The 230,686-nt window shown below is 60.0% G+C and carries 199 protein-coding genes and 1 pseudogene (1 of these 200 running past the window's edge); 38 read left to right on the forward strand and 162 right to left on the reverse strand.

Features of this window, described 5'->3' with window-relative positions:
* The first annotated feature begins 9 nt into the window (after positions 1 to 9).
* Positions 10 to 273, forward strand: coding sequence for a 30S ribosomal protein S20 (gene rpsT, locus KI811_RS00275; protein ID WP_214184488.1), 264 nt, complete (start codon positions 10 to 12; stop codon positions 271 to 273).
* A gap of 113 nt (positions 274 to 386) precedes the next feature.
* Here rpsT and holA read toward each other — a convergent pair whose 3' ends face one another.
* The 20 genes from holA to rnc all read right to left on the reverse strand — a co-directional run bounded on the left by holA (position 387) and on the right by rnc (position 22,342).
* A complete protein-coding gene (holA, locus tag KI811_RS00280; protein WP_214184489.1) occupies positions 387 to 1,391 on the reverse strand; it encodes a DNA polymerase III subunit delta in 1,005 nt (334 codons plus the stop codon).
* A 36-nt stretch (positions 1,392 to 1,427) separates the two neighbouring features.
* The gene (lptE, locus tag KI811_RS00285) at positions 1,428 to 1,955 is read right to left on the reverse strand and encodes an LPS assembly lipoprotein LptE (RefSeq protein ID WP_214184490.1); all 528 of its coding nucleotides are present in this window, start codon (positions 1,953 to 1,955) and stop codon (positions 1,428 to 1,430) included.
* Between the two features lie 7 nt (positions 1,956 to 1,962).
* Complete coding sequence (leuS, locus tag KI811_RS00290) at positions 1,963 to 4,437, reverse strand: leucine--tRNA ligase (protein WP_214184491.1); 2,475 nt, start codon at positions 4,435 to 4,437, stop codon at positions 1,963 to 1,965.
* Between the two features lie 140 nt (positions 4,438 to 4,577).
* Positions 4,578 to 6,707, reverse strand: a complete 2,130-nt coding sequence (locus tag KI811_RS00295; protein ID WP_214184492.1) for a cytochrome c3 family protein — start codon at positions 6,705 to 6,707, stop codon at positions 4,578 to 4,580.
* Positions 6,708 to 6,796: 89 nt separating this feature from the next.
* Positions 6,797 to 7,174, reverse strand: a complete 378-nt coding sequence (locus tag KI811_RS00300) for a response regulator (RefSeq protein WP_214184493.1) — start codon at positions 7,172 to 7,174, stop codon at positions 6,797 to 6,799.
* 25 nt (positions 7,175 to 7,199) lie between these two features.
* Positions 7,200 to 8,033 carry a GAF domain-containing protein gene (locus tag KI811_RS00305; protein WP_214184494.1) on the reverse strand — a complete coding sequence of 278 codons (834 nt, stop codon included), beginning with the start codon at positions 8,031 to 8,033 and terminating at the stop codon, positions 7,200 to 7,202.
* 65 nt (positions 8,034 to 8,098) lie between these two features.
* Entirely contained in the window at positions 8,099 to 9,181 is a 1,083-nt protein-coding gene (locus KI811_RS00310) for a protein-glutamate methylesterase/protein-glutamine glutaminase (protein ID WP_214184495.1), read from the reverse strand.
* On the reverse strand, positions 9,178 to 10,053 hold the full coding sequence (locus KI811_RS00315) for a CheR family methyltransferase (RefSeq protein ID WP_214184496.1): 876 nt from the start codon (positions 10,051 to 10,053) through the stop codon (positions 9,178 to 9,180). The genes KI811_RS00310 and KI811_RS00315 overlap by 4 nt, the downstream gene beginning before the upstream one ends.
* Positions 10,053 to 12,053 carry a HEAT repeat domain-containing protein gene (locus KI811_RS18850; protein WP_214184497.1) on the reverse strand — a complete coding sequence of 667 codons (2,001 nt, stop codon included), beginning with the start codon at positions 12,051 to 12,053 and terminating at the stop codon, positions 10,053 to 10,055. The genes KI811_RS00315 and KI811_RS18850 overlap by 1 nt, the downstream gene beginning before the upstream one ends.
* A 66-nt stretch (positions 12,054 to 12,119) precedes the next feature.
* Positions 12,120 to 12,611 carry a chemotaxis protein CheW gene (locus tag KI811_RS00325; RefSeq protein ID WP_246551207.1) on the reverse strand — a complete coding sequence of 164 codons (492 nt, stop codon included), beginning with the start codon at positions 12,609 to 12,611 and terminating at the stop codon, positions 12,120 to 12,122.
* Between the two features lie 53 nt (positions 12,612 to 12,664).
* Positions 12,665 to 13,036, reverse strand: a complete 372-nt coding sequence (locus KI811_RS00330; protein WP_214184499.1) for a response regulator transcription factor — start codon at positions 13,034 to 13,036, stop codon at positions 12,665 to 12,667.
* Between the two features lie 39 nt (positions 13,037 to 13,075).
* Positions 13,076 to 13,792, reverse strand: coding sequence for a chemotaxis protein CheW (locus tag KI811_RS00335; protein WP_214184500.1), 717 nt, complete (start codon positions 13,790 to 13,792; stop codon positions 13,076 to 13,078).
* Positions 13,793 to 13,811: 19 nt separating this feature from the next.
* A complete protein-coding gene (locus tag KI811_RS00340) occupies positions 13,812 to 14,615 on the reverse strand; it encodes an ExeA family protein (protein ID WP_214184501.1) in 804 nt (267 codons plus the stop codon).
* A complete protein-coding gene (locus KI811_RS00345; RefSeq protein ID WP_214184502.1) occupies positions 14,616 to 16,685 on the reverse strand; it encodes a chemotaxis protein CheA in 2,070 nt (689 codons plus the stop codon). It lies immediately after the preceding gene.
* Positions 16,686 to 16,694: 9 nt separating this feature from the next.
* Positions 16,695 to 17,060 carry a response regulator gene (locus KI811_RS00350; protein WP_214184503.1) on the reverse strand — a complete coding sequence of 122 codons (366 nt, stop codon included), beginning with the start codon at positions 17,058 to 17,060 and terminating at the stop codon, positions 16,695 to 16,697.
* The gene (locus tag KI811_RS00355) at positions 17,057 to 18,238 is read right to left on the reverse strand and encodes a DUF4388 domain-containing protein (RefSeq protein ID WP_214184504.1); all 1,182 of its coding nucleotides are present in this window, start codon (positions 18,236 to 18,238) and stop codon (positions 17,057 to 17,059) included. Before KI811_RS00355 ends, KI811_RS00350 begins: the two co-directional genes overlap by 4 nt.
* 84 nt (positions 18,239 to 18,322) lie before the next feature.
* Positions 18,323 to 19,642, reverse strand: a complete 1,320-nt coding sequence (gene der / locus KI811_RS00360) for a ribosome biogenesis GTPase Der (RefSeq protein WP_214184505.1) — start codon at positions 19,640 to 19,642, stop codon at positions 18,323 to 18,325.
* Positions 19,639 to 20,535 (reverse strand): GTPase Era, encoded by an 897-nt coding sequence (era, locus tag KI811_RS00365; RefSeq protein ID WP_214184506.1) that lies wholly within the window; start codon positions 20,533 to 20,535, stop codon positions 19,639 to 19,641. Before era ends, der begins: the two co-directional genes overlap by 4 nt.
* A gap of 29 nt (positions 20,536 to 20,564) precedes the next feature.
* Positions 20,565 to 21,605, reverse strand: coding sequence for an elongator complex protein 3 (locus KI811_RS00370; protein WP_214184507.1), 1,041 nt, complete (start codon positions 21,603 to 21,605; stop codon positions 20,565 to 20,567).
* Entirely contained in the window at positions 21,602 to 22,342 is a 741-nt protein-coding gene (rnc, locus tag KI811_RS00375; RefSeq protein WP_214184508.1) for a ribonuclease III, read from the reverse strand. Before rnc ends, KI811_RS00370 begins: the two co-directional genes overlap by 4 nt.
* A gap of 134 nt (positions 22,343 to 22,476) precedes the next feature.
* Here rnc and tmk point away from each other — a divergent pair, with 134 nt between their 5' ends.
* The 4 genes from tmk to metG are packed head-to-tail and all read left to right on the forward strand — an operon-like array spanning position 22,477 to position 26,693.
* Positions 22,477 to 23,130: a dTMP kinase gene (gene tmk, locus KI811_RS00380; RefSeq protein WP_214184509.1), complete on the forward strand. Its 654-nt coding sequence runs from the start codon at positions 22,477 to 22,479 to the stop codon at positions 23,128 to 23,130.
* Positions 23,131 to 23,133: 3 nt separating this feature from the next.
* Positions 23,134 to 24,090 carry a DNA polymerase III subunit delta' gene (gene holB, locus KI811_RS00385; protein WP_214184510.1) on the forward strand — a complete coding sequence of 319 codons (957 nt, stop codon included), beginning with the start codon at positions 23,134 to 23,136 and terminating at the stop codon, positions 24,088 to 24,090.
* Between the two features lie 30 nt (positions 24,091 to 24,120).
* Positions 24,121 to 25,167 (forward strand): PSP1 domain-containing protein, encoded by a 1,047-nt coding sequence (locus KI811_RS00390; protein ID WP_214184511.1) that lies wholly within the window; start codon positions 24,121 to 24,123, stop codon positions 25,165 to 25,167.
* Entirely contained in the window at positions 25,164 to 26,693 is a 1,530-nt protein-coding gene (gene metG, locus KI811_RS00395) for a methionine--tRNA ligase (protein ID WP_214184512.1), read from the forward strand. The genes KI811_RS00390 and metG overlap by 4 nt, the downstream gene beginning before the upstream one ends.
* 93 nt (positions 26,694 to 26,786) lie before the next feature.
* On the opposite strand, the gene KI811_RS00400 is transcribed toward metG, so the two are convergent.
* Positions 26,787 to 27,389 (reverse strand): YdcF family protein, encoded by a 603-nt coding sequence (locus KI811_RS00400; protein ID WP_214184513.1) that lies wholly within the window; start codon positions 27,387 to 27,389, stop codon positions 26,787 to 26,789.
* A 91-nt stretch (positions 27,390 to 27,480) separates the two neighbouring features.
* Between KI811_RS00400 and rpmB the strand changes: the two genes are divergently transcribed.
* Positions 27,481 to 27,672, forward strand: coding sequence for a 50S ribosomal protein L28 (rpmB, locus tag KI811_RS00405; protein ID WP_214184514.1), 192 nt, complete (start codon positions 27,481 to 27,483; stop codon positions 27,670 to 27,672).
* A 112-nt stretch (positions 27,673 to 27,784) separates the two neighbouring features.
* Here rpmB and KI811_RS00410 read toward each other — a convergent pair whose 3' ends face one another.
* From KI811_RS00410 to KI811_RS00645, 48 genes are all read right to left on the reverse strand, one after another.
* Positions 27,785 to 28,162, reverse strand: coding sequence for a RidA family protein (locus KI811_RS00410; RefSeq protein WP_214184515.1), 378 nt, complete (start codon positions 28,160 to 28,162; stop codon positions 27,785 to 27,787).
* A 12-nt stretch (positions 28,163 to 28,174) separates the two neighbouring features.
* Complete coding sequence (locus KI811_RS00415; RefSeq protein ID WP_214184516.1) at positions 28,175 to 30,325, reverse strand: RelA/SpoT family protein; 2,151 nt, start codon at positions 30,323 to 30,325, stop codon at positions 28,175 to 28,177.
* 59 nt (positions 30,326 to 30,384) lie between these two features.
* On the reverse strand, positions 30,385 to 30,594 hold the full coding sequence (rpoZ, locus tag KI811_RS00420; protein WP_004513294.1) for a DNA-directed RNA polymerase subunit omega: 210 nt from the start codon (positions 30,592 to 30,594) through the stop codon (positions 30,385 to 30,387).
* A 77-nt stretch (positions 30,595 to 30,671) separates the two neighbouring features.
* The gene (gene gmk, locus KI811_RS00425; protein WP_214184517.1) at positions 30,672 to 31,283 is read right to left on the reverse strand and encodes a guanylate kinase; all 612 of its coding nucleotides are present in this window, start codon (positions 31,281 to 31,283) and stop codon (positions 30,672 to 30,674) included.
* Positions 31,284 to 31,369: 86 nt separating this feature from the next.
* On the reverse strand, positions 31,370 to 32,248 hold the full coding sequence (locus tag KI811_RS00430) for a YicC/YloC family endoribonuclease (RefSeq protein ID WP_214184518.1): 879 nt from the start codon (positions 32,246 to 32,248) through the stop codon (positions 31,370 to 31,372).
* Between the two features lie 4 nt (positions 32,249 to 32,252).
* Positions 32,253 to 33,233 carry a UDP-glucose 4-epimerase GalE gene (gene galE, locus KI811_RS00435; protein ID WP_214185108.1) on the reverse strand — a complete coding sequence of 327 codons (981 nt, stop codon included), beginning with the start codon at positions 33,231 to 33,233 and terminating at the stop codon, positions 32,253 to 32,255.
* 19 nt (positions 33,234 to 33,252) lie between these two features.
* Positions 33,253 to 34,263 carry an NAD-dependent epimerase gene (locus KI811_RS00440; protein WP_214184519.1) on the reverse strand — a complete coding sequence of 337 codons (1,011 nt, stop codon included), beginning with the start codon at positions 34,261 to 34,263 and terminating at the stop codon, positions 33,253 to 33,255.
* Positions 34,264 to 34,317: 54 nt separating this feature from the next.
* A complete protein-coding gene (waaC, locus tag KI811_RS00445) occupies positions 34,318 to 35,385 on the reverse strand; it encodes a lipopolysaccharide heptosyltransferase I (protein ID WP_214184520.1) in 1,068 nt (355 codons plus the stop codon).
* A 30-nt stretch (positions 35,386 to 35,415) separates the two neighbouring features.
* Complete coding sequence (locus KI811_RS00450) at positions 35,416 to 36,606, reverse strand: DegT/DnrJ/EryC1/StrS family aminotransferase (RefSeq protein ID WP_281875991.1); 1,191 nt, start codon at positions 36,604 to 36,606, stop codon at positions 35,416 to 35,418.
* Positions 36,607 to 36,623: 17 nt separating this feature from the next.
* Positions 36,624 to 37,220 (reverse strand): acyltransferase, encoded by a 597-nt coding sequence (locus KI811_RS00455; protein ID WP_214184521.1) that lies wholly within the window; start codon positions 37,218 to 37,220, stop codon positions 36,624 to 36,626.
* Positions 37,221 to 37,377: 157 nt separating this feature from the next.
* Positions 37,378 to 38,520 (reverse strand): glycosyltransferase family 4 protein, encoded by a 1,143-nt coding sequence (locus KI811_RS00460; protein ID WP_214184522.1) that lies wholly within the window; start codon positions 38,518 to 38,520, stop codon positions 37,378 to 37,380.
* A 112-nt stretch (positions 38,521 to 38,632) separates the two neighbouring features.
* Positions 38,633 to 39,463, reverse strand: a complete 831-nt coding sequence (locus KI811_RS00465) for a glycosyltransferase family 2 protein (protein WP_214184523.1) — start codon at positions 39,461 to 39,463, stop codon at positions 38,633 to 38,635.
* Between the two features lie 21 nt (positions 39,464 to 39,484).
* On the reverse strand, positions 39,485 to 40,522 hold the full coding sequence (locus KI811_RS00470; RefSeq protein ID WP_214184524.1) for an alginate O-acetyltransferase AlgX-related protein: 1,038 nt from the start codon (positions 40,520 to 40,522) through the stop codon (positions 39,485 to 39,487).
* Between the two features lie 8 nt (positions 40,523 to 40,530).
* Entirely contained in the window at positions 40,531 to 42,006 is a 1,476-nt protein-coding gene (locus KI811_RS00475) for an MBOAT family O-acyltransferase (RefSeq protein WP_214184525.1), read from the reverse strand.
* Positions 42,007 to 42,019: 13 nt separating this feature from the next.
* Entirely contained in the window at positions 42,020 to 42,259 is a 240-nt protein-coding gene (locus KI811_RS00480; protein ID WP_214184526.1) for an acyl carrier protein, read from the reverse strand.
* A 3-nt stretch (positions 42,260 to 42,262) separates the two neighbouring features.
* A complete protein-coding gene (locus tag KI811_RS00485; RefSeq protein WP_214184527.1) occupies positions 42,263 to 43,882 on the reverse strand; it encodes an AMP-binding protein in 1,620 nt (539 codons plus the stop codon).
* Positions 43,883 to 43,901: 19 nt separating this feature from the next.
* Complete coding sequence (locus KI811_RS00490) at positions 43,902 to 44,918, reverse strand: glycosyltransferase family 9 protein (protein ID WP_214184528.1); 1,017 nt, start codon at positions 44,916 to 44,918, stop codon at positions 43,902 to 43,904.
* 67 nt (positions 44,919 to 44,985) lie between these two features.
* Complete coding sequence (locus KI811_RS00495) at positions 44,986 to 45,798, reverse strand: glycosyltransferase family 2 protein (protein WP_214184529.1); 813 nt, start codon at positions 45,796 to 45,798, stop codon at positions 44,986 to 44,988.
* Between the two features lie 66 nt (positions 45,799 to 45,864).
* Positions 45,865 to 46,794 (reverse strand): O-fucosyltransferase family protein, encoded by a 930-nt coding sequence (locus KI811_RS00500; RefSeq protein ID WP_214184530.1) that lies wholly within the window; start codon positions 46,792 to 46,794, stop codon positions 45,865 to 45,867.
* 48 nt (positions 46,795 to 46,842) lie between these two features.
* On the reverse strand, positions 46,843 to 47,604 hold the full coding sequence (locus KI811_RS00505; protein ID WP_214184531.1) for a glycosyltransferase family 2 protein: 762 nt from the start codon (positions 47,602 to 47,604) through the stop codon (positions 46,843 to 46,845).
* Positions 47,601 to 48,680 carry a lipopolysaccharide heptosyltransferase II gene (waaF, locus tag KI811_RS00510; RefSeq protein ID WP_214184532.1) on the reverse strand — a complete coding sequence of 360 codons (1,080 nt, stop codon included), beginning with the start codon at positions 48,678 to 48,680 and terminating at the stop codon, positions 47,601 to 47,603. The genes KI811_RS00505 and waaF overlap by 4 nt, the downstream gene beginning before the upstream one ends.
* Entirely contained in the window at positions 48,680 to 48,868 is a 189-nt protein-coding gene (locus tag KI811_RS00515) for a Trm112 family protein (RefSeq protein ID WP_214184533.1), read from the reverse strand. Before KI811_RS00515 ends, waaF begins: the two co-directional genes overlap by 1 nt.
* A 15-nt stretch (positions 48,869 to 48,883) precedes the next feature.
* Positions 48,884 to 49,951 carry a tetraacyldisaccharide 4'-kinase gene (lpxK, locus tag KI811_RS00520; RefSeq protein ID WP_214184534.1) on the reverse strand — a complete coding sequence of 356 codons (1,068 nt, stop codon included), beginning with the start codon at positions 49,949 to 49,951 and terminating at the stop codon, positions 48,884 to 48,886.
* 3 nt (positions 49,952 to 49,954) lie between these two features.
* Entirely contained in the window at positions 49,955 to 51,265 is a 1,311-nt protein-coding gene (locus KI811_RS00525) for a 3-deoxy-D-manno-octulosonic acid transferase (RefSeq protein WP_214184535.1), read from the reverse strand.
* A gap of 69 nt (positions 51,266 to 51,334) precedes the next feature.
* Complete coding sequence (locus KI811_RS00530) at positions 51,335 to 53,050, reverse strand: ABC transporter ATP-binding protein (protein ID WP_214184536.1); 1,716 nt, start codon at positions 53,048 to 53,050, stop codon at positions 51,335 to 51,337.
* A gap of 5 nt (positions 53,051 to 53,055) precedes the next feature.
* Positions 53,056 to 54,204: a lipid-A-disaccharide synthase gene (lpxB, locus tag KI811_RS00535; RefSeq protein WP_214184537.1), complete on the reverse strand. Its 1,149-nt coding sequence runs from the start codon at positions 54,202 to 54,204 to the stop codon at positions 53,056 to 53,058.
* A gap of 64 nt (positions 54,205 to 54,268) precedes the next feature.
* Positions 54,269 to 55,369, reverse strand: a complete 1,101-nt coding sequence (locus tag KI811_RS00540; protein ID WP_214184538.1) for a DegT/DnrJ/EryC1/StrS family aminotransferase — start codon at positions 55,367 to 55,369, stop codon at positions 54,269 to 54,271.
* Positions 55,370 to 55,376: 7 nt separating this feature from the next.
* Positions 55,377 to 56,309, reverse strand: a complete 933-nt coding sequence (locus KI811_RS00545; RefSeq protein ID WP_214184539.1) for a Gfo/Idh/MocA family protein — start codon at positions 56,307 to 56,309, stop codon at positions 55,377 to 55,379.
* Positions 56,306 to 57,076 carry an acyl-ACP--UDP-N-acetylglucosamine O-acyltransferase gene (gene lpxA, locus KI811_RS00550; protein ID WP_214184540.1) on the reverse strand — a complete coding sequence of 257 codons (771 nt, stop codon included), beginning with the start codon at positions 57,074 to 57,076 and terminating at the stop codon, positions 56,306 to 56,308. Before lpxA ends, KI811_RS00545 begins: the two co-directional genes overlap by 4 nt.
* A gap of 2 nt (positions 57,077 to 57,078) precedes the next feature.
* Positions 57,079 to 57,531, reverse strand: a complete 453-nt coding sequence (gene fabZ, locus KI811_RS00555; protein WP_214184541.1) for a 3-hydroxyacyl-ACP dehydratase FabZ — start codon at positions 57,529 to 57,531, stop codon at positions 57,079 to 57,081.
* A gap of 2 nt (positions 57,532 to 57,533) precedes the next feature.
* Positions 57,534 to 58,571, reverse strand: a complete 1,038-nt coding sequence (gene lpxD / locus KI811_RS00560; protein ID WP_214184542.1) for a UDP-3-O-(3-hydroxymyristoyl)glucosamine N-acyltransferase — start codon at positions 58,569 to 58,571, stop codon at positions 57,534 to 57,536.
* A 3-nt stretch (positions 58,572 to 58,574) separates the two neighbouring features.
* A complete protein-coding gene (locus KI811_RS00565; RefSeq protein ID WP_214184543.1) occupies positions 58,575 to 59,096 on the reverse strand; it encodes an OmpH/Skp family outer membrane protein in 522 nt (173 codons plus the stop codon).
* 64 nt (positions 59,097 to 59,160) lie between these two features.
* Positions 59,161 to 61,446: an outer membrane protein assembly factor BamA gene (gene bamA / locus KI811_RS00570; RefSeq protein ID WP_214184544.1), complete on the reverse strand. Its 2,286-nt coding sequence runs from the start codon at positions 61,444 to 61,446 to the stop codon at positions 59,161 to 59,163.
* A gap of 48 nt (positions 61,447 to 61,494) precedes the next feature.
* Positions 61,495 to 62,172 carry an ABC transporter ATP-binding protein gene (locus tag KI811_RS00575; RefSeq protein WP_214184545.1) on the reverse strand — a complete coding sequence of 226 codons (678 nt, stop codon included), beginning with the start codon at positions 62,170 to 62,172 and terminating at the stop codon, positions 61,495 to 61,497.
* Positions 62,165 to 63,436 (reverse strand): lipoprotein-releasing ABC transporter permease subunit, encoded by a 1,272-nt coding sequence (locus KI811_RS00580; protein WP_214184546.1) that lies wholly within the window; start codon positions 63,434 to 63,436, stop codon positions 62,165 to 62,167. The genes KI811_RS00575 and KI811_RS00580 overlap by 8 nt, the downstream gene beginning before the upstream one ends.
* A gap of 78 nt (positions 63,437 to 63,514) precedes the next feature.
* Positions 63,515 to 64,993 carry a lysine--tRNA ligase gene (lysS, locus tag KI811_RS00585; RefSeq protein ID WP_214184547.1) on the reverse strand — a complete coding sequence of 493 codons (1,479 nt, stop codon included), beginning with the start codon at positions 64,991 to 64,993 and terminating at the stop codon, positions 63,515 to 63,517.
* A gap of 182 nt (positions 64,994 to 65,175) precedes the next feature.
* Positions 65,176 to 66,441: an RCC1 domain-containing protein gene (locus KI811_RS00590; RefSeq protein WP_214184548.1), complete on the reverse strand. Its 1,266-nt coding sequence runs from the start codon at positions 66,439 to 66,441 to the stop codon at positions 65,176 to 65,178.
* Between the two features lie 62 nt (positions 66,442 to 66,503).
* Positions 66,504 to 67,499, reverse strand: coding sequence for a DUF4140 domain-containing protein (locus KI811_RS00595; RefSeq protein WP_214184549.1), 996 nt, complete (start codon positions 67,497 to 67,499; stop codon positions 66,504 to 66,506).
* A 56-nt stretch (positions 67,500 to 67,555) separates the two neighbouring features.
* A complete protein-coding gene (locus KI811_RS00600) occupies positions 67,556 to 68,029 on the reverse strand; it encodes an FKBP-type peptidyl-prolyl cis-trans isomerase (protein WP_214184550.1) in 474 nt (157 codons plus the stop codon).
* A 15-nt stretch (positions 68,030 to 68,044) separates the two neighbouring features.
* Positions 68,045 to 68,521, reverse strand: a complete 477-nt coding sequence (locus tag KI811_RS00605; protein ID WP_214185110.1) for an EVE domain-containing protein — start codon at positions 68,519 to 68,521, stop codon at positions 68,045 to 68,047.
* 19 nt (positions 68,522 to 68,540) lie between these two features.
* Positions 68,541 to 69,782: a DUF1015 domain-containing protein gene (locus KI811_RS00610; protein WP_214184551.1), complete on the reverse strand. Its 1,242-nt coding sequence runs from the start codon at positions 69,780 to 69,782 to the stop codon at positions 68,541 to 68,543.
* A 31-nt stretch (positions 69,783 to 69,813) separates the two neighbouring features.
* Positions 69,814 to 70,614, reverse strand: a complete 801-nt coding sequence (locus KI811_RS00615; RefSeq protein ID WP_214184552.1) for a C40 family peptidase — start codon at positions 70,612 to 70,614, stop codon at positions 69,814 to 69,816.
* Positions 70,614 to 71,733 (reverse strand): peptide chain release factor 2 gene (prfB, locus tag KI811_RS00620; RefSeq protein WP_214184553.1). Its coding sequence is split into 2 segments (ribosomal slippage): positions 70,614 to 71,663 and positions 71,665 to 71,733, totalling 1,119 coding nucleotides; the frame shifts between segments, so codons are not numbered across the junction. Before prfB ends, KI811_RS00615 begins: the two co-directional genes overlap by 1 nt.
* Positions 71,734 to 71,744: 11 nt before the next feature.
* A complete protein-coding gene (gene lnt, locus KI811_RS00625; RefSeq protein WP_214184554.1) occupies positions 71,745 to 73,310 on the reverse strand; it encodes an apolipoprotein N-acyltransferase in 1,566 nt (521 codons plus the stop codon).
* Positions 73,310 to 74,164: a hemolysin family protein gene (locus tag KI811_RS00630; RefSeq protein ID WP_214184555.1), complete on the reverse strand. Its 855-nt coding sequence runs from the start codon at positions 74,162 to 74,164 to the stop codon at positions 73,310 to 73,312. The genes lnt and KI811_RS00630 overlap by 1 nt, the downstream gene beginning before the upstream one ends.
* A 42-nt stretch (positions 74,165 to 74,206) precedes the next feature.
* Complete coding sequence (locus KI811_RS00635) at positions 74,207 to 74,992, reverse strand: diacylglycerol kinase (protein WP_246551210.1); 786 nt, start codon at positions 74,990 to 74,992, stop codon at positions 74,207 to 74,209.
* Positions 74,985 to 75,437 (reverse strand): rRNA maturation RNase YbeY, encoded by a 453-nt coding sequence (ybeY, locus tag KI811_RS00640; RefSeq protein ID WP_214184556.1) that lies wholly within the window; start codon positions 75,435 to 75,437, stop codon positions 74,985 to 74,987. Before ybeY ends, KI811_RS00635 begins: the two co-directional genes overlap by 8 nt.
* Entirely contained in the window at positions 75,334 to 77,742 is a 2,409-nt protein-coding gene (locus KI811_RS00645) for an HD family phosphohydrolase (protein WP_214184557.1), read from the reverse strand. The genes ybeY and KI811_RS00645 overlap by 104 nt, the downstream gene beginning before the upstream one ends.
* Before the next feature lie 260 nt (positions 77,743 to 78,002).
* Here KI811_RS00645 and eno point away from each other — a divergent pair, with 260 nt between their 5' ends.
* The 4 genes from eno to KI811_RS00665 all read left to right on the forward strand — a co-directional run bounded on the left by eno (position 78,003) and on the right by KI811_RS00665 (position 82,660).
* The gene (gene eno, locus KI811_RS00650) at positions 78,003 to 79,292 is read left to right on the forward strand and encodes a phosphopyruvate hydratase (RefSeq protein ID WP_214184558.1); all 1,290 of its coding nucleotides are present in this window, start codon (positions 78,003 to 78,005) and stop codon (positions 79,290 to 79,292) included.
* 150 nt (positions 79,293 to 79,442) lie between these two features.
* Positions 79,443 to 80,897, forward strand: a complete 1,455-nt coding sequence (locus KI811_RS00655; protein WP_214184559.1) for a nicotinate phosphoribosyltransferase — start codon at positions 79,443 to 79,445, stop codon at positions 80,895 to 80,897.
* Positions 80,894 to 81,493: a bifunctional nicotinamidase/pyrazinamidase gene (pncA, locus tag KI811_RS00660; protein WP_214184560.1), complete on the forward strand. Its 600-nt coding sequence runs from the start codon at positions 80,894 to 80,896 to the stop codon at positions 81,491 to 81,493. Before KI811_RS00655 ends, pncA begins: the two co-directional genes overlap by 4 nt.
* A 99-nt stretch (positions 81,494 to 81,592) precedes the next feature.
* On the forward strand, positions 81,593 to 82,660 hold the full coding sequence (locus KI811_RS00665) for a 3-deoxy-7-phosphoheptulonate synthase (RefSeq protein ID WP_214184561.1): 1,068 nt from the start codon (positions 81,593 to 81,595) through the stop codon (positions 82,658 to 82,660).
* Positions 82,661 to 82,714: 54 nt separating this feature from the next.
* Here KI811_RS00665 and KI811_RS00670 read toward each other — a convergent pair whose 3' ends face one another.
* Both KI811_RS00670 and serA read right to left on the reverse strand, forming a co-directional pair.
* A complete protein-coding gene (locus KI811_RS00670) occupies positions 82,715 to 83,257 on the reverse strand; it encodes a thermonuclease family protein (protein WP_214184562.1) in 543 nt (180 codons plus the stop codon).
* 89 nt (positions 83,258 to 83,346) lie between these two features.
* Entirely contained in the window at positions 83,347 to 84,972 is a 1,626-nt protein-coding gene (gene serA / locus KI811_RS00675) for a phosphoglycerate dehydrogenase (protein WP_214184563.1), read from the reverse strand.
* 170 nt (positions 84,973 to 85,142) lie between these two features.
* Here serA and KI811_RS00680 point away from each other — a divergent pair, with 170 nt between their 5' ends.
* On the forward strand, positions 85,143 to 85,619 hold the full coding sequence (locus KI811_RS00680; RefSeq protein WP_214184564.1) for a tRNA (cytidine(34)-2'-O)-methyltransferase: 477 nt from the start codon (positions 85,143 to 85,145) through the stop codon (positions 85,617 to 85,619).
* Positions 85,613 to 85,999, forward strand: a complete 387-nt coding sequence (locus KI811_RS00685; protein ID WP_214184565.1) for an HsmA family protein — start codon at positions 85,613 to 85,615, stop codon at positions 85,997 to 85,999. The genes KI811_RS00680 and KI811_RS00685 overlap by 7 nt, the downstream gene beginning before the upstream one ends.
* Here KI811_RS00685 and KI811_RS00690 read toward each other — a convergent pair.
* The 3 genes from KI811_RS00690 to KI811_RS00700 all read right to left on the reverse strand — a co-directional run bounded on the left by KI811_RS00690 (position 85,983) and on the right by KI811_RS00700 (position 89,906).
* Positions 85,983 to 87,692 (reverse strand): ArnT family glycosyltransferase, encoded by a 1,710-nt coding sequence (locus tag KI811_RS00690; RefSeq protein ID WP_214184566.1) that lies wholly within the window; start codon positions 87,690 to 87,692, stop codon positions 85,983 to 85,985. The two genes, KI811_RS00685 and KI811_RS00690, sit on opposite strands and share 17 nt — an antisense overlap.
* Positions 87,693 to 87,708: 16 nt before the next feature.
* Complete coding sequence (locus KI811_RS00695; protein ID WP_214184567.1) at positions 87,709 to 88,488, reverse strand: HD domain-containing protein; 780 nt, start codon at positions 88,486 to 88,488, stop codon at positions 87,709 to 87,711.
* A 134-nt stretch (positions 88,489 to 88,622) separates the two neighbouring features.
* Positions 88,623 to 89,906, reverse strand: coding sequence for a class II fructose-bisphosphate aldolase (locus tag KI811_RS00700; protein ID WP_214184568.1), 1,284 nt, complete (start codon positions 89,904 to 89,906; stop codon positions 88,623 to 88,625).
* A 319-nt stretch (positions 89,907 to 90,225) separates the two neighbouring features.
* Here KI811_RS00700 and mnmH point away from each other — a divergent pair, with 319 nt between their 5' ends.
* Positions 90,226 to 91,263, forward strand: a complete 1,038-nt coding sequence (gene mnmH, locus KI811_RS00705) for a tRNA 2-selenouridine(34) synthase MnmH (RefSeq protein ID WP_214184569.1) — start codon at positions 90,226 to 90,228, stop codon at positions 91,261 to 91,263.
* A 38-nt stretch (positions 91,264 to 91,301) separates the two neighbouring features.
* Here mnmH and KI811_RS00710 read toward each other — a convergent pair whose 3' ends face one another.
* Complete coding sequence (locus tag KI811_RS00710) at positions 91,302 to 92,153, reverse strand: rhomboid family intramembrane serine protease (RefSeq protein ID WP_214184570.1); 852 nt, start codon at positions 92,151 to 92,153, stop codon at positions 91,302 to 91,304.
* 560 nt (positions 92,154 to 92,713) lie between these two features.
* On the opposite strand from KI811_RS00710, the gene KI811_RS00715 reads away from it, so the two are divergent.
* Both KI811_RS00715 and KI811_RS00720 read left to right on the forward strand, forming a co-directional pair.
* Positions 92,714 to 92,869, forward strand: a complete 156-nt coding sequence (locus KI811_RS00715; RefSeq protein ID WP_214184571.1) for a hypothetical protein — start codon at positions 92,714 to 92,716, stop codon at positions 92,867 to 92,869.
* A 29-nt stretch (positions 92,870 to 92,898) separates the two neighbouring features.
* Positions 92,899 to 93,387 (forward strand): adenosine-specific kinase, encoded by a 489-nt coding sequence (locus KI811_RS00720; protein ID WP_214184572.1) that lies wholly within the window; start codon positions 92,899 to 92,901, stop codon positions 93,385 to 93,387.
* A gap of 71 nt (positions 93,388 to 93,458) precedes the next feature.
* Here the strand turns inward: KI811_RS00720 and KI811_RS00725 are convergent, their stop codons facing one another.
* The 3 genes from KI811_RS00725 to malQ all read right to left on the reverse strand — a co-directional run bounded on the left by KI811_RS00725 (position 93,459) and on the right by malQ (position 97,048).
* Positions 93,459 to 94,046 (reverse strand): acyl carrier protein phosphodiesterase, encoded by a 588-nt coding sequence (locus KI811_RS00725; protein WP_214184573.1) that lies wholly within the window; start codon positions 94,044 to 94,046, stop codon positions 93,459 to 93,461.
* Between the two features lie 107 nt (positions 94,047 to 94,153).
* Positions 94,154 to 95,440 (reverse strand): homocysteine synthase, encoded by a 1,287-nt coding sequence (locus tag KI811_RS00730; RefSeq protein WP_214184574.1) that lies wholly within the window; start codon positions 95,438 to 95,440, stop codon positions 94,154 to 94,156.
* A 117-nt stretch (positions 95,441 to 95,557) separates the two neighbouring features.
* The gene (malQ, locus tag KI811_RS00735) at positions 95,558 to 97,048 is read right to left on the reverse strand and encodes a 4-alpha-glucanotransferase (protein WP_214184575.1); all 1,491 of its coding nucleotides are present in this window, start codon (positions 97,046 to 97,048) and stop codon (positions 95,558 to 95,560) included.
* A 137-nt stretch (positions 97,049 to 97,185) separates the two neighbouring features.
* Between malQ and KI811_RS00740 the strand changes: the two genes are divergently transcribed.
* Positions 97,186 to 97,350, forward strand: a complete 165-nt coding sequence (locus KI811_RS00740) for a hypothetical protein (protein ID WP_214184576.1) — start codon at positions 97,186 to 97,188, stop codon at positions 97,348 to 97,350.
* On the opposite strand, the gene ftsH is transcribed toward KI811_RS00740, so the two are convergent.
* The 5 genes from ftsH to KI811_RS00765 form a co-directional block, all read right to left on the reverse strand.
* Entirely contained in the window at positions 97,344 to 99,203 is a 1,860-nt protein-coding gene (gene ftsH / locus KI811_RS00745) for an ATP-dependent zinc metalloprotease FtsH (protein ID WP_214184577.1), read from the reverse strand. The two genes, KI811_RS00740 and ftsH, sit on opposite strands and share 7 nt — an antisense overlap.
* Before the next feature lie 105 nt (positions 99,204 to 99,308).
* Complete coding sequence (gene cas6 / locus KI811_RS00750) at positions 99,309 to 100,235, reverse strand: CRISPR system precrRNA processing endoribonuclease RAMP protein Cas6 (protein WP_214184578.1); 927 nt, start codon at positions 100,233 to 100,235, stop codon at positions 99,309 to 99,311.
* Between the two features lie 93 nt (positions 100,236 to 100,328).
* Entirely contained in the window at positions 100,329 to 101,084 is a 756-nt protein-coding gene (locus tag KI811_RS00755; protein WP_246551212.1) for a succinate dehydrogenase/fumarate reductase iron-sulfur subunit, read from the reverse strand.
* Positions 101,084 to 102,997, reverse strand: a complete 1,914-nt coding sequence (locus tag KI811_RS00760; protein WP_214184579.1) for a fumarate reductase/succinate dehydrogenase flavoprotein subunit — start codon at positions 102,995 to 102,997, stop codon at positions 101,084 to 101,086. Before KI811_RS00760 ends, KI811_RS00755 begins: the two co-directional genes overlap by 1 nt.
* 9 nt (positions 102,998 to 103,006) lie before the next feature.
* Positions 103,007 to 103,669 (reverse strand): succinate dehydrogenase cytochrome b subunit, encoded by a 663-nt coding sequence (locus KI811_RS00765; RefSeq protein ID WP_214184580.1) that lies wholly within the window; start codon positions 103,667 to 103,669, stop codon positions 103,007 to 103,009.
* A 604-nt stretch (positions 103,670 to 104,273) separates the two neighbouring features.
* Here KI811_RS00765 and tgt point away from each other — a divergent pair.
* Both tgt and mazG read left to right on the forward strand, forming a co-directional pair.
* Entirely contained in the window at positions 104,274 to 105,380 is a 1,107-nt protein-coding gene (gene tgt / locus KI811_RS00770) for a tRNA guanosine(34) transglycosylase Tgt (protein WP_214184581.1), read from the forward strand.
* An 81-nt stretch (positions 105,381 to 105,461) separates the two neighbouring features.
* Positions 105,462 to 106,256 carry a nucleoside triphosphate pyrophosphohydrolase gene (gene mazG / locus KI811_RS00775; protein WP_214184582.1) on the forward strand — a complete coding sequence of 265 codons (795 nt, stop codon included), beginning with the start codon at positions 105,462 to 105,464 and terminating at the stop codon, positions 106,254 to 106,256.
* A 318-nt stretch (positions 106,257 to 106,574) separates the two neighbouring features.
* Here mazG and murJ read toward each other — a convergent pair whose 3' ends face one another.
* From murJ to KI811_RS00795, 4 genes are all read right to left on the reverse strand, one after another.
* The gene (gene murJ, locus KI811_RS00780) at positions 106,575 to 108,140 is read right to left on the reverse strand and encodes a murein biosynthesis integral membrane protein MurJ (RefSeq protein ID WP_214184583.1); all 1,566 of its coding nucleotides are present in this window, start codon (positions 108,138 to 108,140) and stop codon (positions 106,575 to 106,577) included.
* Positions 108,141 to 108,199: 59 nt separating this feature from the next.
* Positions 108,200 to 110,323 carry a thioredoxin domain-containing protein gene (locus KI811_RS00785; RefSeq protein WP_214184584.1) on the reverse strand — a complete coding sequence of 708 codons (2,124 nt, stop codon included), beginning with the start codon at positions 110,321 to 110,323 and terminating at the stop codon, positions 108,200 to 108,202.
* A gap of 123 nt (positions 110,324 to 110,446) precedes the next feature.
* Positions 110,447 to 110,797 carry a YtxH domain-containing protein gene (locus tag KI811_RS00790; RefSeq protein ID WP_214184585.1) on the reverse strand — a complete coding sequence of 117 codons (351 nt, stop codon included), beginning with the start codon at positions 110,795 to 110,797 and terminating at the stop codon, positions 110,447 to 110,449.
* Positions 110,798 to 110,851: 54 nt separating this feature from the next.
* Positions 110,852 to 111,655: a tetratricopeptide repeat protein gene (locus KI811_RS00795; protein WP_214184586.1), complete on the reverse strand. Its 804-nt coding sequence runs from the start codon at positions 111,653 to 111,655 to the stop codon at positions 110,852 to 110,854.
* A gap of 163 nt (positions 111,656 to 111,818) precedes the next feature.
* Between KI811_RS00795 and ptsP the strand changes: the two are divergent.
* Positions 111,819 to 114,173, forward strand: a pseudogene (gene ptsP, locus KI811_RS00800) (phosphoenolpyruvate--protein phosphotransferase).
* Positions 114,174 to 114,186: 13 nt separating this feature from the next.
* Here ptsP and KI811_RS00805 read toward each other — a convergent pair.
* The 9 genes from KI811_RS00805 to asnS all read right to left on the reverse strand — a co-directional run bounded on the left by KI811_RS00805 (position 114,187) and on the right by asnS (position 122,612).
* Entirely contained in the window at positions 114,187 to 114,927 is a 741-nt protein-coding gene (locus KI811_RS00805) for a hypothetical protein (RefSeq protein WP_281876030.1), read from the reverse strand.
* Between the two features lie 40 nt (positions 114,928 to 114,967).
* Positions 114,968 to 116,131, reverse strand: a complete 1,164-nt coding sequence (locus KI811_RS00810) for an ABC transporter permease (RefSeq protein ID WP_214184587.1) — start codon at positions 116,129 to 116,131, stop codon at positions 114,968 to 114,970.
* Positions 116,132 to 117,289: an ABC transporter permease gene (locus KI811_RS00815; RefSeq protein ID WP_214184588.1), complete on the reverse strand. Its 1,158-nt coding sequence runs from the start codon at positions 117,287 to 117,289 to the stop codon at positions 116,132 to 116,134.
* A gap of 3 nt (positions 117,290 to 117,292) precedes the next feature.
* Positions 117,293 to 117,988, reverse strand: a complete 696-nt coding sequence (locus KI811_RS00820) for an ABC transporter ATP-binding protein (protein ID WP_214184589.1) — start codon at positions 117,986 to 117,988, stop codon at positions 117,293 to 117,295.
* Complete coding sequence (locus KI811_RS00825; RefSeq protein ID WP_214184590.1) at positions 117,989 to 119,203, reverse strand: efflux RND transporter periplasmic adaptor subunit; 1,215 nt, start codon at positions 119,201 to 119,203, stop codon at positions 117,989 to 117,991.
* A 151-nt stretch (positions 119,204 to 119,354) separates the two neighbouring features.
* Complete coding sequence (locus tag KI811_RS00830; RefSeq protein WP_214184591.1) at positions 119,355 to 119,858, reverse strand: type 1 glutamine amidotransferase domain-containing protein; 504 nt, start codon at positions 119,856 to 119,858, stop codon at positions 119,355 to 119,357.
* A 75-nt stretch (positions 119,859 to 119,933) separates the two neighbouring features.
* Positions 119,934 to 120,512 carry a superoxide dismutase gene (locus KI811_RS00835; protein ID WP_214184592.1) on the reverse strand — a complete coding sequence of 193 codons (579 nt, stop codon included), beginning with the start codon at positions 120,510 to 120,512 and terminating at the stop codon, positions 119,934 to 119,936.
* Positions 120,513 to 120,627: 115 nt separating this feature from the next.
* Positions 120,628 to 120,909: a DUF503 domain-containing protein gene (locus KI811_RS00840; protein WP_214184593.1), complete on the reverse strand. Its 282-nt coding sequence runs from the start codon at positions 120,907 to 120,909 to the stop codon at positions 120,628 to 120,630.
* A 317-nt stretch (positions 120,910 to 121,226) separates the two neighbouring features.
* Positions 121,227 to 122,612 carry an asparagine--tRNA ligase gene (asnS, locus tag KI811_RS00845; RefSeq protein WP_214184594.1) on the reverse strand — a complete coding sequence of 462 codons (1,386 nt, stop codon included), beginning with the start codon at positions 122,610 to 122,612 and terminating at the stop codon, positions 121,227 to 121,229.
* Positions 122,613 to 122,706: 94 nt separating this feature from the next.
* Here asnS and KI811_RS00850 point away from each other — a divergent pair, with 94 nt between their 5' ends.
* Positions 122,707 to 123,087, forward strand: a complete 381-nt coding sequence (locus KI811_RS00850) for a glutaredoxin domain-containing protein (protein ID WP_214184595.1) — start codon at positions 122,707 to 122,709, stop codon at positions 123,085 to 123,087.
* Between the two features lie 92 nt (positions 123,088 to 123,179).
* On the opposite strand, the gene KI811_RS00855 is transcribed toward KI811_RS00850, so the two are convergent.
* The 12 genes from KI811_RS00855 to KI811_RS00910 all read right to left on the reverse strand — a co-directional run bounded on the left by KI811_RS00855 (position 123,180) and on the right by KI811_RS00910 (position 138,056).
* The gene (locus tag KI811_RS00855; protein WP_214184596.1) at positions 123,180 to 123,560 is read right to left on the reverse strand and encodes an EamA family transporter; all 381 of its coding nucleotides are present in this window, start codon (positions 123,558 to 123,560) and stop codon (positions 123,180 to 123,182) included.
* Entirely contained in the window at positions 123,553 to 124,419 is an 867-nt protein-coding gene (gene hpnK, locus KI811_RS00860) for a hopanoid biosynthesis-associated protein HpnK (RefSeq protein ID WP_214184597.1), read from the reverse strand. Before hpnK ends, KI811_RS00855 begins: the two co-directional genes overlap by 8 nt.
* Before the next feature lie 13 nt (positions 124,420 to 124,432).
* On the reverse strand, positions 124,433 to 125,860 hold the full coding sequence (gene hpnJ, locus KI811_RS00865) for a hopanoid biosynthesis associated radical SAM protein HpnJ (protein WP_214184598.1): 1,428 nt from the start codon (positions 125,858 to 125,860) through the stop codon (positions 124,433 to 124,435).
* A gap of 110 nt (positions 125,861 to 125,970) precedes the next feature.
* The gene (locus tag KI811_RS00870; protein ID WP_214184599.1) at positions 125,971 to 127,206 is read right to left on the reverse strand and encodes an EAL and HDOD domain-containing protein; all 1,236 of its coding nucleotides are present in this window, start codon (positions 127,204 to 127,206) and stop codon (positions 125,971 to 125,973) included.
* An 81-nt stretch (positions 127,207 to 127,287) separates the two neighbouring features.
* Positions 127,288 to 128,355 carry a protein-glutamate methylesterase/protein-glutamine glutaminase gene (locus KI811_RS00875; protein WP_214184600.1) on the reverse strand — a complete coding sequence of 356 codons (1,068 nt, stop codon included), beginning with the start codon at positions 128,353 to 128,355 and terminating at the stop codon, positions 127,288 to 127,290.
* A 22-nt stretch (positions 128,356 to 128,377) separates the two neighbouring features.
* Positions 128,378 to 128,866: a chemotaxis protein CheD gene (locus tag KI811_RS00880; protein WP_214184601.1), complete on the reverse strand. Its 489-nt coding sequence runs from the start codon at positions 128,864 to 128,866 to the stop codon at positions 128,378 to 128,380.
* Positions 128,863 to 129,732 carry a CheR family methyltransferase gene (locus KI811_RS00885; protein ID WP_214184602.1) on the reverse strand — a complete coding sequence of 290 codons (870 nt, stop codon included), beginning with the start codon at positions 129,730 to 129,732 and terminating at the stop codon, positions 128,863 to 128,865. Before KI811_RS00885 ends, KI811_RS00880 begins: the two co-directional genes overlap by 4 nt.
* Before the next feature lie 7 nt (positions 129,733 to 129,739).
* The gene (locus KI811_RS00890) at positions 129,740 to 130,234 is read right to left on the reverse strand and encodes a chemotaxis protein CheW (protein WP_214184603.1); all 495 of its coding nucleotides are present in this window, start codon (positions 130,232 to 130,234) and stop codon (positions 129,740 to 129,742) included.
* A gap of 197 nt (positions 130,235 to 130,431) precedes the next feature.
* Positions 130,432 to 132,135, reverse strand: a complete 1,704-nt coding sequence (locus KI811_RS00895; RefSeq protein WP_214184604.1) for a methyl-accepting chemotaxis protein — start codon at positions 132,133 to 132,135, stop codon at positions 130,432 to 130,434.
* Between the two features lie 305 nt (positions 132,136 to 132,440).
* A complete protein-coding gene (locus KI811_RS00900) occupies positions 132,441 to 134,624 on the reverse strand; it encodes a methyl-accepting chemotaxis protein (RefSeq protein WP_214184605.1) in 2,184 nt (727 codons plus the stop codon).
* A gap of 214 nt (positions 134,625 to 134,838) precedes the next feature.
* A complete protein-coding gene (locus KI811_RS00905) occupies positions 134,839 to 136,587 on the reverse strand; it encodes a methyl-accepting chemotaxis protein (protein ID WP_214184606.1) in 1,749 nt (582 codons plus the stop codon).
* 404 nt (positions 136,588 to 136,991) lie between these two features.
* Entirely contained in the window at positions 136,992 to 138,056 is a 1,065-nt protein-coding gene (locus KI811_RS00910) for a GGDEF domain-containing protein (protein ID WP_214184607.1), read from the reverse strand.
* Between the two features lie 421 nt (positions 138,057 to 138,477).
* Here KI811_RS00910 and KI811_RS00915 point away from each other — a divergent pair, with 421 nt between their 5' ends.
* Positions 138,478 to 141,117 (forward strand): PAS domain S-box protein, encoded by a 2,640-nt coding sequence (locus KI811_RS00915; RefSeq protein ID WP_214184608.1) that lies wholly within the window; start codon positions 138,478 to 138,480, stop codon positions 141,115 to 141,117.
* A gap of 62 nt (positions 141,118 to 141,179) precedes the next feature.
* Here KI811_RS00915 and KI811_RS00920 read toward each other — a convergent pair whose 3' ends face one another.
* The 7 genes from KI811_RS00920 to KI811_RS00950 form a co-directional block, all read right to left on the reverse strand.
* Positions 141,180 to 143,663, reverse strand: a complete 2,484-nt coding sequence (locus KI811_RS00920) for an ATP-binding protein (RefSeq protein WP_214184609.1) — start codon at positions 143,661 to 143,663, stop codon at positions 141,180 to 141,182.
* 161 nt (positions 143,664 to 143,824) lie between these two features.
* Positions 143,825 to 145,933: a chemotaxis protein CheA gene (locus KI811_RS00925; protein WP_214184610.1), complete on the reverse strand. Its 2,109-nt coding sequence runs from the start codon at positions 145,931 to 145,933 to the stop codon at positions 143,825 to 143,827.
* Positions 145,933 to 146,298, reverse strand: a complete 366-nt coding sequence (locus KI811_RS00930) for a response regulator (RefSeq protein ID WP_214184611.1) — start codon at positions 146,296 to 146,298, stop codon at positions 145,933 to 145,935. The genes KI811_RS00925 and KI811_RS00930 overlap by 1 nt, the downstream gene beginning before the upstream one ends.
* The gene (locus tag KI811_RS00935; RefSeq protein ID WP_214184612.1) at positions 146,298 to 146,660 is read right to left on the reverse strand and encodes an STAS domain-containing protein; all 363 of its coding nucleotides are present in this window, start codon (positions 146,658 to 146,660) and stop codon (positions 146,298 to 146,300) included. Before KI811_RS00935 ends, KI811_RS00930 begins: the two co-directional genes overlap by 1 nt.
* 65 nt (positions 146,661 to 146,725) lie before the next feature.
* Positions 146,726 to 148,603 carry a methyl-accepting chemotaxis protein gene (locus KI811_RS00940; RefSeq protein WP_214184613.1) on the reverse strand — a complete coding sequence of 626 codons (1,878 nt, stop codon included), beginning with the start codon at positions 148,601 to 148,603 and terminating at the stop codon, positions 146,726 to 146,728.
* Between the two features lie 154 nt (positions 148,604 to 148,757).
* Entirely contained in the window at positions 148,758 to 149,153 is a 396-nt protein-coding gene (locus tag KI811_RS00945; protein WP_214184614.1) for a response regulator, read from the reverse strand.
* Positions 149,154 to 149,328: 175 nt separating this feature from the next.
* Positions 149,329 to 149,802: a cytochrome P460 family protein gene (locus KI811_RS00950; RefSeq protein WP_214184615.1), complete on the reverse strand. Its 474-nt coding sequence runs from the start codon at positions 149,800 to 149,802 to the stop codon at positions 149,329 to 149,331.
* Between the two features lie 249 nt (positions 149,803 to 150,051).
* Here KI811_RS00950 and KI811_RS00955 point away from each other — a divergent pair, with 249 nt between their 5' ends.
* Genes KI811_RS00955 through KI811_RS00980 form a run of 6 tightly spaced genes read left to right on the forward strand, consistent with a single transcriptional unit; the run spans position 150,052 to position 158,098 of the window.
* On the forward strand, positions 150,052 to 150,309 hold the full coding sequence (locus KI811_RS00955; protein ID WP_214184616.1) for a hypothetical protein: 258 nt from the start codon (positions 150,052 to 150,054) through the stop codon (positions 150,307 to 150,309).
* A complete protein-coding gene (gene kdpA / locus KI811_RS00960) occupies positions 150,306 to 152,066 on the forward strand; it encodes a potassium-transporting ATPase subunit KdpA (RefSeq protein WP_214184617.1) in 1,761 nt (586 codons plus the stop codon). The genes KI811_RS00955 and kdpA overlap by 4 nt, the downstream gene beginning before the upstream one ends.
* Before the next feature lie 3 nt (positions 152,067 to 152,069).
* The gene (gene kdpB, locus KI811_RS00965; RefSeq protein WP_214184618.1) at positions 152,070 to 154,139 is read left to right on the forward strand and encodes a potassium-transporting ATPase subunit KdpB; all 2,070 of its coding nucleotides are present in this window, start codon (positions 152,070 to 152,072) and stop codon (positions 154,137 to 154,139) included.
* 14 nt (positions 154,140 to 154,153) lie between these two features.
* Positions 154,154 to 154,723, forward strand: a complete 570-nt coding sequence (gene kdpC, locus KI811_RS00970; RefSeq protein ID WP_214184619.1) for a potassium-transporting ATPase subunit KdpC — start codon at positions 154,154 to 154,156, stop codon at positions 154,721 to 154,723.
* Positions 154,720 to 157,386: a sensor histidine kinase gene (locus KI811_RS00975; RefSeq protein WP_214184620.1), complete on the forward strand. Its 2,667-nt coding sequence runs from the start codon at positions 154,720 to 154,722 to the stop codon at positions 157,384 to 157,386. Before kdpC ends, KI811_RS00975 begins: the two co-directional genes overlap by 4 nt.
* Before the next feature lie 10 nt (positions 157,387 to 157,396).
* The gene (locus tag KI811_RS00980; protein WP_214184621.1) at positions 157,397 to 158,098 is read left to right on the forward strand and encodes a response regulator; all 702 of its coding nucleotides are present in this window, start codon (positions 157,397 to 157,399) and stop codon (positions 158,096 to 158,098) included.
* A 39-nt stretch (positions 158,099 to 158,137) separates the two neighbouring features.
* Here the strand turns inward: KI811_RS00980 and KI811_RS00985 are convergent, their stop codons facing one another.
* The 9 genes from KI811_RS00985 to KI811_RS01020 form a co-directional block, all read right to left on the reverse strand.
* On the reverse strand, positions 158,138 to 159,748 hold the full coding sequence (locus KI811_RS00985) for an alginate export family protein (protein ID WP_214184622.1): 1,611 nt from the start codon (positions 159,746 to 159,748) through the stop codon (positions 158,138 to 158,140).
* A gap of 32 nt (positions 159,749 to 159,780) precedes the next feature.
* The gene (locus KI811_RS00990) at positions 159,781 to 160,545 is read right to left on the reverse strand and encodes an energy-coupling factor ABC transporter ATP-binding protein (RefSeq protein WP_214184623.1); all 765 of its coding nucleotides are present in this window, start codon (positions 160,543 to 160,545) and stop codon (positions 159,781 to 159,783) included.
* On the reverse strand, positions 160,542 to 161,354 hold the full coding sequence (gene cbiQ / locus KI811_RS00995; RefSeq protein ID WP_214184624.1) for a cobalt ECF transporter T component CbiQ: 813 nt from the start codon (positions 161,352 to 161,354) through the stop codon (positions 160,542 to 160,544). Before cbiQ ends, KI811_RS00990 begins: the two co-directional genes overlap by 4 nt.
* A 39-nt stretch (positions 161,355 to 161,393) precedes the next feature.
* The gene (locus KI811_RS01000; RefSeq protein ID WP_214184625.1) at positions 161,394 to 162,434 is read right to left on the reverse strand and encodes an energy-coupling factor ABC transporter permease; all 1,041 of its coding nucleotides are present in this window, start codon (positions 162,432 to 162,434) and stop codon (positions 161,394 to 161,396) included.
* A 341-nt stretch (positions 162,435 to 162,775) separates the two neighbouring features.
* On the reverse strand, positions 162,776 to 163,420 hold the full coding sequence (locus KI811_RS01005) for a metal-dependent transcriptional regulator (protein ID WP_214184626.1): 645 nt from the start codon (positions 163,418 to 163,420) through the stop codon (positions 162,776 to 162,778).
* Positions 163,421 to 163,461: 41 nt separating this feature from the next.
* Positions 163,462 to 163,644 (reverse strand): hypothetical protein, encoded by a 183-nt coding sequence (locus tag KI811_RS18495; RefSeq protein WP_246551213.1) that lies wholly within the window; start codon positions 163,642 to 163,644, stop codon positions 163,462 to 163,464.
* Positions 163,641 to 165,632 (reverse strand): ferrous iron transport protein B, encoded by a 1,992-nt coding sequence (gene feoB, locus KI811_RS01010; protein WP_214184627.1) that lies wholly within the window; start codon positions 165,630 to 165,632, stop codon positions 163,641 to 163,643. Before feoB ends, KI811_RS18495 begins: the two co-directional genes overlap by 4 nt.
* A gap of 98 nt (positions 165,633 to 165,730) precedes the next feature.
* Entirely contained in the window at positions 165,731 to 166,162 is a 432-nt protein-coding gene (locus tag KI811_RS01015) for a Fur family transcriptional regulator (RefSeq protein WP_214184628.1), read from the reverse strand.
* A 97-nt stretch (positions 166,163 to 166,259) separates the two neighbouring features.
* A complete protein-coding gene (locus KI811_RS01020) occupies positions 166,260 to 167,819 on the reverse strand; it encodes a carotenoid oxygenase family protein (protein ID WP_214184629.1) in 1,560 nt (519 codons plus the stop codon).
* A gap of 465 nt (positions 167,820 to 168,284) precedes the next feature.
* Here KI811_RS01020 and KI811_RS01025 point away from each other — a divergent pair, with 465 nt between their 5' ends.
* Positions 168,285 to 168,770 carry a GGDEF domain-containing protein gene (locus tag KI811_RS01025; protein ID WP_214184630.1) on the forward strand — a complete coding sequence of 162 codons (486 nt, stop codon included), beginning with the start codon at positions 168,285 to 168,287 and terminating at the stop codon, positions 168,768 to 168,770.
* 43 nt (positions 168,771 to 168,813) lie between these two features.
* Here KI811_RS01025 and KI811_RS01030 read toward each other — a convergent pair whose 3' ends face one another.
* The 8 genes from KI811_RS01030 to KI811_RS01065 all read right to left on the reverse strand — a co-directional run bounded on the left by KI811_RS01030 (position 168,814) and on the right by KI811_RS01065 (position 176,042).
* Positions 168,814 to 169,146, reverse strand: coding sequence for a hypothetical protein (locus KI811_RS01030; RefSeq protein WP_214184631.1), 333 nt, complete (start codon positions 169,144 to 169,146; stop codon positions 168,814 to 168,816).
* 63 nt (positions 169,147 to 169,209) lie between these two features.
* Positions 169,210 to 170,382, reverse strand: a complete 1,173-nt coding sequence (locus tag KI811_RS01035) for an L-dopachrome tautomerase-related protein (protein WP_214184632.1) — start codon at positions 170,380 to 170,382, stop codon at positions 169,210 to 169,212.
* Positions 170,383 to 170,766: 384 nt separating this feature from the next.
* Positions 170,767 to 171,177: a VOC family protein gene (locus tag KI811_RS01040; RefSeq protein WP_214184633.1), complete on the reverse strand. Its 411-nt coding sequence runs from the start codon at positions 171,175 to 171,177 to the stop codon at positions 170,767 to 170,769.
* 4 nt (positions 171,178 to 171,181) lie between these two features.
* Positions 171,182 to 171,910, reverse strand: coding sequence for a cytochrome c biogenesis CcdA family protein (locus KI811_RS01045; RefSeq protein WP_214184634.1), 729 nt, complete (start codon positions 171,908 to 171,910; stop codon positions 171,182 to 171,184).
* A gap of 23 nt (positions 171,911 to 171,933) precedes the next feature.
* Positions 171,934 to 172,446 carry a TlpA disulfide reductase family protein gene (locus KI811_RS01050; protein ID WP_214184635.1) on the reverse strand — a complete coding sequence of 171 codons (513 nt, stop codon included), beginning with the start codon at positions 172,444 to 172,446 and terminating at the stop codon, positions 171,934 to 171,936.
* Complete coding sequence (locus KI811_RS01055; protein ID WP_214184636.1) at positions 172,443 to 173,828, reverse strand: sigma-54-dependent transcriptional regulator; 1,386 nt, start codon at positions 173,826 to 173,828, stop codon at positions 172,443 to 172,445. The genes KI811_RS01050 and KI811_RS01055 overlap by 4 nt, the downstream gene beginning before the upstream one ends.
* A 10-nt stretch (positions 173,829 to 173,838) precedes the next feature.
* On the reverse strand, positions 173,839 to 174,942 hold the full coding sequence (locus KI811_RS01060; RefSeq protein WP_214184637.1) for a two-component system sensor histidine kinase NtrB: 1,104 nt from the start codon (positions 174,940 to 174,942) through the stop codon (positions 173,839 to 173,841).
* A gap of 131 nt (positions 174,943 to 175,073) precedes the next feature.
* Positions 175,074 to 176,042: a polyprenyl synthetase family protein gene (locus tag KI811_RS01065; protein WP_214184638.1), complete on the reverse strand. Its 969-nt coding sequence runs from the start codon at positions 176,040 to 176,042 to the stop codon at positions 175,074 to 175,076.
* Between the two features lie 291 nt (positions 176,043 to 176,333).
* Here KI811_RS01065 and KI811_RS01070 point away from each other — a divergent pair, with 291 nt between their 5' ends.
* Genes KI811_RS01070 through KI811_RS01080 form a run of 3 tightly spaced genes read left to right on the forward strand, consistent with a single transcriptional unit; the run spans position 176,334 to position 179,573 of the window.
* Positions 176,334 to 177,008: a TVP38/TMEM64 family protein gene (locus KI811_RS01070; protein WP_214185114.1), complete on the forward strand. Its 675-nt coding sequence runs from the start codon at positions 176,334 to 176,336 to the stop codon at positions 177,006 to 177,008.
* Positions 177,009 to 177,965 (forward strand): arsenosugar biosynthesis radical SAM (seleno)protein ArsS, encoded by a 957-nt coding sequence (arsS, locus tag KI811_RS01075; protein ID WP_214184639.1) that lies wholly within the window; start codon positions 177,009 to 177,011, stop codon positions 177,963 to 177,965.
* 18 nt (positions 177,966 to 177,983) lie between these two features.
* Positions 177,984 to 179,573 (forward strand): glucose-6-phosphate isomerase, encoded by a 1,590-nt coding sequence (locus tag KI811_RS01080; protein ID WP_214184640.1) that lies wholly within the window; start codon positions 177,984 to 177,986, stop codon positions 179,571 to 179,573.
* Between the two features lie 102 nt (positions 179,574 to 179,675).
* Here KI811_RS01080 and KI811_RS01085 read toward each other — a convergent pair whose 3' ends face one another.
* Complete coding sequence (locus KI811_RS01085; protein WP_281876073.1) at positions 179,676 to 180,767, reverse strand: hypothetical protein; 1,092 nt, start codon at positions 180,765 to 180,767, stop codon at positions 179,676 to 179,678.
* Positions 180,768 to 181,284: 517 nt separating this feature from the next.
* Here KI811_RS01085 and KI811_RS01090 point away from each other — a divergent pair.
* Entirely contained in the window at positions 181,285 to 183,108 is a 1,824-nt protein-coding gene (locus KI811_RS01090) for a CHASE domain-containing protein (RefSeq protein WP_214184642.1), read from the forward strand.
* 88 nt (positions 183,109 to 183,196) lie between these two features.
* Here KI811_RS01090 and KI811_RS01095 read toward each other — a convergent pair whose 3' ends face one another.
* The 3 genes from KI811_RS01095 to KI811_RS01105 all read right to left on the reverse strand — a co-directional run bounded on the left by KI811_RS01095 (position 183,197) and on the right by KI811_RS01105 (position 185,468).
* Positions 183,197 to 183,430 (reverse strand): hypothetical protein, encoded by a 234-nt coding sequence (locus KI811_RS01095; protein ID WP_214184643.1) that lies wholly within the window; start codon positions 183,428 to 183,430, stop codon positions 183,197 to 183,199.
* Positions 183,431 to 183,499: 69 nt separating this feature from the next.
* Positions 183,500 to 183,718, reverse strand: a complete 219-nt coding sequence (locus tag KI811_RS01100) for a hypothetical protein (protein ID WP_214184644.1) — start codon at positions 183,716 to 183,718, stop codon at positions 183,500 to 183,502.
* A gap of 328 nt (positions 183,719 to 184,046) precedes the next feature.
* Positions 184,047 to 185,468, reverse strand: a complete 1,422-nt coding sequence (locus tag KI811_RS01105; RefSeq protein ID WP_246551214.1) for a L,D-transpeptidase family protein — start codon at positions 185,466 to 185,468, stop codon at positions 184,047 to 184,049.
* 229 nt (positions 185,469 to 185,697) lie between these two features.
* Here KI811_RS01105 and KI811_RS01110 point away from each other — a divergent pair, with 229 nt between their 5' ends.
* The 4 genes from KI811_RS01110 to KI811_RS01125 all read left to right on the forward strand — a co-directional run bounded on the left by KI811_RS01110 (position 185,698) and on the right by KI811_RS01125 (position 191,428).
* Positions 185,698 to 187,086 (forward strand): TatD family hydrolase, encoded by a 1,389-nt coding sequence (locus tag KI811_RS01110; RefSeq protein WP_214184645.1) that lies wholly within the window; start codon positions 185,698 to 185,700, stop codon positions 187,084 to 187,086.
* Positions 187,087 to 187,487: 401 nt separating this feature from the next.
* Positions 187,488 to 188,852 carry an L-lactate MFS transporter gene (locus KI811_RS01115; RefSeq protein ID WP_214184646.1) on the forward strand — a complete coding sequence of 455 codons (1,365 nt, stop codon included), beginning with the start codon at positions 187,488 to 187,490 and terminating at the stop codon, positions 188,850 to 188,852.
* Between the two features lie 243 nt (positions 188,853 to 189,095).
* Entirely contained in the window at positions 189,096 to 190,781 is a 1,686-nt protein-coding gene (locus KI811_RS01120; protein WP_214184647.1) for an AAA family ATPase, read from the forward strand.
* Positions 190,778 to 191,428 (forward strand): hypothetical protein, encoded by a 651-nt coding sequence (locus tag KI811_RS01125; protein WP_214184648.1) that lies wholly within the window; start codon positions 190,778 to 190,780, stop codon positions 191,426 to 191,428. The genes KI811_RS01120 and KI811_RS01125 overlap by 4 nt, the downstream gene beginning before the upstream one ends.
* Before the next feature lie 84 nt (positions 191,429 to 191,512).
* On the opposite strand, the gene KI811_RS01130 is transcribed toward KI811_RS01125, so the two are convergent.
* From KI811_RS01130 to KI811_RS01255, 26 genes are all read right to left on the reverse strand, one after another.
* The gene (locus KI811_RS01130; RefSeq protein WP_214184649.1) at positions 191,513 to 191,896 is read right to left on the reverse strand and encodes a hypothetical protein; all 384 of its coding nucleotides are present in this window, start codon (positions 191,894 to 191,896) and stop codon (positions 191,513 to 191,515) included.
* Positions 191,897 to 192,080: 184 nt separating this feature from the next.
* Positions 192,081 to 198,050, reverse strand: coding sequence for a fibronectin type III domain-containing protein (locus KI811_RS01135; RefSeq protein WP_214184650.1), 5,970 nt, complete (start codon positions 198,048 to 198,050; stop codon positions 192,081 to 192,083).
* Between the two features lie 40 nt (positions 198,051 to 198,090).
* On the reverse strand, positions 198,091 to 202,380 hold the full coding sequence (locus KI811_RS01140; RefSeq protein WP_246551215.1) for a CxxxxCH/CxxCH domain c-type cytochrome: 4,290 nt from the start codon (positions 202,378 to 202,380) through the stop codon (positions 198,091 to 198,093).
* Between the two features lie 652 nt (positions 202,381 to 203,032).
* Entirely contained in the window at positions 203,033 to 203,410 is a 378-nt protein-coding gene (locus KI811_RS01145; RefSeq protein ID WP_214184652.1) for a cupin domain-containing protein, read from the reverse strand.
* Positions 203,411 to 203,428: 18 nt separating this feature from the next.
* A complete protein-coding gene (rfbD, locus tag KI811_RS01150; RefSeq protein ID WP_214184653.1) occupies positions 203,429 to 204,271 on the reverse strand; it encodes a dTDP-4-dehydrorhamnose reductase in 843 nt (280 codons plus the stop codon).
* A complete protein-coding gene (rfbB, locus tag KI811_RS01155; RefSeq protein WP_214184654.1) occupies positions 204,268 to 205,344 on the reverse strand; it encodes a dTDP-glucose 4,6-dehydratase in 1,077 nt (358 codons plus the stop codon). The genes rfbD and rfbB overlap by 4 nt, the downstream gene beginning before the upstream one ends.
* A gap of 44 nt (positions 205,345 to 205,388) precedes the next feature.
* Positions 205,389 to 207,482: an LPS-assembly protein LptD gene (locus tag KI811_RS01160; RefSeq protein ID WP_214184655.1), complete on the reverse strand. Its 2,094-nt coding sequence runs from the start codon at positions 207,480 to 207,482 to the stop codon at positions 205,389 to 205,391.
* A 13-nt stretch (positions 207,483 to 207,495) separates the two neighbouring features.
* Entirely contained in the window at positions 207,496 to 208,770 is a 1,275-nt protein-coding gene (locus KI811_RS01165) for a bifunctional folylpolyglutamate synthase/dihydrofolate synthase (RefSeq protein WP_214184656.1), read from the reverse strand.
* A gap of 116 nt (positions 208,771 to 208,886) precedes the next feature.
* Entirely contained in the window at positions 208,887 to 209,729 is an 843-nt protein-coding gene (accD, locus tag KI811_RS01170; RefSeq protein ID WP_214184657.1) for an acetyl-CoA carboxylase, carboxyltransferase subunit beta, read from the reverse strand.
* A 96-nt stretch (positions 209,730 to 209,825) separates the two neighbouring features.
* Positions 209,826 to 210,623: a tryptophan synthase subunit alpha gene (trpA, locus tag KI811_RS01175; protein ID WP_214184658.1), complete on the reverse strand. Its 798-nt coding sequence runs from the start codon at positions 210,621 to 210,623 to the stop codon at positions 209,826 to 209,828.
* A 41-nt stretch (positions 210,624 to 210,664) separates the two neighbouring features.
* Entirely contained in the window at positions 210,665 to 212,866 is a 2,202-nt protein-coding gene (locus tag KI811_RS01180) for a methyl-accepting chemotaxis protein (RefSeq protein WP_214184659.1), read from the reverse strand.
* A gap of 114 nt (positions 212,867 to 212,980) precedes the next feature.
* The gene (locus tag KI811_RS01185) at positions 212,981 to 214,885 is read right to left on the reverse strand and encodes an ABC-F family ATP-binding cassette domain-containing protein (RefSeq protein WP_214184660.1); all 1,905 of its coding nucleotides are present in this window, start codon (positions 214,883 to 214,885) and stop codon (positions 212,981 to 212,983) included.
* The gene (locus KI811_RS01190; protein WP_214184661.1) at positions 214,882 to 215,385 is read right to left on the reverse strand and encodes an LEA/WHy family protein; all 504 of its coding nucleotides are present in this window, start codon (positions 215,383 to 215,385) and stop codon (positions 214,882 to 214,884) included. The genes KI811_RS01185 and KI811_RS01190 overlap by 4 nt, the downstream gene beginning before the upstream one ends.
* Before the next feature lie 167 nt (positions 215,386 to 215,552).
* Positions 215,553 to 216,200, reverse strand: a complete 648-nt coding sequence (locus KI811_RS01195; protein WP_214184662.1) for a transglycosylase SLT domain-containing protein — start codon at positions 216,198 to 216,200, stop codon at positions 215,553 to 215,555.
* 386 nt (positions 216,201 to 216,586) lie between these two features.
* Positions 216,587 to 217,777, reverse strand: a complete 1,191-nt coding sequence (gene trpB, locus KI811_RS01200; protein WP_214184663.1) for a tryptophan synthase subunit beta — start codon at positions 217,775 to 217,777, stop codon at positions 216,587 to 216,589.
* Positions 217,778 to 217,867: 90 nt separating this feature from the next.
* Entirely contained in the window at positions 217,868 to 218,296 is a 429-nt protein-coding gene (locus KI811_RS01205; protein ID WP_214184664.1) for a macro domain-containing protein, read from the reverse strand.
* Between the two features lie 126 nt (positions 218,297 to 218,422).
* Complete coding sequence (locus KI811_RS01210) at positions 218,423 to 218,887, reverse strand: hypothetical protein (RefSeq protein ID WP_214184665.1); 465 nt, start codon at positions 218,885 to 218,887, stop codon at positions 218,423 to 218,425.
* 77 nt (positions 218,888 to 218,964) lie between these two features.
* Complete coding sequence (locus KI811_RS01215; protein ID WP_214184666.1) at positions 218,965 to 219,381, reverse strand: hypothetical protein; 417 nt, start codon at positions 219,379 to 219,381, stop codon at positions 218,965 to 218,967.
* 156 nt (positions 219,382 to 219,537) lie between these two features.
* Complete coding sequence (locus KI811_RS01220; RefSeq protein WP_214185133.1) at positions 219,538 to 219,822, reverse strand: hypothetical protein; 285 nt, start codon at positions 219,820 to 219,822, stop codon at positions 219,538 to 219,540.
* Between the two features lie 121 nt (positions 219,823 to 219,943).
* Positions 219,944 to 220,552: a phosphoribosylanthranilate isomerase gene (locus tag KI811_RS01225; RefSeq protein ID WP_214184667.1), complete on the reverse strand. Its 609-nt coding sequence runs from the start codon at positions 220,550 to 220,552 to the stop codon at positions 219,944 to 219,946.
* Between the two features lie 4 nt (positions 220,553 to 220,556).
* Positions 220,557 to 221,912, reverse strand: coding sequence for a TrpB-like pyridoxal phosphate-dependent enzyme (locus KI811_RS01230; protein WP_214184668.1), 1,356 nt, complete (start codon positions 221,910 to 221,912; stop codon positions 220,557 to 220,559).
* A 22-nt stretch (positions 221,913 to 221,934) separates the two neighbouring features.
* Positions 221,935 to 222,735 (reverse strand): indole-3-glycerol phosphate synthase TrpC, encoded by an 801-nt coding sequence (trpC, locus tag KI811_RS01235; RefSeq protein ID WP_214184669.1) that lies wholly within the window; start codon positions 222,733 to 222,735, stop codon positions 221,935 to 221,937.
* Positions 222,736 to 222,738: 3 nt separating this feature from the next.
* Positions 222,739 to 223,791, reverse strand: coding sequence for an anthranilate phosphoribosyltransferase (gene trpD / locus KI811_RS01240; RefSeq protein ID WP_214184670.1), 1,053 nt, complete (start codon positions 223,789 to 223,791; stop codon positions 222,739 to 222,741).
* A 66-nt stretch (positions 223,792 to 223,857) separates the two neighbouring features.
* Positions 223,858 to 224,430: an aminodeoxychorismate/anthranilate synthase component II gene (locus tag KI811_RS01245; protein ID WP_214184671.1), complete on the reverse strand. Its 573-nt coding sequence runs from the start codon at positions 224,428 to 224,430 to the stop codon at positions 223,858 to 223,860.
* Position 224,431: 1 nt separating this feature from the next.
* On the reverse strand, positions 224,432 to 225,907 hold the full coding sequence (gene trpE, locus KI811_RS01250) for an anthranilate synthase component I (RefSeq protein WP_214184672.1): 1,476 nt from the start codon (positions 225,905 to 225,907) through the stop codon (positions 224,432 to 224,434).
* A 110-nt stretch (positions 225,908 to 226,017) separates the two neighbouring features.
* Entirely contained in the window at positions 226,018 to 228,273 is a 2,256-nt protein-coding gene (locus tag KI811_RS01255; RefSeq protein WP_214184673.1) for an ATP-binding protein, read from the reverse strand.
* Between the two features lie 319 nt (positions 228,274 to 228,592).
* Here KI811_RS01255 and htpG point away from each other — a divergent pair, with 319 nt between their 5' ends.
* Together htpG and KI811_RS01265 are read left to right on the forward strand one after the other, a co-directional pair.
* Positions 228,593 to 230,545, forward strand: coding sequence for a molecular chaperone HtpG (gene htpG, locus KI811_RS01260; RefSeq protein ID WP_214184674.1), 1,953 nt, complete (start codon positions 228,593 to 228,595; stop codon positions 230,543 to 230,545).
* Between the two features lie 136 nt (positions 230,546 to 230,681).
* Positions 230,682 to 230,686, forward strand: the start of a protein-coding gene (locus KI811_RS01265; protein ID WP_004514643.1) for a hypothetical protein. The gene runs 163 nt beyond the window's last position; the window shows 5 of its 168 coding nt (coding positions 1-5); it begins with the start codon at positions 230,682 to 230,684; its stop codon lies off the right edge, out of view.

Genomic DNA, 230,686 nt, shown 5'->3' on the forward strand with positions numbered 1-230,686 from the left:
AGGTGCAGTTTGGCTCATCACAAGTCGGCCCTGAAAAGAATCAAGCAAAACAAGAAAAAGCAGCTCAGAAACAAGTCCATCCGCTCCGGTCTGCGGACTTTCATAAAGAATGTGCGTGAGGCAGTCGAGGCCAAGGATGCAGCCAAGGCCAAAGAAGCCCTCCAGGCTGCGATCCCGGTCATCGACAAGGCGGCCACCAAGGGAATCATCCACGCCAATGCCGCATCCCGCAACGTTTCCCGTCTCACCAAACTGGTGAACACCCTCGGGTAACCATTTTTTCCATATGCACTACTAAAAAGGGACTCCCAACAGGGGTCCCTTTTTCTGTGACGCTGCAGGGCCAACAGAATGCCTTGCCGTATAAGATAATTTCCTCCCTCTTGCTACCGGGAGCCCATTCCGCAGACGTCCATCACGAGCTTTTCCAACGTCAGGGTTGGCCGCTTCGCCCCTCCCCCCTTCAAAGCAAGGTCGGTAGCATAGAGGCCTTCAAAAACCTTTTGCAATTCTGAGACGGAAAAGTTTCGCGCCTGGGTCATGACCCCCTTGATGAAGTAGGGATTGATCCCGGCAAGGCGAGAGATGTCCTGCTGGGGGACTTTCTGCGCCATCAGGTCACGCACTCGCCAGAGCTGGCGAAAGTGCCGCGCGATCATGGCAAGAAGCATAAGCGGCGCCTCCCCGTCCCTGAGTATGGTGGCCAGGCTTCGGAGCGCCTTTACCACGTTTCGCTCCCCAAGGGCATTGGTAAGATCGAAAACACTCTCCACCTTCGTATCGGAGACAATTCCCCGCACATCCTCCACGGTGATCGTCTCACGCTGCCCCACGTACAGGGCCACTTTTTCCAACTGGGTGGAGAGTTCGCCCAGGTTGTTCCCCACCAGATAGACCAGCATCTCGGCCGCCGCCGGTTCGACCCGCTTGCCGAGCCCCCTTGCCTCCTCACGGATAAAGGCGCCAAGCTGATTCTCATAGGGGCGCTTGCACTCCACAAGCTCCCCCTTCTTCTTCATCTCCTGGAAAAATTTCTTCCGCTGATCCACCTTCTCCCCTACGAAGACGAGGCAGGTGGTTGGCGGAGGGTCGGCGACACAGGAAGCGAGAATCTCCAGGGCGGCAGCGGAGAGCTCTCCGGCCCGCTTCACGAGGACCATCCGCCGATCGGCGAACATGGGGAGAGTCTGGGCAACCGAGGCAACCTCGTCCCCCTTGCACTCGTTGCCGTAGAAGATATCCAGATTGAAATCGCGAAAATCGGGGGGGACGGCACTATCCATGAGCCGCTTCACGGCCCGCTCCATGAGGTGCGGCTCGTCCCCGTGGAAATAATAAAGGGGAGAAATCTCTCCCCGGTCCAAGGCTTTATTGAACTCGTCGATTTTCATGGGCTCGAAGGAGTCGGAACAGGGACTCCATGGACATCAGAAATCTTCCGTAAGGTGAATATAGACTTCCCGCGCCATCTTGCGGCAGATCTCCCGAATCGCGGCATCCTCGCTGTTCTGCTGGACAACCAGATCGGTCAGGGCGGGAAAATCCTGAGTAGAAGTGATGACACCCTTCCAGACCACCTGGCCGGTGTCGTTCCGACGCAGCGCCACCTCCGCAGTAACCGTGGCGCGGTATTCCTTGACCTCGTCCTTGGCGGTATAGGAGGCATGGGAGGTGCCATAGGTGAGGACAGTCCCCGAGAGGACGAGATCGCCCCCTCTCTCCACCAGCCGGGTACCTTCCCTCTTTGCCAATTCATCCACGATAATGTCGGTGAGGGTTGCTTCGATATTCGGCCTGAAGCTCCGGTTGGCAAAGATGGAAACCTGGAGGGTCTTACCTTCGAGCTCAGCCCCGCCCCGCGCCGGCCTCATGACGTGGTAGCCGCACCCGGCAATAACCAGCATGATCACGATTGCCGCCACAAGACGCACAATGCTCCCCTTCAGGGTCGGCATAAACCCGTCACCCCACCACGATATTGAGAAGCTTGCCCGGCACGTAAATCGCCTTCCGAAGCTGCTTCCCTTCGATCCACGGCTTTACCTTCTCGTCGGCGAAGGCGGCGGCCTTGACCTGCTCCTCGGTGGCGTCGGTGGCAACCGTCACCTTGCCGCGGAGCTTGCCGTTCACCTGGACCACGATGAGGAATTCCTCGTCCACAGCTGCTGATGGGTCAAAGGAGGGCCAGCCGGCAGCCTCCACGCCACCTTTGCGACCAAGGGCCTCCCAGAGCTCCTCCGCCACATGGGGAACGAACGGGGAGAGCATGATGACGACGCTCTCGATGGCTTCCGTAAGGAGCGGGCCGTATTCCGGCACATTTTTGGGCTCGAAGGCGTAGATGGCGTTCACCAACTCCATGATCGCGGCAATGGCGGTGTTGAAGTGGAAGCGCTCATCGATATCGTCGGTCACCTTGCGGATCGTTTTGTGGACGGCGCGGCGAAGGCCCCGGGCATCGTCGGAGAGGGAAGCCGGATCGACAGCTCCGCCTTTGCCGATAAAGGGGAGGAGATCGCAGACAAGACGCCAGACCCGGTTGAGGAAGCGGAAACTCCCGTCGACCCCCTGGTCGCTCCAGTCCAGGTCCTTCTCCGGCGGCGCGGCAAAGAGGGAGAAAAGCCGTGCGGTGTCGGCCCCGTACCGGTTGATCAGGGCATCGGGATCCACCACGTTCCCCTTGGACTTGCTCATCTTGGCGCCGTCTTTGATGACCATTCCCTGGGTGAGGAGATTCGTGAACGGCTCATCCACTTTCACATACCCCAGGTCCCGCAGAGCCTTGGTGAAAAAGCGGGCGTAGAGGAGGTGAAGCACCGCGTGCTCGATGCCGCCGATGTACTGGTCAACGGACATCCAGTACTCGGCCCGGGCCTTGTCGATGGGGCCGGCGGCGAAATCGGGGCAGCAGTAGCGGAGGAAGTACCAGGAGGACTGGACGAAGGTGTCCATGGTATCGGTCTCCCGGCGCGCCATCTGGCCGCACTGGGGACAGGGGACGTTCACAAAGGAGTCGAGCTTCTTGAGGGGGCTCCCCCCCTCGCCCGTAAACTCCACATCCATGGGGAGCACCACCGGCAGGTCCTTTTCCGGCACCGGCACCACGCCGCAGATGTCGCAGTAGATGACCGGGATCGGGTTCCCCCAGTAGCGCTGGCGGGAGATACCCCAGTCCCGCAGCCGGAAGTTGACGGTCTTGGTGCCGATCCCCTCCTTTGCCAGGTAATCGGCGATCTTCTCCTTGGCCTCGTCGCTCCGCAGCCCGTCAAAGGGGCCCGAGTTGACCATGGCCCCCACCTCGGTGTAGGCGGCGGCCATGGCGGCGGAATCAAGGGTTTCCCCTTCCGGTTGGATGACCACCTGGAGCGGCAGATCGTATTTCTTCGCAAACTCGAAGTCGCGCTGGTCGTGGGTCGGCACGGCCATGACCGCGCCGGTGCCGTAGTCGAGGAGGACGAAGTTGGCAAGAAAGACCGGCATCCGCCGGTTGGTCACCGGGTTGATGCAGTAGGAGCCGGTAAAGACCCCCTCCTTCTCGAAGTCCTCGGCGGTCCGCTTGATCTTGTCGGTCTTCTTCACCTTGTCGATGAAGGCCTCAACCTCGGCCCGGCGATCAGGGGTTGTCAGCTCCAGGGCCATGGGGTGCTCGGGGGCCAGGGACATGAAGGTTGCGCCGTAGAGGGTATCCTGGCGGGTGGTGAAGACCTTTATCTTGGCGAGGCTCCCCTCCACGGGAAAATCGATTTCACAGCCGTAGCTCTTGCCGATCCAGTTGCGCTGCATGGTCAGCACCCGCTCGGGCCAGCCGGGGAGTTTCTCGGTATACTCCAGAAGCTCCTCGGCGTAGTCGGTGATCCGGAAGAACCACTGCTCCAGCTCCTTCTGGGTCACCTCGCTGTCGCAGCGCCAGCAGGCTCCGTCCTCCACCTGCTCGTTGGCAAGAACCGTCTCGCACTTGGGGCACCAGTTGACGTAGGAGGTCTTCTTGTAGGCAATCCCCTTCTCATACATCTCGAGGAACACCTTCTGTTCCCACTTGTAGTAGTCAAGGTCACAGGTGGCCAGTTCCCGGTCCCAATCATACGAAAGACCCATCTTCTTGAGCTGGCTCCGCATGTAGGCGATGTTCTCGTAGGTCCACTTGGCCGGGTGACTCTTGTGCTGAATGGCTGCATTCTCCGCCGGCATGCCGAAGGCATCCCACCCCATGGGATGGAGGACATTGAATCCGCGCAGCCGCTTGAAGCGACCCACCACGTCGCCGATGGAGTAGTTGCGCACGTGCCCCATGTGGATGCGCCCCGAAGGATAGGGGAACATTTCGAGGAGATAGTACTTGGGCTTGGAAGGGTCTTCGGTGACCTTGTAGGTCTTGTTCTCCTCCCAGATTTTCTGCCACTTCTCTTCGACGTTTCGGGGGATGTATTTCTCTTCCACGGCGTGCTACCTCCGGTTGGCGGGTCAGTAAGGGATTAAAATCAAAGGTTTGTTTTTAGCACAAAAACGCCGGCCATGCAAACATGTTCACAGGGCCGGCGAGGGCGACGAAAGGTGATAGAGGCTGGTTCAGGGATGCATCAATAGAGCCTCTGGTGACATTTCTCGCAGTGGATGGGATCCTTGACGCTGAAGGCCATGCTGAAGCCATGGCAGGCGCCGCACGACTGTCCCTGCTCCATCTCCTTCATGGTATGGGATTTTCTCCCGACGCCGGCCACGATGATCTTGCTGTGGCAGTCGACGCAGCCGTATCCCTTGGCAGAGTGAGATTTATGGCTGAAGAGGACGCTCCCCACATCGCCGGGGAGCTCGTACTTGATCCCCTTGGTGGCCGGATGGCACTTCTCGCAGGCACCGGCGACGCCGAAGGCACTCTTGCCGTCATGGCAGGCACCGCACGATTTGCCCTTCTCCATGTCGGCCATGGTCCAGCGCCGATTCTCGGAATCAGGCTTGAAGAGGGCATCGTGGCAGTCGGCGCACGAATAGGCGTTGAGATGGAAGGTATGGCTGAAGAGAGCACCCGATTCCTTGAAGGAGATCTCCTTCACCGGATGGCACTTGGTACAGTTTTCCTTCGCGGTGAAAGCGCTTTTCCCATCGTGGCAGGCGCCGCACGAGCCCCCTTTCTCCATGTCGGCCATGGTGTGGCGCCTGGCCGATGCGCCGGCTCCGAAGATCCCGTTATGGCAATCGGTGCAGCCATGGAGGCCGGTGTGGAACGTGTGGCTGAAGCGGGTGACTCCCGTCTGGCGGACCGGTATCGCCACCTCCACCGTGGAGGTATGGCAGGTGCCGCACGATCCCTTGACGGTGAAGGCGGTTGAGCCGTCATGGCAGGCGCCGCAGGAATTGCCCTGCTCCATCTGCGCCATGGTCCAGCGCTTGTTTCCGGGACCGGAGAGGAAGAGCCCGTTGTGGCAGTCGCTGCAGGTTTGGGATTCCAGGTGCTTCACGTGGGGAAAACGGGCATCGTGGGGAAGGATCACATCCCGCAGGGGATGGCATTTGCCGCAGTTGGCGGCGGCAGTGGCGGCAAAGGCGGTCTTGCCGTCATGGCAGGCGCCGCACGATTTCCCCTGCCCCATCTGGGCCATGGTGAAGCTTTTTCGCCCCGCACCGGCGGTGAAGATGCCATTGTGACAGTCTCCGCAGCCATACATCTGCCGGTGGGAATCGTGCCGAAAGACGACCGTGCCGGCAGCCCCCGTCTTGAAGCTCACATCCCGCGTCTTCACGTGACAGCGGTCACAGTTGCCCCGGACGCCGAAGACGGTTTTGTCCTCATGGCAGACCCCGCAGGAGAGCCCCTTCTCCATTTCGGCCATAGTATAGCGGCGGCTGTTGACGCCACCGACGAAGATACCGCTGTGGCAGCTGCCGCACCCCAGCAGAGCGGTATGGATCTTGTGGCTGAAGAATGCATCGCTTTTCACAAAGGTCACATCCTTGACCGCGGTGTGGCACCGGCCGCAGTCCCCCTTGACCGAGAAGGCGGTACTGCCGTTGTGACAGCCGCCGCACGACTGCTGGGTCTCCATCTCCAGCATGGTGTAGCGCTTGCTCTTGGGGCCGGCCACAAAGAGCTTGCTGTGGCAGTCGCCGCAGACATGGCCGAATCCCAGGTGGGCAGCGTGGCTAAAGGTGGCGTCGGCAGCGAAAGGTATATCCCGCACCGTGTGGCACTTGGTGCAGTCCCCCTTGACCGAGAAGGCGGTTTTGCCGTCATGGCAGGCGCCGCACGAACGTCCCCCCTCCATCTCCTTCATGGTAATGTGGGGGTTATCGGTGCGGGCACCGAAGATGGCGTTGTGGCAGTCGGCGCAGCCGTAGGCTCCGAGCCCAAGGTGGAATTTATGACTGAAGACAACGGCGCCGAAATTGGGGATATCGACCGGCACCTCCTTCGTTACGTGGCAGCGGGTGCACGCAGCGAGGGCAAAGGCCCGCTTGCCGTTATGGCAGGCTCCGCAGGACTTGCCTGTTTCCATTTCCTTCATGGTCACCGGCGCCGCCTTGGTGCCGATCGCAAAGATCTTGTTGTGGCAGAGGGTACAGTTGCTGCCGAGGGCCTTCAGGTGAACCGGGTGGCTGAAGTCAATGGCGCCGGCGGTGTCGGTCTTGAACGTGACCACCTGGTAATCCTTGGCAAAGAGAAGCATCGGCAGAAGGAGGAGCAGCATGGCAGGAATGAAAAGACGTCTCACGGGGACTCCGAAAAAACTCAAAATGCATGTGGCAGAAATCGAAGCCAGAAGCACAACCTTCCATATCCTGGCTCCTGACTCTTTCAGGTTTAAGCGATATTTAGCAATTCCCTTGCCGCAGCAAGAATTCTGCTGGCCTGAATCGGTTTAATGAGGTAGTCGTTGGCCCCGAGCGCAAGACCCCGCTGGCGATCCTCGGCAGCTCCCTCAGTGGTAATGATCACGATAGGGATGTGCCTCAGGGCCGGGTCGCTGCGGACGAGGCTCACGAGTTTCAGGCCATCCATTATCGGCATATTGATATCGGTAAAGATCAAGTCGAAACTATCGCCCCCGAGCTTTCTCAGGGCGTCGACGCCGTCGGTCGCCTCCACCAGCGCAATATTGGGGAGTCGCCGCAGGGTAAAGGCGATAAGCTGCCGCATGGTGGGCGAGTCTTCAACGACGAGTATCCTCTTATCAGCCATGGTAATGGACCTCCGGTGCAGGAAACTACTTCGTCAGGAGATTGATGAATCCCTGCATGGTGGAGCGTTTGCGTTCAGAGTCCGAGTAGAGCCTGGAGCTGAATATGGCGGTTGCCGCATGGCCCGCGAGGAGCGTAAACAGTTCATAGTCCACCGGCACAAAGGCTTTTTTCTGGATCAGAAGCTTGTAGATGACGATGACTCCGATCACTTGATCCTTGATCTTGAGGGGTATGCAGACCATGGGATTCGAGAGGTCACGCACGTATCCCGCCGGATCCTCGACGAAGTGGCTTTCACCGGTAGCGGCGATGGCGCCGATGGTCCCCTCGCCGGGCCGCACCTTCGGCACATCATCAAGGGAAATGCCCTCGGCGGCAACGGCGCCCAGCAGGCCGGTCTTCTCGTCGATGAGCATGACGGCGAATTCCTCGGCCCCGATCAGGTTGATGATGATCTCTGTGATGACCTTGAGAACGTCATCAAAGTCGAGAATGGAGTGGAGTTGGTAGCTGGCTATGTAGAGGTTTGCCAGGTTGTTGTTTTCCTCTTCGATTTCCACATAGCGGGTGGCGAAATCATTGTTTTCGGCCTCAATCTGCCGGATGCGGCCGAGAATCTCGTCCTTTTCCCGCTCCAACTCCTCGATGCGGGCGGCGAGAAGCCGGTTTTCCTCGACAAAGGAAGCCGGGCCCCCTCCCTTGCGCTGTTGTTCCTCCAGTTGGAAAATCCGATAGCGAAGTCGCTCGTTCTCCTTGAGGAGATCCTGGGTGAATTCCGCGCCCTTCTTGAAGAGCTGGAGGAATTCGTCGGCCCGCACGTGCATCCCTTTTTCATCACCCTTGTCATCCATCGACATGACTTGCTCCCGGCACCACGCTTGTTTATACGGCGAGGCAGTTACGCATCGAACCCGTCGGCCTGCTAATCAAGGTCAGTGGCCACTCCGCAACGCATACGGATTTCCCGCGCAATCAGATCGAGGGGTATAACCTTATCAACCACACCCGTGGCGATGGCCTCCCTCGGCATTCCGAACACCACTGCCGAACTCTCGGCTTCGGCAAGGACTTGTCCTCCCGCTCCCTTGACGGCCCGCACCCCCCGGCTCCCATCATTCCCCATGCCCGTAAGGACTACGCCAAGGGTCCGCGGGCCAAAGGCATCGGCACAGGAGGCAAGCATGGCATCGACCGATGGAATGTAGCGATCCTCGGGAGATGGTTTGCGCACCCTCACCACCACTGAACCGGAGCTCTTCTCAAACACCATGTTGTGGCCACCGGGAGCAATCAGCACCCGCCCCGGCCACACCGTATCGCCGTCGGCCGCTTCCTTGACCTCGAAAACGGAGAGACGGTTGAGGCGCTCTGCAAAGGTTCGCGTGAAACCGGCGGGCATGTGTTGAGAAATAACGATCGCCAAGGGAAGGGCCTCGCGGAACGAAGAGAGAATCCTCTGAATCGCGGGGGGACCGCCGGTGGAAGAACCGATGGCCACCACATCGAGGCGGCACGGCACCACACGTCGCGGCTCCGCTTGCGCCTTTTTTCGTGCGATAGGAGGGGGAGCCAAAACCTCCATTTTCTCCCGGCGGATGATCTCCTTCATGTTCAGGGAAAAGACGCCCCGCACCTTCTGTTGGATATCGCCGGTTATGGTAAGGAGTTCCTCGGAAATCCCCTGGCTCGGTTTGGCAACGAAATCGACCGCTCCCAGTTCAAGAGCCTTGAAGACCTTCTCATCATCACTCTTGGCGCTGATCACAATGACCGGTGTCGGACAGTACCCCATGATGATCCGCAGGAGAGTGAAGCCATCCATCTTGGGCATCTCAAGGTCAAGGGTCACGAGGTCGGGCTTCAGATCAATGACTTTTCTGATCCCCTCCTCGCCGTCGTTGGCGTATCCCGCCACCACCACCTCGGGCATGCTTTCAAGCATTTTGATAATGGCCCGCCGGTTGAAGGCGGAATCGTCGATGACGACAACCCTGATTTTTCTCACAGTCCACCCCCTGCACCGCCCGGGAAGGGCTTCTGGTAGACCATGTCGTTCTTGAAGTGTTTAAGGATGAATGCCGTGGAGATATTCATGAGCGATTCGGAGTGACCCAGGAGGAGATATCCCCCTTCGCGCAGAGTCCGGTAAAAGGAGTCAATCACCTTTCGCCGTGCCAACTGGTCAAAGTAGATGATGACGTTGCGGCAGTATATCACGTCCATGCGGCCCAGCAGCGCGATGCGGTTCGCGTCGAGGAGGTTCAGGTGGCTTATGGTGACCAGCTCCCTCACCTTGTCGTTCACCCGGTACATTCCGTCCTGTTCGGTGAAGTAGCGACGGATGTAGCTGTCGTCGGTCACCCGGAAGGAAGACTTGCCATAGAAACCCTTGCGGGCCTGCTGAATCACCCGCTGACAGATGTCGGTGCCGATAATTTCCACCTGCCAGCCGGCGAAACCGCCCATTTCCAGCAGGAGCATGGCTATTGTGTAAGGCTCCTCGCCGCTGGAGCATCCGGCGCTCCAGATGCGGAGCGTCCGGTCGCCGCTCTTCATTTTCATCGCGCGCAGAGCGGGAATGATCTCGTCGGTAAACGCCTTGAGCTGGAACGCCTCGCGGAAAAAGTAGGTCTCGTTGGTGGTGAGGAGATCCATGATATCCGAGAGTTCCTGGTCCCTGTTCCGGTTATACTTGAGGAAATGGTAGTAGTCCCTGAATCCTGCGAGATGGTGAAACTGCAGACGCTTGGCGAGGCGCTTTTCCAGCAGGTAGGTTGCATCGCTATCAAAGTAGAGACCGCAATGATTGTAGATGAGATCCCGAATCAGGCGGAACTCCTCATCGGATAGTGGTATTTCCGGTTCCAGGCTGAACATTACCGCCACCTTCCGAGAAGATCCCGGAGCTCACCCCGTACGAGTTCGTCCTGCTCGGATTCCAGGGCCTTGCGCAGGTGCATGGCCGCTCCCTCGCCGAGAAGATGCGCCATGGCACGGGCAGTGGCACACCGCACGTCCCAGTGGGGGTGTCGGAGAAGCCTGTCCCGATACTCGTCAATCCAGGAGCAATCGCTGCGGGAGAGGATGTCGATGGCAGATTTCACCACCTCCTCGTCACTGTTCTCAAGGCCCCTTCTCACGAGCAGAAGTGCCCGGTCGTCCCCAAGACCGGCCAGGGCTTCGAGCGCAGTGATAAGCACGACCCCGTCCGCCTTGCCCAACAGATCCTCAATGGCATCAAGCGCCCGCTCGCCGCCTATCTTGCCGAGGCTCCTGAGGGCAGCGCACCGGACCCACGGGTCTTCGTCGTTGAGGGAAAGGATCAGAGAGCCCACGCTCCCCTCCCCCTGCACCTCACCGAGTCCCGTGGCTGCGGCGATCCGCACATCAGGATCCTCGTCCACCAGCGCCATGACCAGGTTCCCGAGGCATTCGGGAAGGCGTAGGCCCGCAAGAGCGGTCACAGCACTACGCCTCACAAGGGGGCTCTCATCCTTCACCAGAAGGGCAAGGCGCTCCGGATCGGCCAGAGCCGCGAATATCCGTGCGGCATCCCGTCTGTTATCGGGGTCGGGCGACGTGGAAAGAGTCCTTGCGATGGCAGCCACCTTCTCCCGACCGGCAGGGGCAAGGCGCACAAGAGCATCCACCGCTCCCTTGCGCACGTCTTGCTCGCTGTCGTCAAGCAGCAATCGGATCTGATCCAGCAGCCCGGTAAGGCCGATCTTACCAGCAGCCACCACGGCGGCATTGCGGACCGAGTACCGGTTGCTCGCCATGGCCTCGCCAAGATACGGCGCCGCACCACCAAAGCCCATTTCTCCCCACAGATAAATGATGAAGGTTTTTTCCTCGTCATCGGCTTTGGAGAAAGCTGCAAGCAATGCGGCCATCCCACCCTCACCCATAATCCGGAAACCCTGGAGACACGTGCGCCGAAGCCGCTCGTCGCGGCACCCCTCCAGAAGGGGCAGGGCCGCACGCTCATCACCGATAAGCGCAAGAATCCCCACAAGGGACTCCCTCACCTGCCGATCGGTGGTATCAAGGGATGCGATGAGGTCATCCACGCACGGTTTCCCCCTGAATCCCGTGAGCTGGTCGTCGACCTCCCGTGCGTACACCGCGGGGAGTCTCCCCCTGAGGCGCGCCAGGGCACAGGCCGCCGCTTCACGGACTGCCCGGACGCGGTCCTGGAGCCCCTCCAGGATTACCGGTACAGCATCACGGTCTCCCACTGCGCCAAGGCACTCTATGACGGGACGCTTCAGGAGAGGATCCGCTACAAGAGGAGCAAATACCGGGATGGGAACCGGTTCCCCAATCCGGGTAAGGGCGCCGAGAACCGAAAAGCGGAACCAGACATCACCCGTTGCCAGGGCCTCAACCAGAGGCGCAACCGCGCGAGGGTCGCCGATCTTGCCGAGATTCTCCGCCGCTGCGGCAGAAACGTTGGCATCGGGGTCCTGCAGTGCTTCCACGAGGGATGGAATGGATGAGCGGTCGCCGATGCTGCCGAGGATGTCGGCGACGAATTTCCGTACGTCATGGTCGGAGGCTTTGAGGTGATCAAGGAGAAGGGGCACACTCCGGGATTCCAGGCGCTCCAGGGCCTCCACTGCCGAGTTGCGGAGCCCTGCGTTGTCGGAGGATGCAAGCAGGCCGATGAGCCCGTTCAGGGTTGAGTCATCAAGGGGCACGGTGAGAAGCGTGTTGACCGCCTCCTTGCGTACCCGCCAACTCCCGTCTCCCATGGCTGAAAAAAAGAGTTCACGGCTCTTGGCGAGAGGATGGCGGCCCAGGCTGATTACGGCCTGTCGACGCTCCTCCTCGTCGGCACCAGTAAGTTGAGTACGGATGTGTTCAAGATCGCCCACTGACGGTCTCCTTGTCGAACTGTCGGAATTCCCGCGCACACGGCACGGGTATCCCCTTTTCCGGAATTACCGGGCGGGAGCTGCGCCCGATGTCCGTGAAAAGCCGGCGAGAGCCGATGTTTCGCGGCTGTTCAGAATAGTGTCAAGATTGAGAAGCATGATGAGGCTGTCGCGGACAAGGCAGACGCCGATCAGGTACTCGGTGCTGATCCCCTCGGCCACATGGGGAGGAGGCTTGATGTCATGGGCTTGGACCGTAACGACCTCGGTGACGTCGTCCACGACGAGCCCCACGAGTTGGCGGGACACGGTTACCACCAGAAGCCGTGATTCCTCCAGCGGAGCGCGATCAGGAAGCTCGAACCGCTTGCGCAGATCCATAACCGGAATGACCGTGCCGCGAAGATTGATTACCCCTTCCACAAAGGACGGTGTCCTGGGTAGCTTCGTCAGGTGCTGAGGCTTGAGGATTTCCTTGATCCTCATGATGTCAGCAGCAAAATTCGCATCACCCAGACGGAAACAGGCAAGCTGAATTTCCTGGATGTCAGTTTCCATCATCATCCCCCCTGGGGCAGCACATTAAATGGTTTCTGTCTGGCTCCCTCCCGTCATGGAGAGAGGAGGTCCTGAATTATCTCTATGATCTTTGCCGACTTGAACGGTTTGGTGACGTAGGCCGACGCGCCCGCCGCCATCCCTCGCGCGCAGTCCTGCTCACTCTTCTTGGCCGTAAGCATCACGACGGGAGTGTGTGCCGTTTCGGGGTTCTGCTTGATGCGCCGGCAGACCTCAAAGCCATCTATCTCAGGAAGCATGATGTCGAGGATGACCAGATCGGGCCTGGTCAAGCCGACTTGTTCAAGGGCGGCCACCCCGTCGGCAGCACCCACCACTTCATACCCCCTGGACGTGAGGAGAATGCTTTCAAGCTTGAGAAGGCTTTCCTCATCCTCGACGATCAGGATTTTTTTCTTCATCATGTCTGGACCCCTTCGCGCCATTAAAATGGGGGCGCGATCTCAGAGCAGCAACACGTCAAGAACCTTTTCCATGGCGAGCATAATGACGATCTTTCCGTCATGACGTCCGATACCGGATACAAATTCACGATCTATGCCATCGAGAACCGCAGGGGGCTGTTCCACGGTGTCTGCAGCAATCCGTACCACCTGGGTAACCTCGTCCACAAGAATACCACAGAGACCATCACCTTTCTTCACCACGATGATGCGCTCTTTCCCTCCCCCCCCTTCCCTGCACAGGCCAAGGCGCTCCCGGAGGGCGAACACGGGGATAATGATACCGCGCAACGAGATCACGCCGGCGATGAAGGGGGGTGCATGGGGAACCTCCGTCGTCTCCCGGGGCTTGATGATCTCCTTCAGTTCCATGATGTCGATGCCGTAAATCTCGTCGGCAACCCTGAAGCAAAGAATTTCGAGGGAAGACGAAGCTTGGACCGGGAGGTCGGTATCGTCTTCAACAGTGAGAACCTCATCAACAAGGGCAGCCTTCCTCCCTTCAAGGAGAACGGTCAGGGGATCGAGGACAACCGGCGGAGCAAAGCTAGTTTGGATAACCTCGTCATGGGGAAAGAACTCGTCATAGTGACCATCATCGGTCTCCTCCAGCGGAGGGGCGGGGGGGGTAACCGGCGGTTGCGCAACCCGGGGCTCCTCGCGTCGTCCTTCGCGTTCCTTCTGGGCCTTTTTCCTGATTTCGGCTATATCCATCATGGCAGTCGATCCTTTGACCTCAGTAGAGGCTCGCTTCGTCACGCAACTCTTCCACCAGCGATGCGTCGATCCAGGCAGAGTCCTTCCCGAACCCCACCAGCAGCGCATTGGTCGCCAGGATGTTGATCTTGCGCGGCACCCCGCCCGACAGTTCGTAAATCCGCCGGATGGCATCCGGGGAGAAGAGCCCCTGGGGTCCGCCGGCCACCTCCACCCGGAAGTCCACGTACTCAAGGGTTTCCTCAAGGCTCAGGGGCTGGAGGTGGTAGTGCATGGCAATCCGTTGACGCAGGGCTTCATGACCCGGCTGGGACAGCATCTCCCTCAGCTCCGGCTGCCCCATGAGAATGACGCTCATGAGGTTGCGGTCGTCCAGCTGGAAGTTGGTCAGGAGCCTGATCTCGTCGAACACCTCCTGGTCGGGGATCAGCTGAGCTTCGTCGATGATGATCACCGGACAGCGCTTCTCCCCGTCAAGCCGGTAAACCGCCTCGGTGAGCTGGCGCAGCAGTTCGTCCTTGGCCGCCGCCGGCTCCTGGATGCCGAGACTGCGGGCCACGGTGCGGAGGAACTCCAGGGCCGAAAGGCGCGGATTGACGATGAAGCAGAAGCAGCCGTCATTCCCCACGGCATCCATGAGCGCCCGGGAGATGGTGGTCTTGCCGCAGCCGATGTCGCCGGTGAGGAGAGCCAGCTCACGCTCTTCCACCGCATACTGGAGCCGCGCCAAGGCCTCCCGGTGCCCCGGCGACAGGAAGAGGTAGCGAGGATCCGGGGTCTTCGAGAACGGCTTTTCGGTCAGCCCGTAGAACTCCCTGTACATCTACCCTCCGCTCCGGAAAGCCTCGCCGATGATCCCCCCCACGTCGAGCACGAGGATCGTCCGCTGGTCCCCCAGGTCCGCCGCGCCGGTTATCCCCCGGTACCCCTTGAACATGTCCCCCAGTGACTTGATGACGATATCCTGCTGCCCCATGAGGTCGTCGACGATGACCCCGAGCCGTTTCTCCGCCACCCCTACCACCACAACGTAAAACTCGGCTTGAGTTGGCTTCGTACGCGGAACGCCGAAAAAGCGCTCCAGCCGCACAAGCGGGAGGGTCGTCTGCCTGAGTTGGTATACCTCCTTACGCTCCACGGTATCGATGTCATTCTCGGTGACGATGATCGTCTCGAGCACCGACGTGATGGGAAGAGCGTAGGTGCGCCCGGCGGTGGAAACCAGAAGCGCCTTGATGATGGCCAGGGTGATGGGAAGGGTGATGATGATCTTGCTCCCCTGGCCGAAGATGCTCTCGATGTCCACCATCCCGGAGACGGCGGCGATGTTGTTTTTAACCACATCCATGCCGACGCCGCGGCCCGACAGTTCGCTCACCTTATCGGCGGTGGAAAAACCGGGAAGGAAAATGAAGTCGAGGGCCTCCCGGTCGGAAACCCCTTCCAGAGTCTTGATGAGCCCCTTCTCCAGGGCCTTCTTCTTCACCTTATCGATATTGAAACCCCGACCGTCGTCTGACACCTCGATGACGACGTGGTTCCCCTTCTGGTAGGAGGAGAGTCGGATGGTCCCCCGCTCGGGCTTGCCGGCGGCCACCCGCTCTTCCGTGGTCTCCAGTCCATGGTCGATGGCATTGCGGATGATGTGAACCATAGGGTCGGCGATATCCTCGATGATGAGCTTGTCCAGTTCAGTGTCCGCGCCAAAGGTCTTGAGGTCGACCTTTTTCCCCTGTTCCCGGGAAACCTTCCGGACGATGCGGGCCATTTTCTCGAAAAGTTGCCCCACCGGGATCATCCGGATCTCCATGACCCCCTTCTGCAGTTCCGTGAGCTTGCGGTCGAGCCCCTTGGCCGCCTTGCCCAGCTCGATGGCCAGGGACGAGAACCCTTCGAGCCTCATGCGTGTCGCCAGCATCGATATGATGGAATGGGAGAGGACCAGCTCCCCCACGATGTTCATGAGATCGTCCAGCTTGCCGATGTCGACCCTCACCGTGCGGCTCATGCTCTTGGCGGTCATGTCGTCGCCCTGGCCGGCTGGAGCGGGGACCTCGGCCGAAACGGGAATAGGCGCCTGCGGTGTTGCGGGAACTGCCTCGGCATTACCAGGCGTAACCGCTGCAGGTGGCACGGCGGCAGCCGCACCGATCCGGGTGACCTCAACATTATCCCGGTCGATGAGTCCGGTAACATCATCGAGCGCGAGATCGGTGCCGTAGAGAATCTCGAAGTCGATCATCGACTCGGGAGTGGCGCTGGCACTGGGGAGGGTGCTCACCACCTCTCCCGACTTCTTCAGGACTTCCGAGATCTCCCCCAGATCCTGATCGAAGGACATGAGGCTGAAGGAGGCATGGATGGAGTAAATGGTCCGCCCCTTCTTCACATTCTCCAGCAGCCGGTGTTCCTCGTATTCGGTGAGGGAGTTGAGGACTTTCTCCGGCAGGCCGAGCTTCTGGAGGGGAGACTCGCCGCCACCCTCCTGGGCTGTGGCGCAGTCATTGAGCCGCTGAATCGCATCGGCAATGGCGGACGAGAAATTTTCTCCGGTGCCAAGCCCCCGCACCACGGAACCGAGGAGTTCCATGGCATCGAAGAGAATGTTCATGGTGGCATTGGTGAGGGGAATTTTGCCGAGGCGGAGTGAATCGAGGAGGTTTTCCAGGTTGTGGGAGAGCTGCTGGATGTCGGCGAAGCCGAACATGCCGGCAAGCCCCTTGAGGGAGTGGGCGCCGCGGAAAATGGCATTGAGCAGGTCCGGATCACACTCCCCGCTGTCGGCGCAGTCGCCGAGGGTTCCCAAGTCGGTACTCAGTCGATCGACAATCTCTTCGGCTTCGGCCAGAAAGTCTTCCACGGCCCTGCCGGACGTATCATTTGAATTTGCCATGGATAACCCTCAGGCCGTGTACTGTATGATCAACTCCTGCAAACGCGCCGGATCGAACGGCTTCACCAGATATTCGTTGGCACCGAGGGCGAGCCCCTTTTCCCGGTCACGCTCGCTCCCTTCGGTGGATATGATGAAGAGCGGGATATGGCGGTAATTTTCACTCCCACGGACGAAGCTCACAAGCTCAAGCCCGTTGATGTCGGGCATATTGATATCGGTTATGATCAGGTCAACGGGTTCCCGAGGCAGAAGCCGAAGGGCTTCGAACCCGCTCGCCGCCTCGGAAACCAGATATCCGCCGAGGGACTCGATGGTCGCCACCAGAAGGGACCGCATGGTCGACGAGTCTTCCGCTATGAGGATTTTCTTCACGTTACACTCCGAAGTTTACTTTCCAGCAGCGCCTTTTCCATGACCAGCCCGGCCTGGGACAGAAAAATCTCCAGGGCCTCGGTCCCGACGATTGGCCTGCGCTCGGCCTGATTGTCGCCGTAGAGGACAGCAATCACCTCTCCACCACTTACGATCGGCCCGAGAAAAACCTCGTGGGGAATATCCACACCGATGCGGCCAAAGAGATAACGATTCCATTCATTGGCTTCGGGACGGACCACTGCCGGGTGTTTCGCTTCAATAACCCCGCTGAACAGCGATGGCTCTCCCCTCGGTATGCGGAGCGACCTGATCCGCTCGTCGGCGCCGCCGCCGCGGTCGTCGAGGCCAAACTGACCGAGCCCCGCAACCTCCTCCTTCAGTACCCTGAAAATTACCGCGCGTGCCATGAACTCCGCGGCAAACCGCAGAACCAGCAGGGTTATGCCGCATCCCAGCTCCGGATTGTGCAGCTCTTCGAGCATCCCCCGCAACAGGGTCATCCGGTCAGCGTGGTTGTAACCCTCCTCACCGGTCTTCGCCAGCTCCTCTCCCATTTCGAGACGAAGCTCCTCGCCGATGTTGATGTGCCCCGGCGGCGCAGGCACCACGATACGCCCTTCAGGAGGCTGGGGGACACGGTGGTGCTCCTCCTCCCGGGAAACATCCTCACTGCGGCGGTCCTGCTTCGCCTCAGCCATCAGGAACCGGGGATTGAGCCCCTGCTCCAGCATGAACTGGAGGGGATCCACCCTGATGGTGCCGGCAGTGGCCACGTTGTCCTGGAGAACGAATTCGAATGTCCCTTCCACCCAGGCAAAGAGCGTATAAACTACCCGCTCCACCTGCTCCCGGGCCACATCTTCGACAACGGTGGCAGGCACGCCGAATCGCCGCACCAGTATCGATCCCAGCCGCTCCTGGAATCCTTCGCTTTCCTGGCATGCAAGGGCTGACCGCAGGGTTGCAAGGTCGAGCTTCCCCTTGCGGATCAGGACCTCACCGATATTCTCCAGGAGGGTGCTGGAGGTGGCCTGGATCACCTGACCGAGCCGGAAGACGATGGTCCCTTCACGCCCCCGGCTCTTGACCCGCAGAATCCCCGACTTTGATGAAAGGCTGATGATCTGTAAAATCTCACCCAGCCCCAGATCTTCAAGACTCCCGACAAGGCTCATGGCATGAGAGGGTCAAAAACCCGGAAAACAGTGGTAGAAACGGCGCTCATCATAAACTACTCGTCCGGTTCAAGTAAAGCACGTTTACTCCCGGCGCTCCCTGCCCCGGAAGATGATCTTGAGGGGGCTGCCGGTGAAATCGAACGCCTCGCGGAACTTGTTCATGAGGTACCGCTCGTAGGAAAAATGCACCCCCTCCGGCTGATTGGTAAACAGAACGAATGTGGGCGGCTTCGTCCCCACCTGGGTGGCGAAGTAGAACTTCACCCGCCGCCCGTGGGAAAGGGGGGCGTGGTGTTTCTCCACCGCCTCGGAGAAGACCCGGTTCAGGTCGGAGGTGCTTACCCGCTTGGAGTACTGGGCCATGACCCGCTCCACCTCCTCCATGACCCGGTTGATCCGTTGGCCACTCTTGGCTGATACAAATACTATCGGCGCAAATGAGAGATACTTGAATTCCGTCTTGATCTGGTCGACGAATTTCCCCAGGGTGCTGTTGTCCTTGGCCAGGGTGTCCCACTTGTTGACCACGAAGATGCAGGCCTTTCCCGCCTCAAAGGCGTAGCCGGCGATCCGCTCGTCCTGCTCCGTGACCCCTTCCTCGGCATTGATAACGATGAGGACCACGTCGGCCCGCTCGATGCTCCGCAGGCTGTCTACCACGCTGTACTTCTCCAGCTTCTGGGTGGTCTTCCCCTTGCGCCGGATCCCGGCCGTGTCGATGAGGAGATAGCGCTTCTTGTTGCAGGCGAAGAGAGTATCGACGGAATCCCGCGTGGTGCCGGGTGTGGGGTTGGCCACCACCCGCTCGAAGCCGAGGAGGCGGTTCACCAGGGACGACTTCCCCACGTTGGGGCGCCCCACCACGGCGATCCGGGTGATATCCTCGTCATCAAGGCGGGTCGAGCTTTTGGGAAGGGCCGCCACCACCTCCTCCATGAGGTCGATCACCCCGCGGTTGTGCTCGGCAGAGATGGTGTGGAGGGTGCCGACCCCCAGGGTGTAGAAATCGGCTGCCTCGTTCTCCAGCTTCTCGCCGTCCACCTTGTTGACCACGAAGAATACCGGCTTTTTCACGCGGCGGAGCATCTCTACCACCTCCACGTCGGAGGGGGTGAGCCCTGCCCGGCCGTCCATGAGGAAAATGATGACATCCGCCTCCTCCATGGCGAGCTGGGACTGCTCCCGCATCTGCTGCAAAAGCCGGTCCTCGCTCACCGGCTCGAAGCCGCCGGTGTCGATGAGGATAAATGGCGTCTCAAAGCGGGTAACGGTTTCGTAATTCCGGTCGCGGGTGACGCCGGGCATGTCGTCGACGATGGCCTTGCGGCGCCCCACGAGACGGTTGAACAGGGTCGATTTCCCCACGTTGGGGCGACCCACTATGGCAACGAGTGGCATCATGTGTATCCAAGCTCCTTCAGCATCCGCTCGTCTTCGCTCCAGTCCTTGCGGACCCGGACGAAGAGTTCCAGGAAAACTTTCGTATTGAGTAGTTGCTCGATCTCGACCCGGGCCGCCGAGCCGATCTTCTTGAGCATCGCCCCCTTCTTACCGATGATGATCCCCTTCTGGGAATCCCGTTCCACGGTGATGGTGGCGGCAATGGAGACGAGGCCTCCGTCCTCCCGCTCCTTGAAGCTGTCCACCTCCACGGCGGTGGCGTAGGGAACCTCGTCGCGGGTCATGCGAAAGACCTTCTCCCGGATGATCTCCGCGGCAATGAAGCGCTCCGGCACGTCGGTCAGGATGTCGTCGGGGAAGTAGACCGGTCCCTCGGGAAGTGCCCTCCGCACCAGTTCCACCAGGTGGTCGACACCGTCGCCGGTGCCGGCCGACACCGGCACGATCTCCCGGAATGGATAGCGGTCCTTGTAGGCGGCGATCCGCTCCAGCACCGCCCCCTTCTCCGTCAGGTCCACCTTGTTGAGAACCAAGAATACCGGGGCCGTGGCACCTGCAAGAACGTCGATGATCTCCTGTTCCTGTTCCCCCGGCTTCTGGTTCGCCTCCACGAGGAACAGGACCAGATCCACCTCCCGGATGGCGGAGAGGGCCACCTCCACCATGTACTTGTTGAGCCGCGAGCGGGCCTGGTGGATTCCCGGCGTGTCGATGAAAACGATCTGGGCGCCCGGGATGTTGTGGATCCCCTGTATCCGGTTACGGGTCGTCTGGGGCTTGTCCGAGGTAATGACGATCTTTTCGCCGAGAATCCGGTTCAGCAGAGTCGATTTCCCCACGTTGGGGCGCCCGATGATGGACACGAATCCGGATCGGAACGGTTTATCTGACAAAGTGCAACTCCTTTCGTGAAACGTGCAGGTCAATCCAGCACGTTGCCGGCAATGGTTCCGCCGGAATAAACAATTTCGAGATCGTAGGGGGAGAGGTGCGAGCTGCCGGTGATCCGCTTCACCGCCACGCCGGACCGCTCCCGGAGACGGACGAGATTACGGCGGTGCTGCCCCGCCACATCGGACACCCGCCGGGGCGCGCAGGCAACCTCCATATCGGAACCGGCGGGAATCCCCGCTGCCAGCCGCTGGAGAAGATCGAAAAAGAGTTCGCTTTCCGCAAGCTGCCGAAATGCCGGATGCCACGGACCAGCCAGGACCGTCCCGGGCCGCTCCAGCTCTTCCGTAGGCTGGAGACCAATCCTGATCACCGGCACGCCGGCAGAGATACACCGGCGGAGCATGGCCGCGCAGAGGGAAACGGCATCGTCGAGGGCCAGTGGGGTGTAGTCACCTGAGCGCCAGAGTTCCGCCAGCCGGGTTCCCTCCACAACCACCGTGGGATAGATGCGCACAAAGGCTGGAGATAGGGCAAGGATCCGTTCGAGAGATTCAATGGCCGAATCTGCGGTATCGCCGGGAAGTCCCGGCATCAGTTGGGCGCCGATGTCGATGCCGGCCCCGCAAAGAGACGCGAACGCCTCCTCCACATGGGCTGCCCCATGCCCCCTGCCGGCCGCGGCGAGAACTGCATCATCCATGGACTGGACCCCCAACTCCACGGTGGCCACGCCACGGCTCGCAAGGAAGCGTGCCGTTTCACCGTCAACCGCATCGGGTCGGGTGGAAAGCCTCACCCGGGCCACGCTCCCCGTTGCCATGAGGGGCTGTAACGGCGCCAGGAGCTGTTCCTGGTCACTCCGAGGGAGGCTCGTGAAGGTGCCGCCGTAGAAGGCCACTTCCAGGGGCCGCCCCCGGCCGCACGCGGCATAGCGGTCAATGGTGGCGATCATCTCCGCCGGCTCCGGAAGCCCGGGCCGCTGGCCGGAAATCCGCTCCTGGTCGCAGAATACACACTGATGGGGGCATCCCTGGTGTGAGATGAAAAAGGGAACGATGAGCGGCTTCATCCTTCTCCTTCGGCAGCGAGCAGTGCGAGCCCCTGCCGGGCAGCCACCTGTTCCGCCTCCTTCTTGCTCCTGCCAGTCCCCTCCCCCATCCGCTCTCCGGCCACCAGGGCAGTTACCGTGAAACGCCGATCGTGGGGAGGGCCGTCAGTGGCGATCAGCTCATAGGTGGGCGCCGTCCCGAATCGGGTCTGAACCATTTCCTGAAACTCGGTCTTGAAATCCCGCCCCGTGGCCCCGGAAGCAATGCCGGCCAGCAGGGGAGAGAAGTCCTGCTCCACGATCCGTTCGACGGGGCCAAGGCCGCCATCCAGGTAGACTGCTGCCAGCAGGGCCTCATAGGTATTGGCCAGAAGCGACCGGCGCTCCCGTCCGCCGCTCCGCTCCTCGCCCCGCCCCAGGAGCAGATGGCTACCAAGCCCCCGAGCCGAGGCCAGCGCCGCAAGGGTTTCCTCCCCCACGAGCGACGCCTTCATCCGGGCCAGCACCCCCTCGCGGCTCTGGGGAAAGCGGGCAAAAAGCATCTTTCCCACCAGGAGCCCGAGCACCGCATCACCCAGAAATTCCAGGCGCTCGTTGTCCCGAATCCCCTCCTCTCCGCGGCGCTCGTTCACCCAGGAGCGATGGGTAAGGGCCTCAGCCAGGAGCTGCCGATTGACAAAGCGGTAGCCGATGCCGGACTCCAGATCCTCTACCATCTCAAGACCCGCACTTTTGTCCTCCACAAACCGTTCCCCCATAGACGAAACACTATACCCTGAATCCGCCGTATTTATCAATAATTATGCGACTTGCCGGGGATTTTTACCTTGATTTACCCTGGTCTCTTCCCTATAATTCAGCTTTTACAAAATGGAAGGGCAGTGCAACCCTCATGGGTTTTTTTATCACATTTGAAGGAATAGAGGGGTGCGGCAAGTCGACCCAGGTACGGCTGGCCGCCGAACGTCTCAGCCAGGCCGGCCATGAGGTGGTGGTGACCCGGGAACCGGGGGGATGCCCCATCGCCGACGCAATCAGGGCAATTCTCCTGGACGCCGGAAACAGTGCCATGGTGCCCATGACCGAACTCCTCCTCTATGCGGCGGCCCGTGCTCAGCACGTGGCAGAGGTGATCGAACCGGCTCTGAACGCCGGGAAAATCGTCCTCTGCGACCGCTTCACCGACTCCACCATGAGCTACCAGGGATTCGGCCGAAAGCTGGATCGGGAACTGATTGCCCGGCTCAACACCCTGGCCGCCGGCAGCATCAGACCGGATCTGACCCTTCTGCTCGATTGTCCCGTGGAGACGGGGCTTGCCCGGGCCATGGCCCGGATCAACGCAAGCAGCGCGGCCCGGGAGGAGCGGTTTGAGCAGGAGTCCATCCTCTTCCACGAGCGGATCAGGGACGGCTTCCTTTCCCTCGCCGCCAGCGAACCGGCGCGGTTCGTGGTCCTGGACGGCAGTGGCGGCATCGAAGAGACCGAGGCCCTCGTGACGGAGGCGATTCTTTCCCGCCTTGCCGCATCCCCTGCAAGGAGGTAGGCGGTGCCCTTCTCCCGCGTCATTGGCCAGGACACCCCCGTCAACGTTCTGCGGCGTGCGCTTCGCTCCGGCAAGACCGCCCATGCCTACCTGTTCGAGGGAATCGCCGGATGCGGCAAGGGAACCACGGCTCTCGCTTTTGTGGAGGCTGCCTTCTGCGGGCATGATGATGGGTGCGGCACCTGCCCCTCCTGCCGGAAGATGGCGACGCTGCAGCACCCCGATCTCCACCCGGTGGAACCCGACGGGGCGTTCATCAAGATAGACCAGGTCCGGGAACTCCAGCGCGAACTGGTGCTTCGCCCCATCGAGGCGCCGCTCAAGGCATGTATCATCAGGGATGCGGACAGGCTCAATCCGGCAGCAGGCAACGCCCTCCTGAAGACCCTGGAGGAACCGCCGGGCAATGCCCTGATGATCCTCCTCACCACGAACCTGGACGGGGTCCTTCCCACGGTCCGCTCCCGCTGCCAGCTTTTGCGCTTTGCGCCCCTTCCCGAGGAGCTCATCGAGGAGCGACTGGAGGCAGCCGGCCGGGACCGGGCCGCCGCCCGTCTTGCCGCATCCCTTGCTGGCGGAAGCCTGGGGAAAGCCCTCGGGGATGAGGAAGCGGACACGGTGGACCGGCAGGCGCTTCTGGAGCGGCTCCGGACCCTCTCCCTCAGCGACACGGCCCCCCTCTTCGCCGCGGCCGAAGAGATGGCCGCCAACCGGGAACAGGCCCTGAAGCAACTGGACGTGCTCGCGTCGCTCCTGCGCGACATCCTCCTCATCCAGGGGGGGAGCGACGCCGTGGTCAACCGCGACATCATGCCGTTCCTCGAAAGCGAGGCGACGCGCCTGTCGCGGGAAAAGAATCTCGACCGCATAAGCAACACCATGGAGGCCCGCCAGGCCCTCATGCGCAACGCCAACCCGCGGCTCACCCTCGACGTGCTCCTGATGCGTCTGGCGGGGTAAACGCCGCTTGTATTTTTTTCGGAGGACAACTTGGTAAAGATTGTGAAGGCTCAGTTCCACACCGCCGGCAAGCTCTACGACTTCGGGGCGGGCGATCTCGACCTCAAGCCGGGGGACAAGATCATCGTCGAGACAGAGCGGGGGCGGAGCATCGCCACCGTCGTCACCCCCCCCCGGGAATACGAAGAGGCCCAGGTACCCGAAGGGCTCAAGACCGCTATCCGGATCGCCGAACCGTCGGATCTCGCCTCGGCTGCCCGCAACGACGCCCGGGAGCAGGAAGCCTACGCGTTTTGCCTCCGCAAGATCAAGGAGCGGGGGATGGAGATGAAACTCGTCAAGGTGGAATACCTTTTTGACGGGAGCAAGGCCATCTTCTACTTCACCGCCGATGGACGGGTCGATTTCCGGGAACTGGTCAAGGATCTGGCCCATCAGTTCCACACCCGCATCGAGATGCGTCAGATCGGCGTCCGTGACGAATCGAAGATGATCGGCGGCATCGGCATCTGCGGTCGAGAACTCTGCTGTTCGTCGTTTCTGCGCGAGTTCGAGCCCGTATCGGTCAAAATGGCCAAGGAACAGAACCTGGCCCTCAACCCCACGAAAATCTCCGGACAGTGCGGCCGGCTCCTCTGCTGTCTCGGCTACGAGTACGAAACCTACTGCTCCCTCAAGAAATGCCTCCCCAAGTGCGGTAAAGTTGTGAAGTGCGGCAGCACCGAAGGGGAAGTCATCAAGCAGAACATCATCGAGGGGACCGTCTTCGTCAAGACCGACGACGACCGGATTGTGGAACTCAAGGGGGAGAGCATCAAGCCCGAGGACATCTCGGAGCGCCCCAAGCCCCCACGCCGGGAGGGTGGTCCCAGGGAGCGGGAGAAGGAACCGCAAAACTCCTCCGACAATCAGCGGCGGGAAAAGCCACGGGACCGTGAGCAGAAACCGGGAGACGACGGCGAGCAGCGCCGGGAGCGCGATACCAAAAAGAACCAGGACCAGCAGCGCGGAGAACGCGGCAACCGTGATCGCCGCGGCGGCAAAGGCAGGGACAAGGATAAAAAGGAGCCGAAATGAGCCGAACGTTCTATGTCACGACCCCCATCTACTACGTAAATGACGTACCGCACATCGGCCATGCGTACACGACCCTCGCCGCCGATGTCCTTGCCCGCTACAAGCGGCTCAAGGGGTATGATGTCTTTTTCCTGACCGGGACCGACGAGCACGGCCAGAAGGTGGAGAAGGCCGCCAACGCCGCCGGCGAGACCCCGCTGGAGCTGGCCGACCGGGTGGTGAAACGTTTCCAGGCCCTCTGGGAAAAGCTGGACATCAGCTACAGCGACTTCATCCGCACCACCCAAGAGCGCCACAAGAAGGGGGTAACCCACCTCTTCCGGGAGGTCATGGCAAAGGGTGACATCTATCTCGGCGAGTACGAGGACTGGTACTGTACCCCCTGCGAGACCTTCTGGACCGAAACCCAGCTCATCGACGGCAAATGCCCCGACTGCAACCGTCCCGTGGAAAAGCTCAAGGAGGAGTCCTACTTCTTCCGGATGAGCAAGTACCAGGAGCAGCTCCTGGCCCATATCGAAGCGAACCCCGACTTCATCCAGCCCAAGAGCCGGCGCAACGAAATTATCTCCTTCGTCAAGGAAGGGCTCCGGGATCTCTCGGTTTCCCGCACCTCCTTCAACTGGGGGATTCCGGTACCGGGTAACGAGCGACACGTGATCTACGTCTGGTTCGACGCCCTCACCAACTACATCACGGCCCTCGGCTATCCCGACCAGGCCGGTGATTACGGGAAATTCTGGCCCGTGGACGCCCACCTCATCGGCAAGGACATCCTCCGCTTCCACGCGGTCTACTGGCCCACCTTCCTCATGGCCGCCGGACTTCCGGTGCCGAAGAAAGTCTTTGCCCACGGCTGGTGGACCGTCGAGGGTCAGAAGATGAGCAAGAGCCTCCAGAACGTGGTGGAGCCCAACATGCTCGTGGACAAGTACGGCATCGACGCGGTCCGCTACTTCCTCCTGCGGGAGGTCCCTTTCGGCCTCGACGGGGACTTTTCCCACGCGGCCCTCGTCCACCGGATCAACTCGGACCTTGCCAACGACCTGGGGAACCTCCTCAGCCGCTCCACCGCCATGGTGAACAAGTACTTCGGCGGCATCCTCCCCCAACCGGGAGCCATGACCGAACTGGACGCCACCTTCCGGGCCAGGACCGAGGCGATGATCGGCCAACTCGAGTCATGCATGGATGAACTGGCCTTCAGCAAGGGCCTTCAGGCAATCTGGGAAGTGATCTCCGCCGGGAACAAATATATCGACGAGAGCGTCCCCTGGACCCTAGCCAAGGATCCGGCCCAGAAGGAGCGTCTCGGCACCATCATGTACACCCTCCTGGAGGCCCAGCGGATCGTGCATACGCTCCTGTCGGCCTTCATGCCGCGCACCGCGGCCAAAGCCCTCGGCTATCTGGGCTGCACGGAGGCACCCAGGGACGAAGACCTGGCGTGGGGCAAGCTGGTTCCGGGAACACAGATTGCCAAGGCAGAAGCGCTTTTCCCGCGAATCGAAGACAAAGCTGAGTAGGGTGAAATGTAAGGGCGATCCTTGTGCTGTGCGCTGAAGCGCGTCGGCGCACAAGTGATCGCCCTTTTTTCGTGGAAGGGGCAAGATTCGCCCCTACGGTCCCGCAGGAGGTCTCAGTTCCCCGGAAGCGAAAAGAAAGAAGAACCTGAAGAGGCAGTACTTGTAGAACTCGCTGAAGAGGAGCCGGAAACTCCCTTGGTCGCGCCACCACGCTTCCTTGAGATTGACCGTATCGACCGGATGGGGGTAGATGGCGATGTCCCGGGGAAGCGTGCTCCTGAAGATGAGGGTCGCCCGTTTCATGTGGTAGCGGGAGGTGATGAGACTAATCGAGCGGATATCCTTTCGATCAATGATCTCCCTGCCATAGAGGGCATTTTCCAGGGTGTTCCGCGATGCTTTCTCCAGAAACACCCGGTCGGCGAGACTTTCCCCCTTCCGATCCTGAAACAGTTCCTGCTTCCGCACCATAGGGTCGACCCCGATGAGAAAGAGGTACTTTCCCTTCTTCTCCCTGAAGAGCCGTATCCCCTCTTCCACCCTCCCCCGTCCCCCGGCAAGGACCACGATGGCGTCGGTGGCGATGTCGCGCTGCCGCACGGAAAAGGTCTTGTAGGCGAAGTCCACGAAGAGGACCGTCGCCACTACCAGAAAGATCACCAGAAGCGAGAAAAGGCCACGAAAAAAGAGCGCCATTGCACCACCTTACCAGAATATTTCACTTGCAAAGCCGGTTACTGTCTGCTATAAGAGAGAGCTTCAGAAACCATCGAGAGGGAGTAGAGCCATGTCGAGAAAATGTGAAATCTGCGGCAAAGGTCCCAGTTTCGGTAACAATGTCAGCCACGCCAACAACAAGACCCGCACCACGTGGTACCCGAACCTGCAGAAGGTGAAGGCCGTCAGGAACGGTGGCGTCCAGACCATCAAGGTCTGCACCCGCTGCATCCGCTCCGGCCACGTCACCAAGGCCATCTAAGAACCGGGGGGCTCGTTGCCCCTCGGACACGTTCCGCACCCAACAAACGACTCAGCCGCAGCGCATCCGCGTCTGCGGCTTTTGTCGTCTCTTATTCTCCCCGTGAAACCTCTCAGCAGAGGGCAAGCACCTCAATTTCCACCAGGGCGCCGCGGGGAAGACCTTTCACCTCCACCGTGGAACGCGCCGGCGGCTCTGCGGAAAAACGACTCCCGTACACCTCGTTGACTACCCCGAAATTGGCCAGATCGGTCAGAAAGATGGTCGTTTTCACGACGGCGTCAAAACCGAGGCCGGCCTCGGCCAGTACCGCAGCAATATTGTCCATGACCCGGTCGGTCTGCTCCCTGATCCCCCCGGGCACGAATTCTCCGGTTGCGGGATCCAGCGGTATCTGCCCCGAGAGGAACAGGAGGCCCCCCGCCTTCACTGCTTGGGAATAGGGTCCGATCGCCTTGGGGGCCTTGTCGGTGGAAATAATCTCCTTCATCGCATGCTCCTCCTACGACTTCATCCGTTCCACATGGGTGACGCCGTTGACCTTCATGATATTGTTCATGACCCGGTTCAGGTGCTCAAGGCTCGTGACGTCCACCTCGAAGATGTTGACCCCGCGCCGGTCCACGGTGCTCTGAATGGAGGCGCTCGATATGTTCGCCTCGCAATTGGTGATGGCAAGGGTGATGTTGGCCAGAATCCCCTTCTGGTCGTGACAGGAAACCCTGATCTTTACCGGCAGGGCCGCCCTGCGCTCGCGGTTCCAGCTCACGGCGATCCGGCGTTCCGGATCATTCTCGAGGGCAATGGGGCAGTCGATGGTGTGGACGGTCACTCCCCGCCCCCGGGTGATGAACCCGACAATTTCGTCTCCGGGAACGGGGTTGCAGCACTTGCCGAAGCGAACAAGGACATCCTCCACGCCGCCTATCTGAATGGCGCTCGTGGATTTTCCCGTAAGCTTGCTGATGGCCTTGCCGATCCGTGATTCCTTCTGTTCCTGACGCTCGGCGAGCTTTTCTTCGGGTATTAATTTGCCGAGCACCTGGTTACAGGATAGCTTACCGTAACCTACGGCGGCCAGGAGGTCGTCGTCGCCCACATAGCCGAATTCCGTGGCCACCCGCTTCAGCTCCCCTGTCTTCTGAAGCTTGCCCAGGTTCAAGGAGAAGCGGCGGAATTCCTTCTCCAGAATCTCCTTGCCGAGGGAGATGCTCCGGACTCGCTCCTCGGTCTTGATCCAGGCCCGAATCTTGTTACGGGCCCGGGAACTCCGGACGATCTTGAGCCAATCCTTGCTGGGGGTGTGGTGGGGAGAGGTGATGACCTCTACGATGTCACCGTTCTTGAGTTCGTACTTGAGGGGGACCAGCTTACCGTTCACCTTGGCGCCGACGCAGCGATGTCCCAGGTCGGTGTGGATGGTGTAGGCGAAGTCGATGGGGGTCGATCCCTTGGGAAAGCTCTTCACATCGCCGTTCGGCGTAAAGACGTAGACCTCCTCGGGGAAGAGCTCCACCTTGACGGTGCTCATGAACTCATGGGAGTCCTGGAGCTCCTGCTGCCATTCAAGGAGCTGGCGCAGCCAGGCGAAGCGCTTTACCTCCTTCTCGTCGTACCCCTTTCCCTCCTTGTATTTCCAGTGGGCCGCGATCCCCGCCTCCGCAACCCCGTGCATCTCGTAGGTGCGGATCTGCACCTCCATCCGCTCCCCGTGGGGACCAATGACCGTCGTGTGGAGCGACTGGTACATGTTCCCCTTGGGCATGGCGATGTAGTCCTTGAAGCGGCCAGGAATCGGTTTCCAGGTGGAATGGACAAGACCGAGCACCTCGTAGCACTCGCGGATATCGTTCACCATGACCCGGATGGCGATCAGGTCGTAAATCTGGTCGATATCGACACTGCGGCTCTGCATCTTGCGCCAGATGGAGTAGAGATGCTTGCTCCGGCCGAAGACCTCCCCCTTGATATCGTGCTCCACGAGCTTGTCGACGATGATCTTGCGGACCTCCTCGACGTAGCTCTCCCGCTCTTTCTTCTTTTTGGTAACCTTGGATGCGAGATCGTAGTAGATCTGCGGTTCCAGATACCGGAAGGAGAGATCCTCCAGTTCGCTCTTGATCCAGGAAATACCGAGGCGGTTGGCGATGGGGGCATAGATGTCGAGGGTTTCGCGGGCGATGGAGCGCTGCTTCGGCTCGGGCTGGTACTGGAGGGTCCGCATGTTGTGGAGGCGGTCGGCCAGCTTCACCAGAATGACCCGGATGTCATTGGCCATGGCCAGGAGCATCTTGCGGAAGTTCTCGGCCTGGCTCTCTTCCTTGGTCTTGAAGTGGATCTTGCTGATCTTGGTGACGCCGTCCACGAGGTTGGCCACCTCGGCACCGAACATCCCTTCCAGTTCCTCGCGGGTGGTCAGGGTATCCTCGATGGTGTCGTGGAGAAGCCCCGTCACCACGGTGGGGACATCGAGCCTGAGATCGGCCAGGAGCCCAGCCACCTCCATGGGGTGAACCAGATAGGGCTCGCCCGAGAGACGGGTCTGCCCCTGGTGGACCTTGGCGCAGTAAACGTAGGCCTTGCGCACCAGATCCAGGTCCGGCGCGGGGTTGTATGAACCAACCTTATCGAGGATATCGTTGAGTCTGATCATGGAAAAAAGGACAAAAAAAGGGCGGAAGCATCACGCTTCTGCCCCTGTAGCCAGGCTTACTACTTTGCCTTGCGCGAAGTCAGCTCGTACCCGACCTTGCCCGAGGCGATCTCGCGAAGCGATACCACCACGTTCTTGTTGGCTGCCTTGTTGTCGATGAGAGGCGAAGCTCCCTTGTAGAGCTGCTTGACGCGCTTTGACGCCAGCATGACGAGCAAGAAGCGGTTATCCACCTTTTCAAGGCAATCTTCAACTGTTACCCGTGCCATTGTGCTACTCCTTTCAAAAACCGGCATCTGTGCCGACCGGTGTCTTAGTGCCTATGGGATGCTGCTCCTAGTCTGTCTCAGCCCATGTCAAACCGTTCGGTCACCGCTTCAAGAACCCGGAACGTCCGGCACCGCTCCGCGACCACGACCGATTTGAGTTCTTCTACTGCCCGGCTGAACTGATCGTTGACGATGATGTAGTCGTACCAGCGGGATTCGCGAATCTCGCCGGCAGCGGCATCAATGCGCCGGCTAATGACATCGTCGCTGTCGGAGGAACGGCCGTTGAGCCGACGACGGAGTTCCTCGTAGCTGGGGGGGAGAATGAATATGTAGACGCCGCCCTCGTAACGCTCCTTGAGCTGGCGCGCGCCCTGGATGTCAATATCGAGAATCAGGTCGATTCCCGTGATGCGGCACTCCTCAAGAGTGCGAATGGACGTACCGTAACAGTTGCCGTGAACCTCGGCCCACTCGGCAAACTCCCCCTTATCGACCATGCTCCGGAAATCGTCCATGGAAATGAAATAATAGTCTTTTCCATGCACTTCACCGGCTCGGGGCTGCCGCGTCGTATAGCTGACAGAATGCCGGAGGTGCGGAAAGATGTCAATTATTTCCTTGCAGAGCGTGGTTTTGCCCGCCCCCGACGGCGCCGAGATGATGTAGAGAACCCCTTCGCGTTTCATGGTAACCCCGGGGACCGGGGAGCGGGGACGGGGACCAGTAAAATCCAACAACTCTTTTATGGTCCCTGGTTCCCGGTCCGTGGTCCCTATTCTATGTTCTGTACCTGCTCGCGGATCTTTTCCAGTTCCGCCTTCAGCTCAACCACGATGGCGGCCATGGCGGCGTCGTTGGCCTTGGACCCGATGGTATTGACCTCGCGGTTCAGCTCCTGCATGAGGAAATCCAGCTTGCGCCCCACCGGCTCCGCAAGGGCAAGGGTCTCGTCGAACTGGATCAGGTGGCTCCGGAAGCGGACCAACTCCTCGGTAACATCGCACCGGTCGGCCAGTAGCGCCACCTCCTGGGCGAGCCGCGCTTCGTCGAGGGTCGTATCGGCGAGAAGCTGCGCAAGCCGCTCCCGCAGTTTCTGTGCATAGTCAGCGACCACTGCGGGTGCACGCTCGGCCACCCGGTCGATGAGCATCGCAAGGGTCTGGCGGCGGTCCCTGAGATCGGCCAGGAGCGCTTCGCCTTCGCGCATCCTCATGGTCTCCATTGCCTCCACCGCGCCGCGCACCCCCTGGAGGAGTTCTGCCCGGAGGGCATCCTCATCGGAGCTTTCCTCCTGGGCGGCCAGGACATCTTTCTGCGACAGGATGAGAGGAAGCGTCACGGGGTCGTAAATCCCAAGCTCTGTGCGCAGATGATCAAACGCCTCGCGATAGGCCCGGGCCAAGGCAACATTCACCAAAGGACGTTGCTGTCCACCTACGACCTCTTCGCGCTGTACGAAGACTTCGATCTTTCCCCGCTTCAGACGGTCCCCCACAGCCTTGCGCACGTCATTCTCGAAGGCCAGGAACGAACGGGGCATCTTGACAAACACCTCGCCGTAGCGGTGGTTCACCGACCGTATCTCGACGGTGGTCCGCCCTGTTTCCGTTTCGACCACGGCCTTGCCGTAGCCGGTCATGCTCTTGATCATAGAATCACCGTTTGTTGAGTTTAGTTTCCCATCGCCACGCATCGGCAACAATGGTTTCAAGATCGTCATAGCGCGGGGTCCAGCCGAGGTCCGTCCTGGCCCGGTCCGCCTTTGCCACCAGCATGGCCGGATCGCCGGGACGCCGAGGAGCTTCCTCAACCGGGAAATGGACTCCCGACACCCGGCGCACCATCTCGATCACCTCACGGACACTGGATCCTTTGCCGTAACCGACGTTGATCCGCGTCGACCCCCCTCCCCCCTCCAGATAGGCCAGGGCAGCCAGATGAGCCGAGGCAAGGTCCTCCACATGGATGTAGTCACGGATGCCCGTGCCGTCGGGGGTGGCGTAATCAGTGCCGAAGATGGAAACCTTTTCCCGCATCCCCAGGGCTGCCTGGCAGGAGACCTTGATGAGATGGGTCGCCTCCGGGGTCCGCTGTCCCATCCGCGCCCTGGGGTCTGCCCCCGCCACGTTGAAGTAGCGCAGTGCCACCGAGCGCATGCCGTGGGCGGCACAGACGTCGCGGAGCATCCATTCGCTCATGAGCTTCGACGTGCCGTAGGGGTTGATGGGGACCGTGGGGCTTTCCTCCGCAGCAGTGCCGTTTTCGGGCATGCCGTACACCGCGGCGGTGCTGGAGAAGATGAAGCGCTCGACCCCGTGCTTCACGCAGGCAGTGAGGAGATTGAGGGTATTGCGGGTATTGTTGCCGTAATACTTGAGGGGATCGGTCACCGACTCGGGCGCTACGATGGAGGCGGCGAAATGGAGGACCGTTTTGAAGCCGTGCTCCACGAAGAGGGCGTCGAGTCGGGCAGTGTCGACCAGATCCCCCTCCACGAGCCGCTCGCCGTGTACCAGGGCATCGGCAAAGCCGGTGGAGAGGTTGTCGTAGACCACTACCTGATAGCCGGCCTCGGAAAGCTGCCGGACCACATGGCTTCCGATATACCCGGCACCGCCGGTGACTAGAACGGTCATCCCTTCTCCCTTCCTGACCTCAGACATGGTAATACTCCCGATACCACTCAACAAACCGCCGTATCCCCTCCCCGATGGGAGTGGCAGGTTTGAAGCCCACATCGTTCATCAGATCGTCCACATCGGCGTAGGTGGCCGGCACGTCCCCCGCCTGGATGGGGAGAAAGTTCTTCTCCGCCGTCTTGCCGATACACTTCTCGATGGTCTCGATGAAGGTCAGGAGTTCCACCGGGCTGTTGTTGCCGATGTTGTAGATCCGGTACGGAGCGTAGCTGGTGCCCGAGTCGGGACGGTCGCCGCTCCAGGCGGGATTGGGTGACGCAGTCCGGTCCATGACCCGCATGACCCCCTCGACGATGTCGTCGATGTAGGTGAAGTCCCGCTGCATCCTGCCGTGGTTGTAGACGTCGATGGGACGCCCCTCGAGGATCGCCTTGGTAAAGAGGAAGAGCGCCATGTCGGGCCGTCCCCAGGGTCCGTAGACCGTGAAGAACCGCAGCCCCGTGGTGGGGAGCCCGTAGAGGCTCGAATAGGTGTGGGCCATGAGCTCGTTGGCCTTTTTGGTGGCCGCATAGAGGGAGACGGGATGGTCCACGTTGTGGTGAACTGAGAAGGGCATGGCCGTGTTGGCCCCGTAGACGGAGCTGGACGAGGCGTAGACCAGATGCTTCACGCCGTGGTGGCGGCACCCTTCCAGGATGTTCATGAAGCCGACCAGGTTGCTCTCCACGTAGGCGTGGGGATTTTTGAGGGAGTAACGGACCCCGGCCTGGGCCGCCAGGTTAACCACCACGTCGAAGCGCTCGCCGCTAAAGAGCTCTTCCAGTGCCGGCCGGTCAGCCAGGCTCGCCCGGACAAAACGGAACCCCTCCCGCCCTTCCAGCTGACGAAGCCGGTCCAGCTTCAGGTTTACATCATAGTAATCGTTGAGATTGTCGAGGCCGACCACACGGTCGCCCCGGTCGAGGAGTCTCTTGGAGAGATGAAATCCGATGAAGCCGGCTGCGCCGGTGACGAGAACCGTGGCCATGGTGGGCTATCCTTCTGATTTATCGGGTTATTGAAGAGGAGGCAGTGTAGCACATCACCCGGCCGATGGAAAGGGGGGCGTCAGGAGCTTTTCGATGCTTGCCATAAGAACATCTGCAGTGATGCTGGTGCGGCAGGGAGCATCTTTGTCGCACGACTTGCGCAGACAGGCCGTGCAGTCGAGTGGAGACTGGATCACCACGTGCTGGTCGCCCAAGGGGCCGTTGCGTTTCCCGTCGGTGGAACGGTAGAACGAAACCGTCGGAGTCCCCACTGCGGCGGCCATGTGAATCGGCCCGGTGTCCCCTCCAACCACCAGATCAACCTTTTTGAGCAGGGCGCAAAACCCCTTGAGACTCAATTTCGGCAAAACCCTTACGCCTCGGCCGATGCCGGCTGCTATGGTTTCCGCAGCATGTTTCTCCTGTTCGTTTCCCCAGGAGAGGAGAATGGTTGAGTCCGGGTATCTGCCGAGGACCTTTCTGCCCAGCCCAATCCACCCTTCCTCGTGCCAGAGCTTGGTGGTCCAGGTGGTGCCGTTGTGGAAAAGGAAGGCAAGGCCGTCATCGAGGGTTGCCAGGAGCGCTTCGGCAGCGGCATCGTCCTCGGGAGAGGTAAAAATGTCGGACCCGATGGTCATCCCCGTGTAGTCTCGACCCAGGGGGACACTGACAACCCGGAGGGAACGGTGCGAAATGTGGTAGTCCTGCCGGCGGAGGGGCACCTGATTCGTGGTAAAGAGAAGATTGAGGGACTCCCTCACTCCTTCGCGGGTAAAACCGTAGCGGCGCCGCGCCCCGGAGAGCCAGGTAATGACCCCGCTCTTGATGTTCCCCTGGAGGTCGAAGGCGATGTCGTAGTCGGCTTCACGCAATTCCCGGCGGATGGCGGAAATTTCCCGGCGGGTTGTGTCGGACAAGGGGTCGCGCCGCCATGCCTTGGTCCGGACAACATGGAGCCGGCGCAGCAACGGGTGCCCCTCCAGGATGTCCCGGTTCCCCTCCTCCACCACCCAGTCGATCTCGATACCGGACGAGACTTGGTGGAGATAGTCGAGGACCGGCAGGGCGTGGATGACATCACCAAGGGCAGATACTTTGACTATGAGGACGCGGAGCGGCATGAATGGAATCTCAGTTGCGTGTATTCTCCGTCAGGCAAGCACTTTGGCCACTTTAACGCCATTCTCAAGCACAAGCCTGATTATCGCGCAGATATTGATGATATCCTCTTCCGTAACGGCTGTTCCCGTTGGCAGGGATAATACTCTCTGCACAAGAAGTTCGGTTTCAGGGAGCAGGAGGCCTGCGTTGGGGAAATATGACCGGTACGGTTCCATACGATGGCAGCCGGGATAGAAATAACGTCTCGCCATGATATTTTCGGCATGGAGCGCCTGCAGCAGCGCGTCACGGTGGATGCCCGCAGCCTGCTCATTTATCTCGATGACCACATACTGATAGTTGTAACGATCGGTCCCCTCAAGGGGAACGAGACGAACGCCCGGCAGATCGGCGAGGCCACTGGCATAAGCTGCATAGTTTCGGCGATTGATGGCGATGAATTCCTCCAGGTGTTCGAGCGATGTGAGACCCATTGCTGCCGAGATTTCAGACATCTTGCCGTTCGTGCCGATATAGACGACGGTATCGTAGCCCGCGAACCCGAAATTTTTCATCAGCCTGATCCGTGCGGCCAATTCATCATCATTGGTAGCAACGGCCCCCCCCTCAAAGGTGTTGAAGAATTTCGTTGCGTGGAAACTGAAAACCTCTGCGTCGCCAAAACTTCCTATCATACGCCCGTTGTGGGAACAGCCGAACGCATGTGCCGCATCAAAGAGCATCCGCAAGTTGCGCCGATGGGCAATCTCAGTCAACGCCTCGATCGCACACGGCTTTCCCCACAAATGAACACCGATAATTCCTGTCGTGCGGGGGGTAATGAGCGACTCGACCCGGCGCGGGTCGATTGAGTGGGTTTCTGGATCGATATCACAGAAAACGGGGGTGATCTGTTGCCACTGGAGTGAATGGGGAGTGGCGACAAACGTAAATGAAGGAACGATCACTTCCCCCGTCATCCCCAGGGCTCTGATGGTGATTTCCAGGGCCACCGTTGCGTTGCACATGGCAATACAGTGCTTGACGCCCAGCAACGCCTCGAGCCGCCGCTCGAACTCCTGGACACAGATGCCGTTATTGGTGAGCCAGCGACGGTCAAGGATGTCGTTTACCCTGCCCATGAACGCGGAGCGATCACCGATGTTGGGCCGGCCCACATAGAGTTGATTAGTGAATGCGGGAGTTCCGCCGAGAATTGCCAATTCAGAGCTGTCTTTCACAATATCACTTCCCGAGTTTACTTTGTCTCGCGGTACGCGCTAGGGATGTAGCATCCATTCGAATCGTATACGGTCTGTTTCAGTCTCTCTTCCAAGTCCAGTATGATGTCTTTCTTACGTCTTTTCAGCTCTTTCGCAGGAGAACCAAAATATACTGTCCAGGGTTTGCAATCCTTGGTAACAAGAGAATTTGCGCCCACAACCGCCCCCTCGCCAATTACAACTCCGGGAAGAATTACCGAATTGGCGCCCACAATTGCATGCTTTTTTATGATCACGAAAGAACGAACCGGCTTTCGAAAGGGATAGGGGACCGTAGGGTTCGTCAGACACCCTCCCGAATAATCCTCATTACCCGTATAGATCCGAACCCCCCCGGAAAGTCCGGAGAAACTTTCCAGAATCATTTCCCCGCCACCGGCAATTGAAGTGAATGAGCCAATGTGGACAAAACTGCCAATACTGATACTTTCCCCTCCCATGATAAAAACGAAATCATCGATAATAACCGAATCTCCGATACTGATCCTTTCAGGACAGATTATTTTTGATGTCGGCCAAATTGTCACATCTTTTCCAACACTAGCAAAAGGTAAAGAATATGCTTGATTCATTACGCTCTTTCCTCATTATTTGTCCAGTAGACGTTGTTATTAATGCACCATTATGCCTTCCAAGTTAATACAGTATGCCAAGCAATCCTTTGGCAATGTTTGGTTAAACGGTAATTTTAAGAGTTGAGCATGATCGAAGCACCACAAAGCCAATTTTTCAGCATATCTCCCGAGCCAGCAAACTCTCCAGAATCCGAATACGTGGAGCCACCTGACATTCCGCAGAGAACGCCTCACAAAACCGCCGTTGACCATTCCGCGCAATCCGATACAGAAGCTCCGGCTCGTTCCGATACTTCATTATAATGTCAGCTATAGACGTTGCATTGCGAGGGATTATAACCAACTCCTCACCGTTTATAAATGGATTAAGCCCCAGTTCGTCGCAGGCAAAAACCGCAACTCCACATAACCCCGCTTCTACGCAGGCACCAGTAGGAAATCCGTCGAACGCGCCGGGGCTCAGGATGTGCGGTGCATTGGGAGACAGAATCAGGTCCATTCCTGCGTAAAAATCCGGGAAAAAATCAGTTGAATGGGAACCATGGAAGGTCAAGCGCGTCTTGATGTCGGAGATATCGACATCCTCTGCATCAAAGGGACCTACCACGTGAAAATGCACATCTGGGGCGATCGGCGCAAGTATATGTGCAACGTTAATAAAAACATCATATCCCTTATCTCGCCCCTGACTCATGTATTTGTGGGCCACAAAGCAAATATTCAGCCAATCCTTGTCAGATGAGTAAAACCGTTTTTGTTCAAACTTGAAAGGCAAACGCTCAACCGGCAGAACACCACCGTAAACAAATTCAACCTGATCCGGGGTGCAAAAACGCTTGTTCAAAAGATAGTTAAACGTCACTCTCTGCGTAGCAATAACTTTTAGCAATAAGGGCGAAGAGGTAACCCTCATGAGCTTTCTATCAGACTCCTCTTCCCCAAGACGAAACCCTCCTCCGGGATAAAGCTCAAGTACAAACGGAATACTGAATGTAGAGAGGTAATCGAGAAAGAAATCAGCATTATTCAGAAACATCAAATAACAAAGCCGAGCCGAAACATTTCTCTTAGGATGATAGCGAAAGATCTGATGTGCATGTTCAGGGTATGATTTTTTATATTCGCTAAAAACGTCATTAAAACTGCGTTTCTTGCCTAAAATTCTGTATTTTTTACCCGAAGTAAACACAACTGCACTAGCAAAATACTTAAGGACAGCATTGAATTCCGCTATTCTGAATGATGACAATAAATATGGAAAAATATCATCAAGAATAATTAGTTCATGATTAGCCATCTTTGGCTTTACAGACAATTTATCGATTAGTCTTTTTAGCATATTTACAATAGAACTCAAACGCGACTAAATGTATACCTAGAATTCTTATACAATAGTATCAACAAAACATTTACTTACTATCAGCTCTCTGATTCCGTTCACAGTAATGCCTCAGCAACGGCTCCGGATACCGTGCGACTCGTGCCCCGAGATATTTGATCTTCCGGAGCCTGTTCCAATCGCCGGGCTCCTGGTATCTGTAGGCTTCAATGTCCCACGGGACGGCTGTAAACCAGCGGTGATAGAAAATTGACGAGGTAGTGACCTTTCCCCCCGCGAATTCCGGGGCTTTTCTCATTGCCCAGCGTCCGTTTGAGCGTTCATACCAGAAAGGGTGCCAGACAAGATCAACCTTCTCACGCTGGATGAATGCGACCAGCTTTTCGATCCGGTCGGGAACGAATTCGTCATCATCATCGAGATGGGTAATGAAGTCGCCCCGCGCCTGCGAAAGCGCGTAGTTTACAGGGACAGTGCCGGCAACGCACCAGCGGTGAAGGGGATTCTCCGGATATTTCCCCCGTTCCGGCAGGTTGATGAAACGAAGACGGGGATCTGATATGCCTTGGACAAGCCGGGTGGTGTCGTCCGTACAGCAATCACCGACCACAATCAATTCTATGTTTCCATAAGACTGTTCGAGAACAGAGCGAATAGAACGTTCAACCAGTAACTTGCCGCGATTGTACGTGGCTATGCACACCGTCACAAGGGGTGTGTCTTTCTCATAGACCTCACGGTATTCACGGGTATTTCTGTCAGCATAGAACCTGTCAAGCAATTCTCTTGGAATATCCAGCCTGGACTTGAGCGTGTCAACTTCATTTCTGAGCTGACCTATCAACTTATGATTTTTCACCACATTAAAGCTGTTAAAAAAATTCAACAAATTATCAATCATTGCTCACCTTCCACAAATCAATCAGAACAACTGCTTGGAGAATATCGCCTCGGATGCTTTCCAGCTCCAATGGGTATCGTCTGCGTAAAATATGTCCTTTTCACCCCTGCGCACCTCGTCGAGAAGAACCTTTTTGGTGTCGACAAAGATATATCGCTTCGGAAGCTTACGCAACTCTTCAAAAAAATCGCTTGCCGGATACGGATTGTCAATGATGAACTCGCTGTACAGGTTGTATTTGTCCACCACAGGCATAAAACAGAGCCGTATCCCCTTGTGGGCGAGTTTGTCGGACAGCATGTTCAGGTTCCGGTTGAGCATTTCGATCTGATCGACAGTGGCAAACTTCTTGTATTTCAGGAAGAGAAGCGTTGATGGTTCTTTTGTTGTGAACAGGTTCCTCTTCAAGGACCTCGTATGGACTTTGCCGATGAAGGCGTGGTCGGAGAACGGATACAGGAGATTGTATAGAATGAACTTGAAATTGCCGGTATTGATGAAACTCACCTCCGGCCCTTGTCCAGCTCCTCCCTTTGCCCTGTAACCATCCAGTTGACCCTCGGAAAGTGTCTTCGAGAAATCAATCGACTGGGCAAACTCGCCGAAGCTGAATTTTTCCGCAGCCTCAATAAGAACGTACCGCGGCTTCAATCGGTCCAGATATCCGTTGTTGCACCAGATGGACACGGTGGTTATGGAGTCTATCCCCTGGTATTGGCCGACATTGAGGACCGATACACCGCTCAGGGACGCCACGTAGTCCTGGTAGTAACGGTTACGGCCACCGCCAGCGCCCTGGGAGAACGAGTCCCCGATGGTCAGGACATCGATCTTCTGCCCCGCATAGTCGGAGATCTCCAGATGCCGTCTCGGGAGATCAACATGGTTTTCCCTCGGAATCTTCACGCGGGCGAGGTACCCCATGCGGGCAAGGTCGCCGCCGGCGTAATGTTTACTGGTCAGCAGGTCCTCAGTGACTACTTCCCACAGAAGAAAATTCAGACAGATGAACAGCACTACTAAAGCCAGAAAGATAAGACACCAACGCTTGTATTTCATCAGAAACCCTAAAACTGAAAATAAAGGAATTCGCTCACCTTGCTCATACTCATGAGAGCCCAGGCAAAGGTGGCAATGGCCAAGGTGCAGCTCTTCCAGGAAGGCTTCAGCACGTCGGCAATCTCATTGGAGTTTTTTGCGAGCAGAATGACAGGAAACGCAAGAGCGACCGAAATCCAGGTTTCATCCTTGCCGTTGATCCCCTGGAGCCACGGACCGAACTGTACGCCCCAGTCGCCGAGTTTTGCAAGGAGCGGTATTTTTGCGAGGGAATAGTTCAGCATAACCCCGTTGACGCCGAACATACCCGCAAGCACCTTGGTTGCGTCATCCCACCCTTTCGCCCTGAAAAACACGAATGAAAAATTTGCGAAGTTGAACGTAAGGAGCCAACCGAGCACCGGATGCATCCACCACTTGCGTTTTTTCCAGTAGTGATTGAGCACCAGGGCAGCACCGTGCATGCTCCCCCATAGAATGAACGTCCATCCGGCCCCATGCCAGAACCCGGAGATGAGCATTGCCACGAAGATGGCGACCAGCGAATTGGCAAAGGTGATGGAACCTGACGAACGGAGGATCGGCGTGTAGACGTAGGTGGTGATGAAATCGGTCAGCGTGATGTGCCACCGCTTCCAAAAATCGATGATGCTCCTTGCCTTGTAGGGGCTGTTGAAGTTGACCGGCAGGCGTATATTGAACAGCAGACCGATGCCGATAGCCATGTCGCTGTAACCGCTGAAGTCGAAATAGAGCTGGAAGGTGTAACTCAGACTCGCAAGCCACGCCTCGACAAAGCTAAGCGTCCCCGCCTTGTCGAAGCCCGCAGTTGCCCACTCGGAAAACCGGTCGGCAAGGACGACCTTCTTAAACAGACCCATGGAGAACAATAGTATCCCGAGATACACGTTCCGGTAGCGCAGAACCTTGGTGCGGGCCGATGCAAACTGCGGCATCATGTCGCTATGGTGAAGGATCGGGCCTGCCAGGAGATGGGGGAAAAAGGTGACAAACAGGGCGTAGTTCAGAAGGTTTCGCTCTTCGACCAGCCCTTCGTACGCATCCACCAGAAAAGCTATTTGCGTAATGGTGAAGAAGCTGATGCCAAGCGGGAGAACTATCCTGAGGAGTGGAAGCCCGGCATCCAGCACCCAATTGACGTTGGTTATGAAAAAGTCGACATACTTGAAGAACCCGAGCAACAGGAGGTTCGCGACTATGCCGAAGACGAAAATCGCCTTTCGTGACACTCCCCTCCTTGCTCCGGCCCCATCAGCCAGGAGACTGCCGATGGTGTAATTGAAAAGGATTGACCCCAGGATGAGGGGAACATACTTAATGTCCCACCAACCGTAAAAAAAGAGGGACGCGAAGAGGAGCCAGGAGTTTGCGGCAACGGCGAGGCGCTTTCCGTTCAGCAGATAATACAGGAGCAGGGTGACCGGCAAGAACGCCAGGATGAATTCGTAGGAGTTGAAAAGCATAATCTGCGTCTGCTCACTTCCTCGCAAGCTTCTTGTCGACCAAGTCGGCCAGATCGCCCACATTCTTCAATTTCTGCAACTCACCCAGGGCAAACTTGATCTTGTAGTGCACCTCCAGGGACACAACGAGGTTCATGTGCGAAAGAGAATCCCAGGCATCGATGTCGTTTGCCGAAGTCTCGCGGGTCAGGACGATGCTGTCGTCGTCGAAAACCTGGCGAAAGATCGGAGTGAGTGCGTCCAGTGTCGGCATAGTTCATTCCTCCATGGTAGAGATGTCCCCAGCGTCCTGCCCGAGGTAGGTTGCCTTCAGGTAGCGGCGCATGATCTTGCCGCTCTTGTTCTTGGGAATCCGTTCGAGGCGGTGGATCTCATGGGGGGTTGCAACCGAAGAAAGTTTGTTGGCCAGGTGAAGTCGAATCTTCAACTGGAGTTCGTCGGTCATGGCAGCCTCCCCATGAAGGGAGACAAACGCCACAACCTTTTCATACAGCAGTTCGTCGGGAACACCGATCACGCCTGCTTCTGCCACATCAGGGAGCTCAATGAGAGCACTTTCGATCTCGAAGGGGCTGATGAGATGCCCAGCCGTGTTGATGACGTCGTCGCTCCTGCCGACGAACCAGAAGTAGCCGTCCGTATCGCGATAGGCGACATCACCCGTGCAGTAGTATCCGTTCTTGAACTTGGATGCGTAGGCACCCGCTTGATTCAGGTAGGTGGTGAACATGGAGGGCCACCCCGGCTTTAGGCACAGATCACCTTGTTCCCCGGAGTTGAGAACTCCCCCCTCAGCGGAAATGACAGCCGCCTCGATGCCTTCCACCGGCTTCCCCATGGAACCCGGTTTCACCAGGATCCCCGGCCGGTTGGCGATCATGATGGCGCCAGTTTCGGTCTGGAACCAGGTATCATAGACCTCTTTTCCCAGAACGCGGCGGGCCCAGTGGATAACCGCCGGGTTGAGCGGCTCGCCAACACTGCAAACATGCCGGAGCATGCCGAGGTCAAAGCGCGCATAAAGGAGCGGTTCCTCCCTCATGAGCATTCGCAGGGCGGTCGGCGCGGTGTACCAGACCGAAACATTTTCCCGTTCCAGGATCTCGAACCACTGTTCGGCTGAATAGCCTCCACCGAAGTGAACCTGGGTAACTCCCATGCTCCAGGGGCCGATGATGCCGTAGGAGGTGCCGGTGACCCATCCCTGATCGGCGGTGCACCAGTACACATCATCTTCACGGAGCCCGAGGACTTGCTGGGCGGTCGAGTGGATCATGGTCACCGCACCGTGGCGATGGAGCACCCCCTTCGGCTTTCCCGTAGACCCCGAGGTGTAATGGAGAACCGATGGCGTATCCGCCGGTGTCAGGGGAGGATCGAACGAAGAGCCGGCCTCAGCCATGAGCCGATTGTAGCTGAAAATGCCGTCAGCCTGGTGATCATCGCTGTCAACCAGGATGATGAAGCGGAGATGCGGTAGTTGAGGGCGGATTCGGGTGATTTTCCGGAGAAGGCTCTTCTTGGTAATGATGCCGCACGCACGGGCATCGACGAGGCGGTCCAGGAGAGCCTCTTCGCCGAAGTTGGAGAAGAGGGTGCCCGTAACGGCAGTGAGCTTCAGCGCACCAAGAAAGGCAACAAACTGTTCCGGTTGCTTCGGCAGGTACGTGAAGAACACCTCTCCGGCGCCGACACCCAAAGAGGCGAGAACATTGGCGAACCTGCCCGAGAGCCCGTCAAGCTCATTGAAGGTGTAATCACGGCGTTCCATGTCGGGCGTGAGCCACCGCATTGCGACGCGATCTCCCCTTCCCAGCCGGCATTGGCGGGAGGTACAGATATCTCCGATATTGTACTGGCCGTTTTCTATCAGCATGTTCCCCTCGCAGAATCGCTCATGAATGGCTTCCCCTTCCCAGCAATCCCGCCAGTTCGGTCATAACCTCTTCGGGGGTAATGGCCTCCATACAGGCAATGCCCCCCCCGTCATTGCGAGAGCACTCCTCACGGTTACAGGGAACGCACTCCCATTCCTTCTGGATCACGGCAATCAATCCCTGCCGCTGAATAGTTCCGCGAGGACCGTATGGCGCGGAGCCGGGAAAATCGTTTGGCCAGGGTCCCCAGTGATGCACGAGCGTCGGACCGTAGAGGGCGACCGTCGGGACATCCAGTGCCGCGGCCATATGGGTGACGACGGTATCCACCCCCACGTACCCTCTGCCACGCCGAATCACAGCGGCCAGTTTCGGAAAAGAGAGCACATCTCCGAGGGCGCCGGTGCCCAGCGGTGCCCCGGCCAGTATATCCGCCAGCATCTTCGCATCGTCGGGATTCGGCGACACCGTGAAAAGCGGCCTCAGGCCGGCCTCCAGGATCAGTCCGGACAGCCGGCGCCAACCGTCGACCGTCCAGCACTTGTACTCCTTGCGTGAATACGGATGAAGCACAACGTACCGATCATCCCCCTGCACCCGTGCCGCAAATGCCTCGTCATCGGCGTCGCCCCCAACGACAACCCGTGGGCAAGGAGGTATGGCGAGAGGCTCCAGTCGGGTCAGAACAAGGGGAACGATGTGCATCCGATCATCGTAGAGACGACAGGAGGTCAACAGCAGTTTCTTCCACCATTCTTTGCCGCGGAAATAGGAAAATCCGTACGAACGGCGGCCAGCCACCGCACAAAAAAGCGTGGTGCGATCAGAGACATTGCTGCCAATCGCATAATCGTATTTCTTCCAAAGCAAAGCGATCAGGGCCACGGACGATTTTCGTGGATCAATGGTATACACTGAACGGACGAGAGGGTTCTTTGCCAGAACTCCTTCTGTTCCCTTCAGGACCAGGTAATCGATCTGAGCGTCAGGCAGGCGTTCCTTGATCGAGAGGGCAAGAGGTGTTGAGAGGAGCACATCGCCGATGTAACGGAGCGAGACTATCAGGAACGACGGCGCCGCCGGACTATGGAAACCGGTACTGCTAGTAATGACGCAACCTCCCGCCGAGCCATTTTTCTTTGAGGGTGTGTCCGTAGAGAACCCGCTCGCTCAACCGCCACGCGAGTTCACGAAGCTTGCGCTGCCATCGTTCAATGAAACGGCGTCCCCGCGTGAGCTGCCACTTTTTCCGAAAGTAGGTTCTGTTTTCCGCCACATAGGGACGTTCAGGGCGGTTCCTCCTGATGGCATCCTGGGTCACCGATCCGAAGTGATGGATAAACGATCGCCCCGTCGTCCCAAGGCGGAATCCGGCATTCCGCGCCCGGCGGAAGAAGTCCGCGTCCTCAAACTGGCCGATTTTGAAATTCTCGTCAAAAAGCCCCACAGATTCGAAGACCCTGCGACGCACCATAAAGCATATGCCGTCAGCCACGCCGCGCCGCACGACATCCTTCATCTGGCCGACGAACTCCCGTGAGTAACTCTCGATGTCGTAGGTATACTCTCCTTCCCTGATGGCGGGGCTCACCACGTCGAACCCCTCCTTCTCGGCGGCGTCCAACAGCCCGTCCTGCCATCCAGGCGATACGATCACATCGTTATTGAGAATGACCACCCATTCTGAGTCCGTTTCCCGAACGCCCTGATTCCAAGCGCCGGCACAGCCGAGGTTATCCCTGTTACGTAGTACGCGGAGATCGGAACAGGTTTCCAAAAACTCAGCGGTACCGTCTGTGGAACCGTTGTCGATAAGAAGCACTTCCGCGCCATCCAGACCGACGCTGCGGAGGCTCTGGACGCAGAGTTTCGTGTAGGCTACCTGATTGTAAAGGGGAATGACGATACTGATCATGTTCTCTGGACCGTTCGGGGATTTATGACACTCCTGAAAGGTTAATCACGATGATTTGTCCCATGCTCAGAGCCAGCCGATGTTCGCTCCGCGCCCCAGGTCAACCCCTTCAAGCTCCGGCGAGAGAGGAACTACGTCGCTTCCGGTCCGCCCCGCAGCCCGCCAGCGGGGGAGACGGGAACCGTAGAGTTTCAGGAGTCCCATAAGAGGGGTGTCTCTGGTCGCCCCCGGCAACGGCACGAGGCAGTCGGTCGGTCCGCCAAGGGCATTGGCTGCCCAGTGGGAGTAACCCGAGATGGGGGTGGCGAGCATAACCGGACAGCAGGCCAGGGCGAACAGGTCCGCCACAGGGTTGACCCGCGATTCATGGTCGGGTCCCTTGTAGGAATAGGTGGAAGAAAGGTCGAGCGTGACCACGTCGAAGTTGCGGTGGAGTTCGACATAGCTGTCGGGATCACCGGTGCCGGCAAGGAAGAAGACCGTTTCCTTCTGTCGCGCCTGGATTGCCGCCATGGCTCGCTCGTACCACCAGATCGGGACAGCCGGCCATTCATAGCCGGTAATTTCGTACCGCTCCTGATTCACCACCTGAAAATCGCCCTGGCGAATATGGACTCCGACCAGGGGCCGCCCCTCCATCCTGGCAAAAAAACTGCGGATTCCATCGGCCAGCGACGGATTGAGGCGCACCTTCCGCGCCACTTCCAGATAGATCGGATCGAGCCGCTCGGAGGGGCCGTCGAGTGAACGCAGAATTATCTTTTTACCGGCAAGGCTCTGAAAGAGAGGCTCATCGCAGTCCCTCACCCTGAGAGCACCGAGTTTGCTCAATGCCCACAGCTTCCCGCGCCGTGTCCCCTCGACATGCAGCGAATCAAGCTCGCGCCAATCGAGGATTATCTCATGGCCGTAAGCACGGCTGATGGCAAAGGCCAGCGGCAAGGTTTCAAGACGGTTAGTGATCCCTACGAACTCGTTAATGTAAAGTTTGGGCATGGGCCACAATTCCTCAAACGAAATCTCGATCCGGCTCCGGCTGCACGATCATCCCCGTTGGCTGTCGCACACTTTCCGGGTCAATTCAATGGCCTTGGCGTACTTACTGAAGGTGTAACACGCATAGAGGGCAGAAAGGAGAAACCCATGATACCCCTCCAGCATGCCCCTTTTCAGGACATACATCTTGAAGAAGGTAAAAAGGGGCCGGCCGATAAGTCCGAGCACTCCCGAACTCTTTCCCGACTTAACCAGCTCTTCGGCCGCCAGGGACGAATACCGATCCATCCGGCGAAGATAATCGCCAATTCCTTCATAGGTATAGTGAATCAGGTTGCCCTGCAACGTGCCGACCGGTCCCCGGCACTCCACTGCTTCATGAACGAGGCGTTCGGCGAACCGGCACCTCTGCCGGTTGTAAAAACGGAGGTTGTAGTCGGGGTACCAGCCGCAGTGCCTGATCCAGCGAGAGCCGAAATAGTTCTCCCGCGCCACCCGGAAGCCATCGAATCGTGCAGGATCGGCGGACAGAATGGCGGCGCGCAATTCGGGCGACACCCGTTCATCCGCATCGATATTGAACACCCAGTCGTTCACCGCCTGATCCACGGCAAAGTTCTTCTGCCTGCCGAAGCCTTCCCATTCCCGCTCGAAATACCTGACCTTCGGATGACTGCGGCAGATCTCGGGAGTTCGGTCGTTGCTGCCGGAATCGACCACCACAATCTCATCCGCCCAGTCGAGGCTGGCGAGACAGTCGGGGAGGTGCTTCTCCTCATCCTTGGCAATGATGACAGCGCTGATCTTCACTTCGCCTCCGCCTGAACAACCAGCGCGCGGTGCAACTGCTCGGCTGCCTTCACAACATCGTCCACCGAAACGCCCGTCATGCAGCGATGATCGCTGGGACATTCCCGCAGCAGGCACGGGGCGCAGTCGGCCTGGCTGCGCACGACCACTGCCCGCTCCGTAAAGGGCGACGTGGTCGTATGGTCGGTGGAACCGAAAATCGCCACAAGGGGAACCCCGAAGGCTGCCGCAATGTGCATCGGCCCCGAATCGTTGGTGACGAAGAAATCGCACCGCTTGATGATCGCCATGAGGCTCCGGACGGTGGTTTTCCCCGCCAGGTTGAGGCAGCGTCCCCCCAGGGCTCCCTCAATCTCGTCCGCGATATTCTTTTCGCCCCCTCCGCCGGTGATGACCATCTTCCCTCCCCAGCGGGAAGCCAAAGTTTCGGCAACGGCCGCAAACCGTTCAGGATACCACCGTTTGGCCGAGCCGTAGGTGGCGCCGGGGTTGATGCCGATGACGAAATCACCCGCAGCGATCCCCGCCTCTGAGAGAAGCCGGGCCGCGTCCTCATCCTCCTCCCGGGTGACCGTCAGGGAGAGGCGTTTGTCCCCGGTTTCAATGCCGAATCGGGAGAGCATGGCGAGGTAATAGTCGACGTGGTGGAGCTGCTTGATTTCAGGTGTCACCGGCGCGCCATGGGTCAGGAGGATTCCCCGTCCGTCGGTTCGGTATCCCATAATCCGGGGAATCCGGGCCAGGCGGGCAATGAGCGCCGCGTCAAAGGCGTTCTGCAGGAGAATGGCAAGATCGAAGCGCTCCGCTCGCAGCTCCCGCGCCAGGCGGAGCCTTCCCCGGAGGCCGGCGTGACTCCCCTTCCGGTCATAGACATGAACTGCATCGACCGTTTCGTGGTGGGCAAGAAGCTCCGCCACGAGCGGATTCGCGAGTACTGTAATTCGCGCGTCGGGAAACGACTCCCGAATGGCCCGGAGGGCGGGGGTGGTCATGACCGCATCGCCGAGCCAGTTCACCGCCCTGACGAGAATGGTGCGTACAGCCGATTTGTCGAGAGCCGTTTTGCCGCCGGTCACTACTCGTTCTTCCCCGATTCCCCGATTTTTTCCGCCTCGTCCGCCAGCATGACCGGAATGCCGTCCCGCACCGGATAGACGAGCCGGCATGCGTTGCAGACAAGCCCATCCTCGTCTTCCAGCAGGAGCACTTCCCCCTTGCACCGCGGGCAGGCGAGAATCTTGAGCAGTTCGCTTGATAATGCCATAGAGAGCATCTCCTTTTAAAGCACTTTGTCGATGGCGATTTCGAGGGGGAGAGGATCGGTAAGCCGCATCTCCAGAACCGCCGCGTAGACACTTCCCAGACGCTCCAGGAGCGGGCCGAGCTTGACCGCATCCTTGCCGGTGGTTATCAGGAAATCGGCGCCGGCCGTGCGGCGCGTCGCCATGAGCCGTTCCGCCTCTTCCTCACCATAGGGGGAGTGGTCGCCAAAGGAAACCGTCGCGGCAAGGTCCACCCCTTCCTCCCGGAGTGAGGCAAAGAACGCGTCGGGATCGGCAATACCGGCAAAGGCAACCCCTCTGCGGCCATGCAGGGTGGTGAAGGGTTGCCGCTCACCGCCGGGGAGGAGTTCCATCCCAGCCAGCACATGACCGGCCCGGCAGGATGAAATGGTGCCGTGAACCGCTGGCGCCTCGGCACCGGTGCACCGGGTGTAGACCACCAGGTCAGCCCGCGTGAGGGCCGACGGCGGTTCCCGGAGCAAACCCGCCGGCAGGACCAAGCCGTTTCCGAGGGGTGCGCGGCAGTCCATGAGGAGGATGTTCAGGTCCCGGTGAAGCCGCAGATGCTGGAAGCCGTCATCCAGGATGAATACATCGGGTTTGAGCCGCTCCTGGGCCAGGAGCCCGGCAGCGTAACGGTCGGTGCCGATGACCGCCATGAGCCCCGGCACCGCCGTGGCAAGATGCACCGGCTCGTCGCCCGCCTCGGCGGCGGAGAGAAAGACCCTCTGACCGTCCGAGACAATATGCGTCCCTCCTTCCAAGGAACCACCATAGCCCCGGGAGATGACCGCCACCCGTTTCCCCCGCGCCATGAGCAGACGAGCGACAAGCGCCACCATGGGGGTCTTGCCGGTGCCGCCCACGGTGAGGTTGCCAACGGAGATGACCGGACGATTGAGCTGCTTCACCCGGAAAATCCCCGCACCATAGGCGAGTGCCCGCATCCGCACAACCAGGCCGTAGGGGACGGAAAGAACAGCGAGGAGTGCCAGGACCAGGCGATCCAGCATCCCCCTCCGCTTGCCGGTAACAAGGTTTCTGAAATATCCTTCGAGTGACATGTGCTATCCAGCTACCTCGCCACCTCGCTCAATGAGCGGTCCGATGATCTCCAGATGCCGTGCGGCTGCGCCACCCTGGTCCGCCATGAGGCGGATGCCGTTCTCCCCCATGGACCGGCGGGCGGGTTCATTGGCCAACAGACGGCGCAGGGTCGCTTCCAGCGCCCCATGGTCGTCGACCTGCTCTCCCGCTCCGGCATCGAGCACGAGGGCCGTGATCTGGCGGAAATTGTGCATGTGGGGGCCGAACAGGACCGGCGCCCCCACCGACGCCGGCTCCAGGAGGTTATGCCCTCCCACCGGGACGAGGCTCCCTCCCACGAAGACCACATCCGACAGGGCGTAGAGCTTCATCAGCTCTCCGATGGTGTCCACCAGGAGAACGCCGCCACGCGGCTGTTCCTGTGCCGTGTCGAGGGCGGAACGGCGGATAAAGGGAATCCCTCTCCCCTCAAGAAGGATCCCAACCTCGGCTGCCCGCTCCGGGTGACGCGGCACAAGAACCAGAAAGAGGTCAGATCGCTCCCCGAGGAGACGGGCATAGATATCCGCAACCGCCGCCTCTTCCCCGGGATGGGTGCTCCCGGCAGTGATTATGAGGGTGTCGGCCGGCAACCGGTAGCTGCGGAGCAGTTCCTGGCGCTCTGCCGGCGTGAGCGATTTAACAGGCAGATCGTACTTGAGGTTGCGCGTTACGTGGACACGCTCCGCAGGCGCTCCGACGGCGATTATGCGACGGGCGTCTTCGTCGCTCTGCATGCAGAGTGCTGACAGGTTGTTCAGGATGGGAGCAAAAAAACGGGAAAACCGGAGGTAGCGCGGAAAGGAACGGTCCGAGATGCGGCCGTTGACCATGACTGCCGGAATCTTCATCCGACGGGCGTGGCGGAGGAAATTGGGCCAGATCTCGGTTTCCACCACGATAATCAGCGAGGGGGAGACGAGTCGAAGCGCCCGGGCAACGGCGAAACCGAAATCAAAGGGGAAGTAGATCACCAGATCCGCTTCGGGAATGGTGACTGCCACCGACCGCCCAGTCTCCGTCACCGATGACAGCACGAGGGGGCGTTCGGGAAAGCGGTGCTTCAGCTCCCGCAGGAGCGGCTTCACCGCCATGGTTTCCCCCACCGACACCGCGTGGACCCAGATCGGCCCCTTGCCGGCAACCCGTGTGAGGCTCTCCGGCGCTATGCGCCCGAACCGCTCCCCGAAACCGGCGAAACTTCTCCCCCGGCTCACCGTCCGCCACGCATGGTGTATAAGGATCACGGGAGCCAACAGAAACAGCAGTATGTCATAGATCATCAACAACATCGGATCGTTTTGCCCCTCACAGCCAGTTGCAGGACCCTAGCCCCAGCCCCTGGGACCCGGTCCCGGTACCTAACTGAATTGCATATCGTAGAGCTTGCGGTAGAGGCCGCCGCGGGCCAGGAGTTCGTCGTTGGTCCCCACTTCCACCACCTCACCCTTGTCGATGACCACGATCCGGTCCGCATGGAGCACGGTGGAAAGCCGGTGGGCAATGACGAGGGTGGTCCGGTTCTCCATGAGATTGGCAAGGGCCTGCTGGACCATGTGTTCGCTCTCGGTATCGAGGGCGCTGGTGGCCTCGTCCAGGAGGAGGATCGGCGCATCCTTGAGGATGGCCCGTGCGATGCAGAGCCGCTGGCGCTGCCCCCCGGAGAGCCGCACCCCCCGATCGCCGATGTTCGTATCGTATCCTTCCGGCATTTCCAGGATGAAGTCATGGGCAAAGGCGGCCCGGGCAGCCCGCTCCACCATCTCAATTGGGGCGTCAGAGTTGCCGAGCCTGATGTTGTTGGCAATGGTATCGTTGAAGAGAACCGTTTCCTGATCTACCAGGGCAATGTGCCGCAGAAGATCATCCAGGCGCGTCCGCCGCACGTCGACCCCGTCGACGAGAACCACGCCGCCGGTAACGTCGTAGAAGCGGGGGATGAGTGACATGATGGTCGTCTTTCCCGCGCCCGACGGGCCCACCAGCGCCACCACCTCGCCCCTTCCCGCCACGAGTGACACATTGCGCAGGACTTCCTCGTCGTGGTATCGGAACGAAACGTTACGCAACTCGACGGAGCCCTGGGGCGGCCCCATCTCCACCGGCTCGGCGGGGTCCTCTATGTCGGCCCTGTGGTCGATCACTTCAAAGACCCGCTCCGCGGCACCCACGGCCTGCTGGACAGTATTATAGGAACTGAGCAGCTTCTTCACCGGCCCGTAGAGCATCACCATGGCGGTCAGGAAGGAGAAGAACTCGGACGCGGACATGCGGCCGTGCATGACCTGGCTTCCCCCGAACCAGATGACCCCTGCCACGCCGAGGGAGGTGATAATCTCCATGATCGGCGTATGGAGCGACTCGTACTTGATGCTCTTTCTGAGGTAATGGTAGAGGCCGAGATTCGTCCGGCTGAACCGGTCGATGAAACGCCGCTCCAGGCGGAACGCCTTGACCACCTTGATCCCGGTGAAGGTTTCCTGGAGGATGCTCGTAATCTCCCCCATCTGGCCGAGGGACTGCTTTGCCAGGTTTTTGATCCGCTTGCCGATCTTCTGGGCCGGCAGGGCCGTGAGGGGAAGGACGATGAAGGTGATGAGGGCCAGCTGCCAGTTCCGGTAAAAGATGACGCCAAGGAGCCCGACCGCCGTCACGCCGTCACGCAGAAGCCCCGTCACCACGTTGGCTACTCCTGACTGCATCTGCCCCACGTCGCTCATGACCCGGGACATGAGAACCCCCGTGGGGTTGTCGGAGAAATAGCGCAGCGGCAGCCCCATGTGCTTCTGGTATACCTCGTTGCGGATGTCCTGGATCGCCAACTGCCCCGCAGTGGAGATGTAGTACTGCTGGACGAAGCGGGCAACGCCGCGAAAGACAAAGACGATCATCACCGCCACGGGCAGGAGGATGAAAATCGTCATGTCCTTTTCGGTGAATATCTTCTTGAGGAGCGGCTCCACCATCCAGGCGATGGCCGCGTCGGTTCCGCCGACACACAGTGAAGCCGCCATGGAGAAGGCAATGCGCCACCAGTAAGGTTTGCTGTAGCGTAAGAGGCGTTTGAAGGATTCCATTATCTCTACTTTCCAAGCATCTCGAGGACGATTCCCGCCACCCGTTCCGAGCAGCCGCCCGACCCGAGTTTTTCCTTGACCATGGCAAGCCCGGCTCGGGTTTTCCCGACATGGGCAGGGTCATCCAGGTAACGGCCGATCTCCCCGGCGATCCGCTCGGCGGTTGCCTCGTCCTGGATCAGCTCCGGCACGACCCGTTCTCCCGCCACGATGTTGCAGATGCCGATATGATCGACCCGGATGAGACGTTTCCCAACCTCGTAGGTCAAGGGGGATACCGTGTAGATGATCACCATCGGTACCCCCATGAGGGCAATTTCCAGGGTAACCGTCCCGGATACCGTCACGATGGCATCACAGACCTGCATCACGTCGTAGACCTTGTCCCGGGCCACGACAACCTCCAGGCCCGACTCAGCCAATTGGGATGCGATGTCGGCATCGGTCAGGCTCGATGCAAGGGGAAGGATGAACTGGATGCCAGGGTAACGGTCCCGCAGAAGCTTCGCGCTCTCCAGGATCAGGGGGAAGAGCCGGGCGATCTCCCCCCGGCGGCTCCCCGGAAAGAGCCCCACCACCCGCCGGGAAGGATCGAGCCCAAAGGCGGCCAAGGCATCGCTCCGGCTCATTGAGGGGGAGACGCGATCCGCCAGGGGGTGTCCCACGAAGGATACCGGCACCCCCGCCTTCTCGTAAAAGGGAACCTCGAAAGGGAAAACCACCGCCATCCGGTCCACAAGCCGGGCGATCTTTTTCACCCGCCCCGTCCGCCAGGCCCAGACCTGGGGGCTGATGTAGTAGAGGACCTTGACCCCGGCCCGTTTCGCCACCTTTGCCACGAGCATGTTGAAATCAGGGTAGTCGATGAGGATCAGGAGATCCGGCGGATTGGTCGTGATGAGGCGCTTGAGGGTAGCGTATGCCTTGTAGATGACACCGAAGTGGGCAAGCACCTCCACGAGCCCCACCACCGCCATTTCCGAAGAATCGACAACGGTCTCCACCCCAGCCGCCCGCATGTGCGGGCCGCCGATGCCGAAAAACGAGAGCGTCGGATCGAGGCGTAGGGCCTCTTTCACCAGGTTCGAGCCGTGAAGGTCGCCGGAAGCCTCGCCGGCCACGATCATCACGCGTTTGTTCGGAGCTGTACCCATACGAATACAAAGAGACGCCCACGGGGGGCGTCTCTCCCTTTCTGCACGAAAGCGTTGCTTCCGGCTATGCCTTGAGAGCCGACTTCACCACATCCACGACCCGGCGCACCTGCTCTTCGGTCATCTCAGGGAAGATGGGAAGGGACATGCACCTGGATGCCACCTCCTCGGCCACGGGGAGCGAAACGCCCGCGTAGTCGGCGGCAAAGACATCCTGTTTGTGAAGAGGGATCGGATAGTAAACCGCCGAAGCAATCCCCGCGTCGGTAAGGGCCTTCATGATGGCGTCGCGGCAATCGGTGAGAAGCGTGTACTGGTGGTAGACATGGGTCCCCTTGCCATCCTCGAAGGGAGGGGTGGCGCCGGTGCCGGCCAGCAGTTCGCTGTAAAGGTGGGCCACGCGGCGGCGCCCCTCGCTGTATTCGCAGATGTGCTTGAGCTTCGCCCGCAGAATCACGGCCTGGATCTCGTCAAGGCGGCTGTTGTAGCCGATAACCGAGTGATGGTAGCGAACCTTGCTCCCGTGGTTGCGGAGCACCTTCACCCGCTCGGCCAGTTCCGGGCAGGAGGTGGTGACAAGGCCACCATCGCCATAGCATCCCAGGTTCTTGCTGGGGAAGAAGCTGAAGGCCCCCAGCGCCCCGAAGGTACCGGTCATGCGCCCCTTCACGTCGGCGCCGAAGGACTGGGCGCAGTCTTCGATCATCAAAAGGCCGTGCTTGGTGCAGAGGGACTGGATGGCATCCATGTCCGCCGGCTGGCCGAAGAGGTGAACCGGAAGGACCGCCTTGGTCCGGGGGGTAATGGCCGCCTCGATCCTGGCAGGATCGATATTGAAGCTCTTGGGGTCCACGTCCACAAAGACCGGCGTGGCCCCCACGTAACGAATCGCCTCGGCGGTGGCGATGAAGGTGAAGGGAGAGGTGATGACCTCATCACCCTCCGTGATCCCTGCAGCGGCAAGGGCCAGGTGGAGGGCGTCGGTCCCCGAGGCAACGCCGATCGCATGCTTCACGCCGAGAAACGCGGCCGCTTCCTCCTCGAACGCCGTCACATTGGGACCGAGAATAAACTGGGTCTTCTCAAGGGCTTCCAGAATGCCCCGGTCGATCTCCTCTTTTATTGCTAGGTACTGCACCTTCAAATCCACCATTGGAATATTCATGACTACCTCACAGTTTATTGCTGATTTTGATTGCGGTTTCCAGCGCCCTCTTGCCGTCCTGTCCGGATACCACCGGCTTTGCCCCTGTCCGGACGCACTCCAGGAACGAGGCGATTTCAGCCTTCAGGGCATCCCCTTGGTCGAACGACTTCTCCTCCATGTCAACCTTGGGAACGCCGGGAAGCATTTCTCCGCTCCCCTTGCGGAACACCGCCAGCTTCTTGTTCTGGAAGTCGACGGAGATGTAGGAGTCGGCCTGGAATATCCGCATCTTCCGCTCGCTCTTGAGGCTGATGCGGCTGGCGGTGACGTTGGCCACGCAGCCGTTCTCGAACTGGATGCGGGCATTGGCGATATCCTCCTCGTCGGTGAAGACCGGGGCGCCAATGGAGCTGATCTGCTTCACCGGCGAGCCGACGATGGTCTGGATGATGTCGATGTCATGGATCATGAGATCAAGAACCACGTTCACATCGGTTCCCCGGGGCTTGAAGGGAGCGATCCGGATCGACTCAATGAAGCGGGGGCCGGTCAGAAGCCCTTTCAGACCCACGATCACCGGATTGAACCGCTCCAGGTGCCCCACTTGGAAGACTGCGCCCTTCTCTTCAGCAAGCCGGATGAGCTCATCCGCCTCTTCAACGGTGGTCGTGACCGGCTTCTCCAGGAGGACGTGAACGCCCCGCTCCAGAAACGCCCGCGCCACCTCGAAGTGGAACTGGGTCGGAACCACGATGCTGACAGCGTCGACCTTGTCGAGCAGGTCCCGGTAATCGGTGTAAGGGGTCGTCCCCACCTTGGCGGCCACCTCCTCCGCCCGGGGTCTGCTGGTGTCAACCACGCCGATCAGATCCGAATCGGGGAGCTGGGCAAATTTCTCCGCGTGAAAGAGGCCCAGATAGCCAACACCAATCACCGCTGTCCGAATCTTTTCCGTCATCGGCAGATACCCCTTTCCGATTTTTGCGCGAACTCGATGAAGTGAACGATCTCGGGAGACATGGGAACCTCTTCCCGAATGCGGGCAATGGCCTCGTCGAGCCGCAACCCCGACCGGAGCATCAGACGATAGGTCTTCTTTACGGCGCTGATTGTGTCCGGGGAGAAGCCTCGCCGCTTGAGGCCGACGGTGTTGAGCCCCGCCGACGTGGCCCGGTTGCCGCTGGCAATGGTATAAGGGAGGACATCCTGGCCCACCATGGCGCCTCCGGAGAGCATGGCGCTCTCGCCAACCCGCGTGAACTGGTGCACGGCGGAGAGCCCGCCAAGAATGGCAAAGTCCTCCACCACCACGTGCCCCGCCAGGGTCGATCCGTTGGCCATGATGACCCGGTTGCCGACAACGCAGTCATGGGCCACGTGGCAATAGGCCATGAAGAGATTTCCCTCGCCGATCACCGTTTCGCCGATACCGGTCACCGTTCCCGGCTGGAGGGTCGTGAACTCCCGGATGATGTTCCTATTGCCGATCCGGAGCCAGGTTTCCTCCCCCCGGTACTTGAGGTCCTGGGGGATTCCACCAACAGACGCCATATGAAAGATCTGGCACTCCTCGCCAATATCAGTCCAGCCGTCAATGACCGAGTGGGCGCCGATCCGTGACCCGCGGCCGATCCTGACATGCTCGCCGATGATGGCATAGGGGCCGATCTCGACCCCTTCGGCCACCTGGGCATCGGGGTGTACGATTGCCGTGGGATGAATCATTGTTACAACCTGTCCTTGTCGGCGAAGGTGGCCTTGAGTTCCGCCTCTGTCGTCACCTTCCCCTTGACAATGGCCTTGGCGCTGAAGCACCAGATGCCGCGCTTGCACCCGGTTGCCGTAACTTCGATCCGCAGTTGGTCTCCCGGCAGCACCGGCTTACGGAACTTCACGTTGTCAATCGACGCGAAATAGCAGACTTTCTTCCGCACCTCGTCGTCCGAGGCCATATAGGCAAGGATACCGCCCACCTGGGCCATGGCCTCGACGATCAGCACTCCCGGCATAATGGGATGACCGGGGAAATGCCCCTGGAAGAAAGGCTCGTTGATGGTAACGTTCTTGATCCCCACGATCCGTTCTCCCGGCACGTGCTCCACGATCCGGTCCACCAGGAGAAAGGGGTAACGGTGGGGGAGAATCTTCATGATTTCATTAATATCGAAGACAGTTTCCATTATCACGCTCCTTGCTTCTCTTCCAGTTCCCTCACCCGTTTCTCCAGTTCGGCGATCGTCTTCTTCAGTTCGGGAAGTTTCGGCACCACCGCTGACACACGAAGCCAATCCCGATGGTTGAAGGCCGGCATGCCGCTCACCATGGAACCGGCAGGAACATTGCCAGGGATGCCGGACTTGGCCCCTACCATGACGTTGTCTCCGATCTCCAGGTGCCCGGCAACGCCTACCTGGCCGGCGAGGGTCACGCGCCTGCCGAGCTTCGTACTGCCGGAAATACCCACCTGGGAGACAATCGTACAGTTCTCGCCGATAACGCAGTTGTGAGCGATCATGACGAGGTTGTCGATCTTGGTCCCCCGGCCAATCCGGGTGGCGGCAAGGGCTGCCCGGTCGATGGTGGTATTGGCGCCGATTTCCACATCGTCCTCGATGATGACGATGCCCAGTTGGGGAATCTTGTAGAAGCCGTCGCCGTCCGGGGCGTAACCGAAACCGTCGGAACCGATAATCGTACCGGCATGGATCGTGACCCGATTCCCGATACGGCACCCCTGATAGACTACAACGTTGGAATGGAGCGTAACATCGCTGCCTAGGTTGACCCCTTCATAGATGACTACACCCGGAAAAATCGTTACCCGGTCCCCGAGCGTTACGCCATCTCCCACGAAGGCCCCAGGATAGATGGTGACGTCGCTCCCCATAGTGACGTTCCGGCCGAGCAGTGCCCCCTCCATGACCCCCTGGGGCTCCCGTGGAGCAACATGGAACAGCGTGAGAAGCTTGGCAAAGGCAAGATAGGGGTTCGCCACGTGGATCGCGTTTCTGCCGTGGCGCTCGGCCCCCGGCGGCAGCACCACTGCGCCGGCTCCGGTTGTGGCAACCTTTGGCGCATAGCGGGGATTGGCGAGGAAGGTAATCTGGTGATCAGCGGCATCGTCAAGGCTCGCAACGCCGGAGATCGTCTTGGACTCGTCACCGGCAACGGTGCCGCCGAGGTATTCGGCAAGTTCCCTGAGGGTTCGCGAGACCGCCATGGGCTACTTCTTCCGTGACGCGTTGAAGAGCTTGAGGATTTCGTCGGTCACGTCGGCCTTGTCATCCACATAGATCATCCCCTCATTCCGGATAAAAATGAAGGAGTAGCCGTTCTTCCTGCCGAAATCCTGAACGACCTTCTCAAGCTCTTCGATGATCTTCTTGGTGAACTCCTCGTCCTTGGTCTGGAGCTCGTCCTGGGCGTCCTTTGTGAACCGCTGGAACTCCTTGAGTTTCTGCTGGTAGTCCTTTTCTTTGTTGCTGCGGGCAGCCTCGGAGAGGAGAACACTCTGTTTTTCCAAGTCATCCTTGAGCTTTTTAAGCTCTTCCTGCTTGGTATTGATCTCGTCCTGATACTTCTTGACCTTGGCGGCAAGCTGCTCCTTGGCCTCTTTGCCGGATTCGGAGAGATTGAGCGCCTTCTGCATGTCGATATAGCCGAGTTTGCCGCCGTCAGCCCCAAAGGCCACGGAAGCGAGCACCAGAGACCCCACGATGGATGCAACCGTAACGAATCTTTTCATTGTTTCTTCCTTTCGTGCCGTAATACTGCGAATCAGATCGTATGGGCAGAGCGCCCGTATGTTGTCAGAAGAAGCTTCCGATGGAGAACTCGAACCGGCCGCTGGCCTTGTCGATGCCATCGCGGGGGTTGACGGGAATGCCGTATTCGAGGCGAAGCGGTCCAAGCGGCGATACCCAGCGGATACCTGCGCCATAGCTCATCCTGAAACTGGAGAACATGGTGTCACCCTTGTCATAAACGTTGCCCACATCAAAGAAGGTCACTCCCTTGAGCCCGGCATCCTTGAGGAGCGGGAACGTATACTCCAGGTTAACGATGGCTTCCTTGTCACCGCCGATGAAAGCACGAGAAGTGGTAGCTGTCCCCTGGACATTGCTCGTTGACGTGGAGTAACGAACAGGGCTGATACTCCGTCCTTCATAACCGCGGATCGTGTTGATACCGCCGGCGAAGAAACGTTCGTCGATGGGTACATCCTTGCCGATACCTTGAATATAACCGAGAGCGCCCCTCAGACTGAGGACCGTGTTCCACTTCATGGGAAAGAACAATGATGTGTCGCCGAAATAGCGGATGAAGCGACTGGTGCCCCCCAAACCGGCAACCTCGATGGAGATGTTGTTCACCATCCCCTTGGTCGGGTCGAGCCGGTAGTCGGTGGTGTCACGGGTGAGACTCGCGGTGATGGAGCTGGTGGTGGACGTGGTTTCGGGGATTATATCCTCACTCGACACATTGACGTCGAATATCTTTTTATCCTCGTACTTGTACATCCAGAGGGTCCGCATGGTGTCGCTCAACGGATACCCAGCCTTGATGTCGCCACCCGTGGCGCGCCGCGTAAAGTCGAGGTAGTCACGCTCGGTGCGGTAGAGGTCGGCGCCCACCGTCCAGCGGGTGTCAAGGAAGTAGGGATCGGTGATCCCCACGTTATAGGTGGACGACTTGCCGCCGATGGAGGCGGCGAGGTTCGCCTTGAGACCAAGGCCCAGGAAGTTCCCCTGGGAAACCGAGCCCTGGCCGATGAGACCATCGAGGGAACTGTAACCGGCGCCGATACTGAACGTTCCGGTCGGCTTCTCCTTCACCTCCACGTTCACATCAAGCTTGTTGTCGGCACTCCCTTTCGCGGTGGCTATGTTCACTTCCTCGAAAAATCCCAGATTCATGAGACTTTGCTTGCTCTTCTTGAGTCCGGTGCTGCTGTAAGCATCCCCCTCAACAAGCTTGATCTCTCGACGCAGAACCTTGTCGCGGGTTTTGGTGTTGCCGATGACATTTATCCGGTCGATAAAAACCTTTTCCCCCTTCTCGAAATCAAAGGTTATGTCAACGGTCTTCTTGTCGGTGTTTATCTTGGAAAGGGGGGTAACGTTGGTGAAGGCATACCCCTTGTCGGCATAGAGGTCCGTGAGAGCGAGCACGTCAGCCCGCAGGTTAGCGCGGTTGAACGTCTCTCCAGTCTTGATTCGAAGCCCCTGGGCGAGTACATCCTCCTTCTCCAGGAGGTCGCCCTTGAACCCAATGGAACCGGTCTTGTACTGGTCCCCTTCGGTGATGCCGATGGTAACGGCAAGACCGCTGCGGTCCTCCAGGATCTTAACGTCGGGCTCCCCAACTTTCACGTTCACGTAGCCGTTGTTGAAGTAGAGGTCGGCAATGAGATTCACATCGTTCTTGAGGACTTCGTCCTTATAGGTTCCGGCGCCGGTGAGCCAGGACAGGAACCATTTCTCCTTGGTCTCCATGACGCCACGGAGCTTCTTGTCGGTGAAGGCCTTGTTACCCTCGAACCGAATCGCTTTGATGAGGACCTTTTCCCCTTCGGTGATGGTGACGACCACTCTGACGTCGTTACCGGAACGTTTCTCGCCCTTTACATCGACCTCGGCTAGGTAATACCCCTCGTCGGCGTAGAGTTTTTTAATCTTTTTGGTGCTCTGGGTCAGTTCTTTCTGCGAAAATATGGTGTTGGTTTTCAGGCCGAGGGCCTCTCTCACCTTATCGGTGGAAATTTGCTTTGCCCCGTCGATCTTGATCTCGCGAATGATCGGCTTCTCTACGACCGTATAAACGAGCACAACGCCGCTGTCCGATTTCTCCGTGTCAGCCTTCACATCCTGAAACTGCCCCAGGCGATAGATGGCACGGATGTCCGCGTCTACCTTCTCCACGTAGAAAAGGTCGCCCGACTTCAGCGTAACGGCATTGAGTATGGCCGCAGCGTCGATTCTCCGGTTGCCCCTCACCTGAACGTCGGAGATTTTCTCCCCTTCGGCAAAGGCCCCTTGGGCAGCGAGAACGACTGCCGCCGCGATACCAGCTCTAGTTGCATGTAACCGAATCACTTCTCCCCCGGGAGAATGGAATGTACAGCTGTAAATGCGCCGATTGCGCTAATCTGCAATGACCCGGCCGTCCACCAGACGGACCGTTCGCCCCATGCAGGATGCAAGTTTCTCGTTGTGGGTAACGATGACGAGCGTAACCCCCCGCTTCCGGTGAACACGCTCGAGGGTTTCATGCACTTCGTCGCTGGTCTTCATGTCGAGGTTGCCGGTCGGCTCGTCAGCCAGAAGAAGCTTTGGAGAGAGAACCAGCGCCCTGGCGATGGCGACCCGCTGCTGTTCCCCTCCCGAGAGTTCGCCCGGCTTATGGGTAAGACGATGTGCAAGCCCGACCTCCCCAAGGAGTTCCCTGGCCGGCGCTGCGGCATCGGAGCGCTTAACGCCGGCAATGAGCAGCGGCATCATGACATTCTCAAGGGCCGTAAACTCCGGGAGCAGATGATGAAACTGGAACACAAAGCCGATGGAGCGGTTTCTGAACGAGGCCAAGGCCGCATCACCCAACCGGAAGACATCCTCCCCCCCGAAGCGCACACTGCCCGAAGTCGGCCGATCAAGGGTTCCCATAATGTGGAGAAGCGTACTCTTCCCCGTCCCCGAAGCCCCGACGAGGGCGATGGTTTCGCCTTCGGCCACAGCCAGGCTTACCCCCTTCAGAACATCGACCCGGGTTTCCCCGGAACCATAACCCTTCGTGAGGTCCGTCACCTCAAGGAGACTACTCATAGCGCAGCGCCTCCGCAGGCGGCAGCTTCGACGCCTGCCAGGACGGATAGAGGGTCGCCACGAGCGATATGAGTACCGCCGTCACAGAGATCAGGACAACGTCGGAGAGGACCACTCGGGAAGGAAAATGGTCCAGATAATAGACATCCTTACTAAAGAGCTCGAAACCGGTCACCTTCTGCACGGCGCCAACGATCGGCTCTAGATTGTAGGCCACAAGGAGGCCGCCGATGACACCGATGACAGTCCCGGAGATCCCTATGATGAGACCCTCCAGCACGAAAATCTTCATGATGCTTCGCCCCGTGGCCCCCATGGACTTGAGGATCGCAATGTCCTTCGTCTTTTCCAGAACCACCATAAAGAGCGTCGAGGCAATGCCGAAGGCAGCGACCAGTACGATCAGGGTCAGAATGACGAACATTACCATCTTTTCCGTCTTCAACGCAAAAAGAATGTTCTTGTTCATCTGCATCCAGTCCCGTGCATGGAAGGGAAAGCCGAGTTCGCGGTCGATTTTCCGTACCAACTCTCCGGTACTGTAGACGTCCTGCACCCGGAGCTGAATGCCGGTGGCGGCATGACCGAGGGCGAGGAACTCCTGGGCCTCGGAGAGTCCCACATAAGCGAGGGTGGAATCATACTCGAACATGCCGGTATTGAAGAGCCCCACGACACGGAATTGTTTCATCTTCGGGACCATGCCGAGTGGTGTTATGTTGCCGAGGGGCGAAATGACGTTGACCGTGTCGCCAGGGTAAATATTGAGGGAACGGGCAAGCTCCCGGCCGATGATGATGCCCGGTTTGGGAGGCTCCCGGGTCGCGAGAGGAAGGGGTAAACGCTCAAGGTCTCCGAGCTTACCCTCCACAAGTGATCGGTGAAGATTGGTCACCAGAGGATCGGTCTTGACGTCGATGCCACGGAGCACCACGCCGGAGACATTGGAGCCGGTGGAAAGCATTACCTGGCTGTAAACGAACGGGGTAGCGGCCACAACCCCCTTCATCTTCTTGAGCCGCTCCATGATGGCGGGATAGTCTTCCATGGTGCCGCTGGACTTCAGGACCACCACGTGGGCGTTGGTTCCGAGGATCTTTTCCTTCAGATCCTCCTCGAAGCCGGTCATGACCGCCAAGACGACAATGAGGGCCATTACCCCGAGGGCGACTCCGGCGGTGGAGATAAAGGTGATGATCGATATGAAGGTCGACTTCCGCTTTGCCTTGAGGTAGCGGAGGCCGATAAAGAGCTCGTAGGACATTTTGGATCCGGGGACCGGCGACCGGGGATCAGGGACCGGCAGAAGGCCCCTGATTCTCGATCTGCTTGCGGAATCCCGTTATTTCTCCTTGCGAAGTTGCGGGAAGAGAATGACATCCCGGATGGACGGGGAATCAGTCAGGAGCATTACCAGGCGGTCGATACCAATCCCTTCTCCAGCCGTCGGAGGCATGCCGTACTCAAGGGCACGGATATAGTCCTCGTCCATGTAGTGGGCCTCTTCGTCTCCCTTGGCCTTCTGGGCAACCTGACCCAGGAAGCGCTCTTTCTGGTCCACGGGGTCGTTGAGCTCCGAGAAGGCATTTGCCATCTCGCGGCCGGCGCAAAAGAACTCGAAACGGTCGACAATATCGGGATCCTTGTCGCTCTTGCGGGAAAGGGGCGACACCTCGGTGGGATACGCGGTGATGAAGGTGGGCTGGATCAGCTTTGCCTCCGCCACCTCCTCGAAGATCTCGGTGATAAGCTTGCCGTAGCCCACGTCGGCCGGCAGGTCGAGCCCGATGCTCTGGGCGTAGGCATAGGCCAGGTCGCGATCTTCGAGGGATTTGGCGTCGATGTCGCCGTACTCGAGGATCGCCTCCTTGACGGTAAGCCGCTTCCAGGGGCGCTGGAAGCTGATCTCTATCCCCTGGTAGGAGAAGTCGAGGGTTCCGAGTACCTCTTGGGTCACGTGACAGAGAAGTTCCTCGGTGAAATCCATCAGGTCCTCGAAGGTGGCGTAGGCCTGGTAGAACTCCATCATGGTAAACTCGGGGTTGTGGCGTACCGAGATTCCCTCATTGCGGAAGTTGCGGTTGATCTCGAAGACCCGCTCGAACCCTCCGACCACCAGACGCTTGAGATAGAGCTCCGGCGCGATGCGGAGGAAAAGCTCCATGTCGAGGGCGTTGTGATGGGTAACGAAGGGACGGGCCGTGGCTCCTCCGGGAATCGGCTGCATCATGGGCGTTTCCACTTCAAGGAAGTCGTGACGCACCATGAATTCGCGGATCAGGTTGACGATCCGGGAGCGCTTGATGAAGACCTCCCGCACCTCGGGATTCACGATCAGGTCAACGTAGCGCTGGCGATACCGGGTCTCAACATCGGTGAGGCCGTGGAATTTCTCCGGAAGAGGAAGAAACGACTTGGTGAGTAGCCTGACCTCGCTCGCGTTAAGGGAAAGCTCCCCGGTCTTGGTGCGGAAGGGGGTACCGGTGGCGCCGATAATGTCGCCGATGTCGAAGGACTCAAAGGCTTCGTAGGCTTCGTCACCGAGAGTGTCCTTGCGCACATAGAGCTGGATGCGCCCCTTGCGGTCCTGGAGCTGGATAAAGGCGGCCTTGCCGAAGGAGCGGCGGGCAATGATCCGACCGGCCACAACGAAGGAGTCTGCCCCCGCCTCGTCGATCGTCTCGCACGTGCCATACGCAGCCACCACGTCCGCCGACGTGTGCCGGGGTTTATAGTCATTGGGGTAGGGATTGATCCCCGCCTCCCAGAGGGCATCGACCTTGCGCCGCCTCTGGAGCAACAGTTCACTCAATTCTTCCATCGCCTGCGTCGTTCCTTTCACGGGCCAGACTGGCCATAATCCAAACTGCCTGTATAGCCGAACAATGTCTCCCCCGTCAAGCAAAAAGGGGTGTATCGCACACGCCATTCACCAGCAGCAAAATTCACTGATGGGGCGGCCTTACGTCACCATGGGCCAAGGTGGTTGTGACTCCTGAATCGTTAGAAACCGGTCACCGCCACGGGGGTACTGCTGTTGGTGGACGACCCGTTTCCAAGCTGTCCCGATCCGTTATCACCCCACGCTTTCAGGTGTCGCCCCTGAAAGGCAAGAGAGTGATGTCCAATGGCAAGGATGGGACTTAAGCCGTCAATCTGCAGGGTACTGTCAAATGTTCCGATCAGGGTCGGGGTATAGTTGATATCGGCCGTAACCCCATTCCCGAATTGCCCATTGCCGTTGTATCCCCAGGCCCAGATCGTCCCTTGATTGTTCATAATGAGGATGTGGTCGAGCCCCGCCGCGACGGCCTTGATGGTGCCCGAAAAACCGGAAATCGTGACCAATTGGGGGTTGCTGCTGAACGGAACGGCAGCAGCCGGCGCAGCCGGGGTCGGATTCTGCCCCAGTTGGCCGAATCCGTTGTATCCCCAGACATACACTCTGTCGTCACCTGTCACCGCCACGCTGAATGCTCCCCCAGCGGCAATGAGCTTCACCCGTCCCGGAGGAAGATTAGTGACCTGAACCGGTGCAATCCGATCAGACGTATCACCAAGACCAAGCTGACCATTGTTGTTGCTTCCCCACGTCCAGACCGTGCCGTCCGTCTTCAGGGCAATGCTGTGGAGACCACCGGCGGCAATCCGTGCTACGTTGCCGAAGGGCGCCGCGCCTGCAATCAGGTCCCAGACAGGTTGCGGCAAAGAAGCATCCCCCCCCTTGTTGATCCCGAGCTGCCCGTTACTGTTGCTCCCCCAGGAATAGAGGCTACCATTGTTCGCAATGGCCAGACTATGGTAACCACCCGCCGCCACCGCCGTGACGTTGGGAAGGCCGGAAATCCCGCGGGGTATGGAGGAACTGTTCGAGCTTCCCGAGGTCCCGTTGCCCAGTTGACCGTAGCCGTTGTACCCCCACGCCCAGACGGAACTCGTGTTGCGGAACGGGACAAAGGCAAGGGTATGGTTCGAACCGATGGAAAAACCGGCGAACCGGGACGGGGTTGCCACTGCAGCGGGGCTCGTAGCGGTAGACGTCGAATCGATTCCGAGTTGACCAAAGGCGTTGTTCCCCCACGCGAAGAGATTATGGGTGCTGTACGTGCCAAAGGGGGTTGAATATGCCTTGAACGCCGCGGAATGGGTGTAATAGGTAGACGTAGAGGTAGGGTAAGTCGTCGTGGATGATTTACTGCCACACCCCTGGAAGATTCCAACTGCAAGCCCCGCGATCAAATACGTAACGCCCCTGAATGTCCTTTTCATGTCGCTCTCCATAGATCTGCCATCAATGTCAGAGTACTAGTGCTTCGAATGATCCAGAACCTTCAATTCTGCGCGGCAGTTACGCCGTTTCCTACTGCAATTTCCCCTTGTGCGCCCGGCTGAAGCCCATTGAACGTCGCCTTGCCGAGATACTCTCCAAGTCTGAAAACGGCGGCTTCTCCAGAAGGGAGGGGGCGGGTTGAATTGTTTGTAAAGGAAAACACCGTCCCTTCCGACAGCAGACGTCCGCTGCTCTCGCGCTCTACGGGACACCGGAACCGCAAAACCTCTCCGAAAGGGGCGCCTACAGGGATACGGGGAGATTCCTCACCTGCAGCAGAGAGGGGAACGGCAGACACCGTGACGGTGGTTCCTTTGTCCGGCCGGGGAAAGAGGGCGTGCATCGTGACATCCATGGTCCCTTTGCCGTCCAGCCGAAAGTCATAGGCAGGAGTCCACCCCGCACCCGGCACCAAGTAACTTGAGATAACACGCCCCTTACCGGCGACCCAGACCCGGACGACGCGTCTTCCGATATCGGCCTCTTTTTTCAGCAGAGTGAGCCGTGCCTCGACGTCTTTTATGCCATCCTCAGCATCGCGACGCGCCCGGTAGACGTCCTCAAGTTGTGCCACGGCAAATCCCGTCCCCTTGCGGATGGTCTCCATCGGCTCCGGGTTCGTCTTGGTCTTGCGAGGGGCCTTGCTGCTCTGGGACTTGGCCGCCGCCTTGAAAATTTCCTCACGCACGGCAAGGGCCCGAAGTCGATCTTCAAGCCTCCGTTTACGTTCGGCGAGAGCCAGAAGCTCTTTCTCATGCTTGGGGTTTGGACGGGCATCCTGAATGTCTACCCGAAGGATCGAGTTTCCGCCGCTCGGCTTGATTCTCAGTGATTCCGGTGAAGATGCCGCCGGCAAGAGAATTTCCGCATACCCTTTGGCAACCACGGACACCTCGTCAACTCTTGCGCCATCAAGATAATAGGTAATACTCTTGCTGCCGGCTGCGTAGCATGCAGACGCCGACAACAACACAAATACGGCAATAAAAACCCGCATATGCCCTCCCTGGCAAACCAACTATGCGCCCCATCGCGTCAAAGCATAAGTTGGTGTCATTTTGAAACGTCGAGAAGTTCCACTTCAAAAATAAGGGTAGCATTGGGGGGGATCACGCCACCGGCACCGGCAGTGCCATAGCCGAGCTTAGACGGCACGATGAGGCGACGTTTACCACCGACCTTCATGGTCATCACCCCTTCGTCCCAGCCGGGGATCACCTCGCCGGCGCCGATGGTGAAGACAAAGGGCTCGCCCCGATCGACGGAGCTGTCGAATTTGGTGCCATTCTCGAGCCAGCCGGTATAGTGAACTTTCACGGGCTTGCCCGACGTGGGCTGGGGGCCGTTGCCGACAACGAGATCCACGTAGGAAAGCCCCGACGGTGTCGTGACGGCTCCAGCCGGCGCCGTGGAAACGGCGGCGGGCTTGGTCTCCCCCGAAGACTTCGCGTCCTTATCGGAACACGCGGCAATTGCAACCCCGGTGACAAAGAGAAACAGAACAAGCAACTTTTCAACGGATCTCACGTAAACCTCCCTGCTTCAATCAATTCCGCCCAGGCGGAGGATGTATTCCCACTCGTGGTGCGTCACCGGCTGGACCGACAAGCGGCTCCTCTTGAGAAGCACCATGCCGGACAGTTCTGGATGTGTCTTCATCTCGTTAAGGGTTACCGGCCGCTTCAGGGGCCGGACATACCTCACGTCAACCATGTACCAGACAGGATTGTCCCTGCTCGCCCGGGGGTCGAAGTGTTCGGCCGACGGGTCCAGTGCCGTCCAGTCGGGATAGCCTTCGCTCACCACCTCGGCGATGCCGACGATGGCGGGCTCGGGAATGTTGCTGTGGTAAAAGAGAACTCCGTCACCGGGCTTGATCTCGTCCCGCAAGAGATTTCGTGCCTGGAAGTTCCGCACCCCATCCCAGTGCTCGGTGCCGTTGTGGCGCGCCTTCAAGTCATCGAAGGAGAAACAGGAAGGTTCGCTTTTGAAGAGCCAGAAAAGCCGCTCGCGCGTCACGGTCATCCCCCCCCTGGAGCTACGAGAGCTGGTGAACAAAGAGCCCGCTACGCAGTTTCGGCTCGAACCAGGTGGACTTGGGGGGCATTATCTGCCCGGCATCGGCCAACTGCATGAGCTCTTCCATGGAGGTGGGATTGAGGGAAAAGGCGATCCGGTAGCCCCCGCCATCCACGAGCCGCTCCAGTTCCTCGGTTCCCCGGATTCCCCCCACGAAGGAGATCCGCTGGTCAGTGCGGGGGTTGCGGATGGCGAGAATCGGACTCAGAAGGTTATTCTGGAGGATGGAGACATCCAAGTGCGACACTGCATCCCCCTCGTCGAAGGTTCCCGGCTTGGCAACGAGCTGGTACCAGCGCCCCTCCAGGTACATGCCGAACTCGTGGCGCCGGGACGGCGCGAATCCCGTGGCAGCCGGCGTTACGGCAAAGCGCTCGCCGATGCGGGCCATCAGTTCAGCGACGGAGTGGCCGTTCAGGTCCTTCACCGCCCGGTTATAGGGCATGATGTTCATCTCGCTGTCGGGGAAGATGACTGTCAGGAACCAGTTGTACTCCTCTTTCCCCGTGTGGCCGGGATTGGCGGCGCGCCGCAGTTCCCGCACGCGGCCGGCAGCAGCGCTACGGTGGTGACCGTCGGCGACATAGAGGGTTTCGATGGCGGCAAACCGCGTCGTGAGGTCATCGATGACCGCCCGGTCGCTGATGATCCAGAGGGTGTGGATGACTCCATCGCCGGTGGTGAAGTGGTATGTCGGTTCGCCGGCAGCCACGCCGGCCACGATGGCGGTTATGGAGGGGTCGTTGCGGTAGGTGTAAAACACCGGCTCGTCGTTGGCATCCAGGTAATCGATGTGCCTGACCCGGTCCTCTTCCTTGTCGGCCCGGGTCAGCTCGTGTTTCTTGATGACGCCGCTCTCGTAATCGTCCACCCCGGCACAGACCACGAGGCCCGTCTGCTCGATGGCCCCCATCCTCTGGCGGTAGACGTAGTAACACTCGTCCCGGTCCTGGATGAGAGTTCCCTCGGCGATGAAGCGCTGCATGTTCTCGCGCCCCTTCACGTAAACATCTTCGGCGTAGGGGTCCACCTCCGCCGAAAGATCAATCTCGGGACGGGAGACATGAAGAAAACTGTATGGATTACCCGCAGCCATGGCCTTCGCCTCCTCGACGTTCATGACGTCATAGGGAAGCGCTGCGACCTTCTCGGCCAGGGGTTTGGGCGGGCGCAGTGCCCGGAAGGGTTTGATCAGTGCCATGAAATTACCTCATTTTGAAACTTCATCTGAATTAGAAATACCTGCGTCCACCCATGAACTTCTTCGCAAAGTAGTTCTCGTCGAGGGATGAGATCTTGATGTCATCCCCACGACGGGGGGCATGGACGAACCGCCTGTCTCCCACGTAGATCCCCACGTGATTGATGTTCTCCTCGGAAGCGCCGAAGAAGACCAAATCGCCATCCTTCAGGTCGTCACGCGCCACCGGGTCCCCCACCTTGAACTGTTCCCGGGAGGTGCGGGGAATGTTGACCCCGCAGAGGTTGTAGACGGCGCGGGCAAAGCCGCTGCAATCCATCCCGTCCACAACGGTATTCCCCCCCCAACGGTAGGGTATCCCCACAAAACGTTCCGCGGTACGGGCTGCAATCTGCCCCATGTCCTTCTCCCCTTTCGGGGCTTCGGGCTGCTTCTTGCGGGGCTCTGCGGGAAGACGGCCAATGGTGGCCGCAGGCTCCCGTTTCACCACGGTTTCGCGTTTGCCGGAAAGGTCCTGGGGCGGAGCGATGAAATAGGCGCCGATAAGGCCGTCGGAAACCAGCTTCCGGGCCTCCTTCTGGGCAGCCTGCTTGGAGGGGAAATCGCCGAAACGGACGGCGTAGAGACCATTGTCCCGCTTGAAGTAGAAGGCTTCGATTCCCCGCACCTGGAGCTGGGCCGCCAGGCGTTCGGCGTTTTTCACCTCGGAAAAGGCCCCCACCTGGATGGCGTGGCCGATGCGGGAGATTCCCGCCCGCGGCGCGGCACAGCCGGCGGCCGCCAGGAGGGAGACGACAATAAATGCTATCAGATGAACGACGAATCTCTTCATCAGTCTACGGTGTCCTTCACGTCCCGGCGCACCCCCATGAGGAAGGCGACGATGAATTCCTCGAGATCGCCGTCCAGGACCGCGTCGGGGTTGCCGGTTTCGACGCCGGTCCTCAGGTCCTTCACCATCTTGTACGGATGCAGGACATAGGAGCGGATCTGGCTTCCCCAGCCGATCTCCTTCTTCTCGCCGCCGATCTCGGCGGCCTTGGCCTCCCGCTCCTGGAGCTCCTTCTCGTAGAGCTTGGCGCGGAGCATCTTCATGGCGGTCGCCTTGTTCATGTGCTGGCTCCGCTCGCACTGGCTGGCAGCCACGAGGCCCGTGGGGATATGGGTGATCCGGACGGCGGAATCGGTAGTGTTCACGTGCTGGCCGCCGGCCCCGCTGGAGCGGTAGGTGTCGATTCTCAGGTCCGTTTCGTTGATCGTTACCTCGATATCGTCCTCGATCTCGGGGAAGGCGAAGACCGAGGCAAAGGAGGTATGCCGCCGGGCATTGGAATCAAAGGGAGAAATTCGCACGAGGCGGTGGATGCCGGCTTCGGCCTTAAGATAGCCGTATGCATACTCACCGTCAACGGTAAAGGTTGCCGACTTGAGCCCCGCCTCGTCGCCGGCCTGATAGTCGGTGATCTCCGTCTTCCACCCCTTGCGCTCGCAGTAGCGGAGATACATCCTGAGAAGCATCTCGGCCCAGTCCTGGGCCTCGGTGCCGCCGGCGCCGGCGTTGATGGAGAAGTAGCAGGCGCTCTTGTCATGGGGGCCGGAGAGCATCCGTTGGAACTCGGCCCCCTCTACGTCCCTTTCCAACTGGTCGTTGAGAGACCGGACCTCGTCAAGAGTCGCTTCGTCCTCTGCCTCCTCGCCCAGCTCGATCAGCACCCGGATATCGTCTGACTGACGGTTCAGGCGGTCCCAGAGGTCAAGGATCTTCTCGATCCGCGTTCGCTCCCTGAGGAGCTGCTGGGCCTTTTCGTTGTCATCCCAGAAGCCGGGGGCCGCTATCTCGGCCTCCATCTCCTGGATATCCTCCCGCTTGCTGTCTATGTCAAAGAGACCCCCGGAGCTTGGCGATGCGCTCCGAAAGATTTTCAACGCGGGCTACTTCTTCTCTGAACATCCATGACTCCTTTACTGGTGGTGAATACGTTTTCTTCCGAAGGCGAGGGCCGTAACGATCGCCCCCCCTGCGACACACGCCCAGGCGAAGACGTCGCCGTAACGGTTGTAGAAGCTCTCTCCCTCCCCCAGCCGCACCTCGCCGTTCAGCACCGCCTCCTCGAAGAGGGAGGTCATCCCCCGGATGTGCCCCTTGCTGTCGATGATGGAGGTTATGCCGGTGTTGGCGGCCCGAACCAGCGGCACCCGGTTCTCCACGGCACGGAAGACGGTCATGGAGAGGTGCTGGTAAGGGGCTGATGAGCGCCCGAACCAAGCGTCGTTGGTGATGTTGACAAGGAGGCGGCTCCCGGCCCGGACGTAGGCCCGGGAGAGTTCCGGGAATATCCCCTCGAAGCAGACGAGGATGCCGATCCTCCCCTTGCCGGTGTCCAGGGCGGCAACCTGGGCGCCGGGCGAGAAATCGCCGATGCCTGCCACAAGCTTGTTCACAAAGGGAAGAAGTTTCGCCATCGGCACGTACTCGCCGAAGGGGACTAGGTGAATCTTGTCGCTGCGGCCGAGCACATCCCCCCAAGGGGAGAGAAGAAAGGCGCTGTTCAGGTACTTCAACCGCTCCCCGTCTTTCTCATAGGCGGGGCTCCCGACCACGGCGCAGGTTTTGAGCTCCTTCGCAAGCCCCTTGATGCGGGAGGCATACCGCGGCTCGTCCTGGAAATAAAAGGGGGCCGCGCTTTCGGGCCAGACCAGAAGATCGGAAGGGCCGGCGGCGCAGGCCTTGCGCGACAGCCGCTCGTAGATGGCGACGGTCTCTTCCTGGAACGACGGATCCCACTTGATGTTCTGGTCGATGTTCCCCTGGATGAGGGCCACCTTGAACGGCTCACCACTCTCGGGAACATGGAGGCGCTTGAAACCGTAGGCAACGGTTGCAAGGAGAAGGGCGAGCAGGAGCACGACGCTCTTCACCGGATAGGGAGCCCGCTCTCGCGCAGCAAAGCCGCGGATGATCCGGTAGAAAACCACATTTGCCAGGGCAATGAGGAAACTCAGGCCGTATACCCCGGTGATGTCAGCGATCTGGATGAGAGGAAGGGTCCGGTACTGGGTGTAACCGAGGCTTGCCCAGGGAAACCCGGTGACGAGGAAGGCACGCCCATACTCCAGCCCCACCCAGAGGAGCGGAAACGAAATGAGCAGGGAAATTCCCCGATCCTCTCCCCGGCGGACCAGATAGGCAACCACGGCTGGATAGAGCGCCAGGTAGGACACGAGCATCGACAGGACGCCGACGCTCACGATCCACGGAAGCTTTCCGTAGGTGGTGACGACAATGGTGATCCAATAGAGAATCCCCGCGTAGGCGGTGAGCCCTGTGACGAACCCCAGGTGGAAGGCCTTGCGGGGATCCTTCCGGCCGCAGGCGAGCAGGAGCGGCGCGAACGCAATCCAGGCCAGGGGGGAGATGCCGGGGCTCGGGAACGCGAGGGCAAGGAGCCCCCCCGAGAGAACCGCCATCAGGTAGTCACGCCGGGGAATGGCGTCGAAATCGGGCATCCGTAATGTGCGGTAGTTCACTACCCTTCGGTCTCCTCGGTGGTGCTGGCCCGGCGGGCCACCCGCACTTTCCTGATGTTCCGCTCGCCACCCTCAAGGACGGTCATCCGAAGGGTGTCGCTTTCGATCTCCTCGCCCACCTTGGGGATCCGCCCGGTCAGGTGGAAGATGAGTCCGGCCACGGTGTCGAACTTCTCCCGCTCGATTTCGATGCCGAAGCGCTCCTCAAGGTCTTCGATGGGAAGGCGGGCATCCACGAGGACCGAGCCGTCGGGTTCCTCCACGAGCCAATCCTCCTCAAGGTCGTACTCGTCCTGGATATCTCCCACGATCTGCTCCAGCAGGTCTTCGATGGTGACGAGCCCCGACGTGCCCCCGTACTCGTCGATGACAATGGCGATATGGACCCGCTTGCGTTTGAACTCCTGGAGGAGCTCTTCCAGGTTCTTGGTCTCCGGAATGAAGTAGGGGGTGCGCATAATACGCCTGATATTGATGGAGGAGTCCCCCATCCCCCAGTATTTGAGGAGGTCTTTGGCGTAAATGAGGCCGATGATGTTGTCGACAGTCCCATCGTAGACCGGAATCCGCGAGTGGCCGCAGGCTATGATGGTCCTCAGCACCTCTCCCACCGAGGTGTCGGCGGAGACGCAGGCCATGTCGGTGCGCGGCACCATGATCTCCCTGACCACCGTGTCGCGGAGCTCGAAGATGGAGCGAATCATCTCGTTCTCTTCCGGATTAATGAGCCCCTCTTCCTCACTGGCGTCGATGATATCCTGGATCTCCTCTTCGGTGATCCGCTTCTTGCCGGTGAGAAACCTGCCAAACATGTCCATCAGTCCGGCGCTTTTCCTTCCAGAGCCCTCGTCCAAGGCCTGTATTCCCCCTTTACCGTACAGTGGCGCGAAAAACGCCTATTTCATGAACCGGAACAGCATCACCACCAGGAGGGTGATCCCCGTTCCGGTGGCAGCACCGAAAACCACCTCACGGATGGTGTGGATGCGGAGCAGAAGCCGCGAGTGACTCACCATTACGGCGAGAGTAATTGCCAGAATCGAGGTGAGAGGCTCTTGGGTATTGAGAGTGACCAGGGTGGCGATGGAAAAGGCCACTGCCGCATGACCGCTCGGCAGCCCCCCCTCCAGCGGCGTCCCCTTGCCGGATATCGACTTGAGGATCACCACCACGATCACTACCGCCAGCAGGGCCACCACCGCCCCCATCTCCGACGGGGTACCTATCATGGCGAGCGCCTCCTTGTAAATGGGAAAGATGTAATGGGACAGGATCAGATAGCCCATGACCGCCGCGCCGATGGCCGCCACGAGCACCCCGCCGGCGGCCACGTCCTTGGCGATCTTTGCGAGGGGGTGGTATTCCGGCGACACCATGTCCACAACCACCTCCACCGCCGTATTCATGAGCTCGGCAAAGAGCACAAACGAGACAGAGACTGCCAGAAGCGTGAACTCCAAGGCCGACACTCTGAGAAAAAGCACCGCGAAGAGGAGCGCCAGCGCCGCCAGAAAGTGCCGGCGCATGTGCTTCTGGGTCCGGGTGGCCCAGAAAATCCCCTCGATGGCACAGTTGACGGAGTCGATGAAGCGCGACGGCTTCACGGGGTCGCCGTTGGGCAACGTGGGAGAAGGCCGAAGCGGGTTCCCCTCGCCGTCGGTGTCTCCGTAGGGGCTAGACAAGCCCTTCCCTCTCCAAGAGGGCAAAGAGTTCCTGCTCCTTCGCCTCCATCCGTCGGGCCTCGGCCTCGCCGCTCCGCTCGTGGTCGTAGCCGGCGATGTGAAGGATGCCGTGGAGCAGCAGAAAACAGAGCCTGGACCAGAAGGAGACTCCCCCCTCTTCCGCCTCGCGGGCCGCCGTGTCCGCAGAGATGATCACATCCCCCAGCATGGCGGGATTGAGGGCGCCGAACTCACCCTCGGCCATGGCGAAGGAGATTACGTTCGTGGGGCGGTCCTTGTGGAGATACTCGCGGTTGACGCGCCTGATACCGAGATCGCCGGTGATGACCACCGACAGCTCGCTATCGGGATATCCCAAGGCGCTTAATATCCTCTCCGCCACTTTTCTGAGGCGTGGCGTCCCGATCGGGTGCCGCCTTTGCCGGTTCGCTATCGCTACCTTCACTCGGTTTCTTACCTCCGGTCGGTTTCTCTTTTTCCTTGAAGGCCGGCTCTGGGTAATCGATGCGCTGATGGTAGATGCCGGCCAGGATGCGGTTGAAGCTCTTGGCGATTTCGTGGAGGTTCTTGAGGGTCAGCTCGCATTCATCAAGCTGACCGTCGATAAAGATGTTGTTGATGATCTTCTGCACCAGCCCCTGGATGCGGTCAGGAGTCGGGTTCACGAGGGTGCGGGAGGCGGCCTCCACGCAGTCGGCCAGCATGACCAGGCCCGCCTCCCGGGACTGGGGCTTGGGGCCGGGATAGCGGAAATCACGTTCGTGCACGGCCTGTCCGTCGCCGGCCTGGGTCTTTGCCTTCTGGTAAAAGAAGCTCATGAGGGCCGTGCCGTGGGACTGCCGGATAATATCGACAATGGGGCGCCCCACCCGATGTTCGCGGGCCAGCTCAACCCCCTCCTTCACGTGTGATATGAGAATGAGGGCGCTCATGCTCGGGGCAAGCTTGTCGTGGCGGTTATCGCCTCCCCCCGTATTTTCGATGAAGTACTGGGGTTTGCTGATCTTGCCGATATCGTGGTAGTAGGCCGCCACTCTTGCCAGGAGCGGATTCGCATTGATCGTCTCCCCGGCCGCCTCCACCAGGTTCCCCACCAGGACACTGTGATGGTAGGTGCCGGGAGCGCGGACCATCAACTCCCGCAGTATCGGCGAATTGAGGTTGGAAAGTTCGAGGAGCTTGATATCAGTCACGTAGTGGAAAACGGTTTCGATCAGCGGGATAGTGCCGGTAACGATGGCCGAACAGAGGAGTCCGCCGGCCAGGGCGAAGAGGGCACACCAGATGGTCTGGAGGGAGAGGAAACTGTCGCTCATGGTCTGGAAGGCAAGCGCCATGGCGAAGTTCACCACACTTACCTTAACCCCGGCCGTGTAGATGCGGCTCCGGTCCTTGCAGTGGCGGACGCCGTGAGCGCCGACGATCCCCCCCAGCAGCCCGTATACCACCACGAAGAGGCTGTTGTTGAACATGATACCCAGGAGCGGCGCCGTGATGGCCGTATAGACCATGGCCACTTCGGAGTTGAGGATGATCCTGATCAGCATCGGACCCACGGCAAAGGGAAAGAGGTAGAAGTAATCGCGGGCATCGATGCTGGGAAATGGTGTCCCCAGGGCCGTCGAGATGGTCAGGGCGATCTTGAGCAGAAAGAACATGCCGGCCGTAACCAGGGAAATGAGAAGCAGATCCTTGGTGACGGGGCTGAATTTCCGGATGTTCTTGCGGGCGAACCGGTAGGGAAAATAGAGGATCACGAGAACAAGGCCAAAGAGGCCGATGCCGGTGAAAAGTTTGTTGATGTCCCCCCCGGCAGAGGAAATCATTTCGAGCTTCTGGACCTGCTCTGCGGTTACCCGTTCACCCACCCTGACGATCATCTCCCCCTGCTTCACCTGCAGAAGGACCGGGCGGACCGAATCCCGGGCCCTCGCCTGGGCCTGTTCGGTCAGATCCCTGCTGAAGGTCAGATTCGGCCGCACCCCTCTCGCCACGAACCCCTTCAGAGTCTCGATCTCCCGCGGAGAGAGGCCGGGGGCGCCAATCTTCATCCCCTTGACGATCTCCTGGACCTCGGCAGGCTCGACGGGAGAAACCGTGTACTCCATTTTCCCCAGCGATTCACCGGTCCGGGCATCAACGAGGACAATGCCGTGGGCGGTGTCACCGGCAAAGGATCGCTTGTCGACCACAATCTTGTTGGCATAGAGCCGTTCGGCCAGGGCACGCACCTGGTCCATCAGGCCGGCATCGGCCCCGAGGCTCATGAGGAGGGCTTTCTCCGCAGGTGAAAGGCTGAACCCGAAAAGCCCCTTCAGGGATTCGTCCAGCCCCGCCCCGGGGGGAGGCGCAGCGGTTGCAGCCTGCTGAAGGAGGGCAAGGGCCTGCTCGACGCGTCCCACCAACTCGCCAGCCCCTTCCAGCGAGAAAGCATACACGTAAGGGACGGCAGCCTCGGCCTCATGGCGCTTCTTTTCGGTGAGGAGACGGTCCTCGAGAAGATAGTCCTGGGTCGCCCTGATATCGGTGGTGGCGATATCTCCGGCCTTGTATCGTACGGAAAGAAACTCCTGGCGGGGAAGGATGAGCAGGGTAAGAACAAACGCGGTAAGAAGGAGGAGAACCCGGCGATTCCTGGCTTCCTGGCGCGGATTCGAAAAACGCTCGAGGAGATTGTCAAAGAGCCTCCCGACGGATCGAGGAAGAGAGGCTCGCATTTCATGATCAGTGTTACTGCTTTGGGTGGGCATATCTAATTAATTGTATTGTTACCCTGTTGGGCACGGAGAAGTGCCGTTACAGTTGCAAGGAGCATAACGTATTGAGAAAAATACTATATCGTTCCTCTCAGGGGCCTGTCAACTCCGATGACGGTCTCGCCCCCGGAATGCCGCGTTACCCCCGCCATACACATTAAAAATGTTTCCTTTCAGCACCAATTCTGATATACATTCCGCTGTTTTGCCTATGGTCGGAAGACCAAAGTACATATTTCTGCAAGGGGGCCAGAATGAGCGAAATTACCGATGTCTACGCGCGAGAGATACTCGATTCCCGCGGCAACCCGACCCTGGAGGTCGAAGTTTTCCTGGAGTCCGGCGTTATGGGAAGGGCGGCCGTTCCTTCCGGCGCATCTACCGGCGAGCGCGAGGCCCTGGAGCTTCGCGACGGAGACAAGTCCCGCTACCTCGGCAAGGGGGTCCTCAAGGCAGTCGACAACGTCAACAACATCATTGCCGAGCAGATCATCGGCATGGAAGCCACCGACCAGATCGGAATCGACCAGCGGATGCTGGACCTGGACGGCACCGAGTACAAGAGCAACCTGGGAGCCAACGCCATTCTCGGCGTGTCCCTGGCCGTGGCCAAGGCCGCAGCCGAGGAAGTGGGGCTCCCCCTCTATCAGTACATCGGCGGCAGCAACGCCAAGGAGCTTCCGCTCCCCATGATGAACATCCTGAACGGCGGCGCCCATGCCGACAACAACGTCGACATCCAGGAATTCATGATCATGCCGGCCGGCGCAAAATCCTTTGCCGAGGCGCTGCGCATGGGGGCTGAGATTTTCCATGCCCTGAAGGGTGTCCTGAAAGGTAAAGGGTACAATACCGCCGTGGGTGACGAGGGCGGTTTCGCCCCTAACCTGAAGTCCAACGAAGAGGCCCTGGAAGTCATCATGGAGGCGATCCAGAAGGCCGGCTACAAGCCGGGCGAGGAAGTGCTCCTGGCCCTGGACGTGGCCTCGTCGGAACTCTTCAACGATGGCGTCTACGTCCTGGAGAACGAGGCAGAGCCGAAGAAGACCCCGGCCCAGATGGTTGATTTCTACGAAAACCTCGTGAACAAGTACCCGATCATCTCCATCGAGGACGGTATGGCCGAGAACGACTGGGACGGCTGGAAGCTCCTCACCGACCGCCTGGGCAAGCGGATCCAGATCGTCGGCGACGACCTCTTCGTCACCAACCCGCGGATCCTGAAGGAAGGGATCCAGAAGGGGATCGCCAACTCGATCCTGATCAAACTGAACCAGATCGGCTCCCTCACCGAGACCCTGGACGCCATTGAGATGGCCAAGCGCGCCGGTTACACCTGCGTCATCTCCCACCGCTCGGGCGAGACCGAGGACACCACCCTGGCCGACCTCTCCGTGGCCGTGAACGCCGGCCAGATCAAGACCGGCTCCCTCTGCCGCACCGACCGGGTCGCCAAGTACAACCAACTCCTGCGGATCGAGGATGAGCTCGACACCACCGCCCTCTTCCGCGGCAAGGACGTCTTCTACAACATCCACAAGTAGTCTTACAGAACACCTGAAGCCACACAACGAAAGGCGGGAGCGATCCCGCCTTTCGTGCGTTTCGCCGTCGACCTTGCGCGATGCTGCCGGTCCAGGCTGACAGGTGTGAGTGTGGTATACTTTTCTTCATTTCCCCGACGGAGACATGCCATGCGCTACTCACCGCTTCTTACCGATCTGTACCAGCTCACCATGCTCGCCGGCTACCTGGAAGAAGGAATGGCCGACAAACCGGCGGTATTCGACCTCTTCTACCGGCACAACCCCTTCCAGGGGGGATATGCGGTGTTCGCCGGCCTCGACACGGCTCTCGACTACCTGGAAAACCTCCAGTTCGCCGAGGATGAGCTCGAATATCTCCAGGACCTTGCTATCTTCCGCCCCCGCTTCATCGATTTCCTCCGCTCGTTCCGGTTCCGGGGAAAAGTGACGGCACCTCCCGAGGGGACAGTGGTTTTCGCCAATGAACCCCTTGTGACCATCGAGGCTCCCCTGGCCCAGGCGCAACTGGTGGAGACGGCGCTCTTGAACATCATCAATTTCCAGACCCTCGTAGCCACCAAGGGAGCCCGCATCGTCCATGCGGCGGTGGACGGCACGGTGCTGGAGTTCGGCCTGCGCCGCGCCCAGGGGCCCGACGGGGGGGTGAGCGAAGCCCGGGCCGCTTACATTGGCGGGGTTCGGAACACGAGCAACGTGCTGGCGGGGAAGCTCTTCGGTATCCCGGTGAAAGGAACCCATGCCCACAGCTGGATCATGGCCTTTCCCGATGAACTGACCGCCTTCCGCGCCTATGCCGAGGTATTTCCCGACACCTGCATCCTCCTGGTTGACACCTACGACACCCTCAAAAGCGGCATCCCCAACGCCATCACCGTTGCCCAGGAACTCCGCTCCCGGGGGCACGAACTGGTCGGGGTGCGGATCGATTCGGGTGACCTGGCCTACCTCTCCCGGGAGGCGCGCCGGATGTTCGACGAGGCGGGCTTCCCCGGCGTAAAGATTGTCGCCTCCAACGAGCTGGACGAATACGTGATCGAATCGATGCGGAGCGAAGGGGGCCGGGTCGACATCTACGGCGTGGGGACACGGCTTGCCACCTGCGCCGGAGAGGGGGGAGGAGCCCTGGGTGGAGTCTACAAACTGGTCCGGATCGGCGACCACCCCAAACTCAAGGTGACCAGCGACATCGCCAAGGCGACCCTTCCCGACCGCAAGCGGCTCCTGCGGGCCGTGGCCCCCGACGGGTCCTTCATCCAGGACGTGATCTGCCTCGCCGACGAGGAAATTGCCCCCGGTGCCACGGTGTACGACCCTTCCAATCCCCTTCAGTTCGTAGCCATCCCGCAGCAGGCTCGCTTCGTTGAAATTCGTGGCGTTGTCATGGAAGACGGTGTGCGGACGGCGAAATCACCTCCCAGACTGGACGAGATGGCCGACCTCAGCCGTGACCAACTCACCCGACTCCCCCAGGGATGCATGCGCTTCATCAATCCCCATAAATACAAGGTTTCCATCAGCGCCGGTCTCAACGAGCTACGGCTGCAGCTCATGGACGAGGTTCAACGGGGATATAAAAGGATCCAGCAGGAGAACTATTCATGAAGAGCACCTCAGCCCTTCTGATCGTCGACGTCCAGAACGATTTCTGCCCCGGAGGCTCGTTGCCCGTACCAGAGGGGGATCGGGTCGTCCCGCTGTTCAACCGCTACATAGAGCTTTTTAGAGAGCGAAAGCTGCCGATCATCGCATCCCGGGACTGGCATCCGGCCATCACGTCCCACTTTCGGGACTTCGGCGGCATCTGGCCGGTCCACTGCGTCCAGGGGAGCGAGGGGGCCCGATTCCACCCGGATCTAGCCCTCCCGGACGACGCCATCGTGATCTCCAAGGGGCAGGACCCGGCCCAGGACGCCTATTCCGCGTTCCAGGCAACGACGGGAAACGGAGTGCCCTTCCTGCAACTCCTGAAGGAACTGGGTATCACCAAACTTTTCGTGGGGGGCCTCGCCACGGACTACTGCGTCAAGGAATCGGTTCTGGACGGGCTGCGCCACAGTCTTGCGGTAATACTCCTTGAGGATGCGGTACGGGGGGTTGACCTGACTCCCGGCGACTCGGCAAGGGCTATCGAAAACATGGTCGTTGCCGGCGCGGTGCGGATGAATTTCAGCAGGCTTCAGGCCGACCTTCCTTCGTGACCCTCCATGAGAGGGCATACATCCCGTTTGACTTTTGGGGGGGAAAGCGCTAGAGTAACTCGTCTCAAATCCCCATGAAATCAAAGGACAATTCCCGTAATGACCAAGACAAGCAACCTGAAGGTCACGAGCATAACCCCCATCATCGCCCCTGCCGACCTGCGGCAAGTCTTCCCCCAATCGCTGGAAACAGCTGAATTCGTTAATGCGAGCCGCGCCCATATCAAAAACATCCTCAAGGGAAAAGACACCCGCCTCATGGTAGTGGTGGGCCCCTGTTCCATTCACGACCCCAAGGCCGCCCTCGACTATGCGGGCCGCCTTGCGCGACTCGCCAGCGAACTCTCCGACCAGCTTTTCATCGTGATGCGGGTCTACTTCGAGAAGCCCCGCACCACCATCGGCTGGAAGGGGCTCATCAACGACCCTGACATGAACCACACCCACCAGATCTCCAAGGGGCTCGGCATCGCGCGGCGGCTCCTGAACGACATCACCGGCATGCTCCTCCCCGTGGCGTGCGAGATGCTCGACACCATCACCCCTGAATACCTGGCCGACTATATCTCGTGGGGGGCCATCGGCGCCCGGACCACGGAGAGCCAATCGCACCGCGAGATGGCGAGCGGCCTTTCCTTCCCCGTGGGCTTCAAAAACGGCACCGACGGCAACCTGCAGATCGCCATCGACGCCATGAACGCCGCGCTCCACCCCCACAGTTTCCTCGGCATCAATCGGGATGGCAAGACATCCATCATCCAGACCACCGGCAACCCGGACGTGCACATCGTCCTGCGTGGCGGCAAGAAACCCAACTACTCTCCCGAGGACATCGCCAAGACCGAGGAGATGGTTGAAAAGGGGGGCATCTTCCCGACCATCATGGTTGATTGCAGCCACGGCAACTCGGAGAAGCGCCACGAGAAGCAGCCGGAGGTGCTTGACAGCATCGTCGACCAGATCGAGGCGGGCAACCGCTCCATCTCGGGGGTTATGATCGAGAGCTTCCTCGAAGCGGGGAACCAGCCCATTCCCAAAGATCTGTCCCAGCTTCGCTACGGGGTCTCCACCACCGACAAGTGCATCGACTGGAAGACCACCGAGGAGATCCTGCGCAGAGCCCATGAGCGCCTTAAGCGCTGCGGCGGAAGGCCGCTCCATGGCTGATCCCGGTCGCTCCCTGACATGAAAAAAAGCCCCGCCTTCAAGCGGGGCTTTTTTTCACCTTCTGTCCATACACAGGTTTCTCCGAAACTCCCACGGTGGCATCGGATTGCGGTCTCGCCACAATCCCCGGCGTGCCTGACGGGCCTCCTGCTCTGCCCCCAGGTATGCCGAGACATGGGGGCGTCGCAGATGCCGGACATAGGCCCAGGCATAGCCCCGACGCGCCATCTCCCGGTTCAGGTCCACCCCATCAAGCAGGATTATACCGACCTGGCGCCTGTAGCTCTGCTCTCCGGTCAACTCCACCGCCACGTTACGGCCGAGAACAAGCCGGCGCAATTCAGCTGCCGCCGCGGCGCCGTAAGGTTGGCCCGGAACGCCTTTCTTGGGGGTCTCGGGCGCATCGATGCCGTAGAGCCTGCAGGTGTAGGCCTTCCCCCCCTGAGGCGTGATAACGACCGTATCCCCGTCCCACACCCTCGTCACCCTGCCGCCGGAAGCGAGGTTGCGGCCGTCTGCCGCTGCCCCGTCCCCACCCGCCGGAACGCCGGACAGCCCGGCCAGCAATGCCGCTGCTATAAGAGCGGTCCGTTTCATCGCAATTTTTACCCTTCAATAGAGAAGGGCCGGCCTCTCCACGAAACCGGCCCTCCCTCAGTATATAATTCTGTCTGCCCGGAATGGAATCAGATGCCGCACCCGCACCCGCGGCTGCACTTGACGCCCGGCATGTGGATTGGTTTGATGAACGTGGCGTCGGTCGCCTTGCGAACTTCCTCCACGACAAAGGGAGGAACCGCCGAGTCGACGGAAAGAATGACCATGGCCTCGCCCCGCTTCTCGCGGCGCCCCAGGTTCATGGAGGCGATATTGATATCGTGGGCCCCCATGATGGTACCGATCTTGCCGATCATTCCCGGCCGGTCCTCATAGGTGAGGCTGAGCATGTGCTCGTCCGGAGCGAAGTCAACCTGATAGTCACGGAGCTTGACGATGCGGGGGCTCCCTTCGAAGAGTGTGCCGGCAATAGTACGCTTTTCCCCCGTACCCTCGATGGTGAGGGTTATCATGTTGGAGAAGGAGGGAGATTGGGTCGACTTGTTCTCCTCCACGGTGATCCCCATCTGGTCGGCGATGAGGGTGGCGTTTACCATATTCACGTCCTGCTCCACCATCCGGTTAAGGATCGACGACAGTCCGCAGACACTCAGAGGAGTGCAGTCATAGTGGGCGATGTTTCCCGCATAGGAGAACGTCACTGTGTCGATATTGGCGTCAACAAGCTGAATGACGAAGTCGCTCATGACACTCATGAGGTTCAGGAACGGCCGCATCTGGTCCATGAGAGCCAGGTCGAAGCGCGGGATGTTCACGGCGTTCTCCAGGGGGAGGTCGTCAAGGTAGTTGAGGATCTCCTTGGAGACGTCCACCGCCACGTTGACCTGGGCCTCGAAGGTATTGGCCCCCAGGTGCGGAGTAACAATTACCCGCTCGTGGGCGATGAGTTTTTGCAGCACGTCGGTCTTCGGCGGCTCAACGCTGAAGACGTCGATGGCGGCACCGGTGATTTTTCCCGATTCCATATATTTGAGGAGTGCCTCTTCTTCGATGATCCCCCCCCGGGCGGCGTTCACGATAATGACGCCGTCCTTCATCATGGCCAGTTCCCGCTCGCCGATCATGTTGCGGGTTTCGTCGGTGAGGGGGGTATGGACAGTGATGATATCGCAGTTGCGGTATATCTCGTCGTGGGAGACGAGCTTGACCCCCAGGTCGTGGGCACGCTTAACAGCGATGTAAGGGTCACAGGCAAGAACCTCGCACTCGAAGGCCTTGAGCCGGGTTGCGACCCGTCCACCAACCTTGCCGAGGCCGATGACGCCGGCGGTTTTCCCCTTGAGCTCGTAGCCGGTGAAGGGGGCCCGCTTCCATTCGCCGCTCTTGAGGCTGCCGTTAGCGCGGGGTACGTTGCGGCAAAACGAGAGAAGCAGTGCCATGGCGTGCTCGGCGGCGCTGTTGGTGTTGCCGAAGGGGGCGTTCACCACGATTACGCCACGGGAGCTGGCGTAATCCACATCTACGTTGTCGATGCCGACCCCGGCCCTAGCGATGAGCCGAAGCTTCGTGCCGGCGTCGAGGAGATCCTTGTCAACGGTGGTGCCACTGCGGGTGATGATGGCGTCGTAGTTGCCGATGATCGCCAGAAGCTCCTCCTTCTTGAGCCCCAGCTTGACGTCGATCTCCACGCGCGGGTCCTGGGCCAAAAGCGCCAACCCTTCCTGAGCCACCTCGTCGGTAACGATGATCTTCATTGCTGCTCCCTTTTCAATGGAATGTGGTGCGAGTATCCGTGATAATCCTGACGGGAAGAAAGTACTTTGCGAGGCTGCGAAGAAGCGCTAATAATAGACCCGTCGACCGGAAAATGCAAGACCGGCGACCACCGGTACACGTATACGACAAGCAGCCAGAAGGAAAGAAGATGGCCGAAAAAACACCATTCCACATCGTCCTCATCGAGCCGGAAATCCCCCCGAATACCGGCAACATCGCCCGCCTCTGCGGCGCCACCGGCACTGTCCTCCACCTGGTGGGGAAACTGGGCTTCTCCACTGACGACCGCTATCTCAAGCGGGCGGGGCTCGACTACTGGAGCGAGGTGGAGATCCACTACTGGGACGACCTTGCAGCGCTTCAGCACGCCTATCCGGAGGGCCGGTTCATCTATACGAGCAAGAAAGCCGAGAAGACGCACGTCGAAGCGGCGTTCAAGGAGGGGGACTTCATCGTTTTCGGGAAGGAGACGGTGGGGCTGCCTGAGGAGCTTATCGAGGCCAATCGGGAAAACACCGTGCGGATCCCCATTTTCGGCAAGGTCCGCAGCCTCAACCTCTCCACCTCGGCGGGAATCGTTCTTTACGAGGCACTCCGCCAGACCGGGAGGCTCGAACGATGCTGAAGATCGGTATCATCTACATGAACCTGGCGCTTCTCTTCTACACTTACGCCGTATTCAGCGGCAGGAGGGAGGGGCTTCACCGCAAGCACCTCATCGTGTTCGGCATCGGCCTGCTCTTCGACTACCTGGGCACTCACCAGATGAGCCTCTACGCCAGGGCCTTCGGCAAGGCCCCCGAGTGGCACAATCTGACCGGCATCCTGTCGCTGGCAGGGATGGGGTTCCACTTCCTCCTGGCCCTCGCCGCCTCACTCGCCCACCGGGCCGAGCGGGTCAACCGCACCTTCCACCGGGTGAGCCTCACCATCTACACCCTCTGGTGCATTGCCTTCGCCAGCGGGGCCCTGGCGGGGATGGGGCGGGTCATGGCCCGGCATTGAGCCCGGCCCTGCCCGAAATATCGCCGCGCCTCCAAAGCACAAACCGCTCATCATCGCTTCCCGGTCGCCTTCCCTCCCAGACCTTCACCCATCCGGCCGTGGGAGGGACATCCTTCGGCTCCTTTCGCAACTGGTCAAGGTGGAAGGTACAATCAAAGGAAGCGCCGACCTCGACCCGCTTCGTTACCACGCCCGCTTGATACTCGAACATCGCCCGCTCGGATTCGCCGAGCCCTCTGCTGGAGATACATCCCTGATGAGGAATCACCCGCGCGAGGGAAGCAGCCACTTCCCGATAGCTCCGCCCTGCATCCTGCCAGGGAAGCCACAGTGTCATGGCAACTCCCCACGCCATTACCATCCCCGCCCCCCAATTAACGCTTAAACGGTATCCAATACGCCTGCATCGCCAGACAGCCACTCCCCACCCCACCGAGTAGAGCAGTGCCGCTACCATCAGGAGTGGCCTGACCATCGGGTCATGGGGGTGTCGGCGCAGGATTGCGCCGGCGACCGCGGCGGGAACCCCCGTGGTCATGGCAAGCCAGCCGCCCCAAAGAAGCAGAGCCACTACCGCCGGGATTGCAACTGCTGCGCCATTCAATCTGCGGGCGAGGCGGTCGTTCAGCAGTTCCTCCCCCCGCACCGCCAGAAGCGCAAGGGGCAGGAGCATCGGGAGGGCATAGAGGCTCCGTGCGTCACAGGAGAAGCTCAGAACTGCCAGTATGACCACGAATGCCGTGAGCGGCATGAGGAGCGGAGAGCCACCCCTGCGCCACGGCCGCTCTCTTGCGATGGCGAGGATGGCCAGAGGGAGCGCCGGCCAAGCATACCACGGCAGGGTATAGAAATAAAAACCGGGCTTGTTTTTGGGACCAAGGTTGTTGTGGCCCAGGAACCGCCCGACGTTCTGGACCCACAACCACTCCTCGAAGAGATGGGGCGCCTTGAGATAGAGTGCGTAGGGCCACACCACAAACCACGGTGCCACCGCAAGCAGGGCAACCGCCAGGGTCGCGGCGTATCGGCGGCTTCGCCACTCCCTTGTCACCAGTGGCAGTGCCAGGGCAATCGGCCCGAGAAGCCCCGGCGCGAGGAGTCCCTTGGCCATGAACCCCATGCCGGTGCCGGTGCCGAGGAAGAAGCCGCCGGCCAGATGGCGCCGGCGACTGAGTGCCAGTCCGTACAAGGCTACCGAGAAACCGGCGAAGAGAGCAGTATCGGTAATGAGCTTGTGGGCCGTCGACTGTAGCCCGATACACCCCAGGACGAGGAGCACAGCGATCCGTCCCCGCCCCCTGCCGAACAGTTCGCGGCCGGAAAGCCCCACAAAGAGGAGCGCAACCAGGGAATAGAAGCCCCCGGCAAGGCGCGCCGCATCATGGAGGGGCATGAGCGGCGAAAAGAGTCGGGCAAAGCCGGCCGCCGTTATAAAGAAGAGGGGCGGCTTCTCCATGAACGGCTCCCCCGCCAGGGTCGGTACTACCCAATCGCCGGTCCGGAGGATATGGTTAACCAGTCCGAAGGTGTAGGGCTCGTCGGCCTTCCAGGGGTCATGTCCCATGAGCCCCGGCACGACCCAGGCGATACAGAGGATGACGACCCACAAGACGCCCGGCGTTCGGACAGACACCCCCTTCCCATCAGACACGCCTTTTTTCTTCATCTCTTTCAGCGGATCTATCGTCTTCATTGTCTCCTTCACGAATTCATCGATCCGATGCAAGCGCCGCCCGGACAACTCCGAGTGCACACCCCACATCTTCCCTACGGGGAAGGGTGTCGGCAAGGAGTTCCACGTAGCCCCGTTCCTGTACCAGTTCCCGGGAGCGGGGGAAGTTGAGATCGAATACCCAGGAGAGTTGGAAGAGCTTGAAGTCGTTCAGGGTTCGGAGCATGGCGAGGTCGACCATCTCGCCCCGCAGGAGTGTGGCAACCACCGCTGAAGTACACTCGGGGTTATCGGGGAAGCCGAGGCTCACCGCCGATGCCCGTTCCGATGCCGGCTGGCGATAGAATTCGATAAAAACCCGCCATATGTCGAGTTTGTCTGCATCGCGGATCAGCCGGAGGAAGAACCGGTGCCGTTCGTCCAGCGCTGCGGGAATCCGGAAGACGTTGTGAAGACCGACGGAGCCAAGGATGAGACGCTGATCATCTTCGGAAATTCCTGCCAGCACCTCTTCCTCCTCCAGCACCTGGGCGCCGAGCGCGGCATGATTGATCGAAGAGCTGTCCTTAAAGGTGTGGAAGCGACGGTATTGCTCAAACCGGCCGACGTCGTGGAACAACGCTATCGCAGCGGCGAGGCGGCGGTCTTCTGGAGAAAGAACCAGGGAATCGGCGAGGAGCTCCAGGACGGCGCAGACCTTGGCGGTGTGCTCCTCCTTGAGGCGGATGTTCCGATTATCCTCCTCGTTGTCAGTGTAAAAGGTGCGACAGTAATCGGCGAACCAGCGGTGGAGCTCAGAAAGGTTGGAAGTATCCATAGGCAGATCAACTAATCCTTCATATTTGGGTGCAATCTCGACAGGCGATGGCCAAATCCCATGGAGTCCACGCGGCCGTCAGATACGGAAAAGGGGGCTTTCGCCCCCTCTTCTCTCACCATGTCAACCGATGACTAATCGTCAAAGTTCCCTTCGGGCCCCTTGTCGCTGGCAATGGTCTTGGCCCGCTCGATGATCTGCTCCTTTGTCCATCGTGCCGGGTCCTCGATTCGGCTCCCCTTGGGCCCCACGTCATGGGAGCCGGCCTTGAGGATCGCCTCGATGGCAAGAGGAGCCGTGTCCTTCGCATTGAAGACCTCAGTCATCATCTTATAGGCGAAATCCTCGACCCGCTTGGCCATTCGGTCGCGGATCTCCTTGGGCTGGGCCAGGAGCTTATTCTCGAAGGGAAGGTTCAGGTTCTTGTAGTCCCCCTTCTTCCACCCTTTCGACTCGGCGTAGGCCACGATCTCGACCCAGAGTTCCTCGGTCATCCCCTCGCCCTTCACCTTGATGAAGTTGCCGTCGCCGTCCAACTGGGCATTGCCGTAGTCGTTCACTTCCAGGCCCCAAGAGATCATCTGAAGGGCCGTGGCCACGTTGGCCTTGGTGGTGGCGGTCTGGCTGGCGATCTCACGGAGCCGCTCGGAGCTGTTCCCGGAGGTGCCGTGCTGGGCGCCGTTCACCTTGTAAGGCTCCAGGGCCTTGTGGATCCCTGCGGTGAGCCCCACCTGGATGCCGGCTGCGGATGCTTCCAGCCCGTGGGTGGTGCCGTTGTTGAGGGCGATCCAGTCGGGGAAGATATCGTGGGCGTTGAGCCCCTGGATCAGGAACTTCGCTTCGTCCACCGTGGAAAGACCCTGGTTCCCCTTGATCTCCCCCACCTCAGTCTCGAGACCTGCCCACGCCGGGATGAAAGGATTGATGTCAAGGTTGGCCAGGAGGTTCTGGTCGTCGGGAAGATGGGAGGCGTCAATGGCGATGGAGGTGATCCCTGCCTCGAACATGGTCGGGATCTCCACCTTGGCGGCGGCCAGATCCTTGTCGTTCTTGATGCCGTAGTGGTCGGCATGAATGGCGACCGGGACGGTGATGCCGAGTTCGTTGCAGAGGGCATCCACGATGCGGGCCATGTTCCAGTAGTTGACCGCGCAGTATGCCTTCTGGCCACCTTCCGACTTGGCGATTTCGATGATGATGGGGCAGTTGGCCCGCTGGGCCGCCATGAGAGCACCGCGGATCACGAAGTAGTTGCGGCCGTTGGCGGCCATGGTTATGGCCTTTCCCTTGGCGAGCATGGCCCGGTCCACCACCTTGCCGCTCACGATGAGGGCCTTGGAGTTGGGGAAAAGCTTCTGGATGTTGGGGGGACGGCCCACCTGGAGGGCCTTCTCGAAATCTGCGGAGTACAGTGCCATTCATATCCTCCTTCAGTTTTAGTGAAATTTTTTCGGCAGACAAAAAACAGCATCTTATAGCATGTTAACTCGCACTAAAGCAAGGAATAATCTACGTTTCCCGCCCTTTTGACTCCCTCCGCGACCGAGTATGCGGGCATATTATCTGTCTCGGATGAAGACGAAGGACAAGACCTCTTCGAGCGAAAGGAGCCTTCCATGCCATGTAAATTGCCCCTCATCTTCGAGCTGTACTGAGCGTACTGTCACGACAGAACTCCGCCCCTTGCCAAAGCTCTTCCTTCCCCCGTATAATAACCTGCTTTACAAGGAGATTTCCGTGACCAGAACCATTTCATTCCATGAATCACTCCTCGACACCCATCTGGTGGTCGATGCCCGGACCCCCCTCGAATTTGAGGAGGATCATATCCCCGGCGCCATCAACGTGCCGCTCCTCACCGACGAAGAGCGGGTGGAGATCGGCACCCTCTACAAGCAGACCGGCCCCCTGGAGGCGAGGCGCCGCGGGCTGGAGCTGACCGCGCACCGCTTCCCGGCCATGGTGGAGAAAATCGCCGCGGCCGCCGCGGGACGTCCCATCCTCGTCTACTGCTGGCGCGGTGGGCTGAGGAGCAAGACCATTACCTCAATCCTCGACCTCACCGGCTTCGACGCCGTCCAACTCGTGGGAGGCTACAAGGCGTTCCGCGCCATGGTGACGGAGTATTTCGAGTCCTTCCACCCCCCTGTCCCCCTTGTGGTGCTCCACGGCATGACAGGCGTCGGCAAAACCACCTTTCTCCTCCAACTGGCCGAGGCGGGCCACTCCGTTATCGACCTGGAAGGGCTCGCCTGCCACCGGGGTTCGGCCTTCGGCTCCCTGGGGCTCTCCCAGGACCTCTCCCAGAAACGGTTCGAAACCCTCCTCTGGGATGCCTTCCGGAAGCTCCCAACCGACAGGCCGATCCTCCTGGAGGGAGAAAGCAAGCGGATCGGCAGGATCAACCTGCCGGGCAACCTCTACGATGTCATGCGGGAGAGTGTGAAGGTCTGGTGCAATGCGTCGGTGGAGACACGGGTGGAGCGCCTCATCGGGGAATATGGCCTCCCCGAATATCGCCAGGGGATGGCGGAGGCCCTGGAACGCATCCGCAAGAAGCTGGGGGGAGAAAAGTTCGAAGAGATTTCGGGGTATCTGGAACGGTGGGAGTTGGATCCCTTCATGGAAGGGCTCATCCGGAACTACTATGACAAGCTCTACTACAAGACGCGGGAGTGGACCGAGGACGCAATCGTGTCACTGGAGGACTTCACCGCCGGACGCCGGGAACTGGAGGAGTTTCTCGGTGCCCGGCAGTGGCGGTTGGTGAATTGACGGAATGACAGCTACGGGGATTAAGGAACGCGCACGGTTCAGTGCAAAGATCTCCCCGCAAACGTGACAAAGGCCGAAAGGAGCCCCAGAGCGAGCGCTGCGGCCGTTGCCAGGATGCACCCTCCGGCCAGGAACTTGTGGAAGAGATTCTCAGTCCGCCGCTCCCGGTAGTCGAGCAGGAACCCCAGGACGATCCCCCCCACAACGCCGCCGCCGTGCCCCCAGTTATTGATCCCCGGCACGATGAGGCCGAAGAAGAAAAGCCCCACCACCCAACCCCATACTTCCTTGAAGACCGCCTGCCCGTAGACCCCGCCCCTGCTCTTGCCGTAGTAAAGCAGGGAGCCAATGAGGCCACAGAGGGCCGCTGAAGCGCCGATGGTGTAACCCACCCCCGCCAGGTACGACAGCACGTAGCCGCAAACTCCTCCGATGGTATAGATGGTGAGCATCCGCCAGGCGCCGTACTCCTGGACCACCAGCGGCAGGAGCTGGCGCAGGGCCATCATGTTGAAGAAGATGTGGAGCGGCCCCCCATGGAGGTAGTTGGCGGACAGAAGCGACCAGAAACGGCCATAGCGATCGATGGGAACGACGCCGGTGGCCCCCAGGGCCAAGAGGCTTCCCTGATCGGGCGAGAGCGCAGAGAAGAGTCCCCCGTGACCGGGAGAGTGATTGCTGATCAGCAGCGACACCAGGTACATCACCATGTTAACCGTGATGATCATAGTGACGAGCCGGTCGGCGCTCCCCACGCTCCGGGTGAGGGGGTTGTTCTTCAGCCACGAACCGGGACGGGAGGTGCCGCACCAGGGGCAGGCAGGCTCGTCGCGACTGATGAGCCTGCCGCAGTTCGGGCAGAGGATCGAGCGGCGCTCGGGAGTTGTCATGGTGACCTCATGGTAGAATAGCCATCGGCTTGGCGATATGTCTCAGACGTTTCTGTATCCTACCGCGGAGAACTTGCCGGTGCAAGAAACCTCACGATATCGTAAATAATTCCGCAGATTTTGACCCACTCGAAGACCGCGCCTGTAGCCGGTTCCCAGGGGGGACAACTTTGACATTCTCCCCTAGGATTACTATAATAATTATGAAAGAAATGATCTTTGACAGCTACGGTGCTTCGTGAAGCGACGCGGAATACGCAGTGCTGAATTCCATCCGCCAGGAGCGTGAAACCTCTTGAAAAAGGGGAAATGGAACGGATACCATCCGTCATGGCCCTGCAAGGAGCATGGCGGAAAGGTCCGCGAGATTTCCACCGACGGATTGGGAAAAAGAGCCTCGACGAAGTACCGCACAACGAAAGCCCCGGAAGCAGTTCCGGGGCTTTTTCCTTGCCCTCTTTGCCAGGAGCCATGCCTGCGGGTTGACAGGGAACCCCAAGCGTTTATAGTTATCGGGCCGTTAGCGGCATTGAATATATCCCACAGAGGAGGAGACAGGCATGCTCTACTTCGTGAAAGAAAAAACCATCCACACCTTTCCCGTGTCGAAAAGGTGCACCGTACAGCGCGAGAAGGAGCAACTGCGGGATACCATCCCGTCCGACGTTGAGCAGTGCCCTTACTGCATGCACAGTTGGCCCGGCGAGGAAGAATAACATCCTTCTCTGCCACAGGGGAGTGCCCCATGAACCTTGAAATCAACGCCATCGCAATCGACATTCCCGACGGCTGCAACATCATCCTTGGCCAAACTCACTTTATCAAGACCGCCGAGGACCTGTACGAGATTATCGCCACCACTGTCTCCCAGGCACGGTTCGGCATCGCCTTCACTGAAGCGTCGGGGCCATGCCTTATCCGCACCGAGGGTAACGACGACGAATTGATCCAGGCCTGCGTGCGCAACCTCCAGGCAATCGGATCGGGCCACGTTTTCTGCATCCTGCTGCGCGACGCCTATCCCATCAATATCCTGAACCAGATCAAGAACTGTCCCGAAGTGTGCGGTATCTACTGCGCAACCGCCAACCCTCTCCAGGTGATAGTCGCTTCAACGGCCCAGGGGTCGGGGGTGCTCGGCGTCATCGACGGATTCCCTCCCAAAGGGGTCGAGTCAGACGACGAGCGGCAGAAGCGACGCGATTTCCTGCGTGCCATAGGGTACAAACGCTAGGGATTGGGCCAACATCTCAACGTTACAGGGGACATCCACTGCTATCGCGTGGTGTCCCTTTTTTTATCCTCCTACCGATCAACCTTACCAATGAACTCTTCTGAAAAGGTCATGAGCGCCGGATAAAACCAGCGAAAATCATCCCGCAATCCGCCATAGCAGCGCAGGAGCTCATCGGCGCCGTCTGCCAGGGGGTTCGGCCTCCCGACCCGCGCCGCCATCCGGCGGAAAACCCGGTCTATTCCTTCGGGCTCGGCATAGGAGGGGAGCCACTCGCCGAAAATCGCAGGGACAACCCGCACCAGGCGTTCGGGTAGGTGTGCGGCGCGGCTCCGCACCACTGCCTCGGAGCGGGCGATGAACGCCTCGATGGGTTCTGCCGAGTAATGTCGCCAGTTGGCAGCAAGGAAGTGATCGTAGAAGAGGTCTACCATAACCCCGCGGTAGAGGCCGAAACGCGGTTCTATCCGCCGTCGGCTGGCCTGAAAGGCGGGATGCCGGGCAGCAAAGGAATCGATCCGACGGTGGAGTTCCAGGCCAAGGGTAACGCGGGGGGGAAAACGCCCTTCGAGGCGCCCCTTGACGAAGTCTCCCATCATGTTGCCGGTGAGGATATCGGGATCGTCGCCCGACAGGTGGAGGTGAGCGAGAAAGTTCATGATAGTGGTGTACCGCTGCCCCCCGGTTGATGCAAATGAAAAAAGGCGATCTTTGAGGATCGCCCTTTTCCCGGTGACCAATTCAACACCCCAAAGGGTAGATGGAGTTACCCTTGGGACGCCGCCAACGCCTGGCCGATGTCTGCAATGATATCAGCCACCTCCTCAATGCCGATGGAGAGGCGGATATAATCCTGAGTGACGCCGCTCGCCAGTTGTTCCTCCTCGGAGAGTTGCTGGTGGGTGGTGGAGGCGGGGTGGATCACCAACGACTTGGCGTCGCCGATGTTCGCCAGGTGGGAGAGCAGCTTCACGCTGTCGATGAACCGTCTTCCCGCCTCGAGACCCCCGTTGATGCCGAAGCCGATGATGGCGCCTTCCCCCTTCGGCAGGTACTTCCTGGCGTTGCCGTGGTCTTTGTGGCTCGCAAGGCCGGGATAATTCACCCAAGAGACAAGGGGGTGCTTTTCGAGCCATTGGGCAACCGTCCGGGCGTTCTCCACATGGCGGGCCATCCGTACCGGGAGGGTTTCCAGCCCCTGCAGGAAGAGAAACGAGTTGAACGGAGAAATGCAGGCTCCCATATCGCGCAGGAGCGTGATCCTCATCTTGAGAATGTAGGAGAGGTTCCCGAGGGCTTCCCAGTAGCGGAGGCCGTGGTAGGAGGGATCGGGCTCAGTCATTTCGGGGAACCGGCCGTTGTTCCAGGGGAACTTCCCGCCGTCCACCACCGCGCCGCCGATGCTCGTGCCGTGGCCGCCAATGAACTTGGTGAGGGAGTAGACAACGATGTCGGCGCCGTGCTCCAGGGGCTTGAACAGGTATGATGTGGTCACGGTATTGTCGACCACGAAGGGGATGCCGGCTTCGTGGGCGATGCGGGCAATGGCCTCGAAGTCGTCCACGTTGTTCTTGGGATTCCCCACCGACTCGGTGTAGACGAGGCGAGTCTTGTCATCGATGGCTCGTCGCACGTTCTCCGGGTCGGAGGTATCGACGAACTTGACGGTAATCCCCAGTTTGGGGAGGGTGTAGTGGAAGAGGTTGTAGGTCCCCCCGTAGAGATAGCTGGTGGAGACGATGTTCTGCCCCGCCTGGGCAATATTGAGCACGGCGTAGGTGATGGCCGCCTGGCCCGAGGCGACGGCAAGTGCCCCAACCCCACCGTCCAACTCGGCAAGGCGCTTTTCCAGCACGTCACTGGTGGGATTCATGAGCCGGGTATAGATGTTGCCGAACTCCTTGAGCCCGAAGAGGTTGGCTGCATGCTCTGAACTCTTGAAGGCGTAAGACGCGGTCTGGTAGATGGGAACCGCCCGGGAAAGGGTTGTGGGGTCGGGTTCCTGGCCGGCGTGCAGGGCGAGGGTGTCGAAGCTTATTTTCGTATCGGTCATTGACGTCTCTTCTCCCGGGGGTGCGAAATATAACCCACCTTTATTGTTATATACAGTGCTTGAAAATGTAGTTAATACCTACCGCGCCTGTCAAGAACATTTATCCACGGAGTAGAGCTATTCTCCCCGCTTTCTCCCAAAAAGCGTCGTCAATTCGTGGAGCCTTTCAGCATGCTTCTCTGACAATGCCCCTGCTGTGAAGCGCCACGACCAATTGCCGCGGGGGGTTCCCGGAAGGTTCATCCGGGCGGATCCATCGAGGCCGAGGATATCCTGAAGGGGGAAAATCGCCAGATCAGCTACTGACGCCAGGCCAAGCCGTACCAACTCCCAATGAATCTCTTTGCCGGAGGTCCCCGTGTAGGCAAGGACACCCTTGCGGTTGTGAGGGGAAAGTGCATTGAACCAGCCGACGGTGGTGTCATTGTCGTGGGTGCCGGTGTAGGTCACGCAGCCAGGGATGTAGTTGTGGGGGAGATAGGGATTCCCCGGACCGGAATCGAAGGCGAACTGCAGGATTTTCATGCCAGGGAAACGGTAACGGTCCCTCAGTTCCTCCACTTCCGGCGTGATCACTCCCAAATCCTCGGCGATGATGGGGAGTTGCCCCAAGGCGCCGATGACGGCGTCGAAAAGAGGAGCCCCCGGCCCCTTGACCCATTGGCCGTTAACGGCGGTCTTTTCCTTGGCCGGCACTTCCCAGCACGCCTCGAAGCCCCGGAAGTGGTCGATTCGTACCATGTCGCAGAGGGCGAAGCTACTGCGGAACCGCTCGATCCACCAGCCATATCCCTCGGCGGCCATGGCGTCCCAGTTGTAAAGGGGGTTGCCCCACCGCTGACCGGTCTTGCTAAAGTAGTCAGGAGGGACTCCGGCAACGACCGTCGGCTTTCCCTTCTCGTCCAGCTTGAAAAGATGGGGCGCGCTCCAGACGTCAGCCGAGTCAAAGGCGACGAAAATCGGGATATCGCCGACGATGCCGATCCCCTTTCCGTTGGCATACTCCCTGATATGGCGCCACTGACGATAAAATTGCCACTGGGCGTACTTCTGCTCTCCAATGGCCACGCCGAGCCGGACCGAATACTTCTCCAGGGCCGCCGGCTCCCTGCGGGCGATCTCCTTGGGCCAGGAGGTCCAGCTCTTCCCCCCGAAATGCTCCTTGAGCGCCATGAAGAGGGCGTAGTTGTGGAGCCAGGGAGTTGTGTCGCAAAAATGCCAGTACTCCTCCTTCCTCTCACGGTCGCCAAGGGCGTAGAAATGGGCGGCCGCCGCCTTAAGCAGGGGAATCCTGTAATTTTCCGCCAGGGCAAAATCGACGTATTCCGCAGGGAAGACGGGGACCGGCGCGCTTTCATCCAGGTCTCCCTCGTCCACGAGGGCGGTAAGATCAATAAGAAGCGGATTCCCCGCAAAGGCCGAATAGCATGAGTAGGGTGAGTTGCCGTAAGCGGCCGGACCGAGGGGGAGAATCTGCCAGAGGCTTTGGCCAGCGGCCTCAAGGAAATCGATAAAGTGTCGGCACTCCTTTCCGAGGGATCCAATTCCCCCCGGACCGGGAAGAGATGTGGGATGGAGGAGAATGCCGCTTTTTCGCCGGTGATGCATTGGTACCTCGCTTTCCGTTAAAAGCGTTGCCAACGGGGCTCTCAATTATATACAGTAAGCCCGGACAGAGTCGGGCAGGCCGTCACGGTAGCCAGTTTCAGTCTGTGCAAAAATTTCCGTCAAGGAGCGTCCCTACCATGGAAACCATCAAGACCGCCCTCTTCGAAACCCTGATGGAGAGTGCCGTACCCGACGGCGACGACGGCTATATCTTCACCCTGGAAGGAAATACCTACCGGATCAAAGACACCCTGGAGATATCCAAAATCGCCCAGGACCATGGCTACATCATTATCTACTGACGGTCCGCCAGACCGAGCAACCCATTGATCCGCTTTCCGTCAAGAGTTTCTTCTTCGATCAGGGCATCCACGAGAATATCAAGCTTGTCCCGATTCCCTGCGATGATCTCTTCGGCCTTGGCCTCGGCCTCCTTGATGACGACAGCGATTTCCTGATCAATGAGCCACGCCATCTGCTCGGAAAAGGTCTTCTCCTCCGCCAGCTTGCGCCCGAGAAAGGGATGTTCCTCGCCGCGCCGGAAGGTCATGGCGCCGATCTTGTCGCTCATTCCCCACTGGCAGACCATCTTCTCCGCCAGATCGTTCACCATCTTGAGATCGTTCTGGGCTCCCGTCGAGAGATCGCCGAAAACGAGCCGCTCTGCCACCCTCCCTCCAAGGGCCACGGAAAGCCGGTTCACGAGATACGTCTTCGAGTAGTGGTAGCGGTCGTCCTCGGGGAGTTGCTGCGTCACCCCCAGAGCCTGCCCCCGCGGGATGATCGTCACCTTGTGGACTGGGTCGGTGCCGGGAAGCAGCTTGGCCACCAGCGTGTGGCCCGCTTCGTGGTAAGCGGTAATCCGTTTCTCCTGGTCGGTGATGTACATCTTCCGCTCCCCGCCCATGAGAACCTTGTCCTTAGCCCTTTCCAGGTGATCCATGGTGACCGTGGAGGAATTCTCCCGCGCCGCCAGTATTGCTGCCTCGTTCACCAGATTCTCCAGGTCCGCGCCGGTCATCCCCGGCGTCCCTCGGGCAATCACCGCCAGGGACACATCTTTGTCCATGGGAATCTTACGGGTATGGACCTGGAGTATCTTTTCCCGGTCCCGCCAGTCGGGCCGATCAATCACCACGTGCCGGTCGAAGCGGCCCGGGCGGAGCAGCGCTGCATCGAGGACATCGGGGCGGTTGGTGGCCGCCATAACGATGACCTCATCATGGGGATCGAAGCCATCCATCTCCGAGAGAAGCTGGTTCAGGGTCTGCTCTCGCTCATCGTGGCCTCCGCCGAGGCCGGCTCCGCGACTCCGGCCCACGGCATCAATCTCGTCAATGAATATGATACTCGGCGCCGATTTCTTGGCCGTGGCAAAGAGGTCCCGCACTCTCCCCGCCCCGACGCCAACAAACATCTCGATGAACTGCGATGCGGTAATACTGAGAAACGTCACGCCCGCCTCTCCGGCAACAGCCCGAGCAAGAAGCGTCTTCCCCGTTCCGGGAGGGCCGACCAGCAGAACCCCCTTCGGCACCTTCCCCCCAATCTGCTGGAACTTTTTCGGGTCCCGCAAGTAGTCGACAATCTCTCTCAACTCTAACTTGGCATTTTCCATGCCTGCCACGTCGTCGAACGTCACCCTGCTCTTTTCACCCGGGGTATACATCTGTGCCCCGGACTTGGCAAATCCCCCCATCATCGCACCGGGGCTCTGCCCCCGCATCCCCCTCATGGCGAGCCACCAGACACCAATGATGAGAATCCAGGGAAGCAGATAGAGAAGCCCGCTCAAGAGGGGTGAGACCTCAGTTGTAACAGCAGTAACATCCACTTTTTTGCTTTGTAAATCGGCCATGAGGCTTGGATCCTCAATGGCTGGCTTTATTGTAGTAAACTGGGTGACCTCCCGAACAACGGGTTTTCCGGAAACTGAATCGGTCAGCGACACCTTATTCCTGAACTCTCCGCTGATCGAATTGCCCTTAAGGCTAATCTTCTTGATGTTGTCAGCGGCCAATTCATCCTTGAAACGACTATACGAAATTGAAACCCCACCCTCGGCGGTCTGCCGGGCAAAGTATCCATAGACAAAGTTGAATACAATAATGAGTACAAATACCCATATCAGTGGTTTCCAGACAGACTGCCCCATGGGTGACTCCTTGACGCCGAAACTCGATTCTCGATCAAGTTTCGGCAAATCATATCATTGCAATGTCAGTAAAGTGGTAACACACACTCCTTGATTTGCAAGGCTTTACGGGCAATTAACACCAATAGAGAAGCGACCGAGACCGAACGCTGCACCTTTACCCACATTAAGGAACTCGCCTAAGAGCAAAAAAGAGATAAATTCCTCGGGTACGCCGCTCAACACCGCCTCTCCGATCAATCCGGTGAGCTTTCCCCCCTGTTTGCCTCCACCCCATTCAACCCACTGAATCGAACTGCCTGATACAGTAACCTTCTCACAGAGGGATGCCAACCACCTAAAGTCCACCAAAATCTCGTCGTCGCAGTAATAGGAAGCAAGGGATGAAATTCGTCGTATGAGGGTGCGCATAAAAAGGGGGAATGAAAAGGTACGACTCGGCCTGCCATCCTGCATAATCTTCAATGGCGAGAGCAGTCGGAGGGTCACGTCGCCCGAAACGTCCACCCAACGCGTGTCACAGAGCCCCTCTGACGTTAGGAGGGTGAGGGATTCTGCAAACCCGGCCGAGTGATCTGCCGAATAGATAAGGTAAGACTCCCCGCGATAGCCCAGGGATTCGACACGCTCCACGATAGCCAATTCGTTTTTTTCGTCGTGTTTGGAGCAAAGAAGCTTAACAGCATTCACAAACTCGGTAACGAAACGTGTCGCAGTGCCCAGGAGAGCAAGACGGATCTCGAAAATAGTGCCAGAAGTCTGCTGATTGGGAATTACCGGAAATGAGAATGCAAAGGGAAGAGGGGGTTTCTGATGTCTCTTGACCGTCGCCGGATCTGAACTCAGGGCTTGGGCAAAGACGATTCGATACGGGCACTCATTGTGGCGGTCGCACAGAACACACTCCTCCTCAGTACAACCCACCACCCGCCGGAACGATCGCTGAAATCCATCGCGAATGCGAAACAAAAGATACGGGTCAGATATGTCCTCGGTCAGACGGATCGTTATCCGCAGAACTGCAATGGTCATACTTTTTCCCCTATCAAAAAGAATGGGGCGGATCGTTAAATCCGCCCCATCGCACCGTGCCATTGCACGGCGTCATAATGAGTCAGGGCATCGCTAGAAGATGGACTTGAGGTATTCCCTATTCAATGTCGCGATGAATTTGACATTGATACCCTTCGGGCAGGCAGCCTGACACTCATAGTGGTTGGTGCAGTTGCCGAAGCCACATTCCTGAAGGGCGCCCGTCATTTCCTGAACGCGACGTTTCGCCTCGGCCTTGCCTTGGGGAAGGACCGCCAATTGGGAAACCTTGGCAGAGGTAAAGAGCATGGCCGAACCATTGGGGCATCCTGCCACGCACGCCCCGCAACCGATGCACTCGGCCGCGTCCATGGCGTAGTCGGCGATATCCTTGGGAACCAGGAGCGCGTTGCCGTCGGCAACACCACCGGTATGGGCAGACGTGTAGCCACCCGCCTGAATGATTGTATCGAGTGCCCCACGGTCGACGACCAGGTCCTTCACGATCGGGAATGCACGGGCACGCCACGGCTCGATGTAGATGGTATCGCCGTCCTTGAACATCCGCATATGGAGCTGGCAGACCGTGGTGCGGTCCTGACCGCCGTGGGCCATGCCGTTGATAACCTGTGAACACATGCCGCAGATGCCTTCACGACAGTCGTGATCGAAGGCGATAGGGTCCTTGCCCGCCTTGATAAGGTCTTCATTGACCTCGTCGAGCATCTCAAGGAAAGACTGATCAGGGCTGACATTCTTGGCCTCGTAGACCTCGAACTTTCCCGGATCTTTGGGGCCATTCTGGCGCCAAACGTGGAGAGTAAGATTCATGGTTTTATCGTGGCTCATTATTTGTAGCTCCTTATCGCCAGATGGACGTTTTCAAACTTCAGCGGTTCGATGTGGAGTTCAGGCTCTGCATTGACCCCTTTGAACTCCCATGCAGCGGCGTGGCAGAAGTTTTCGTCGTCACGCTTCGCTTCACCGTCGGGCATCTGGTGCTCTACCCGGAAGTGTCCACCGCAGGACTCGTTACGGTAGAGGGCGTCCCGAGTCAGAAGCTCCCCGAACTCGAGGAAGTCGGCTACGCGTCCTGCGTTCTCCAGATCCTGGTTGAACTGAGCACCCGAACCGCTGACCTTGACATTCTTCCAGAACTCCTCGCGGAGCGCAGGAATCTTCTTGAGGGCCTCCTTGCAGCTCTGCTCGCTGCGGGCCATGCCGACGTTCTCCCACATGATCCTGCCCAACTCGCGATGAAACTCGCTGACGGTCTTCTTCCCGTTGATCGACATGAGTTTCTTGAGGTTGTTGTTCACATCGTCAACCGACTTCTTGCACTCGGGATTGTCGGCCTTGACCTTGCCCGGAGCCGTCTTGGCCAGGTAGTTGGCGATGGTGTAAGGAATGACGAAGTAACCGTCGGCAAGACCCTGCATGAGGGCGCTGGCGCCGAGACGGTTCGCGCCGTGTACCGAGAAGTTTGCCTCGCCCAGAACGAAAAGCCCCGGAACGTTGCTCTCGCAGTTGTAGTCAACCCAGAGGCCACCCATGGAATAGTGGGGGGCCGGGTAGATACGCATCGGCACCTTGTAAGCGTTCTCGTCCGTGATCTTCTCGTACATCTCGAAGAGGTTGCCGTACCGCTCTCGGATCGTGTCTTCCCCAAGACGCTTGATAGAGGCAGCGAAATCAAGATAAACACCACGTCCGCCCGGTCCAACGCCGCGGTCGTCGTCACACTGCTCTTTTGCGGCACGGGAAGCGATATCACGGGGAGCCAGGTTGCCGAAGCTCGGGTACTTCCGCTCGAGGTAGTAGTCACGCTCCTCTTCAGGAATCTCGCCCGGCGCGCGCTTGTCACCCTTGTTCTTGGGTGCCCAGCAGCGGCCGTCGTTACGGAGCGACTCGGACATGAGGGTCAGCTTGGACTGCTTGTCACCATGCTGCGGAATGCAGGTCGGGTGAATCTGGGTATAGCAGGGGTTGGCGAAGAAGGCGCCCTTCCTGTGGGCCTTCCAGGCGGCGGTAACGCTGCACCCCATGGCGTTGGTGGAGAGGTAGAAGACGTTCACGTAGCCGCCGGTGCAGAGAACAACCGCGTCACCAACATGGCTGCGGATCTCGCCGGTCACCATGTCACGAACCGTGATCCCTTTGGCCTCGCCGTCAACGACGATGAGGTCAAGCATCTCGGTGCGGTTGAACATCTTGACGGTCCCAGCCTTGATCTGGCGGGCAAGGGCCGAGTAGGCGCCGAGCAGAAGCTGCTGACCCGTCTGTCCACGGGCGTAGAACGTACGGGAAACCTGGGCGCCGCCGAAGGAACGGTTATCCAGATAACCGGCATAGTCGCGGGCGAAAGGAACGCCTTGGGCAACACACTGGTCGATGATGTTGTTGGAAACCTGGGCCAGACGCCAGACGTCAGCCTCACGGGCGCGGAAGTCGCCACCCTTGATGGTATCGTAGAAGAGACGGTAGATGCTGTCACCGTCGTTCGGGTAGTTCTTGGCGGCGTTGATCCCCCCCTGGGCAGCGATGGAGTGGGCGCGGCGGGGGCTGTCCTGGTAGCAGAACGCCTCGACATTGTAGCCGAGTTCTCCGAGAGACGCGGCAGCGGCGCCACCGGCGAGGCCGGTACCGACGACAAGAATCTTGTATTTACGCTTGTTGGCAGGGTTGACCAGCTTCATATCGAAGCGGTGCTTGTCCCATGTTTTCTCAATTGGTCCAGTCGGACATTTTCCGTCGAGTATCACTTGAACCCCCTAACCTTTCAGAATGCCGGTGACGATGACGAATGGAATGGACGCATAGCCGATGAGAAACACCACCGCAGCGACCTTGCCAATCTTGCCGAAAACCGGAAGAGACTTTTCATTGTTCCAGCCCATCGTCTGGAAGAAACTCTGGATGCCGTGGGAGAGGTGAAGGAACAGCACCACCATCGCGGCGATGTAGAGGAACGCGATGATTCCGTGGGAGAAGCTGTTGGTCACCATGCCAAAGACATCGACACGGCCGAGAGCGTCTACTCCAACCCTTATATCGGGAGTAGCACGTACAGTGAATTGGAGGAGATGGTAAAGAATGAATGCCAACAGAAGAAGCCCGGTATAGAGCATACTGGTGCTCGACAGGGTGGCCTTTTTGAGATTCTTGACCGCGTATGTGTCGGGGTTGGCGGCACGGTTTTCAAGGCTCAACTGGACGCCGAAGAAAATATGGATGATCGCCACGCAGAGTATGACAAGACGGAAGCCCCAGACCAGAGGGGGAAGTGCGTGGAGGTGCTCGGCATATGCGTTAATGCCGCCAGGAATGAAGATGGAGGAGTTGCCAAGCAGATGGACGATAATAAACAGCACCAGAAACTGGCCGGTGATCGCCATCAGAACTTTTCTTCCAACAGTACTTGTGAACAGTTGCATAATGATTTCCCTTTGCGCGTATTCGTTGTTTAGAATTCGAAACTTCGCCGTCTAAAATCTCATCAGACAATCTAAACGAGGAGACTCAAGCGGCCTTACGGAGAAAACCTTTGAACCGGTTGCGGAGGCGCCCGCCATTCCTTACAATTGTCCATAGTTCCCTCCCCTGCAAGGATTTATAGTGAATCAAATACATCGAGAACCATCAGAACAATATTAATGTTTATTAATTTTTTTCTGTATACTGTATACTAAACGCCGTTTTAGGAAAAAGCAATAAAAAAGTAGCTCTAAAGGGGGCGCGAATGCTTCTCCCACCTGAACTTGGAACGGCTTGCAGAGACTTGGGCAACAGGAATGAAAGCAGGATATCCGCGATCAACGAACTCGGAACAGGATAAACTCTGGCGCATAACCCAGCAGTGAACAAGAGAATTTAACTGTACCGACGGGTAACTGCGGGCACTGACCATTACCACGGCGCGGTTGCTTTTTCGTGCCTGTTCTGTTAACAATGCTGGCCAATCACTCAGAAAAAAACAGATCTCAACTGAGTAATCATTAATCTTTGGGCTTTGTAATCCAATTATTTAGAAAAGGCAACATGAAATTTACCCTCAATAAAAAGGACAAGAAGACCGCTGCCCGGCGGGGAACTTTGGTAACGCCGCACGGCACGATCGAAACTCCTATTTTCATGCCGGTGGGCACTCATGCAGCCATGAAGGCAATGACGCCGGTACAGGTGAAGGAGACTGGCGCCCAGATCATCCTCTCCAACACCTATCACCTCCATCTCCGTCCTGGCGAGGAACTGGTGGCGAAAGCCGGCGGACTCCACAGCTTCATGGCCTGGGACGGACCTATCCTGACCGACTCCGGCGGTTTCCAGGTCTTCTCGCTCCCCAACAAGCGGATAACCGAGGAAGGCGCCTACTTCAAGCATGAAGTATCCGGCGAGGAGGTTTTTCTCGATCCGGCCAGAGCCATCGCCATCCAGGAAGCCCTGGGGGCCGACATAATCATGGCTTTCGACGAGTGCATTCCCTACCCCTGCGACCGCAAGTACGCGGCGAAATCGACCCGAAAAACCCTCCGCTGGGCCGAGCAGTGCAAGAAGGCCCAGACACGGAAAGATCAGGCCCTTTTCGGCATCGTGCAGGGAAGCGTCTTCGAGGACCTGCGCGCCATGTGCGCCAAGGAACTGGTGCAGATGGATTTCCCCGGCTACGCCATCGGCGGGGTCTCCGTCGGTGAAGGGCTGGACCTGCTAAAGAAGGTGGTGGAGTACACGGCTCCCTACCTGCCGGAAAACAAGCCCCGCTACCTCATGGGCGTTGGACTCCCGGAGGATATCCTCGAAAGTGTCGAGCGGGGGATGGACATGTTCGACTGTGTTATTCCAACACGTTACGCACGCAGTGCCACCCTCTTCACCAATCGGGGGAAGATTCGCCTCACTAACCGCAAGTACCGGCGCGACTTCTATCCCATCGAGCCAAACTGCACCTGTTACGCCTGCCGTAACTTCACAAGGGCCTACATCCATCATCTCTTCAACGCCAACGAAGTACTCTCCGCCATTCTTGCAAGCATTCACAACGTTCACTTCTATCTGAACATGATGGCGGAAATACGCCGTGCAATCGAAGAGGGACGTTTTGCAGACTATAAGCGGGAATTTCTGGAATCGTACCTGAAGGGCGCTTAGAGAAGAGGTCTGCAATTTCAACTGTCAACGGGGCATCCAGGCGGATGCCCCGTTACGTTTCGCGGACAGGAGAGAGTCGCCATGAATAACGAGGGTGCGGGATTCGAAAAAATTATGGAGATCATGCGCCGACTGAGGGGACCGGGGGGATGCCCCTGGGATGCGGAACAGACCCATGAATCCCTCAAACGGTATCTTTTGGAAGAGGCTTATGAGGTGATTGAGGCGATTGACGCGGGGTCGTCGGCGATGCTCCGGGAGGAGTTGGGCGATCTGCTCCTCCAACCGGTATTTCACGCGGTAGTCGCCGAAGAGCGTGGCGCCTTCTCCATGGAAGAGGTGCTTGAAACGCTGGCTGACAAGCTAGTGAGCCGCCATCCTCACGTATTCGGCGACCAGATCATCAAGACCAGCCAGGAGCAGTTGGAGAACTGGGAGCGTCTCAAGCAGAAGGAGAAAAAGGAAGAGCGGAAATCGGCCCTGTCAGGGGTCCCCCCCCACCTCCCGGCCCTCATGAAGGCCCAAAAGGTGACCGAGAAAGCCTCGCGGGTGGGCTTCGACTGGTCCCACGTGGATCAAGTTTTTGCCAAGGTCATGGAGGAACTGCACGAATTTGAGGAAACCATGATCGCCGGCGACCAGGAACAGATGGAAGCGGAACTGGGTGATCTCCTCTTCGCCATCGTGAATCTCGGGCGATTTCTCTCCATTGACCCGGAGGAAGCTCTCAGGAAAACCATCACCCGCTTCACTGGGCGTTTCGGACACGTAGAAAAGACCCTCCATGGGCGGGGTGTATCACTCAAAGATGCCTCTCTGGAGGAAATGGAATCCCTCTGGGAAGAGGCAAAACGTCGGGAACGAGGGGAAGTCTAACTGGGGAGCCGAGAATCTTTGGCACCTATTTTCAATACCGTAACCGATTTTCCACAAATTTTGTGGACAACCTGTGGACAACGATGTTGATAATTATACAAACAGATACTTTATCGCAAGGTTCTTACTTTCTGCCCATTTTTTAAACACACCGTAACTAGCTGTTTTTATTATATTTTAATCATTTCACCCATAATTCGCCACGTTAGCAAAATTTTACGCACCGCGACGCCCTTTTCGCTTGGCTGCGATACAATCCCTGTTCATAACTGCATGGGATTCATCCCTTCGGAACAGTCGTCGGAACGCCCTGAACAATCACCGCCCCAACCGCCGCCGGACCTGCCCCACCACCTCGCGGGCCTCCTCGCACCGAAGCACGTGAGCAACTGTCATAAAGATCGCCACCCCCACGCCAATCGACCCCAAGAGCACACAAGCCTTGACGATCTTCCCTCCCGGTGCCGCCCAATCAGTCAGCCTCATCCCCCAGAGGACGACAAGCGCCATCGGAATGGCGGCCAGGAAGGCCTTGAGACCGGAGATGACGATCCTCCGCCCGCCGAAGGGACCGATCTTTCGCCTCAGGAACCAAAGAAGCAGCCCCATGTTCCCCAGTGCGGAGAGGGATGAGGCGAGGGCGAGCCCCCCGTGTTTCAGCGGTCCCATAAGGAGAAGACTGAAGAGCACGTTGAGGACGAAGGCGGTAAAGGCGATGGCAACCGGCGTCTTCGTGTCCTTCAGGGCGTAGAAGGCAGGGACAAGCACCCGCACCAAGGCTACCAGCGACAATCCAATTGAATAGTAGAAAAGGGCCTCGGCCGAACTGACCGCCTTGGCGTAGTCGAACTCACCTCCCATGAAGAGGAGGCTGAAGATGGGGGTCGCGCAGACCATGAGGCCGGCGGTGGCCGGGATGGTGACAAAGAGTGTAAGCCGAAGGCCGAAGGCGAGGGACTCCTTGAGCTGGTCCATTTCCCCCGCAGCCGCCTGGCGGCTCATGGAGGGAAGAACAGCCTGGGCCACGGACACGGTAAAAATCCCCTGGGGGAACTCGAAAAGCCGCTGGGCGTAGTAGAGATAGGAAACGCTCCCCTGGGGAAGGAGGGAGGCGAGGATGTTGCCGACGGTGATATTCAGGTAGTAGACGCCGACGCCAAAGACTGAGGGCCCCATGAGAAGAGCGATCTTGCGCACCGCCGGGTGCCCTGGGTTGAAACGGGGCCGGATGGGGAAACCCTTGCTCCAAAGGGTCGGGAGCTGCAGGGCCAACTGGAGAAAGCCCCCGATGATCACGCCGATTGCCAGGGCCGTGATGGGGACCTGGAAGCGGTCGTGGAGCAACCACGCGCAGAGGATCATGGAGATATTGAGGAATACCGTGGATATGGCCGGGGTAAAGAAGTGTCGGACGGTGTTGAGAATTCCCATGCAGAGCGCCACGAGGCTCACGAAGAAGATATAGGGGAACATGAGCCGGTTCAGGAACACGGTCAACTCGAACTTGGCGGGTTCCACCTTGAAGCCGGGGAACATGAGGGAGACGATGGCCGGCGAAAGCATAATCCCGGCTAGGGTCACCGCTGCCATGACGATGGTGAGGAGGGTGAAGCAGGCGTTGGCCAACTCCCGCGCCTCCTCTTCCCCCTTCTGGGTGAGCCACTCGGAGAACGTGGGGACGAAGGCGGAGGTGAGGGCCCCCTCGGCGAAGAAGCGGCGGAGCATGTTCGGTATCTGGAACGCGGCAAAGAAGGCGTCGGTGGCGAGTCCGGCCCCAAAGAGGCGCGAAACCACCATATCGCGCACCATACCCATAACACGCGAAAGGATTGTGGCAAGGCCCAGCACGCCGGCGGCCCGGGCGATCTGCTTTTTTTCTGACATTGGTTCCCCTGATATATGACAGTCGAGGGGAGGTTATTATCACAAACAGAGCCGGAGAGTCACGGTTTTTGCGTAGGTGGGGGATAGCATTCATCCAGCGCGCGGTTGAGGATCTCCTCAATCGCAGCGGGGGAGTCGGCAGGGATGTGGCAAGTGCCAACGGCACAGACCCGGGCGGTTACTATCCCAGCCTTCTGCTCCATTTCCTCCCTCAGTACAAGCCCCGGAATAAATCTTCGTCCAACCCCGGCCAACATGCCCCGGACCTCGTCACGACTCCCCCCGGAGATGGTCACCTCCACTTCCGGCCCCAGAAGGAGATCAAGCGCCATGAGGGTTTGGAGATGAGCGGCAGGCTGGCGCCCGGCTCCTTCCATGAAGACGCTGACGATTTCCTCTCCCGCCGCGACAAAACGTTCCTCGCCGGAAATCCGGCCGAGGCGGATGAGCGCGGTTGAGGCCAGGGCGTTTCCCGACGGCATCACGCCGTCATGGGTCTCCCGCCCGCGCATGAGGACCGCCTCGGCATCGTTTCCCGTGTCATAAAGCCCCTTTCCGTCGCCTGAGAAGAGGCGAAGCATCCCATGGGCCAGGGAGCTGGCCTCTTCCCGATATCGGGAGTCAAGGGTCGCCTCGTGGAGGGCCAGGAGTCCGTGAATGAGGGCAGCATAGTCTTCAAGGAAGGCCGGCGCCTCCCCTTCCCCCCGGTGGATGCTCCTGAGGAGCCGTCCGTCGGCCCTGCGCAGATCCCGAAGGATACGCTCCAAGGCTGCTTCCGCCGCCACGAGGAACCGCTCCCCTCCCCCGGCCAGGAATACCCGTGCCAAGGCCGCGATCATGAGCCCGTTCCAGGCGGTCACGATCTTTTCATCCCGGAAGGGGCGCACCCTCTGCTCCCGTTCCGCCAGAAGCCGCGAACGCCATTGATGAACCTTCACATCGAGATCTTCGGGGGCGACACCTTCCCGCAGCGCGGACTCATGGAGCGGGCCGGGGAGATTGAGAATGCTCGCTTCCTCGAAATTCCCCTTTTCGGTCACGTCGAACAGGCGGCAGAACATATCCCCGTCCGCTTCGCCAAGGATCGACCGCACCTGGGCCGGAGTCCAGAGGTAAAACCTCCCCTCCTCCCCCTCGGTGTCCGCATCAAGGGCCGAATAGAACCCCCCTTCCGGCGCCACCAGTTCCCGGAGGACGAAATCACAGATCTCCGCCGCCATCTTCCGGAAAAACTCCCGCCCCGTGGCCTGGAATGCCTCCACGGCCGCCGTGGCCACCAAGGCCTGGTCGTAGAGCATCTTCTCGAAGTGGGGGACGAGCCACCGGCTATCGACACTGTAGCGGTGAAGGCCGAAGCCGAGCTGGTCGAAGATCCCGCCGCGCCGCATCGCCGCCAGGGTTGCCACGACCATGGCGGTGGCCCCGGCATCGCCGAAACGCCGGCCGTAGCGGAGGAGAAATGAGAGGTTGAGGGGCATGGGAAATTTGGGTGCCTGGCCGAAGCCGGCGTTGACCGGGTCGTACATGGTACCCAGCTGGCTTCTGGCACCGTGGAGGGGCTCATCGCCGGCAATCTCCCCGGGATTCGCAAAGGAGAGGTTCCGGAGGCTGCCGAGGATGGCGGTACAGTTCTGGCGCACCAGCTCCCGGCGCGTCTTCCAGACCTCGGCGATGCGGCCGAGGATTTCAATGAGTCCCGGCATCCCTCCCCGAGAATGTTTGGGGATGTAGGTGGCAACGAAGAACGGTTCCCGGTCGGGGGTCATGCAGACGGTGAGGGGCCAGCCGCCGCTGCCGTTCATGAGCTGGGCCACCCGCATGTAGGTGTCGTCGATGTCGGGCCGCTCCTCCCGGTCCACCTTGATGGCCACGAAGTCCCGGTTCAGCACCGCTGCCACGTCATCGTCCTCAAAGGACTCGTGGGCCATCACATGGCACCAGTGGCAGGTGGCGTAGCCGATGGAGAGAAAGATGGACTTGTCTTCGGCCTGGGCCCGGGCAAAAGCCTCTTCCCCCCATTCGTACCACTCCACGGGATTGTCGGCATGCTGAAGGAGGTAGGGGCTTGAGGCGAAGATGAGCCGGTTGAAGCCTTCTCCGCCATCGGGAGGAAGGGAGTCGCGATCAGTGGAAAAAATTCGCTTGAGCCGTGCCTGTTCGTCGTGACGAGGGTCCTTTTCCATAGATCCTCCCGTGTCATCTTATCCTGAGCCTGACTCTCTTGCCGCAGAGACTCCCCGAACGCGGGATAAACGAAAGGCGGGGTGATTGCCCCGCCTTTCCCGGTCAGCCGTGCCGCATCAACTCTACCCGATCATTTTGGCCAGCCGTGACTTTTCCTTCTCCAGACGATCCTTCCCCTCCTCGAACGCCTTGAGGAGATCCTTCTTCACGTCCAGGGAGATCTCCTTGCCCCGCGCCAGGATGTCCTGAGTCTTGTCATTCAGGTTATCCACCACATCGGTGACCTTGTCGGTGAAGTCCTCCACCATCTCCTCGGCCTCGCTCCGCGCCCGACGTGCAAGCTTCTTGATATCGCGGCGGGTCTTCTTTCCCGACTGGGGAGCAAAGAGCAGAGCGGCCCCCGCGCCGAGAATCCCTCCGGCAATGAGCATCAGCGAACCAACCACCAGCGTGTTGTTTTTGTCTTCGGACATGGATCATCCCTCCTTCTGGGAAATAATCTTCGTTAAAGACAATGATACCGCACTTCAGTGATTAGTCGAGCCCACTTCGGCCCTCAGCCCTTCGAGCACTGCCTGCACCTCGGCAACGGTTTCCTTGGCCTGGGAAGACTTCTCGTGCTTGAGATAGAGTTCCAGGTGCCGGATGGCGTCTTTGACCCGCTCGTTATCCATGTAGAGGCTTCCGAGGGTGAGGTATGACATGCTGAAGGTTGGATCGAGCCGCACGGCCTCCAGGCACTCATGCTCGGCCTCCTCGTGCTCTCCCAGGTCGTAGTAGAGCTCACCCAGGTTGAAGTGGGCCGCGGCATCGTCCGGATCCAGCTCGATCCCCTTCTTGAAGGCGGCGATGGCTTTATCGTGCTCGTCAAGGCCATACCAGGCGTCGCCAAGGCCGTTGTAGGCAAAGACGTTGGCCGGATCGATCTCCAGGGCCTTCTCGAAGGCTTTGATCGCATCCTGAGTCCGCTCCAGGCTGTTGTAAACGAGGCCGATGTTCACGTGGGCGTCGGAGTTGTCGGGGTCGAGCGCCACCACCCGCTGGTAGGCCGCCAGGGCCTCCTTGTACTGCCCCAGCTCGAACTTGATGTCTCCCACCGCGGTGAGGGCGTCAAGGTCATTGGGCGCCAGCTTCAACCCCTTCTCGTATTCCTTGAGGGCATCCTGGAGTTTCCCCTCCTCGCCCAGGGCCTCCCCCAGGTAAAAGTACCCTTCGGCATTGTCGGGCTCGCGCTCCACGCACTCCCTGAACTGCGCGGCGGCACCCGTATAGTCGCCCGCCTCCGCGAGACTGATTCCCTTTGCCAGAAGCTCGTCAAACGTATCCGCCATGGTCCCTCTCCTTTGTACCGGTATTCTTGGGGCACACTATACCAGAGGAATACGGGCGGCGCCACCGCTGCGGTCGCCCAATGAGGATTTTCCCGATTCCGGACTTTTCATCGATCGGTTCATGGCTTATAATTAACTCACTTTCGCGAGAAGGGCAGCGTACATGGCCGAAGAACAACTGGAGACGACCGGTCTGCGGATACTGGAGGATATCAGCACCCTCATCCTCAAATCCCACGACCTTCCCGACACCCTCGACAACATCGTTCATCTGGTTGCAAAACGGATCGGCACTGATGTCTGCTCCATCTACCTGCTGGAAGAAGATGGCAGGACACTCCGTCTCGCAGCCACCAAGGGTCTGCTGAAAAGCTCCGTCGGCAAGATCACCATGAAGACCTCCGAGGGCCTTGCAGGCCTGGTCATCGAGACGGGGGGGATGGTCACCACCGACAAGGCTCCGCTCCACCCCCGCTACAAGTACTTCCCTGAAACCCGCGAGGAACGGTTCAATTCCTTTCTCGGCATCCCGCTCATGCTGCGGGAGCTACCCATGGGGGTCATCGTCATTCAGACCAGGGAAGCGCGCACCTTCCGTCAGTAAGAGGTGAGCACCCTCACCACTATCGCCTACCAGATCTCCAGCATCGTCATCAACGCCAAGCTCCTGGATTCCATCCGCCTGAAAGAGGCGGAGCGGGAACGGCTCGAACGGGAACTGGAAAAGTTCAAGGCCATCGGGACACCGGCGGGTGGGGAACCGCCCGCCGACAAGCGCAAGCGGGATAAGCGTTCGCTCCTGCTGATGGGTACGCCGGTTTCCGCCGGCTTTTCCCGCGGCAGGGCCGTCATCATCGACCGCCGGAACGAGCATGACGGGATGGGGGTGGCAACGGTGCGGTCGCGCGCCGAGGAGCGGACCCGGCTTCAGACGGCCCTCGAAAAGGCCAAGATAGAAACCATCTGCATGGAAAAAAGGGTGGCCGAGCTCCTTTCTAAGGAGGATGCCGCCATCTTCCACACCCACCTGATGATCCTCGAAGACCGGGGGTTCCTCGCCAAGGTCCACGACCTGATCGAGCAGGACTACGGTGCGGTGCGGGCCGTGAACGAGGTGGTCGCCCATTACGTGAACGCCTTCTCCCAGATGGAGGACCCCTACCTCAAGGAACGCTCCGCCGACATGGAGGACATCCGGCGGAGGATCATCGCCTTCCTCGACGGGTCGGGCCATGCGCGGCTCAGGCTGCGGGAGAAGCGGATCCTCGTGGCCCACGAGATACTCCCCTCGGACATGGCCACCCTCGACCACGAAAAACTCCTGGGGATCGTCACCGAAAAGGGAGACAAGAATTCCCACGCCGCCATCATGGCCAAGTCCCTCGGCATACCGGCGGTGGTGGGGGTGGAGGGAATCCACCAGAAGCTCGGGTTGCGGGACGAAGTGATCGTCGACGGCAATTCGGGGCGCATCTACATCAACCCAAGCGAAAAGGTAAAGGGTGAGTATGAGCGGCTGGAAATCGACTTCGGGATCAAGAGGCGGGAGCTTGAGGAACTGCGGGATCTGCCGGCGGTGACCCGGGACGGGGTAGCGGTGGCGCTCAAGGCAAATATCGGCCTGTTGAGCGACATCCGGGTCGCCCTTGCCAACGGCGCCGAAGGGGTGGGGCTCTACCGGACCGAGTTCCCGTACATGACCCGTTCCGCCTTCCCGACCCGCAGCGAGCTTGTGGGACTCTACCGCAAGGTGCTGGAAGGCTTCGCTCCCCACCCGGTCACCATCCGCACCCTCGACATCGGAGGGGACAAGACGCTCCCCTACTTCCCCATGACGGCAGAGGACAACCCCTTCATGGGATGGCGCTCCATCCGGGTGTCGCTGGAGCGGGAGGACATCTTCCGGGTTCAGCTGGCAGGGATACTCCTGGCCTCGCCTCACGGAAAAGTCAAAATCATGTTCCCCATGGTGTCGAGCATCGCCGAGATCTGGCAGGTCAAAAAGATCCTCGGGGAGGTGCGCGAGGAACTGGCCCACGAAGGGCAGACCTTCGACCCCGACATCAGCTTCGGGATCATGGTGGAGTTGCCGGCTGCCGTGCAGACCGCCCACATCCTCGTCAACGAGGTCGATTTCTTCAGCATCGGCACCAACGACCTGATCCAGTACACCATGGCGGCGGACCGGAACAACCCGAAGGTGCGCCGATACTACGACTCCTGCCAGCCGGCGGTTCTCCATTCCATCAAACGGGTGGTGGATGTGGCACTTGCGGCCAACAAGCCGGCATCGGTCTGCGGCGAGATGGCTGCCGACCCGGTCATGGCCGTACTCCTCGCGGGGATGGGCATCCGCGAGCTGAGCCTGTCGGCCCCCGCCATCCCGGTGGTCAAGAAGGCCATCCGCTCCGTGGATATCCGCACGGCACGGGAGATGGCGGACCGCACGCTCTCCCTGGTCAGCTCCGGCGCCGTGCGCACCTACCTGGCTGAGGCCCAGAATGCTCTGGGAATCTGACCCGTTCCCGCCTTTACGCTATCTCCGCATGGGCCTCGGGGTCGAGGGGATTCATCCGTACCGCCAGTGAAAAGAGGTAGGGGTAATCCTTCTTCAGGTGCTGCATGTAGATGAGCCATTCCCGCACCAGATGGCCAAAGGCCCGTTTCATGTCACCGGACAGGTGATCGAGGTCTGGAGGCTGAAGAGCTTCCAGGGCTCTGCGCGACATGAGCTCGTCCGTCAGGTGGAAGACGGCCCAGAGCAGATCCGTGAACTCGTCATGTTCCAGGAGGTTGGGGTTTTCCAGCATCCTCAGCATGAAATCCCGCTTGCCGGCCAGAAAACTCCCGAGTTGCGCCAAGTCCCCCCTGCGACTGTCGATCCGCAACTCGGCGGAGGCGACAAAGACATCGGCCTCCCTGAAATCCCGCTCCTGCCACTGGGGCCGCACCTTCAGCCGTGCCCCCAGTTCATCCGGCTCCGTGATGAACCGGGAGAGAATCCGCACAAGTTCGGTCCCCACCTCGCTGAAAAATATCCCTATCACCATGTTGAGCTTCTGCCGCAGCGCTATCCGCTCCCTCTCCTTGAGAACCCGTTCGATCATCAGGGTTACGAAGAGGACGTAGACCGGCAGAAAGGCGAAGTTGCCGAGAAAGCCCACCGCAACGTCTTCTGCCCTGCCGATGATGAAGTAGTCTACCGCGTACAGGATCAGGGAGGCGAAAAGCATGATGGCCGCCAGATGGCGGGTGGCGAGGTAACGTCTCACGATGGTCTCCACAACGATACGAATCAGGATAGTGAATCAACTACGTCGCCCGCAGAGCGTCCACGATATTCATCCGCGCCGCCCGCACCGCCGGCAACAATCCCCCCACGAATCCCATGACGAGGGAAAAGATAAGCGACTTGCCGATGATGTCGAGGGTGAGGGTGAAGGTGAAGGCCAACTCCGAGAAGGTCTGCCAGTTCATGGTGGAAATAGTGACCAGTTGCATGAACGAGGCGAAGAAGAGCCCCACCACCCCGCCCAGAAGCCCCAGGAAGAGCGACTCCAGAACAAAGGCAGCCAGGATGCTTCCCCGCTGGAAGCCCAGGGCCCGCAGGGTGCCGATCTCGGTGACCCGGTTGGCCACGGCGGCGTACATGGTGATCATGGCGCCGATGACCGCCCCGAGGGAGAAGATGATGGTGAGGGTTATCCCGAGAATCCGGAGAAATTTGGCCATGGCCTGGGACTGATCGGCGTAGAAGGTGATCTCCCGCTTCGCTTCCAGGGTCAGGCGCGGGTCGCCCTCGATCCGCTCCTTCACCCTGGCGAACTCCGACGGGTCCCGCAGCTTGAAGATGATGGAGGAGTAGACGGGTCGGCGGAAGGCCTGCATGAGCTGGTCCACGTCGCCCCATATCTCCGATGAGAAGCCGGTGTTGCCGGCCTCGAAGATCCCCACCACGGTCCAGTCCCGCATGCCGAAGCGAAGGGTCTCGCCGATGCCTCCCCCCTTGAAGCGCTTGGCGATGCTGGCTCCGGCCATGATCTCGGCCGAGCCGGGTCGCGGCATGCGTCCCTCGATGACTTTCACCTGGGGGCGCATGAGAAGCGATGTGGCACTTACCCCCCGGATTATGACGTTGGAGGGCTTGCCGCTCCCCCGCTTGGGAAGGCTGATGAGGACCACGATTTCCTTCGCGACGAGACGCTTTCCCCCCGCCACCGCGATCTCGGGCTGGGTTTCCACCACCGCCGCCTGGGAACGGTCGATGCCGCTCTGCACCTCCGTCTGGGCCGATTTGCGGATCACCACCACGTTGTCGTAGGAGCCGGTATCCACCAGGGTCTTCCGGAGCCCCTCGGCCAGCATGAGGGTTGCCGCAAAGACAAAGACCACCAGCGCCATGCCCGAGGCGGTGAGGACCGTGGTCAGGCGCCGGGTCCAGAGGTTGCGGAAGCTGTAGGAGTAGGGGATGCTCATCTACCCAATCCTCCTTAAACCATCCGCTATGCGGATGGTCGACCCGCGCCAGGTGGGAAAGATACCTGCCACGACTCCCACCACGAGGGCGGCGGCCAGGTCCATCACAATGGTTTGCGAGGCAATGGAGAAAACCGGGAAAAACTGGGAGAGCTCCGTCTCGATCCAGTGGGCCGCCGGGAAAGTGCAGGCAACCCCGGCAATCCCGCCGATCATAGCGATGACGATGGATTCGCCGAATATCACCCCCGCAATGTGGATCGCCCCGAAGCCGAGGGTCTTCAGGGTGGCGTACTCGGCGATCCGCTCCCGGGCGGTCATGGCCATGGTGTTGGCCGCCACCACCATGATGATAACGATCACCACGTAGGAAACGATCTGGATGGCAATCAGGATCGCCTCGGTCATGGAGACGAAGCTCATCTGGAACGCCTTTTCGGTCTCGGTCAGGGTCTCGGCCAGGGAGTTCTTGAAGATGGCATCTATCGCCAGGGAGACCTCCGCCGCCAGTTCCGGCTTGGTGAGGGAGATCATGTAGAACCCCACCTGGTCGGCGCGGCGGGCAAGAGTCTTCTTGACGGTCTCGTTCAGGTAGTCCCAGTGGAAGAAGAGCTGGGTCTCGTCGGTGTTCTTCTGGGCACCCCGGTAGATCCCCCGGATCACGAAGTCCCATTGGCCGGGGAAGATGGTTCCCCGCAGCGTCACCTGATCCCCCACCTTCCAGCCGAAGCGCTCGGCGGTCTTTCGCCCCACGATGCACCCCTTGCGGTCAAGGGCAAAGGCCTTTACCTGGGAGGAGTCGATGACGTACTCGGGGTACATGGCCAGGTAGCTCTTGGGTTCGACGGCGAAGTTGGGGAAAAAGTTCTTCTCGTCCTTGTAGATGCCGCCGAACCAGTTCCCCCAGGAGACGTCCTTCACCCCCGGCATCTGGCGGATACGGTCCTTGTAGGAAATGGGAAGGGGAAAGACGAGGGATATGGCATTGCGGGTGATGAGGCGGGAGGCCGACGACGCCTCCACCCCCGCGTACCAGAGGTCCACCAGGGTCCTCAGGAGGCCGAAGGCCACGATGGCGATGGCCACCCCCACAATGGTGAGGATGGTCCGGAGCTTGTGGCGGAAGGCGTTGCGTATGAGGAGCTTGAGGATGAACACGGTTTACCCTGCCCCGTCGGTCAACTCCCCCTTCTCCAGGTGGAGGAGCCGGTGGGCCTGCTCGGCGGCCCGGGGATCGTGGGTGACCATGATGATGGTCTTGCCGAAGCCATGGACGAGCCGCTCCATGAGCGCGAGGATCTCCCCGGCCGAGACCCGGTCCAGGTCGCCGGTGGGCTCGTCGGCCACGAGGATCTCCGGGTCGGTGACCATGGCCCGGGCAATGGCGACCCGCTGCTGCTGCCCCCCCGAGAGCTGGGACGGGTAGTGGTCCATCCGGTCGGCGAGCCCCACCAGGGAGAGGACCGTCTCCACATGGTCCCGCCGCTCCCGGCGGGTAAGCCCCGTGAGGAGGAGCGGCAGTTCCACGTTCTCGAAGGCGGTCAGCACCGGGATCAGGTTGTAGAACTGGAAGATGAACCCCACGTTGCCGGCCCGCCACGCGGCCAGCTCCGCCTCGGGGAGGGTGGTGATCTCCACCCCGCCGATGGTGATGGTGCCGCTGTCGGCCTTGTCGATGCCGGCGATGAGGTTCAGGAGCGTGCTCTTCCCCGACCCCGACGGCCCCATGAGGGCCAGGAACTCCCCCGGCGCGATGTCAAAGGAGATGTCCTGGAGCACCGGCACGGTCTGCTGCCCCCGCCGGTACGACTTGGAGAGGTTGCGCACGGCAACGATGGGAGGGGTGGTTTCTGCCATCTACTTCTCCGCCGTCTTGATCTTCGTCCCGTCCTTGAGCTTGTCCAGGGGCTTGATGGCGATCTTGTCGCCCGGCTTGGCGCCGGCGGTTATCTCCAGCATCTCGCCGATCTTCGCGCCGATGGTGACGGGTGCTTCCACCACCCGGTTCCCCTTCACGAGAAAAACCACCTTCCGCCCTCCCCGCTCCACTACCGCCGCGGGGTTCACCGCCGTCTTGGACTTCTCCTCACCCGGGGCCACGGGACGTTGAAGAAATGCCACCTTGGCGCTCATCTCCGGCAGTATCCGCGGATCGATCTTCTCGAAGCGGACCTTCACGAGCACCGTCGCCTTGGAGCGGTCGGCGGTGGGGACCACCATGTGGACCCTGCCCCGGAAACGCACTTCGGGAAGGGCATCCAGCTGTATTTCACATGGTTGCCCAACCTTTACCGTCTCAAGGTTCGATTCTGAGACATCGGCCTCCACCTGGAGGGAGCCGAGGTCGGCAATGGTGACCACGGCGGCCTTGGCGTTGGCGGCAGCGCCGATGGGGGTGACGATATCGCCGATATCGGCGTTCTTGGTGAGGACCACGGCGTCGAAGGGGGCACGGATGAAGGAGTATTCCAGATTCACCTCGGCCCCCCTGAGGGCCGCCTCCGATGCGACGATTGCGGCATTGGCCCCGGCTACTGCCGCCTTTGCCCGGCGGTAGCGGGCCTCGGCGGAATCGTACTCGGCCTTGGCGACAATCCCCTCCTTCAGGAGCTGTTTCTCCCGCTCAAAGGCAAGGGTGGCATCGGTGAGCTCGGCCTTGGCCTGGTCGAGGTTCGCCCGGGAAGTTTTCACGGTGGCGGCGGCCTGATCCCTGGCTGCCGCGGCATCGAGGTTTTCCAGGCGGGCAAGGACTTCTCCCTGTTTCACGCGGCTCCCCTCCTCCACTCCCAGCCAGTCGAGCCGACCGGTCACCTTTGCGGCCACCGCGGCCTTGCGCTGGGCCACCACATAACCGCTGGCGTTCAGGAGCGTGTAAGCCTGGGAAGGGTAGACCTGCGTCACGGTGCCCGTTTCCACGGTTACCGCCGGCGAAAGGACGCCGCTCACGAAGAGGATCAGGAGGACAACCACCGCCACGGCTGCCGCAATCCAGTAGCGCGGCCGGCGCCTGCCTCCGGAACGGGCAAGGGCGCCCTTGTCGATCTTCAGCTTTCCCAGGTCTTCGTTGGCCATAGAGGTCTCCGGGTGGATTTATGGAAGCTTCGCCGTGAGAGCATAGCATTAGTGGCCCATGGTGTGAAGAGGGGAAGAGGCCACAAAAAAGCCGGCTGGGACGGGCTCCCTTCCGGCTTTCCTGTAAAGTATCAGCCCGAACCGAAGCATCTTACCCCTTAAGCTTTTTCATGATCTCCCGCATGAAGGCGGGGATGTCCGACGGCTGGCGGGAGGTGATCAGGTTGCCGTCAACCACCACCTCGCTGTCCTCGTAGAGGGCACCTACTCCTCGCATCTCGTCGGCGACGGATTTGTAGCAGGTGGCCCGCCGTCCCGACAGGAGACCGGCGCTGATAAGGATCTGGGGGCCGTGGCAGATGGCGGCAACGGGCTTGTTATGGGCAAAGAAGCTGCGGCAGATTTCGAGGGCTGCGGGTTCTTTCCGGACGGCCGCCGGCGCCTTTCCCCCCGGGATGACAAGGATGGCGTACCCCTCGGGATTCACCTCCGCAAGGGACTTGTCTGCCTGCACCTCGTAGCCGTGCTTCCCCGTTATGGTTCCGCGATGGATGGATGCCACGTCCACCGCTATCCCTTCCTCCAGAAGACGGTAGTAGGGGGCGAGAAGTTCGGAGTCCTCGAACTGGTCGGCGCTGATGATGAGTGCTTTCATGGTTTTTTCCTCGCTGAAAAAACCAGAGGGGCAATCCGTCGAATTGCCCCTCTGCGATTATCCCCAACTGCCCGGTTACTTCAGCCGCGCCTCGGCAGCCTTCCAGTCGATGTTCTTGAAGAAGGCCTCGATGTAGTCGGCCCGCTTGAGCCCGTAGTCGAGCATGAAGGCATGCTCGAACACGTCCATGATCAGGATTGGCGTGCAGCCGGCCGGATGGGCCACATCGTGCTCGTTGATCCAAAAGTTCATGAGCCTGCCGCTGGCCGAATCCTGGTAGAGGACGGCCCAGCCGATCCCCCGCATGGCGCCGGTGGCCCGGAAGTCCTTCTCCCACGCCTCGACGCTCCCGAAGTCGGCGGCCAGTTTGGCGGCCAGCTTCCCGCTCTGGTCGATGCCCCCCTTCCCCCCCAGATTCTCGAAGTAGAACTCGTGGAGCCGCATGCCGTTGAACTCCCACCCGAGGCGGCGCTTGAGCTCCGCATACTCGGGGGTTGCGGTGTTCCCCGCCTTGAGCATCCCGTCGAGGATGTCGAGCACCTTGTTGGTATTGGTGACATACCCCTGGTACAGGGTGAAATGGTTTTTAAGGAGCGCCTCGCTGAACCCCTCCATGCCGAGCAGTTTCGCGTAATCCTTAGCTTCATAGGCCATGACTCTTCCTCCTTATGGTTGATGGAATTTTCGGGGAGCCGAAATACGGATCAACCTTACCATGAAACGGAAAAAGGTCAACAATAAAAGAGACAAAAATTATCTTTTTTATCTCTTAACATTCCTCAATGAGGGAGGCCACGATCTCCACATCGGGCCGCTCCTCGGCGATCCACTCCTCGAGCCGCTCCAGGAGATGGCGGACCCGTGAGCGGTTTTCCCCCACGGTTACAAAGGCAATGACCGTCTCGCCGTGGACATCCTGCAGGTCCACCTCTGCCGCGGCAACATTAAAGTTCTGCCGTGCTCTGGCGATGATGCTCTTCACGATCCCCCGTTTCCCCTTGAGAGAATCGGTCGGCAGGAAGATGTGAAAGCGGGCCGAGAAGACGAACATGTGCATGCTCCAAAAAACAAAAAACGAGGATTTTTTCGTTCTGGGGGTGGCTGACGAAGGATTGCGCGGAGGCATACCCCACGGTATGCCGCACAAGCAATCATGAAGGCAGACACGGCTAGGGCGGAAAAGGACCGTTGTAACCCAGATTTTCCATTGGGGCACGAGATGCTGTCGAGGCGATTTCCTTGCAGATTGTCGTCCGTTTGACGAGGCAATAGCCAGGGCTATTGGTGAGGAGAACGGGCGGCAAGATGCTGGAAAGCGTCCGGCAGGGCTCGTGCAGATGCTTCGCACCGCCCAATGGAATATCTGGGTTAGAATTCCGCGTGACGGGGGGTGCGGGGGAACGGTATCACGTCGCGGATATTCTCCATGCCGGTGAGGTTCATGATGAGCCGCTCGAAGCCGAGGCCGAAGCCGGCGTGGGGGGTGGAGCCCCAGCGGCGGGAGTCCAGGTACCACCAGAGCCCCTCGGGATTGACGCCCACCTCGGCCATGCGCCCTTCAAGGACATGGAGCCGCTCTTCCCGCTGGCTCCCGCCGATGATCTCTCCCACTTTGGGAACGAGGAGATCCATGGCGGCCACGGTCTTGTCGTCGTCGTTCATCCGCATATAGAAGGCCTTGATGTACTTGGGATAGTTAATGACAAAGACCGGCCCTCCCACCACCTGCTCGGTGAGATAGCGCTCGTGCTCGGTCTGGAGGTCGAGCCCCCACTCCACCGGGTATTCGAACTTAACAGTCGCCTTCGTGAGGCGCTCAATGGCCTCGCCGTACTCCATGATGGCGAAGGAGGAGTTCGCCACCTGCTCAACCCGGGCAATGAGTCCCTTGTCGATGTGGTCGTTGAAGAACGCCATGTCCTCCCCGCAGGCGTCGAGGACATGGCGGCAGAGATAGCGGAAGAACTCCTCGGCCAGGGCCGCGTCGGCCATGAGGTCGGCAAAGGCCATCTCGGGCTCGATCATCCAGAACTCGGCGGCGTGGCGGGGGGTGTTGGAGTTCTCAGCCCGGAAGGTGGGGCCGAAGGTATAAATGTCGCTGAAGGCCTGGGCGAAGAGCTCCCCTTCCAACTGGCCGCTCACGGTGAGCCCCGCCTGGGCGGCAAAGAAGTCACGGCTGAAATCCACCTCCCCCTCCAGAAGCGGTGGAGCGGCCGGATCAAGGGTGGTAACCCGGAACATCTCCCCGGCCCCCTCGCAGTCGCTGGTGGTAATGATGGGGGTGTGGACATAGAGGAATCCCCGCTCGGCAAAAAAGCGGTGCACTGCCTGGGCCACGGAGGAGCGGACCCGGAATACCGCACCGAAGGTGTTGGAGCGGGGGCGCAGATGGGCGATGCTCCGCAGGTACTCGAAGGTGTGGCGCTTCTTCTGGAGGGGATAGCTCTCGTCGGCAGCCCCTATCACCTCCACCTCCTCGGCATGGATCTCGTAGCGCTGGCCGCTGGCCGGCGACTCCACAAGTATCCCCCGAACCGCCACGGCGGCGCCGGTGCCGATGGCGCAGATATCGGCAAAATTGGCGAGCCGCGGCTCGGCCACCACCTGGAGATTGGCGAAGCAGGAGCCGTCATTCAGGGCCAGGAAGGCGACCTCTTTCCCGGCCCGGATGGTCCTCACCCACCCTTTTATCATTATCTCATTCCCCAGACCTTCGCCGGCCAGGGCGCTCCGGATACGTATGCGTGCGCTCATGGTACTGCTCCCCGTGGACATTTGACTTGGCGCGCCTTTCCGGTATAGTCAGGAAAGACGACAGCCCAATTGTACAGCAAAGGAGAACCGAGTCATGAAGAAAATATCAGCCATAATCCTCCTGCTCTTGTTCGCCTTGGCTGCAGCACCAAGCCAGGCAGCGGAAGCGCCGGCTGCCGGCCAGAGCAAAGTCGACGCCACGGCAACGAAACAGCAGGCCTATCCGAAGATCGTCCTCTACTCGGTCGCCTGGTGCCCCCACTGCAAGGAAGCCAAGGAATACTTCACGAGGAACAACATCCCCTTCATCAACAAGGACGTGGAGCTGGACGAGAAGGCCATGGACGAGCTGACCAAAAAGTACAAGAGCCAGGGGGTTCCTGTCATCGTCATCGGCGACGACAAGAAGGTTCTGAAGGGGTTCAACCCCGAGCTATTCGAGAAGGCGGTCAAGGAAATTCAGTCGAAGAAATAGGCGTCGCACGTTGCCACATGGAAAAAGGGAGCCAATCATGGCTCCCTTTTTTTCTTTCCGGTCCCTGGTAACGGTTTCCCGCTTCCCGTCTTTCAATGGGCTCCGCTCTTGGTGATGAGCATGACGCCGACGCAGACCAGGATGGTGCCGGTCCACCGAAGGGGGGAGACCGTTTCGCCGAGGAACCACTGGGAGAGGAACGCCACGAGGACGTAGTTGAGGGCCTGCATGGGGAGGGCCACGGAGAGGTCTTCCCAGGAGAGGACCGCCAGCCAGAGGAAGAAGAAGATCGCCAGCATGGCGGTGCCGATGATCAGCTTCGGCGTAGCAAGGGCCTGGATGGCCACATTGAGGATCCCGCGCAGGTTCATGGCCGAGATATCCCCCATCTCCTTCATCCCCTTGGCGAGGAGGATGTCGCCGATGGTGCCGGCCGAGACGGCCATAAGCATGATGATAAACGTTTTAAGCATACGTCTTGACCTCGCCCCGGTAGTTTTTGAGCCCGATGCCCAGCTCCTTCAGGCGCCCCTTCACCCGGCTGCTCGTGAGGGCGGCCAGTTCCTCCTCGTGCCGGTAGTCGGGCATGCGCCGGGTGATTTCGGCGCAGGGGAGGCAACCGGGATGGAAGTAGATCTCGGTGGTTCCTTCCTCCAGCGTATCGAGGGCCTTGAGGAGGTACGACTCGGTCATCCGCCCCGAACTGAGGAGCCCCTTCACCTCCCGGGTGTAGCCGATGCCGAGACGATCCAGGACGGGACGGCAGCGATTGGCCAGCTTCGAGAAGATGAAGGCGTCCGTTGCTTTGCCGAAAAGCCGCGAGCGGTCGACGACCAGGTTCGATCGGAGGTCTTCCCGGCTGAGGCGGAAGGTGGTGATGCCGTACTTGGGCATGAGCTCGCAGAGGATGTCGAAGACCACCGGGTGCATGTGGATGTTCAGGTGGCCGTCGATGTGAGACAGGGGAATACCGGTCTGGAGGAAGCGCTCGATCTGGGCCTCGATCTCCCGGTGGAGCTGCTTGCGGAACGGCTTGATGAAATAGTAGCGCATCCCCGCGTGGACTGGATCGTCGGTGAAAAGCCCCTTGGCGTCGCAGATCCGGGGGAATTTGGGATGCTCTCCCACGGCCCGCCCCTGGACGAGGGTGAGATGGAGCCCCACCTGAAGCCCCGGGTTGGCCTTGGCCAGGTGCACCGCCTCGTGGAAGGCATCCGTCCCGACCATGAGCGAGGCGGACGTGAGAATCCCCTCCTGCCAGGCCTTGATAACCGCTTTGTTGACGCCGTCGGAGAGGCCGAAGTCGTCGGCGTTGATGATGAGCTCTTTCATGGGATGGCGGCCGTCAGCAGGATGATCCGGCAGCTTTCCGCTTCCGCATGTACTCCAGGTACTGCTTCCCTTCCTTCAGGAGCTTTTTCCGCTCCTCGCCGTCCACGATCATCTTCATGATGCTGCGGCCGATGTACTTGGGGCGGAAGTAGAACTTGTTGTAGAAGAGCTCCACCGCGTCGAAGATCTCCTTGTTGGAGAGGTGGGGATAGTTGATGACACACATCTGGTGGCCGGTGTCGTCAATATAGGCCTCGGAGGCGATCCACCCCTCCTGCCGGCAGAGATCCCAGAACTCGGTGCCGGGATAGGGGGACGCCAGGGAGGCCTGGATGGAGTTGAGGTCCAGGGCCTTGGCGTACTCGATGGTCTCGCGGATGGTGTCGCGGGTCTCGCCGGGGAGCCCCATGATGAAGGCGCCGTGGACGGAGAGGCCGAGCTTTTTGCAGTTTCTGGTGAACTCGATGGCCTGCTCCTTGGTGACCCCCTTCTTGATGTTCTTCAGGATCTGCTCATTGCCGGTCTCGTACCCCACCACCACGTGGCGAAGCCCTGCCTCGCGCATGATCTTGAGGGTCTCGTAGTCGCAGTTGGCCCGGGCGTTGATGGTCCAGGAAATCCCCAGGGGCTTCAGCTTCGCGGCCACTTCGCGGGCGTGCTTGCGGTCGGCGGTAAAGGTGTCGTCGTCAAAGGAAAGCTCCCGCATCTCGGGGATGTTGTCGACGATCCACTTCACCTCTTCGTAGACGTTCTGGGGCGAGCGGGTCCGCATGGCCCGGCCCGAGAAGGTCTGGGGCCAGAGGCAGTAGATGCACTTGGAGGGGCAGCCGCGGCTGGAGTAGATGGAGACGTAGGGGTTCTTGAAGTGGGGGATGACATATTCCGCAATGGGAAGATCCCGCTTGTAGACCGGCGCCACGAAGGGGAGCGCGTCCAGGTCCTGGATCGGCGGACGGTCCGGGGTGTGGTGGATCTTCCCGTCCTTCCAGAAGCTGATCCCGTCCACTCTTGCCCACTCGCGGCCCTCGCAAAGTTCCTTGGTGGTGTAGTCGAACTCGCCGCGGCAGACGATGTCGATGACCCCTTCACCCTGGCGCAGGGTCTCCTCGGGGAGAACGGAAACGTGGGGGCCCGTGAGGACCGTCACCGTGGCCGGCTTCTGCTCCTTGACGCGGCGGGCCGTGGCGATATCGAGGGCTAGGGTCGGGGTGGAGGTGTACATCACCACCATGTCGAAATCACGGGCAATGGCCAGGCAGTCATCGATGGTGAAGCGTTGCACCGGGGCGTCCACCACCCGGGAGCCGTCGATCATCCCGGCGGGGAAGCAGAGCCACGTGGGGTACCAGAAGGAGGTCACCTCCCGGGATGCCTGGTAGCGGGCGCCGGCTCCGCCGTCGAAATCTTCGTAGGTGGGGGGATTGAGAAACAGAGGCTTCATGGAAAATCTCCCGAAAAAACGGATGCTTTCACGGGGATTTGCCCCATGAATAAACCGGCAGTATGAAGGTATGCCGACGGAAAGTCAAGGATGGAGGGGTAATGACCCAATCAGACGGCGTCATCCATGCCGTTGACCCAGTTGCAGGCTGCCAGCTGGACAGGGGCAAGGTTCGCCATGGAGAGGCTGAAGCGTGCGATGAGAGGCGAGATCTCGTCGAAATCGTCCCTCTCGATCTTTTCCACAAGCTGGAGGAGGATGCCCAGTTCACCTTCCCTTGCGAGGAGCGCCTGCCAGACGTCCTCGTTCAGGTTGAGGGGGGCCACCACTTCCTCGATGGGCATTTTGAGCAGGGCGTCGGCAAGGGAGAGAATGCCGGTCATGAAAGCCCGGTCGGGATATTCGCGGTCAAGGAGTGCGGTGGGCTGCTCCGAAATAATGAGTTCCATGAGGCGAGCCCTGGTTGCCGCCATAACCAGAAGCGGGTTATCGCCAACCGCCTGGGCGGTGTTGGCGAAAAGCGCCATCATGGCCCAACGGCGCAACTGGTGGTAGCCAAGCACCATGATCGCATGGCGCATGCTGGTGATCCTGCTCTTGAGCCCCACGGATACGGAGTTCACCAACCGGAGGAGGTTGATGATCAGGTTCGGGTTCTGCTTGAAGGTATTTTCCAGCTCGTCGATAGCAACCTCGGCCACAAGCTGGTTGAAGAGTTTGATGATGGCGATCCGCCCCACGTCGACGCGGGTACGGGTCAGCACAACAGGGCGGGCGAAGTAGTACCCCTGGAAGTAGGTGAAACCGAGGGCCTCGCACTGCTCGTACTGTTCGACGGTCTCCACCTTCTCGGCCAGAAGTTTCGGCTTCCAGTGCCTGAAGGTCTCCAGTTCTGCTCGCAACCGCTCCATGCCGGTACGCATGAGATCAACCTTGATGACATCGACAATCTCGTAGAGGGGTTCGTAGACCGGCGCGTAGACATGGTCGTCAAGGGCGATTGAAAACCCCTTCTCCTTCAGCTCGCGGCAGCGGGATATGACCGTTTCGGTGATGGGGACATGCTCCAGAAGCTCGATGACCACCTTTTCCGGGGGGAGGAGTTCGAGGGCCTCGCTCATGAGGACATCGGCATTGACGTTGATGAACCCCTTGTGCTTGCCGAGGATTTCACGGAGGCCGAAACTGGAGAGAGCATCGAAGATAACGCTGGCGCTGGCCTGGAGATAATCGGTGACATTGGCGTGAAGGGTATCGGCCGAACGGAAGAGGAGCTCGAAACCGTAGAGTTTCTGCTCACGGTCGAGAATCGGCTGGCGGCCGAGGAAAAACTTTTCTTCTGCCATAAAAAACTCCGTGCGGAGATGAATGCAACGACAACTCTCGAACCAGCATACTCCGGAGGGAGACCGGAAGCAAGCCTCACGCTACCCGCACAGCCGCAGCACTTCCCGGGCGATGGCATCAAGGGGGATCACCCGGTCGGCCCCACCACGTTTGATGGCCTCATTGGGCATGCCGAACACCACGCAGGTGGCTTCGTCCTGGGCGATGGTGACGGCGCCGGCATCCCTCATCTCCTTCATGCCGCTGGCGCCGTCGTCCCCCATGCCGGTCATGATGACCCCCACGGCATTTTTTCCGGCATAGCGGGCCGCCGAGCGGAACAGGACGTCCACGGAGGGTCGGTGGCGGGAGACCAGCGGCCCGTCCTTGATCTCCACGTAGTAGCGGGCGCCGCTCCGCTTGAGGAGCGTGTGCCGGTTGCCGGGGGCGATGAGGGCCCTCCCCCGCAACACCGTGTCGTTGTCGGCCGCCTCCTTCACTGTGATGCGGCAGATGCCGTCGAGCCGCTGGGCAAAGGCCCGGGTGAACCCCTCGGGCATGTGCTGGACAATGACAATCGGAGGGGAATCGGCCGGAAGCCCCTCCAGGAACACCCGCAGCGCCTCGGTGCCGCCGGTGGAAGCCCCCACGACCACCACCTTCTCGGTGGTCTGGATCATGGCCTTTGAGCCCGGCTTTTCCAGGATCACATCGGCGGAGAGCTTGGGAGCAATCTCCTTGCCGGTACGCGGCGTGATCCTGCGGAGCCTGGCCTGGCTCGCCGCCTTCACCGCGTCGCAGATCCGGACCCGCGACTCCTCCAGGAACTGCTTGGTGCCGAGCTTCGGTTTCTGGATGATCTCCACCGCCCCGTATTCCAGAGCCTTGAGGGCCGTTTCCGAACCGCCCTCGGTGAGGGTCGAGCACATGACCACCGGAATGGGGTGCTGGCTCATGATCTTCTTGAGGAAGGTGATGCCGTCCATGCGAGGCATCTCAACGTCAAGGGTGATGACATCGGGGACCTGCTCCCGCATCCGCTCCGCGGCGATGAAGGGATCGGCCGCCGGCGCCATGACCTCGATGTGGGGGTCCGAGGCGAGGATGTCGGCCATGGTCTGCCGCACCACCGCCGAATCGTCAACGATGAGCACCTTGATTTTCTTCATGGCGTTCCCTGGTTATGGAGTTTTACGCCCCGTTCATTCCACTGCCCCGGCGGAGACGCTTCAGGAAGACTTCGCCGGTGTGGGCCACGAAAAAGAGCTTCCGCCCCCTCGTCCCCCCCACGTCCTGCGAAGCCACTGACAGTCCCTCGGCGGCCAGGACCTGCATCGCTATCTCCACGTTGCGCCTTCCCACTCCCACCCTGCTTCCCCCTGCGCCGAGCATGTCGGCGCCGCCGAAAACCTTCACCTCAAGGCGTTGCCGGTTAACACCATGGGCCGCAAACATTTCGAGCATGTGAAGAATGGAGGAATCGACGTAACGGAAGGCATCGGACCGCGGCCCCTCCGGAAGCAACGCATGACAGATGGCGGCGGCACCACTGAGGCGATCGAACATGGTGACCGATATGCACGAACCGAGGACCGTGGTCACCACAGCAGGCGTTGCGGCAAAGTGCAGCTCTCCCGGTTTCAGATACACCTTTGGGAGTTCGGGCGCAATGGCTTTCATTGCGGTTTCCGGTAGATGGTGGATGCCACCTGGACCAGGGGGACATCGAGCCCCGACAGGGTTTCAGAGTGACCCATGAAGAGGTATCCACCGGGGATCAGATGGCGGCAGAACTTGTTAAGAAGCCGCTCCTGGGTCCGCTTGTCGAAGTAGATGATGACATTGCGGCAGAAGATGATGTCCATGGGCTCCCGCAGGCCGAAATCGTCGTCCATGAAATTGAGCCGGCGGAACCTGATGCGGCTGCGAAGCTCGGGTGCGATACGCACGAGCCCCTTCTGGCCGTCCTTCCCCCGGAGGAGATACTTCCGCTTGAGGGGAAGGGAGACCGGCTCGACCCGCTCCTCCTCGTAGATGGCCAGCTTTGCCTTGTCAAGGACGGTGGTGCAGATATCAGTCGCAAGAATGCTGTAGGAAAACCCCTGGTTCTGCTCGGCGAATTCCGCAAGCACCATGGCAAGGGTATAGGGCTCCTCGCCGCTGGAACATCCCGCGCTCCAGAGGGAGAGCCCTTTGCGGAAACCGATCCCCCGCGATTCCGCCAAGTCAGGGAGGGCCTTTCCCACCAGGAAGTCGAAATGGGCCGGCTCGCGGAAAAAATCGGTCTTATTGGTGGTGACCACGTCAATGAGGTGGACGAGCTCCAGCCCTGCCCCCTCGCGGCTGAAGATGAAATCGGCGTAGTCCTGAAACCCCCTCAGGCCCAGCGCCCTGAGCCGCTTCTGGAGCCGCGCCTCCAGCATCGTCTTCTTGGCCGGCGGCATCTTGATGCCGCACTGGTCATAGATGAACTCGGCGAATCGCGAGAACTCCCGGTCGCTCATGGCCGCCGGGAGGTTTCGACTGTCAGTGGCTTCTGTCAACATTCAGTAGTCAGGCCGCCTCTCCCGCCACGACGCCAGCAGTGGCAATTTCATCGCTGGTGAAGGTACGGTCGATGTCGAGGATCATGATGAACTGCCCATCATGTTTCCCCATCCCCAGGATGAATTCAGTGTTGAGCTTGGTCCCGATCCGGGGAGCCGGCTCGATCTGCTCGGGTTCCAGTTCGAAGACCTCCTGCACCGAGTCGGCCAGGGCACCGATAATGATGGTCTCGCCCTCGTGGTTCACTTCCACGACTATGATGCAGGTATTGACAGTCTTCTCCGTCACGGGCATGCCGAACTTGAGCCGCATGTCCATAACCGGCACCACGCTCCCCCGCAGATTGATGACGCCGCGCATGAAACCGGGGGTCTGGGGGACTTTCGTAATGGTCGTGAACTCAAGGATTTCTCGCACCTTCGCCACATCCACGGCAAAGATCTCCTCATCCAGCTTGAAGGTCAGATACTGCCGTGTTTCCGTTATTGCCGCAACGCTCATGGTAACCTCCTCAGGGGGGTTTCTCTTCGGGTCCGGGCACAGGCGTTCCGCCCCCCTGAACCTTTGCTTGTATAGAATATATATCGACAGACTATGAAAATTCTTTAGCAGTTCAGGAATTACCTGATCTGTTCTACGAGATTGGAGGAGGAGACGCCGCGTCTCGTCGCGGCGTCTTCCTGTTATCCGTGAGTTCTTCAGAATCGTTCGAACCCTGCATCGAGTCCGTCGCTGCCACCCTCCAGATCGAGGACAACCCCGCCCGCCGCCACCCGAGCCGGCTTGTGATAGCCGTTTGCATAGCCATTGGCATGGGCGATTTCCGGCTGCCCTGCGGGGATCTTCTTGACGGGAGCAGGACGGCGGACACTTGCCGATGAAGTTTTGCGGACCGCGGCCTCCTCGCCGATCCGGAAAAAGGCGATGGTTGACTGGAGCTGCTCGGCCTGGCTCGCGAGCTCTTCCGACGTCGAGGCCATCTCCTCGCTGGCGCCGGCGTTCTGCTGGATCACCTGGTCCAGTTGCTGGATCGCTTTGTTGATCTGCTCGGCGCCGGTGTCCTGCTCCTTGCACGCCGCGCTGATCTCCTGCACCAGTTCCGCGGTCCGCTGGATATCGGGAACCATGCGGGTCAGCATCTCCCCGGCCGCTTCGGCCACCTGAACGCTTGTGGACGAAAGCTCACTGATCTCCGCCGCCGCATGCTGACTCCGTTCGGCCAGTTTCCGCACCTCGGCGGCTACAACAGCGAACCCCTTGCCGTGCTCCCCTGCCCGGGCCGCTTCGATGGCCGCGTTCAGGGCCAGAAGATTCGTCTGGCGGGCGATTTCCTCGATAATGGAGATCTTTCCTGCGATCTCCTTCATGGCATGGACTGTTTCGGCAACGGCTTTGCCCCCTTGCTTCGCGTCATCGGCGCTCTTGACCGCGATCTTTTCGGTCTGGGTGGCGTTGTCGGCGTTCTGGCGGATATTGGAAGACATCTGCTCCATGCTGCTCGACGCCTCTTCAGCCGCGGCTGCCTGCTCCGTGGCCCCCTGGCTCATCTCCTCGCTGCTGGCCGACAGCTCCTGGCTTCCCGAGGCCACGTTGTCGGCGGCGATCTTCACATCGGCAACCACCGCAGTCAGCTTCTCGACCATGTTCCGCATGGCCGTGAGAAGAGCGCCGGTCTCATCCTTGCCCGTTGACACGATGGCCACGGTCAGATCACCTTTGGCAAGGCGGTCGGCAACCCCAACCGCAACATTGAGCGGACGGGTAATCCCCCGCGTGATGAGAAACGCCACCACCACACCGATAACGATCGCCACCCCTGCCACCACGAGCATGAAGAAGCGCGCATCGGCATAGGCTGCCTGGGCCTCGGTGTGACGCTGGACCATCCGCTCCTCCTGATAGCGCACCAGGGTGCTGAACGCACCCTTGATTTTCATATCCAGGGGATACGCCTCCCGGTTGAACGTGGCAACAGCCTCAGCAGTCCTGCCGGAAACGGCCATCTCGACCACTTCGTTGTTGGCCTTACGGGCCGCGTCGATGGCCCCCTTGGCAGCGGCGATCAGCTCCTTCCCCTTGTCGGTGGTCTCCAACTTCTCCAGCTTCGCCATGGCCTCCTGGTACGAGGCCCGGTGTTTTCCAATGTTCTCCTTCGCCTCGACCCTGGCCGCCTGGTCCCTCACCATCATCAGTTCGATCTGTTCAATGAGGCCATTGATCTCCGTCGTAACATCATTGGCCAGCTTGATCTTCGCATAGTTGACATTAACGATCCGTTCAAGCTTCTCATCGATGGTGCCCATGCCGCCTATTCCCAGGTAGGTCAGCACACACAGCAGCACCAGCGTAACGCCAAACCCCAAACCAAGCCGACTGCCAATCTTCAGATCACCTAATTTCATTGCATACCCTCCCTCGAAAATCAGACATACAGGAAATGGACACCAGGTATTTCGCAGAAGGATCAGGGAATTCCCGACCCTTACTTAAGCAGATCGGCAATAAGAAAATAAACTTTAATAGAAATATGCTAATACTTAATAAACATCATACTAAAAGATAACAATTCAGCATCATTAAACTTTTCCTACTAAATTGATATGGAACGACTAACAATTCAAAAAAATACAAACGGCGTTCAATAAAACAGCCCCTCCCGATGAACACGGGAAGGGCTGTCTTTTGGGTGGTATGACTTCTGTCTTAATCAGAACTTTTCGAATTCGGAATCCATGGAATCAGCACTGCTCATTTCGTATGAGAAACCTTCGGCGGGATGGGGCTGGCTGCCATAACCATTGGCTGGAGCCGCACCACGGCTGGCCGCAATGTGCCCCACCCGGATCTGTTTTGCTGTTTCCGCAGGTCTAGACGCGGGTTTCCTGCGCCCCTCGCCGAGCCTGAAGAAGCTGATCGTAGTCTGGAGTTGTTCCGCCTGGCTGGCAAGTTCCTCCGAGGTGGATGACATCTCTTCGCTTGCCGAGGCATTCTGCTGAATAACGGTATCAAGCTGCTGAATCGCCTTGTTGATTTGCTCGGCCCCGGTGTCCTGCTCCCTGCAGGCAGAGCTGATCTCTTGCACCAGTTCCGCCGTCCTCTGGATATCGGGGACGATGGTTGCCAGAAGTTCACCGGCCCGGACGGCAACCTCCACGCTGGATGAGGAGAGTTCACTGATCTCGCCCGCAGCCCGCTGGCTCCGCTCGGCCAGCTTGCGTACCTCGGAAGCGACCACCGCAAACCCCTTGCCGTGCTCCCCGGCACGGGCCGCCTCGATGGCCGCGTTGAGGGCCAGGAGGTTTGTCTGCCGGGCAATCTCCTCGATAATGGAGATCTTGCCGGCGATATCTTTCATGGCATGGACCGTATTGCCCACCGCCTTTCCACCCTCGATGGCATCGGCAGCCGACTTCATGGCAATCCGCTCTGTCTGGCTGGCGTTATCCGCATTCTGTCGGATGTTGGAGGCCATCTCCTCCATGCTGCTCGATGCCTCTTCGGCGGCCGCCGCCTGCTCGGTGGCCCCCTGGCTCATCTCTTCCGAAGTGGAGGAAAGCTCCTGGCTTCCCGACGCAACGTTATCTGCTGCGGCAACAATATCGGCTACCACTTCGCGCAGTTTGGCCACCATGGAGGCAAGGGCACGCATCAGTTCGTCCTGGGCGGAGCGTTCCCGCACTTCAACCATGAGGTTGCCGCCGGCAATCTCCTGGGCCAGCTTCGTGACCCCGTTCATGGAATCGATAAGGCTGTTCAGGTTGTTCTTGATCTCGTTGAAGTCTCCCCTGTACTCCTCGCTGATTCTCTCGGGTATATCACCCCGACTGATGCGGTCCAGGGAGACGGCAGCCATGTGAATAGGGGCGACAAACGCTTCGATGAGCCGGTTGATTCCGGCCACCAGTTCGCGCCACCCGCCGTTGAACGCATCGGTGTTCCCGCGTTGGTCCAGCCTCCCCTCCCGGACCGAAGAGATGAGAAGGTCGGTCTCCTTCTGGAGAGAATTCAGGGTGTCAAGCATCCGGGCGAGATTGCGGGCGAGGATGTCCTGCTCGGAGCGGGCCTCCACCTTCACGGAAAGATCCCCCTCGGCCACCTTCTCGGCGGCGGCGGCAAGGATACGCATGCTCTCCACCATGTTCTTCATGGACGCCAGGAGCCGGCCGGTTTCATCGGTGCGGTCCACGTCGATCTCAACGGAAAGATCCCCCTCGGCGAGGCGGTTGCTCACGTCCATGGCCCGGGCAAGGGGGGCGGTGATGCTCTTTGTGATGAAAATAGAAATCAGGGTGCCGATGATAACCGCAACCGCCGTCATGATGAGGAGCACCATTGTCACCTGGCCGACGGCGCCGACGCTGTCGCGGCTGTTGGATGTGGCCTCGTCCACATTGGCCTTCTGCAGCTTCTCCACTGCGGCGATGAGCACTCCATGCTCTTTGTCGAAATCCTTCATGAGGAGATTCCCGGCCGCCAGTCCCTTCTCCATGAATACCTTAGCCATCTGGACGCCATCCTGATGGAAACGCTCAAGAGAACGCTCCAGGTCGTCCAACTCCTTCAGGGCCGTCACGTCGTTCTCACGTTTGAACATCTCGCGGAACTTGCCGATTTCGGCCTTGGCAGTGGCCATGGCCTTTTCGGCCTCCTTGAAACCTTCGGGGTTATGGGTAGCCGCCACGTCGGTCAGGTTCTCCGTCAGCTCAGTTATGGACAGGTCGAGCTCATAGGCGCTCATAAGATGGGGAAGAGACTCCTCAGCCACCTGTCGAGATTCCCGCTCCACCCCCCGGAGCATGAGAACCGTCACCAGCACCGCTACCGCAAAAATAGCAAGCACCGCGCCAAAACCAAGACTTAGTCTTTTTCCCACATTCATGTTCTTGAACATACATCGTCCTCCCAGGGGGTCCGTATTGCGTATTGCCAGCCAGGAATTTCCTGACGTTATTTATAAATATCGGAGCTTTTCATTGAAACTTGAACCACGTTTTTCCGAACAATGATTGGAGCGAGCCGTGGCAAGGCATTGAGGATTCAAAACAACAACCCCTCCCGAATTCTACGGGAGGGGTTGTTTGGGTGCAGGCGAACCAATGCCGTAATCAGAATCTTTCGAACTCCTTGTCCAGGTTGTCGTGGTCGGAGACGAGATCGAGATCGACGCCTGTGTTTGCTGCCTTCTTGACCTTCTCTGGAGCGTGATAGCCGTTGGCACTGCGGGGAGCGATGTGTTTCACCTCCACCTTATGGGCATGGGGCTTCCTGGCATTTGCGCCCATGCCGGAAACCACGCTGCCGTCAACCTTGAAGAAGCCGATGGTCGCCTGCAACTGCTCGGCCTGGGATGCAAGTTCCTCTGACGTGGAGGCCATCTCTTCGCTGGCTGAGGCGTTCTGCTGGATGACGGTGTCGAGCTGCTGGATCGCCTTGTTGATCTGCTCGGCGCCGGTATCCTGCTCCTTGCACGCGGCGCTGATCTCCTGCACCAGTTCCGCGGTCCGCTGGATGTCGGGAACCAGGCGCTCGAGCATTTCGCCTGCCTTCTCCGCCACGTCGACGCTGGTGGCCGATAGCTCGCTGATCTCGCCCGCTGCCTTCTGGCTCCGCTCGGCAAGTTTTCTCACCTCGGCCGCCACAACCGCAAACCCCTTGCCGTGCTCGCCGGCCCGGGCCGCCTCGATGGCCGCGTTCAGGGCCAACAGGTTCGTCTGGCGGGCAATCTCCTCGATAATGGATATCTTCCCGGCTATCTCCTTCATGGCATTCACGGTCTGGATTACCGCCTTGCCCCCTTCCTTGGCGTCGGTGGCACTCTTGAGGGCGATTTTTTCGGTCTGCTGGGCATTGTCGGCATTCTGGCGGATGTTGGAGCTCATCTGCTCCATGCTGGAGGACGCCTCTTCGGCCGCCGCAGCCTGCTCCGTTGCCCCCTGGCTCATCTCCTCGCTGCTGGAGGAAAGCTCCTGGCTGCCGCTTGCCACGTTATCGGAGGCCGATTTCACGTCCGCAACGACAATCTTCAGCTTCTCCACCATGTTCGCCATTGCCTCAAGGAGTTGACCGGTTTCATCCTTGCTGTTGACGTCGATGGCCATGGTCAGGTCGCCGGCGGCAAGCCTGGTGGCCACATCGACCCCTTGCTTTAAAGGACGGGTAATGGCGCGACTGATGAATATCCCGACCCCGAGGCCCATAACCAGGGCCACCAAGCTTAACCCGATCATCGCCTTGACAGCCATCTGCTCATCCTTCTCCGCAGTGGCGACTGCATCATTGGTGAACTTTTCGACATTTTTCAGGAACGTGTCTATCACCTGCTCAAGATCACTTCCCTCCTTTTCCACCCGGTGTTCCAGTTCAGCCACCGCACCGAACTTGCCGGCATCAAGGATGGAAAAGAGCTCCAGAGTGACTTTCTCAAAGTCGTTGTACTCTTTCTCTACCGACTTCAGGCGTTCAGCCGTCTCGCTGAATTCCTTCTGGGCAGCAACATTTCCAGCCGTTTCCTTGAGAGCTTGTTGCACCACCTGTTCAGCCTTTTTCATGGCTGCATCAAACTCCTTGGCCTTTTTCCCGAACTCCTCCTCCACCTTTTTCAGCTCGGCCTGCTGGTTGTTTGCCCCCAGACGGATTGCCCGATGGAAAAGAACCATTTCATTCATCTGAATACTTCCTACTTCATTAATCGCCTCAGTGAGAGGGATGTCCTGCTTGTCAATCCCCGCAATCTCCTCCCCTATCCCTTTCATCTTCACGACGCCGAAAGCGGCTATCATCATCATGAAGGCGAGCATGAGCGCCACCAAACCGAGTATCTTGGTGCCTATCTTCATGTTTTTCATGAGCTTCATCATCCTTCCTCCTCTGTACTGAGAGTATCGCCGATAGCATTGCGGCTTTAACGGAAAGCATAGTCGACCAAAACCGCTGTCGACCGATTTCAACAAAGCATCACCCTCGAATTCGCGCTCTTAGCATTCAGAGTTGTCAGGTTTTCCGCATCCCATATAGGGGATTTCCGGACTCTAAAGACGATATCGGCTCAATCCAGGTAAACTTTAGAATTCTAATAAACCAACCCGAACAATCAGAATGCCCGACAATTGATTGCCACAAAAAAACGCCGTGGCACTAGCCACGGCGTCAACGACACATTTACAGTAAAGTTGGGGAGTTATCGTTTTGGTTCTTGAAAGAATTGGTCAGATGGCAAGACATCTTAAGCCCAGATCATTTCCTCCATTCTCATGAGCATCTATGCGTGCTCTCCCAGCAGGGAAGAGCAGACGCGATTTTTGCCGCTGACTTTCGCCTGATAGAGCACCCGATCGGCCTCTTCGATCACATCGGCGACTTCAATTCCCAACCGCAACGTCACCGAGGCGATGCCGACACTGACCGTCGGCATGATCTTCTCGCTATTCAAGGGGAGAGAAAGCGACGCCACATTCTGCCGGAACCGCTCGGCAACCACTCTGGCACACTCCTGCGACGTATCGGGGAGCAGCACCGCAAATTCCTCCCCGCCGTAGCGGGAAACGACATCGGATTTCCGGAAACTGAGCCTGAGCATCTTCGCAATGGCGACAAGAACCTGGTCTCCGGCTCCGTGGCCGAAGGTATCGTTAACGCGCTTGAAGTCGTCGAGATCGATCAACAGCAGGGAAAACGGCTTGGTGGTCCGCTTCCGGGCCTCGACTTCAAGCATTGCCTCGAAGACCCGACGGTTGTAAAGACCGGTCAGATGGTCGCGCATGGAAAGGTTCTTGAGTCGATCACACTCCCGGGCAGCTGCCAGGGAGCGCGCAAAATTTTCGCCTATTCCGTTCACGAACTCGTCGGAATATTGACATTCGGCAATCGATTGACGGGAAAGGGAAAGCGTTCCCGACCCGTCGGGGAAAGGAATTGCATAGACGTCCGCGGCGTCGCTCAGCCCCTTCTGCGCAGGGTCGACAAAGACAGGAGACGTGGCGCCATTTAGACGTTTTTTTGACAGACAGCGACCGCGCCCATCCCTTCCCCGCCCGATCGCGCCAGAGGAATAGTCGTGACAGCAAACCGAAAGCAGTTGCCACCCGAGAGTCTCGCTGAGCCATGAAGATGCGGCCTCGCACACCTCCCGCGGGTCGAGAAGCGAACCGACGACCGCGCCAAACTCCGCAACGAGCAGCAATTCGGCAACGCGCCGCTTCATGGCGGCAGGAGATTCGTCACACCAGGAGATTGTCGATTTCAGTTCGTGACGTGCATAGGGCGCGCGCGTTATCCGTCCCGGCTTTACCGCAGATATTCCCGCCATGATGTTCGATTGCAGCATTCCGATTTCCTCCCTGAAAGAATACAACACAATAGTTACAGTTAATTACGCGGCATTGTCGTCAAAAAGCATATTTAGTGCCAGTCCATTAACACGACATAAAAATCACTATTTGACGTCCCTCCGGAATTCTTTACCATGACGACGCTAAATGCTTTATTTTTAAAATAAAACTATGTATGATTTCTCACATCCGCATATATTCCCAAGAAGTGCCCGTTGCGAATTTGTCATGGATTGAGGTCCTTCGAGGACACGCCTCTCGAATATTTTTCATCTGAGGCACGTGCAAAACGTGATGAGGAGGCCGGGATGCCAGACGCAAGGAAGCGAGGCGTACCCATTGGTACGTTGAGTTTGCGAGCGAGCGGCAACACCGCAGACCAGCCCCGCGATAGTTTTGCATGAGCCTCATCTGTTAATGAGCGTAACTGCTATGAATCCATCCCTCTCATTCTCCATACGGAAGCACATGATAATCCTGATCGTCGTCATGACGGTCGTCCCCCTTGGGATTATCCTGTATTCGGCCTTCAGGCAGCAGAACTACACTGTCCACGAAGAACGCCTTGTTGCTGAGAGGCTTGCCGACGAAATCAGCAACGATCAAGAGGTGCTTCTTTCAGGAACCGAACAACTGCTCATAACCCTCTCCCATCTTCCAGCCATCCGGAAGCATGACACCGAAGAGACAAACCACCTCCTCGCCGAACTCATCAAGCAGAGCCCCCAGATCGCCAATATCCTGATGATTGATCCAACCGGCCGGACCTGGGCATCGGCACTCCCGGCCCGTGGCACCATCGATGTTTCCGACCGGAGATATTTCAAAAATGCGATGGCAACCGGGCAGTTATCATCGGGTGAATTCGTTATCGGCAGGGTCCTCAACAAACCGGTGCTCAATTTCGGCTATCCCATCAAAAACGCAGCGGGGCATATCACGAATATTGCCATGGTTGCCCTCTCCCTTGAAAAATACCATCAGCTGCTCAAGATGAAGAAAATGCCCCCACGGACGTCTCTGGTGTTGACGGACCACCGGGGGATCATCCTCTTTGATGCTACTGCCCAACAGTTTATTGGGAGACAGGACAATAACAGAATTTTCCAGCGCATGACTGAAGGCCCTGATATGGGGACGTTCGAGGCGGTCGGAATCACCGGGATCCGACGATATTTCGCCTATCAGAAAGTCCGTCTGAGCGGCGAAGAGAAGCCATACATGTATGTGCGCACCGGCATTCCGGTGGAGACGGTGGCAAAGAGAATCCGCTCGGAACTCCTGCTCCATGTGGGGGTCATGACGACCGTCATGATAATGGCCATCGTTCTGGCCGCTTACATCAGCAAACGGGGGCTCATTGACAAAGTCGTCGCTCTTCGTAATGCCACACAGCGGGTTGCCCAGGGGGATCTTACGGTCCGTGTCTCTGAACATGTTTCCGGCGGTGAACTTGGTGAGCTCGGTTGCGCATTTGATGAGATGGCCCGCCAGTTGGCCGAGGATATTACGGAGCGGCAGCGAGCCGAACAGGCGCTTCGGGACTCGGAGAGGCGTTTTGCGGATCTGGTCAAGTTTTTGCCCGATGCCATGTTTGCCCTGGACCGTAACGGCATCGTTATCGCCTGGAACCGTGAGATGGAAGTGATGAGCGGTTTATCGGCAGCCGACATTGTCGGCCGCGACTGCAGGGAGGTGGGGAGGGCGTTGCATGGCGAACCGCGTGAGGTGCTCGCCAACTTCATTCTTTCGCGGGACGAAGACCTTCTCCGCCGCTACTACCCGTCCGTCAAGTTTGACGGGGACCACGTGTTCACGGAAGATCACCCCATGAAGACCGGGAATCGATGGATTTGGGCCATTGCCGGCCCACTGTTCGACTCTTCGGGAAACGTTGCCGGTGCCATCGAGGTAGTGCGCGACGTGACTGACCGAAAAATGATTGAAGAAGAACTGAGGAGGAGCGAGATCCGCTATCGACGTCTCTTTCAGGACAGTCATGCGGTCATGCTCCTCCTCGACTCGAAAACCGGCTGCATCGTCGATGCAAATCCTGCAGCATCTTCTTACTACGGCTATTCCATCAATGAGTTGCGGGGAAAGCCCATAAGCATGATCAATACCCTTTCTCCCGAGAAGATTGCGCAGGAGCTGGTACTCGCTCGAAAAGAAGGGCGGAGGCACTTCTTCTTTGAGCACCGCCTGGCCAGCGGCCAGGTTCATCCGGTCGAGGTGTTCAGCGGCCCCATCGAGATCGACGGGAAACCGCTCCTTTTCTCGATCGTCCATGACATTACCAAGCGGAGGGAGGCGGAAGAAAAGCTTCAGGCCATGAATACAGAGTTGGAGCAGAGGGTCCTGGAACGAACCACCCAACTGGAAGAGGCCAACAGGGAACTCGAGTCGTTCAGCTATTCCGTATCCCATGACCTGCAGGCGCCGCTACGGCACATGACGGCCTACAGCAGGATCCTCCTCGACGATTTCCAGGACAAGCTGGACGCCGACGCGGTCGGATATCTTGACCGGATCGTCCAGAATGGCGCGAAGATGGAGTCGTTGATCGATGCGTTGTTGCAGCTCTCACGGGCAGGCAGAACAGATATGACGATCAGCACCGTAAATTTGACGGTTCTTGCCAATGAGATGATAAACGAACTGCGGCTGGAAGATCTCGAAAGGACCGTTCGGGTTACCATTGCCGAAGGGCTCACGACCAGAGGAGATCCCGTGCTCCTGCGGTCGGTGCTGGAAAACGTGTTGCGGAATGCGTGGAAGTACACACGCCAAACCGACGAGGCAATAATCGAGGTGGGCGCAGAGGAGAAAAACGGCAGCACCATATTTTTCGTGCGGGATAACGGCATCGGGTTTGACATGGCATACGCAGACAAAATCTTCGATGCCTTCCAACGCCTTCATACCGACGAAGATTTCAGGGGAAGCGGCATTGGCCTTGCCACCGTCAAGCGGATCATCAACCGCCATGGCGGGGATATCTGGGTACAGGCGGAGAAGGGTAAGGGCACAACCGTGTACTTCACCATCGGGTGCTGATCCCCCTATCGCCCTGCACCGTCCCATTCTCCAGCGAGAAAAAGTGGCATTCCTTCATGAGGTCAGTATTTCTCGCTTACTGCATCCTCTACCCTGCGGACTTCGCGTCGGAGTAAGGGAATGACCCGGACGACAGCGGCGCCGTCGCTCTTTCGAGCCGCCGTTTCCACGTCGGCGGCGCATCTGCTCACATGGGGCGCACCAATTGTTGCGGCCGCTCCCTTCACGGAGTGGGCAGCCGCGGCCAGTTCAGCGTACTTGCCGGCGGCGAGGTGTTCCTCCATCCGCTTGCACTCCGTCGCCGTTGACTGGGCGAAGATGGAGAGTACCTCGGCAAGGCAGTCCCCGATTCCCGCGTCATGGAACTGTGACTGCTGAAATTCGAGGTCAAACGGAGAACCTTCATCGGGAGCATCATTCATCGGGCACCTCTCCTCGGGTGGTGATTCGCCTCTTTCTCCGGCGATACGAAGGAGCATTCTCTGCAACTCGCCACGGATAAGGGGCTTGGCTAGGTAGTCGGACATCCCTGCGGCAAGAAAACGGTCCCGGTCATCCTTCAGGGCATGGGCAGTCAGGGCGGCAATCGGAATCGTGCGAGCCTTCTCCCCCGCGTCTCCCCGGCGAATAGCCCGCGTTGCCTCGATCCCGTCCATCTCGGGCATTGAAATATCCATGAGAACCAGGTCGTACGTGCCATCCCTGAGGGAGTCAACGGCCTCCCTGCCGTTAGTGACGGCAGCGACCCGCTGCTTGAGCGCCGTAAGCAGACCAATGGCCACCGTCCGGTTCAGCTCGTTGTCCTCGGCCACAAGCACTGAGAGGCAGGGAAGTACGCTGTCGGAAAGCTCCTCGCCGGCGGTTTTGGCAACGGGAGGGCCGGTTGCGGGCCTCAGCGGGAGGAGAACACGAAAGGTCGCCCCGTTCCCCGCCTCACTCTCAACCTCGATGGTTCCCCCCATCAGTTCCACGAGACTCCGGACGATGGCGAGCCCGAGGCCGGTTCCACCATAGTTGCGGGTTGTGGAAGAATCGGCCTGGCGGAACAGCTCGAAGATCCTCTCTTGCTTGTCCTTCTCTATCCCGATGCCGGTATCGATTACCGTAAAGAGCAGATTCCCGCCGGCGGGGTCCGCATCTGCCGCAAGGGTGACCCGTCCACCCGTCGGGGTAAACTTGACGGCGTTTGAAAGAAGATTGGTCAGTATCTGACGGAGGCGGGACGGATCGCCGCAAATGAACTGCGGCGCCTCATCGCCCACAAGGACCGAGAGACTGATGTTTTTCCGCTCTGCCTTCACGGCAAACAGGCGGCGGAGCGATTCGACAAAGGAGCGGAGTTCCAGCGCTTCGTCCGAAAGCTCCAGGCGCCGGGCTTCGACCCGGGAAAAATCGAGAATGTCGTTGATAATGGTCAGGAGCGATTCGGCGGCATTACTCGAGTCATCCACCAGCCGGCGCTGCTGCTGAGTGAGATGGGTCTCCTGCAGCAACTGGTTGATCCCTATGATAGCGTTCATGGGTGTACGGATCTCATGACTCATGGTGGCGAGGAATTCGCCCTTGGCACGGTTCGCCTCCTCGGCCTCCTTCCTTGCCTGGACGAGTTCGGCGGTCTTCGCCTCCACCTTTTCCTCCAGGTTATGGATGAAGGCGTGGAGTTCCGTCGACATGACGTTGAAGGACGCGGCGAGTTCATTCATTTCACGATCACGACCGAGAGGAATTTGCTCGCCGAGGTAGCGGCGGTCATGGGCGATCCGGCGGGCACTTTCGGTGACGGATGCCAGTGGTCCTAGGACAACGCGGCTGAAGAACCAGCTCTTGATGGCGAAAAACAAGGCGATCACCGCCAGGAGCAGCGCCGACAGCTTGAGGGAAAAGCTGTTGGCCTCGGCATAGGCCTCGGATAGGGGAATCCGGATGGAGATTGCCGACACGAGCTCGTTCTCATGGCGGCTGAAGCTGCGCTTGGGCCCATAGGTGCGGACCAGGCCGCCGGGCGCCTTCTCCGGGCTGCTGTGGCAGAGGAGACAAGATTTTTCCATTGATTCGCCCCGTACCATGGAGACGAAAAACAGCTTGCCGTCGATCTCACGTACGCCGTTGAACGTGGTTACCGCCGGGTTGTGGCCGGCCTGCTCAAGAAACTTACGTTCAAAGGGATCTGCCTCGTTCCGGGGACTCCGTGCGTTGATGGCGCATTCCTTGTAGTAGTACCCTTTCCCGTGCCGGGCCTGGAATATCTTGTCGATCTCTCGAACGGCATAGGTGGAGGACATCCAGACCGGATCGAAATAATCCTTGTCCCGCAGGGACGCAGTGAAGTCAAGAAGCCGCGGCTTGAGCTCCTTGTTGATATAGGCGTGGATTGCGAGATGCCGCGCGAGGATTCGTTCGACATCCTGGCCGGCATCCTTGAGGGCCAGCCGTTTTTGGGCGACGTTCACCACAAGGATGATGACCAGGGATGTGACGCCGAGGAGGAGGAGATTTATCCGGAGAAGCCGTGCCTTGATTGAGGAAGCCTGTTTCTGGAGAACCATGGTATTTCTGCTCCTTTTCCCCTGTTGTTACGAGAAAAAAAGGGATTGTCACATTACTGCACAATCCTTGCCGAATCAGCCTCAAAGGTTTCTTTGACACGAAAAAAGCCGCCACGACAGGTAATCGTGGCGGCCCGAACTTCCCCGTTGCACTCCTCCCCTCAGCGTGCCATCTGCTCCAACTCCACATCACGCGCCAGTTGAGGAATATCAAGAATGAGGGCCACTGAGCCGTCGCCCAGGATGGTGGCACCCGAGAGTCCGCGGATATCCTTGTACATCTTCCCCAGCGACTTGATGACCGTCTGGTGCTCGCCGATGACGTGGTCCACCACGAAGCCGACCCTCGTTCCCCCCACCCGGGTGATGACGATCTGCTCGATCTCCGGCTGTTCGCCCCGGATCAGGAACCGCTCCCGCAGGGGGATGTAGGGGACAATCTGATCGCGGACCGTGGCAAGGTTGCGGCCGTGGGCGCTGCGCACATTCTCCCGGGTCAGCTCCACGCACTCCTCCACGATGGAGAGGGGAAGCACGAAGCAGTCGGAGCCGATCTTCACCAGGAGGCTCTCGATGATGGCGAGGGTCAGGGGGAGCTTGATGGTGATGACGGTCCCCTTACCCCGCTCACTCTGGATGTCGATGGTCCCCCGCAGGGCGTCGATGGCCCGCTTCACCACATCCATGCCGACCCCGCGCCCCGAGACGCTCGTGACGGTCTTGGCGGTGGAGAAGCCAGGGGCGAAGATGAGACTGAAGATCTCCTTGTCGGAGAGTTCGGCCGAGGCCGGGATAAGCCCCCGCTCGATTCCCTTGGCGCGGATCGCCTCCCGGTCGAGCCCCTTGCCGTCGTCGGTGATGGTGATGAGGACGCTGTCCCCGGAGTGGACAGCGGCCAGGTGCACGGTTCCCTGGGCCGGCTTGCCGGCGGCGACCCGCTCCTCGGGACGCTCGATTCCGTGATCCAGGGAGTTGCGAATGAGATGGACCAGGGGATCGTTCAGCTTCTCGATGACCGTCTTGTCCAGCTCGGTCTCGGCGCCGGCGGTGGTCATCTCGATATCCTTGCCCAGTTCCACCGAAAGGTCGCGCACGAGGCGCTTGAACTTGCTGAAGGTGGTGCCGATGGGGAGCATCCGGATGTTGAGGGCCGTGTCGCGCAACTCGTTGGTGAGCCTCTCCACCTCCTCGGCAATGGTAACCAGCAGCGCATCGGCCCGGCCGGCGGCGGTCTGGGAAAGACGGGCCTGGACGGTGACGAGTTCTCCCACCAGGTTCACCAGCAGGTCGAGCTTTTCCGCCGGGACCCGGATGCTCGACGCGCTCTCCTGGACCTGGCGCTCCTTGCGGACCTCCTTCACGTGCTGCTGCTCGATGAGGGCCGACTCAACCTTCTCGGGGGAGACGATTCCCTGCTCAACGAGAAGTTCGCCGAAGCGCTTCTGTTTGGCGAGAATCGCCTCCATGTCCTGCCGGGTCAGATCACCCCGCTCCGCGAGAATAAAGCCGAGCTTTTTGTAATCGGTGTCAACGTCAAGGACACCGCCGTCGTCGATGACATCGATTTTCAGCTCGCAGTCGTCCTCGATGAAAATGAAGACGTCCCGAATGGCGTCGATCCCCCGGTTCGTGGTCAAAATCACGTCCCAGAAGACGTGGCAGTGTTCGGGATCAATCTCCTCCAACCGGGGCACTTTCGCCATCTGGGCAACGGTTCGGCAGTGGCCCAACTGGCGGAGTTCCGCCAGAAGGAGCAGCGGGTTGGTGCCGTTGACGGTCACCTCAGGGGAAGGAACAAAGCGGATGCGGTAGGTGACCGCTGTTTCACCCCCCTTCGATTCCTGGGCGCCCCCTCCCACGGGTGCTTCTTTGGCGGACGCGCCATCCGGCGCCGCCGGCACAAGCCGCCGGAGCCCGGCGATGACCTCCTCGGCCTGGCGCCCTTCCACCGGTTCTGCCCCGCCGTCGGAGGCGTCCAGCATCCCCTTGATGAGGTCCCGGGCCTTGAGGGTGAGGTTGACCAGGTCCCTCGTGACCGTCATCCGGCCGTTGCGGACCATGTCGAAGACGGTTTCCACCTCGTGGGTGAAGGTGGCGATGTCGTCGAAGCCGAACATGGCCCCGGAACCCTTGATGGTGTGCATGGCTCGAAAGACCCGGCTGATGAGGTCCATGTCCTCGGGAGTTTCCTCCAGTTCCAGGAGCGACGTCTCCAGCTCCGCCAGAAGCTCGTAGGCCTCTTCCTTGTATGCCTGCCTGTGGGCGTCCATCAGCCGAGCACCTTTTTGACCACTGCCACCAGTTGCTCGGGCTTGAAGGGCTTGACAATCCAGCCGGTGGCCCCCGCGGCTTTTCCTTCGGCCTTTTTCGCATCCTGGCTTTCGGTGGTGAGCATGATGATCGGGGTGAACCGGTAGGCGGGGAGCCCCCGGACTCCCTTGATGAGCCCGATTCCGTCCAGGTTCGGCATGTTCAGGTCGGTGATCACCATATCGACCTTCGTCCCCCCCAGTTTCCCCAGGGCGTCCTTGCCGTCCACCGCCTCCACCACGTCGTAGCCGTTCTGCTTGAGGGTAAACGCCACCATCTGGCGCACGCTGGCGGAATCGTCAACCGTCATGATTGTCTTGGCCATTACTCGTATCCTCCAATCCAGATACAGGATTTTCCCACATCAACGGCGCATCCCACGTGGCGCCGGAAACCGGCGAGGCATGCCGCCTCGTCCAGGATGGGATTCGTCAGTCCTTCGACGCCAAATCCCTTCTCCCTGCCATAGGCCGACCGGTGGGCGGAGCAGAGAAGCTGCAAGCCGGTGATGTCCACGGCGCTCACCCCTTCCAGGTTGACACGCACCCGTCCCGCCGCATCGAAGGCGTCAAGGAGAGCCGCCGAGAACTCTCCGGCGAAGGGAATGGTCAGCTCGCCATTCACCTTGAGGACAAGGGTAGCGTTTTCCCCTCCAACCTCTTCCCGCGTAATCGTCAGTCCGTCCATCCTTATCTCTCCTTGCAAGGCTCGCGTTTTTAAGCTTAGCCGTTACCGGTCCCCGGTCCAGGTCTTCAAAACAGCTCCACATTGTCGCCAAGCCCGTCGTCGTCGGCCACGCCCGCGGACGCGGCAAACAGAGCCGGCATCGGCTCGACTCTGGCGCCATTCCCGGAGATCATTGCATCGTGAACCTTCCGTTCGCTGTGCATAGTATACCGTTCGGCCAGCTCCCGCAGCCGCAGCTCTTTGGCATGTGCCGTCGTAGCGGGCGCAAAGGGGCGCACAGCACCCACGACGCCATTGATCTCAGCCAGCACCTCATCAATGAGCGCAGCCGAAGTTTCGTGAACGGTCATCACCGCCGTGGCCTGGTCAATGTCGTGGGAGAGGGACTGGACCGCAGAATCGAGCCGGCAGAGGAGGTCGAGGAGGCGCTCGTTGACGCCCCGGACTGACCCGACGAGACTGCGGATCTCGCCGATGAAGCCATCCACCTCTTCCGCAATGACGCTGACATCGGTGTCGATTTCGCGGCTCAGGCTTTCGGTCACTTCAGTGACCTTCCTGAGGGTGTCGGAAACGGCGCCGGTCCGTGCCCGGGCATCCACCGACAGGTGCTGAATCGCCTCGGCAAGAACACCGAGGGCGGCTCCCCCCTCGCCGGTATTGGCGGCCTTTACCTGGGAGTTGAGAGCGATGAGCTCGATCTCGGAACCGATCTCCTCAATGTCGGTGACAAAGCCGGCAATGTCCCGCACCGAAGCCACGACCGTCTCCATGGCCGACGCCAGGTTCCGGTTGGCCGCGGCGTTGTCGGAGAGGACGTCGGTCACCCGCCCCATGCCGCTCTCCATGTCGGCGAAAAAAGAACTCCCGGCCTGGTCGGCGGTTCCGGCCATGACGCGGGTTTCATCCGACAGGCGAGTCTGCTGGCGGGCGATGGCCCGAAGATTCTCCACGATCCGCACCACGGCGGATGAAAGCTCATCCCGGGCGTGGCGCAGCTGGGCCTCCTGGAGCTCGCAGACATCAGCCACCTCGCCGGCCCCCTTCACCGGATCGGCGGCCTGGCCAGCAAGATTCGGGACCAGGTCGTCAAGGGCCTCCTTGACGTGCTCGATCTGCTGGCGGGTGATGTCATGGAACTGGAGCGAGGTGACCACTTCGGCGATGCTCTCAGCGGTTTCGGCAGAGGATGACGTGACGATGCCGACCGCTTCGGAGCAGCGGCCATGGATCTCGGCCAGGGTGTCGAGGCTCTCGCGGGTCTTGTCGAGGATCTGATGGACGTTTTTTCTCTGCTCCGCTTCCGACGCGGTGACTCGTGCAAGGGTCCCGCCGATCCTGGCTGACAGAGTTTCCCTCTCGCCCAGGATGGCGACGGACTTTTCTTTTATGGAGACCGAAAGCCGCTCCACGTCATCGGCCAGAGTGTTGAACCCCGCGGCCCCCTCGCCGAGCCGGGCGCTTTCGATCTTGACCGCGGTGCTCAGCATGTGAAGGTTCTTGATTATTTTCCGGAACCCGTCCAGGGGCTCGTCGACATGGCTGATGTGGGAAAGTATCGTCTTGAGGGTGGTGGCGCTCTGGTCGCTTTCTGCCTCGGCGCGGGTGAGGTAGTCGGCAATCCGGTCGACGATGCCGTGGAGCGCCGCCATGTCGCGGCTGATTTCGTCGCCCAGGATCAGGTCCGCCACCTGGCGGGACATCCCCTCGATCTCCCCGGCCCGGCCGTAGAAGTCGTGGAGACGGGCGCCGATGGCAAGGAACTCCTCTTCGGTGGAGCCGTTGAAAAGGGCAAGCCGGCCGCCGATGCTCAGGAGCTGCTGGTGCCACGCCTCGAACTGTGCGGAGAGAGCCTGGTTTGCCGACAGGGGAGATGAAGCGTCAATCGCTGCTTCGGACTGATCCGGATCTGGCCTGAACCTGCGCAAGAATGCTAATGTCACGGAGGGACCACCTTTGTTCTGGGAAGAACAGCCGGCGCAACCGGAATCGGCTTCGCTAACTGTAGGGAATCGCAATCTGTTTACACTATCGTCAGGGAGCTGGATATCTTTAGCAAAAGCTTATGGCATCAGGGAATTCCTGATCTCGCCGCCGCTACACGAGACCGTGGCTTCGAATCTCCTTCAACAGCTTCTGCCTGGTGATGGGCTTCACCAGGTACGAGGTTGCCCCGCCCCGGTACAATGCATCAACGACGTTCTTCGGGTCGTCGAGGGCGGTGGTCATGATGACCCTCACCTCGTTGGCGCATGCAATCCCCAGTTCCCGCTCAAGCTCCCTCATGCGTTCCAGGGCGCCGTGGCCATCAAGATTGGGCATCATGATATCCATGCAGACCAAGTCATAGGGGCGCTTTTCCTCATGGGCAAGCCGGAAAGCCTTCACGGCCTCTTCGCCGTCAGTGGCGATATCGCACTCGCCCAGGGGAGTGATCAGCTCCTTCATGATTTTGCGGGATATGAAATCATCCTCGACAATCAGCGTCTTCATTACTTCCCTCTCCTTTCGCACACAAGGTACCCAGATTGCTTATCGGCCACTTGTGCCGATAGTTGAGAAAAAAATAATGGAGCACCCCGGCACCTCCCGTTTTCAAACGCAAAAGCGCCACGGTTGCCCGTGGCGCTTTTGCGTGTTTTCAAGCAGGATTGCTGCGTGAAGATCTCTATTTTTTGAAGTCAGCGTACCGGGAAATGACGAAATCCCGATCCTTGGCCTCCTTCTGGTGGCATTCGAAGCAGTTTTTCACCGGGTCGATCCCCGAGGGTTTCCCCTCCGGCGTAAAGCCGGCAAAGAGCCAGCCTCCGGTGGTGGCCTGCTTCTTGTCCTTCGTCATGAGGACGACCATGCTCTTCTTCCCCTTGACCGGCTTTCCCCCCTCGTTCCTGATGGTGTACTGCACCACCACGAAACGGCTCCCTTCCGGGTACGCGCCCCCCTTCTTGTAGGCGGACATCGTCTTCTTGTCCACATAGATGTTGTGGATGCCGTAGAAAAGGGACGTCTTGTCGTTAATCACCTTCTCCGAACTCTTCTCCCACTTTTCGTATCCCTTGGGGAGCGCCACCTTCTCTGCCGCAAAAGCGGCCGAAGCAGCCAGAATGGCTGCTACCGCCGTTACGCCTGCCAATCTTGTCATCGATTTACTCCTCCCGTGCTCAATCTCATCTGCCACCCTTCGTGGCTGCGGAATGCCCGGCCATTTTCGCCCATCTCCCCGCGGGCGTCAAGAACAACGGAGGCGTGTATTCACCCCTTGATGAAGACATTGAGTCTTGATGGTTTCTTGATGTCTATCAGCGGCATATTGAGACCTCCTTTATGCGGGATGGACTAATCTAACACCAGGGAAGAATCTTTCGGGCTCAAGTGGAGGGAGGTAATTTCCATGAAGATCTATCGTTTTGATACTCAAACCGGTGTTTACCTTGGAGAAGATTTCACCGATGACCCCGGAATGGGAACACCTATCCTGCCGTCAGATTCTACGACCATCGCGCCGCCACAGGTCAAACCGGGAGATACGCTCTATTTCAACGAACGTGAACAACGGTGGGAAGTCCGCAATCGGCCTACTCCCCTTTCACTAATACGATCAGCAGGTAAAATAGGTACGTTGGCATCCGAAACGGAGACCAAATCATGACCCAGTACGAATGGCTGCAAACAATCCTCTTTCTCGTTCTCCTCTTGGCCGCAGTGAAGCCGCTGGGGGCCTTCATGGCCAAGGTCTTCCAGGGGGAGCGCACCATGCTGTCGCCGGTCCTTGCCCCCTGTGAGAACCTCCTCTTCCGGGTCTGCGGAGTGAAACGGGACGAGGAGATGGACTGGAAGCGGTACGCCGCCGCCGTGCTCCTTTTCAATCTGGCGCTCTTCGTGTCGCTCTTCGCCATCCTGATGCTGCAGCACCTGCTGCCGCTCAACCCGCAGAAGTTCCCGGCCTTCACCTGGCAACTGGCGCTCAACACCGCTATCAGTTTCGTTACCAACACCAACTGGCAAGCCTACAGCGGTGAATCGGCGGCCAGCTACTTCACCCAGATGGTGGGGCTGGCGGTGCACAACTTCGTCTCCGCCGCCACCGGTATTGCCGTGGCGATCGCGGTGATACGGGGCTTTGCCCGGCGCAGGACCTCGATGCTGGGCAATTTCTGGGTCGACATGACCCGCTGCACCCTCTATGTCCTCCTGCCCATTACCCTCGTCAGCGCCCTCGTCCTGGTTTCTCAGGGGGTGACCCAGAACTTCAGCAACTACAAGACAGTCCCCCTGGTCCAGCCCATCACCTACGACAAGCCCACGGCGGACGCCAAGGGGAATCCGGTCACCGCGCGCGTGACTGTCAAAGAGGTCACCATCCCCATGGGGCCGGTCGCCTCCCAGGAAGCGATCAAGGAACTGGGGACCAACGGCGGAGGCTTCTTCAACGCCAACTCGGCACACCCCTACGAGAACCCAACGCCCCTTTCCCACATGGTGGAGATTTTTCTGATCCTCCTCATCCCGTTCGCCCTCACCTCCACCTTTGGCGTCATGGTGGGAAACACCCGCCAGGGATGGGCGATCCTGGGGGTGATGGTCCTGATCATGGCGATCTCCTTTGCGGTGCTGCAAGGCGCGGAAACGGGCGGCAACCCCCTCGTGGCCAAGCTGGGCGTCCACGGCGTCAACATGGAGGGAAAGGAGGTCCGCTTCGGTCTGGCCGGCACGAACCTCTTCAGCGTGGCAACCACCGGTACATCCTGCGGCGCAGTCGCAACCATGCATGACTCCCTCACCCCCCTCGGCGGCATGATCCCCCTGGGCCTGATACTGCTGGGCGAAATCGCTCCCGGCGGGGTCGGCTCCGGGCTCTACACCATGCTCGCCTTCGCGGTTATCGCCGTCTTCGTGGCGGGACTGATGATCGGTAGGACGCCGGAGTTTCTGGGGAAGAAGATCGAGGTGTGCGAGATGTGGATGTCGATCATCACGGTCCTGGCCGCAGGGGTTGTGGTGCTGATCCTTTCCGGCATCGCCATGATCACGCCAAAGGCCGTGGCCTCCATGGCCAACCCCGGCTCCCATGGCCTGTCCGAGGTGCTGTACGCCTTCGCCTCCATGGCCAACAACAACGGCAGCGCCTTTGCCGGGCTGAGCGCCAACGTCAATTTCTACAACATCCTGGGTTCCCTGGCCATGCTGGTCGGGCGCTTTGTCCCGGCCGTCGCGGTGCTCGCCATGGCCGGTTCCCTGGCGGAGAAGAAGTACGTCCCCCCCAGCCTGGGGACGCTTCCCACCGACAAGGTCCCCTTTGCCCTCTGGCTCACGCTGGTGATCCTGATCGTCGGCGCCCTGACCTTTTTCCCGGCCCTGTCGCTTGGCCCGATCGTCGAGCATCTGACCATGCTGGGAGGTAAATAATCCATGTCGATACACAAGCCCGAACCGATTTCCATCTTCGACAGCCGGATCATGAAACCCGCGCTGATCGAATCCTTCAAAAAGCTCGATCCCCGCCAACTGTGGCGCAACCCGGTCATGTTCTGCGTGGAGATCGCCAGCGTCATCACGCTGGCAACCTTTGTGATGTCGCTTACCGGCGCCAACAGGGAGCCGGCCTGGTTCACCGGTCTGGTATCGGTCTGGCTCTGGCTGACGGTCATCTTCTCCACCTTTGCCGAGGCCCTGGCCGAGGGGCGCGGCAAGGCCCGGGCAGCCAGCTTGCGGAAGACCCGCACCGACGTGACCGCCAAGCGGCTCGCCAAGCCTGACTTCACGAGCGCCTTCACCACCGTGGGCGCCAACCAACTCCGCAAGGATGATTTCATCCTGGTTGAGGCGGGAGAGTTGATCGCCGGCGACGGTGACGTGGTGGCCGGGGCGGCCCTGGTGAACGAGTCGGCAGTGACCGGCGAATCGGCCCCGGTGGTGCGCGAATCGGGGGGCGACCGGAGCGCGGTCACCGGCGGCACCACGGTCATCGCCAACTCGATCATCGTCAGGATCACCGCCAATCCGGGGGAGACCTTCCTGGACCGGATGATCTCCCTGATCGAGGGGGCCAAGCGGCGCAAGACCCCCAACGAGATCGCCCTGGAGGTGCTCCTGATCGCCCTGACGCTGGTTTTCCTCCTGGTCTGCGCCAACATCAGCCCCCTCTCCATGTACAGCGTCAAGGCCGCCGGCCAGGGGTCCCCGGTATCGCTGACCGTCCTGACGGCCCTGTTCGTCTGCCTGGCACCCACCACCATAGCCGCGCTCCTGCCCGCCATCGGCATCGCCGGCATGGACCGGCTGTTCCAGAAAAACGTCATCGCATTGTCGGGGCGGGCCATCGAGGCGGCCGGCGACGTGAACGTGCTCCTCCTGGACAAAACCGGCACCATCACCCTCGGTAACCGTGAGGCGGTGGCTTTTGTCCCGGTCGGCGGCCACAGCGAACAGGAACTGGCCGAGGCGGCCCTGATGGCGTCGCTCACCGACGAGACCCCTGAAGGGCGGAGCATTGTGGCACTTGCGAAGCAGAAGCACGGTCTGAAAGGTGACGCGCTCCCCCCCGATGCAGAAACCATCGCCTTCAGCGCCGAAACCCGCCTGTCCGGCGTCAACACGGGCGGCAACCGATACCGCAAAGGGGCTGCCGACTCGACGGTTGCCTTCGTCAGAACGCTGGGCGCAAGGGCCATCCCCGGCGAACTGACGGATGTGGTCGACAGGATTGCCCGGGCCGGGGCAACTCCGCTCGTGGTCAGTTGCGACGCCGAGATCCTCGGAGTGGTAAACCTGAAGGACATCATCAAGGGTGGTATCCAGGAGAGGTTTCAGCAGTTGCGGAGCATGGGGATCAAGACCGTGATGATCACCGGTGACAACCCCCTCACCGCTGCCGCCATCGCGGCCGAGGCCCAGGTGGACGATTTCCTTGCCCAGGCCAGGCCGGAGGACAAGCTGCGCCTGATCAAGGAAAACCAGGAGGCCGGCTACATGGTGGCCATGACCGGCGATGGCACCAACGACGCCCCGGCCCTGGCCCAGGCGGATGTGGCGGTTGCCATGAACACCGGCACCCAGCCTGCCCGGGAGGCGGCCAACATCATCGACCTGGACAGCAACCCCACCAAGCTGCTGGACATCGTCGAGGTGGGGAAACAGATTCTCATGACCCGGGGGAACCTGACCACCTTCAGCATCTCCAACGACGTGGCCAAGTACTTTGCCATCATCCCGGCCATGCTCCTCTCCATCTATCCCCAGTTGGAAGTGCTGAACATCATGCACCTGGCCACCCCCCTGAGCGCGATTCTCTCGGCGGTCATCTTCAACGCGATCATCATCCCGCTCCTGGTACCGCTGGCCCTCAGGGGAACCAAGTTCCGCCCCATGCCGGCCGAAAAGCTCCTGATCCATAACCTCCTCATCTACGGGGCCGGAGGGATCATCGCACCGTTCGTGGGGATCAAGGGAATCGACCTGATGATCGGAATGTTTGCGTAAGGAAGGGGAAAACCATGAACGATATAAAACCTGCTCTCCTGATGGCAGTCGTCTTTACCATCATCTGCGGCGGCATCTATCCGGCGGTAGTGACCGGGATTGCCCAGGCCGTATTTCCGAAGGAGGCCACAGGGAGCTTCGTCACCGATAGAAGCGGGCGCGAGATCGGGTCGGCACTCATCGGTCAACCCTTCTCCGATCCGAAGTATTTCTGGTCCCGGCCCTCGGCAACCACTGACTTCGGTTACAACCCCATGGGCTCCGGCGGCTCCAATGCCGGCCCCACCAATCCCGACTACCTGAAGAAAGTGGCCGACCGGGTCAAGGCGTTCAAGGATGCTGGCGTTTCCGGCGAGATCCCGACCGATCTGATTCAGGCCTCGGCCAGCGGCCTTGACCCCCATATTTCGCCGGAAGCGGCGAACGTGCAGATTCCACGTGTTGCCAGGGCGCGGGGAATGAAGGCGGACGAACTGAAGAGGCTTGTATCGGCCCACGCCGAAGACCGTCAATTCGGAATTCTCGGAAATCCGCGGGTGAATGTGCTTATGCTGAATCTGGCCTTGGATAGGTTGGTCCCATGACCGATATCGACGACGATAGACGCCCTTCGCCGGAGGCGTTTTTGAGGCTCGCCCAGGAGGAAGCGGCTCAGGCGGAACGGGGAAGGCTGAAGATCTTCCTCGGCTATGCGGCCGGAGTCGGGAAGACCTACGCCATGCTGGAGGATGGCCGCCAGCGGAAAGGGGAAGGCCGGGACGTGGTGGCCGCGTATGTGGAGTCCCACGGCCGGACCGAAACCGATGCGCTTCTCGAAGGGATGGAGATCATCCCCCCGGCACGCATCGAGTACCAGGGGGTCACGCTTCGCGAGGTGGATGTGGATGCGGTGCTGGCCCGCAGGCCCCGGATCGCCCTGGTGGATGAACTGGCCCACACCAACGCCCCCGGTTCGCGGCATGAGAAGCGCTGGCAGGATGTGGAGGAGCTCCTGGCGGCCGGCATCGATGTCTACACCACGGTCAACGTCCAGCACTTCGAGAGTCTGAACGACGTGGTTGTGCAGATCACCGGCATCGCCGTGCGGGAGACCGTCCCCGACAGCCTCCTGGACCAGGCGGCAGAGATCCGGCTCGTGGACATCCCGCCGGAGGATCTCCTGCAGCGCCTGCGCGAGGGGAAGGTCTACGTGCCGGAGCAGGCGGCATTTGCCGCTGAAAAATTCTTCCGGCCCGGCAACCTGATCGCCCTGCGGGAGTTGTCGCTTCGCCGTGCCGCCTCCCGGGTTGACGAGGAGATGCGGGCCTACATGGAGTCGCGGGCCATTCCGGGGCCCTGGCCGGCGGCCGAGCGGCTCCTGGTGAGCGTCAGCGGCAGTCCGTACAGCGAGCGGCTGATCCGCACCACCCGCCGCCTTGCGGACGAGTTGAAGGCCCCCTGGTTCACGGTCTACGTGGAGACTCCCGGCGACGGGAGGCACGAGCAGGAAAACCGGGAACGGGTCTGGAAGGATCTCCGCCTGGCCGAAAGCCTCGGCGCCCAGGTTGCCACGGTGAGCGCCACGTCGGTGGCGGCGGCGGTCATCGACTATGCCCGCCGCCACAACATAACCCAGATTGTTGTCGGCAAGCCGGCAAAATCGCGCTGGCGCGAGTTCCTGCGCCTTCCCCTCGTCGACCAGATCATCCGCCTGAGCGGCGCCATCGATGTCCATGTGGTCAGCTTCGAACCGGCCGAAGCTCAAAAGGGACCGGCAATCCCGAGGCAGAGAAGGCCGTTTTCCCTCACCGGATACATGGCGAGCCTGGCCCTCGTCGCCACGGCTACCTTCGCCTGCCTCCTCGTTCGCCCCTTCCTCGCGCCGACCAACATGGTCATGGTCTACCTGCTGGCGGTGGTTCTGGCCGCACTGCGACTCGGCCTGAAGCCGGCAATCCTCACGGCCTTTCTGGGTGTCCTGGCATTCGACTTTTTCTTCGTACCGCCACGCCTGACCTTTGCCGTAGTAGATACCCAGTACCTGATCACCTTTGCAGCGCTCTTCACTGTGGGGGTTGTCATCAGTTCCCTCGTCTCCAAGGTGCGTGAACGGGCCGAAGCCGTGCGGGAACGGGAGGTGCAGACCGCGTCCCTCTACTATCTGAGCCGCGACCTGGCCGCCGTTGCCGATATCGAAACCCTCGTGCAGGTCGTAGTCAGAAACATCGGCGAGTCACTTGCAGCCGGATCTACCGTGCTCCTCCCCAAAGGGGATCGGCTCGAAGTCGCTGCCGCGAGCAAAGGGCTCAAACCCGACGTAAAGGAGATGGCAGTGGCCGACTGGGCGTTTCGCAACCGTCAACCGGCGGGACAGGGGACCGAAACACTCATCTCGGCAGGTCTCCTTTATCTTCCGCTCCAGACATCGGGGAATATCCTCGGGGTGCTGGGGGTCAGGCTGAAAAACGTTGCCGATTATCGGTCTACCCAGATCCGCCGGCTTCTCGACGCCTTTGTCACCCAGACCGCCATGGCGCTGGAGCGGGTCCAGCTCTCCCGGCAGGCCGAACAGGCCCAGATCCTCCAGGCCCGGGAAACCCTGGAGCGGGCACTCCTCAACTCCATTTCCCACGACTTGCGCACGCCCCTCGTCTCCATAACCGGCGCCCTGGACACCCTGCGCGAAAAGGTGCATACCCTGGCCAACGAGGCCCGGATGGAGCTTCTTGACACCGCAAGGGAAGAGGCGGAGCGGCTGAACCGTTTCGTCGGCAATCTTCTCGACATGACCCGCCTGGAGGCAGGGGCGATCAAGCTGAAGCGGGAGCTGTGCGATATTCAGGACCTGGTCGGATGTGCTCTGGCAGCCCTTGAACGGCGGATCGGAGGACGAAGGGTCGATGTTCTTCTCCCCACCGACCTGCCGATGGTCAGGATGGACATGGTCATGATGACCCAGGTGCTGGTGAATCTGCTTGATAATGCGTTAAAGTACTCGCCGCCCGAGAGCGGCATAGAAATATCGGCTCGCGTGGATGACGGAAGGCTCGGCATGGAGGTGGCCGACCACGGCCCCGGCATTCCCGAACAGGACCTGAAGAGGGTATTCGACAAGTTCTACCGGATCCCGGTCCCGGAAGGATCACGGGGGACAGGCCTTGGTCTCTCCATCTGCAAGGGGTTTGTCGAGGCGCACGGCGGCGCCATCCGGGCCGAAAACCGGGCCCGTGGCGGATTGAGAGTAATCGTCACGTTGCCGATCAAATAGGGGAAAAGGAATGACGAAGGAAAACCGTCTGCCGAGGATACTCATAGTCGATGACGAGCTGGCGATACGGCGCTTCCTCTGCACCGCCCTCGATACCGGGGAGTTTTCCCTCCACCAGGCGGAAGACGGCCATGCCGCCCTGGCGGCAGCGGTTGCAACAAAGCCGGACGTGATCCTCCTCGACCTGGGACTGCCGGATATGGACGGGGTTGGGGTCATCCAACGGATACGGGAATGGTCGCAGGTGCCGATCATCGTCCTTTCCGTGCGGGAGCGCGAGGACGACAAGGTGGCTGCGCTGGATGCCGGGGCAGACGACTACCTGACCAAGCCATTCGGCGTCGCGGAGCTTGTGGCCCGGATTCGCGCGGCACTGCGGCGCGCCTTGCAGCAGACTCCGGAACCTGTCTTCCGTTCCGCAGACCTGGAGGTGGATCTGGCACACCGGCGGGTCACGGTCGATGGCGGCGAGATCCAGCTCACCCCCACCGAATACGAGCTGCTGCGCCTGCTGGTGATCCATGCGGGAAAGGTCCTCACCCACAGCCAGATTCTCCGGCAGATATGGGGGGTCTCGCACCTCGAGCAACCCCACGTGCTACGGGTGAACATCAGCAATCTTCGCCGCAAAATAGAAAAGGACCCCTCCCGCCCGCGCCACATCCTCACCGAACCCGGAGTCGGCTACCGTCTCCGGTGCGACGGCAGTTGATATTCCGACGGGAGCTTTACCGCCTCCTTCTTGCATCAACTATCTTGCCGGAGCCTTCGCCTTCTGATGTACCAGGTCGAACTGGAGCATCAGGTAGCCGTAGTGGATGTCGTTTCCATTTCCGGAGGCATCGCGGAAGAATTTGCCGCTAAAGAAGTGATCGTAGCCGGCGATGACCGAGAGGTTGCCGCTCATGGCCCAGGTGAGCGTGAAATCGGTCTCCAGGCCGATGCTTCGGCTGAATCCCTCCTCCACGTGGTTGGCAAGAAAGTAGCGCCCTGTGGCGGAAAAGTTCAGCTCCTTCGTGAGGTCGGCCCCCCACCCGAGGGTGTAGATCTGGAGGCCGCTGGCATGGTGGCCGCCGACATCGGCACCGAAGCCGCCGATGACTTTCATGTCGCCGAACAGCGGCGAATCGTTGGTGGGGGTGCTGAGCTCCCTCCGGGACGAAACGCCCGTGGCCGCTTCGCCGTCGCCGGAACCAAGGGCGTAGCTCAAGAAAAAGTGGTTGTGGAAACCGGCCACCGAGGTATCCACGCTCAGGTCCGCATGCCCCCCGTAGGCCTGGATGCTCTCGTTTCCCCCGGTATTCGGGTTAAAGAGACGCCCGCTCTGGTAGACCGGTTCGATCTCAAGGGTTGCGGGGCCCAGAGTTACCGTTCCCCGCAGGCCCCAGGTGGTACGGTGTTCGCCCACGTGATGGTCCCCGGAGCCGGTGTCCCGGAAACCGTACGCCTCGATGGCGTTCCCTTCCGCAAAGGTCCACGTGGCATACCCCCCTGCCAGGGTCCCCTTTCTTCCTTCGGAGAAGGGAGGTGCATACCATCCGCCCAGGAGATCCACCGTCAGTTTCTCCAGGGGCCTCGCCCGCAGCCTGAGCGCATCGAACGTGAGGCCATCCATGAACGCATCACTCCCCAGGATAAAGGCGCTGCCGTACACGAATTCCTGGCGCCCGGCCTTGAGAGCCAACAGCTCGGAGCCCGGCATTTTCCCTTCGACAAAGCCTTGATAAAGGGAAAACCTGTTGTATTCCTGGCTCCCCCCCCTGAAACCGAACCCTTGCCCCTCCACGTGCAGGTCGAGGTAATCGGTCGGATGCCAGTAGGCGTACGGCTTCACCCGGTAGAGGAAGCGCCCCTCGCCGTGGCCGGGGGCATAGCTGAAATCGGCAAGCCGGAAGTTACCAACACCTTCTCCCCGCAGAAAGCCATTGACGCCAACCTTGTACTCGAACTCCGGCACCTCGGGCTTGGCGAGGATCTCCTCTATCGCCCCCCGACGCGTCAGGTATCCTTCGTACTTCGTCAGTTCATCCTTCAACGACTCGTGCAGGGTCGCGATCTGGTCCAGGTCCTCCCTCTTCACCGCGTCTTTTCCCACTATGTCACACTGTGTTACGACCTTTTCAATGACGTAGAGAAAATATTTTGCCAATTCGGCTCTGGAAATGGGCTTTCCTTCCACCAGTACCGTATCCGGGAGCTTTTTTTCGGCATCGTATTTTTTCGCCAGTTCCCCTATTTGTTTGCAGGACCAATGGCTGACCGTCACTTGCTCGGGAATCTGCTGATCACCGCCAGCAGCAAAGGCGGGATTCCCGCAGAGAGTGCTGAAAATCAGGGATGCGAGAAGTAGAGTTCTTCCCATTAACAAAGCTTCCTTTCCATCAATTTACGAGATCAGCGCTGGCAGCCCTTATTACCGCAGACCGGACACCCCTGCATGGAAAAGGGGGGCTCCAGGTGGCAGGCGGCAAGGAGCTCGGCATTGCGGAAAATCTCCCGTGGCGGCCCGTCGGCGGCCACCAGCCCCTCCTTGAGGACGATGGTCCGCTCACAGAGCTCCAGCACCATGTCCAGATCGTGGCTCGTGAATATCTTCGTATGCCTGAACTCCCGGAGAAGCCCCATGAGCTGGCGCCGGGCAAAGGGATCAAGCCCCGCCGTCGGCTCGTCCATGACCAGGATATCCGGCGACATGGAGAGGACCGTGGCTATGGCGGCCCGCTTCTTCTCCCCCCCTGAGAGCCGATAGGGGGGCTTGTCCCGCAGGTGCCCGGCGCCGACCCGGGCAAGGGATTCCTCTACCCGCCGCTCCACTTCCCCGGGAGGAAGCCCCAGGTTGAGGGGGCCGAAGGCCACGTCCTCTCCCACCGTCGGCATGAAAAGCTGGTCGTCCGGGTCCTGGAAAACCATTCCCACGGTTCGCCGCACCTCATTGAGGGTTGTACGGACCACCGGGGTATCGCCGATCCGGACCTCCCCCGCGGTTGGAGGGAGATACCCGTTGAGATGGAGGAGGAGTGTCGATTTCCCGGCCCCGTTGGCGCCGATCACCGCCACCGATTCTCCGTGGTGAATCGTGAAGGAAACCCCCCGCAGGGCCTCGGTTCCGTCGGGATAGGAGTGGCGAAGGTCCTTGACCTCAACGATATGGTGACTCATCGGAAGACTCCCGTTACCAGCACACCGATCAGGCGCGGCACGTTGACGAAGCGCAGTAGCATGAAGAGGAAACACCACCCTGCCGTAAAGGCCATCTCGCGCCGTCCGAAAGAGCTCTCGCGCCGGGCATGAAACTCCCCCTGGAACCCACGGGAAAGCATGGCCATGTGGATCCGCTCGGCCCGGTCCCAGGTGCGCAGGAGGAGACTCCCCAGCAGGGAGCCGTAGGCCCTGAGCCCCATCCCTCGCCCGGCGAAGGAACGCAGTTCCCTGGCTCGGGACATCCGTATCCCCTCGTCCCCAAGGACGAAGATGTAGCGGTAGAGGAAGAGAAGCTGCACCACGAAAGCCCGGGGAACTCCGAACCGTTGAAGCGCCCGGCAGACCCCGGCGAAGCCGGTCACGGCCACAAGCACCACCGCGCCCCCAACCGTAAGCGCGGCACGGAGGATGATCGACACGAACGACACCCATCCCCCGGACACCGCCAGGGAGCCGAAAGAGAGGAGCGGCTCCCGGTCGAACAGCGGATTGAAGAGCCCCACCAGGGCGGCAAAGGGAAGGACCACCAGGAGCTTGCGGACCACAATCCCCGGAGGGAGTCCGCTCACGGCAACCATCACCAGCGGAAAGATCGCAAAGGGGATGAGGCCCGAAACCTCATAGCGGCCGAAGGAAACCACCGACACAATATAGACAAGGGTCACGAGGACCTTCGCCCGGGGATCGAGCCGGTGGATGGCCGAATCGCCGCCGGCCAGGAGGTCGAGTCGGTTCAGATCGCGGAGTGCCGTTTCAATGTGTGCCATGGGTTGGAAAAGCGAACAGATGGAGCGATCGCCGCGAAATCACGATGCAACGCGACGACGGAGCAAGAAGCCGATGAGGAAGGCGACCGCCAGGGTCAGGCCTCCGCCGACTATCCCGGATACCGACGTGCCAAGCCTCCCCTCACCCTCTGCCGGGGCGTCTCTCAGGGCCGCCGCCTCCTTGGCCCCCTGTCCGGCCGGCTTGGGAAAAGAGTACTCGGGGAAAAACGCAATCTTGTTCTGGAGAGTTGCAAGACCTCCATGGACCCCATCAGTCGGTGACTTCAGCTCTCCCTTGCCGGCGACACTCGCAATAGCCCACTCCAGGCCGTCAGGTTTCCCGGACGCGCACCAGGAGACTACGCCAGCGATAATCGTTGCCACAGCGAGAAGTGAAACCACCACCTGCCTGAATCCCACGTCGCCTCTCACGGACCGGGGCGCGGCCCCGATGATTTCCGGATGGGCTTTGGCCATGAAACCGACCACGGCTGCGGTGACGAGCCCTTCCACAATGCCGATGGCCAGATGTATCGGCTGCATCAGGAGCACGAAGGAGGAAAAGGGGAGAGCCGAGATTCCCGACACTACCGTCTCCAGCACCACCGAAAAAGCGCCGAGCTGAAGCCCTGCAACCGCAGCCGCAAGCGATGCGGCGGTTCTTCGTCCCTGGCTGGAACCGGCAGGGGCGATGGCGCGGTAAACGAGGGGATAGGCGATGAAGGCGGGGAAAAACCCCAGGTTGAAGATGTTGCACCCGAGGGCCAGGAGTCCCCCGTCGGCAAAGAACAGGGCCTGAACCACGAGGACCGATGCGATGGTAAGAAACGCCGCATGGGGACCGAGGAGAACCGCCAGCAGGAGCCCTCCCCCCAGGTGGCCGCTGGAACCGGTTCCCGGAATGGTGAAGTTGATCATCTGGGCGGCAAAGACAAAGGCCCCCAGAACCCCCATGAGCGGTACTTTCCGCTCGTCGAGGTTCTGGCGCACCTTCCGTGCGCAGCAGGCGATGGTCCCGGCCGTTGCTGTCCAGAGCACGGCGCCTACCGCCGGTGAAATGAGTGCATCCGCCATATGCATGACGAACCTCCATCATGAGTCGTTCGTGTTACGATTCTTATCATCAGTAACACTGCCGGACAACAAAAAAGATCCTAACGTGTCAATTGCCCCGAAAACGACAGTTGCAGTAAACACCGTGACGGAGCGATTGATAAATCCAGAAGGTGCTATTACTCCCTGGATTTCAAGGCGTTCAACCTTCAGACTACTCTTCGCTACTCCGCCGCTCTGCGTTTCAGATGCTTATTCCAAACGTGATCCAGCAAGAACCGAGCCCAAACAGGGATTCGCCAGCATCACAAAAAAGGCCGGGTCACACATCAGCCCGGCCTCTCCAGGGTCATGTGTCGCCCCTCCGACTACTTCCGCACATGGATCTCCCGGGCAAGAGCGGTGTCGATGGCAAATTCGGAGTAGCCGATCCGGAAGATGTATGACGGGAAGGTCTGCATGAGGTTGATCCGGTTCCCCGGCAGGACCCCCATGGCCATGAGCTTGCGCATCTTGGTGTCGTCCTCGGTGAGGATGTAGGCGATGTCCCCCTCCTCCCCCGCCTTGAGCTCGGTCAGGGGAACGACGCCGAGATCGCCGCTTTTTTTGGCAGTATCGCAGCAGTCGCCAGGGGGGATGGGCTTGCCGTGGGGGCAGGTGGTCGGATGGTTGAGCATGGTGCAGACCTTGGCGTCCACCTCCTCGTGGAGCAGGTGCTCGAACTCGCACGCCTTGGCCTCGGCGCTGTCACCGCGGATGTTGAGCACATCCATCATGAGGCGCTCGGCGAGCCGGTGGCGCCGCACTGTCCGCATTCCCTCGTCTTTCCCCTCGGGCCGCAGGTAGACGCGGCCATCCCGCACCTCGATAAAGGCCAGGGAAGCCAGTTCTTTGTAAGCGGGGTCGTCAGGCGCAACCGTAATTGTCTCCGTGTCGAGGTGGGGCTTCCCCTCCTCCTCGCAGGCTATCCAGAGGGCTTCGAGGATCTCTTCCGCTTTTTCGGACAGTTTCATGGTTTCTCCTTTATCGATTCACACATGGTGACAGTTTGATTTTATCGCGTTTTCCCGTCTTTTTTCAGAATCCCCTTCAACGCCTTTATCACTTTCGGCTCGGGAGGGTTCTCGTAGAAACACTTCGGGCAGCGCACGGACCGGCATGGCTTCCCGCACCGGCCGCACCCCCTGATCCCCTCGTCCTCGGGGAACTCATGACCGCAGAAGCCGCAGCGGATCATACAATCCCCGTCACAAGGAGGAGTTGGTTCAGCAGGTAGCCGCTCCCGAAGGCTACAAAGGAGACGAACACCGCAATAATGGTAGCGTTTGCAAGGCCCCTCTCCTTTTTCATCATGAGGAACTGGGCCACGCAGGGGACGAAAAGGGTGAGGGTAACCGCCGCCACCACCAGCTGCCGCGGCGCCATGAGCCCCTTATCCTGGAGGTCGTAGAGGCCGGCTGCCCCGTAGTCGCGGCGGAAGAACCCGAAGATGAAGGCCACCGCCGCCTCTTTCGGAAGCCCGAGGGACGCCATGACCGGCTCCATCCACGCCACGAGCTTCTCGAAGAAATGGGTGATCTTGCCGAGCCACAAAAGCACCGAGGCCAGGATGAAGAGGGGGAGTATCTCCATGAAGTACCACTGCATCCGGGTGTAGGTCTTGGTCATGACGTTGGAGAACTGGGGGAGCCGCATGGGGGGGAGCTCCATGTAGAACATGGGGGTCTCGCCCGGCATGATCCGGGCCGCCAGGAGCCCGATCACCAGGAAGATAACGAGCAGGCAGACGCTCCACACCGCCAGGGCACCCGGCGTCTTGGAGAGGAGCGCCATGATGACCCCCAGCTGGGCAGAACAGGGGATTGCCAGGGCCAGGAGCACCGTGGCGATGATCCGCTCCCGCACCGTTTCCAGGGTCCGGGTAACCATGGTGGCCATGGTGTCGCAGCCGAAGCCGAGGACCATGGGAATCACCGCCCGCCCCGTGAGGCCGATCTTCTTGAAGAGCCGGTCCACGAGCAGGGCGAGCCGCGGAAAGTAGCCGCTGTCCTCAAGGAGCGAGAAGAAGAGGAAGAAGGTGGCGACGATGGGAAGGATGATCCCCACGGCGTACCGCAGCCCTAGGGTGATGACGCCGTACTCTCCCACGAACAGCTCCTGAATAACCTCCCACGGCACGATCCCCTTGACTACCCCTGTGATCCACGGGTTGAAATATTTCTCGAAGAGGGTTCCCTCCAGGAAATCCACCAGGGTGCCGGCCCCGAAAACGCCGACGAACTGGTAGAGCCCGTAATAGAGAGCGACGAACAGGAGCGGAACGCCGGTAATCGGGTGAACCGCCCAGGAGGAGAGCCGCTCGCCAAAGGTGATCCTCCGCTTGTCGGGAAACGCGATGACCCCCTCCAGAAGCCCCTTCACGATCCCCTTGCGCTCCATTGAAAGATCCAGGTGGAACGACTCACGCCGCTCGAAGGTCTTCTCCTTCACCCGTTCGGCAATGAATGATGCACGTTCCCCTTCCTTCTCTGCCACGAGCCGTGCGATCTCCTCGTCCCGCTGGAGCAGCAGGAGCGCCAGGGACTTCTTCGACAGGGTGTAGTCGCCGTGCAAAAGCTCGGCAAGGGCGGTGATATCCCCCTCCATGCGACGGCTGTAACCAAACGTCGCGTGGCGGCTCGCGTCGTAGGAGGCAATGGCCTGCCGGATCTCGAGGAGCCCCCGCTTTTTGGCCGTGGCGGCGCCGATGACCGGAATCCCCAGTTTCTCATGAAGGAGCGGTATGTCGATGGCAAGCCCCATCCGCTCGGCTTCGTCCATGATGTTCACCACCAGGATCACCGGGAGCCCCGCCTCCACGAGCTGTATGGTCATGGCCAGCATCCGCTCCAGGTTCCGGGCATCGAGGACATGGAGGACCACGTCGGGCCGCTCGTTCAGGAGGATCTCCCGCGCAACCCGCTCTTCCTCGGTTATGGGGAGGATGGAGTACATGCCGGGGGTATCGATAATCTCGTACGGCTCCCCCTCAATGGTGGTGGAGCCGCGGGACACCTCGACCGACGTGCCGGGATAGTTGGAAACCGCCACGTAGGCGCCGGTAAGGGCATTGAAGAGGACACTTTTCCCCACGTTGGGGTTCCCCACCAAGGCCACCCTCTTCCCTCCCGCAGCCGGTGCGGCAGCGCTGTCGTGGCCGGAGCGTTTGCGCTTGAATATTCCCATCTATGGTTACTCCTTCATGAAATATTGTTATTGATATTCACTTTCATCACAGCCAACAAAAAAAAACACGACAAAGAATATCGTCGCGCACGAGCATACTACGGGCGACATTTCGCGCAGAGACCGTAGAGTTCCAACTTGTGATGCTTTATGAGGAAACCGTGGGCCACCGCAACCTCATCCTGGAGCTTTTCGATGCTCTCGTTTTCAAACTCGATGATGGTGCCGCATCCGGTGCATACCAGGTGGTCGTGGTGCTCCCCCTCCGATACGTGCTCGTAGCGGGTCTGGCCGTCGCCGAAATGGATCTCCCGGGCAATTCCCGACTCGGCGAAGAGCTTCAGGGTGCGATAGACCGTGGCGTAGCCGATGTTGGGATGCTTGGCCCTGAGCTTCAGGTACAGCTCCTCGATGCTCAGGTGCCGGTCGGAGGAAAGAAAGGCGTCGAGGATGATGTCGCGCTGGCGGGTCGACTTGAGACCCTGCCTGGCAATGTAGTCCTGGAATATTTTCTGCTTCGCCCGTTTCATTTCCGCTCCAAGCTGAAAGTGATTTTCAATATAGGATACAGCCACGCATTCTGTCAATCCCTTTTTGCCAGTAAATTCCAGAACCGCTGCGAACGCCTTAAATATCCCCTGATGAAGCGCGTGAAGGGTGCCACCAACCATGGTAACTGAACGGAACATGATGGGTAAGATGGGCAATGGCGAGCGGGCCTTCGGCAACCCTTCCCGCGTCCAAAATGGCAAGGAAGTTTTTTCGGGTGTGGCTGTCGTAGACCTCCGTCAGGAGCCACCCATCTCCGGCTGCATCCCCGGAGTTTCCCGGTTTAGGAACGAAGACCGCTTCGGTGCAGTATTTCCCGCGTCCGAAGGAATATTCGTCGGTGGTGCCGCTCAGAAAATCGACGCGCACGACAATGGACCAGAAGAACTCGCCGGGAAGACACTTCACCGCGTAGCCGAAGCGATGGCGACGGAAACGGAGGCGTTCGTCGATGCGCGGCCACTCGCAGCTCCCCGGATTCAGGGTCTCCCGACGAACCGTGCAACGGACGGGATCTATCCGGTACCGCATGATCTCTCCGGGAAATTCGTAGTGTCCCCGGCGCCCTTCCATGACGGCGGAGATGACCGGATCGTCCCCCACGAAGTGGTCCGGGTTGCGGTAACCGATGAAGTCGGCGACGGTCTCGCCTCCCTCCTCATAGGCGTTGAAGGAATGCCACATGTAACATGCCTCGGTCTCCACCAGGCGCGGTTTCCCCTCCCCTTCCCGTTCAACGATCATCAGAAGGTTACCCCGTTCCGGCCGCCAGCGAAGCGAGGCAAAAAGGCTCCGAAATCCCAGGAGAAATCCCCAGAACTCGATTTCGACTGGGTGAAGGGAGAGGATAAGGTACCGGCCGGAGACGATCCAGTCATGCATGTACACAAAGCGGGGGAGCGGAAACGTCCGATGTCGCCTCAGACTTCCATCGGCTCCGAACGTAGTGAGATGGAGGAGCGGCCTTGGACCGTACTTCACGCCGAAGTGGAGCCATTCCCCGGTGTGGGGATCAAGCTTAGGATGAGCCGAATAGTAGGCCGTGCCGGGTATCAGCCCCAGATTCGAAGGACCTGCGGTAGCCAGGGACTCCGGATCGAGTTTGTACGGAATGTTTCCCTCGTCAAAGGCGTAGAGCTTTCCGCGCCACCAGTAGACCGTTACGCCCGCCTGGTTCGGAACCGAGCCCGCCTGCCAGAAATTGCCCCAGAAACCTCCCGGCTTCTGGGTGCTCCACGTGGGGTACAGGAAACGGCCGGCGGCCTCCTCGGCCACGAATTTCTCCGTCCGGACATAGCGGTTGCGGTAGAGGACCCCGCCGTCGTGAATTGAGAAGGACTGCACCATTCCATCTCCGTCCAGCAAAGTCCGCTTGCGCAGCCCACCTCGGTCGAAAAGCGCCGGGCCATTGCGGTAGAGAGTCCCCCTGAGAGAGGAGGGAATCGTCCCCTCGATGCGCGCCTCGTAGTCGTGCTCCTCACGGAGCGACGTGGCAAGGCCGAGCCAGGGACGCCCAGAGTCGCCGAAGTCGGGAAAGACCTCCTTTGGTAGAGGCAGATTCCCCGCGCAGCCGGGCATGGCGAGGGCAAGCCCCCCGGCACCAGCTAGTTTCAGAAAATCGCGACGGTTAATGGTCATGGCAGGATCGTGGAATAAACGAGATCTATTCCAATCCGTATCAATGGAACGATGGTTCGTTTATTGCTACTATTACCTCATATGGAACATCTTGCCCCATCTCGACTCTACCCCATAGTATTCTCCTGGCTTGAAGCGCGATCGAGGACGTTTCACCTTGCGTTCAGCACCATCATATTGGCCGGCCTTGGCTATCTCGACTATCTGACGGGCGATTTCAATTTCACCCTCTTCTATGTGATTCCCATCTTTCTCTTTACGTGGTTTGTTGGCAGGAACGCCGGAATTATCGCCAGCATTCTCACTTGCGCCTTAGTTTTCTCTATAAACTTCGAAAACGTTCGCGATAGAGCCGCATCGTCCCACCTCGCATGGGATTTTTCCATGAATCTCTTTTTTTATTTCCTGCTAGGTTTCATGTTTCAGATGTTACGTCACAATTTTGACAGAATCAACGAGTTGGCCATGCGCGATCCCCTGACCCAGGCCCTCAACCGGCGTAGTCTTGATGAATTGGCCGAATACGAACTGCGCATCTCCAAACGCAACCGACGCCCCTTTAGTGTTGCCTTTTTCGATCTGGACAACTTCAAGACCGTTAACGACCGGTTCGGCCACGGGGAAGGGGACCGCCTTCTGCGGAAAGTCGTGGAGATTATGGAGAGCAACGTCAGGAGTACCGACATGGTGGCACGGATAGGGGGCGACGAGTTTGTCGTTGCGTTGCCTGAGACCGGCGCTGACGAAGCTCCGATAGTGGTAGCCAAACTGCGGGAGTCCCTTAACGCAGCCATGACTGCAGCGGGATGGCCCGTGACCTTCAGTATCGGAGTGGTGACCTGTGTTTGGCCGAATTGTTCGTGGAGCGAAATACTCGGAATGGCCGACGCCCTCATGTACAATGTCAAGTCCCAGACGAAAGACAGTTTCCTGCACGAGATAGTTGGCTGAACTCAACTATGTAAATAGACTGCCCCTTTAGATGATCGTCCCCTCAAATCAGTTCATACACTATGAAAACGCAAATTATAACCATCAAGGCAAGGGCAACGAAGAACACTTCTTCACTGGTCCTTTCAAGTGTATGCCGACGTCCCTTCTTCCGCACCCGCAATGCGGAGTAAGATAGAATGCACGAGGAAAGAAACAGCAGAGCATCGAAGGCCAGCAGGTCCTCTCCGAGACTTTTCACATGGGAAAGCCTTCTGCTTATGATGAGCAGGCTGATGACCGTCAGGCACACCCCAACGAGTGTTGCCGAAACGGTGAAGATGTGAACGGTGATATCGATTTCGACGGTTTCCTTTGAGGGCTCTAGAAGAGACATCAATCAACCCCATTCAGACATAGTGATTTTCCTCGGCACAAATGTACTTCTGCACCTCCCGAATCACGGGGGAAGCAACCCATCATGTGAAAACGGCATGAGCCACGCCTTGTAAAACTTGTAGGGAAGGATCCGCAGATCCTTTCCGTGATTGAAGCGGGGTGCCAGGTTTATCTCCGAATCGGTGACATAGAGGTAGTTGTCAGGGGAGATGGCCAGGGAATCCGGCCAGTGCAAGCCACCCTGGATAATCGTCGTCAGGGTCGGTTCCGAAGGCCGGTACCGCTTGACGGCATTCTCCTCCAGGATGGTCAGGTAGAGGTTGCCCTGGGCATCCATGAGCATCCCGTCCGCAGCACCCGTGTCCGCTACCCGCTCCACGTGGCTCCCCAACTCCTTCTCAGGCAGCGACGGGTCTTTCAGGAAGGACGTCTTGATGCGATAGAGGGTGCGGCCGACCAATGCATGGTAGTAGAGGTACTCTCTCCGGCTGTCGAGGGCGATTCCGTCGGCGTGGACCTTGGGCACCGTGCCATCTTCGTTCCGCAATTCCTTGCCTTCGATCACGGGAACATACCCCGGCTCCGCCCTGGTGGAAGGGTGGCTGGAGAGGAGCCTGCGGGCCTTGCCGCTCTCCAGGTCGACCACGACGATGGCGCCTGACCCCGAATCGGTGATAAAGGCGAAGTTGCCCTCAGGGTCGATCCGCACGTCGTTCAGGTAGCTTTCATGGGGTGCCGCCGAAGGGGCGAAGGGAATTACGCGCTCGACCTGGTCGGTCTTCAGATTGACCTTCACGAGCTTTGCCCCGCCCTGAACCACCCCCTTGAAGCCGGGGGATGCGGGGTCGAGTATCCAGAGAAAGTCGCTGTGATCAACAAAGACGCTCTGCACGCAGATGAAGTGCGCCTCCGGATGGGCTGCTTCATCACCCCCCCACCGGTTCCAGCCATGATCGGGATAGGGACGGAGCGACCCGTCGGGGAGCACCTCGGCCACGGAATAGAGAGGATCCTTGTCCCAGCGGGGGAAGTTCACGAAGATCCTCCCTTGGCCGGAAACTGCAATCCCCGTTAGCTGATCGTGAAAATACGGGTACTCGAACAGCGCCCCTCGCGCCACCGGTACGGCCTTATCGTGACTGATCGGGTATGTCGCGCAGCCGCCGCTGCACACCAGGACGAAGAGAGCGAGAAGGACAAAGGAATTCCTTGCGTTTACGGTCTGTTTTGGCATGGTTTCTTCCTCTTTACCGCTCAGAGGTGCTGGAGCAGCATGAACACCGCAATTCAATGTATAGCCCTGATTTCAGGCAAGTCAAATGATCCCCTCGTCAACGGACGGTGTCCCGGGAATACAAAAAATCCTCCACGACAACATATATATTTTTTCGAATATTTGATAGTATCCGTACGGGAGGAAAAAACAATGGACGAGTTGTTGATAGCGGGAGGTTTTCTGGCTTTCTGGATTGTCCTCAACAAGATTATCCTGCCAAGACTTGGGGTTCCCACCTGAATGGCGGACACCTGTTCTTCCGGGAAGAAGAACGAGAAGAGGGATGACGGAAAAGGGGCGTGAGATTCACGCCCCTTTCTTCATCTGTATCGTGTTCAGGTGCTACTTCCCGCGGCGAGCCTCCTCCACAGCCACCAGATATCCATCGGGGTCGAAGCACCAGAACTCCTTGATGCCGTAAGGTTTTGTCTCCAGCGGGTAGAAGATCTCCATATCCTCCTCCGCAACGGCCTCATAGGTTTCGACAATGTCATCCACCGTCACGTGAATGGTCATGCCGACCCCCTTGGGAAACTCGTCGAAACGCTCCCCCAGGGCGGGATGCTCCCGCACCACCGCATCCTCCTCCACAAAAATGATCTCCCCGCCGCCATGCTTCAAAATCAGGTGCTCGGGGGCGCCGCGAGCGGTCAGCGCCCGCATCACATCAAGCTCCAGGATGCCCACATAAAACGCCTCGGTGGCGTCCAGGTCCACGACGGTCAACTGGATTGAGACGCCTGACCCCGCCATGATGTCACTCCCCGCCGAACCACTTCATGCTGAACCGCGACAGGATGCTCAGGTAGTTGGTAAAGATCATGACCCCGACGATGATCAGGAAGACACCGGTAATGATCTCGAAGATCCGGATATGTTTCTTGAACCGGTTGAAGACGACGAGGAACTGGTGCATGGCAAGGGACGAGAGGAAAAAGGGAATGGCCAGTCCCATGGAATAGATTAAGAGGAGAAAAACGCCGCGGGAAACCGTCTCCTCCGTGGCGGCCACCATGAGGATGGAGGCGAGGATGGGACCGATACAGGGAGTCCACCCGGCGGCAAAGGCAAGGCCGACCACGAAGCTCCCCAGATAGCCGGCCGGTTTGCGATGGACGGTGACCCGCTTTTCTCCCAGCAGCAGATGAATGGGGACCAACCCGGTGACATGGATGCCGAAGATGATGATCAGTATTCCCCCAACCTTCCGAATAACGTCCATGTGCTCGTGGAGGAACCCGCCGATGTAGGTTGCCGAGGCTCCCAGCAGGACGAAGACGGTGGTGAACCCGGCTATAAAGAGGAGCGTATGGACGATGGTCTGCTGCCGGACCGTGTGGCTCGGGTGTTCAGTCTGCAAATCGGCGAAGGATAGGCCCGTGATGTAGGTGATGAACGAGGGTATGAGCGGCAGCACGCACGGGGAGAGGAACGAGAGGAACCCCGCAATGAACGCGCCTAAGAAAGTAACGTGGGATGAATCCATGAAGACCTCTGCCGAAATTGAGTCTATTTCGCTTGTGCGATCGCGTTGTTCAGGAAGGCGATCACTTCGGGGTGGTCCCACTCCATGGCGCCGACGACCTTTTTGAGTATAACACCGTGGCGGTCGATGACAAAAGTTTCGGGGACACCCGTTATGCCGTAGAGTTTGCCGGCCCGCTTGTCGGTATCCATAAGCGCAGGGAGGCTGAAACCGGTTTTGCGGAAGAACTCTTCCACCGCCACCTTCCCTCCGTCATCGATGGAGACACAGAGCATCCGGAACGGCTTTCCGGCCATGGCGGCATTGAGCCGCATCATGGAGGGAATCTCCTCGCGGCAGGGAGGGCACCAGGTGGCCCAGAAGTTCACGATCACCACCTGGCCTTTCAGGTCAGAGAGCTTCACCACCTCCCCGTTCAAAGTGTTCAGGGTGAAATCGGGGGCAGGGTTCCCCTCGACGGGAGGCTTTGCCTCTTTTGAGCATCCCATAAGGGTCAACAGGAAAAGAATCGGGAGAATCAGAAAAATCTTTCTCATTTTTTTCTCTCCGGCGTTGTGATGGCGTATTTCTCCATGCGGTAGATGAGGGTATGGCGCGGTATGCGTAAAAAGCGCGCCGCCGAGCTCTGGTTCCAGTTGTTGCGCTCCAAGGCCTCGACGACGATCTCCCGTTCGAGCTGCTCCAGCGAATACCCCTCGTCGGGGAGGTTGATGACCCGGCATTCCCTCTGGGGTTGGCGTCCGCGCCGCACCTTATCGGGAAGATCGTCGGGAGGAATCGTGTCGGCGTTGCGCATGATGAGCATCCGCTCCACGGTGTTCTCCAATTCCCGCACGTTGCCGGGCCAGCCGTAGGCGGCCATGACCGCCAGGGTTCCGGGAGAAAAAGTGACCGAGGCCCCGCCGTGTTTGGCGGCAAAATGGCGCACGAGCAACGGGATATCTTCCTTCCGTTCCCTCAGGGGGGGGAGATGGAGAGGGATGACCGAAAGGCGGTAGAAGAGATCCTCCCGGAAACGCCCTTCCGCGATGGCTTCCTCCAGGTCGGCATTGGTGGCTGCCACCACCCGCACGTCGAGCTTGATGGTGTGAGTCCCCCCGACCGGCTGCACTTCCTTTTCCTGGAGCGCGCGGAGAAGTTTCGACTGGAGCTCCACCGGCAACTCCCCCACCTCGTCGAGGAAAAGGGTCCCCGCCTCGGCCTGCTGGAATTTTCCGGCCTTGTCCCGCACTGCCCCGGTGAAGGCCCCCTTCACGTGGCCGAAAAGCTCACTCTCCAGGAGATCGCGGGGGATGGCGGCGCAGTTGATGGCGACAAAGGGGGCGGCGCGCCGCGAGCTCCGGTTGTGGATGGCCCGGGCCACCAGTTCCTTGCCGGTGCCCGACTCGCCGGTGATGAGCACGGTTGCGTCGGTGTCGGCCACCCGGTCGATGACGCGGAAGACCTCCTCCATGGGAGGGGAAATGCCGATGATGCTGCGGAACTCCTCCCGTTCGGAAAGTTCCTCCCTGAGACGCCGGTTTTCCCGGGATAGCCCCTGCATGTCCAGGGCCTTGCGGACCGTCAGCTTCAATGCCTCCCGGTTGAAAGGCTTGGTGATGAAGTCGTAGGCCCCGGCCTTCATGGCCTCCACCGCCGCTTCCACCGCGCCGAAGGCGGTGATGACGATGACGACCGTGTCGGGGAAGCGTTCCTTCACCTCCCGGAGGAGTTGAAATCCACCCATGCCGGGCATCTTCAGGTCGGTCACCACGAGGGCCGGCACGCCATCCTCGAAGAGGCGAAGCCCCTCCTCGCCGCTGCCGGCGGTGAGCACTTCGTACCCCTCCTCCTGGAGATTGTACTCGAGCACCCGGCGCAACGACACATCATCGTCAACGATCAGCACCCGCACGGTTTTCTTCTCGCCATTTGCCACCCATCACTCCTTACAGGGGAAGCCGAACCCGGAACGTTGTCCCCTGCCCCGGCTCGCTCTCCACCGTCACGGTCCCGCCATGTCCCTCCACGATCCGTTGGGTGATGGCGAGACCAAGTCCCGTCCCCCCCTCCTTTGTGGTAAAAAACGGCGTGAATATCCTTTCGAGGCTCTCCCGCGGGATTCCCGCACCGGTATCGGCAAACGCCAGTTCCACAAGGGGGCGGTCGTCGCCGCTACGCGGGAACATCTTCACCCGCACCGTAACAGCCCCCCCCGCACCGGTGGCCTGGATGCCATTCAGCATCAAATTGAGAAAAGCCTGCCGCAGTTTCTCCGGGTCGCCGGTGACCGGCGGCACCTCATCAGCCTCAAGGCCAATCCGCACCCCCCGGGCCGCGGCGTCGCCGCCGAGAAGAGTCACCAACTCCCGCAGCTCGGCAGCCAGGTCGCAGGTCTTTCTCTCCCCGTCAACAGGGCGTGACAGCCGGAGGAAATCCTCGACCACCCGGTTCAGCCGATCGGTCTCCTTGAGGAGAATCTCCAGAAACTCATGCTTCGGATGCCCCGGCTGGAAATCGTCCCGAAGGATTTCCGCCGTCCCCCGGATGGAGCCGAGGGGGTTGCGGATCTCATGGGCCAGCATGGCCGAAAGCTCTCCGAGGGCCGACAGTCGCTCGGCCCGGCGCAGTTGTTCCTCGATGCCGATGATGAGGTCTGCCTGGCTCCGGAGCGCGCGATACGATTCTTCGAGGCGCCGGGCCGCGCGTTCCAGTTCCTCGCGACGCTCACCCTCCTTCTGGCAGAGGAATCCGGTAACTCCCCCCACCACGTTGTAGAGGAGAATCTCCAGGAATTTCTCCAGCTCCAGCGACGGATGCACTCCCCATTGAAAGAGGACATGGGGGGCATAAAGGATGCTGACGATGATGGAAGCGGCGAGCCCCCCCCTCAGGCCGAACCACAGGGCGGCCAGGATGATCGGCAGGTAGTAGAGCCGCTGGAATATGTCGTGGAGCGCAGGGAGATGGAGAGGAGTCAGGTAGTGAAAGAGGCTGATCCCGATGATTGCTGCGGCAAGAAACAGGATGCGGAGGGGACCTGTCAGCGTCATGGTGTGATTATGTAGAGGATGGCCGGCGAGAATGCAAGGGAGAAATCGGCCGGGCCCGGCTGGCGCCGGACCGTCCCGGGTGAGAGATACCAGATAGTTTGAGCCGCCGTGTTGCCGGGGCGGAAGGTCCGTTAACGGTTGCGGCTCACCACGTAGTCGGCCAGATCAAGCAGGGCCTGCTTCTCCGTGGAGGGGGAAAACGCCTGGAGGTGCTCCTTGCAGCGGGCAATGTACTCGCCTGCCACCTCGGTGGTGTACTGGATGCCGCCATATCTGTGGACGAGGGTGAATACCGCCTCGAAGTCGCCCGGCTCCATGACTTCCTTCTCCACGACGGCGGCGATGGTGTCGCGCTCCTCGTCGGTGCACTTGCGGAGGGTGTGGATGAGCGGGAGGGTGATCTTCCCCTCTTCCAGGTCATGGCCGATCTCCTTGCCGAACTGCTCCTCGCTGGCCGTGTAGTCGAGGGTGTCGTCCATGAGCTGGAAGGCGATCCCCAGATCCATGCCGTAGTCCCGCAGGGCCAGTTCCTGCTCCGGCGTGGCCTTCCCGAGGATGGCTCCCGCCTCGCAGGCGGCGGAGAGGAGGACGGCGGTCTTGCTCTTCACCACTTCAATGTACCGCTCCAGAGTCATATCCAGATCGCTCGTACAGAGGAGCTGGAGGACCTCACCTTCGGCAATGATGGTGGTGGCATCGGATATGACCTTGAGAACCCGCAGGTCACCGGCCTGAACCATGAGAGAGAACGACTTGGAGAAGAGGAAATCGCCAACGAGGACCGATGCCTCATTGCCCCACACCTCATTGGCCGAGGCGCTTCCGCGGCGCAGGGTGGCGCTGTCCACCACGTCGTCGTGGAGAAGCGTTGCGGTATGAATGAATTCTATGACACTTGCCAGAGGAACATGCCGGTCGCCGGTGTAGCCGCACAGCTTGGCGGAAAGGAGCAGGAGAGCCGGCCGGATCCGCTTTCCCCCACTGGCGAGAACGTATTCCCCCACCTTGCGGATCAGGTAGACATCCGATTCGAGGTCCTTTTTGAACTGTGCTTCGACGTTTTTCAGGTCATCACCGACCAGGGCAAGAGCAGAATGCATTAACACGACCTCAGGCTAAGATTCGGCAATACTACGGGAATTACGCCAGTTTTGTCAAAGCTTTTCTGTCCGCGCAAACCGCCATCCACGGCGGATTGACCGGATTTTAAACGCCCGCTTGATTTACCCGCGTGCCGGCCTCGGCTATACTGAGGTGCTAGGAAACAGATCCGGAAGGGGTTCCCCATGGCACTTTCAGACCTTGTCGCAGACTCCCGTGAGCGGCGCGGCTCACCCTGTCTGCCGAGAAAGTGCTCGACACCCGCATCAGGTGGCAGTTATAAACTTTCCATGACCAGACCGAAGCTTGTCGCAATCGCCGTCATCGTGCTCGTCGTGGCGCTGTTCTTCGCCACGGGGCTCGACAGGCACCTGACCCTGCAAGCCCTCAAGACAAACAAGGAACTTTTCATATCGTTTGCCGAGAAGCACCGCCTCGCCGCCGTCTCGCTGTTTATCGCCATTTACGTGGCACAGACCGCTCTCTCCCTCCCCGGCGCCGCAATCCTTTCCCTTGCGGCCGGCGCCATCTTCGGTGTCGTTCCGGGGACGGTCTACGCGGTCATCGGCGCTACCCTCGGAGCCACCCTGGCTTTTCTCGTGACCCGCTACCTTTTCCACGATGCGGTCCAGGATACATTCGGCCATCGGCTCACCGCCCTCAATCGGGAACTGGAAACGGCCGGGCTCAACTACCTCCTCTTCCTGCGGCTCGTTCCCCTTTTTCCCTTTTTCCTCATCAACCTTGCCGCCGGACTCACCAGATTGCCGTTGCGCACCTTCTTCATCGGCACCCTGATCGGCATCATCCCCGGCGGCTTCGTCTACGTGAACGCCGGGGCGAGCCTCGCCACCATCGCGAGCCCGTCCGACGCCGCCTCTCCGCGGGTCCTCGGTTCCTTCGCCCTGCTGGGGCTCTTTTCCCTGATTCCGGTCATCTACAGGAAATTCGTACGGAGAGCATGAATGGTTGCTGCATTCAAGGAACGGTTGCGTGAAATCGACCCCATGTACATCACCTTCGAGGGGCTCCAGACCCTCCAGGTGAACCTGGGAAACCTCTGCAACCTGAGCTGCGCCCACTGCCACGTGAGCGCATCCCCCGCCGGGGACCGGATCATGGGACCGGAGGTGATGGAGAAAATCGTGGGGCTTTTGACCCGCCGCGCCGGCATCACCCTGGACATCACCGGCGGCTGCCCGGAGATGACCCCCCACTTCCGCGCCCTCGTGGAGGGAACCCGGGGTTGCTCCCCCCGCCGGATGGTGCGGAGCAACCTGACCATCATGACCGAGCCGGGCATGGAGTGGCTGCCGGAGTTCTACCGGGAAGAGGAACTGGTGGTCATCGCCTCCCTCCCCTGCTACCAGGAGGAGAACGTGGAGCGGCAACGGGGCACAGGGGTCTTTGCCCGGAGCATCGAGGCCCTGCGAATTCTGAACGGAATGGGCTATGGGGACACGCTGGAGCTCAACCTGGTCTACAACCCAGGCGGCCCCTTCATTCCCGGCTCCCAACGGGAACTGGAAGAGGCCTACAAGGCCGAACTCCTGACACGCTACGGCATTCGCTTCAACAACCTCTACACCATCGCCAACGCCCCCATCGGTCGCTTCCGCGAGTATCTGGAGGCAAAGGGGGCCTACGAGCGCTACCTCGCCATGCTCGCCACCCGCTTCAACCCCGAGGCGGCCCGCAACATCATGTGCCGGACTCTGGTGAGCGTTGACTGGAAGGGGTTTCTGTACAACTGCGACTTCAACCAGGCCGTCGGCCTTCCCATCACCAGCAGCAACGGCGAGATTCTCAAGATCGACGATCTGGAAGAGGCGGCCGCAACAGGGGCTGAACTCTTCCTGGCTCAGCATTGCTACTGCTGCACCGCCGGCGAAGGATCGAGCTGCACCGGTGCGTTGAGTTAACAAGAAAAGGAGACCACCATGGACAACACCGCCCTCTGGAACCGTTACCAATCCCACCTTTTTCACGACCCGGAGTCAGGGCTCATGCTGGACATCAGCAGGATGAACTTCGCGGACGGATTCCTGGCGTCCATGGAGCCGACCATCCAGAAGGCATTCGCCGAGATGGCGGAACTTGAAGGAGGCGCCATCGCCAACCCCGACGAGGGGCGGATGGTGGGGCACTACTGGCTGCGATCCCCGGACCTCTCTCCCGCCGATGAAATCGCCGCGGAGATTGGCGAGACCGTGCAGCGGATCAGGGAATTCGCCGCCGCCGTCCACGGGGGGAGCATCGCGGCACCGGACGGACGCCCCTTCCGGAAGTTTCTCGTGGTGGGAATCGGCGGATCGGCCCTGGGGCCACAGTTCGTGGCCGACGCCCTGGGGGATGCGGACAATCCGCTCCCCCCTTACTTCTTCGACAACACCGACCCCGACGGCATGGACCGGGTCCTGGCCCAGATCGGTCCGGGCCTTGCCGAGACCCTCACGGTGGTCATCTCCAAGAGCGGCGGCACCAAGGAAACCCGCAACGGCATGCTGGAGGCAGAGGCCGCCTACCGTCGGGCAGGACTCTACTTCCCCCGGTACGCCGTGGCGGTCACCGGCGAGGGAAGCGAGCTGGACCGGGTTGCCACCCAGTCCGGCTGGATCGCCCGCTTCCCCATGTGGGACTGGGTCGGCGGCCGCACCTCCGTGACGTCGGCCGTGGGGCTTCTCCCCGCTGCCCTCCAGGGGCTCGATATTGCCGGCATGATAGAAGGCGCCCGGCTCTGCGACCAGCTCACCCGTCGCACCGAAACGGCCCGCAACCCGGCGGCGCTCCTGGCCCTCATGTGGCACCACGCCACCGGCGGAAAAGGGTCCCGCGACATGGTGGTGCTCCCCTACAAGGACCGTCTCCTTCTCTTCTCCCGCTATCTGCAGCAGCTCATCATGGAATCCATCGGCAAGGAGCTGGACAGGGACGGGAACGTTGTCTGCCAGGGGATTTCGGTCTACGGCAACAAGGGGTCCACTGACCAGCACGCCTATGTGCAGCAACTGCGCGAAGGGGTGAACAACTTCTTCGTCACCTTCATCGAAGTGCTCCGGGACCGGCGCGGCGCGTCCCTGCCGGTGGAACCGGGGGTGACGAGCGGCGATTACCTGGCCGGCTTTCTCCAGGGAACCCGCACGGCCCTCGGCGAAAAGGGGCGGGAATCCCTCACCATCACCATCCCCGAGGTATCGCCCCGCACCGTCGGCATGCTCATCGCCCTCTTCGAGCGGACGGTGGGGCTCTACGCCTTGCTGGTGAACATCAACGCCTACCACCAGCCCGGCGTCGAGGCGGGAAAAAAGGCGGCCGGCACGGTGCTGGCGCTCCAGGCCGACATCATCACCCACCTGCGCGGGACCGGCTCCTCTCTCACGGCCGACGAGATTGCCGCGGCCCTCGGGTGCCCCGACGCGGCGGAGACGGTTTTCAGGACCCTGCTCCACGCCGCGGCCAACCCGGATCACGGCATAGGGATGGAGCAGGCGAAGCCTCTCACCGCAAGCCGCTTCTCCGTTCAGGGATGATCGGGCACTAAAGCAGGCCTGTGAGGAAGGCGGCGCAGCCGTCCCCATGCGTTAACGGGCGTTCGATGGAAAATTTCAGGCAGTTACAGAGAAGGCTACCGGTTAGAATCCTGAGGCCAGGAACGGCTCAAGCATGGACGGATCGAGGGATGTGTCCGGCTTGACCGGAAACCCGGAGACGGGGTCACGGTCGGCCATTCCGATGGAGAGAATGATTGTGTCTGATTGACCGGGGGCCAGGAGACGGGGCCCCCATTGCAGAAACAGGACACGGTTGTTGGGGTGATTGAGGGGAACGCGGCTCCCTGGCAGGGCAAAGGAGCCAATCTTGTTGGAAAAATAGACGAGATCTGGGGTAACGTTCCCCTTCCACTCGATGAAGTTTGCCTTCCCACTGTAGCTATGCCCTTCGCCAGCTGCTTCATTGCCGTAATCGAAATAGCCGGCCCAGTGGTGCTCCCGGGGGTTGATGGTCTCCTCATAGGGGACAAGGCGGTCCCTCACCCATCCCACGTTGCCGATCGACGAACCGTAATTCCCCACCCATGGCTCATCTCCGTAGATATAATAGTAGCCGCCAGGATACTTCCCGACATTCGTAATCCGGATCGCCAGCGTAAAGTAACGGGTTCCCGCCTTGAACCGGGCAGCCCGGTCGATGCGGAACGGCAGCCCGTCCAGTTCCACCTCATGACTGCTCGTGATGACAAGCTCCTCAGGAGTGTTCTTTGCCACATTGCTACCGAGGAATCGCCAGGACGACGGGGCAATGGTCGCAGACGGGTTGCTCCAGGGGGATATCGATTCATTGACGTTACACCAGAGGTGAAACCAGCGGGTTCCGTCATAATATGAAACGCCGGTATCGTTGAGGGATTGGCTATCGGCCTCATGCAGATGATACGGCAGTTCACCGCCGACAAAGACTCCCCTGGCCTCCTTGCCGTCGCTGTCGAGAAAGCGGCTCAGACAGGTGAGGAAAATAGTCCCGTCAGCGAAATACCCCTCAACATGGCCACTGCCATCGAAGCGGAACCATTCATGCTCCAGGCGCGTCGCGTCCGTTGCATAACTGACGCCCCCCTGGAGAAAACTGAGAAGAGGTTGCGCCGGCAGCGCAAGAAGAAGCCGGTGCTCGTCGCCGAGAATCAGGTCATCCTTGATCTCCAGGAGGCCGTCCTCCCCCTTGAGCACGTATATCCCCTCAAAATGCCAGCATGGACGGAACCGCACCGTGCTCACGCAAACCGCAAGGACCACGACTGCCACTGAACAGGCGATTCTCAAGCGGGACGAGAACAGGGAATGCAAAATTCCTTTTACCATAAGGGACACTTTCGAGGTTAGCCGGCAAATAACGAGACAGCGTTGCTTGAAACTTTATGGAAGAAATATTACTTCGACTGGTAACTGTTTGCCATACAAATGATTTTCATGACACAGGGCACATGGAACACCCTAAGACAAGAAATGAGTTGTACGTCAAAAAACGTAATCTCATTATAACATTTTAAACAAACACAATCAGTGCTGCTCCACTTATTTCCATCCATTCACTTGAAGCAACCTCAAGCCAAATCTATACTTGAAAGACAGTCTTGCCTGCCGGCCAACCGGCATAGCCCCTTGTCATCCTGCATCGGATTCACCAACGCCCTTGCCGGACACCTTGAGGGATGAAGTATGGCCGGTTATCACCTGAGGGTTACTCATGGCCCGGAACGAAGATGCGACGAAGTCGCTGAAAAATATGCCAACCCTGCTGAGGCTTGCCCAGTGGCTCCCGTTAGTGGTGCTGGGAGTTGGCCTGTTCCTCACCTTCCAGCTTTGGAAGCACGAGCATCAGATCGTTGCACGGGACCTCCGGGCGAATTTCGATTTCCTCGTGCAGGAGGATCTCACCCTCATCAAACAGCGCATGCTGGCCTATGAGCAGGTGCTGCGCGGGGCACGGGGATTGTTTGCCGCTTCAGAGTCTGTAGAACGCCACGAGTTTCACGACTATGTGTCCGCCCTCGGCCTGGAAGAGTCCTACCGAGGCATCCAGGGGGTGGGCTTCTCGCTGATCGTGCCGGCAGCACGGCTGCAATCGCATATCGAGTCAATCCGTGGGGAAGGATTCCCGGAATACACCGTCTGGCCCGACAGGGAACGGGACACGTATACCTCCATCATCTACCTGGAGCCGTTCACAGGCCGCAACCTGCGCGCCTTCGGTTACGACATGTTTTCCGAACAGGTGAGGCGTGCCGCCATGGAACGGGCGCGCGACACCGGCATGGTGGCCCTGTCCGGCAAGGTGAGGCTTGTACAGGAGACCGGCAAGGGGGAACAGGCGGGCGTTCTGAGTTATCTTCCCGTTTATGCGAACGGCAAGCGCCACGATTCCGTGGAGTCGCGCCGCTCGGCAATCATCGGCTGGGTTTACGCACCGTTTCGCATGGACGACCTGATGGCCGGGCTTTTCGGCCAACGTGCCAACGAGATCGATATCGAGATCTACGACGGGGAGGAGATATCCGAAAAAGCACTGCTGCACGACTCTGACAAAATCAGCTTCGCCGGGGTTATGGAGGCACGACTGCTCGCCATCAGAAAAATGGAGATAGCCGGCCGCACCTGGACCGTGGCGTTCCGCTCCCTCCCCCCCTTTGAAACGCGCCTGAAAAGCGACCAGGCTGGATATGTCGCCGTCACGGGGATCGTGCTGAGCCTGCTCCTGGCGGCGATCACCAGGCTCCTGGCACGGGGACGCTCCCGCGCCATGGAGGCAAAGGAGGCTCTGGCGATCAAGCAGAAGCAGCTTGAAGACCTGAATCTCTCCCTTGAGCAGCGGGTTTCAGAGCGCACCGCTGAACTGGAGCGCCTGAACCGGGAACTGGAGAGTTTCTGCTTCTCCATCTCGCACGAAATACAGGCACCGATTGCCCGGCTGGATGGATTCAGTACTGCCATTGCCGAGTCTGTAAAGGATGCTGGCTCTGACGAGGTTCTCTATCTTGCGGAAAGGCTCGGAGTGGCAAGCCGGAGGCTACGAGACGTCATTGACAGCCTGCTGGTGATCTACCGCCTTGGAAATACCGAGATAGAAATGATGCCCGTGGACCTTTCTCAACTCTGTGCTCAGATACTCGGCGAACTGCGGGAGAATGGAGCAGGACGGGTCTTCTCGGTAACCATCGCCCCGAATGTGGTGGTTCAGGGCGATCACCGGATGCTTGAAACCTGTCTTCGGCATCTTCTGGAGAATGCAGTGAAATACAGCGCCAGGAATCCGGAAGCAGAGGTCGAGTTCGGGGAAATGGCTCAGGCGGGGAAGACCGTCTTTTTTGTAAAGGACAACGGCGTGGGGTTCGACATGGCATTTGCCGGCAAGCTCTTTGAGCCGTTCAGCCGCCTCCATAGCGAGTCCGAATTCGAAGGGAGCGGCGCCGGCCTGCCTACCGTTCAGCGGATTATCGAACGCCATGGAGGAATGATCTGGGCCGAGGCAGCCCCGGGCAACGGGGCGACGTTCTTCTTTACTCTCGGCTGACGCACACAGCGTCCATACAAACAGAGGCCGCCCCCTTCACGGGTGACGGCCCCATCGATTCTGCGGCAGCGGCGATCCGCCGCACGCTCTAGCGGCTTTTCACTTCAGCTTTTTCACCGAAGCTCTCCTTAACCCCTTTGGCCATGCCGAGCATGGTGAGAACTGCCGGTACCATCTGGGCCACGATGATCAGGGCGCAGAATCCGAGGAAAATCCACACGAACACGCCGCTGTTGTCTTCCCGCGCTCCCGATGCCGCCAGGGCCGACGTTACGCTCCCCATTACCAGTGCCAGTGTGCTGGCTGCAGTTCTCGCTCTCATGGCCGTCTCCTTTCTCATCTATCTTCGTATTGTGCCGGTCTCTGACCGGGTTGTTCCCTTTGACTCAGCCTACCGGGCACTCGCCTCTTCCTTGCCCGAGAAGAGCCCCTTCACCATGGAGCCGAGCAGGACGATTGCCGGGATGGTCTGGAAAGCGATGACGGCGGCGCCCAGGGCCAGGAACAGCGGGGCGAGGAATCCCCCTTCGTCGGCGGCTGCGCCGCTGGCGGCAAGGGCAGAAGAGGCGGTGGCTATCGTAACGATCAGTGCGTTGGCTATGGCTTTCATGGCATCCTCCTTGTTTTCCGGTGCTAACTGATTGCTTTTGTCTTTTACATAGCATCGGGCATGCCAGCAGGATGAAAAAACATTATTAATTTGTAACTCGCTGCAATAATTAATGATTTATTGATGGCCCGGAATTGAAACGGTAGTGCGGCCGGGAGTGTTTGTATAGGGGGGACATACAAACGCGGGAGGGTAAAATCCATCCTCCCGCGCAAATCTTACGTAACAGACTGATATTACCGGACATTACCCATCAACACCGGGTGCATGAAAAAAGAATACGCCGCATGGACAAAAACAGCCAGCAACGACGACTCCCCTTCAGAAGTCAGAACGAAACCTTTTCGGGTGTCCCGTTCATCCTCTTCAGAACTTGTCGGACCTTGTTCCAGTCTATTCTCTCCTCGACGTGCTGTTCCTGCGCAATGCTCTTCACCTGCTCGTCGAGATTCTCGTAGCGGTTGTAGATATCCCGGTGCACTTCAAGGAACACCTCTCCTCCCTCGGCAACCGTCATCTTTACCGGCTCGTAAATAATCTCTCCGGTGGTCTCCTCTGTCACGGAATTGAAGAAATCCTCCATGGATTCGGGGAAAACCCTGATGCAGCCATGGCTGCTGAAACTGTAGACCGATTCGGGCGAGTTGGTACTGTGGATAAGAATTCCTGGTATCGACGTTTTCAGGGCGTATTTCCCGAGAGGGTTTTTCTTCCCCGGCGGGACAATGGTTTTCACTTCCTTCCCCTGCTCTTTCATCTCTTTCTGGATGGAGGGGGGGACACGCCAGGTGGGGTCCTTCACCTTTCCGATGATCCGAAAATTACCGGTAGGCGTATGCCAGTCGCGCTTTTCAGGATCGTTCGCCGGTTTCGGTTTCCCCACGGCGACAGAGAGCACCCGGTCAACCTCTCCGTTACGGAAATAGTAGAGAGTGCGATCGGGAATGTTTATGACAATGCCGTCATCGATCTGGCGGGGGACAATCCGGCGGGTGTCGATACGCAGCACCTGTCCGGCCATGAGGGGTTTCTGGGGGTCGATGCGGTTGAGCTGCGCCAGCCGCCGCCAGTTGACCCCGAATTTAGCGCCGATATAGCGAAGACTTTCACCCTTGCCAACAGTGTAGGAAAATCTCTTGCCGATAATCACGGAAGAGCGTGGTCTGGCGGTTTCAGGCGCTTCGGCCGGTTCCACCCTCTCCACGGAGCGCATCTCACCGGGCTGCGGTTCGGCCGGCTCAACAGGCGCAGGCGCCGATTGGGGATGGAGATGCCCGGAGGGAGGGGCCATAGCCGGGCTTTCCGGAGCAGGGGGGGGCCCTGGGGAGACGCTGTCCGTCGCCGGAGGGGGCAGCTGGTCATCCCAATCGGCGCTTTGCTTCGAGACCGCGTCCCGGCTCGACGGCTGTGGTTCGTCCTTTTCTGCCTGTGCCAGCTCCAGGCGCTCAGAAAGGAGCTTTGCCTTGCCGGCGGCCAGATCGAACAGAACCTCTGCCCGCTTGCGTTCCCCCCTGGCCAGGTGGGATTCCGCCCGGGCCACGGTCTCCTCGATGCTCCAGTACTCCTGGCGCGAAATACTGAAGGCAGACCGCTGTCGGAGACCGTAAAGCTCCGCCAATGCGCGTTTTTTAGCGGTAGGAGGTGTCGAACATCCCGCCAAAAGAACTGCCGCCAGAAAGGAAACCGTACCTCCCATCCCGACGCCGACCCGGTACATCAATGAGACTCTCTGTACTGCATTCCCGGACAAGACCTCGCCCTCCTTCATCCGCATACCATACTCAACCATATAGCATGGAACATTGCACGGTAACAAGGGATGCTTACGACCACTACGGGAGGCTGGCAGTGGCCGACACTGGTGGTAACGCCGTGATTCTGTGCCCTTGCCAGGGGACGGGCATTCATGATAGTTCTGATTCATGCACGGCGGCATCACCATGCCGCCTTTTACGTTGCACCGCGAAAAAGGAACAATCATGAACAAGACCGGTTTCCTCATCGACACCCATGCCCACATCGACGGCCACGACTTTGCCGCCGACTTCGACGAGGTGCTTGGCCGCGCCGCCGAGGCGGGGCTCTCCCATATCATCACCGTCGGTGCAGACCTTGAGTCGAGCCAGGCCGCCTGCGAACTGGCCCGAAAGCACGACCACATTTACTGCGCCGTCGGAATCCACCCCCACGACGCATCACGGGTGACCGAACGCTGCTACCAGGTCATTCGGGAGTTGGCCCAGGGGAACCCGAAGGTGGTGGCCATCGGCGAGATCGGTCTCGACTTCTACCGGGATCGCTCCCCCCGCGACGAGCAGGAACGGGTTTTCCGCCGCTTCATCCGCCTCGCCCGGGAACTGGCACTGCCGATCATCGTTCACGACCGGGACGCCCACGGCCGGGTCATGGCGATCCTGCGGGAGGAAAAAGCCGCAGAAGTAGGGGGAGTGCTCCACTGCTTTTCCGGCGACCTGACCATGGCGCGCGAATGCGTGGAGATGGGATTTTACCTCTCCATCCCCGGCACCGTCACCTACCCCTCCAACGAGCAGCTCCGCGAGGTGGTGCGCGGCATCAGGAGCGAGCACCTGCTCATCGAGACCGACTGTCCCTACCTCTCGCCGGTTCCCCACCGGGGAAAACGGAACGAACCGGCCCATGTCCGACTCACCGCAGCGAAGGTGGCGGAACTGAAGGGGCTCACCCTGGAGGATGTCGGGCGGATCACCTCTCTCAACGCCCGGCGGCTCTTCGGCATCGGGGGCAAGGACCAGGCGGCAAGGATCGCCTACCGGATCAGGAACTCCCTCTACCTCAACATCACTAACCGCTGCTCCAACCGCTGCTCCTTCTGCGCCAAGTTCGACGACTTCACCGTGAAAGGGCACTACCTGCAGTTGGACCATGAGCCGAACTTCGACGAGGTGATGGCCGCCATCGGCGATCCCGGCCCGGTGGACGAGGTGGTATTCTGCGGCTACGGTGAACCGATGCTCCGCCTCGACCTCATCAGGGAGGTAGCCGCGGCGCTCAAGAAAAGGGGCTTCCGCATCCGGATCAATACCGATGGCCAGGCGAACCTGGTCCATGGCCGCAACGTCCTGCCGGAACTGGAGGGGCTCATCGACTGTATCTCCGTAAGCCTCAACGCCGCCGACGCCGAAACCTACGCCCGCCTCTGCAACACCCCTTTCGGCCCATCGGGCTTCGACGGCGTCTGCCGGTTCCTCACGGAAGCGACCAAGCATATCCCGAAGGTGGTGGCCACGGCCGTCACCGTGCCGGGGATTGATATCGCGGCAGTGCGGAGGCTTGTCGAGACTCTGGGTGTCGAGTTCCGGGAGCGGGAGTATGCCGAGGTGGGATAGCGCCTATCGGTTTCAATATTTTACTTTAGCTAAAGAAAGCCTGCCCCAAGCGGGCTTTTTTTATTGTCGCTATTGCAATCATTCTCCTCGCATTCGTGCGAATCAATCGCACCCGCGCCAACCCAAAGCCTAACACATTGATTTTGCTGACCATTACAACTACACCCTATCCTTATCAGCGCGCTTGAGTTCGCCAAACGTATAACTTAATTTTGCATGATTGCGAATTACTGGGACAATCACCCTTGGGCCATACAAGCGGCCAACATTCGTAACAAATTGATTTACCAGAATTTTATAAAATATACTCAATTTTATAACAATGGTATGCAAGTTGCTGAAGGAGAGATGTATGAAAAATCGCTAAATGTCGCGAACGTCCATAAAAGGAGGTATCAACCATGTCGGACACGGTCAAGAACAGGGGATGGCAAGTGACCCTGGCGGGGACAGGCATCAACCTGGCCCTGGGAGTTCTCTACGCGTGGAGCATCTTCAAGGGGGCGATCAAGTCGTCCATCGAGAAGGGGGGACCCGGCGCATTCAACTGGGATAAGGCCTCCATCAACGACCCCTATGCGATCTGCTGCCTCGCCTTCGCCTTCTCCATGATCATTGCCGGCAAGGCCCAGGACAAGATCGGTCCGGCCCGCACGGCCCTCATCGGCGGCATTCTCGTGGGCACCGGCTTCGCCATCCTCTCCCAGAGCAACAGCTACCTGGCCTGGGTAATCGGCTTCGGGATCCTGGCCGGCTCCGGCTTCGGCTTCGGATACTCGGCGGCAACGCCTCCGGCCCTCAAGTGGTTCCCCTCCAGCAAGACGGGCCTCATTGCCGGCATCGTCGTTGCCGGTTTCGGCCTGGCTCCGGTCTACATCGCCCCCCTCTCCACTTGGCTCCTGGGCTCCGTGGGGATCCAGAACTCCATGCTCATACTGGCCGCCGCCTTTGCGGTTGTGGTCTGCGGCCTCTCCTTCTTCCTGGTGAACCCCCCCGCCGGATACGTTCCGGCCGACGCCCCCAAGGGTGATGCGACAGCCAAGGTGGCTCCGGCTAAGCCGACGGTAAACGCCACGGCGGGCGAAATGCTCAAGTCCGGCAAGTTCTATATCCTCTGGATCACCTACTTCATCGGCGCCGGCGCTGGCCTCATGGTCATCGGCAGCGTGGCCGGCATCGCCAAGAAGAGCATGGGCCCCATGGCGTTCGTGGCAGTTGCCATCATGGCGCTGGGCAACGCGGGTGGCCGCATCGTGGCCGGCATCCTCTCCGACAAGATCGGCCGGATGGCAACCCTCTGCATCGTGTTCGTCTTCCAGGCGGCCCTCATGTTCGCTGCGATCCCCCTCGTGGGCGCCGGGCACCCCAATGCCGTCCTCATCGTCCTCCTGGCCACCTTCATCGGCTTCAACTACGGCGCCAACCTCTCCCTCTTCCCCTCCTTCAGCAAGGACTACTGGGGGCTCAAGAACTACGGCCTCAACTACGGCCTCCTCTTCACTGCATGGGGCGTGGGCGGTTTCGTAATGGGGCGCGTCTCCGAGATGCTCAACACCTCGACCGGCAGCTTCACCACCTCCTTCACCCTGGCCGGCTCGCTCCTGATTGGCGGCGCGGTCATGAGCCTCGCGCTGCGGCCGGCCAAGGCTGCCAAGCCTGCCGAAATCGCCGTTGCCGAGCCTTCAGCCCAAGGCGGGTTCATGGAAAGCTTCATGCGCGGCTGCGCCGACTTCCTCGGCTTCACCCCCAGCCCGCGCGGCTTCTGACCTGGAAGCAGCCGCACCCATCTGCAGACAGAAAGGCCCTGCTCCGGCGGGGCCTTTTTCATTCATTTCATCGTTGAGTATCTCATATCACACCCGTCCAAATAGTGAATCATCCTCTGAAAATACAACATGACGCCCCGTCACGAGAGAGCTTGACAAAAGGTAGCGCCGGCACGTATATCCAATGAGAATCTCTCTCGTTTATCAGCACGCTCCGGCCCCGCCGGACTCGGTAATTAATCCATGTACAGCGACCATTTCGGTTTCAGTGACCCCCCCTTTGCCCTCACCCCGAACCCCGCGTTCCTCTTCCTGAGCTCCCGCCACCAGGAGGCCTTCGCCCACCTCCTCTACGGCATCGACACCCACGCCGGCTTCATCGAGCTGTCGGGGGAGGTGGGGACGGGGAAGACCACCGTAATCAGGACGTTCCTCAACCAGCTTGACTCCGATACCCACCGGACTGCCCTGATCTTCAACCCGACGGTTTCCCCCCTGGGGCTTTTGCAGGAAATCACCCGGGAGTTCGGCCTCTCCTGCGAGAGCGAAAAGAGCGAGCTTCTCGAAACGCTCAACCGCTTCCTCCTGGATGAAAACCGGGCCGGCCGCACCGTGGTTCTGGTTATCGACGAGGCCCAGAACCTCTCCCCCGAGGTCCTCGAACAGATCCGGCTCATCTCCAACCTGGAAACCGAGCGGGACAAGCTGATCCAGATCGTGCTCGTGGGGCAGCCGGAACTGAGAACCCTCCTGGCCCGGCAGGAACTCCGCCAACTGGACCAGCGGATCACGGTCCGCTTCCACCTGGAGCCCATGGGGCCGGACGACACCCGGAACTATATCCGCCACCGTATCAGGATCGCCGCCGGGGGGCGGGAGCCGGTTATTTTCTCCGCCGGCGCAGTAAAGAAGATATTCGGCTTTTCCGGAGGGCTTCCCCGGCTCATCAACGCAGCCTGCGACCGGGCGCTCCTCCTGGCCTACACCACCGAGGCCAGCGAGGTTTCGCCCGCCATGGCAGCCACCGCCATTGCCGACGTGGCCACGGAAACCCGCTCCCCCTCGCTGTCCCGACGCTTCGCAGTCGCTGCCACCCTCGTCCTGGTGGCGGCCCTGGGGGCAGGAACCTTCGCCCTGACGCGAAAAGGGGGCGAATCCCTTCCTACCGCATCCCCTCCCCCAACCGAGCCGGCCGCTTCCGGCGAGCACCCCCTGAAACGCACGGCGGCCTTGGCCGGCCTTGCCGCCGTGCCGGAGAAGGACAACCTCACAGCCGCGGTCAATGCCATTCTCCGGTCGTGGCAGGCTCCGCCCGTCGCCTCCACCCCGGCACCAACCGACCTCCGCACCCTTGCCCGGGAGCGGGGGCTGACCGTGACCGAACTCTCGGGCACCATCGCCGACCTGGCCCGCCTCGATACCCCCGCCCTCCTCCACATCACCCTTCCCCAAGGGGGGAAACGCCTCGTGGCCCTGACCTCCCTCGACAAGGGACGTATCAGCATCGAACCACCCATTGCCGGACGCTCGACCCTGACCGGGGATGAACTGTCGACACTCTGGAGCGGCCGCGCTTCGGTGATCTGGAAGAATTTTCATGGCATTCCCTCCCGGATGAAGCCGGGGGGGAGGAGCAAGGGGATCGGACAACTGCAGGAACTGCTGAAGGGAGCGGGATACTACGCAGGGGGGATATCCGGAACCTACGACACCGTCACCCAGGAGGCAATTCGCTCTTTCCAGACGGCGGAGGGGCTCGATGCCGACGGCAGGGCCGGGGAAAAGACCCTGCTCCTCCTTTACCGGAGAGCCGGAGGGTTCTTTCCGCCCGGCCTCACCCAGGGAAAAACGGTTGTCCGGACTGAAGCGGGTGACCGTTCCGGGGGTAACGTGGCACAGACACGATCAAATGGAGAGCAGAGCCGATGAGCCTGATACTCGATGCACTGAGAAAGATGGAGCAGGAACGCAAGGCCCGCCAGGGTGGCGGCATTGACATCCGACCGGATGTGCTGGGGCATACCCGCATCGAATCCGCAGGGAGGTCATGGGGAAACAAGCCCTTAATCCTCGTTGCCGCCGGCATCGTTCTCCTGGCGGCAGGCGTCGGGACAGGCATCGTGCTGAAGAAGGGAACCGAAGGGGAAAAACTGGAGCAATCCCGCTCCGTCGTCCGCAACGGGCCACTTCCCGCTGAGGAGGTGACCCCTGTCACGGACCCTTCTCCGCCGCACCTCAGCCCCACCCCAGCGGAAGCGCCACCGGCTGCCATACCGGCGAAACCGGCGGCGCCCCCAGTACCCGTCGCGGCACCAGCACCTAAACCGGTTCAGCGCCCTGTCGTGGTGGAGCAGTCGGCACCTGCGGAGTATCCGGGGGCGAACCTAACGGTCTCGGGCATTGCCTGGCAGGAGGAGCGGAGCCTGCGGCGGGCCGTGGTGAACGGGAACCTTGTGGGAGAAGGGGCCGAGGTTGCCGGCGCCCGGGTGGTCGAGATCGGCGAGCGGCGCGTGAAATTCTCCCAGGGAGGTCGGACCATCAGCGTATCGCTCTCCTCGCCGTTCCAGGGGAGGTAAGTAGTGCCTCTGTCTTTCGGCCCCGCGGGATAGGAACTTCATTTTCGGGGTCGGCAAGCGGTATTCGTGCAGGCTCCAAAGAAATCATCTTTGTTTCTTCCCCAGTTCACCGGCAATCCTCTCGGTTTCCTTGACCCGACGATAGAGATCCTCCACTTGCTGTCGCACGTCGGAAGTAGCCATTGAGAGCCGGTACATCTCCTTGATCTCGTCGGAGGCCTCCTTAAGCGTTTCGGAAACCATGGCGACAGTCTCGGCGGACTGGTCTTTTCGGAGAATGTCGACAAGGCGGTCGAGTATTGGGCCGACCAGTTCGAGCATCCTGGGAATGTGGGGACGATGGTCAGACGTGTGAACGGGCTTTTCATGGCGAAGTTCGTTTCCGGCTCCCTTTTCAGCGGCATACCCTCCAACTGTCGCTCCGGACAATAACACCCACCCCGCAGTGGCTATAATCAGTTTTTTCATGAATCCTCCCGCCCCGCCCACCGGTCTTTCGGTTGATTCCTTTTCCCGACTCCGGACAGATGGTAACCTGACCGTTCTTCCTGACTGCGTTCCCTCTTACATCTAGGCCCCACCCTTGCCACCGTCGCGGCAGCCACAGTCGCCGGGACGCCGAGGAGCAAAGCCGCCGCGGCGATCGGCAATCTCACGGACATGTACTGTCCCCCTGGACATAGGCGGGAGTCGTGACTGTCCCCTCGCTGTAAGGAGAGCGGTCAGAGCCGTTGAATGCCCTGATCCGGTACCGGTAGCTCCTCTGGGGCTCGATGCCGACCGTATCGGTATAGGTAAGCGGGGTTGCGGGAACCGTCGCCACAGGGACCCAGATACTATTGCCGACCCGCATCTCGATCTCGTACCCCTGGGGTGAGTCGCAGGGATTCGGCGAACATTCCAGCGCCGACCAGCCGAGTCGGACCTTGAAGGCATTGAGTGCTGTCAGGGTCAGATTCTGATTGGGCATCGCCGAGGTGGTGACACAGACCTGCGGGCTCGGCGCCGATTCCCCCCCGCTGTTCGCTGCCTTGACATGGTAACAGTACTGCGTACTTTCGGTCAGCCCGCTGCTGGTGGTGCTGGCGATGTTCGGCGTCGGTGACGTGCAGTCGATTCGTGGGACGGCATAGCCGCAATATGCTGTGCCATAAGTCGCCGCAACGTTGGCTATTTCACTCCACGACCCGCCGCCTCCCAGCTTCTGCTCGACCTTGTAACTGGTGGCACCGGTAACCACCGGCCAGCTGATCTGGATCTGGGAAGAGGAAAGGACTGTCGCCGTGGCGGTGGTGGAAGGCGGGGCGGTCGTTGCCGAACGCTCATTGCTGGGGGCCGAGGTCCCCGCGGCATTGACGACCTTAATCCGGTAGCCATAGAGGGTCCCGGCAGTCAGGCCGGTGTTGGAATAGGTGGTCACGTTCTGCCCGACCGTGGTGAGTTGCGCCCAGGCGCCCCCCTCAACCTGACGCTCGATGATGTAGGAGGTATTGCCAGTGATGTTGCTCCACGACAGATCGATCTTCGACGAGGTAATCCCGGTAAGGGGGTCAAGCACCGGCAACGCCGTGATCTGGGACACCTCGGCACTGTAGTCGGAGTCGCCGCCGGAACTGGTGGCCCTGATCCGATAGTAGTAGACCGTATCCGGAGTGAGACCGCCGTGGGCGTAGCTGGTGACGTTCTGACCGGCCGTGATGGTGCTCCAGCTTCCTCCGGCGCCTGCCTTCCAGTCGAGCTTGTAGCTCGTCTCGCCGTTGACGTTGTTCCATGAGATGTCCAGTTGGGTGGTGGAGGCGGCGCCCACCCCGGTGATCGCCGATGCGGAGGGGCGGGTGGTGAGGATCTGGGCATTACTCCAGGCGGAATTTCCTCCTGAATAGAGATCGCGGACCATGAACTGGTACGTGTAACCCGCGGTGAGCCCGGTTTTGGAGTAGGTTGTCGTGTCGGCAGCAAGACTCGCTATGGTGGTCCATCCACCCCATGCCCAATCATAGATCACATACTCCGGGTTGTCCGGATAGCTGAGAGTGCGCATCTGAACTTCATAACCGGTGTTGCCGGTGACGTTGTTCCACGAGAGATCGATCTGGGTCGTGGATGGAGACGTGGGCGCGGACAGGACCGGCGCAGGAAGCGGTGTGTACATGCATTTTTCGGTACTGTACACCGACGGGGGATTCCCCGGCAGCGTGCTGTAGGCCTTGACGCGGTAGCAGTACTGGGTCTGGAGCGCTAGCCCCGTGTCCGTGAAGCTGGTCGAATTGACAGCCATGCCAATGGCCCCCGTCACCTCGCCCCAGGTGCCGTCGGTCCCCAGCTTCCGCTCAAGGGTGTAGTTGGTTTCGCCAGGGATGTCGTTCCAGGAAACAGCAAGCGACGTTTCCGACGCCGGAGAAATGCTGACGGTTGGCGCACTCAGCCAGCTCCAGCCGATGATCTCATTGCTCGGCGCGGAGCTGTTCCCCGTGACGTTGGCGATGACGCGATAGCGATAGGCATAGCCGGCGGGGAGTCCGGTCCGCTGGTAAGTGGTGACGCCGGCTCCGACGGTTGTGAGCGTGGACCACCCCCCCCACGCCCATGACGTGTTGGCGACGGTGCAGTAAGAGGTGTCGTAGCCGCCGCCGTCGTAGTTGCAGCCCGACTCCTGAATGGTATACCCCGTCGCGCCTGTCACGGCGGTCCAGGAGAGGTCTATCTCGGACGTGGACACCCCGGCTGCGCTCGACAGCACCGGGGAGGTGAAGAGAGTAAGCGCCCCCTGCTCGCTGCTGTATGCCGAGTCACCTGCCGCGTTGGAACCCCGCAACCGGTAGTAGTACTGGGTGTTGAGCGTCAGGCCGGTATCATTGTACGTCAGCACATCCTGCGCGGTGGTGCCGATCTGGGACCAGCTCCCCCCCGCACCCTGCTTCCGTTCGATCTTGTAGCCGGTCTCGCCGGTGACGTTGCTCCAGGTGAGCGTCACCTGGGTGTCGGTTATGCCGGTGGGGGCGTTCAGCGTCGGAGCTGCCGGGATTGTGGTCGCCCCCCCTTCGTTGCTGGCGGAGGAGTAACCCGAGACGTTCTGCGAGCTGACCCGGTAGGTGTAGAGGGTACCGGCGGTCAGGCCGGTGTCGGAATAGGTGGTAATCCCAATTCCCGTGGTGGCGAGGGTGCTCCACGAACCGGCCTCCACCTTCCGCTCGATCCGGTAGCCGGTGTTGCCGGCCACGTTGTTCCACGACAGGTTGATCTGGCTCGTCGACACGACCTGGGGCGCCGCCAGTGTCGGCGCGGGGACCGTGGTGGTCACGCACGTTTCGATCCGCCGGGAGTTGATGCTCCCCACATAGGCCTCGATCCGATAGCAGTAGTTGGTGTCGGCGCTGAGCCCGCTGTCCTGGAACGTGATGGTGCCGGAGGCCCCGGTGTAGATGGGTGAGCCCCAGTCGGTGGTTGGCGTGGAGGGTCCGGGAGCCCGCCAGATGCGGAAGGAGGTGCCGGCAGTGTTCTCCCGCCATCCCAGGTTCATCTTGGTGTAGTCGGGCTGGGGAGTGGCGGTGAACGGCGCAGGCACCAGGATATAGCTGTTGGTCTGTTTCAGCACCCGATAGTCGGCATTGCTTGAGGCGTTCTTGGAAAAGCCGGCGATGAATGCCTCGCCCCGGTAGTTGGCGGCGATGGCTTCCGCTTCGTCCTGCCGGCCGGTGGCGTCATAGGAGAGCGCCCCCAGGAAGGTCCCCTCGTGGTTGTAGATGAGGGAGAGGATGTCTGAGCTGGCGTCATAGCTGACGTCGTAGTCGGGGCCGTTGCGGCTGTTGCCGGCCATGTAGATGTAGCCGGAGGAGTCTACCGCCAGGGCGGAAACATAGTCCTCCTTGCCGGGACGGTCAAAGTTCCGCTCCCAGACAACGGCGCCGTCGGCCTGGTTGTAGCGGATCAGGTGGAAATCGTGGTCGGCCGGCCCTGTCTCGCTGGAGCCGGCAACGATTATCGCCCCGTCGATGGGGTCGATCTTCAGGGCCATCCCCTTGTCGTTGCCGTTATTGGGGCCATTGTGGGACTTCTCCCAGATCCGGCGCTTGGAAGAGGAATCGGCTCCGTCATACTTGATGGTGTAGAAGTCGGAATTCCCGCCGGCGTTCACGATCGAACCGGTCACGTAGACATTCCCCGCAGCGTCAACGGCAAGGGAGCGGGCATAATCGTTCCCGTGGCCGGCGCCGTCGACGGTATCGGACCAGACCAGGGCTCCGGTCGCGCCGTTGAACTTGGCCGTGAACCAGTCGGTGCCGGCAGCGGCACTCTCCGTGTAGCCGGTTACGAAGACATTCCCCGCGCCGTCCATGGCCACGGCCGTGGGATACTCGTTCCTGCCGCTGTCGTAGACCGCCGCGGGCCAGGCGCGCGTACCGTCCTCGTTGTACTTGATAATGTAGATGTCGTCGTTGGCGGAGGCGTTCATCCCGTACCCGGCGATGACGCTTTTCTTCGTGGCATCCGTCGCCACTGCCACGGCGGCTGCCCGGTCGGACCCGTCCCTGCCGAACTGGTCGTTCCACCGTTCAGGAAGGGGAGCAGTTGCCGGATACTTGATCGTGTAGATCTCGTCGCTGTCCAACCCGCCTGCGCCGGCCAGGTAGGCGTTGCCGGAGACGATGACGTCGTTGTCGGGAAGCACCGACACCGCGGTGGCCCGGTCCATGCCGCCGGAACCGCTGTCGTAGCGTGCGGTCCATTTTTCGGACTTGTCGGCCCGATCCAGCTTGACCGTGTAGTAATCGGTGGAGAAGACCCCGGGGACCCCTTCCTCCTCCAGGGTGCTGTAGCCGGTGACGACCGGGTGGTCATCGGAGCCGACAGCGATGGCGGCTGTGTAATCCTCACCGTTATTGGGGGCATTATAGAGATACGCCCATGCCGGAGCATCATAGCTGACCACCTTGGTCAGGGCGTGGGCCTCGTCGCTGTATGCCGAGTTGCCATTCGCGGCGTTGTAGGCTCGGACCCGGTAGTAATAGTAATTGTTCGCCACAAGCCCCGCATCGTCGTATGCCGTTATGCCGGCCCCCACCGTGTTGATCTGCGACCAGGCGCCGTCATCGCCCAGTTTGCGCTCGATCTTGAAGCCGTCCTCGTTGCTGGAGTTATCGGTCCAGGTGAGGCGGATGGCAGTGTTCGAGGTTGCCGAGGCTGCCAAGCCGGTCGGCGCGTCAAGAGGGCCGAAATCATACACGAGCGCCACATAGTCGTAGTCCGCGGCACCGCTGGTCCAGGCATCGGACCATCCGGCCACGCACACGTTGCCCGAAGGCGCGAGGCCGATTCCCGCTGGCCGTTCGTTGCGGTGAAAAGCACCGTCGTAACGTTTCTCCCAGATAAGGGTGCCGGTATCCTTCTTCAGCTTCATGGTGAGGATATCGTCGCTTACAGTTGTGACGCTGTAGCCGGTTACGAAGACGCCGCCGGTCGCTCCCGAGGCCAGTGTGAGGCCGACGGCGATGTCATCATTGTCGGCGGCGGAGTTGATCACATTTTCCCAGACTATCTCGCCGGTACTCCCCACACGACGGGCGGCGTAATAATCCTCGTGGCCGGCCAGGGTCCAGCTGTAACCGGCCAGATAGACGTCGCCATCACTATCCACGAAGAGTGCGGCCGGGTCGTCGTCGAACCCGCCGTTCGTGGTTTTTGCCCAGAGGATCGCCCCGGTGGAGGCATCGTATTTCGCGGTGTAGATATCCTTGTCCGTCGCCGTGGTGACAACGGCGGCGATGACGATGTTCCCGGAAGGATCGAACGCGGCCGCCTTGCCGGAATCGGGGCGGGAACCGGCGGATGAGTACCGCCACTCGCGCACCTTTGTGGCCGAGAGGTTGTACTGGACCGTCAGACAGTCGAAATCGCTCCCGTTCCACGACTCCCCGGTCACGGCAAAGCCCGAGGCATTGGCGGCGATGGCCTTGACCCGGTCCGGGCCGTTTGCGGTACCGTTGTAGGTGACGGTGGCGGCCGGAGGATTGGCTGGTCCGGAGGTGCTGTTGGTGTATTTCAGGATCAGGTAGTCGTCGTTGCCGCCGGCATTCTGGGAGTAGCCAGCCACGTAGACAACGCCATTGGCGTTATCCACTGCGATTGAGGTGGCGATGTCGCTTCCCCCTGCCGAGCCCGCATAGGTATTCTCCCAGATGACCGCGCCCGTGGCGCCGTTGTACTTGATGGTGTGGATATCGTAGTTCGTGCCGTTCCAGGCATAGCCGGTAACTATTACGTGGCTGTTGGAGTCGGTGGCCACCGCTGCGATCCGGTCGCTCCCCCCTGCCCGGTCATAGCCGGCACGCCAGGCAACGCTGCCGTCGGTGTTGATTTTGACCGTCCAGTAGTTGTCATCGGTAGTGCCCGCAAGGTTCTGGTACCCAGCGACAATGATGTTGCCGGAGGCATCCACCGCCGAGGCCGTTGCCTCCTGCTTCCCTGCCCCGGCGTCCCGAACAGGGGAAGGGGACACCGGGTCGCCGCCGGCTCCTAGGACGGCAGAGGCCGATACCGCAAGCAGAATGACCATGAGCAGGCCTGAAGCCATGAAGGAAAACAGCCCCCCCCCCATACGCCGGTTACTGACATTGACGGCCACGGGGCCCCCCCTATATGTTTCTCGAACAGAGCTCATTTCATCACCAAGGCGACACATCGTTCCACCTCTGATCGGTCGAATTGCCATTGTGGCACGAGAGGGCGGTCCAGACACCCCGTGGGAACCCGTACCAGTTACCGCCGCGCCAGCCACTCCGGTTGGAGCCGCCGCCAGACGTCTTTCCACCCCTGTGATTCACGTCCATGCAGTTGGTCTGAAGTAGGCGCGGCAGGCCGGACACGTGGGGCTGATGGCACTTTGAACAGGGGTAGGAGTGCTCGTTGTTGGCTCCCCATCCCTGTACCGACTCATGGACACGGTCAAGGGTCTTGAATGCGGTATTCTTGTTGAGGCCGTCGGTCAGTTTCTCCTTCCGGTGGCAGTTCAGACAGAGACCGGCAAACTGGCTGTCGTTCTCCCTGATACGGTTGCCGTTATTGTTGACGTCCGTGGACAGGGTGTTCCGGTCAATCTTCCATGTCGGTGTCACATAAATGTTCGTTCCGAGCGTCGGCTGGGCCCTGTCGTCCTGGTAGGGAGAACTGAGCCAGGTACCTTTCAGGAGCGGCACACCGTAGGCCTGGTTGGCGCCGAGGGTCGGCGAGACGCCGTGGGGGTCGTGGCACGGGGTACAGAGGCCGTCGATGGTCCCCGTGGCCGAGTAGTTGAGGAACTTCTGGGCTTTCAAGTGCCCGCCGACGATGGTTTTCCTGCCGTCCCGCTCCGGATGGCGTGCCGTGGCCCCCTTGGTCCCCTGGCCGAAACGGGCTGTATCCATGTACCCCATGATCGGCGCCGTCGCCCCGAAGGTGGAGTTGTAGCCCCACGGCGTGGTCGTCCCCCCAGTGGCAGTCTCGTGGCAGTCGAAACACTGGGCCGCACCGGTCTTGTATGGGTTGGTTCCGGTTGAATTGGCGATCGCCTTGTAGTTCACGTTGTAGCCGCCCTTTCCCTTCTGGGTCTCCTTGAGGTTGCCGCCGTTCTTGGTGCCGTTGAAGGTGACATAACCCGACGTGGTGCCGACCGCCTTGGAGCCGTGGGAGTTGTGGCAGTCGAAGCACTGGACGTTCTGGGTCCCCGTGTCGCCGCGAGTGATCGGGATGGCGGCGTCATAGCCGGTGGCGGCGCTCCATCCCCCCTTGTTGGCAACCGCATTGCCATGGGCGGAGAACGACTTGGTCACGGTGTCCTTCTTGTTGGCGTTGGGATAGGTGGCGGAGTTGTACTTGCCCCAACTGGTGGTGCCGGTCTGGGAATAGCGGGCCGCGATGCTCTGGCGGTCCCAGGCGTACTGGCGCGGCGTCTTGCAGTCGTCGAAGGGCTTGGTGTCGTTGTTCTGATCGCTGTGGCAGCCGATGCAGTGGTTGGTCACCTTGCCCACCTCGGCACGTTCGCTGCCCGTCCCCATATTGGCGGCCAGGAACTGGACGGCCGTCGTCGTGTTGTAGAACGTGGGCCGCAGGCCGGGCTTCCAGACCACCAGGTCCACCTTGGCGTTCTTGACCGAGGTGTAGTTCTTGTAGTCATACCCTTCGTGATAACGGCGATCGATGAGACCTTCCGACGTCGCCTCCCAATGGCAGGCATAGCAGTGGCGGTTGTTGACCTCCACCCCCTGGACGTGGTGGGAGTTGGCCTTCATCTGCCCCATGACGTCCATCCGCTTGCCCACCGAACCCGCATGGCACTTGGTGCAGTCACGCGGCAGGCCGAAGGCGGTATGCTTGGGCACCGGCTTCTTGTTGGAGTGGCAGCTGTTGCATGCCTGTTTGTTGGCATGGCTGTCGGCAAAGCGGTGCTCGTGGCAGGTGGTGCAGACCCGTCCGAGGTTGTGGGAGTCGCCGCCATCCTTGGTGTAGTGCTTGCTGTTGGTGGAATGGCAGACGTTGCAGATGCCGTTGATGGGAAGGTCCGGATTCTGCGGGTCCTTGATCCGCACGTAATCGCTGCCGCTCCCCTTCTGGGTGAAGACAACGGGGGCGAGGGACTGGGGAACCCCCTGCCGGGCATCTGTAGTGGTAGCGACCTTGTCGTGGATCATGTAGATGTTTGAATCGCCATGGGGGTCGTGGCAGTTCCAGCAGAATTTGCCCCCTTTCCAGACGCCGTTCTGCTCGTAGGCGCGGAAGTGCTTGTAGCCAAAATGGCTTGCCGAGGCCCGCGCCTGCTTGGGCTTGATCAGGCGGGTCCCTTCCATTTTCGGATCGAATCCGAGCGAATACTTGTTGGGATTGTCGACGGGAGCGGTGTGGCAGCTCGTGCATTGGCCGCCGCTGTCATCATCGTGGCACTGGAGGCAAACCCCCATCATGACGTACTGATTCTTGACGTCATCCTTCTCCGCCGGAGTCCAGAAGCGGGTGCTGCCGGTCTTGTGGATGGTCGAATCGTTGGTGTGGCAGCTCGCCACGCAGCTGGTCGAATTGCCGGCGTACGGTCCGTGGTTCTGGGTGAAGCGCGCACTGGTGATGTTGGCCAGCTGCGGCGCAAGAGATTCGGCGGTATCGTGGCACTTGCGGCACTCGTAATCCTTACCTTCCATGTGGCAGTACACGCATTCCTTCTCAAAGCGCCGTTCATACTGGAGATGCCTGCGCAAGCGGAAGCGGTTGCTCGAGTAATTGTGCAGAACGTTGTTGTCGTGGCAGTACCAGCAGGGGTTGCCGGGGAAATTGGCCGCCGGGTTCCCCGACGCGGGGTAGCGGCCGGACGACGAGTAGCGGCCGTGTCCCGCCGAGTACCACTGGGTCATGTTGATTTTTGCCCGTACCCCGTTATTGAACCCGCCGTAATCGTCCACGTCATCCCCGGACGTACCGTGGCAGCCGAGGCATGTCACGGCGCTGCTGACCGAGCCTCCCCAGACCGGGTCGGTCCCCCCGGTATGGCATACAGTATTGGAGCAGGCCTTGGAGACCTGGTTGTAGCTCCCCCCATCCCTGAAGACCACATCCTTGGACTTGTTAACGTGAAAGGCGCCGTTCAGGTGGGACGACTCTCCCATGTTCCCGCTTGGGATGCTGGTCGTGTGACAGGAGGCGCAATCCCCGATGACCGTGGCGGCATGGCAGTTGTCACAGGTGAAATTCGTTTCCGAATGGCGGGGATGGGAGTTGGCGCGGGGAGTGCCTGCACCGGCATTGGGGAACATCGGCATCGCCTCCATCCACTCCTGGCCCGCAGGGAAGGCGTACGATCCGAGGGTGCCGAAGCGCGCCGGAAGGGTCCACTCTTTCCCGTTTTCCATCCGCCCGTCATGACAACCAGTGTTCGAACAGGCACCACGGGGGTGGCCATGACAGTCGTTGCAGCCGGCCTTGGACGCGGTCCAGGGGAAGGCGCGGACCGTTTCGGGATCGGTGGTACCGTCGCTGTGGCAGTAGACGTTGGAACAGACCTTGGTCGCCGAATCATAGGACGCATCACCCCGGCCGACAATGTTCCACTGGGATGCCATCTTCACATCCTTTGTACCGTTGACGTGCCTCGTCGTGTCGATGATGTTCCCTGCTCCGTCAGTGGTGGCACTGTGGCAGTAGGAGCAGGGGTACTTCCGGATCCAGTGGGAGCCCACCAGTTTGTTGTGGCCGTTGCTGCTCATGTTGAGGTAGGGGGTGCATTTTGTCTTTCCGCTGTCCCACGTCCCCCCCACGCTTGTACAATTAGCCTCGGTGCTGTCGGAGCTGCGTCCGCGGTGGCACGAATAGCACTTCATGGTTCCCGAATCGGACCAGCGGGCGGTCGTGAACGGCCCATTGCCGCGGCCATCACTGTGGCAGTAAAGGTTCATGCAGGTACCATCGCGGGTCGGGCTCTGGCTCGGAAGATACTGGGGATAAGTGACCGTCCCGCTATAGGTGCCGCCGTTGTTGGGCGATTTGGTGAATTTTACAACGAGCGAGCGCTTGCCAACGCTCGTGGCATGGGCAAAGGGGCGCGGCTCGACGGTGTGATCCGTGTGACACGAGGCACAACTCCCCGTCCCGGTCCCCAGGTAGTCGCCATGCTTCGTGCCGGGGCCTGACGCCGCCGGGTGGTTCCCATCGTTTGGGGCGGCGCCGTGGCAGGCGGAACAGCCGGCAGGGGCAGCCAGGGGTGACGAACCCCAGATCGGGGTCTCAGCTTCGAAATGACAGTTGATGTTCGCGCAGTTTCCGGGGATGGGAGTCGCACTCTGAGACGACGAAGTGCGGTTGCGAAAGGCAGTGGCAAGGGGAGAATTGTTGACGCGGCTCGAAATCCTGATACTGCCGTTGCGGTGGGACGATGTGTACGATGCGCTCCCTGGATGGCACTGGGAGCAACTGGAGGGCACAGCGGACGCGTCCATGTGGGTCCGGTGGTTCCCCGGGAAACCGCCCGAACTTATGTTCCGGTAGGCACTGTCGACGGGCCGGTAATCAGCCGTTCCCGGAGAACCGTGGCAGTTGAAACATTCTATCGCACCTTCGGCTGAGCCGGCCAGAGACAATACACCAACACACAATAGAATCAACAACGAGCCAACACTCCGCCAGGTGCCCTTGCCGATCACACCACCCCTCCCCATTCCAATACAAAGCACAGATTATGTCAAATGGCTAAATAGCACGCTCTTGCTTACAAGCACCTCAGAGCATTAGTGAATATTTTATATATACCTAATTATTCAATCGACAAGTTATTGTCACTATCTCTAGCCAAATAGCCGGCAACGTGGGTAAGCCGCACACAAAAAGATGCAATATCAACAAATTGCATCTTGTATGTACATGCCTGAATGAAAAAAGTGCAATAGTCGAGCCTATTCCCGAACAATCATGGAGGAAATCTCTCCGGCGAGCAGGAGGAGATCGGTAGAAGAAAAAAAAGGAGCCGCTCGGCTCCTTTTCCAATACACCTATTTCCCCTTAGGATACTTGTGACATCCGTCCTTCAACCGGTCGATACAATTATTCGCTACCGTCCCTATTGTGACAATGGCAAGGAAACGCCGTTGTCGCCTAATCAGTTTCTCCGGAGAAAGTCTCCGCTCCCGGCTCACAGCGATTGTAGTCGTCGTCGAAGCGGACGATGTCGTCCTCGCCAAGATACTCACCGCTCTGCACCTCGATGATGACGAGGGGAATCTTGCCGGGGTTCTCCAACCGGTGGTTCTGGGCGATGGGGATGAAGGTGGACTCGTTCACATTGACCATGTACTCCTCATCCCCGCAGGTCACCTTTGCGGTGCCGGAGACCACGATCCAGTGCTCGCTCCGGTGGTGGTGCATCTGGAGCGACAGCCGCTGCCCGGGGTTCACCTCTATTCTCTTGATCTTGTAACTGTTGTTCTCCTCAAGGACCGTATAGGTCCCCCAGGGGCGTTCGCCTCGTTCCAACACAGGATCTCCCTCCCGTCAGCTTTTTCTCGCCGGCCGCCGCTTTTCCAGATAATTTTTGAGCGCCTCGCGCCACTCTTCCAGTTCCAGTCCGGCATCGTGGGTGAGCTTGTCGCAGTCGAGGACCGAATAGAGGGGCCGCGGCGCCGGGCGTCCCAGCTCTTCAGTGCTCTGGGGGCGCACCGTCATCCCGACGCCCGCTTCGGCAAAGATCGCCCCGGCGAATTCGTACCAGGAACAGATGCCGCGGTTGGCGGCGTGGTAGGTGCCCCGACAGTTGTTCTCGATGAGTTCGGTGATGACGAGAGAGAGGTCCACGGTCCAGGTGGGGGAGCCGATCTGGTCGTCCACCACGGCGATCTCGGTCCGCTCCCCGGCAAGCCGCAACATGGTCTCCACGAAGTTCTTTCCCCCATGGCCATAGAGCCACTGGGTCCGGACGATGAGGTGATCAGGGTTCTCCCGGGCCTTTTTCTCCCCCAGGAGCTTCGATTTGCCGTAGACGCTCAGGGGATTGACCCGATCATCCTCTACGTAGGGTGCTCCCTTGGTGCCGTCGAAAACGTAATCGGTGCTCACCTGAACGAGGAGCGCCCCGATTTCCCGGGTCGCGACTGCCAGGTGCCCCACACCTTCCCCGTTCACGCGCATGGCGAGGTCGACATTGGTTTCGCACCCGTCGACATCGGTGTAGGCGGCGCAGTTCACCACCACCCGGGGCTTGAGGGTCAGGAGCACTCGACGCACCGATTCCGGCGAGGTGATGTCGATCTCCTCGATGTCCACCCCGCGCACGTCTCCCGGCAGCACCCGCATGAGGTCCTGGCCGAGCATCCCCTTGGCGCCGACGACGAGAATCATGACTCTCCTCCATACTGTTTCTCGTAATAGTCCCGATAGGCCCCCGAGGTGACCTCCTCGACCCACGCGCCATTGGCCAGATACCAGTCAACGGTCTCGGCGATCCCCCGCTCGAAGGTGTAGGATGGCTCCCACCCGAGCTCCCTCTTGATCTTTGCGGCGCTGATGGCATAGCGCCGGTCGTGGCCCAGGCGGTCCTTCACGAAGGTGATGAGCCCCCGGCTCTCCCCCTTCGGCCTGCCGAGCCTCTCATCGAGGAGATCACAGAGGAGTTGGACGATGTCGATGTTGAACCACTCGTTGTTTCCGCCGATATTGAAGACCTCCCCCGGCTTCCCCCCCTTGAGGACCGTCTCGATGGCCGAGGAATGGTCCTTCACGTGGAGCCAGTCGCGGACGTTCCTGCCGTCGCCGTACACCGGGAGGGGCTTGTTGGCCACGATGTTGTGAATCATGAGGGGGATGAGTTTCTCGGGGAACTGGTAGGGACCGTAGTTGTTGGAGCAGCGGGTGATGAGGGCCGGGAAGCCGTAGGTCTCGGAGTAGGCCCGCACGATGAGGTCGGACCCCGCCTTGCTGGCCGAATAGGGGGAGTTGGGAGCCAGCGGGGTCTCCTCGGTGAAGTAGCCGGTTTCACCGAGGGTGCCATAGACTTCGTCGGTGGATACGTGGAGAAACCGGAACCGCTCCACGGCCTTCGCCTCCCGGTGCCGGCGGCTCTCCTCCAGGAGCACCTGGGTACCGAGGACGTTGGTGCGGACAAAAATCTCCGGGCCGGTAATGGAGCGGTCCACGTGGGACTCGGCGGCGAAGTGGACCACCGCCTCGATCCGCTCCTCGGCCAGGAGTTCACGGACCAGTTCAGCGTTGCAGATGTCCCCCCTGACAAAGCGGTAGTCGGGGCTCTTCTCAACTCCCACGAGGTTCTTCAGGTTCCCCGCATAGGTGAGGATATCCAAGTTGACCACCCGGCAGCCGGGGTTGGCGGCCATGAAGTGGGTGATGAAGTTGGAGCCGATGAATCCGGCGCCGCCGGTGACGAGAATGGCGCGTGGAACAAACGTTTCAGGCATGGAAACCTCTCTTATCATACGATACGGCTGGAAGCCTGCCGGACCTAGAATACCCTGACCGTCCCCAGCGACCCGATCCCCGCCAGGTTGAAGTTCACGAAGAAATCCTTCGTGTCGACCCGATCCCGGTAGGTGACGCTGACACTCCAGCACTGGTGCCGGTATTCAGCGGAATAGAACGACTCCAGGAAGTCCTTCTTGTCAAAAGAGTAGCGGGCAGCATAGCTCAGGAACACCGGCTTCAACAGGGCAACGGAGGCCCTCCCCTCCAGGTAGTCTACCTCATCGCGGGCGAAGCGGTAGGTCACCCCCACGCTATTGCCGCGTTCATCCTTTGCGTCGGCGGAAACGGCTGTTGTCGAGATGTTGTCATCATACACATTGAACCGGCTGTCAAGGGAGAGGGATACCTGTTTCAGGGGATTGACCCTGGCCTCCAGCATCACGTCGGTAAAAGGACGCTTATTGTCCACGAGCGTCAGGAGATCGCGCCGATCGCCGCTGAAGTCGTATCCCTGGGAAAGCCGCAGATAGAGCAGCTCCCGGTACTCGTCACTGCCTCCCGGACCGGGGAACTTGCCGGTCACATAGTTGGCCAGGGAGTAGACGACGCGGTTTTCGTGAACGAGACGGTCGTTGTAGTCGAAGAAGGGAAGCCCCTGCTGCTGCCGGTTCTGCACGAAACTGTACCGTACCTCGGGGATCAAAACATGGCGAACCTTGGGAATGGCCGCGTATCCTGTCTCGTAGACCCGTGCCAGGGTTGACGAGAGCGCCCCTCCCCCCGTGAAGAGGCCCATGCCGTGGTGGCCGTCGGCCTCCGGAAGATTGTTAGGGTCATTGGGGGGGACGTCAAAGGCATTGTAGAGCCGAAGGCGGTAGCCGGCCCATGCCGTAGCCTCGATAGTATCGAAGGGCTTCGCATAGGCGGTCAGGACCGGGTGGATATCGAGCCGTTGCCCCTTGATCCCCTCGCTGCGGTAGAAGTTGGTGAAGCTCGATTCGTGGGATATGAAGAGCGGCGTACCGAAGAGCCGCTCCCTGACACCGAAGAGGCTGATGACCGGGAGTTTCTGAAGCGTCTTGCGGTTGTCGGGAATTTCCTCGCGCAGATCCTCCACGTATTTGAATTCTCCGACGAGCACCTGCCTGTGGAACTGTTTGGTGAGGGAGAGGGACGAATCGAGTTGGTTCCGGTTGTAATCCCCGGTCTGTTCGGCGAAATCACGGTAGAAGTTCCGGTCGGTGACCAGGTTGATATTCGACTTGATGTTGAAGGTATCGGAAATGTTTTCCTGATGCTTCTGACTCATGTCCCCCCGGAACCGCTGCTGGTTGGAGTCGTAGATGGCATAGCCGCGGAAACTCCCTTCGCTTCCCCGCTTCCGGATGTAGCGGTAGTCAACGCCGAGTCCTTCACCGCGCTTGCTCTGGATGTCGAGATTGATGGTGGCATCCTGGCTCGGGCTGATGGCCCAGTAGTAGCCGAGGTTAAAGGTGAGCCCCTTCTTGCTGGAGTTGCCGCCGCGGGGAGTAAGAAAGCCCGACTGCCGCTCCGTCCTTACCGGAAACACGATATAGGGGAAATAGAAGATCGGCACGTCGCTCAGGTAGAAGAGAGCGTGCTTGCCAGTGGCGTATTCTCCAAGGGTGACATTCACGTCAGAGGCCGAAAACTTCCAACTGGGTCGCTCGGCGTCGCAGGTGGTGAAGATTCCTTTCTCGAGCCGGTAGCTGTCGGGGCCCAGCTTGTACATCCGGGCGGCGCGGATGTGAAAGTTACCCTTCCTGATGAAGGCGTTTCCCTGCTCCACCTCTCCCGTCTCATCCTCGTAGTTGATCCGCAGCCGATCAGCGCGCAGCATGTCGCCATCGCTCTTGAGGGACACGTTTCCCAAGGCCTCGGCTTCATTGCGATCCGGGAAGAGGAGCGCCTTGTCCGACAGGAGCGTCATCCCCCGTCCCCTTATCCGGACGCTCCCCGCGGCCTCGATGCGGTCCTGGGCCGCCTCGTGGGTGAGGGTATCCGCCTCCACATGGATCGGGCCGCCCGCGTCGCCCTGGGCCAACGCCGGTGCCGGCGCCGAAAGGAGAAATGGCGCGAAGAGAAGGAGGTGTCTGTATGAATAAATTCCCATGGGTAACTGTCGCTTATCCTCGGAAAGGTTCGAACCGCTGGGCGAGAAGCGCCGACCGGGCCTCTCCCACCGTAAAGAGGGAGCCGCAGACAAGGATCAGATCATCGGCTGCGGCCATGCCGCAGGCCATGGCTAGGCCTTCGGGCACACGTCCGCCGTCGGCAGCGGAAACGCCCAGCCGGCGGCACAAGGCGGCAAGCTCGGCCGAGGACACCCCCCGCTCCACCGCCGGGGTAACCGCCACCACCTTGTCAGTCAGGGGAAGGAGCGGCCCGAGGATTCCGGCAACATCCTTATCCCCCATGACCCCGACCACCACGATCAGACGCCGGCGCGGCACTCCCGCCAGGGATTCGGCCAGGGCCAGGGCACCTGCCGGATTGTGGGCCCCGTCAAAAATGATCCGGGGGGGACCGGCAAAATATTCCATTCTCCCCGGCCAGCGGGCTTGTGAGATACCGGCGCGGAGCGCTTCATCCGCAAAGGAGTAGCCGACGGAGGTCAGAAGCTCCGCGGCAGCAAGGGCAGTCGCCGCATTCACGGCCTGATAACGCCCGCCGATCCCCGGCGTGAGGCCGGTCAGCGCCCGTCCCATCCCGTGGTAGTCGAGCCCATCCGTTCCCCAGGATGCGCTGAAATCGCTGCCGAAGCACGCCAGGGGACTGTTGAGGGCCTTGCTCCGGTCCTTGATAACGTCAAGAACCTCCATCGGTTGATCCGCAAGCACCACCGGCCTCCCCGCCCTGATGATTCCCGCCTTTTCCCGCGCAATTTCCGCCGGCGAATCGCCTAGCCACTCGCAGTGGTCAAGGGCCACGGGGGTAATAACGGAAAGGATGCCGGAGGCAACGCTGGTGGCGTCAGAGCCTCCCCCCATCCCCGCTTCGAGGATGGCGATATCCACCTGCTCCTCGGCAAAGTGAAGGAGCGCCATGGCGGTCACAATCTCGAAAAAGGTGGCGCCGTCCGGGGCGGCCGCCATGACCTGCCCGGCAAGGCGGGAGACCGCAGACTCGGCAATCTCGGCACCGTCAATGCGAATCCGTTCGGTGAAACGGGTGAGATGGGGAGAGGTGAAGAGGCCGGTCCGATACCCTCCCGTGGTCAGGATGGATGACAGAAACGCCGCCGTTGATCCCTTGCCGTTGGTCCCGGCCATGTGAACGACCCGCAGTCGCTCGTGGGGACTACCGAGCCTCTCCAGAAGCGCGGCAACGCGCCCGAGCCCCGGTTTGATCCCGAAACGCCGCAGACCGTAGATATGTGCCAGCGTCTCCTCGTAGGTCATGACGGGCGGGATTATACGGGAAGAGAGGGGGAAAATCCACCGCTTTGACCCAAAACGAGGCAGGGGCGGATAGAATACCTCCGCCCCTGCCGGTCAAACGCTCGCGCTCTCTCCGCTCAGCCGCGGTAGAGCATCGAAAGGATCTGGGCCAGCTTTGCCCGCATATCTTTACGCTCCACAATCACATCCACCATGCCGTGGTCCAGGAGATACTCGGCCCGCTGGAACCCCTCGGGAAGCTTCTGGCGGATGGTCTGCTCAATGACCCGGGGTCCGGCAAAACCGATAAGGGCCTTGGGCTCGGCCATGTTTATGTCGCCCAGCATGGAAAAACTGGCGGTGACGCCGCCGGTGGTGGGGTCGGTGAGGATGGAGATGTAGGGAAGACCCAGTTCCTTGAGTTTCGCCAGGGCCGCAGAAGTCTTCGCCATCTGCATCAGCGACAGGATGCTCTCCTGCATCCGGGCGCCGCCCGACGCAGAGACGATGATGACCGGAGTCCGCTTCTCGATCCCCCGCTCGATGGCGCGGGTGATCTTCTCCCCCACCACGCTTCCCATGCTCCCCCCCATGAAGGAGAAGTCGAAGACGGCCAACTGGACCGGGATAGCATCAATTGCCCCCTCGCCACAGATGACGGCGTCACGGGAGCCCCCCTTGGCAACCGCCTGCTGAATACGATCCTGATAGCTCTTGGAATCCTTGAAGTTGAGGACGTCCACCGACGTCATACCGGCATCAAGCTCCTTGAAGCTGCCCGCATCCAGGAGCAGATCTATCCGCTGCCGGGCCGAGACCCGGTAGTGGTGGCCGCACTGGGGGCAGACATTGATGTTCTTCTCCAGATCCTTCGTAAGGAGGTTAGCCTTGCAGCTCACGCACTTGGTAAGCAGCCCCTCGGGAACCTTAACCTTCTTGTCTGCCGCGCCCGGCGCCTTGTCGCGTTTGAACCACGCCATCTCTTTCACTCCGTCGGAACAAGCAACGCCCCGGATATTTTTAGTAAAAATGAAGTCCTCTGGTACCAGAAATCGACGACAAAGTCAATTGCCGTATCACCCCCGGTCCACTGCCTGCTTCAGCGATGAGACAAAGGTTGCCAGTGCTCCCCTGAGTTCCTTACCCCGGTGCTTCTCAAAAAGCTTCACGATGGCGCTGCCGACCACCACGCCGTCGGCCGTGGCAGCCACCTCCCCGGCCTGTTCGGGGGTGGCGATGCCGAATCCCACTGCCACCGGCACCGTAGAGCGCTCCTTGATGATGTTCACGTTGTTGGCCACCGATGCCTCTATGCCGCTGCGGACACCGGTCACGCCGGTTACGGAGACATAGTAGATGAAGCCGCGGGCACGAGTGGCCACCGTGCGGATCCGCGTCTCGTCAGATGTCGGAGTGAGGAGAAAAATGACGTCGATCCCGTGCCGGTCGGCGCACGCCTTGAACTCCCCCGCCTCTTCGGGGGGAAGATCCACCAGCAGGACGCCGTCGACCCCTGCCGCGGCCGCATCGGCGGCAAACCGTTCAAGGCCGTAGCTGAAGATCGGGTTGAAGTATCCCATCAGGACGATGGGGACCTGGGTGCGACCCCGGACAGATTTTACCGTAGCTAAAATCTTCGACAAGGTTGTGCCGGCGGCCAGGGCACGCTCGGAGGAGAGTTGAATCGTGGGGCCATCGGCCATGGGATCGGAAAAGGGGACGCCAAGCTCGATGACATCGGCGCCGCTTTGCGCCATGAGAGGAATCAGCTCCTCTGTCGTTGCAAGGTCCGGATCACCGGCAGTGATAAAGGTCACAAGCGCCTTTCTCCCATTTTTTTTCAGTTCAGCAAATGTGCCGGCAATTCTACTCATTGTTAGACCTTTCGGAGGTGGTGACAACTCTATTGCTGGCCCTAGCCCTTAGGCCCTGCTTCCTGATTTTCCACCTTGAAGCTGTTCATCTCTCCCTGAAGCACTTCAAGCTGGCGGGAGAGACGGGAGACCGAGTCCTCCATCATCTTGGCTGCCCCAAGGTTTGTATCCGTTGACTCCTGGATGTTTTCAACGGCGCGGATAATCTGCTCGCTCCCCCGGGTCTGCTCGTCGCAGGCCCTCTTGATCTGGCGGATCATGGTGGTGATATTCTCCGTGGAACTGGCAATGAAGTTCCCGACTTTTGCCTGCTCCTTGGTGGAGACCCTGACCTGGGAAGTGAGCCCCTTCATCCGCTCGGCAGCCCCCATGATCATGTCGCTCCCCTTGCTCTGCTCACGGGTGGCACTAGCGATCTGGCCGATCATGTCGGAGACCTGCTCCATGGCCTCCCGGATCATCTGGCTCCCCTTGGCCTGCTCCATGGTGGCCCGTGCGATGCTTTCCACCTGATCGGTGGTCTCCTTGACCCCGGTGACGATCTTGGCAAGGGCCTCGCCCGACCGCTGCGACAGGATCTCGCCGTCGGCGATGCTCTTCTCGGCCACCTCGATCGCCTCCACGGCCCGGGCGGTTTCGTCCTGGACCCCCTTGATGAGCTGGGAGATTTCCCGTGTGGAACTGGAGGTCCGTTCGGCCAGCTCCTTGATCTCGTCGGCCACCACGGCGAATCCCTTGCCGTGCTCCCCTGCCTGGGCGGCAATAATGGCGGCGTTCAACGCCAGGAGGTTGGTCTGCTCGGCCACTTCGTCGATGACCGAGAGGATGGCGCCGATATCGCTGACCCGCTCCGAAAGGGTTTCGATCACCTCGGAGGTAATCCGGGACGAGCGCTTGATCTCGCTGATGCCCGCAATGGTGGCCTCCACCGAGGCTTTGCCCGTTTCGGCGTCGCGTCGGACCCCTTCGGAAATGGCTGCGGACTCCATGGCGTTCTTCTCAACCTGCTTGATGGTGCTGTCCATCTCGGCCACCGAAGAAGCGGTGGACGAGGTCGCCTCCATGAGGCTTGAGACACTGCCGCTGATCTGCTTGATGGAGGCCACCATCTCCACGACCGAGGAACTCACTTCCTCCACGGACTGGGCCAGGGCCTCCGCGTTCAGGGCCACCTCTTCGATGCTTGCGGCCATCTGCAGGATGGATGATGACGTTTCCGACGCCGAGAGGGAAAGACTGTCGACCCCCGCGGAAACCTCCTTAATGGAAGCATTGATCTCGGTTACCGCGGAGGATGTCTGGGAAACCCCTTCGGCCTGAACCTCGGCTGCGGCGAGGACCCGGCGGGAAGCCTCGAAGATGTTGGCCGAAATCTGTCCCACCTCCACCAGGGATCGATTCACCTTCTTAACGAGTTCGCCGAGCTTCTCCAGCATGGTATTGAAGTCATCGCCGAGTCGGCCGAGCTCATCCTCCGACGTAATGGGCACCCGGGAGGAGAGATCCCCCTCGGCACCGCTCTTCACGGCCTTGACCATCTGATCGACCCGGCGAATGATGTTGCGGGTGGCAACAATGCCGAACGAAAAGGCAAGGGCCGCGGCACCGATAATCACGAAAATGAAGGTTATGGTTACGGAGGTTTTTATCCGCCCCGTTTCCTTCCCCACATCCTTCATCATCTCCTTGACCGTTTCGATGAGGTCGTCGATATCACGGGCAACAAACTCGCTGGCACCGGAAAGCTCCGAGATTAGGCGGGACTCGGACAGCGTGGACGGAGTCTGTTGGCCGGCAATTACAGCGGTTTTGTATGCAATGATCTTCTCGGCAACCTTTTCGTATTCGCCCCACGTCTCGATGAGAGTCTCGGCGTGGGATTCCATGACGCTGTCCTTGGGTGCCGGGTGGAGCCCCAGCGTCTCGTCCCCCTTGAGGAGCCCCTTGGAGTAACGGCGGATGAAATCGCGGTTCTTGGTATATGAGTCGGTGTGCTCCTTCATTCCCTTTTCGTCAAGGTGCCCCATCAGGCCCTCAAGGAGGTCCGCCCGGACGGTCCGCTCGGCCGACTGGAGCTGGAGCGCCACCTTCTGCTGATCGTACCGTTCCTGCAGGACAGTTCCGACACGGCTTGAAACCATGCTGATGCTCCGGATGCCGATCAATCCGGTCACCGCCACGATGACGGCCATAATGATGAAGGATCCGATGAGCCGTACGCCGAGTTTCATATCCTTGAGCATAACAGTGCCCCTGCGCATGAAAAATTTAATAATCAACTGGTCTTGATATAACAGCCAAGGTCTGATTTTTCAAGCGAAAAGAGGCTCCCGACGCGGTTTCCCGAGTTGCCGGGGCTACGCCTCGGACCGCTTGGTTTCAAGCTCTTCCCAGCGAAGGAGAAGTTCCTCCAGCTTCTCTCCCAGATGGGCGAATTCCGTGGAGAGGGCCGCAATCCCCCCCGGTGCCCCGGCATAGGCGGCCGGGTCCGCCAGGGCGGCCTCCACTTCGGCCGTCCGGAGCTCCAGGTGGGCGATCTCCGCCTCGACCCGCTCGAGCTCCTGCCGTTCGGCAAAGGTGAGCCCCTTCTTGCGGGGCCGTTCGCGTACCGCTTGCGGTGCCGCAACGGGCCTGCCACTCCCTCCCTTGCTCTCTTCTTTCAGGTTTTGTGCTCTCAGCTCCCGGTAGAGGGTGTAGTTCCCTTCGTAGAAGACGGCCCTCCCCTCTCCCTCGAAGGAGAGGATGCCCGTTGCCACCTTGTCGAGGAAAAAGCGGTCGTGGGTCACCATGAGGATACAGCCGGGAAACCGGGTCAGGGCATCGTCCAGAAGCTGCAGCGTCGGGATGTCGAGGTCGTTGGTGGGCTCGTCCAGCACGAGGAGGTTGGCGTCGGCAAGCATGAGGCGCGCCAGGATGAGGCGGCTCTTCTCGCCACCGGAGAGGGTGGCGATCCGCCGCATCCGGTCCGACGGCGGAAAGAGGAACTCCTCCAGGTAGCCGATCTTGTGGCGCCGTTCACCCCCCACCGTCACGTAATCCCCCTCACCGAGAAAATCATAGAGGGTCTGTGACGGATCGAGGATTTCCCGGTTCTGGTCAAAGTAGGCGATGCGGGTCTTGGCGCCGATTACCACCGTCCCCCCATCGGGCGGCTCCTCCCCCATGATCATCCGCATCAAAGTGGTCTTGCCGCAGCCGTTGGGGCCAATGATCCCGACCCGGTCGCCGCGCTTCATGAGGAAGGTGAGGTCGTCCACCAGGAGCTGTCCCCCCAGGGACTTCCGCACCCCCTGGAGCTCCATGATGGTGCCCCCCAGGGTATCGCCGGGGGTGAAGGCGATGGTCGTCTCCCGGGCCGTCTCCACCCGGGCGCGGCCCTCCAGGTCGTGGAACCGGTCGATGCGGGCCTTCTGCTTGGTGGTGCGGGCCTTGGGACCCCGCTGCATCCAGGCGGTCTCGTTCCGAAGGAGATTCAGGAGCCGGTCGTGCCCCCGGGCCTCCTGGGCCAACCGCTCCTCCCGCTGGATGAGGTAGCTGGAGTAACCGCCGCTGTATGCAGTAATCAGGCCCCGCTCCAGGTCCAGCATCCTCCCCACCACCTGGTCGAGGAAGTAGCGGTCGTGGGTTATGAGGAGCACCGCGCCGGGATAGGCCATGAGGTGCTCCTGGAGCCACTGGACAGTGTCGGCGTCCAGGTGGTTGGTGGGCTCGTCCAGGAGGAGGAGATCCGGGGCCTGGAGGAGGAGGCGCCCCAGGGCCACCCGCCGCTTCGTCCCGCCGGAGAGGTCGCCGATCCGTCGGCTCCGGTCCGGGATCCCCAGGTGGGTCATGATCTCCGCCACCCGGTGATCGGTGTTCCAGCCGCCATGGTGCTCGATCCAGGTGGCCAGTTCCCCCTGGCGCTCCAGCAGCCGCTCATGGTCCGGCGACGGCTCGGCGAGTTGAGCCGTCACCCCCTCGTACTCGGTCATGACCCGCCGGATCTCCACAAGACCTTGCTCAATCTCCTCGCCGATGGTGAGTCCGTCGTCAAGGAGCGGCTCCTGGGAGAGGTAGCCGATGGACGCGCCGCGGCGCGTCATGATGGTGCCTCCGTCCCGCTCCTCAAGCCCCGCAAGGATCTGCATGAGGGTAGACTTGCCACAGCCGTTGACGCCGATGAGCCCCACCTTCTCCTCCTCGCCCACGGCAAAGGTGACACCGTCGAGGACCGTGCGGGAGCCGAAACTCTTGGCGAGCCCGACAACATCGATGACATTCATTGCCGGAAACCTTTCAGCAAGTCGGTGACACCCTTGAGAATACCGGAAGTACGGTAGCGCTCCGGCACGGCAAACTCACTCTCCTTGCTCACCGGCACCGTGGTGGTGCCAAAGGGGGTTTCCACCTCGAGCCCGGCGTTCAGCCGATAGGGAATCTTATTCTGGTCTGGCTGGCGCTTGAGGATTTCCCACAGGTCTCCGTAAGCGACCTTGAAGGGAAGCCGCACATCAGTGGCCTTATCGGCGGGGAACTCGATCCGCTCGCGCTTCCCCCCCTTGGTGAGCGGGAGCGCCATGACGTTCAGATCATAGGTGTAGCCGTTCAGGACCAGGGGAAACGAATTGGGGTTGGTGACCGTCAGGAGGAACTCGAGCTCCACCCCCTCGACGCCGATCCCGACAACATTCAAATCCCTGACTTTCACTTCCGGCTTATCCAGAATCAGCGAACAGCCGGCACAGAAAATCAGACATACAACCAAAATCAACAGCTTTCTCATGCAACCCTCCTGACATCTCCGCGATTTGCTCCCCCACCTTACCACATCCGCACGCCTCACCGGAAGAATTCAGCTCCCGCGAGCATCGACACGCAGCACGAAAAAGGGCGGACTCCTTGCGAAGTCCGCCCTTTCGTTACGGGCTGTCCTGCTCGCCTGCGGCAGCGCTATGAGACCTTGGCGAACGAGAAGCGCAAATCCGCGGCCCGGACGTGGAGGGGAGTGCCGAGCTCCCTCAGGATCTCGCGCTGGTAGCGGCGGCGCTTGATTTCGTAGGCATCGGCTTCGGGACCGACGCCGCAGTAGAGTTTCTTTGCCCTCACCAGATTGCCGCGGGCCATGTCGAGCTTGGTGGCCAGCTCTCGAACAGCGGCCTCCGCGCATTTTTCGTCATTGACCATCTCGTGGGGGTTGAATCCGTGGCTCTCTGCCCGATAGGGCATGAGCTGCCAGACACCGAGGGCACCCTTCGAGGAAATCGCCTTCGGGTCGAAGCCGATGGAACCGGTTTCGGCCAAGGCCAGTTCGGCAAGGTCGAGGGGCATGAAATCGGTACCGAGGGTTTTCAGGTAGCAGAGGGATGCGAGCCGGTGGGCCCGCTCGGGGGTGGTGCGTCGCGCAAACACCGTGGCAATGGCCCGTGCCTGTCGTTGACGTTCATCCAACTCGATACCCTGGTCCATGAGCCGACGGACTTCCAGGTCAACACCGGATTCGCTGAGGACCACCGTGACGGGGTCCCGGCGCAGAGCGGTCTGGTTGCAGGAAACACCAGTAAGCATCATGACTGCCGATAGGAGGATCATTTTTTTCATAGGCGTTTTTTGGGTCGGTTTTTGAGGCTTTGCCGGACGGTCAACGAAACGGAACGGGACATGCGCGACGAACGCGCAGGACCGGCACCGGCCAATAACTCCTTTCTTTGATGTAGAGACGACTGGATTTCCAGGTCTCCCGGTTGTGCGACAGAGTCGCCATGGTCCAAGAAAATAGCTGACGTATATCTTTAATGAAACACTTTCAACTCAGAAACGGCAAAAGGACCCAAAGTGGGTCCTTTCCCCGTGTCCGTTCTATTTTACGGACGAATCGTGTTATACGGTAAAACAGATAGCAATGTCAAGCTATTTTTTTATATTAGCCTGTATTTTCAATATGTTACAAAGGCATTTTTTCGGCATAGTGTTCATTTTTACAATTACTAAAACTGTACCCCCATGGCGTCGGCCACCGTGTGGATATCCTTGTCCCCCCTTCCCGAGAGGCAGGCAACGATGGTCTGCTCCTGTGGCAGCGTCGGCGCCAGCTTCACCACGTGGGCGATGGCGTGGGACGACTCCAGGGCCGGCATGATCCCCTCCTCCCGGGTCAGGAGCGTGAAGGCGTCCAGGGCCTCCTCGTCGGTGACCGACACATACTCGGCCCTCCCGGAATCCTTGAGCCAAGCGTGCTCAGGGCCGACACCGGGGTAGTCGAGGCCGGCTGAAATGGAGTGGGCATTGGCTATCTGGCCGAACTCATCCTGAAGGAGGTAAGTCTTGTTGCCGTGGAGAACGCCGACCGTCCCGGCGCACAGGGGCGCCGCGTGGGCGCCGGAGGCGATGCCGTGGCCCGCAGCCTCCACGCCGACCATCCGGACCTCCCGGTCATTGAGGAACGGATAGAAGAGCCCCAGGGCGTTGCTGCCGCCGCCGACGCACGCCACCAGCACATCGGGGAGCCGCCCCTCGATCTTCTTGTGCTGGGCCTTGGCCTCCCGGCCGATGACAGACTGGAAGTCCCGGACCATCACCGGATAGGGGTGAGGCCCGGCCACGGTGCCGATCACGTAGAAGGTATTGTGGATATAGGTCACCCAGTTCCGCATGGCCTCGTTCATGGCGTCCTTGAGGGTGGCGGTGCCGGCGGTCACCGGCGTGACCTTCGCCCCCAGGAGCTTCATCCGGAAGACGTTCAGGGCCTGGCGCCGGATATCCTCCTCCCCCATGAAGACCTCGCACTCCATGCCGAAGAGAGCCGCGATGGTGGCAGTGGCCACCCCATGCTGGCCAGCGCCGGTCTCGGCGATGACCCGCTTCTTCCCCATCCGCTTGGCCAGAAGCCCCTGGCCGATGGTGTTGTTCACCTTGTGGGCGCCGGTGTGATTCAGGTCCTCGCGCTTCAGGTAGATCTTCGCCCCCCCCAGCTTCTTCGTGAGCTTTTCCGCGTAGTAGAGGGGATTGGGCCGCCCCACGTACTGACGGAGGTAGTAGTCGAACTCCTCCTTGAACTCGCGGTCGTTCCTGTAGTGGTTGTAGGCCTTCTCCAGCTCCAGGAGCGCCGGCATGAGGGTTTCCGGCACGTAGCGGCCGCCGAACTGGCCGAAGTGGCCCTGTTTGTCGGGTAATTTCATGTATCCTCCATTGTTGTATTCGTAATTGGTCACATTGGCTGATATCCAGGAACTGAGGCTGACCATTCTCGCACATCAGGGAAAGCCCCATCAAGGGGCGGTTATCACCGTAAACCGGTCATCAAGGATATCCGCCAGGAGCGGCCGCACATCCTGCCAAGCCAGTCCGCCACCGCCGCACCCGGGACGGGGGACGATGATGCGGGTCCACCCCTCGCGGTCTGCCAGTGCCCGGAGCTCTCCCGCGGAACGCCGGATGAGACGCAGGTCGGGAGTTGCCCAAGGGCTCTCTTCAACGGGGAAGCTGACAAGACTGTCGCCGATGGCGTGAACGTGGTTGCCCCCTTCGGACAGCAACCCACCGAGACGCAACGGCAGATCGGGGAAATGCTCCCGGGCCTGTCGGGCGCAGCCGCGGCCCAGGACGGCCTCTCCGTTCTTCATCAGGTGACCGTTGGTAGTGATGCAGATAATCGCCTTTCCGAGGTGATCCCAGATGTTGCCGGTTGTTTCCTTCATTGGGGAATCCTGTGGTTAACGGCTGCGCGGTTGACTCGTCAGGGCAAGCTTATTCGCCCAGTAGGTGTCCAACGGCATTGTTGAATTAAGTTCAAATCGAATCACTTTCAGGGGCTGACTCCCTTCTCAAGGTTTTTCGTCATTAGTCAGGCTTGGTAGAGGAATCCCTTTTTTCAAATGATTCATAATCGGGACACTGCCCCAAAAAGCAAGTAATCCTGCAACCATGAAAACCCAACCATACAATGAGCCAAAGTGCCTAAACAAGAACACATAACCTGCTAATGATAAAATTCCTCCAATACTGTTCACAACTCCTATTCTGAGGTAAGCTGCGTCTGGTATTTTCACATTAGCTTCAAACAAATTAGTATAAAAAAGACAGTGAAGATGAAACGGTAATGCCGCGGCTAAAAACCATAATGATATAGACAGTGATTCTGTTAATTTTTCACGGGTTACATAGGCTAAAATTGTCGCAAATCCAGCACCAGCTAAGCCACCAGTTAATAGTTGCATTCGGTTTTGTTTCTCTGCCGTAACATCGACTATGTACTCTTTGGTCTTTTTATCATTTTCATTTTTATTCATACAATTTGCCTCATATGTTCAACCGCCACAAGGCGCACCAGCGCATCAGCGTATGTGTGCCGCCGTCTGGTTGAATTTTAGTTATTTGCCTTAGAAACAATTTTCATCGCTTTATCAGTTAGTTCTGGCACTGATTTTAGAGCTGCGATTGCAGGGTGCATTGAAGCTATTTTCTCTATCATGTTCACGACTTGGTTCGATGCCTGTTCAATGCGTTCTGTGTTAACTTCTTTTTTACTAAAAGTCTCCACTGGAATTTTGTGTGGCTCAAAACATGGAATACCATTCACAAGCAGTTGAAATTTGTAGCCTACAACTGCACTTCTGTCATCTGAAAACCAGCCATTTTCCCCGTGTACTTCCTTGTACGGGTACGTTATTACCGAAAGACTATCATTTCGAGTCTCTTTGGTTTTTGATTTGAATGCAAAAAACGTCACTACGCTTCCTGTTAGAAATCCCACGATTCCAGCAAGGATAATTTCAACTGACATGCTAGTTTCCCCTGTTTTTTGTGTTGTTCAACTCGTAAATCACCCGTTATCTTTATGGGTCTTGGCTATATAGATATAGATGGAAGCCAAGTGGGAAATTGGGGACCCTCTCCTGTTTTCGCTCCGTCAGTGCAACTCAGCACAGCCAATCTCCGTTCAAGGCCTCCAGTTCGGAGATGCCAGACACATGGCCGGCAGGGCGATGATCCCTTCGGAAAGGGGCCAGGGTTCTCCCGCCCCATGGCAAACAACGTAAAGACGATCCAGCCCAAGAACTTCCCGGGCCGAACGCATCGACGGGGTTACCTTGGGTGACCGCGTCAGCTTGAATTCGAACCTGATATTCCGCCCGTCTTGCCGGATCAACAGGTCCAGTTCCGCGCCGGTATGCACACCCCAGAAGTACGCTTCATCGCGCCGGGCACCGGTTCGGAATACCATGAAATTTCGGAATCCCAAATCGAAATTTCATGGTAACCAGTCCCTCAATTATCAAACGACAAAAGGGGATGGAAATCCTTCCGTCCCCTTTTCCGATAGATTGTCCCGCCCTTCCAGTCCTCTACCCCTTAGCCCGCCGAATGAACTCCCGGACCTTGGCCCCATCTTTCCGGCCCGGAGAGCTTTCCACGCCGCCCGAGACATCCACGGCATAGGGCATCACCGCTTCCACCGCCTCCCGAACATTGTCAGGGGTGAGTCCGCCGGCGAGGATGACCGGGCCGAACTCCTTGGCTGACTTCGCAATGTCCCAGTTGAAGGTGAGGCCGGTGCCACCGTAGGCGGTGGGGGAATAGGCGTCCAGGAGGTGGGCCGCAACGCGGTAGTGGCGGATCGGGTCGAGGCTCGTGATGTCCTGCACTCGGAACGCCTTGATCACCCGGCGCTCCACGGCATCGCAGAACTCGGGGGGCTCGTCGCCATGGAGTTGGACAAGATCAATGCGGCAGCGGACCGCCGTTTCGTTGACGAATTCGAGGGGACGGTTGACGAAGAGCCCCACCGTCTGGATGAACGGCGGGAGTGCCGCGATGATGCCGGCAGCCTCCTCAGGTGTCACGTGGCGGGGGGATTGTTCGTGGAACACGAAGCCGAGGGCGTCGGCGCCGGCCTCCACCGCCATGAGGGCGTCCTCCAGGGACGTTATGCCGCAGATCTTGACGCGAATCATCCGTTTACAGGTCCACCTTCGGCAGCCGCGCCAGTGACTCCCGGATCATCTCCTCGGGATACTCGAAATCCTCCAGACCGCCGGAGAGGTAGGCGTCGTAGGCCCCCATGTCCAGCTGGCCGTGGCCCGAGAGGCAGAAGAGGATGGTCTTTTCCTTCCCCTCCTCCTTGGCGATGACCGCCTCGTCAATGGCGGCCCGGACGGCGTGGGATGACTCGGGGGCCGGAACGATCCCCTCGCTCCGGGCGAAGAGATGGGCCGCCTCGAAGCAGGCGGTCTGCCGGTATGACTTGGCCTCGATGAGCCCCGCGTGGTGCAGCTGCGACACCAGGGGCGATTCGCCGTGGTAGCGGAGGCCCCCGGCGTGGATCCCTGGCGGCATGAAGTCGTGCCCCAGGGTGTACATCATGGCGATGGGGGCCATCTTGGCTGTGTCGCCGTAGTCGAAGGCGTAGACCCCCTTGGTGAGGGTCGGGCAGGAGGCGGGCTCCACGGCCAGGCAGCGGACGTTTTTCCCGGCGGCCCGGTCGGCCAGGAACGGGAACGCGGTGCCGGCAAAATTGGAGCCCCCGCCGCAGCAGGCGATGACCACGTCGGGGTAGTCGCCGGCCAGGGCCAGCTGCTCCTTGGCCTCCTGGCCGATGACGGTCTGGTGGAGGCAGACGTGGTTCAGGACGCTCCCCAGGGCGTAGTTGGTGTCAGCGCGGGATGCGGCGTCCTCCACCGCTTCGGAGATGGCGATGCCGAGGCTCCCGTTGCTGTCCGGGTCGTGGGCCAGGATGGAGCGCCCGGCGTTGGTGAACTCCGACGGCGACGGGATCACGTTGGCCCCCCAGAGCTGCATCATGCTCTTGCGGTACGGCTTCTGGGTGCACGACACCTTCACCATGTAGACAGTGCACTCAAGGCCGAACATGGAACAGGCCAGGGCCAGGGAGCTTCCCCACTGGCCGGCGCCGGTCTCGGTGGCGAGGCGCCGGATGCCCGCCTGCTTGTTGTAGAAGGCCTGGGGAATGGCGGAGTTGGGCTTGTGGGAGCCGGCCGGCGACACCCCTTCGTACTTGTAGTAGATCTTCGCCGGGGTGCCGAGGGCCTGCTCCAGCCGCCGGGCCCGGTAGAGGGGGGACGGCCGCCAGAGCCGGTAGATCTCCCGCACCTCATCGGGGATCGGAATCCACCGCTCACCGGAGACCTCCTGCTCAATGATGGCCATGGGGAAGATGGGGAGGAGGTCGTCGGGGGTCACCGGCTGGAGGGTCCGGGGGTTGATGACCGGCGCCAGGGAACCCGGCATGTCGGGGATGATGTTGTACCAGTGGGTCGGGATGCGGCTCTCGTCCAGCAATATCTTGGTCTGCATCGGCTCTCCTTTGAGTCCGTAATTATCCCAACAGTTCCCGCAGCTTGGCCCCGATGTCCTCCTCCCGCATGAGGGACTCGCCGATGAGGAAGCCGTGGGCGCCGGCGGCCTGCAGGCGGAGGACGTCGTCGCGGGTGTTCACGCCGCTCTCGGCCACGACGAACCGGTCGGCGGGGACCATGGGGAGGAGTTGCTCGGTGGTGGCAAGATCCACGACAAAGGTGCGGAGGTTGCGGTTGTTGATGCCGATGAGGGTGCAGCCGGAGGCAAGGGCCGTTTCCATCTCCGGCTCGTCGTGGACCTCCAGAAGCACATCCAGGGAAAGCTCCCTGGCGATCCCGGCCAGTTCGCGGATCTGCTCCAGTTCCAGCATGGCGGCGATGAGAAGGATGGCGTCGGCCCCGGCGGCCCGGGCCTCGAAGACCTGGTACGGGTCATAGAGGAAATCCTTGCGCAACAGCGGCAGCCGCACCTGCTCACGGATCAGGGCCAGGTAGCGGAGGTTTCCCAGAAAAAAGTGCTCATCGGTCAGGACCGAGAGACACGCGGCACCGTTCTGCTCGTAGGTCTCGGCGATCTCCAAGGGGTCGAAGTCGGGGCGGATGAGACCTTTGGAGGGGGACCCCTTCTTTACCTCGGCGATGACAGTCGTCCAGCCGGAGGCTTGGCAGTCCCGCAGTGCCCGCTCGAAGCCCCGGGGCTGATCCTCCAGGTCGGCGATGCGGGCCTTCAGTTCGGCAAGGGGGGTGGCGGACCGGGCCGCAGCCACTTCGCCCCGCTTGTGTTCGACTATTTTTTTCAGGATGTCAGGGGTATCGGTCATGGGTCACTCGTTGGTGAGGGTGATGAGTTCTTCCAGTTTCGCCAGGGCGCGGCCCGAATCAATGGCCTCGGCGGCGAGGCGGATACCCTCGGCCGGGTCCATGGCCTTGCCAGCGGCCACGAGGGCATAGGCAGCGTTCAGAAGCACCACGTCCCGCCTGGGCCCCGTGGCCCCTTCCAGGATGCTGCGAACGATGCGGGCGTTGCCTGCGGCGTCGCCGCCCCGGAGATCACCGGGAGGACAGGAGGCAAAACCGAACTCCTCCGGCGTGATGGTCCTCACCGTCACCCCTTCCCGGGTCACTTCGGCGATGCGGGTTTCGCGGGTCAGGGTAATCTCGTCCATGCCGTCCATGCCGAAGACCACAAAACCGCGCTTGCAGCCAAGCTTGTGAAGGACATGGGCCAGGGGCTCCACGAGATCCTCCCGGTAGACGCCGAGGACCTGACAGTCGGCGCCGGCCGGGTTCGTGAGGGGGCCGAGGATATTGAAGATGGTCCGGATGCCGATCTCCTTCCGGGGGCCGATGGCGTGTTTCATGGCGCCGTGGAGGGCCGGGGCGAAGAGGAAGCCGATGCCGATCTTCGCGATGGCTTTCTCCACGGTTTCCGGGGTCACGTCCAGGCTGACCCCCAGGGACTCCAGCACGTCGGCGCTGCCGCAGGCCGACGACACGGCCCGGTTGCCGTGCTTGGCCACCTTCACCCCGCAGGACGCAACCACGAAGGAAACGGTGGTGGAGATATTGAAGGTATTGGTGCCGTCCCCGCCGGTGCCGACCACGTCCAGGATCGTCTCCTGGTCGATGTTGATGTCGTCCCGGTCGATGTCGAGCACCCCCTTACCGACCCGGATGGGAGTGGCACGGTCCCGCATGACCCGGGCCGCGCCGGTGATCTCCGCCACCGTTTCCCCCTTCATCCGGAGGGCGGTGATGAAGGAGGCGATCTGGGCCGAAGTAGCCTCGCCGGACATGATCTGGTCCATGACTTCGATCATTTCGGCTTCGGTAAGATTGATCCGCTCGACAACCTTGGCAATTGCTTTCTTGATCATTGGGTTCACCTGTAGGGGCGCCGCTTGCCGCGCCCTGCTTGGAAATGGGCGCAGCAAGCGGCGCCCCTACGACCGTGTCATCTCCAGAAAATTCCGCAAGAGGTCCATCCCCCCCTCGGTGAGGATCGACTCGGGATGGAACTGGACCCCCCAGACCGGCAGATCCTTGTGGGCAAGCCCCATGACCTCCCCCTCCTCCACCCAGGCGGTGATCTCAAGGCAGTCGGGAAAGCTGGCCCGTTCCACCACCAGCGAATGGTAGCGGGTGGCGTTGAAGGGGTTGGGAAGCCCCCGAAAGAGCCCCTGGCCGTTGTGGTGGATGGGGGAAGTCTTGCCGTGCATGAGGGTGGAGCTGCGGACAACCTTCCCGCCAAAGGCGGCACCGATGGACTGGTGGCCGAGACAGACGCCGAGGATCGGAATCTTGCCGGCAAAGTGCCGGATGGCGGCGACGGAGACCCCCGCCTCCTCGGGTGAGCAGGGACCGGGTGAGATGACAATGCGCTCGGGCGCCAAGCGCTCAATCTCCTCCAGGGTGATACCGTCGTTGCGGTAGACCCGCACCTCCTCCCCCAGTTCGCCGAAGTACTGGACGATGTTGTAGGTGAAGGAATCGTAGTTATCGATCATCAGGAGCATGTCAGTCCAACCCCTTTTCCGCCGTCTCGATGGCCTTCACCACCGCCATGGCCTTGTTGACCGTCTCCTGGTACTCGGCAGCCGGGTTCGAGTCGGCCACGATGCCGGCCCCGGCCTGGAGGTGCACCATGCCGTCGCGGATGACGAGGGTGCGGATGGCTATGGCGAGATCCATGTTGCCGGAGAAGGAGAAGTAACCCACCGCGCCGCCGTAGACCTCGCGGCGGACCGGCTCCAACTCGTCAATGATCTCCATGGCCCGCACCTTGGGGGCGCCGGAGAGGGTGCCGGCAGGGAAGGTGGCCCGCACCACGTCGAAGGCGTCCTTTCCCTCGACCAGTTCCCCCTCCACGTTGGAGACGATGTGCATCACGTGGGAGTACCGCTCGATGACCATGAGCTCCGACACCCGGACGGTGCCGTTCCGGCAGACGCGCCCCAGGTCGTTGCGCCCCAGGTCCACGAGCATCACGTGTTCGGCCCGCTCCTTGGGGTCGGCCAGGAGTTCCTCGGCAAGGTGCTCGTCCTGCTCCGGAGTTGCGCCCCGGGGGCGGGTGCCGGCGATGGGGCGAAGCTCCACCCGCCCCCCCTCCTTGCGGACCATGACCTCAGGGGAGGCCCCCACCACCAGGGTGTCGTCCATGCGGAGGAAGAACATGTAGGGAGAGGGGTTCAGGGTCCGGAGCACCCGGTAGATGGCGAGGGGTTCCACGGTCAGCTCACCGGAGAAGCGCTGGGAGAGGACCACCTGGATGATGTCCCCGGCCCGGACGTACTCCTTGCATTTTTCCACCGCCGCCTCGAAGGCTTCGCGAGGGACGTTGGACGAGAAGGAGACGGTGCGCACCGCCGGCGCCGCCGGCATTGCCGGCAGGGGGGCCCGGAGTTTGGCGATGAGGGCGTCCACCCGGGCAATGGCCTCGGCATAGGCGGCCTCGGGAGCCTGTCCATCCTCCAGATGGGCGTTGGAAACCACGGTGATCTTCTGCCGCATGGTGTCAAAGATCAGGATCGTGTCGGTGATGACGAAGCAGGAATCCCAGGCCCCGATGACGGCCGGCTTCTCCGTGGGAAGCCGCTCGAAGTGGCGCACCATGTCGTACCCCAGATACCCCACGGCGCCGCCGAAGAAGCGGGGGAGTCCGGGGATCTCCACGGGCCGGAACCGGGCAAGGTACTCCCGCACAAAGCCCAGGGGGTCGTCGCTGGTCACAGCGCGGACTTGGCCGTTGGTGACGATCTCCACGGTGGTGCCGCGGGTCCGGATGACGGTGGCTGGATTGGAACCGAGAAAGGAATAACGGCCCCACTTCTCACCACCCTCGATACTCTCCAGGAGGAAGGAGTAGGAACCGTCGTCGATCTTGCGGAAGGCGCTGACCGGCGTGTCCATGTCGGCCATGATCTCGCGGCAGACGGGAATCAGGTTGCCTTGGGTGGCCAGGGACCGGAAGGTCTTGAAATCGGGAAAGTACACGGGAGGCTCCGCTCAAGGGAAAACAGACAGGGGAAATGCCCGGAAACGCTGTTTTTTAAAGGAGTTCAAACTAGCACAGGGGACGGGAGAGTGTCAAGGAACCGGGATGGTTACGGAAGGGCAAGGTAGAACGTCGCCCCCTCCCCTTCTTCGCCCCGGGCCCAGACACGGCCGCCATGCCGCTGCGCGATCCGCTGGACCGTGGCGAGGCCGATACCGGTCCCCTCGAACTCATCGGCTCGGTGGAGCCGTTGGAAGGGCCCGAAAAGTTTATCAATGTAACGCATGTCGAAACCGGCACCGTCATCACTGACGTAGATGACACGCTCGCCGTCGATTACGGTTTCGCCGAACCGGATGTGGGAGGATTCCTTCTTCCCCGTGTACTTCCAGGCGTTGTCCATGAGGTTGGCAAGGGCCACTCGAAGGAGCGTCGGGTCCCCCTTTGCCACGATACCATCGGCGATCTCGAATTCAACCCGCCGGTCCGGTTGGGACTCCTTATACTCCCGCGCCAACTCCCTCACCATCCGGCTCAGATCGACGGACTCCCGGCGCATGGCACTGCGGGAGACGCGGGAAAGATCAAGGAGATCGTCGATGAGCTGCCCCATTCGCCGGGAAGCATTCTTGATCTTCTCAAGGTAGGGCATCGCCGCTTCCGGCAGTGAAGCGCCGCAATCCTCCATGAGTGCCGCGCTGAATCCGTCGATGTGGCGCAGAGGCGCCCGCAAGTCGTGTGAAACCGAGTAACTGAACGATTCCAGCTCACGGTTGGCGGTTTCTAGCAGGAGGGTCCGCTCGTTCACCCGCTGCTCTAACTCCTCGTTGAGGCGACGGATCCGTTCCTCGGCCAGCTTCCGCCGGGTGATGTCGCGCAGAACAACCTGCACGGCCGGCTGACCGTTGAAGGTGAAAGGGATGCCGATCACATCGACGTCGACCACCGTGCCGTCCAGGCGAAATATCCGCTGCTCGCAGAGGGGAACCGGCTTGCGCTCCGCGTAGAGGCTCTTGATCCGTTCGGCCACCACCTCGCGGCTGTCGGGATGGACAAAATCGGTGATCGGGCGCCCCACCAACTGGTCGGAATGGTTGGCACCGTACAGCAGGAGGGCGGCCGGATTGGCAAAGACATAGCGCCCTTCGCAGTGGATGACGATGGCGTCGGGTGACGATTCCACGAGCAGGCGGTACCGCTCCTCGCTCTCGCCCAGATGATCCTGGCTTGTCTGATACTCGTCGATCTGCTGACGCAGTTCCTCCTCGGTCATGGCGAGTTCTTCGTTGCGGTCGCGCAAATCCCGCTCCCGCCCACGGACCGCGTCGGTCATGGCGCTGAAGCTGTCCACGAGTTCGTCGACCTCGCGGAAACTAGGAGGAGGCGGGACAAAGGCGTAATTGCCCCGGGCGATCTCCCGTGCACTGGCCACGAGCGCCGTCAAGGGCCGCAAAACCACGGCCCGGCCGCAAAGCGCCAGCAGGATGGCCAGAAGGATGGTCGACACGGCGCCAAACCAGAAAATCGACTCGATCCGCTTGACGGGAGCCAGGGCCTTTGCAAGGGGGACCTCTACGATTACGAGCCACCCTGTCTCCGGCATCCGCACCACGCTGCCAAGCCGTTCCACACCATCCACGGTATAGGTGTAGGTTCCGACCCTCCCCGCAACCCCGGCGCGAACGATCTCCATCCCTCCCAGGTCGGTCTGCCGCTGCACCAGCGTGTAGTCGTGATGCCCGATAATCTTCCCGAGCCTGCTGACGATAATAACCGAACCGTCGTCGTCAGGCTTAACCTGTTCGGCAATTCTGCTCAGAACCCGGAGCCCCACGGTGCCGACAACCGTACCTTCTCCCGCTGGCGCGGCGAACATCACCGCCGGATCGCCGGTTGCAGGCGAAAGGAATACCGTCGAGCGGCTGATTCTTCCCCGGTTGATCGTTTCGCGCAGAACCGGCAGATTCGACAGGTCCATGCCCACGTAAACACGCGGCGATGCCGACACATTCGGGGCAAAGGCGACATCGACAACCCTGCCGTGGCGGTCGACCAGATAGACCGACTCAAAGAGCCCGATGGCCCTGACTTCCTCCAGGAGCCGCCTGGCCTGTTCCCTGGCCTTGCCGTCCTCCCGTTCCATAACCTTGCCGATGTGCTCGATAAACCCCAAGGGCTCCCGGAGGCTTGCCGTCACCTCGCGGGCAACGCTGCGGGAAAGGGTGAGATTGGTGGTGCCCACATGATCGAGCAGGTTCTTGTGCTCGATCATGAGAGCTATCATACCTACCGCGATCACCGGAACAACCGCCGCAACCAGCAGGGCAACCAGCAGGGCATTTCTGAAAGTCGGTTTTTGTTTCACGGTTTCTCCAACGTCCATAATGCCTTCAGGCGCACGGTCATCAAGGAATGACTTACGCTCGCCGAAACGATCAAGACCAGAATGACAATACAAATCACGTGAGAAATTGCTCCTGAATCGTGCGCAATACCTCGGCACTGCAAAGAAAACAGTACAAATTCACAAAACAGTTTCAATTAGTAGCACACTCCTCACTTACTTTCTAGATATTGAGAGGATGTCACGCTTGCCCTATCATCCCCCTTGAAATTCGTCCCGACGATGATTAGGTTAAGGACCACGCAACCACCACACCGACACAAAGGAGAAGACACATCCCATGACGAAGACCACCAAGAAATTCGAAACCGAGGTCCAGCAGCTCCTCGACCTCGTGATCCACTCCCTCTACTCCAACAAGGACATCTTCCTCCGGGAGCTCATCTCCAACGCCTCCGACGCCATCGACAAGGTCCTCTTCGAGTCCCACCAGAACGTGGCGGTCATCGAGGGGGAGCCGGAAGGAAAGATCAAGCTTATTCCCGATAAAGAGGCCGGCACCATCACCATCCGCGACAACGGCGTCGGCATGACCCTGGAGGAGGTGGAGAAAAACATCGGCACTATCGCCCACTCGGGGACCAAGGCGTTCCTGGCGAACCTGAAGGAGCAGAACGTGGCAGAGCACCCGGAGCTCATCGGCCAGTTCGGGGTCGGCTTCTATGCCTCGTTCATGGTGGCCGACCGGGTCACCCTCGTCACCCGTAGGGCCGGTCACGACAAGGCTGCGGGGGTCCGGTGGGAGTCCACCGGCGACGGCACCTACACCGTGGAGGAAACTGCCAAGGAGACCCGCGGCACCGAAATCACCCTCCACCTGAAGGAAGAGATGAAGGAGTACCTGGACGAGTGGAAAATCCGCTCCATCGTCCGGAAGTACTCGGATTACGTCCAGTACCCCATCGTCATGGACGTGACGCGGACCGAGGTCCCCAAGGGGGTGAACGGCGAGGAGATCGAGGGGGCCGGCACCATCGAGAAGACCGTGGAGGAGACCCTCAACTCCATGAAGGCCATCTGGACCAGGGCCAAGAGCGAGGTGACCGACGAGGAGTACGAGGAGTTCTACAAGCACGTCTCCCACGATTTCGAGAAGCCCCTGAAGACCATCCACTACTCCGCGGAAGGGGTGAGCGAGTTCAAGGCGCTCCTCTACCTGCCGGCCCACAAGCCCTTCGACCTCTTCATGCCCGAGCGCAAAAAAGGGGTCCAGCTCTACGTTCGCCGGGTCTTCATCACTGACTCCTGCGAGCAGCTCATCCCCGACTACCTCCGCTTCGTCAAGGGGGTGGTGGACTCCAGTGATCTACCGCTTAACGTTTCCCGGGAGATCCTCCAGGAAGATGTCCAGATCAAGCGGATCCAGAAGAGCCTGGTGGGCAAAATTCTCTCGACCCTCTCCGAGATGCGGGAGAAGGAGGCCGACGACTATCTCACCTTCTACAAGGAGTTCGGCCAGGTGCTCAAGGAAGGGGTCCACTTCGACTACGCCAACCGGGATAAGCTCCAGGACCTCCTCCTCTTCGAGAGCACGAAGACCGACGCGGGGGAGTTCACCTCCCTCAAGGAGTACGTGGAGCGGATGCCCGAGGGGCAGGAGGAGATCTACTTCATCACCGGCACGAGCCGCGCAGCCCTGGAGCAGTCCCCCCACCTGGAGATCTTCCGGAAGAAGGAGTACGAAGTCCTCTTCCTGACCGACCCAGTGGACGAGTGGGTGGTACAGGGGGTCACGGAATACGGCGGCAAGAAACTCAAGGCCGTGGACCGGGGCGACGTCATCCCCGCCACCGAGGAGGAGAAGAAGGAGCAGGAGGCCAAGCGGGAAGAGGCGGCCAAACAGTATGGCGACCTTCTCTCCTTCGTGAAGGAGAAGCTTGACGCGCGGGTCAAGGAAGTGCGGCTCTCCAGCCGCCTCACCGACAGCGCCTGCTGTCTCGTGGCCGACGAACACGGCCTCAACGCCAACATGGAGCGGATCCTCCGGGCCATGAACCAGGATGTCCCCGACTCGAAGCGGATCCTGGAACTGAACCCGGACCACCCGATCATGCAGGTGATGGCAAACCTCTTCGGCAAGGACAAGGCCAACCCGCGGCTGGCCGACTACTGCGACCTCCTCTACGACCAGGCCCTCCTCACCGAAGGCTCCCCCATCACCGACCCGCTCCGGTTTACCCGGCTCGTGGCGGAGCTGATGGTGGCGGACGGTAAGGCGGCTGCAGGGGAGTAATTCAGGGGATATAACTGAACAAAGGGGAGTCGGTGACGGCTCCCCTTTTCCGTTGCATGGATTACACACCTTGACAGGGCGCCCCACCGCGCTAGACTTGCTTCGTCGTAATCACTAACGAAGGAGGAACCCGCAAATGGC

Origin of the sequence: Geobacter hydrogenophilus, from assembly GCF_018501225.1 — a bacterium.
Taxonomy (GTDB): Bacteria; Desulfobacterota; Desulfuromonadia; order Geobacterales; family Geobacteraceae; genus Geobacter; species Geobacter hydrogenophilus.

Excerpts from the sequence above, each read along its gene's own strand:
- KI811_RS00315 (WP_214184496.1), bottom strand. The coding sequence starts at position 10,053 with ATGTTCAGCCTGGAACCGGAAATACCACTATCCGATGAGGAGTTCCGC.
- KI811_RS00655 (WP_214184559.1), top strand. The coding sequence starts at position 79,443 with ATGCGCTACTCACCGCTTCTTACCGATCTGTACCAGCTCACCATGCTC.
- KI811_RS01160 (WP_214184655.1), bottom strand. The coding sequence starts at position 207,482 with ATGGGAATTTATTCATACAGACACCTCCTTCTCTTCGCGCCATTTCTC.
- tgt (WP_214184581.1), top strand. The coding sequence starts at position 104,274 with ATGAAATTTACCCTCAATAAAAAGGACAAGAAGACCGCTGCCCGGCGG.
- KI811_RS01005 (WP_214184626.1), bottom strand. The coding sequence starts at position 163,420 with ATGAAACTGTCCGAAAAAGCGGAAGAGATCCTCGAAGCCCTCTGGATA.
- KI811_RS00680 (WP_214184564.1), top strand. The coding sequence starts at position 85,143 with ATGGCCGAAAAAACACCATTCCACATCGTCCTCATCGAGCCGGAAATC.
- KI811_RS01115 (WP_214184646.1), top strand. The coding sequence starts at position 187,488 with ATGTCGGACACGGTCAAGAACAGGGGATGGCAAGTGACCCTGGCGGGG.
- KI811_RS00905 (WP_214184606.1), bottom strand. The coding sequence starts at position 136,587 with ATGAAGCTCATGAAAAACATGAAGATAGGCACCAAGATACTCGGTTTG.
- KI811_RS00480 (WP_214184526.1), bottom strand. The coding sequence starts at position 42,259 with ATGCCGACACTGGACGCACTCACTCCGATCTTTCGCCAGGTTTTCGAC.
- KI811_RS01020 (WP_214184629.1), bottom strand. The coding sequence starts at position 167,819 with ATGACCATTAACCGTCGCGATTTTCTGAAACTAGCTGGTGCCGGGGGG.
- KI811_RS00460 (WP_214184522.1), bottom strand. The coding sequence starts at position 38,520 with ATGGCTAATCATGAACTAATTATTCTTGATGATATTTTTCCATATTTA.
- KI811_RS00820 (WP_214184589.1), bottom strand. The coding sequence starts at position 117,988 with ATGGCAGAAACCACCCCTCCCATCGTTGCCGTGCGCAACCTCTCCAAG.
- metG (WP_214184512.1), top strand. The coding sequence starts at position 25,164 with ATGAGCCGAACGTTCTATGTCACGACCCCCATCTACTACGTAAATGAC.
- KI811_RS01205 (WP_214184664.1), bottom strand. The coding sequence starts at position 218,296 with ATGAAGGAAACAACCGGCAACATCTGGGATCACCTCGGAAAGGCGATT.
- cas6 (WP_214184578.1), bottom strand. The coding sequence starts at position 100,235 with ATGACCATTGCAGTTCTGCGGATAACGATCCGTCTGACCGAGGACATA.
- KI811_RS00500 (WP_214184530.1), bottom strand. The coding sequence starts at position 46,794 with ATGCCCAAACTTTACATTAACGAGTTCGTAGGGATCACTAACCGTCTT.
- KI811_RS00755 (WP_246551212.1), bottom strand. The coding sequence starts at position 101,084 with ATGAGCCACGATAAAACCATGAATCTTACTCTCCACGTTTGGCGCCAG.
- kdpA (WP_214184617.1), top strand. The coding sequence starts at position 150,306 with ATGACCCAGTACGAATGGCTGCAAACAATCCTCTTTCTCGTTCTCCTC.
- lysS (WP_214184547.1), bottom strand. The coding sequence starts at position 64,993 with ATGGAAGAATTGAGTGAACTGTTGCTCCAGAGGCGGCGCAAGGTCGAT.
- trpD (WP_214184670.1), bottom strand. The coding sequence starts at position 223,791 with ATGATCAAGAAAGCAATTGCCAAGGTTGTCGAGCGGATCAATCTTACC.
- hpnK (WP_214184597.1), bottom strand. The coding sequence starts at position 124,419 with ATGAAAGAGCTCATCATCAACGCCGACGACTTCGGCCTCTCCGACGGC.
- KI811_RS00790 (WP_214184585.1), bottom strand. The coding sequence starts at position 110,797 with ATGTCCGAAGACAAAAACAACACGCTGGTGGTTGGTTCGCTGATGCTC.
- KI811_RS00730 (WP_214184574.1), bottom strand. The coding sequence starts at position 95,440 with ATGACCGATACGAAAATAAGCTTCGACACCCTCGCCCTGCACGCCGGC.
- KI811_RS00615 (WP_214184552.1), bottom strand. The coding sequence starts at position 70,614 with ATGAAGAGATTCGTCGTTCATCTGATAGCATTTATTGTCGTCTCCCTC.
- rfbB (WP_214184654.1), bottom strand. The coding sequence starts at position 205,344 with ATGCCTGAAACGTTTGTTCCACGCGCCATTCTCGTCACCGGCGGCGCC.
- KI811_RS01050 (WP_214184635.1), bottom strand. The coding sequence starts at position 172,446 with ATGAGAAAGATTTTTCTGATTCTCCCGATTCTTTTCCTGTTGACCCTT.
- rnc (WP_214184508.1), bottom strand. The coding sequence starts at position 22,342 with ATGGGGGAACGGTTTGTGGAGGACAAAAGTGCGGGTCTTGAGATGGTA.
- KI811_RS01100 (WP_214184644.1), bottom strand. The coding sequence starts at position 183,718 with ATGAAAGCCATAGCCAACGCACTGATCGTTACGATAGCCACCGCCTCT.
- KI811_RS01245 (WP_214184671.1), bottom strand. The coding sequence starts at position 224,430 with ATGCTCCTGATGATCGATAACTACGATTCCTTCACCTACAACATCGTC.
- KI811_RS00915 (WP_214184608.1), top strand. The coding sequence starts at position 138,478 with ATGAGCGTAACTGCTATGAATCCATCCCTCTCATTCTCCATACGGAAG.
- KI811_RS00825 (WP_214184590.1), bottom strand. The coding sequence starts at position 119,203 with ATGGCCAACGAAGACCTGGGAAAGCTGAAGATCGACAAGGGCGCCCTT.
- KI811_RS01225 (WP_214184667.1), bottom strand. The coding sequence starts at position 220,552 with ATGATTCGCGTCAAGATCTGCGGCATAACGTCCCTGGAGGACGCCCTC.
- KI811_RS00720 (WP_214184572.1), top strand. The coding sequence starts at position 92,899 with ATGAACCTTGAAATCAACGCCATCGCAATCGACATTCCCGACGGCTGC.
- KI811_RS00515 (WP_214184533.1), bottom strand. The coding sequence starts at position 48,868 with ATGGCATTATCAAGCGAACTGCTCAAGATTCTCGCCTGCCCGCGGTGC.
- KI811_RS00355 (WP_214184504.1), bottom strand. The coding sequence starts at position 18,238 with ATGAGCCTTGTCGGGAGTCTTGAAGATCTGGGGCTGGGTGAGATTTTA.
- KI811_RS00610 (WP_214184551.1), bottom strand. The coding sequence starts at position 69,782 with ATGGCACTGATCAAACCCTTCCGGGCACTGCGCCCGCCCAAACCCCTG.
- accD (WP_214184657.1), bottom strand. The coding sequence starts at position 209,729 with ATGGCGTGGTTCAAACGCGACAAGGCGCCGGGCGCGGCAGACAAGAAG.
- feoB (WP_214184627.1), bottom strand. The coding sequence starts at position 165,632 with ATGGGAATATTCAAGCGCAAACGCTCCGGCCACGACAGCGCTGCCGCA.
- KI811_RS00725 (WP_214184573.1), bottom strand. The coding sequence starts at position 94,046 with ATGAACTTTCTCGCTCACCTCCACCTGTCGGGCGACGATCCCGATATC.
- KI811_RS01230 (WP_214184668.1), bottom strand. The coding sequence starts at position 221,912 with ATGCAGACCAAGATATTGCTGGACGAGAGCCGCATCCCGACCCACTGG.
- KI811_RS01035 (WP_214184632.1), bottom strand. The coding sequence starts at position 170,382 with ATGCCAAAACAGACCGTAAACGCAAGGAATTCCTTTGTCCTTCTCGCT.
- KI811_RS00645 (WP_214184557.1), bottom strand. The coding sequence starts at position 77,742 with ATGCCCACCCAAAGCAGTAACACTGATCATGAAATGCGAGCCTCTCTT.
- KI811_RS00945 (WP_214184614.1), bottom strand. The coding sequence starts at position 149,153 with ATGAAGACGCTGATTGTCGAGGATGATTTCATATCCCGCAAAATCATG.
- rpoZ (WP_004513294.1), bottom strand. The coding sequence starts at position 30,594 with ATGGCACGGGTAACAGTTGAAGATTGCCTTGAAAAGGTGGATAACCGC.
- gmk (WP_214184517.1), bottom strand. The coding sequence starts at position 31,283 with ATGAAACGCGAAGGGGTTCTCTACATCATCTCGGCGCCGTCGGGGGCG.
- KI811_RS00715 (WP_214184571.1), top strand. The coding sequence starts at position 92,714 with ATGCTCTACTTCGTGAAAGAAAAAACCATCCACACCTTTCCCGTGTCG.
- murJ (WP_214184583.1), bottom strand. The coding sequence starts at position 108,140 with ATGTCAGAAAAAAAGCAGATCGCCCGGGCCGCCGGCGTGCTGGGCCTT.
- KI811_RS00920 (WP_214184609.1), bottom strand. The coding sequence starts at position 143,663 with ATGGTTCTCCAGAAACAGGCTTCCTCAATCAAGGCACGGCTTCTCCGG.
- malQ (WP_214184575.1), bottom strand. The coding sequence starts at position 97,048 with ATGCATCACCGGCGAAAAAGCGGCATTCTCCTCCATCCCACATCTCTT.
- KI811_RS00810 (WP_214184587.1), bottom strand. The coding sequence starts at position 116,131 with ATGAGCATCCCCTACTCCTACAGCTTCCGCAACCTCTGGACCCGGCGC.
- KI811_RS00415 (WP_214184516.1), bottom strand. The coding sequence starts at position 30,325 with ATGATCAGACTCAACGATATCCTCGATAAGGTTGGTTCATACAACCCC.
- KI811_RS01120 (WP_214184647.1), top strand. The coding sequence starts at position 189,096 with ATGTACAGCGACCATTTCGGTTTCAGTGACCCCCCCTTTGCCCTCACC.
- KI811_RS00830 (WP_214184591.1), bottom strand. The coding sequence starts at position 119,858 with ATGAAAGCACTCATCATCAGCGCCGACCAGTTCGAGGACTCCGAACTT.
- KI811_RS00990 (WP_214184623.1), bottom strand. The coding sequence starts at position 160,545 with ATGAGTCACCATATCGTTGAGGTCAAGGACCTTCGCCACTCCTATCCC.
- kdpB (WP_214184618.1), top strand. The coding sequence starts at position 152,070 with ATGTCGATACACAAGCCCGAACCGATTTCCATCTTCGACAGCCGGATC.
- KI811_RS01185 (WP_214184660.1), bottom strand. The coding sequence starts at position 214,885 with ATGAATGTCATCGATGTTGTCGGGCTCGCCAAGAGTTTCGGCTCCCGC.
- KI811_RS00850 (WP_214184595.1), top strand. The coding sequence starts at position 122,707 with ATGAAGAAAATATCAGCCATAATCCTCCTGCTCTTGTTCGCCTTGGCT.
- KI811_RS00455 (WP_214184521.1), bottom strand. The coding sequence starts at position 37,220 with ATGAATCAAGCATATTCTTTACCTTTTGCTAGTGTTGGAAAAGATGTG.
- KI811_RS00330 (WP_214184499.1), bottom strand. The coding sequence starts at position 13,036 with ATGATGAAGAAAAAAATCCTGATCGTCGAGGATGAGGAAAGCCTTCTC.
- kdpC (WP_214184619.1), top strand. The coding sequence starts at position 154,154 with ATGAACGATATAAAACCTGCTCTCCTGATGGCAGTCGTCTTTACCATC.
- lpxA (WP_214184540.1), bottom strand. The coding sequence starts at position 57,076 with ATGATTCATCCCACGGCAATCGTACACCCCGATGCCCAGGTGGCCGAA.
- KI811_RS00325 (WP_246551207.1), bottom strand. The coding sequence starts at position 12,611 with ATGGAAACTGACATCCAGGAAATTCAGCTTGCCTGTTTCCGTCTGGGT.
- KI811_RS00525 (WP_214184535.1), bottom strand. The coding sequence starts at position 51,265 with ATGTTGTTGATGATCTATGACATACTGCTGTTTCTGTTGGCTCCCGTG.
- der (WP_214184505.1), bottom strand. The coding sequence starts at position 19,642 with ATGATGCCACTCGTTGCCATAGTGGGTCGCCCCAACGTGGGGAAATCG.
- asnS (WP_214184594.1), bottom strand. The coding sequence starts at position 122,612 with ATGAGCGCACGCATACGTATCCGGAGCGCCCTGGCCGGCGAAGGTCTG.
- pncA (WP_214184560.1), top strand. The coding sequence starts at position 80,894 with ATGAAGAGCACCTCAGCCCTTCTGATCGTCGACGTCCAGAACGATTTC.
- KI811_RS01110 (WP_214184645.1), top strand. The coding sequence starts at position 185,698 with ATGAACAAGACCGGTTTCCTCATCGACACCCATGCCCACATCGACGGC.
- cbiQ (WP_214184624.1), bottom strand. The coding sequence starts at position 161,354 with ATGGCACACATTGAAACGGCACTCCGCGATCTGAACCGACTCGACCTC.
- KI811_RS00575 (WP_214184545.1), bottom strand. The coding sequence starts at position 62,172 with ATGAGTAGTCTCCTTGAGGTGACGGACCTCACGAAGGGTTATGGTTCC.
- KI811_RS00855 (WP_214184596.1), bottom strand. The coding sequence starts at position 123,560 with ATGCTTAAAACGTTTATCATCATGCTTATGGCCGTCTCGGCCGGCACC.
- trpA (WP_214184658.1), bottom strand. The coding sequence starts at position 210,623 with ATGAGTAGAATTGCCGGCACATTTGCTGAACTGAAAAAAAATGGGAGA.
- KI811_RS01060 (WP_214184637.1), bottom strand. The coding sequence starts at position 174,942 with ATGACGCTGACAGGTCCCCTCCGCATCCTGTTTCTTGCCGCAGCAATC.
- KI811_RS00430 (WP_214184518.1), bottom strand. The coding sequence starts at position 32,248 with ATGATCAAGAGCATGACCGGCTACGGCAAGGCCGTGGTCGAAACGGAA.
- KI811_RS00590 (WP_214184548.1), bottom strand. The coding sequence starts at position 66,441 with ATGAAAAGGACATTCAGGGGCGTTACGTATTTGATCGCGGGGCTTGCA.
- KI811_RS00470 (WP_214184524.1), bottom strand. The coding sequence starts at position 40,522 with ATGAAATACAAGCGTTGGTGTCTTATCTTTCTGGCTTTAGTAGTGCTG.
- KI811_RS00875 (WP_214184600.1), bottom strand. The coding sequence starts at position 128,355 with ATGAAGAAAATCAAGGTGCTCATCGTTGACGATTCGGCGGTGGTGCGG.
- KI811_RS01140 (WP_246551215.1), bottom strand. The coding sequence starts at position 202,380 with ATGGACGCGTCCGCTGTGCCCTCCAGTTGCTCCCAGTGCCATCCAGGG.
- trpB (WP_214184663.1), bottom strand. The coding sequence starts at position 217,777 with ATGAAATTACCCGACAAACAGGGCCACTTCGGCCAGTTCGGCGGCCGC.
- KI811_RS01030 (WP_214184631.1), bottom strand. The coding sequence starts at position 169,146 with ATGTCTCTTCTAGAGCCCTCAAAGGAAACCGTCGAAATCGATATCACC.
- KI811_RS01065 (WP_214184638.1), bottom strand. The coding sequence starts at position 176,042 with ATGCATTCTGCTCTTGCCCTGGTCGGTGATGACCTGAAAAACGTCGAA.
- KI811_RS00765 (WP_214184580.1), bottom strand. The coding sequence starts at position 103,669 with ATGCAACTGTTCACAAGTACTGTTGGAAGAAAAGTTCTGATGGCGATC.
- KI811_RS18495 (WP_246551213.1), bottom strand. The coding sequence starts at position 163,644 with ATGATCCGCTGCGGCTTCTGCGGTCATGAGTTCCCCGAGGACGAGGGG.
- KI811_RS01195 (WP_214184662.1), bottom strand. The coding sequence starts at position 216,200 with ATGAAAAAAATGATCCTCCTATCGGCAGTCATGATGCTTACTGGTGTT.
- KI811_RS00400 (WP_214184513.1), bottom strand. The coding sequence starts at position 27,389 with ATGGCGCTCTTTTTTCGTGGCCTTTTCTCGCTTCTGGTGATCTTTCTG.
- KI811_RS01070 (WP_214185114.1), top strand. The coding sequence starts at position 176,334 with ATGACCAGACCGAAGCTTGTCGCAATCGCCGTCATCGTGCTCGTCGTG.
- KI811_RS01180 (WP_214184659.1), bottom strand. The coding sequence starts at position 212,866 with ATGCTCAAGGATATGAAACTCGGCGTACGGCTCATCGGATCCTTCATC.
- KI811_RS01080 (WP_214184640.1), top strand. The coding sequence starts at position 177,984 with ATGGACAACACCGCCCTCTGGAACCGTTACCAATCCCACCTTTTTCAC.
- KI811_RS00410 (WP_214184515.1), bottom strand. The coding sequence starts at position 28,162 with ATGAAGGAGATTATTTCCACCGACAAGGCCCCCAAGGCGATCGGACCC.
- holA (WP_214184489.1), bottom strand. The coding sequence starts at position 1,391 with ATGAAAATCGACGAGTTCAATAAAGCCTTGGACCGGGGAGAGATTTCT.
- KI811_RS01130 (WP_214184649.1), bottom strand. The coding sequence starts at position 191,896 with ATGAAAAAACTGATTATAGCCACTGCGGGGTGGGTGTTATTGTCCGGA.
- lpxB (WP_214184537.1), bottom strand. The coding sequence starts at position 54,204 with ATGGGTACAGCTCCGAACAAACGCGTGATGATCGTGGCCGGCGAGGCT.
- KI811_RS00980 (WP_214184621.1), top strand. The coding sequence starts at position 157,397 with ATGACGAAGGAAAACCGTCTGCCGAGGATACTCATAGTCGATGACGAG.
- KI811_RS00700 (WP_214184568.1), bottom strand. The coding sequence starts at position 89,906 with ATGGCACTGTACTCCGCAGATTTCGAGAAGGCCCTCCAGGTGGGCCGT.
- KI811_RS01210 (WP_214184665.1), bottom strand. The coding sequence starts at position 218,887 with ATGAATAAAAATGAAAATGATAAAAAGACCAAAGAGTACATAGTCGAT.
- KI811_RS00930 (WP_214184611.1), bottom strand. The coding sequence starts at position 146,298 with ATGGCCAAGACAATCATGACGGTTGACGATTCCGCCAGCGTGCGCCAG.
- KI811_RS01025 (WP_214184630.1), top strand. The coding sequence starts at position 168,285 with ATGCGCGATCCCCTGACCCAGGCCCTCAACCGGCGTAGTCTTGATGAA.
- KI811_RS00950 (WP_214184615.1), bottom strand. The coding sequence starts at position 149,802 with ATGACAAGATTGGCAGGCGTAACGGCGGTAGCAGCCATTCTGGCTGCT.
- KI811_RS00595 (WP_214184549.1), bottom strand. The coding sequence starts at position 67,499 with ATGCGGGTTTTTATTGCCGTATTTGTGTTGTTGTCGGCGTCTGCATGC.
- KI811_RS01045 (WP_214184634.1), bottom strand. The coding sequence starts at position 171,910 with ATGGATTCATCCCACGTTACTTTCTTAGGCGCGTTCATTGCGGGGTTC.
- ftsH (WP_214184577.1), bottom strand. The coding sequence starts at position 99,203 with ATGGGGCAGTCTGTCTGGAAACCACTGATATGGGTATTTGTACTCATT.
- waaC (WP_214184520.1), bottom strand. The coding sequence starts at position 35,385 with ATGCCGCTCCGCGTCCTCATAGTCAAAGTATCTGCCCTTGGTGATGTC.
- galE (WP_214185108.1), bottom strand. The coding sequence starts at position 33,233 with ATGACCGTTCTAGTCACCGGCGGTGCCGGGTATATCGGAAGCCATGTG.
- KI811_RS00665 (WP_214184561.1), top strand. The coding sequence starts at position 81,593 with ATGACCAAGACAAGCAACCTGAAGGTCACGAGCATAACCCCCATCATC.
- serA (WP_214184563.1), bottom strand. The coding sequence starts at position 84,972 with ATGAAGATCATCGTTACCGACGAGGTGGCTCAGGAAGGGTTGGCGCTT.
- KI811_RS01095 (WP_214184643.1), bottom strand. The coding sequence starts at position 183,430 with ATGAGAGCGAGAACTGCAGCCAGCACACTGGCACTGGTAATGGGGAGC.
- KI811_RS00895 (WP_214184604.1), bottom strand. The coding sequence starts at position 132,135 with ATGAAATTAGGTGATCTGAAGATTGGCAGTCGGCTTGGTTTGGGGTTT.
- KI811_RS00910 (WP_214184607.1), bottom strand. The coding sequence starts at position 138,056 with ATGCTGCAATCGAACATCATGGCGGGAATATCTGCGGTAAAGCCGGGA.
- KI811_RS00545 (WP_214184539.1), bottom strand. The coding sequence starts at position 56,309 with ATGACGGAAAAGATTCGGACAGCGGTGATTGGTGTTGGCTATCTGGGC.
- mazG (WP_214184582.1), top strand. The coding sequence starts at position 105,462 with ATGAATAACGAGGGTGCGGGATTCGAAAAAATTATGGAGATCATGCGC.
- KI811_RS01220 (WP_214185133.1), bottom strand. The coding sequence starts at position 219,822 with ATGGTATTCCGAACCGGTGCCCGGCGCGATGAAGCGTACTTCTGGGGT.
- KI811_RS00710 (WP_214184570.1), bottom strand. The coding sequence starts at position 92,153 with ATGACAACTCCCGAGCGCCGCTCGATCCTCTGCCCGAACTGCGGCAGG.
- tmk (WP_214184509.1), top strand. The coding sequence starts at position 22,477 with ATGGGTTTTTTTATCACATTTGAAGGAATAGAGGGGTGCGGCAAGTCG.
- KI811_RS00925 (WP_214184610.1), bottom strand. The coding sequence starts at position 145,933 with ATGGACGCCCACAGGCAGGCATACAAGGAAGAGGCCTACGAGCTTCTG.
- KI811_RS00835 (WP_214184592.1), bottom strand. The coding sequence starts at position 120,512 with ATGGCCTATGAAGCTAAGGATTACGCGAAACTGCTCGGCATGGAGGGG.
- lptE (WP_214184490.1), bottom strand. The coding sequence starts at position 1,955 with ATGCCGACCCTGAAGGGGAGCATTGTGCGTCTTGTGGCGGCAATCGTG.
- KI811_RS01015 (WP_214184628.1), bottom strand. The coding sequence starts at position 166,162 with ATGAAACGGGCGAAGCAGAAAATATTCCAGGACTACATTGCCAGGCAG.
- KI811_RS00935 (WP_214184612.1), bottom strand. The coding sequence starts at position 146,660 with ATGGACGGACTGACGATTACGCGGGAAGAGGTTGGAGGGGAAAACGCT.
- KI811_RS00955 (WP_214184616.1), top strand. The coding sequence starts at position 150,052 with ATGAAGATCTATCGTTTTGATACTCAAACCGGTGTTTACCTTGGAGAA.
- KI811_RS00740 (WP_214184576.1), top strand. The coding sequence starts at position 97,186 with ATGGAAACCATCAAGACCGCCCTCTTCGAAACCCTGATGGAGAGTGCC.
- KI811_RS00300 (WP_214184493.1), bottom strand. The coding sequence starts at position 7,174 with ATGGCTGATAAGAGGATACTCGTCGTTGAAGACTCGCCCACCATGCGG.
- KI811_RS00795 (WP_214184586.1), bottom strand. The coding sequence starts at position 111,655 with ATGGCGGATACGTTTGACGAGCTTCTGGCAAAGGGAATCAGTCTCGCG.
- KI811_RS01090 (WP_214184642.1), top strand. The coding sequence starts at position 181,285 with ATGGCCCGGAACGAAGATGCGACGAAGTCGCTGAAAAATATGCCAACC.
- KI811_RS01125 (WP_214184648.1), top strand. The coding sequence starts at position 190,778 with ATGAGCCTGATACTCGATGCACTGAGAAAGATGGAGCAGGAACGCAAG.
- KI811_RS00985 (WP_214184622.1), bottom strand. The coding sequence starts at position 159,748 with ATGGGAAGAACTCTACTTCTCGCATCCCTGATTTTCAGCACTCTCTGC.
- KI811_RS00335 (WP_214184500.1), bottom strand. The coding sequence starts at position 13,792 with ATGATGGATATAGCCGAAATCAGGAAAAAGGCCCAGAAGGAACGCGAA.
- KI811_RS01190 (WP_214184661.1), bottom strand. The coding sequence starts at position 215,385 with ATGAGAAAGCTGTTGATTTTGGTTGTATGTCTGATTTTCTGTGCCGGC.
- rfbD (WP_214184653.1), bottom strand. The coding sequence starts at position 204,271 with ATGATTCTCGTCGTCGGCGCCAAGGGGATGCTCGGCCAGGACCTCATG.
- hpnJ (WP_214184598.1), bottom strand. The coding sequence starts at position 125,860 with ATGAAGCCTCTGTTTCTCAATCCCCCCACCTACGAAGATTTCGACGGC.
- htpG (WP_214184674.1), top strand. The coding sequence starts at position 228,593 with ATGACGAAGACCACCAAGAAATTCGAAACCGAGGTCCAGCAGCTCCTC.
- trpC (WP_214184669.1), bottom strand. The coding sequence starts at position 222,735 with ATGACCGATACCCCTGACATCCTGAAAAAAATAGTCGAACACAAGCGG.
- KI811_RS00305 (WP_214184494.1), bottom strand. The coding sequence starts at position 8,033 with ATGTCGATGGATGACAAGGGTGATGAAAAAGGGATGCACGTGCGGGCC.
- KI811_RS00345 (WP_214184502.1), bottom strand. The coding sequence starts at position 16,685 with ATGGCAAATTCAAATGATACGTCCGGCAGGGCCGTGGAAGACTTTCTG.
- KI811_RS00530 (WP_214184536.1), bottom strand. The coding sequence starts at position 53,050 with ATGGAATCCTTCAAACGCCTCTTACGCTACAGCAAACCTTACTGGTGG.
- KI811_RS00885 (WP_214184602.1), bottom strand. The coding sequence starts at position 129,732 with ATGTTGACAGAAGCCACTGACAGTCGAAACCTCCCGGCGGCCATGAGC.
- KI811_RS00440 (WP_214184519.1), bottom strand. The coding sequence starts at position 34,263 with ATGGCCACGGTTCTCGTCACCGGCGCAGCCGGCTTCATCGGATTTCAT.
- lpxD (WP_214184542.1), bottom strand. The coding sequence starts at position 58,571 with ATGGCGGTCTCGCGAACCCTCAGGGAACTTGCCGAATACCTCGGCGGC.
- KI811_RS01000 (WP_214184625.1), bottom strand. The coding sequence starts at position 162,434 with ATGCATATGGCGGATGCACTCATTTCACCGGCGGTAGGCGCCGTGCTC.
- KI811_RS00565 (WP_214184543.1), bottom strand. The coding sequence starts at position 59,096 with ATGAAAAGATTCGTTACGGTTGCATCCATCGTGGGGTCTCTGGTGCTC.
- KI811_RS00540 (WP_214184538.1), bottom strand. The coding sequence starts at position 55,369 with ATGAATATTCCAATGGTGGATTTGAAGGTGCAGTACCTAGCAATAAAA.
- KI811_RS00695 (WP_214184567.1), bottom strand. The coding sequence starts at position 88,488 with ATGGATACTTCCAACCTTTCTGAGCTCCACCGCTGGTTCGCCGATTAC.
- KI811_RS00485 (WP_214184527.1), bottom strand. The coding sequence starts at position 43,882 with ATGCTGATAGAAAACGGCCAGTACAATATCGGAGATATCTGTACCTCC.
- KI811_RS00340 (WP_214184501.1), bottom strand. The coding sequence starts at position 14,615 with ATGTACAGGGAGTTCTACGGGCTGACCGAAAAGCCGTTCTCGAAGACC.
- KI811_RS00880 (WP_214184601.1), bottom strand. The coding sequence starts at position 128,866 with ATGAAAGCCATTGCGCCCGAACTCCCAAAGGTGTATCTGAAACCGGGA.
- KI811_RS00495 (WP_214184529.1), bottom strand. The coding sequence starts at position 45,798 with ATGATCAGTATCGTCATTCCCCTTTACAATCAGGTAGCCTACACGAAA.
- rpmB (WP_214184514.1), top strand. The coding sequence starts at position 27,481 with ATGTCGAGAAAATGTGAAATCTGCGGCAAAGGTCCCAGTTTCGGTAAC.
- arsS (WP_214184639.1), top strand. The coding sequence starts at position 177,009 with ATGGTTGCTGCATTCAAGGAACGGTTGCGTGAAATCGACCCCATGTAC.
- eno (WP_214184558.1), top strand. The coding sequence starts at position 78,003 with ATGAGCGAAATTACCGATGTCTACGCGCGAGAGATACTCGATTCCCGC.
- KI811_RS00690 (WP_214184566.1), bottom strand. The coding sequence starts at position 87,692 with ATGAAGACGATAGATCCGCTGAAAGAGATGAAGAAAAAAGGCGTGTCT.
- KI811_RS00670 (WP_214184562.1), bottom strand. The coding sequence starts at position 83,257 with ATGAAACGGACCGCTCTTATAGCAGCGGCATTGCTGGCCGGGCTGTCC.
- KI811_RS00370 (WP_214184507.1), bottom strand. The coding sequence starts at position 21,605 with ATGAAGCCGCTCATCGTTCCCTTTTTCATCTCACACCAGGGATGCCCC.
- KI811_RS00465 (WP_214184523.1), bottom strand. The coding sequence starts at position 39,463 with ATGATTGATAATTTGTTGAATTTTTTTAACAGCTTTAATGTGGTGAAA.
- KI811_RS00475 (WP_214184525.1), bottom strand. The coding sequence starts at position 42,006 with ATGCTTTTCAACTCCTACGAATTCATCCTGGCGTTCTTGCCGGTCACC.
- KI811_RS01040 (WP_214184633.1), bottom strand. The coding sequence starts at position 171,177 with ATGGCGGGGTCAGGCGTCTCAATCCAGTTGACCGTCGTGGACCTGGAC.
- KI811_RS01165 (WP_214184656.1), bottom strand. The coding sequence starts at position 208,770 with ATGACCTACGAGGAGACGCTGGCACATATCTACGGTCTGCGGCGTTTC.
- KI811_RS00785 (WP_214184584.1), bottom strand. The coding sequence starts at position 110,323 with ATGGAAAAGGACCCTCGTCACGACGAACAGGCACGGCTCAAGCGAATT.
- KI811_RS00870 (WP_214184599.1), bottom strand. The coding sequence starts at position 127,206 with ATGGCAGAAGAAAAGTTTTTCCTCGGCCGCCAGCCGATTCTCGACCGT.
- KI811_RS00890 (WP_214184603.1), bottom strand. The coding sequence starts at position 130,234 with ATGAGCGTTGCGGCAATAACGGAAACACGGCAGTATCTGACCTTCAAG.
- KI811_RS01215 (WP_214184666.1), bottom strand. The coding sequence starts at position 219,381 with ATGTCAGTTGAAATTATCCTTGCTGGAATCGTGGGATTTCTAACAGGA.
- KI811_RS00900 (WP_214184605.1), bottom strand. The coding sequence starts at position 134,624 with ATGTTCAAGAACATGAATGTGGGAAAAAGACTAAGTCTTGGTTTTGGC.
- fabZ (WP_214184541.1), bottom strand. The coding sequence starts at position 57,531 with ATGGAAACTGTCTTCGATATTAATGAAATCATGAAGATTCTCCCCCAC.
- KI811_RS00685 (WP_214184565.1), top strand. The coding sequence starts at position 85,613 with ATGCTGAAGATCGGTATCATCTACATGAACCTGGCGCTTCTCTTCTAC.
- lpxK (WP_214184534.1), bottom strand. The coding sequence starts at position 49,951 with ATGTCACTCGAAGGATATTTCAGAAACCTTGTTACCGGCAAGCGGAGG.
- KI811_RS00840 (WP_214184593.1), bottom strand. The coding sequence starts at position 120,909 with ATGTTCGTCTTCTCGGCCCGCTTTCACATCTTCCTGCCGACCGATTCT.
- KI811_RS00580 (WP_214184546.1), bottom strand. The coding sequence starts at position 63,436 with ATGTCCTACGAGCTCTTTATCGGCCTCCGCTACCTCAAGGCAAAGCGG.
- KI811_RS00975 (WP_214184620.1), top strand. The coding sequence starts at position 154,720 with ATGACCGATATCGACGACGATAGACGCCCTTCGCCGGAGGCGTTTTTG.